General features: G+C 71.4%; 196 protein-coding genes, 4 tRNA genes, 2 pseudogenes and 1 riboswitch (2 of these 203 running past the window's edge). Of the genes and pseudogenes, 106 read left to right on the top strand and 96 right to left on the bottom strand.

Going from position 1 to position 230686, the window contains the following annotated elements:
* Positions 1–1927, bottom strand: the 5' portion of a protein-coding gene (locus AB0G47_RS01295; RefSeq protein ID WP_360762758.1) for an acyl-CoA dehydrogenase. It extends 239 nt beyond the left edge of the window; the window shows 1927 of its 2166 coding nt (coding positions 1–1927); it begins with the start codon at positions 1925–1927; the stop codon falls past the left edge of the window.
* 268 nt (positions 1928–2195) lie between these two features.
* Here AB0G47_RS01295 and AB0G47_RS01290 point away from each other — a divergent pair, with 268 nt between their 5' ends.
* Positions 2196–3938, top strand: coding sequence for an MFS transporter (locus AB0G47_RS01290; protein ID WP_360762755.1), 1743 nt, complete (start codon positions 2196–2198; stop codon positions 3936–3938).
* Positions 3939–4798: 860 nt separating this feature from the next.
* Here the strand turns inward: AB0G47_RS01290 and AB0G47_RS01285 are convergent.
* From AB0G47_RS01285 to AB0G47_RS01270, 4 genes are all read right to left on the bottom strand, one after another.
* A complete protein-coding gene (locus AB0G47_RS01285; protein WP_360762752.1) occupies positions 4799–5809 on the bottom strand; it encodes an LLM class F420-dependent oxidoreductase in 1011 nt (336 codons plus the stop codon).
* 115 nt (positions 5810–5924) lie between these two features.
* Entirely contained in the window at positions 5925–6776 is an 852-nt protein-coding gene (locus AB0G47_RS01280) for a hypothetical protein (RefSeq protein WP_360762749.1), read from the bottom strand.
* Between the two features lie 159 nt (positions 6777–6935).
* Positions 6936–7943 (bottom strand): N-acetylmuramoyl-L-alanine amidase, encoded by a 1008-nt coding sequence (locus AB0G47_RS01275; RefSeq protein ID WP_360762747.1) that lies wholly within the window; start codon positions 7941–7943, stop codon positions 6936–6938.
* An 84-nt stretch (positions 7944–8027) separates the two neighbouring features.
* Positions 8028–8228, bottom strand: coding sequence for a hypothetical protein (locus tag AB0G47_RS01270; RefSeq protein ID WP_360762744.1), 201 nt, complete (start codon positions 8226–8228; stop codon positions 8028–8030).
* Between the two features lie 82 nt (positions 8229–8310).
* Here AB0G47_RS01270 and AB0G47_RS01265 point away from each other — a divergent pair, with 82 nt between their 5' ends.
* Positions 8311–10815, top strand: a complete 2505-nt coding sequence (locus AB0G47_RS01265) for a hypothetical protein (RefSeq protein ID WP_360762741.1) — start codon at positions 8311–8313, stop codon at positions 10813–10815.
* A gap of 20 nt (positions 10816–10835) precedes the next feature.
* Here AB0G47_RS01265 and AB0G47_RS01260 read toward each other — a convergent pair whose 3' ends face one another.
* On the bottom strand, positions 10836–11492 hold the full coding sequence (locus tag AB0G47_RS01260) for a class I SAM-dependent methyltransferase (protein ID WP_360762738.1): 657 nt from the start codon (positions 11490–11492) through the stop codon (positions 10836–10838).
* Positions 11493–11636: 144 nt separating this feature from the next.
* On the opposite strand from AB0G47_RS01260, the gene AB0G47_RS01255 reads away from it, so the two are divergent.
* Positions 11637–12281: a CatB-related O-acetyltransferase gene (locus tag AB0G47_RS01255; protein WP_360762735.1), complete on the top strand. Its 645-nt coding sequence runs from the start codon at positions 11637–11639 to the stop codon at positions 12279–12281.
* A gap of 135 nt (positions 12282–12416) precedes the next feature.
* Positions 12417–12710 carry a hypothetical protein gene (locus tag AB0G47_RS01250; RefSeq protein WP_360763898.1) on the top strand — a complete coding sequence of 98 codons (294 nt, stop codon included), beginning with the start codon at positions 12417–12419 and terminating at the stop codon, positions 12708–12710.
* On the opposite strand, the gene AB0G47_RS01245 is transcribed toward AB0G47_RS01250, so the two are convergent.
* Genes AB0G47_RS01245 through AB0G47_RS01235 form a run of 3 tightly spaced genes read right to left on the bottom strand, consistent with a single transcriptional unit; the run spans position 12704 to position 15926 of the window.
* Positions 12704–13795 carry a prenyltransferase gene (locus AB0G47_RS01245; protein WP_360762732.1) on the bottom strand — a complete coding sequence of 364 codons (1092 nt, stop codon included), beginning with the start codon at positions 13793–13795 and terminating at the stop codon, positions 12704–12706. The two genes, AB0G47_RS01250 and AB0G47_RS01245, sit on opposite strands and share 7 nt — an antisense overlap.
* Positions 13792–14559 carry a class I SAM-dependent methyltransferase gene (locus AB0G47_RS01240; protein WP_360762729.1) on the bottom strand — a complete coding sequence of 256 codons (768 nt, stop codon included), beginning with the start codon at positions 14557–14559 and terminating at the stop codon, positions 13792–13794. The genes AB0G47_RS01245 and AB0G47_RS01240 overlap by 4 nt, the downstream gene beginning before the upstream one ends.
* Complete coding sequence (locus AB0G47_RS01235; RefSeq protein WP_360762726.1) at positions 14559–15926, bottom strand: glycosyltransferase family 4 protein; 1368 nt, start codon at positions 15924–15926, stop codon at positions 14559–14561. The genes AB0G47_RS01240 and AB0G47_RS01235 overlap by 1 nt, the downstream gene beginning before the upstream one ends.
* Before the next feature lie 258 nt (positions 15927–16184).
* On the opposite strand from AB0G47_RS01235, the gene AB0G47_RS01230 reads away from it, so the two are divergent.
* Positions 16185–16820 (top strand): TetR family transcriptional regulator, encoded by a 636-nt coding sequence (locus tag AB0G47_RS01230; RefSeq protein ID WP_360762723.1) that lies wholly within the window; start codon positions 16185–16187, stop codon positions 16818–16820.
* Positions 16821–16937: 117 nt separating this feature from the next.
* Positions 16938–17528: pseudogene (locus AB0G47_RS01225) on the top strand (response regulator transcription factor); the annotation flags it as partial.
* Here the strand turns inward: AB0G47_RS01225 and AB0G47_RS01220 are convergent.
* The 8 genes from AB0G47_RS01220 to AB0G47_RS01185 all read right to left on the bottom strand — a co-directional run bounded on the left by AB0G47_RS01220 (position 17454) and on the right by AB0G47_RS01185 (position 27751).
* On the bottom strand, positions 17454–19604 hold the full coding sequence (locus tag AB0G47_RS01220; protein ID WP_360763897.1) for an ABC transporter ATP-binding protein: 2151 nt from the start codon (positions 19602–19604) through the stop codon (positions 17454–17456). The pseudogene AB0G47_RS01225 and the gene AB0G47_RS01220 overlap by 75 nt on opposite strands.
* A gap of 68 nt (positions 19605–19672) precedes the next feature.
* Positions 19673–21415 (bottom strand): ABC transporter ATP-binding protein, encoded by a 1743-nt coding sequence (locus tag AB0G47_RS01215; RefSeq protein ID WP_360762720.1) that lies wholly within the window; start codon positions 21413–21415, stop codon positions 19673–19675.
* Positions 21416–21560: 145 nt separating this feature from the next.
* Positions 21561–21680, bottom strand: a complete 120-nt coding sequence (locus AB0G47_RS01210; protein ID WP_360762718.1) for a SapB/AmfS family lanthipeptide — start codon at positions 21678–21680, stop codon at positions 21561–21563.
* 45 nt (positions 21681–21725) lie between these two features.
* The gene (gene lanKC, locus AB0G47_RS01205) at positions 21726–24362 is read right to left on the bottom strand and encodes a class III lanthionine synthetase LanKC (RefSeq protein WP_360762715.1); all 2637 of its coding nucleotides are present in this window, start codon (positions 24360–24362) and stop codon (positions 21726–21728) included.
* Between the two features lie 228 nt (positions 24363–24590).
* Positions 24591–24824: a ferredoxin gene (locus tag AB0G47_RS01200; RefSeq protein ID WP_360762712.1), complete on the bottom strand. Its 234-nt coding sequence runs from the start codon at positions 24822–24824 to the stop codon at positions 24591–24593.
* A complete protein-coding gene (locus AB0G47_RS01195) occupies positions 24824–26290 on the bottom strand; it encodes an aldehyde dehydrogenase (RefSeq protein ID WP_360762709.1) in 1467 nt (488 codons plus the stop codon). Before AB0G47_RS01195 ends, AB0G47_RS01200 begins: the two co-directional genes overlap by 1 nt.
* A gap of 122 nt (positions 26291–26412) precedes the next feature.
* Positions 26413–26766: a DoxX family protein gene (locus AB0G47_RS01190; RefSeq protein ID WP_360762706.1), complete on the bottom strand. Its 354-nt coding sequence runs from the start codon at positions 26764–26766 to the stop codon at positions 26413–26415.
* A 58-nt stretch (positions 26767–26824) separates the two neighbouring features.
* Positions 26825–27751: a sigma-70 family RNA polymerase sigma factor gene (locus AB0G47_RS01185; RefSeq protein ID WP_360762703.1), complete on the bottom strand. Its 927-nt coding sequence runs from the start codon at positions 27749–27751 to the stop codon at positions 26825–26827.
* Positions 27752–27975: 224 nt separating this feature from the next.
* Between AB0G47_RS01185 and AB0G47_RS01180 the strand changes: the two genes are divergently transcribed.
* From AB0G47_RS01180 to AB0G47_RS01150, 7 genes are all read left to right on the top strand, one after another.
* Entirely contained in the window at positions 27976–29025 is a 1050-nt protein-coding gene (locus tag AB0G47_RS01180; RefSeq protein WP_360762700.1) for an MBL fold metallo-hydrolase, read from the top strand.
* A 78-nt stretch (positions 29026–29103) separates the two neighbouring features.
* Positions 29104–29174, top strand: a riboswitch (cobalamin riboswitch).
* A 143-nt stretch (positions 29175–29317) separates the two neighbouring features.
* Positions 29318–30541, top strand: coding sequence for a prenyltransferase/squalene oxidase repeat-containing protein (locus AB0G47_RS01175; RefSeq protein ID WP_360762697.1), 1224 nt, complete (start codon positions 29318–29320; stop codon positions 30539–30541).
* Positions 30538–31230 carry an SCO2322 family protein gene (locus AB0G47_RS01170; protein WP_360762694.1) on the top strand — a complete coding sequence of 231 codons (693 nt, stop codon included), beginning with the start codon at positions 30538–30540 and terminating at the stop codon, positions 31228–31230. The genes AB0G47_RS01175 and AB0G47_RS01170 overlap by 4 nt, the downstream gene beginning before the upstream one ends.
* Before the next feature lie 62 nt (positions 31231–31292).
* On the top strand, positions 31293–32567 hold the full coding sequence (locus tag AB0G47_RS01165; protein WP_360763895.1) for a CbiQ family ECF transporter T component: 1275 nt from the start codon (positions 31293–31295) through the stop codon (positions 32565–32567).
* Positions 32564–34318 carry an ATP-binding cassette domain-containing protein gene (locus AB0G47_RS01160; protein ID WP_360762692.1) on the top strand — a complete coding sequence of 585 codons (1755 nt, stop codon included), beginning with the start codon at positions 32564–32566 and terminating at the stop codon, positions 34316–34318. The genes AB0G47_RS01165 and AB0G47_RS01160 overlap by 4 nt, the downstream gene beginning before the upstream one ends.
* On the top strand, positions 34315–35175 hold the full coding sequence (locus tag AB0G47_RS01155; RefSeq protein ID WP_360762689.1) for an ECF transporter S component: 861 nt from the start codon (positions 34315–34317) through the stop codon (positions 35173–35175). Before AB0G47_RS01160 ends, AB0G47_RS01155 begins: the two co-directional genes overlap by 4 nt.
* Before the next feature lie 345 nt (positions 35176–35520).
* The gene (locus tag AB0G47_RS01150; RefSeq protein WP_360762686.1) at positions 35521–35976 is read left to right on the top strand and encodes a transglycosylase SLT domain-containing protein; all 456 of its coding nucleotides are present in this window, start codon (positions 35521–35523) and stop codon (positions 35974–35976) included.
* Between the two features lie 164 nt (positions 35977–36140).
* Here the strand turns inward: AB0G47_RS01150 and AB0G47_RS01145 are convergent, their stop codons facing one another.
* On the bottom strand, positions 36141–37310 hold the full coding sequence (locus AB0G47_RS01145) for a steroid 3-ketoacyl-CoA thiolase (RefSeq protein ID WP_360762683.1): 1170 nt from the start codon (positions 37308–37310) through the stop codon (positions 36141–36143).
* 249 nt (positions 37311–37559) lie between these two features.
* On the opposite strand from AB0G47_RS01145, the gene AB0G47_RS01140 reads away from it, so the two are divergent.
* Together AB0G47_RS01140 and AB0G47_RS01135 are read left to right on the top strand one after the other, a co-directional pair.
* Positions 37560–38804 carry a cytochrome P450 gene (locus tag AB0G47_RS01140; protein ID WP_360762680.1) on the top strand — a complete coding sequence of 415 codons (1245 nt, stop codon included), beginning with the start codon at positions 37560–37562 and terminating at the stop codon, positions 38802–38804.
* Between the two features lie 142 nt (positions 38805–38946).
* Entirely contained in the window at positions 38947–40578 is a 1632-nt protein-coding gene (locus tag AB0G47_RS01135) for a hypothetical protein (protein WP_360762677.1), read from the top strand.
* Here AB0G47_RS01135 and AB0G47_RS01130 read toward each other — a convergent pair.
* A complete protein-coding gene (locus AB0G47_RS01130) occupies positions 40532–42592 on the bottom strand; it encodes a bifunctional glycosyltransferase 87/phosphatase PAP2 family protein (protein ID WP_360762674.1) in 2061 nt (686 codons plus the stop codon). The two genes, AB0G47_RS01135 and AB0G47_RS01130, sit on opposite strands and share 47 nt — an antisense overlap.
* Positions 42593–43027: 435 nt before the next feature.
* On the opposite strand from AB0G47_RS01130, the gene proP reads away from it, so the two are divergent.
* A complete protein-coding gene (gene proP, locus AB0G47_RS01125; protein WP_360762671.1) occupies positions 43028–44431 on the top strand; it encodes a glycine betaine/L-proline transporter ProP in 1404 nt (467 codons plus the stop codon).
* Positions 44432–44614: 183 nt separating this feature from the next.
* Here proP and AB0G47_RS01120 read toward each other — a convergent pair whose 3' ends face one another.
* Positions 44615–45724: a serpin family protein gene (locus AB0G47_RS01120; RefSeq protein ID WP_360762668.1), complete on the bottom strand. Its 1110-nt coding sequence runs from the start codon at positions 45722–45724 to the stop codon at positions 44615–44617.
* Positions 45725–45917: 193 nt separating this feature from the next.
* On the opposite strand from AB0G47_RS01120, the gene AB0G47_RS01115 reads away from it, so the two are divergent.
* Positions 45918–46586 (top strand): O-methyltransferase, encoded by a 669-nt coding sequence (locus AB0G47_RS01115; protein ID WP_360762665.1) that lies wholly within the window; start codon positions 45918–45920, stop codon positions 46584–46586.
* A gap of 78 nt (positions 46587–46664) precedes the next feature.
* On the opposite strand, the gene AB0G47_RS01110 is transcribed toward AB0G47_RS01115, so the two are convergent.
* Positions 46665–47057, bottom strand: a complete 393-nt coding sequence (locus AB0G47_RS01110) for a hypothetical protein (RefSeq protein ID WP_360762662.1) — start codon at positions 47055–47057, stop codon at positions 46665–46667.
* A 146-nt stretch (positions 47058–47203) separates the two neighbouring features.
* On the opposite strand from AB0G47_RS01110, the gene AB0G47_RS01105 reads away from it, so the two are divergent.
* The 4 genes from AB0G47_RS01105 (at position 47204) to AB0G47_RS01090 (ending at position 49248) form a co-directional block, all read left to right on the top strand.
* Entirely contained in the window at positions 47204–47611 is a 408-nt protein-coding gene (locus AB0G47_RS01105) for a DUF1992 domain-containing protein (protein WP_360762659.1), read from the top strand.
* Between the two features lie 31 nt (positions 47612–47642).
* Positions 47643–47969 carry an antibiotic biosynthesis monooxygenase gene (locus tag AB0G47_RS01100; RefSeq protein WP_360762656.1) on the top strand — a complete coding sequence of 109 codons (327 nt, stop codon included), beginning with the start codon at positions 47643–47645 and terminating at the stop codon, positions 47967–47969.
* 81 nt (positions 47970–48050) lie between these two features.
* A complete protein-coding gene (locus tag AB0G47_RS01095; RefSeq protein ID WP_266867491.1) occupies positions 48051–48689 on the top strand; it encodes a LysE family translocator in 639 nt (212 codons plus the stop codon).
* 13 nt (positions 48690–48702) lie between these two features.
* Positions 48703–49248, top strand: a complete 546-nt coding sequence (locus AB0G47_RS01090) for a GNAT family N-acetyltransferase (protein WP_360762653.1) — start codon at positions 48703–48705, stop codon at positions 49246–49248.
* Positions 49249–49275: 27 nt separating this feature from the next.
* On the opposite strand, the gene AB0G47_RS01085 is transcribed toward AB0G47_RS01090, so the two are convergent.
* A complete protein-coding gene (locus AB0G47_RS01085) occupies positions 49276–51342 on the bottom strand; it encodes an MDR family MFS transporter (RefSeq protein WP_360762651.1) in 2067 nt (688 codons plus the stop codon).
* A gap of 152 nt (positions 51343–51494) precedes the next feature.
* Here AB0G47_RS01085 and AB0G47_RS01080 point away from each other — a divergent pair, with 152 nt between their 5' ends.
* On the top strand, positions 51495–52394 hold the full coding sequence (locus AB0G47_RS01080; protein ID WP_360762648.1) for a peptidoglycan-binding domain-containing protein: 900 nt from the start codon (positions 51495–51497) through the stop codon (positions 52392–52394).
* A gap of 114 nt (positions 52395–52508) precedes the next feature.
* On the opposite strand, the gene AB0G47_RS01075 is transcribed toward AB0G47_RS01080, so the two are convergent.
* Positions 52509–53174: an HAD-IA family hydrolase gene (locus AB0G47_RS01075; protein ID WP_360762645.1), complete on the bottom strand. Its 666-nt coding sequence runs from the start codon at positions 53172–53174 to the stop codon at positions 52509–52511.
* A 195-nt stretch (positions 53175–53369) separates the two neighbouring features.
* A complete protein-coding gene (locus AB0G47_RS01070) occupies positions 53370–53948 on the bottom strand; it encodes a TMEM165/GDT1 family protein (protein ID WP_360762643.1) in 579 nt (192 codons plus the stop codon).
* Between the two features lie 503 nt (positions 53949–54451).
* Between AB0G47_RS01070 and AB0G47_RS01065 the strand changes: the two genes are divergently transcribed.
* The 4 genes from AB0G47_RS01065 to AB0G47_RS01050 all read left to right on the top strand — a co-directional run bounded on the left by AB0G47_RS01065 (position 54452) and on the right by AB0G47_RS01050 (position 59579).
* Positions 54452–55099 (top strand): HNH endonuclease family protein, encoded by a 648-nt coding sequence (locus AB0G47_RS01065; protein ID WP_360762640.1) that lies wholly within the window; start codon positions 54452–54454, stop codon positions 55097–55099.
* A gap of 85 nt (positions 55100–55184) precedes the next feature.
* Positions 55185–56825, top strand: coding sequence for an alkaline phosphatase D family protein (locus AB0G47_RS01060; protein WP_360762637.1), 1641 nt, complete (start codon positions 55185–55187; stop codon positions 56823–56825).
* A gap of 183 nt (positions 56826–57008) precedes the next feature.
* Positions 57009–59066 carry an FAD/NAD(P)-binding protein gene (locus AB0G47_RS01055; protein ID WP_360762634.1) on the top strand — a complete coding sequence of 686 codons (2058 nt, stop codon included), beginning with the start codon at positions 57009–57011 and terminating at the stop codon, positions 59064–59066.
* A 60-nt stretch (positions 59067–59126) separates the two neighbouring features.
* On the top strand, positions 59127–59579 hold the full coding sequence (locus tag AB0G47_RS01050) for a DoxX family protein (protein WP_360762632.1): 453 nt from the start codon (positions 59127–59129) through the stop codon (positions 59577–59579).
* Positions 59580–59655: 76 nt separating this feature from the next.
* Here the strand turns inward: AB0G47_RS01050 and AB0G47_RS01045 are convergent, their stop codons facing one another.
* Positions 59656–60216 (bottom strand): superoxide dismutase family protein, encoded by a 561-nt coding sequence (locus AB0G47_RS01045; protein WP_360762629.1) that lies wholly within the window; start codon positions 60214–60216, stop codon positions 59656–59658.
* A 247-nt stretch (positions 60217–60463) separates the two neighbouring features.
* On the opposite strand from AB0G47_RS01045, the gene AB0G47_RS01040 reads away from it, so the two are divergent.
* Positions 60464–61081, top strand: coding sequence for a VTT domain-containing protein (locus AB0G47_RS01040; RefSeq protein WP_360762627.1), 618 nt, complete (start codon positions 60464–60466; stop codon positions 61079–61081).
* A 247-nt stretch (positions 61082–61328) separates the two neighbouring features.
* Here AB0G47_RS01040 and AB0G47_RS01035 read toward each other — a convergent pair whose 3' ends face one another.
* Positions 61329–61556, bottom strand: a complete 228-nt coding sequence (locus tag AB0G47_RS01035; protein ID WP_266867472.1) for a DUF2277 domain-containing protein — start codon at positions 61554–61556, stop codon at positions 61329–61331.
* A gap of 147 nt (positions 61557–61703) precedes the next feature.
* On the opposite strand from AB0G47_RS01035, the gene AB0G47_RS01030 reads away from it, so the two are divergent.
* From AB0G47_RS01030 to AB0G47_RS01010, 5 genes are all read left to right on the top strand, one after another.
* Positions 61704–62060 (top strand): hypothetical protein, encoded by a 357-nt coding sequence (locus AB0G47_RS01030; RefSeq protein WP_360763893.1) that lies wholly within the window; start codon positions 61704–61706, stop codon positions 62058–62060.
* 40 nt (positions 62061–62100) lie between these two features.
* Positions 62101–62391 (top strand): hypothetical protein, encoded by a 291-nt coding sequence (locus tag AB0G47_RS01025; protein WP_360762624.1) that lies wholly within the window; start codon positions 62101–62103, stop codon positions 62389–62391.
* A 103-nt stretch (positions 62392–62494) separates the two neighbouring features.
* On the top strand, positions 62495–62875 hold the full coding sequence (locus AB0G47_RS01020) for a hypothetical protein (RefSeq protein WP_360762621.1): 381 nt from the start codon (positions 62495–62497) through the stop codon (positions 62873–62875).
* 7 nt (positions 62876–62882) lie between these two features.
* Positions 62883–63401, top strand: coding sequence for a hypothetical protein (locus AB0G47_RS01015; protein ID WP_360762618.1), 519 nt, complete (start codon positions 62883–62885; stop codon positions 63399–63401).
* Positions 63402–63479: 78 nt separating this feature from the next.
* Positions 63480–63857 (top strand): peptidase inhibitor family I36 protein, encoded by a 378-nt coding sequence (locus AB0G47_RS01010; protein WP_360762615.1) that lies wholly within the window; start codon positions 63480–63482, stop codon positions 63855–63857.
* Positions 63858–63908: 51 nt separating this feature from the next.
* Here AB0G47_RS01010 and AB0G47_RS01005 read toward each other — a convergent pair.
* A tRNA-Val gene (locus AB0G47_RS01005) sits at positions 63909–63980 on the bottom strand.
* 238 nt (positions 63981–64218) lie between these two features.
* On the bottom strand, positions 64219–64392 hold the full coding sequence (locus tag AB0G47_RS01000; RefSeq protein ID WP_360763980.1) for a hypothetical protein: 174 nt from the start codon (positions 64390–64392) through the stop codon (positions 64219–64221).
* Here AB0G47_RS01000 and AB0G47_RS00995 point away from each other — a divergent pair.
* The 3 genes from AB0G47_RS00995 (at position 64391) to AB0G47_RS00985 (ending at position 66961) form a co-directional block, all read left to right on the top strand.
* Complete coding sequence (locus tag AB0G47_RS00995; protein ID WP_360763891.1) at positions 64391–65698, top strand: hypothetical protein; 1308 nt, start codon at positions 64391–64393, stop codon at positions 65696–65698. The genes AB0G47_RS01000 and AB0G47_RS00995 overlap by 2 nt on opposite strands.
* A 129-nt stretch (positions 65699–65827) precedes the next feature.
* Complete coding sequence (locus AB0G47_RS00990; protein ID WP_360762612.1) at positions 65828–66379, top strand: DUF4383 domain-containing protein; 552 nt, start codon at positions 65828–65830, stop codon at positions 66377–66379.
* Between the two features lie 363 nt (positions 66380–66742).
* Entirely contained in the window at positions 66743–66961 is a 219-nt protein-coding gene (locus AB0G47_RS00985; RefSeq protein ID WP_360762609.1) for a zinc ribbon domain-containing protein, read from the top strand.
* A gap of 19 nt (positions 66962–66980) precedes the next feature.
* On the opposite strand, the gene AB0G47_RS00980 is transcribed toward AB0G47_RS00985, so the two are convergent.
* The 3 genes from AB0G47_RS00980 to AB0G47_RS00970 form a co-directional block, all read right to left on the bottom strand.
* Positions 66981–67715, bottom strand: coding sequence for an HAD family hydrolase (locus AB0G47_RS00980; RefSeq protein WP_360763890.1), 735 nt, complete (start codon positions 67713–67715; stop codon positions 66981–66983).
* Between the two features lie 86 nt (positions 67716–67801).
* Positions 67802–70252 carry a phosphoribosyltransferase gene (locus AB0G47_RS00975; RefSeq protein WP_360763889.1) on the bottom strand — a complete coding sequence of 817 codons (2451 nt, stop codon included), beginning with the start codon at positions 70250–70252 and terminating at the stop codon, positions 67802–67804.
* Positions 70253–70290: 38 nt separating this feature from the next.
* Positions 70291–71457 (bottom strand): HpcH/HpaI aldolase/citrate lyase family protein, encoded by a 1167-nt coding sequence (locus AB0G47_RS00970; RefSeq protein ID WP_360762606.1) that lies wholly within the window; start codon positions 71455–71457, stop codon positions 70291–70293.
* A 182-nt stretch (positions 71458–71639) separates the two neighbouring features.
* Here AB0G47_RS00970 and AB0G47_RS00965 point away from each other — a divergent pair, with 182 nt between their 5' ends.
* On the top strand, positions 71640–72527 hold the full coding sequence (locus AB0G47_RS00965; protein ID WP_360762603.1) for a TerD family protein: 888 nt from the start codon (positions 71640–71642) through the stop codon (positions 72525–72527).
* Positions 72528–72566: 39 nt separating this feature from the next.
* Here the strand turns inward: AB0G47_RS00965 and AB0G47_RS00960 are convergent, their stop codons facing one another.
* The 6 genes from AB0G47_RS00960 to AB0G47_RS00935 all read right to left on the bottom strand — a co-directional run bounded on the left by AB0G47_RS00960 (position 72567) and on the right by AB0G47_RS00935 (position 77209).
* Positions 72567–73313 (bottom strand): Tellurium resistance, encoded by a 747-nt coding sequence (locus AB0G47_RS00960; RefSeq protein ID WP_360762601.1) that lies wholly within the window; start codon positions 73311–73313, stop codon positions 72567–72569.
* Positions 73314–73442: 129 nt separating this feature from the next.
* Entirely contained in the window at positions 73443–74588 is a 1146-nt protein-coding gene (locus AB0G47_RS00955) for a DUF475 domain-containing protein (protein WP_360762598.1), read from the bottom strand.
* 64 nt (positions 74589–74652) lie between these two features.
* Positions 74653–75228 carry a TerD family protein gene (locus AB0G47_RS00950; RefSeq protein WP_266867447.1) on the bottom strand — a complete coding sequence of 192 codons (576 nt, stop codon included), beginning with the start codon at positions 75226–75228 and terminating at the stop codon, positions 74653–74655.
* Positions 75229–75383: 155 nt separating this feature from the next.
* Complete coding sequence (locus AB0G47_RS00945; RefSeq protein WP_135330821.1) at positions 75384–75959, bottom strand: TerD family protein; 576 nt, start codon at positions 75957–75959, stop codon at positions 75384–75386.
* 139 nt (positions 75960–76098) lie between these two features.
* Positions 76099–76566, bottom strand: coding sequence for a peroxiredoxin (locus AB0G47_RS00940; protein ID WP_360762594.1), 468 nt, complete (start codon positions 76564–76566; stop codon positions 76099–76101).
* A gap of 211 nt (positions 76567–76777) precedes the next feature.
* Positions 76778–77209 carry a DUF3052 domain-containing protein gene (locus AB0G47_RS00935; protein WP_360762592.1) on the bottom strand — a complete coding sequence of 144 codons (432 nt, stop codon included), beginning with the start codon at positions 77207–77209 and terminating at the stop codon, positions 76778–76780.
* Positions 77210–77643: 434 nt separating this feature from the next.
* On the opposite strand from AB0G47_RS00935, the gene aceE reads away from it, so the two are divergent.
* Together aceE and AB0G47_RS00925 are read left to right on the top strand one after the other, a co-directional pair.
* A complete protein-coding gene (aceE, locus tag AB0G47_RS00930; RefSeq protein ID WP_360762589.1) occupies positions 77644–80376 on the top strand; it encodes a pyruvate dehydrogenase (acetyl-transferring), homodimeric type in 2733 nt (910 codons plus the stop codon).
* A 99-nt stretch (positions 80377–80475) separates the two neighbouring features.
* Positions 80476–81240: a potassium channel family protein gene (locus tag AB0G47_RS00925; protein WP_360762585.1), complete on the top strand. Its 765-nt coding sequence runs from the start codon at positions 80476–80478 to the stop codon at positions 81238–81240.
* Here AB0G47_RS00925 and AB0G47_RS00920 read toward each other — a convergent pair.
* Both AB0G47_RS00920 and AB0G47_RS00915 read right to left on the bottom strand, forming a co-directional pair.
* The gene (locus AB0G47_RS00920) at positions 81221–81640 is read right to left on the bottom strand and encodes a peptidase inhibitor family I36 protein (protein ID WP_360763887.1); all 420 of its coding nucleotides are present in this window, start codon (positions 81638–81640) and stop codon (positions 81221–81223) included. The genes AB0G47_RS00925 and AB0G47_RS00920 overlap by 20 nt on opposite strands.
* Positions 81641–81845: 205 nt before the next feature.
* Positions 81846–83462 carry an MFS transporter gene (locus AB0G47_RS00915; RefSeq protein ID WP_360762582.1) on the bottom strand — a complete coding sequence of 539 codons (1617 nt, stop codon included), beginning with the start codon at positions 83460–83462 and terminating at the stop codon, positions 81846–81848.
* A gap of 116 nt (positions 83463–83578) precedes the next feature.
* Between AB0G47_RS00915 and AB0G47_RS00910 the strand changes: the two genes are divergently transcribed.
* The 7 genes from AB0G47_RS00910 (at position 83579) to AB0G47_RS00880 (ending at position 91507) form a co-directional block, all read left to right on the top strand.
* Positions 83579–84283, top strand: a complete 705-nt coding sequence (locus tag AB0G47_RS00910) for a TetR family transcriptional regulator (protein ID WP_360762579.1) — start codon at positions 83579–83581, stop codon at positions 84281–84283.
* Between the two features lie 243 nt (positions 84284–84526).
* Positions 84527–85738, top strand: a complete 1212-nt coding sequence (locus AB0G47_RS00905; RefSeq protein WP_360762576.1) for an alpha/beta hydrolase — start codon at positions 84527–84529, stop codon at positions 85736–85738.
* Between the two features lie 66 nt (positions 85739–85804).
* Entirely contained in the window at positions 85805–86686 is an 882-nt protein-coding gene (locus AB0G47_RS00900) for a DUF4429 domain-containing protein (protein ID WP_360763885.1), read from the top strand.
* 176 nt (positions 86687–86862) lie between these two features.
* Entirely contained in the window at positions 86863–88227 is a 1365-nt protein-coding gene (locus AB0G47_RS00895; RefSeq protein WP_360762573.1) for a histidine kinase, read from the top strand.
* Positions 88224–88895 (top strand): response regulator transcription factor, encoded by a 672-nt coding sequence (locus AB0G47_RS00890; RefSeq protein ID WP_266867433.1) that lies wholly within the window; start codon positions 88224–88226, stop codon positions 88893–88895. Before AB0G47_RS00895 ends, AB0G47_RS00890 begins: the two co-directional genes overlap by 4 nt.
* 150 nt (positions 88896–89045) lie before the next feature.
* Positions 89046–90281: an alpha/beta hydrolase gene (locus AB0G47_RS00885; protein WP_360762569.1), complete on the top strand. Its 1236-nt coding sequence runs from the start codon at positions 89046–89048 to the stop codon at positions 90279–90281.
* A complete protein-coding gene (locus AB0G47_RS00880) occupies positions 90278–91507 on the top strand; it encodes an acyltransferase (protein ID WP_360762566.1) in 1230 nt (409 codons plus the stop codon). The genes AB0G47_RS00885 and AB0G47_RS00880 overlap by 4 nt, the downstream gene beginning before the upstream one ends.
* Positions 91508–91563: 56 nt before the next feature.
* On the opposite strand, the gene AB0G47_RS00875 is transcribed toward AB0G47_RS00880, so the two are convergent.
* Positions 91564–92586: an aldo/keto reductase gene (locus AB0G47_RS00875; RefSeq protein WP_360762563.1), complete on the bottom strand. Its 1023-nt coding sequence runs from the start codon at positions 92584–92586 to the stop codon at positions 91564–91566.
* 5 nt (positions 92587–92591) lie between these two features.
* Positions 92592–93089 (bottom strand): MerR family transcriptional regulator, encoded by a 498-nt coding sequence (locus AB0G47_RS00870; protein ID WP_360762560.1) that lies wholly within the window; start codon positions 93087–93089, stop codon positions 92592–92594.
* Positions 93090–93201: 112 nt separating this feature from the next.
* On the opposite strand from AB0G47_RS00870, the gene AB0G47_RS00865 reads away from it, so the two are divergent.
* Together AB0G47_RS00865 and AB0G47_RS00860 are read left to right on the top strand one after the other, a co-directional pair.
* Positions 93202–93684, top strand: coding sequence for a GNAT family N-acetyltransferase (locus AB0G47_RS00865; RefSeq protein WP_360762557.1), 483 nt, complete (start codon positions 93202–93204; stop codon positions 93682–93684).
* 19 nt (positions 93685–93703) lie between these two features.
* Entirely contained in the window at positions 93704–94519 is an 816-nt protein-coding gene (locus tag AB0G47_RS00860; RefSeq protein ID WP_360762554.1) for a serine hydrolase domain-containing protein, read from the top strand.
* A gap of 170 nt (positions 94520–94689) precedes the next feature.
* Here AB0G47_RS00860 and AB0G47_RS00855 read toward each other — a convergent pair whose 3' ends face one another.
* A complete protein-coding gene (locus AB0G47_RS00855) occupies positions 94690–95352 on the bottom strand; it encodes a pirin family protein (protein ID WP_360762551.1) in 663 nt (220 codons plus the stop codon).
* A 394-nt stretch (positions 95353–95746) separates the two neighbouring features.
* Here AB0G47_RS00855 and fasR point away from each other — a divergent pair, with 394 nt between their 5' ends.
* The 5 genes from fasR (at position 95747) to fabF (ending at position 100597) form a co-directional block, all read left to right on the top strand.
* The gene (gene fasR, locus AB0G47_RS00850; RefSeq protein ID WP_360763884.1) at positions 95747–96886 is read left to right on the top strand and encodes a fatty acid biosynthesis transcriptional regulator FasR; all 1140 of its coding nucleotides are present in this window, start codon (positions 95747–95749) and stop codon (positions 96884–96886) included.
* A gap of 89 nt (positions 96887–96975) precedes the next feature.
* Positions 96976–97923 carry an ACP S-malonyltransferase gene (locus AB0G47_RS00845; RefSeq protein WP_360762549.1) on the top strand — a complete coding sequence of 316 codons (948 nt, stop codon included), beginning with the start codon at positions 96976–96978 and terminating at the stop codon, positions 97921–97923.
* A gap of 17 nt (positions 97924–97940) precedes the next feature.
* Complete coding sequence (locus AB0G47_RS00840) at positions 97941–98942, top strand: ketoacyl-ACP synthase III (RefSeq protein WP_360762546.1); 1002 nt, start codon at positions 97941–97943, stop codon at positions 98940–98942.
* Positions 98943–99015: 73 nt separating this feature from the next.
* Positions 99016–99264, top strand: a complete 249-nt coding sequence (locus AB0G47_RS00835) for an acyl carrier protein (RefSeq protein WP_016642582.1) — start codon at positions 99016–99018, stop codon at positions 99262–99264.
* Positions 99265–99334: 70 nt separating this feature from the next.
* Positions 99335–100597, top strand: coding sequence for a beta-ketoacyl-ACP synthase II (fabF, locus tag AB0G47_RS00830; protein WP_360762543.1), 1263 nt, complete (start codon positions 99335–99337; stop codon positions 100595–100597).
* A 57-nt stretch (positions 100598–100654) separates the two neighbouring features.
* Here the strand turns inward: fabF and AB0G47_RS00825 are convergent, their stop codons facing one another.
* Positions 100655–101149, bottom strand: coding sequence for a DUF3145 domain-containing protein (locus AB0G47_RS00825; RefSeq protein ID WP_360762540.1), 495 nt, complete (start codon positions 101147–101149; stop codon positions 100655–100657).
* Positions 101150–101445: 296 nt separating this feature from the next.
* On the opposite strand from AB0G47_RS00825, the gene AB0G47_RS00820 reads away from it, so the two are divergent.
* Both AB0G47_RS00820 and AB0G47_RS00815 read left to right on the top strand, forming a co-directional pair.
* Positions 101446–102381 carry an SGNH/GDSL hydrolase family protein gene (locus AB0G47_RS00820; RefSeq protein WP_360762537.1) on the top strand — a complete coding sequence of 312 codons (936 nt, stop codon included), beginning with the start codon at positions 101446–101448 and terminating at the stop codon, positions 102379–102381.
* A gap of 30 nt (positions 102382–102411) precedes the next feature.
* Complete coding sequence (locus AB0G47_RS00815; protein ID WP_360762534.1) at positions 102412–103398, top strand: aldose epimerase family protein; 987 nt, start codon at positions 102412–102414, stop codon at positions 103396–103398.
* A gap of 47 nt (positions 103399–103445) precedes the next feature.
* Here the strand turns inward: AB0G47_RS00815 and AB0G47_RS00810 are convergent, their stop codons facing one another.
* Positions 103446–104339 (bottom strand): hypothetical protein, encoded by an 894-nt coding sequence (locus AB0G47_RS00810; RefSeq protein WP_360762531.1) that lies wholly within the window; start codon positions 104337–104339, stop codon positions 103446–103448.
* 114 nt (positions 104340–104453) lie between these two features.
* A complete protein-coding gene (locus AB0G47_RS00805; protein ID WP_360762528.1) occupies positions 104454–106907 on the bottom strand; it encodes a glycoside hydrolase family 3 C-terminal domain-containing protein in 2454 nt (817 codons plus the stop codon).
* A 169-nt stretch (positions 106908–107076) separates the two neighbouring features.
* Between AB0G47_RS00805 and AB0G47_RS00800 the strand changes: the two genes are divergently transcribed.
* The 5 genes and pseudogenes from AB0G47_RS00800 (at position 107077) to AB0G47_RS00780 (ending at position 111878) form a co-directional block, all read left to right on the top strand.
* Positions 107077–107652, top strand: a complete 576-nt coding sequence (locus tag AB0G47_RS00800) for a TetR/AcrR family transcriptional regulator (RefSeq protein WP_360762525.1) — start codon at positions 107077–107079, stop codon at positions 107650–107652.
* A gap of 121 nt (positions 107653–107773) precedes the next feature.
* A complete protein-coding gene (locus AB0G47_RS00795; protein WP_360762522.1) occupies positions 107774–109216 on the top strand; it encodes a VCBS repeat-containing protein in 1443 nt (480 codons plus the stop codon).
* Positions 109217–109311: 95 nt separating this feature from the next.
* Positions 109312–109549, top strand: a pseudogene (locus AB0G47_RS00790) (DUF5713 family protein).
* A gap of 46 nt (positions 109550–109595) precedes the next feature.
* Positions 109596–110507, top strand: a complete 912-nt coding sequence (locus AB0G47_RS00785; RefSeq protein WP_360762519.1) for an aminoglycoside phosphotransferase family protein — start codon at positions 109596–109598, stop codon at positions 110505–110507.
* Positions 110508–110636: 129 nt separating this feature from the next.
* Complete coding sequence (locus AB0G47_RS00780) at positions 110637–111878, top strand: pyroglutamyl peptidase (protein ID WP_360763882.1); 1242 nt, start codon at positions 110637–110639, stop codon at positions 111876–111878.
* Here the strand turns inward: AB0G47_RS00780 and AB0G47_RS00775 are convergent.
* The gene (locus AB0G47_RS00775; RefSeq protein ID WP_360762516.1) at positions 111859–112653 is read right to left on the bottom strand and encodes an EI24 domain-containing protein; all 795 of its coding nucleotides are present in this window, start codon (positions 112651–112653) and stop codon (positions 111859–111861) included. The two genes, AB0G47_RS00780 and AB0G47_RS00775, sit on opposite strands and share 20 nt — an antisense overlap.
* 112 nt (positions 112654–112765) lie before the next feature.
* Between AB0G47_RS00775 and AB0G47_RS00770 the strand changes: the two genes are divergently transcribed.
* Positions 112766–115372 carry a M14 family zinc carboxypeptidase gene (locus AB0G47_RS00770; protein WP_360762514.1) on the top strand — a complete coding sequence of 869 codons (2607 nt, stop codon included), beginning with the start codon at positions 112766–112768 and terminating at the stop codon, positions 115370–115372.
* Positions 115373–115668: 296 nt separating this feature from the next.
* Positions 115669–116835, top strand: a complete 1167-nt coding sequence (locus AB0G47_RS00765) for a serine hydrolase domain-containing protein (protein ID WP_360762512.1) — start codon at positions 115669–115671, stop codon at positions 116833–116835.
* Between the two features lie 68 nt (positions 116836–116903).
* Here the strand turns inward: AB0G47_RS00765 and AB0G47_RS00760 are convergent, their stop codons facing one another.
* Together AB0G47_RS00760 and AB0G47_RS00755 are read right to left on the bottom strand one after the other, a co-directional pair.
* Positions 116904–117332: an organic hydroperoxide resistance protein gene (locus tag AB0G47_RS00760; RefSeq protein ID WP_360762510.1), complete on the bottom strand. Its 429-nt coding sequence runs from the start codon at positions 117330–117332 to the stop codon at positions 116904–116906.
* A gap of 159 nt (positions 117333–117491) precedes the next feature.
* Positions 117492–118529 carry an NADP-dependent oxidoreductase gene (locus AB0G47_RS00755; protein ID WP_360762507.1) on the bottom strand — a complete coding sequence of 346 codons (1038 nt, stop codon included), beginning with the start codon at positions 118527–118529 and terminating at the stop codon, positions 117492–117494.
* A 123-nt stretch (positions 118530–118652) separates the two neighbouring features.
* Here AB0G47_RS00755 and AB0G47_RS00750 point away from each other — a divergent pair, with 123 nt between their 5' ends.
* The gene (locus AB0G47_RS00750; RefSeq protein ID WP_360762505.1) at positions 118653–119114 is read left to right on the top strand and encodes a MarR family transcriptional regulator; all 462 of its coding nucleotides are present in this window, start codon (positions 118653–118655) and stop codon (positions 119112–119114) included.
* Positions 119115–119118: 4 nt separating this feature from the next.
* Here AB0G47_RS00750 and AB0G47_RS00745 read toward each other — a convergent pair whose 3' ends face one another.
* The 4 genes from AB0G47_RS00745 to AB0G47_RS00730 all read right to left on the bottom strand — a co-directional run bounded on the left by AB0G47_RS00745 (position 119119) and on the right by AB0G47_RS00730 (position 122267).
* A complete protein-coding gene (locus tag AB0G47_RS00745) occupies positions 119119–119799 on the bottom strand; it encodes a hypothetical protein (protein WP_360762502.1) in 681 nt (226 codons plus the stop codon).
* A gap of 135 nt (positions 119800–119934) precedes the next feature.
* Positions 119935–120783: an SMP-30/gluconolactonase/LRE family protein gene (locus tag AB0G47_RS00740; RefSeq protein WP_360762499.1), complete on the bottom strand. Its 849-nt coding sequence runs from the start codon at positions 120781–120783 to the stop codon at positions 119935–119937.
* A gap of 9 nt (positions 120784–120792) precedes the next feature.
* Positions 120793–122046 carry a helix-turn-helix domain-containing protein gene (locus tag AB0G47_RS00735; RefSeq protein ID WP_360763881.1) on the bottom strand — a complete coding sequence of 418 codons (1254 nt, stop codon included), beginning with the start codon at positions 122044–122046 and terminating at the stop codon, positions 120793–120795.
* 65 nt (positions 122047–122111) lie between these two features.
* On the bottom strand, positions 122112–122267 hold the full coding sequence (locus tag AB0G47_RS00730; protein WP_360762496.1) for a hypothetical protein: 156 nt from the start codon (positions 122265–122267) through the stop codon (positions 122112–122114).
* A 191-nt stretch (positions 122268–122458) separates the two neighbouring features.
* Here AB0G47_RS00730 and AB0G47_RS00725 point away from each other — a divergent pair, with 191 nt between their 5' ends.
* The 10 genes from AB0G47_RS00725 to AB0G47_RS00680 all read left to right on the top strand — a co-directional run bounded on the left by AB0G47_RS00725 (position 122459) and on the right by AB0G47_RS00680 (position 135011).
* Positions 122459–123493 (top strand): DUF3068 domain-containing protein, encoded by a 1035-nt coding sequence (locus AB0G47_RS00725; protein ID WP_360762493.1) that lies wholly within the window; start codon positions 122459–122461, stop codon positions 123491–123493.
* A 221-nt stretch (positions 123494–123714) separates the two neighbouring features.
* On the top strand, positions 123715–124878 hold the full coding sequence (locus AB0G47_RS00720) for a glycosyltransferase family 4 protein (protein WP_360762490.1): 1164 nt from the start codon (positions 123715–123717) through the stop codon (positions 124876–124878).
* On the top strand, positions 124875–125594 hold the full coding sequence (locus AB0G47_RS00715) for a class I SAM-dependent methyltransferase (RefSeq protein WP_266867377.1): 720 nt from the start codon (positions 124875–124877) through the stop codon (positions 125592–125594). Before AB0G47_RS00720 ends, AB0G47_RS00715 begins: the two co-directional genes overlap by 4 nt.
* The gene (locus AB0G47_RS00710) at positions 125591–130219 is read left to right on the top strand and encodes a DUF3367 domain-containing protein (RefSeq protein ID WP_360763879.1); all 4629 of its coding nucleotides are present in this window, start codon (positions 125591–125593) and stop codon (positions 130217–130219) included. The genes AB0G47_RS00715 and AB0G47_RS00710 overlap by 4 nt, the downstream gene beginning before the upstream one ends.
* Complete coding sequence (locus AB0G47_RS00705) at positions 130216–131661, top strand: condensation protein (protein WP_360762486.1); 1446 nt, start codon at positions 130216–130218, stop codon at positions 131659–131661. The genes AB0G47_RS00710 and AB0G47_RS00705 overlap by 4 nt, the downstream gene beginning before the upstream one ends.
* The gene (locus AB0G47_RS00700) at positions 131658–132413 is read left to right on the top strand and encodes a class I SAM-dependent methyltransferase (RefSeq protein WP_360762483.1); all 756 of its coding nucleotides are present in this window, start codon (positions 131658–131660) and stop codon (positions 132411–132413) included. The genes AB0G47_RS00705 and AB0G47_RS00700 overlap by 4 nt, the downstream gene beginning before the upstream one ends.
* A gap of 16 nt (positions 132414–132429) precedes the next feature.
* Positions 132430–133344, top strand: coding sequence for a hypothetical protein (locus AB0G47_RS00695; protein ID WP_360763878.1), 915 nt, complete (start codon positions 132430–132432; stop codon positions 133342–133344).
* Positions 133344–133571: a Trm112 family protein gene (locus AB0G47_RS00690; protein ID WP_360762482.1), complete on the top strand. Its 228-nt coding sequence runs from the start codon at positions 133344–133346 to the stop codon at positions 133569–133571. The genes AB0G47_RS00695 and AB0G47_RS00690 overlap by 1 nt, the downstream gene beginning before the upstream one ends.
* Positions 133568–134407 (top strand): FkbM family methyltransferase, encoded by an 840-nt coding sequence (locus AB0G47_RS00685; protein WP_360762479.1) that lies wholly within the window; start codon positions 133568–133570, stop codon positions 134405–134407. The genes AB0G47_RS00690 and AB0G47_RS00685 overlap by 4 nt, the downstream gene beginning before the upstream one ends.
* On the top strand, positions 134397–135011 hold the full coding sequence (locus AB0G47_RS00680; RefSeq protein WP_360762476.1) for a hypothetical protein: 615 nt from the start codon (positions 134397–134399) through the stop codon (positions 135009–135011). The genes AB0G47_RS00685 and AB0G47_RS00680 overlap by 11 nt, the downstream gene beginning before the upstream one ends.
* Here AB0G47_RS00680 and AB0G47_RS00675 read toward each other — a convergent pair.
* From AB0G47_RS00675 to AB0G47_RS00650, 6 genes are all read right to left on the bottom strand, one after another.
* Positions 134939–136138, bottom strand: a complete 1200-nt coding sequence (locus tag AB0G47_RS00675; protein ID WP_360762474.1) for a Cmx/CmrA family chloramphenicol efflux MFS transporter — start codon at positions 136136–136138, stop codon at positions 134939–134941. The two genes, AB0G47_RS00680 and AB0G47_RS00675, sit on opposite strands and share 73 nt — an antisense overlap.
* A 198-nt stretch (positions 136139–136336) precedes the next feature.
* Positions 136337–137200: a hypothetical protein gene (locus AB0G47_RS00670; protein ID WP_360763876.1), complete on the bottom strand. Its 864-nt coding sequence runs from the start codon at positions 137198–137200 to the stop codon at positions 136337–136339.
* Between the two features lie 99 nt (positions 137201–137299).
* Positions 137300–137998, bottom strand: coding sequence for a response regulator transcription factor (locus AB0G47_RS00665; protein WP_360762471.1), 699 nt, complete (start codon positions 137996–137998; stop codon positions 137300–137302).
* Positions 137999–138000: 2 nt separating this feature from the next.
* On the bottom strand, positions 138001–139209 hold the full coding sequence (locus AB0G47_RS00660; protein WP_360762468.1) for a sensor histidine kinase: 1209 nt from the start codon (positions 139207–139209) through the stop codon (positions 138001–138003).
* A gap of 86 nt (positions 139210–139295) precedes the next feature.
* A complete protein-coding gene (locus tag AB0G47_RS00655; RefSeq protein ID WP_360762466.1) occupies positions 139296–140030 on the bottom strand; it encodes an HAD-IA family hydrolase in 735 nt (244 codons plus the stop codon).
* A 93-nt stretch (positions 140031–140123) separates the two neighbouring features.
* The gene (locus AB0G47_RS00650; RefSeq protein WP_360762464.1) at positions 140124–140423 is read right to left on the bottom strand and encodes a hypothetical protein; all 300 of its coding nucleotides are present in this window, start codon (positions 140421–140423) and stop codon (positions 140124–140126) included.
* 221 nt (positions 140424–140644) lie between these two features.
* On the opposite strand from AB0G47_RS00650, the gene AB0G47_RS00645 reads away from it, so the two are divergent.
* Entirely contained in the window at positions 140645–142339 is a 1695-nt protein-coding gene (locus AB0G47_RS00645; protein ID WP_360762461.1) for a protein kinase, read from the top strand.
* Between the two features lie 9 nt (positions 142340–142348).
* Here the strand turns inward: AB0G47_RS00645 and AB0G47_RS00640 are convergent, their stop codons facing one another.
* From AB0G47_RS00640 to AB0G47_RS00620, 5 genes are all read right to left on the bottom strand, one after another.
* On the bottom strand, positions 142349–142717 hold the full coding sequence (locus tag AB0G47_RS00640; protein WP_266867358.1) for a DUF488 family protein: 369 nt from the start codon (positions 142715–142717) through the stop codon (positions 142349–142351).
* Between the two features lie 33 nt (positions 142718–142750).
* Positions 142751–143821: an esterase-like activity of phytase family protein gene (locus AB0G47_RS00635; protein ID WP_360762458.1), complete on the bottom strand. Its 1071-nt coding sequence runs from the start codon at positions 143819–143821 to the stop codon at positions 142751–142753.
* Positions 143822–144201: 380 nt separating this feature from the next.
* Complete coding sequence (locus AB0G47_RS00630) at positions 144202–145437, bottom strand: acyltransferase (RefSeq protein ID WP_360762455.1); 1236 nt, start codon at positions 145435–145437, stop codon at positions 144202–144204.
* Positions 145434–147794: a glycosyltransferase gene (locus tag AB0G47_RS00625; RefSeq protein WP_360762452.1), complete on the bottom strand. Its 2361-nt coding sequence runs from the start codon at positions 147792–147794 to the stop codon at positions 145434–145436. Before AB0G47_RS00625 ends, AB0G47_RS00630 begins: the two co-directional genes overlap by 4 nt.
* A 229-nt stretch (positions 147795–148023) precedes the next feature.
* Positions 148024–151788: a S8 family serine peptidase gene (locus tag AB0G47_RS00620; RefSeq protein ID WP_360762449.1), complete on the bottom strand. Its 3765-nt coding sequence runs from the start codon at positions 151786–151788 to the stop codon at positions 148024–148026.
* A 262-nt stretch (positions 151789–152050) separates the two neighbouring features.
* Here AB0G47_RS00620 and AB0G47_RS00615 point away from each other — a divergent pair, with 262 nt between their 5' ends.
* The 4 genes from AB0G47_RS00615 (at position 152051) to AB0G47_RS00600 (ending at position 159405) form a co-directional block, all read left to right on the top strand.
* Positions 152051–152431, top strand: coding sequence for a CU044_2847 family protein (locus tag AB0G47_RS00615; RefSeq protein WP_360762447.1), 381 nt, complete (start codon positions 152051–152053; stop codon positions 152429–152431).
* On the top strand, positions 152428–154137 hold the full coding sequence (locus AB0G47_RS00610; RefSeq protein ID WP_360762445.1) for a trypsin-like peptidase domain-containing protein: 1710 nt from the start codon (positions 152428–152430) through the stop codon (positions 154135–154137). The genes AB0G47_RS00615 and AB0G47_RS00610 overlap by 4 nt, the downstream gene beginning before the upstream one ends.
* 68 nt (positions 154138–154205) lie before the next feature.
* Positions 154206–155255 carry a MoxR family ATPase gene (locus AB0G47_RS00605; protein WP_360762442.1) on the top strand — a complete coding sequence of 350 codons (1050 nt, stop codon included), beginning with the start codon at positions 154206–154208 and terminating at the stop codon, positions 155253–155255.
* Positions 155245–159405 (top strand): SAV_2336 N-terminal domain-related protein, encoded by a 4161-nt coding sequence (locus tag AB0G47_RS00600; protein WP_360762439.1) that lies wholly within the window; start codon positions 155245–155247, stop codon positions 159403–159405. Before AB0G47_RS00605 ends, AB0G47_RS00600 begins: the two co-directional genes overlap by 11 nt.
* 40 nt (positions 159406–159445) lie before the next feature.
* Here the strand turns inward: AB0G47_RS00600 and AB0G47_RS00595 are convergent, their stop codons facing one another.
* Positions 159446–160702, bottom strand: coding sequence for an MFS transporter (locus AB0G47_RS00595; RefSeq protein ID WP_360762436.1), 1257 nt, complete (start codon positions 160700–160702; stop codon positions 159446–159448).
* A 250-nt stretch (positions 160703–160952) separates the two neighbouring features.
* Here AB0G47_RS00595 and AB0G47_RS00590 point away from each other — a divergent pair, with 250 nt between their 5' ends.
* The 3 genes from AB0G47_RS00590 (at position 160953) to AB0G47_RS00580 (ending at position 164515) form a co-directional block, all read left to right on the top strand.
* Positions 160953–161990 (top strand): rod shape-determining protein, encoded by a 1038-nt coding sequence (locus tag AB0G47_RS00590; protein WP_360762433.1) that lies wholly within the window; start codon positions 160953–160955, stop codon positions 161988–161990.
* Positions 161991–162156: 166 nt separating this feature from the next.
* A complete protein-coding gene (locus AB0G47_RS00585; protein WP_360762430.1) occupies positions 162157–163755 on the top strand; it encodes a GAF domain-containing protein in 1599 nt (532 codons plus the stop codon).
* A gap of 151 nt (positions 163756–163906) precedes the next feature.
* Positions 163907–164515, top strand: a complete 609-nt coding sequence (locus AB0G47_RS00580; RefSeq protein ID WP_360762427.1) for a response regulator transcription factor — start codon at positions 163907–163909, stop codon at positions 164513–164515.
* Between the two features lie 33 nt (positions 164516–164548).
* Here AB0G47_RS00580 and AB0G47_RS00575 read toward each other — a convergent pair whose 3' ends face one another.
* From AB0G47_RS00575 to lanKC (AB0G47_RS00560), 4 genes are all read right to left on the bottom strand, one after another.
* On the bottom strand, positions 164549–166351 hold the full coding sequence (locus AB0G47_RS00575) for an ABC transporter ATP-binding protein (RefSeq protein WP_360762424.1): 1803 nt from the start codon (positions 166349–166351) through the stop codon (positions 164549–164551).
* Entirely contained in the window at positions 166348–168087 is a 1740-nt protein-coding gene (locus AB0G47_RS00570; protein WP_360762420.1) for an ABC transporter ATP-binding protein, read from the bottom strand. The genes AB0G47_RS00575 and AB0G47_RS00570 overlap by 4 nt, the downstream gene beginning before the upstream one ends.
* Before the next feature lie 75 nt (positions 168088–168162).
* Complete coding sequence (locus AB0G47_RS00565) at positions 168163–168300, bottom strand: SapB/AmfS family lanthipeptide (RefSeq protein WP_360762417.1); 138 nt, start codon at positions 168298–168300, stop codon at positions 168163–168165.
* 6 nt (positions 168301–168306) lie between these two features.
* Positions 168307–170919 carry a class III lanthionine synthetase LanKC gene (lanKC, locus tag AB0G47_RS00560; protein ID WP_360762414.1) on the bottom strand — a complete coding sequence of 871 codons (2613 nt, stop codon included), beginning with the start codon at positions 170917–170919 and terminating at the stop codon, positions 168307–168309.
* Between the two features lie 370 nt (positions 170920–171289).
* On the opposite strand from lanKC (AB0G47_RS00560), the gene AB0G47_RS00555 reads away from it, so the two are divergent.
* The gene (locus tag AB0G47_RS00555) at positions 171290–171538 is read left to right on the top strand and encodes an SCO4226 family nickel-binding protein (protein WP_266867331.1); all 249 of its coding nucleotides are present in this window, start codon (positions 171290–171292) and stop codon (positions 171536–171538) included.
* 85 nt (positions 171539–171623) lie between these two features.
* Here AB0G47_RS00555 and AB0G47_RS00550 read toward each other — a convergent pair.
* The 3 genes from AB0G47_RS00550 to AB0G47_RS00540 all read right to left on the bottom strand — a co-directional run bounded on the left by AB0G47_RS00550 (position 171624) and on the right by AB0G47_RS00540 (position 172025).
* A tRNA-Ile gene (locus tag AB0G47_RS00550) sits at positions 171624–171700 on the bottom strand.
* A gap of 174 nt (positions 171701–171874) precedes the next feature.
* Positions 171875–171947: transfer RNA gene (locus AB0G47_RS00545), tRNA-Asn, on the bottom strand.
* 5 nt (positions 171948–171952) lie between these two features.
* Positions 171953–172025, bottom strand: a tRNA-Asn gene (locus tag AB0G47_RS00540).
* A gap of 136 nt (positions 172026–172161) precedes the next feature.
* On the opposite strand from AB0G47_RS00540, the gene AB0G47_RS00535 reads away from it, so the two are divergent.
* From AB0G47_RS00535 to AB0G47_RS00520, 4 genes are all read left to right on the top strand, one after another.
* On the top strand, positions 172162–172467 hold the full coding sequence (locus AB0G47_RS00535) for a YtxH domain-containing protein (protein WP_360762410.1): 306 nt from the start codon (positions 172162–172164) through the stop codon (positions 172465–172467).
* Positions 172468–172529: 62 nt separating this feature from the next.
* Positions 172530–173954 (top strand): FGGY family carbohydrate kinase, encoded by a 1425-nt coding sequence (locus AB0G47_RS00530; protein WP_360762407.1) that lies wholly within the window; start codon positions 172530–172532, stop codon positions 173952–173954.
* A 188-nt stretch (positions 173955–174142) separates the two neighbouring features.
* Positions 174143–175876, top strand: coding sequence for an ABC transporter ATP-binding protein (locus AB0G47_RS00525; protein ID WP_360762404.1), 1734 nt, complete (start codon positions 174143–174145; stop codon positions 175874–175876).
* Positions 175876–177795 carry an ABC transporter ATP-binding protein gene (locus tag AB0G47_RS00520; RefSeq protein WP_360762401.1) on the top strand — a complete coding sequence of 640 codons (1920 nt, stop codon included), beginning with the start codon at positions 175876–175878 and terminating at the stop codon, positions 177793–177795. The genes AB0G47_RS00525 and AB0G47_RS00520 overlap by 1 nt, the downstream gene beginning before the upstream one ends.
* Here AB0G47_RS00520 and AB0G47_RS00515 read toward each other — a convergent pair whose 3' ends face one another.
* From AB0G47_RS00515 to AB0G47_RS00495, 5 genes are all read right to left on the bottom strand, one after another.
* On the bottom strand, positions 177796–179112 hold the full coding sequence (locus tag AB0G47_RS00515; RefSeq protein ID WP_360762398.1) for a sigma-70 family RNA polymerase sigma factor: 1317 nt from the start codon (positions 179110–179112) through the stop codon (positions 177796–177798).
* Between the two features lie 141 nt (positions 179113–179253).
* Positions 179254–181164 carry a DNA primase gene (gene dnaG / locus AB0G47_RS00510; RefSeq protein WP_360762395.1) on the bottom strand — a complete coding sequence of 637 codons (1911 nt, stop codon included), beginning with the start codon at positions 181162–181164 and terminating at the stop codon, positions 179254–179256.
* Positions 181165–181207: 43 nt separating this feature from the next.
* Positions 181208–182470: an FAD-dependent oxidoreductase gene (locus tag AB0G47_RS00505; RefSeq protein WP_360762392.1), complete on the bottom strand. Its 1263-nt coding sequence runs from the start codon at positions 182468–182470 to the stop codon at positions 181208–181210.
* Between the two features lie 91 nt (positions 182471–182561).
* Entirely contained in the window at positions 182562–183917 is a 1356-nt protein-coding gene (locus tag AB0G47_RS00500; RefSeq protein ID WP_360762389.1) for a deoxyguanosinetriphosphate triphosphohydrolase, read from the bottom strand.
* Positions 183918–183994: 77 nt separating this feature from the next.
* On the bottom strand, positions 183995–184918 hold the full coding sequence (locus AB0G47_RS00495) for a sirohydrochlorin chelatase (protein WP_360762385.1): 924 nt from the start codon (positions 184916–184918) through the stop codon (positions 183995–183997).
* 169 nt (positions 184919–185087) lie between these two features.
* On the opposite strand from AB0G47_RS00495, the gene AB0G47_RS00490 reads away from it, so the two are divergent.
* Together AB0G47_RS00490 and AB0G47_RS00485 are read left to right on the top strand one after the other, a co-directional pair.
* Complete coding sequence (locus AB0G47_RS00490) at positions 185088–185825, top strand: ElyC/SanA/YdcF family protein (RefSeq protein WP_360762382.1); 738 nt, start codon at positions 185088–185090, stop codon at positions 185823–185825.
* 779 nt (positions 185826–186604) lie between these two features.
* Complete coding sequence (locus tag AB0G47_RS00485; protein WP_360762379.1) at positions 186605–188722, top strand: molybdopterin oxidoreductase family protein; 2118 nt, start codon at positions 186605–186607, stop codon at positions 188720–188722.
* Between the two features lie 26 nt (positions 188723–188748).
* Here the strand turns inward: AB0G47_RS00485 and AB0G47_RS00480 are convergent, their stop codons facing one another.
* The 3 genes from AB0G47_RS00480 to cutA form a co-directional block, all read right to left on the bottom strand.
* Positions 188749–189045, bottom strand: a complete 297-nt coding sequence (locus tag AB0G47_RS00480) for a DUF6355 family natural product biosynthesis protein (protein WP_360762376.1) — start codon at positions 189043–189045, stop codon at positions 188749–188751.
* Between the two features lie 210 nt (positions 189046–189255).
* The gene (locus AB0G47_RS00475; RefSeq protein ID WP_360762374.1) at positions 189256–189693 is read right to left on the bottom strand and encodes a gamma-glutamylcyclotransferase family protein; all 438 of its coding nucleotides are present in this window, start codon (positions 189691–189693) and stop codon (positions 189256–189258) included.
* Positions 189690–190034: a divalent-cation tolerance protein CutA gene (gene cutA, locus AB0G47_RS00470; RefSeq protein ID WP_360762371.1), complete on the bottom strand. Its 345-nt coding sequence runs from the start codon at positions 190032–190034 to the stop codon at positions 189690–189692. The genes AB0G47_RS00475 and cutA overlap by 4 nt, the downstream gene beginning before the upstream one ends.
* Before the next feature lie 145 nt (positions 190035–190179).
* Here cutA and AB0G47_RS00465 point away from each other — a divergent pair, with 145 nt between their 5' ends.
* Both AB0G47_RS00465 and AB0G47_RS00460 read left to right on the top strand, forming a co-directional pair.
* Positions 190180–190887, top strand: a complete 708-nt coding sequence (locus AB0G47_RS00465; RefSeq protein ID WP_360762368.1) for a hypothetical protein — start codon at positions 190180–190182, stop codon at positions 190885–190887.
* Positions 190884–192185 carry a HAMP domain-containing sensor histidine kinase gene (locus AB0G47_RS00460; protein ID WP_360762365.1) on the top strand — a complete coding sequence of 434 codons (1302 nt, stop codon included), beginning with the start codon at positions 190884–190886 and terminating at the stop codon, positions 192183–192185. The genes AB0G47_RS00465 and AB0G47_RS00460 overlap by 4 nt, the downstream gene beginning before the upstream one ends.
* A gap of 122 nt (positions 192186–192307) precedes the next feature.
* Here AB0G47_RS00460 and AB0G47_RS00455 read toward each other — a convergent pair whose 3' ends face one another.
* Positions 192308–192922 (bottom strand): NAD(P)H-dependent oxidoreductase, encoded by a 615-nt coding sequence (locus tag AB0G47_RS00455; RefSeq protein WP_360762363.1) that lies wholly within the window; start codon positions 192920–192922, stop codon positions 192308–192310.
* 118 nt (positions 192923–193040) lie between these two features.
* Between AB0G47_RS00455 and AB0G47_RS00450 the strand changes: the two genes are divergently transcribed.
* The 3 genes from AB0G47_RS00450 (at position 193041) to AB0G47_RS00440 (ending at position 195415) form a co-directional block, all read left to right on the top strand.
* Positions 193041–193829, top strand: a complete 789-nt coding sequence (locus AB0G47_RS00450; RefSeq protein WP_360762360.1) for an aminotransferase class IV — start codon at positions 193041–193043, stop codon at positions 193827–193829.
* A gap of 275 nt (positions 193830–194104) precedes the next feature.
* Complete coding sequence (locus AB0G47_RS00445; protein ID WP_360762357.1) at positions 194105–194650, top strand: hypothetical protein; 546 nt, start codon at positions 194105–194107, stop codon at positions 194648–194650.
* 123 nt (positions 194651–194773) lie between these two features.
* Positions 194774–195415, top strand: coding sequence for a class F sortase (locus AB0G47_RS00440; protein ID WP_360762354.1), 642 nt, complete (start codon positions 194774–194776; stop codon positions 195413–195415).
* A 27-nt stretch (positions 195416–195442) separates the two neighbouring features.
* On the opposite strand, the gene AB0G47_RS00435 is transcribed toward AB0G47_RS00440, so the two are convergent.
* Positions 195443–196225 carry a TSUP family transporter gene (locus AB0G47_RS00435; RefSeq protein WP_360762351.1) on the bottom strand — a complete coding sequence of 261 codons (783 nt, stop codon included), beginning with the start codon at positions 196223–196225 and terminating at the stop codon, positions 195443–195445.
* A 196-nt stretch (positions 196226–196421) separates the two neighbouring features.
* On the opposite strand from AB0G47_RS00435, the gene AB0G47_RS00430 reads away from it, so the two are divergent.
* The 8 genes from AB0G47_RS00430 (at position 196422) to AB0G47_RS00395 (ending at position 204828) form a co-directional block, all read left to right on the top strand.
* Positions 196422–197771 carry a ferredoxin reductase family protein gene (locus AB0G47_RS00430; RefSeq protein ID WP_360762348.1) on the top strand — a complete coding sequence of 450 codons (1350 nt, stop codon included), beginning with the start codon at positions 196422–196424 and terminating at the stop codon, positions 197769–197771.
* A 15-nt stretch (positions 197772–197786) separates the two neighbouring features.
* Positions 197787–197978 carry a hypothetical protein gene (locus AB0G47_RS00425; RefSeq protein ID WP_360762346.1) on the top strand — a complete coding sequence of 64 codons (192 nt, stop codon included), beginning with the start codon at positions 197787–197789 and terminating at the stop codon, positions 197976–197978.
* A gap of 170 nt (positions 197979–198148) precedes the next feature.
* Positions 198149–199387, top strand: a complete 1239-nt coding sequence (locus AB0G47_RS00420) for an FAD-dependent oxidoreductase (protein ID WP_360762343.1) — start codon at positions 198149–198151, stop codon at positions 199385–199387.
* Between the two features lies 1 nt (position 199388).
* Complete coding sequence (gene nirB / locus AB0G47_RS00415; RefSeq protein WP_360762341.1) at positions 199389–202001, top strand: nitrite reductase large subunit NirB; 2613 nt, start codon at positions 199389–199391, stop codon at positions 201999–202001.
* Entirely contained in the window at positions 201998–202333 is a 336-nt protein-coding gene (gene nirD / locus AB0G47_RS00410; protein WP_360762338.1) for a nitrite reductase small subunit NirD, read from the top strand. Before nirB ends, nirD begins: the two co-directional genes overlap by 4 nt.
* Positions 202334–202387: 54 nt before the next feature.
* Positions 202388–202972 (top strand): TetR/AcrR family transcriptional regulator, encoded by a 585-nt coding sequence (locus tag AB0G47_RS00405; RefSeq protein WP_360762335.1) that lies wholly within the window; start codon positions 202388–202390, stop codon positions 202970–202972.
* A gap of 95 nt (positions 202973–203067) precedes the next feature.
* Entirely contained in the window at positions 203068–203844 is a 777-nt protein-coding gene (locus tag AB0G47_RS00400) for a glucose 1-dehydrogenase (RefSeq protein WP_360762333.1), read from the top strand.
* Positions 203845–203892: 48 nt separating this feature from the next.
* Positions 203893–204828: an oxidoreductase gene (locus AB0G47_RS00395; protein ID WP_360762330.1), complete on the top strand. Its 936-nt coding sequence runs from the start codon at positions 203893–203895 to the stop codon at positions 204826–204828.
* Between the two features lie 22 nt (positions 204829–204850).
* On the opposite strand, the gene AB0G47_RS00390 is transcribed toward AB0G47_RS00395, so the two are convergent.
* Both AB0G47_RS00390 and AB0G47_RS00385 read right to left on the bottom strand, forming a co-directional pair.
* On the bottom strand, positions 204851–205474 hold the full coding sequence (locus tag AB0G47_RS00390) for a hypothetical protein (protein WP_360762328.1): 624 nt from the start codon (positions 205472–205474) through the stop codon (positions 204851–204853).
* A gap of 10 nt (positions 205475–205484) precedes the next feature.
* Positions 205485–207359, bottom strand: a complete 1875-nt coding sequence (locus AB0G47_RS00385) for an APC family permease (RefSeq protein WP_360762325.1) — start codon at positions 207357–207359, stop codon at positions 205485–205487.
* A 280-nt stretch (positions 207360–207639) separates the two neighbouring features.
* On the opposite strand from AB0G47_RS00385, the gene AB0G47_RS00380 reads away from it, so the two are divergent.
* Positions 207640–208209 carry a hypothetical protein gene (locus AB0G47_RS00380; RefSeq protein WP_360762324.1) on the top strand — a complete coding sequence of 190 codons (570 nt, stop codon included), beginning with the start codon at positions 207640–207642 and terminating at the stop codon, positions 208207–208209.
* A 152-nt stretch (positions 208210–208361) separates the two neighbouring features.
* Here the strand turns inward: AB0G47_RS00380 and AB0G47_RS00375 are convergent, their stop codons facing one another.
* A complete protein-coding gene (locus AB0G47_RS00375) occupies positions 208362–210734 on the bottom strand; it encodes a discoidin domain-containing protein (RefSeq protein WP_360762321.1) in 2373 nt (790 codons plus the stop codon).
* 84 nt (positions 210735–210818) lie between these two features.
* Positions 210819–211502: a hypothetical protein gene (locus tag AB0G47_RS00370; RefSeq protein ID WP_360762318.1), complete on the bottom strand. Its 684-nt coding sequence runs from the start codon at positions 211500–211502 to the stop codon at positions 210819–210821.
* A 610-nt stretch (positions 211503–212112) separates the two neighbouring features.
* On the opposite strand from AB0G47_RS00370, the gene AB0G47_RS00365 reads away from it, so the two are divergent.
* Positions 212113–212538 carry a peptidase inhibitor family I36 protein gene (locus tag AB0G47_RS00365; protein WP_360762315.1) on the top strand — a complete coding sequence of 142 codons (426 nt, stop codon included), beginning with the start codon at positions 212113–212115 and terminating at the stop codon, positions 212536–212538.
* 54 nt (positions 212539–212592) lie between these two features.
* Here the strand turns inward: AB0G47_RS00365 and AB0G47_RS00360 are convergent, their stop codons facing one another.
* Positions 212593–213087, bottom strand: coding sequence for a cupin domain-containing protein (locus tag AB0G47_RS00360; RefSeq protein ID WP_360762313.1), 495 nt, complete (start codon positions 213085–213087; stop codon positions 212593–212595).
* 80 nt (positions 213088–213167) lie between these two features.
* On the opposite strand from AB0G47_RS00360, the gene AB0G47_RS00355 reads away from it, so the two are divergent.
* Positions 213168–214019 (top strand): LysR family transcriptional regulator, encoded by an 852-nt coding sequence (locus tag AB0G47_RS00355; protein ID WP_360762310.1) that lies wholly within the window; start codon positions 213168–213170, stop codon positions 214017–214019.
* Between the two features lie 99 nt (positions 214020–214118).
* Here the strand turns inward: AB0G47_RS00355 and AB0G47_RS00350 are convergent, their stop codons facing one another.
* The 4 genes from AB0G47_RS00350 to AB0G47_RS00335 form a co-directional block, all read right to left on the bottom strand.
* Complete coding sequence (locus tag AB0G47_RS00350) at positions 214119–214253, bottom strand: hypothetical protein (protein ID WP_360762307.1); 135 nt, start codon at positions 214251–214253, stop codon at positions 214119–214121.
* A 38-nt stretch (positions 214254–214291) separates the two neighbouring features.
* A complete protein-coding gene (locus tag AB0G47_RS00345) occupies positions 214292–215080 on the bottom strand; it encodes a hypothetical protein (RefSeq protein WP_360762304.1) in 789 nt (262 codons plus the stop codon).
* A 248-nt stretch (positions 215081–215328) separates the two neighbouring features.
* Entirely contained in the window at positions 215329–218067 is a 2739-nt protein-coding gene (gene ppdK, locus AB0G47_RS00340; RefSeq protein ID WP_360762301.1) for a pyruvate, phosphate dikinase, read from the bottom strand.
* Between the two features lie 405 nt (positions 218068–218472).
* Positions 218473–219708 (bottom strand): ROK family protein, encoded by a 1236-nt coding sequence (locus tag AB0G47_RS00335; protein WP_360762298.1) that lies wholly within the window; start codon positions 219706–219708, stop codon positions 218473–218475.
* 215 nt (positions 219709–219923) lie between these two features.
* Between AB0G47_RS00335 and AB0G47_RS00330 the strand changes: the two genes are divergently transcribed.
* Together AB0G47_RS00330 and AB0G47_RS00325 are read left to right on the top strand one after the other, a co-directional pair.
* Positions 219924–221312: a trehalase family glycosidase gene (locus tag AB0G47_RS00330; protein WP_360763874.1), complete on the top strand. Its 1389-nt coding sequence runs from the start codon at positions 219924–219926 to the stop codon at positions 221310–221312.
* The gene (locus tag AB0G47_RS00325; protein ID WP_360762295.1) at positions 221309–223279 is read left to right on the top strand and encodes a glycogen debranching N-terminal domain-containing protein; all 1971 of its coding nucleotides are present in this window, start codon (positions 221309–221311) and stop codon (positions 223277–223279) included. Before AB0G47_RS00330 ends, AB0G47_RS00325 begins: the two co-directional genes overlap by 4 nt.
* Positions 223280–223449: 170 nt before the next feature.
* Here AB0G47_RS00325 and AB0G47_RS00320 read toward each other — a convergent pair whose 3' ends face one another.
* From AB0G47_RS00320 to AB0G47_RS00300, 5 genes are read right to left on the bottom strand one after another with little or no spacing between them, the layout of a single operon-like run.
* Positions 223450–224655, bottom strand: a complete 1206-nt coding sequence (locus AB0G47_RS00320) for an FAD/NAD(P)-binding oxidoreductase (RefSeq protein ID WP_360762293.1) — start codon at positions 224653–224655, stop codon at positions 223450–223452.
* Positions 224656–224661: 6 nt separating this feature from the next.
* Positions 224662–224853, bottom strand: coding sequence for a ferredoxin (locus tag AB0G47_RS00315; protein ID WP_360762290.1), 192 nt, complete (start codon positions 224851–224853; stop codon positions 224662–224664).
* 44 nt (positions 224854–224897) lie between these two features.
* Positions 224898–225767 (bottom strand): fumarylacetoacetate hydrolase family protein, encoded by an 870-nt coding sequence (locus tag AB0G47_RS00310; RefSeq protein WP_360762287.1) that lies wholly within the window; start codon positions 225765–225767, stop codon positions 224898–224900.
* Positions 225764–226681: a 3,4-dihydroxyphenylacetate 2,3-dioxygenase gene (locus tag AB0G47_RS00305; protein ID WP_360762284.1), complete on the bottom strand. Its 918-nt coding sequence runs from the start codon at positions 226679–226681 to the stop codon at positions 225764–225766. Before AB0G47_RS00305 ends, AB0G47_RS00310 begins: the two co-directional genes overlap by 4 nt.
* Complete coding sequence (locus AB0G47_RS00300) at positions 226674–228257, bottom strand: aldehyde dehydrogenase (protein WP_360762281.1); 1584 nt, start codon at positions 228255–228257, stop codon at positions 226674–226676. Before AB0G47_RS00300 ends, AB0G47_RS00305 begins: the two co-directional genes overlap by 8 nt.
* Before the next feature lie 144 nt (positions 228258–228401).
* Between AB0G47_RS00300 and AB0G47_RS00295 the strand changes: the two genes are divergently transcribed.
* Positions 228402–229913: an aldehyde dehydrogenase gene (locus tag AB0G47_RS00295; RefSeq protein WP_360762278.1), complete on the top strand. Its 1512-nt coding sequence runs from the start codon at positions 228402–228404 to the stop codon at positions 229911–229913.
* Between the two features lie 110 nt (positions 229914–230023).
* Here AB0G47_RS00295 and AB0G47_RS00290 read toward each other — a convergent pair whose 3' ends face one another.
* Positions 230024–230686 carry the final stretch of an MFS transporter gene (locus tag AB0G47_RS00290; protein ID WP_360762276.1) on the bottom strand. The gene runs 870 nt beyond the window's last position, so 663 of the gene's 1533 nt are visible here — the last part of the coding sequence; its start codon lies beyond the right edge, outside the window; it ends in the stop codon at positions 230024–230026.

The following is a 230686-nucleotide window of genomic DNA, read 5'->3' as shown; positions in this document are numbered from 1 at the left end:
CCACCTGCCGCATCGTGGTGCGCAGGCCGATGCAGGCGAGCGCGTGCGCCTCGGCGGCGAGCGCGCCGATCCGCGCGCGGTGCGCCCCGTCGAGCTCACCGGCGCGCGCGATGAGCGCCTCGAGCCCCGTGTCGAAGGTCAACTGGTCGGCCATGTGGACGCGTTCGTTGCCCAGCGTGTGGCGGGCGACGCGCCAGCCGTCGTTCACCTCGCCGACGACCGCGTCGGCGGGCAGCAGGACGTCGTCGAAGTAGACCTCGTTGAAGAGGGAGTCCCCGGTGATCTCCTTCAGGGGCCGGACATCGACACCGGAAGCCCGCTTCATGTCGATGAGGAAGTACGTAAGCCCCTTGTGCTTGGGGGCTTCGGGGTCCGTGCGGGCGAGGAGGATCCCGAAGTCCGCCCACTGCGCGGCGCTCGTCCACACCTTCTGGCCGTTGATCAGCCAGCCGTCCTCGACGCGCTCGGCCCGCGTCCGCAGCGCGGCCAGGTCGGAGCCCGCCTCCGGCTCGCTGAACAGCTGGCACCAGAGCAGCTCGCCCCGCAGCGTCGGCGGCAGATACCGCTCCCGCTGCTCCTCCGTCCCGTACGCGATGAGCGAGGGCACCACCCAGGTGGCGATGCCCAGCTCGCCGAGCCGGACCCCGGCATCCGCCAACTCCTGCTGGACGGCGAGCTGTTGCACCGGTCCCGCGCCCAGGCCGTACGGCTCGGGCAGGTGCGGCGCCGCGTAGCCGGTCGGCGCGAGGGCCTTGCGGGCGGCCGCCGGGTCGAGTCCGCGCGCCGGGGCTACGGCCTCGCGCGCCCGCTCCCGGTACGCCGCCGCCTCCGCCGGCAGCTCGGTCCGCAGCTCCCGCCGCGCACCGCCCTCCGCGAGTCGCACCGCCCGCAGCCGGTGGGTGTCGCCCGTACCGAGCAGCTGGCGGGCCACGACCGCGCGGCGCAGATACAGATGGGCGTCGTGCTCCCAGGTGAAGCCGATGCCGCCGAGGATCTGGACGCAGTCCTTGGCACAGGAGTAGGCGGCGTCCAGGGCCGTCCCGGCGGCGAGCGCGGAGACAAGCCCCCGCACGTCCTCATCCGGCTCGCCCGCCGCCCGCGCCGCGTCCCACACCAGGGCCCGCGCCTGCTCGACCCGCACCAGCATGTCGGCGCAGAGGTGCTTGACGGCCTGGAACCGCCCGATCGGCCGCCCGAACTGCTCGCGCACCTTGGCGTGTTCGGTGGCGGTCTCCAGGGCCCAGGCCGCGACGCCGCACGCGTCGGCCGCGTACACGACACACGCCAGATCCCGTACGAGCGCCGATCCGACGTCGAGCACCCGCCCCGCGGGGACCTCGACGCCGTCCGCGGCCACCTCGGCGGTGGGCCGCGTCGGATCGGCGCTTTCCTGCGTACGCACCTTCAGCGCGGCCGCGTCGACGGCGAGCCACAGTGTTCCGCGCGCCGATTCGGCGGCCAGGATCAGCAGGTCGGCGTCGGCTCCGCCGAGCACCGGCGGCGCGGTCCCGTCCAGGACGTAGCCGTCGGGCACGGAGACCGCGGTCAGCGTGCCGGGGCCCGGTGCGACGGCGCCGATCCGCGTACCGGACGCGAGCTCGGCGGCCTGCTCCCGGGCGCCCGCGCGGTGCAGCACGACCGACGCGAGGGCACTGGCGAGGTACGGCCCCGGCAGCGCGGCGCGGCCCGCCTCCTCCAGGACCACGGCGAGGTCGTCGAGCCCGCCGCCCCCGCCCCCGTACTCCTCGGGCAGATGCACCGCGAGCAGCCCCTGCTCCGCGAGGCCGTCCCAGTAGGCGGGCCTGCTCCCTGCGCCAGACGGCGCGTCGAGCAGCTTGCGTATCTCCTCGGGCGGCACGGCGCGGGTGATCCAGCCGCGCGCCGCGTCCGCCAACTCCCGCTGTTCCTGCGTGATTCCGATCCCCATGCGCATCCTCGCCGGTAGCAGCTTCCGGGACGGCGTCAGACTAGAACACGTTTCAATCCAGCGGAAGGCTCAATCTGACGGAAGGTCAGATACGGGCGCCGGGGCGGCCCGCTCGACCGGCACCCGAGGACTCCCGCTTAACCGGCCGGTTAACAACGGGTCAAGACTTCCCCTCGTACGACACCCATCGGAATAGTCGCCCCAGGAAACAGGTTCGTTCTGCACGTACCCCTGCCAGAATTTGCACCGCCCCCGGAGGCCCCACGTAATGACGCAGTCGACGACGACCCGACAACGCGGCACCCGCGGAGTCGTCCCCGTACTCGCCTTCGCAGGCATCGTCGTCGCGGTGATGCAGACGCTCCTGGTGCCGGTCATCAAGGACCTGCCCGCCCTGCTGAGCACCACCCCGTCGAACGCCACCTGGGTCATGACATCGACCCTGCTCGCCGGCGCCGTCTCGACCCCCATCATGGGCCGCCTCGGTGACCTCTACGGCAAGCGCCGCATGCTCCTGACGAGCCTGGCCGTGATGGTCGTGGGCTCCCTGATCTGCGGTTTCACCGACGACCTCATCGTCATGATCGTCGGCCGTGCCCTCCAGGGCTTCGCGATGGGCGCGATCCCGCTCGGCATCGGCCTGATGCGCGACGAGCTGCCCCGCGAGAAGCTCGGCTCCGCCATGGCCCTGATGAGCTCCTCCATCGGCGTCGGCGGCGGCCTCGCCCTGCCGCTGGCCGCGCTGACCGCGCAGCACACCGACTGGCACGCCCTGTTCTTCGGCGCCGCGGGCCTTGGCGTCGTCTCCATGCTCCTCACCGTCCTCTTCGTGCCCGAGAGCAACGTGAAGGCCGAGGGCACCTTCGACGTGCTCGGCGCGCTGGGCCTCTCCGCAGGCCTGGTCCTCTTCCTCCTGCCCATCACCAAGGGCAGCGACTGGGGCTGGTCGTCGGGCACGACGCTCGGCCTGTTCGCGGCGGCGGCGGTCGTCCTGGTCCTGTGGGGCGTGATGGAACTGCGCCTGAAGGCCCCGCTGGTGGACCTGCGCACGACGGCCCGGCGCGAGGTGCTCCTGACCAACCTGGCGTCGATCATGGTCGGTGTCGCCTTCTACGCGATCTCCCTCGTCCTCCCGCAGCTGCTCCAGCTCCCGACCTCCACCGGCTACGGCCTCGGCCAGTCGATGGTCGTCGCGGGCCTGTGCGTGGCGCCGCTGGGCCTGACGATGATGTTCACGGCCCCGGTCTACGCCCGCCTGTCGGCGAAGTACGGCCCGAAGGTGACCCTCATCCTCGGCATGCTGATCATCGCGATCGGCTACGGGGCGGGCCTCGGCCTGATGAGCGCGGCCTGGCAGACCATCGTCATCGCGGTGGTCGTCGGCGCGGGAATCGGCCTCGCGTACTCCTCGCTGCCGGCGCTGATCATCGGCGCGGTCGACCCCTCCGAGACGGGCGCGGCGAACGGCCTCAACACCCTGATGCGCTCCATCGGTACGTCGGTGTCGAGTGCCGTCATCGGCATGGTCCTGGCCAACACGGCGCACCACGTGGGCGGTGTCGCGGTCCCCACGATGGACGGCTTCCGCACCTCGTTCCTCATCGCCACGGCCGCGGTCGGGCTCGGCCTGCTGCTCGCCCTCTTCCTCCCCTCCGCGGGCCGCTCTTCCGCCAAGCCGCAGCTGCGGGCGAGCAGCGAGGAGGACGCGAATCTGCGGGCCGCGGAGGAGGCATTGGCCGGCTTCCACGGCCGGGTCCTGAGCCCCGCCGGGGCGCCGGTCGCGCGCGCCAAGGTCACGCTGATCGACCGCCGGGGCCGGCAGGCGGGCGCGGCCCTGACGGACGAGAGCGGCCACTACACGCTCTCCGTCCCTTCCGACGGCTCCTACGTCCTCGCGGCGACGGCGACGGGGCATGCGCCGCTGGCCTCGGCGGCGGCGTATCAGGGGGATGACCGGGCTGCGGTGGAGGTGGACCTGCTGCTGCCGGGCGGGAGTGAGGTGCGGGCGTAGGGGCGCTGTTGGCTGTCCCGGCGTCGAGTTGGCGCCGGGGCCGCCCGGTTGTCCCGAGGTTGGCGGCTCCGGGCCGGGCGTAAAGGGCGCTCCTTCGTCGCGTCGGCTGCGCCGATTCCGCTGCGCTCCACCCTTGACACCCAACCCTCCACCGCGAGAAGCGAATTGACCGGGCGGCCACGAAAGGGGGCTCTCGGGACTGCGGGGATGGGTCATCCGGCTTTCCTGCCGGGTGCGGACTAGTCCGTCGCAGCGTGCCGTGAGGCTGGAGGGGTGCGCGACCGGTCCGGGGACGGGTGCCGGTCTCGTCAAGCGTCTGACGACCGGATCTTCCGGGGTGACCGTCACGGTCATGGTCAGGTGGTGGGGGTGGGGGACCTACTTTGGAAAAGTAGTGTTCTGACACAAGGGGGGCGCGCGGCACTGCGAAACGCAACTTTGCCGAAGTAGGTTCCCCACACCCCCCTCTCCCCCCCTCTCTCTCCCTCTCTCTCCTGGCCGGGGCCGGGAGATCCGGTCGGCAGACGCTTGACGAAACCGGCACCCATCCCCGAGCCGACCGCGCGCACCCCTCCCACCCCTCCCACCCGGCTGCGCTGCTACGAACTAGTCCGCACCCGGCAGACAAGCCGGATGACCTGCCGGGTGGTCCCCGTGAGCCCCGCTTCGTGGCCGCCCGGTCGTCTTCCTTCTCGCGGTGGAGGGTTGGGTGTCAAGGGTGAAGCGAAGCGGAATCGGCGCAGCCGACGCGTAGCGCAGCGGAGCGCCCTTTACACCCGGCCCGGAACCGCCAACCTCAGGAAAACCGGGCGGCCCCGGCGCCAATCAACCGCCGGTGCGGCAAAGCTTCCGCCGCCCCCCTAGCCGTTCAGCTCCGCCAACACCCGCAACGTACGCCGATCCGGCGCCAGGACAAGCAGATCCGTCACCGGCCCCTTCCGCCACAGCGCCAGCCGCTCAGCGACCCGCTCCCGCGGCCCCACCAGCGAAATCTCATCGGCAAACGCATCCGGCACGGCAAGGACCGCCTCCTCCCGGCGCCCCGCCAGAAACAGTTCCTGAATCCGCCGGGCCTCCTCCTCGAACCCCATCCGTGCCATCAGCTCCGCATGGAAGTTCCGCGCCGAGGGCCCCATCCCCCCGATGTAGAAGCCCAGCATCGCCTTCACCGGCAGCAGGCCCTCCGCCACGTCGTCGCAGATCTTGGCCCGGGCCATCGGCGCGACCATGAAACCCTCCGGCGCCCCCGCCAGCGACGCCTCGTACACATCCGTACGCATCGGCGACCAGTACAGCGGCAGCCACCCGTCCGCGATCCGCGCCGTCTGGGCGATGTTCTTCGGCCCCTCCGCCCCCAGGAGCACCGGCAGATCGGCCCGCAGGGGATGCGTGATCGGCTTCAGGGGTTTGCCGAGACCCGTCCCGTCCTCCCCCTGGTAGGGGTGCGCGTGGAAGCGGCCGTCCAGGGCCACCGGCCCTTCCCGCCGCAGGACTTGGCGGATGACGTCCACATACTCCCGCGTCGCCGTCAGCGGCGACTTCGGGAACGGACGGCCGTACCACCCCTCCACCACCTGCGGCCCGGAGAGCCCGAGCCCGAGCATCATCCGGCCGCCGGAGAGGTGGTCGAGGGTCAGCGCGTGCATCGCGGTCGTGACCGGCGACCGCGCCGCCATCTGCGCAACGGCCGTACCCAGTTTGATCCGTGAGGTCTGCGCCGCGATCCACGTCAGCGGCGTGAACGCGTCCGAGCCCCAGGCCTCGGCGGTCCACACGGAGTCGTAGCCGAGCCGCTCGGCCTCCTGGGCGAGTGCGACGTGATCCGGGTCGGGGCCGCGCCCCCAGTAGCCGAGTGCGAGTCCGAGCCGCATGCCCCGATCCTTCCTGATAACTGACGATCCGTCAGTTCCTTGTCGGGTGGCGACTGTACGACAACGGCCCCCCGCCCGGAAGGGCGAGGGGCCGTCGCACTGCGACTTGCGTGGATCAGCCGCGCTGGATCCCGGTGATGTCCTGCAGGACGCCACGGCGGCCGTCCTGCGTCTGGGCCACCAGGCCGGGGCCGCGCTGCTCGACGGCCAAGTACCAGGTACCGGGCGCCAGTTCGGCGATCGGGGTCGGCGAGCCGTCCTCCGCGTACAGCGGACGCGGAGCCGGCACGGCGAACCAGAACGGCGAGAAGTCACCGGCGGGCTGCGCCTGCGCGGGCGGCGGCGTCTGCTGCTGCGGCTGCGCACCGTAGGGCTGCTGCCCCTGCTGCGGCTGGGCGCCGTAGGGCTGACCCTGCTGCGGCTGGCCCTGAGCACCGGGGTACCCGTAACCACCCTGCGGCTGACCGCCGTAGGGCTGGGGGGCGGCGGGGCGCGGGGCGCCCATGAGCGGCGCCTTCAGGGCCGGAACCAGGGCGGTCGCGACCGCGGCGGCAGCAAGAACCAGGGCGGCGATCAGGCCGAGAATGAGGCCGATGCCGGCGTCGGGCCCGCCGCTGCCGCTGCCCAGGCTGCTCTCGAAGAAGAAGCCGTAGGACTGGTCGGCGTCGAAGATGGCGCCGATCGAGCTCCAGGCGGCAGCGATGGCGAAGGCGACGCCAAGCTGGCCGAGGTCGAGGCCTGCGACCTTGCGCTGCTGCGGCAGCGCACGGCCCACGACGATGAGGGCGGCAGCGATGAGGCCGAGCAGGTACACGCTCAGCAGCAGGTTGCCGTTCTCCCAGGCGTTGGGAAGCTTGTCGCTGTCGCCGCCGTCGGCGTCAAGCGTGTCGAGGAACGAGGCAATAAAGAGCAACACCGCTGCTCCGATCACCACGCCGTCGCCTCGAGTGAGGGAGCGGAAATTCACTTCAGGTCCTTCGTCAGTCGTCTCGTCATCGGAGGCGTCGCTGTCGCCCCAAGGTCGCGGCGCAAAGCGCGGGGATGGCCCCCCATCGTACGGAGGACATTATCGTCCACGTGGGTGGGGTGTCTGCTCGGGATAAAGACCGACCCCCAGACCCCCGCGCTACCCGCGCAAGAAGCTCACGATTCCCTCGGAGATCCCCTGCGCCGCCTTCTGCCGCCACGCGCCACTGGTCAGCAGTGCCTCGTCCTTGGCGTCCCGCATATTGCCGCACTCGATGAACACCTTGGGAACAGTTGACAGGTTGAGGCCGCCCAGATCCTTGCGTACGTCGAGTCCCGTGCCGTCACCGATGTAGTTGGAGGGAGCGCTGCCCGTCGCGCTCACGAACTTGCCCGCGATGCGTTCGCCGAGGTCGCGGGAGGGGGCGACGATCTTGGTGGTGTCCGCGGCGCCCGACTTCACCGATGCGGGAAGGATCACATGGAAGCCGCGGTTGCCCGCCGCCGAGCCGTCGGCGTGGACGGAGACGACGGCGTCCGCGTGGGCCTCGTTGCCGATGCGGGCACGCTCGTCGACGCAGGGGCCCCAGGGGCGATCGGCGTCCTGGGTGAACTTGACCGTGGCGCCCTGCTTCTCGAGGAGGGTGCGCAGGCGGTGCGAGACGTCGAGGGTGAACTGGGCCTCGGTGTAGCCGTTGTTGGTCGACGTGCCCGTGGTGTCGCATTCCTTACGGTTCGTCCCGATGTTCACCAGGCGGTTGATCTCCGCCGTGTGCTTGACGTTGCCCGGATTGTGGCCGGGGTCGATCACGACGACCTTGCCCTTGAGGGGGCCGGAGGCGGCGGGGCGACCGCCGTCGGTCTTCGACGGCTTCTCCGGCTTGGAGGTGCTCGGGCCGCCGCCCTCCTTGCCGTCGCCCTTCTCACCCTTGTCGTCCTTGCCGGACGTTGACGGGGAGGCCCCGGCGGACGACGAGCCCTGCGCCGACTGGCTCGACGCGGGGAGGGTTCTCGGCGGCTCGCTGCCGCCGGGGCCGCTCGTGGCCTCGTAAATGAGCCACCCCGCAAGGCACGTCGGCACCAGCGCGGCGAGCGTCACGGTGAGCGGGCCGCCGCTGAAACGGCGGGGCGGGCGTGGGGGATGACTGTCCGGACCTACGTACGACACGACAGCCACCTTACGGGCCGTCCACGTGCTGCGCAGGGTCCCGGGATTCTCCGCCGGCTCGGGGCAGTGGTGCCGGCGCATTCCTCAGGAGAGCACCTGGGCGAGCGCGCCGGTCACTGCCGCGGCGAGGGTGAGGACCGAAGCGAAGGTGGTGGCGGCCCGCATCAGAGCAGTGGGGCAGGTGGCGCCGTCCATGCGGGCGAGTTTGCCCGCACCGGCGGCGGCCAGCAGCGCAAGGACCGTCACCGACGCGGCAGCAATCAGGACCACGAGAGGACCGGACATGGGCAACTCCCCACAGAATCTGCGACTTTGATGAGACCCAAGGTTGCGGAAACGGTGTGCGCCAGGGGCCGGCCGGGCGAAGATGAACACCGGCGAACACGCCGAGCCGGGGACGGACGACGTGCGTGACGGACCGACGGAATCTGCTGCCGCGCTCATGGAACTGCGACGGCATCTGAACGATGGCCTGGCCCGCGCTCGGCTGACCAAGACACAGCTGGCTCTTCGCGCGGGGCGCGGCCGTACGACCGTGCAGGAGGCCTTCCGTACCGACGCGCCCGTACCGTCGGCCGAGACAGTGGTCGCCCTGGCCCGGGTACTGAGGCTGCAGGCCGGGATGTTGCTGGATCTGAGGCGGGTCGCCGCGGCAGAATCCGGCCCCGCTCCTGGAAAGGATCAGGGGCTGGGAAAGCCGATCGGCGAGTGGGACCCGCATCACCTGGAAGTCCACCCCGCCGGTCCTGTCCCTGGCGGGGCCGCACCCGGCAGGCATAAGCCGGGTGGGCCGGAGCGGGAGCTGCCCGGCTATGTCCCGCGCGCCCACGACCATGTCCTCGCCGAAGTGGTCCTGGACGCGGCGCAGGGCCGCAGCCGGATAGTGGTACTGGTCGGCTCGTCGTCGACCGGCAAGACCAGGGCCTGCTGGGAAGCCGTCCAGCCGCTGGCGCGCGAAGGATGGCGGCTGTGGCATCCCTTTGACCCGACCAGAGCCACAGCGGCACTCGACGCCCTTGCACACGTCCTGCCCCGCACAGTGGTGTGGCTCAACGAGGCCCAGCACTACCTGGGCCACCCGCGCATCGGCGAACGGATCGCCGCGGCCGTACACAGCATCCTCACCGGTGACGAACACCGGCCCGTCCTGGTCCTGGGCACCCTGTGGCCTCAGTACGCCGACGAGTACACCGCACTCCCACGCGCCGGTGCCCCGGATCCGCACAGCCGCGCGCGGGAACTGCTCGCCGGGCGCACCCTCACCGTCCCGGACATCTTCGACCCGGAATCCCTGTGCACGGCAGCGACGCTCGCCCGATGCGGCGACCAGTTGCTGGCGGATGCCCTCACCCGTGCCGAGGCCGACGGGCGGCTGACACAGGATCTGGCGGGCGCACCCGAACTGCTGCGCCGCTTCGAGCACGGCACACCCGCCACGCGTGCCGTGCTGGAGGCGGCCGTGGACGCACGCCGACTCGGCGTGGGCCTGCACCTGCCCCAGGCCTTCCTCACCGACGCCGCACTCGACTACCTCAGCGACCAGGACTACGACGCGCTCACCGAGGACTGGGCGGAATCGGCCTTCGCCGACCTCGCCCGCGCGGTCCACGGCAAACAAGCCCCTCTGCGCCGCACCAGAAGCCGCCCCGGACAGCGCCCGTCCAGCAACCCGCACCCCGCGGGAACCGGCGGGACGAGCCCCGTGTTCAGGCTCGCCGACTTCCTCGAACAACACGGTCGCACCCACCGACGGGCCCTGTGCCCACCCACCTCGTTCTGGGCCGCCGCCCACACCCACCTCACCCACCCCGACGACCTCAACAACCTCGCCGACGCGGCCCGGAACCACTGTCGGCTCCAGTGGGCCCACCACCTCCACCACCGAGCCGCCGCCGCGGGTTCCACGGACGCACTGGTCGACCTGGCCGGGATGCGGAAAGAGGCGGGGGACCCGGACGGCGCGGAAGTCCTCCTGCGACAGGCCGCCGACGCCGACAACACCCGCGCGCTGGTCACCTTGGCGCGGATGCGGGAAGCGAGTGGGGACCGGGACGCCGCGGAGGGCTTCTTCCGGCAGGCCCTCGACGCCGGCGACACCGACGTGCTGTGCGACCTGGCCCGGATGCGGGAAGCGGCGGATGACCGGGACGCCGCCGAAGCCCTGGACCGGCAGGCTGCCGACGCGGGCGCCCCCCGCGCGCAGGTCATGCTGATGCACCTGCGCGAGGAGTCGGGGGACCGGGACGCCGCGGAAACCTTGGCCCGCCGGGCCGCCGATGAGGGCGACACCGTCCCGCTGCTCGCCCTGGCGAAGATACGGGAACTCGCCGGGGACCCGAACGGCGCGGAGATCCTGCTCCAGCAGGCCCTCGACGCGGGCGACACCAACGCGCTGATCATGCTGGCCCCCCTACGGGAAGCGGCAGGGGACCGGATCGCCGCGGAAAGCCTCCTGCAACAGGCCCTCGACGCCGGCGACACCGCGATGCTGACCGAGGTGGCCCGGATGCGGGAAGCGGCGGGTGACCGGGACGCCGCCGAAGACCTCCTTCGGCGGGCCCTCGACACCGGCGACAGCAGCGTGCTGATCATGCTGGCCCGGCTGCGGGAAGCGGCAGGGGACCGGATCGCCGCGGCAGGTTTCCTGCGACAGGCCGTCGACGCCGGCGACATCTGCGGGCTGATCGTGGTGGCGAGCGCACGGGAGGCGGCGGGGGACCGGGACGCCGCGGAACTCCTCTTCCGGGAGGCAGCCGACAGGGGCCACTACATGTGCCGCGACCTGCGCTGCCACGTCAGATGGTGGGGGGATTCCTCACCGTGGCCGTACGGCCTTGATCCCGACGGCACGCCCACACCGCCCTGGCGGTGAGGCCGCGGGCCAAGGCGGGGTCAGATCCCCGCTCCCGTTCGCCGCAGGACGCGCAGCGAGTCGGTTGCCGAGACCTCGGTGAACGCGCCGGACTCCAGTGCCCTGAGGTAGACGCGGTACGGGGCCTGGCCGGTCATGATGTCGACGGGGTCGGGGAAGACGTCGTGGATCAGGAGAAGGCCGCCGTGCGCGACGTGCGGCGCCCATCCCTCGTAGTCGGCCGTGGCGTGCTCGTCCGTGTGCCCACCGTCGATGAACACAAGCCCCAGCGGCCCGCCCCACGCCTTCGCCACCTGCGGCGAGCGCCCCACGATCGCGATCACGTGCTCCTCCAGGCCCGCGTGGTGCAGCGTGCGGCGGAAGGTCGGGAGCGTGTCCATCTGCCCGACCTCGGGGTCGACCGTCTCCGGGTCGTGGTACTCCCAGCCGGGCTGCTGCTCCTCGCTGCCGCGGTGGTGGTCGACCGTGATCGCCGTGACGCCCGCCTCGCGTGCGGCGTCCGCGAGCAGGATCGTGGAGCGTCCGCAGTACGTGCCGACCTCCAGGAGCGGGAGGCCGAGCGCCGCGGCCTCGGTCGCCGCGGCGTACAGGGCGAGGCCCTCGTCGGCCGGCATGAAGCCCTTGGCCGCCTCGAAGGCGGCCAGGATCTCCGGCTTGGGCTGCGCGGCGGCGGCCATGGGGTTCCTCCCGGTCGTAAGGATCGTCAGGTCGTAAAGATCGAAAATGCGGTGGGGTTCGTCTGGGGGCCGCCCTATGCTGCCGCATGGCCCGGCCGTTCACGGAGGCGGGGCCACTCACCAGGAGCGGAAGGCAGCGCACCCATGAATCTCGTACCGGCCGATCCGACGGTGCTGCACCCGTTCCCGGACCAGCCCCGTGTCGTGCTCCTGAAGCCGCTGGTGAAGTCTGAGTTGATCGAGGTCGGTGAGTACTCGTACTACGACGACCCGGAGCACGCCACCGACTTCGAGACGCGCAACGTGCTCTATCACTACGGGCCGGAGAAGCTCCGCATCGGAAAGTTCTGTGCGTTCGGGACGGGGGTGCGCTTCATCATGAATGGCGCCAACCACCGCATGGACGGGCCGTCCACCTTCCCCTTCCCCATCATGGGCGGCGCATGGTCCGAGCACTTCGATCTGATCAGCGGGCTGCCGGGGCGGGGTGACACCGTCGTCGGGCATGACGTCTGGTTCGGGTACGACGTGATGGTGATGCCCGGTGTGCGCATCGGGCACGGGGCGGTGATCGCTTCCGGGTCCGTGGTGGTGGACGACGTTCCCGACTACGGGGTGGTCGGCGGCAATCCCGCCAAGCTGATTCGTACGCGATACAGCGAGTCGGAGGTGGAGCGGCTGCTCGCGGTGGCGTGGTGGGACTGGCCCGCGGAGCACCTCACGGAGCATGTCCGGACCGTCATGTCCGGCACGATCGATGATCTGGAGAAGGCCGCGCCGCGGGATTAGTCGTCCGCGGGACCAGCAGCTCTTGTCCTCAGCCCCTCGCCAGCTCCCCCACCCGAGCAGGCCCGTACGGGTTTCAAGCAGTCCGTGTTTCAAGCGGGCCGCGCCCGGTACCCGTCCCCCATGTCCACCCGACACATGTCCGGCCGGCGCGCCCAAGCCACCGGCCAAGCAGCGAAGATCATCGCGGTCGTCGCCGATGTGATGGGCGTCATCCTCGGGCTCTGGATCCTGATGTACCTGCTCGACGCCAACCGCGCCAACGACCTCGTCCAATTCGTGCATGACGTGGCGCGCTGGCTCGCGGGCTGGTCACACGATCTGTTCACGTTCGATGACGCCTGGGCGCGGGTCGTCGCGGGGTACGGGCTCGCAGCCGTCGTGTACGTCTTCGTGGGCCACGCCATCGCGGGGCGCCTGCGCCGCTACTGACCCCCGGCCGGAGCCCCGCAGCACTCCGGGGCGAGGCCCACCGGCAGCCGGTCGCCCGAGAACACCGCGCAGGTGGCCTCGTCGCCGCCCAGCGCCGCCACGGCGAGCAGGATCGAGCCCGCCGTCCATGACGTCAGCTCACGGGGCCAGATCGCCTTGTCGTCGAAGACGTAGCCCGTCCAGTAGAGGCCGGACTCCGGGTCGCGCAGGTGCTGGATGGACTGCAGGATCTCCAGGGCGCGGTCCGACTCGCCCAACACCCAGAGGGAGAGGGCCAGTTCGGCGCTCTCGCCGCCCGTCACCCAGTTGTTGGGGACCACACAGCGCACGCCGAGGCCGGGGACGACGAAGCGGTCCCAGTCCGCCTCCATGCGGGACTTGGCCCGCTCGCCCGTCAGCGCGCCGCCCAGGATCGGGTAGTACCAGTCCATCGAGTAGCGGTCCTTGTCCAGGAACCGCTCGGGGTGGCTGCGGATCGCGTGGGCGAGCGAGCCCGTGGCCAACTCCCAGTCGGGCTGGGGTTCTTCGCGTTGGTCCGCGATCGCCAGGGCGCAGCGCAGTGCCTGGTGGATCGATGAACTGCCGGTCAGGAGCGCCTCGTTCACCGGGGTGCCGTCGGGCTCGCGCTTCCAGCCGATCTCGCCGCCGGGTTGTTGGAGAGCGAGGACGAACTCCACCGATGCCACTACCGCGGGCCACATGCGGTCCAGGAACGCGTCGTCGCCCGTCGAGAGGTAGTGGTGCCAGACGCCGACCGACAGGTAGGCGCAGAAGTTCGTCTCGCGGCCCCGGTCCGTCACGTCGTGCGGGTCGCCGTCGGCGTATGCCGCGTACCAGGAGCCGTCCGGGTTCTGGTGCCGGGCCAGCCACTCGTAGGCGCGGGCCGCCGCCGCGTGCTCGCCCGCCGCGTCCAGCGCCATCGCGGCCTCGGTGTGGTCCCACGGGTCCAGGTGGTGGCCGCGGAACCACGGGATCGCGCCGTCCTCGCGCTGGACGGCGAGTATCCCGCGTACCGTGTGCGCGGCCTGATCGGCCGTCAGGACTCCGGGCAGGACGAGGTGCTCCGTCCGCTCCGGGCTCGTCACGCGTCGGTCTTCGCGTCGGTGTTCGCGTCGGTGTTCGCGTCGGCCTTCGGCAGGTGCGGCTTGGTCGCGTACGCCACGAAGCTCTTGCCGACGATCGGGTTGAGCAGCTGCTCCGCCACCTTCGTCGCAAGGGGCTTCTTCATGATGTCCCAGACCAGGAGCTTGTGGTACGCCCGCACCGGCAGCGCCTTGTCGTTGTCCACGCCGAACGCGCACTTGAGCCACCAGTACGGCGAGTGCAGGGCGTGCGCGTGGTGCGTGCCGTACGGCTTGAGGCCCGCTTCGCGCATCCTGCCGAGCAGTTCGTCCGCCTTGTAGATGCGGATGTGCCCGCCCTCGACCTCGTGGTAGGCGTCCGACAGGGCCCAGCAGACCTTCTCGGGGCCGTAGCGCGGGACGGTCACGGCGATGCGGCCGCCGGGCTTGAGGACCCGGACCATCTCCGCAAGTACGCCCTTGTCGTCGGGGATGTGCTCCATGACCTCGGAGATGATCACGACGTCGAACGAGGCGTCGGGGAAAGGGAGGTTGAGCGCGTCGCCCTCCATCGCGGTCGCCGTGGCGCCGGCCGGGGCCTCGCCCGCCTCCTTCATCGCGGCGAACCACTTGGCGACCTCGCGGATCTCCTCGCCGTTCTGGTCGAGTGCCACCACCTGGGCGCCGCGCCGGTAGCACTCGAAGGCGTGCCGGCCCGCGCCGCAGCCCAGATCGAGTACGCGGTCGCCCGCGGCGAGCGGGAAGCGGGTGAAGTCGACGGTCAGCATCAGCGATGGCTCCCGGAGTATGTCGGGGTGGCCGCGGGGCGGCGGCCGGATTGCAAACCCGCGTTGCGGGCGATCGCCGCGCGGTACAGCTCTGCGGTGCCCTGGGCGGCGCGGGCCCAGGTGAAGTTGGCGAGCACACGCTCGCGGCCCGCGGCGCCCAGGCGGACGCGCAGTTCGCGGTCGCCGAGCAGCCGGGTCAGGCCGTCGGCAAGGGCGCCCGGGTCGCCCGGCGGCACCGCGAGACAGGTCTCGCCGTCCCGGCCCGCGACCTCCGGGATCGCGCCGCCGGTCGTCGCGAGCAGCGGCGTACCGGTCGCCATCGCCTCCGCCGCGGGGAGCGAGAAGCCCTCGTAGAGAGAAGGCACGCACGCGATCTGCGCCGAGCGGACCAGGTCGACCAGTTCGGCGTCGGTGATGCCCTTGACGAACTCGACGGCGCCCTGCAGGCCGTGCCGCTCGATGGCCTGGGCCACCGGCCCGTCCTCGGCGCGCTTGCCGACGACGACGAGGTGGGCCGCGGGGTTCTCGGTGCGGACCTTGGCAAGCGCCTCGATGAGGTAGATCAGGCCCTTGAGCGGGACGTCCGCGCTGGACGTGGTCACGATGCGGCCCGGCACCTCGGGGACGGACGGGTCGGGCGAGAAGAGGTTCGTGTCGGCGCCGATGTGGACGACGCTGATGCGGTCGTCGCGTACGCCGAGGTGGTCGACGATCTCCTGGCGCGAGGTGCCGGAGACGGTGAGCACGGAGGGCAGCCTGCGGGCCACGCGCTTCTGCATGCGGGTGAACGCGTACCAGCGGCGCACGGACATCCGGCGCTTCCAGTCGGGCGCCGCGTCCAGCTCCAACCGGCGGTCCACGGTGATGGGGTGGTGGATCGTCGAGACGAGCGGTGCGCCCAGGTCGCCCAACAGGCCGTAGCCGAGCGTCTGATTGTCGTGTACGACGTCGAACTCGCCCCGCCTGGCGCGCAGATGGCGGCGGGCGCGGAGGCTGAAGGTGGCGGGCTCGGGGAAGCCGCCGGTCCACATCGTCGCCACTTCGAGCGCGTCGACCCAGTCGCGGTACTCGTCGCGCTTCGGCGTACGGAAGGGGTCGGGCGAGCGGTAGAGGTCGAGGCTCGGCAGCTCGGTGAGCCTGAGGCCCGCAAGACCCTCGCCCTCGTCCAGGACGGGATAGGGCTGTGCGCCGATCACTTCGACGCTGTGGCCGAGGCGGGCGAGCTCGCGCGAGAGATGGCGTACGTAGACGCCCTGTCCCCCGCAGAACGGGTTCCCTTTGTACGTGAGGAGAGCGATGCGCAACGGTCGTTCGCCGTCGGCGTCGGAGCCCTCTCGGGGGCCCGCCTCCATGGCCTCAGCGGTCACTCTCGGCCCCCTTCTCCGTGCAGTTGTCCGCGAGGTTACGCCGGGACGGTAATCTAGAACAAGTTTCAGACTTGATCGTTGAGTGATCGCTGAACGAGCTCTGAATCTACCGGCAGGTAGCCGAGCTGTAAGGCCCGGATCAGGTGATTCGCGCCACGGCGGGCGCCCTGCCATGCTGACCCTTCCCCAAGCTCTCGGCTCCGCTCGAGCAGGGGAGACCCCACCTGGCCGGAACGGGACGACGGAACAACGGGACATATGACAGCGGAAGCCAGAGCAGTGGACGTCACGGCGGCTGATCCGGCGTCGCCGCCCCTGACCGAACGGCAGGAGGCGCGCCGCCGCCGCATCCTGCACGCCAGCGCCCAGCTCGCCAGCAGGGGCGGCTTCGACGCGGTGCAGATGCGTGAGGTCGCCGAGTCCTCCAGCGTCGCGCTCGGCACGCTGTACCGCTACTTCCCCTCCAAGGTGCATCTCCTGGTCGCGACGATGCAGGACCAGCTGCAGCACATGCACGGGACGATCCGCAAGCGCCCGCCCGCCGGCGAGACCCCGGCCGAGCGGGTCGCCGAGACGCTGATGCGGGCCTTCCGCGCCCTGCAGCGCGAGCCGCACCTGGCGGACGCGATGGTGCGGGCGCTGACCTTCGCCGACCGTTCGGTGAGCCCCGAGGTGGACACGGTCTCGCGGCTGACCACGGCGATCATCCTGGACGCGATGGGCCTGACGGAGCCGCCGACGCCCGAGCAGCTCTCGGCGGTCAGGGTCATCGAGCACACCTGGCACTCGGCCCTGATCACCTGGCTCTCCGGGCGGGCGTCGATCGCCCAGGTCAAGATCGACATCGAGATGGTGTGCCGCCTCATCGACCTGACGGTGCCGGAAGCGGCGTAGACCCCCGCGCACGGGGCACAGGGGGCGCACTGTCGCCTGGCAATTGCGCCCCCGCGCCTCTCCCGGTCGTGCTTGGCCAGTTATCCGCGTCCGTGCGGACCCTCGGCGCCACTATGAATGGCTTACGTGCTGAACGAAGCAGCCGGAACCGTGGCAGAGCTGGAGGGGCGGAACGTGATCCGGGTACTTCTCGTGCACGATGCCTGTCTGCTGCGATCGGCCCTGGCGGAACGTCTCGCCAGGGAGCCGGACCTGGAGGTGTTCCATGCGCCGTGGAACAACGCCCGCGAGCGGACGGGCGCGGTGCGGCCCGACCTCTGCGTGGTCGACCCCGACAGCGAGACGGAGTACGCGTCCGACGCGTTCGAGGAGCTGTCCCGGCCGCTGAGCGGCGCCCCGGGCCACCCGGGCTGCCCGATCCTCGTCCTGGCCAGCGGAGACCGTCCCGGCCTGCTGCGCCGCAGCATGGACGCCGGAGCACTCGGATACGTCGACAAGGGCAGCGGCCCCGAACGGCTGCTGGCCGGGATCAGGACGGTGGCGGCCGGCCACCGGTACGTGGACGATTCGCTGGGTCACGGATTCCTGAGGGCCGCTCAGATGCCGCTGACCCACCGGGAGTTGATGGTGCTCTCACTCGCCGCCGGGGGCGCTCCCGTCGCCGAGATAGCGCACCGCCTGCATCTGTCCAACGGGACGGTGCGCAACTACATGGCCGCCATCACCCGCAAGACCGGGGCCCGCAACAGGATCGACGCGATCCGGATCTCGCGCGGGGAGGGCTGGGTCTGAAGTCCCGTTCGCGGGGCCCCAGTTACCAGCCAGATCACGGTAGAGCGCGGAGCATTCAACGAGCTCCGCATGGCTGCCGCACAGGGTGCGCGGCCCGTCCATCACCAGGATCCGGTCCGCGCGCCGGGCCGAGCTGATGCGGTGGGCGATGACGACGAGGGTGCCGCCGGGGCGGGCCGCGAACGCGCGTTCGGCGCGGGACTCGGCCACCGGGTCGAGATGGCAGGTGGCCTCGTCGAGGAGGGCGAGCGGTGCGTGCGAGAGATGGGCGCGGGTCAGCGCCATGAGCTGGCGCTCGCCCGCGGAGAGCGCGCCCGGGTCGACCGGCGCCGCGAGCCCGCCGAGCCGTTCGATGAGCACGTCGGCCCCGACGGCCCGCGCGGCCGCCGCCAGCTCGCCGTCCGGCACGGCGTCCGCCCGCAGATAGGCCAGATTCTCCCGCACCGAGCCACTGAAGACGTACGCCTCCTGCGGAATCAACACCCGCCGCGCCACGGCCTCTTGCCCCAGCACCGCCTTCCCGTCCACCCGGACGATCCCCTCCCCCGGCGTCAGCAGCCCGGCGACCAGCCCCGCCAGCGTCGACTTCCCGATCCCGCTGGGCCCGACGACGGCCAGGTGACCGCCGCGGGGGACGGTGAGCGACAGCTCGCGTACGACGGGTTCGGCGCGGGGGCCGTAGGCGAAGGTGACGCGGGACAGGTGGAGGGCGGGCGCCGGCTCGGAGGTGTCGGAATTGAGGGCTTTGGGGTCTGGGGCTGACGCGGGGTGCGGCGCGGGCGCGGGGTCCGGCTCTGGCGGAGCGCCCGGCTCAGACGCGGACGCCCACACGGATTCCGGCTCGGGCGGGGAGCCCGGCGCAGGCACGGATTTCGGCGCGCGCACGGAGCGCGGCTCAGACGCAGAGCCCGACACGGGCTCGGATTCCGACCCGGCCGCCAACACGGATTCCGGCCCGGGCACGGATCCCGACGCGGACGCGGAACTCGACGCGGGCACAGATCCCGGAGCAGGCACGTATCCCGGCTCAGGCGCGGAGCCGGGCTCAGGCGCGGAGCCCGGCCGGGGCTCGGAGCCCGACACAGGCGAGGAGCCCGGCGCGCCCTCGGCCTGCCGAACCGGCGGCACCCACGCAAGTCGCTGGAGGACCACCGCCAGGCGGGAGCCGCTGGTGCCCAGGCCGTTGATCAAGTTGTGCAGGGCGGGGAGCAGGGCCTGGGTCACGTAGGCGATGGCTCCTACCAGGGCGCCCGGTGTCACTCCGTGGTTCAGGAGCCAGGGGGCCGTGGCGAGGAGCAGGACTAGCGGGAGCTGGCCGCCGGTCGCCAGTGCCGCCGTGCGCAGGATGCCCCAGCGGGCGAGGGCGCGGGCCGCCGCGTACTCCGCGGCGACGCCTCGGTCCAGGTCCGCGGCCACGTCCCGCTCCGCGCCCGCCGCGGCGACGTCCCGCAACCCCGGGCAGACCGTGCCCAGTTGGCCCGCGATGCCCTCGTCCGCGACGAGGAACGTCTCCTGGCGGCGGGCAAGGGGCCGCAGGGACACGAGGAAGAGGGCGATGCCCGCCAGCAGCGGCGGCGCGACCACCAGGAGGAGCAGCGGGGCCAGCGAGAACAGGCCGACCAGCGCGCCCACCGCCGTGAGGACGAAGGAGCGGGACACCATCACCAGGCCCGCGAAGGTGTCCCTGGCGATCTCCACCTGCTGGGTGAGGCGGGACACGGCGGCGCCGTCCGCCTCCCGCAGGCCCCGGTCGACGACTTGCCGCACGAGGGTGTCCCGCAGGGGTTCCACGAGGTCGGCGACCGCGCGGTACACCCGCCCCGTGCCGTACGCGGCGGCCGCCACCCCCAGCGCGCCCGCGCCGAGCCACCCGAGGCCGACCGCCTCGTCCCCCGCGAGGAACCCGTCGTCCAGGGCGCGCGCGAGGGCGTACCCGGTGAGGAAGGTCTGCCCGGTCTCCAGTACGGACCAGAGGGCGAGCCGCAGCACCACCGGCCACCTGCGCCACAGGAAGCGGACACCCCGGCGGTAGGGGCTTTGGGCTTCTGTGGGCGGGCTTGTCACGCGCCGAACACCTCCCGGTACTCCGCTCGCTCCCACAGCTCCGCGTGCGTTCCCACCGCTCGGATCCGACCCTCGTGCAGCCAGGCCACCGCGTCCGCACGGGCCGCCGTCGTGGCCCGGTGGGCGATGATCAGGCGGCTGCGGTGCGGGGTGCGGTGGAGCAGGGCCTCGGCGATGTGGTGTTCCGTCACGGTGTCCAGGCTCGACATCGCGTCGTCCAGGATCAGCAGCCGCCCGCCGCGCGCGAACGCCCTTGCCAGACCCAGGCGTTGGACCTCGCCGCCGGACAGCGGCGCCTGGGCGCAGGGGGTGGCGTAGCCGTCGGGCAGGCGGGTGATGAAGGTGTCGGCGCGGGCCGCGCCGGCCGCTTCGCGGATGCGGGCGGGGGCCGGACGCGGGGCGCCGAAGCCGATCGTGTCCTCCAGGGTCGCGCCGAGCAGCGCGGGGCGTTCGAAGGCGTAGCCGACCTCGCGGCGCAGCTCGGCGCGGCCGAGCGAGCGCAGCGGGACACCGTCGAGGCGTACGTCCCCTTCGTCGGGGTCGGCGAGCCGCCCCGCGAGGGAGGCGAGCAGCGACTTGCCCGCGCCGGAACGGCCGACCACGGCGAGCGTGCCGCCCGCGGGCACCGTCAGGTCGACGCCGTCGAGCACGGCACGTCCACCCCGCGTCACCTTGATCCCACGCAGCTCCAACAGCCCTCCCCCCGCAGGGAGTTCGGCCGCTCCGTACGCGGTCTCCGGTTCCGCGAGCACCTCTCCCAGGCGCCGCGCCGCCGCCCTCGCCCGCACCAGGCCGCCCAGCTGTCCGACGAGCATCCCGATCCCGGTGGCGAGCACCGCGTACCGGGATGCGGCAAGCAACTCGCCGACTGTGATGCGGTGTTGGAGAAGAAGGTGGCCCGCCACGGCTACGACCGCCAGCTGCAGGATCGGCGCGACCATGACCGCCTGCGCCTGGGAGCGGCCTTGGGCCCGCCACGTCCGGTGCCCCTGGCGGGTGAGTTCGGGCAGCGCCTCAAGGACGCGCGCCGCCTCCTTGTCCTCGGTGCGCGCGGCCGCGATGGTCCTGGCCCCGCCGATCGCCTCGCTCAGGCGGCCCGCGATGTCCCCCTGGACCCGCTGGTAGCGCGCCACGCAGTCCGACGAGACGCGCACGAACGCCCGCAGGAGCAGGACGAGTACGGGCACCCCGGCGATGAACACCACGGCGAGCAGGCCGTCGATCAGGGCGAGGGCCACCACGGCGCCGACGGGTGTGACCAGGGCGGCGAGCAGCCCGGCCAGGGTGGCGGGCGCGATGCCCGCGTGTGCGGCGTTGTCGACGAGGCGGGCCACCAGGTCGCCGTGGGCGAAGCGTGCGGTGGTGCGCGGGCCGACGGCGAGCACATGGCGGGCGACGCGGCCGCGCAGCCAGGCCGTGGTGCGGGCGTTGGTGGTCCCGGTGACGACGCCGTCGACGGCGTCGAGGAGGGCGCTGACGCCGATCAGCGCCGAGCACACGAGGATCCAGCGGGTGGCGTCGGATCCGCCGTCGCCGGTCGCGTCGCCGGTCGCATGGCCGGTCAGGACGGCGTCCAGGGCGCGGCCGATCGCGAGCGGCAGGAGCAGGCTCGCGCCCGCGGCCGCGACGGTGCACAGCGCAAGGACCGTGCAGCGGGCGGCACTGTGGCGGGTCGCGGCGCGCAACAGGCCGGCGTCGGATGTGGGGTGGTGCTGCGGACGGGGGGTCGTCGTCGCCATGCGGTGCGGGTCCTCGTCGTCCTCGTGGCCTGCCAGGCCCGGTGGCCTGCGGGCCCTGCTGTCCGTGGCGGTGGCGGCGGGCCCGGACGGCCTTTGCCGGTGCCGTCCGGGCCCTCAATTCCGTGCCGTCAGTCGCGAAGTGGCGTCACAGACAAAGGGTGATGCTGGCGGTGCTCCAGCACAGGAGCAGGCTGAGCTGGCTGCCGCCGCCTCCGCCACCCGTCATCTCGTCGGACTCCATGCTCTGCAGGTCGAGGAGTGCCATGAGCTTCCCTCTCTCTTGGGGACGTGGTGCTTCTTATGGGTTGTGTCACGACCCCGCTGAATCGCGGGACCGGCTCTGGGGCCGCGGCAGCGGCGGCAGGAAGGGGATGTGCGCTTGGCCGTCGCCGAGCGCGGCGGCGAGGGCGAGGAGACAGCCCGCCGTCCCGGTGTGCAGGTCCATGGAGAGGCGCATCATCTGCTCGCCGGGGAAGGCGAGTTGCCCCTCGTACGACATGGCGAACCAGCCGAGTTCTTCGATCTGCGCGGCGACTTCATCGGGCGTGATGCCCGGCGCGGTGCTGCGGTTGACGTGAAGGAGCAGTCCGGCCCGCCCCCGGAACAGGCCCGGCTGCACGCAGAAGCGTGAGCGTGCGGCGGCCAGGATGCCCGGCCGCGCCGCCTCGAACCCGGCGTCGTCCCGATGCGCGAGGTAGTCGTCGAGCACCATCCCGATGCCGACGCTGCCTTCGCCGAGGTAGGGCATCGTGCGCCAGCCCTCGTCGACGCCGAGGCTCCCGTCGGGCCGCGCCACGCACCGGGCGAGGTCCGTGCGCAGCGCACGCGCCGCCAGGTCGAGGAGCGCGGGATCGCCGTTCCGCTCGTACAGCCGAAGGAAGAGCAGTGCAGGCCCGGTGGCCCCGTGCAGCAGGCCGGCCCGTGGCTTCCCCTCGGGCGGGTGCGCCGCGGTGAGCCGCTCGCCGAGCAGCTCCGCCGCCTTCAGGGCGTACTGGCCGAGCGCGCGCTCGCCGGTGCTCTCGGCGAGGGCGTCGAGGGCGAGGCCGAGCCCGGCGAGGCCGCCGTGCAGGTCGGAGGGGAGCCGCTGCCAGTTCTCCTGGAGGATGAGTCCCGTCAGGTCGAGGGCGCGGTTGCGGTGACCGAGCCGGTCAAGGACGTGGGCGATGCCCGCGAGGCCGTCGTCGAGCCCCAACGGCGTACCGGGCGGGGCGGGTTCGGTGTGCTTCAGGAGCCACCGTTCGCCCTCTTCGTAGCGTTCGCCGCCGCTTTCGGCGAGGGCGAGCAGCACTCCGGCGGCGCCGTGCGCGAGGCCGAGGCCGCCGCCTTCGGCGAACTGCGCGATGTCGCCGGGGAAGAGCCGGTCGTCGCGCTCCGGGGTCGCCGAGGCGAGGATGGCCTTGACCATCGAGTCCCGGCTGCGCGGCCAGTCGGCGGGGTCGACGAAAGGTGCGGCGGCCCCCGCCGAAGAGGCCGAGAAGAGGGGCCCGGAGACACCCTTCTCACCGGGTACGACCCGCTCGATCTCAGCCACCGCCTCGGCGAGGAACTCCCTTGGTACGTCCGGGAATTCGGCCGCGATCACCTGCGCGAGATGCGCCGCCTTGCCCCGGTCGACGGCCAGCAGCGTGGTGACCGGCAGGAACAGCGCGAGCCGCAGACAGGCAAGCGCGTACCGGTCGACGTCCTTGCCGGTGCGGTCGGGGGGCGCGACGAATCCGGGGTGGGCGACGACCTGGCGTCCGCCCGCGTCCACGGCGGTCGCCGCCTCGAAGTCGAGGAGTGCGACGCTCCGTTCGTCGGGCGCGACCATGATGTTGAAGAGGTGCAGGTCGTTGAAGACGACCCCCCGCCCGTGCACCGCCGTCACGGCGTTCTCGACGGACCGGTGGATCCGCAGCGCCCAGTCCGTGTACGCGGCGATCGCGTCGGCGTCCGGTTCGCTGACGCACAGCGGATGGCGGTCGGCGAAGAAGGAGTTGAGGGTGCGGCCCTCCAGGAAGTCCATGACGAGGAAGCGGTGGCCGCCGAGTTCGAACCAGTCGCGCACCTCGGGCGCGACGCCGAGGCCCGCCAGCTTCTCCAGCGCGTCCCGCTCGCGCTCGAGGCGGGCCACGGCGTCGGCCCCGTCCGATGCGAGACCCGCGTGCGGGCGGGCCTCCTTCAGGACGACCTTGCGGCCGTCGCGGGTGTCGGTGCCCATGTAGACACCGCCGCCGTTGGAGAAGTGCAGGGCCTTCTCCATGCGGTACGGCAGGTCGGTGACCGTCGTCCGGTTGCGCTCGGCGAGCTGGGGTTCGAGGAAGGGCGGCAGCGTCACCCACTCGGGCACCCGGAAGGCCGGGTCGCGCGAGTCGGGGACGAGCCTGCCCCGGTCGTCCTCGATCGCGGGGACCAGGGCGCCGCGCCCGTCCGCGCACATGCGGCGGGTGAATGCGCCGTACCTGACGTACAGCGGTCCTTCCTGCCAGCGCAGATCGGTGAGGATGTAGGGACCTTCGCACCCTTCGAGCGCCTTGCCCAACTCGCGTAACACCATGTGCAGTTGGTCCTCGTCGGCCGGGTAGATCGTGGCGAACTTGCCGCTGCCGTCCCGTCCCGCGTACTTGCTGTTGCGCAGATGCAGCAGATGGCGCCCCGCTATGAACTTGAAGGGCACGGCGCGGGGCACGCAGTAGTCCCACACGACCGCAGCCATCCGGTCGGCGTTGTCCAGCGTGGCGGAGACATGGATCTTCCAGCCCTGCGCGGGCGCGGGCCGCGAGTGCCCGTCCTCGTCGACCGGGCCCAGGGTCAGCCAGTCGCCGGTGCGCGCCGAGCGCCACCCTTCCGGGACCGCGCGGCCGGCCGTCCCGAACTCGGGGGCGCCGGTGCCGCCCGCGGACAAGCGGTCCGGAGTCTCGTAGAAGAGCCTGTCGGCCAGACAGTAGACCTCGTACCGCTTGTCCACGGTTTCCCCTCCCCATGCGGCGTCGCAAGGAGAGTTGCAGACCGCAAAGGGAGCGGACAGTCACAGATGTCATCGGATGGGCGTGCGGAACGCATGCGTAAAGTCCCGTTCGACCTGTTCGACCGCACAGGGCGGGCACCGCGGAAACATCAGGTGGTGCCCGGACCGTCACAAACGTGAAGATCCCCGTCCGGCCGGAAGGCCCCGTCAGCCTTCCGGAGCGAACGGCTAGTCCTCCGGCGGGAACACGACCTCCCCGCTGCCCGCCAGCGTGATCGTGATCGCCTCTACCGGGCAGCCCTCCGCCGCTTCGAGGACCTTCTCGTTCGCGTCGGTGTCGGCGGCGACGGGGTGCGACTGCCGGGCGGAGTCGAGTTCGAAACCGCCGGGAGCGGTCAGCACGCACATCCCCGAGCCGATGCACACGGACCGGTCCACCTCGACGTGCCAGCGGTCCCCCATCAGGCACCCGTCCCCTCATAGCCGCCCGGCAGATGGATCATCTTGTGCTCGAAGTACTCGCCGTACCCCTCGGGCCCGAACTCCCGCCCCACACCGGAGTTCTTGTAGCCGCCGAACGGTCCGAGCATGTCGAGGCTGAAGGTGTTCACGGAGTACGTCCCGGTGCGCACCCGGCGCGCGATGTCGATGCCGCGCTCCACGTCCGCGGTCCAGACGCTGCCGCTGAGCCCGTAGTCCGAGTCGTTGGCGATCTTCACGGCTTCGCTCTCGTCGCCGTACGGAAGAAGGCAGATGACCGGGCCGAAGATCTCCTCGCGGGCGATGCGCATGGAGTTGTCGACGCCGCCGAAGAGCGTCGGCTCGACGTACCAGCCCTCGTCGAGTCCCGCCGGACGGCCGCCGCCCGTGAGGATCTTGGCGCCTTCCTCCTGGCCGATGCGGATGTAGTCGAGGGAGCGCTGCTGCTGGCGCTTGGCGACCAGCGGGCCGAGTTCGGTGGCCGGGTCGAGCGGGTCGCCGACCTTGAGCGCGCCGGCCGCCGCGGCGAAGGCCTCGGCGAACTCGTCGTAGCGGGAGTGCGGCACGAGGATGCGGGTCTGGGCCACGCACGCCTGGCCGTTGATCATCCAGGCGAAGGGCACGATCCCCGCGACGGCGCTCGCCGCGTCGGCGTCCGGCAGGATCACCGCGGCCGACTTGCCGCCCAGCTCCAGGGTCACGCGGGTGAGATTGCGGGCGGCGACCTCCATGACGCGCTTGCCCGCGCCGACGGACCCGGTGAAGGACACCTTGTCGATTCCGGGGTGCCCGACGAGGTACTCGCTGACCTCGCGGTCCGCCGAGATGATCGAGAGCACGCCCTTGGGCAGCCCGGCCTCGGTGGCGATCTCGGCGAGGATGTAGGAGTCGAGCGGCGCTTCCGGCGAGGTCTTGAGGATGACCGGGCACCCGGCGAGCAGCGCGGGCGCGAGCTTGGCGGCGGCGGTGAACTGCGGGACGTTCCACGGGACCACGGCCGCCACGACGCCCACCGGCTCGCGCCGGACGAGGATCTTGCCGAGGGCTCCGTCGCGTGCTTCCTCGTACGTGAAGTTGCGCGCGACCGTGAGCGCCGAGTCCCAGACCATCATCGCGGCGAGGGCCTGCACCATGACGCTCGAGGTGTACGGGGTGCCGTTCTCGGAGCTGATGACGCGGGCGATCTCCTCGTGCCGTACGGCGATCGCGTCCTTGATCTTTGTGATCACCTCGATCCGCTCGTCGAGGCTCATCCGGGGCCAGGGGCCCTCGTCGAACGCCTTGCGCGCGGTGGCGACGGCCCGGTCGACATCGGCGGGCGCGGCATGCGGGACCGTTGCGAAGACCCGGCCCGTGTGCGGCGAGATCACCTCGATGACGTCCTTGCCGAGCGGGTCCACAAGCTCCCCGCCGATGAACAGCTGTCCGTGTTCCACGAGCTCGGTCATGGCTGACTGCCTCCTGCGGGATTCCGCCGTACGCGGCACGCTTTCTGACACTGCCTCAGAACGCTTTGGCAGAACTGATACCAGTTCTAGTTCCAGGAGTCCACGGGGGTGTCACCACGGCCTCAGATCCCCCGGTGGGCGATCCCGGTGACCAGCGCCGCCGCGGCAAGTCCCCAGAACCCGAGCGGGAACTGGAGCGTGTACACCCGCGCCCGCAGATGGAAGAGAACGGCTCCGGTGAAGAAGATGACGAGCCCGGCCCCGGCTGCCACACCGATCCAGGGCACGGCGAAACCCGCCAACAGGCCTGCTCCACCGGCCAGTTTGAGATGGCCAAGGGGGAACAGCCAGGAACGCGGGACGCGGGCCCGGTCCATGTTCGCGATGACCTGGGGCGAGCGCGCGTAGTCGACGAAGGCGACGTAGATGTTGGCGGCGGCCGCCAGCAGGGTGACGGACACATAGGCGATGAACATGGGTGACTCCCTTTGGCTCTCTTTGACTCCCTTTGACTCCCTTGCGGGGGACGGCCGTTCAGGCGAGGTGGGCGAGCTTGTCGGGGTTCATGACGTTGTAGAGCCCGCGCACCCGCTCGCCGTCCGGCGTCAGGTCGAGGACGAGCACGGCGTAAGGGGCGCCTTCGTTGAAAAGCAGCACCGAGGGGTCGCCGTTGATGTGGCAGTAGCGGAGCTCCGCCCCCGCCGGCCTGAGCGCGGCACGCTTGACGAGCAGCTCGGCCACCCTGCCGGGACCCCGCAGCGGGCGCGGCCCCGCCCCCGGCGCCTTGCCCCCGCCGTCGGCCCACAGGACGACATCCGGCGCGAGCAGCCGCAGCAGCGTCTCGGCGTCCCCCGCCGCCACCGCCTCGGCGAACCGCTCGGTGACCTCTCTGCGGCGGCGCGCGTCCGCGTTCCCGGCGGGCCGCCTGGCCCGCACATGCTCACGGGCCCGGTGGGCGAGCTGACGCACGGCGGCCGGGGTGCGCCCGATGATCTCAGCGGTCTCGGTGTGCGCGTACCCGAAGACCTCGTGCAGGACGAAGACCGCGCGCTCCAGCGGGGAGAGGGTCTCCAGGACCACGAGGAGCGCCATCGACACCGACTCGGCACGCTCGACCGCTTCGGCGGCGTCCGGCTCATGGACGGGCTCGACGGCCCGGGTGAGCAGCGGCTCGGGGAGCCAGGGGCCGATGTAGGTCTCGCGGCGGCGGCTGATGACGGACTGCCGGGCGAGGGCCTTGTTCACGGCGATGCGTACGAGATAGGCGCGGGGACTCCCGATCGGCTCGGCGTCGCGGGCCGCGTGCCGGGGCGCCCAGGCGAGCCAGGTCTCCTGCAGCACGTCCTCGGTGTCGGCGACGGTGCCGAGCATGTTGTAGACGAGGGAGAACAGCAGCTCTCGGTGGTCGACGAAGGCTCGGGTCGCGTCGTCGGCGTCGTCCGCATCGGAAGTGCCGGGCATGGCGGGGTCTCCTCTGTTGTGCGTGCTTGCGTCCTAGGAGCGGGGCGGCGGGCCAGGTGTGACATCGGGCCCGGCGAGTGTGACCGGCGCCTCACTTCCAAGTCTCCTGACGAAACAGTCGACTTGGGCGATCATTGGAACTAGTTCTAGTTATGGTCGTGAGGGCTGAGGTCTCGTGGGGCTGAGGTCATGGCCGTGCAGCCGATGAGAGACGAGGGCTCCCGATGACGCAGGTGGCCGATCCGCAGGTGACCGAGCACGGCGGGGGCGTATGGAGCATCAAGGTCCCCATCCCGGACAACCCCCTCGGCTACACCCTCGTCCATCTCCTGGACACCGACAGCGGTCCGGTCCTGATCGACACGGGCTGGGACGACCCGACGTCCTGGGACACCCTGGAGGCGGGCCTCGACGCCTGCGGCACGTCCGTCGACGCGGTGCACGGCGTCGTCATCACCCACCACCACCCCGACCACCACGGCCTGTCCGCCAAGGTCCGCGAGGCCTCGGGCGCCTGGATCGCGATGCACGAGGCGGACGCGTCGGTGGTGCGGCGCACCCGTTCCAACGCCCCGGGGCGCTGGTTCGACTACATGGTCCAGAAGCTGACGGCCGCGGGCGCACCCGCCGAGCACGTCGCACCGCTGATCGCCGCCCGCGACGCGGGCCGCACGCCGAAGCTGCCGGGCCTGGCCCCCGCGCTGCCCGACCGGGACATCACACCGGGCGAGCTGCTCGAACTGCCGGGCCGCAGGCTCCGCGCGATCTGGACGCCGGGGCACACCCCCGGCCATGTCTGTCTGCACCTGGAGGAGGAGCACCCGGCCCGGCTGCCGGGCCACGGCCGCCTCTTCTCCGGCGACCATCTGCTCCCCGGGATCACCCCGCACATCGGCCTGTACGAGGACCCCGACGACGACACGGTGACCGATCCCCTCGGCGACTATCTCGACTCCCTGGAGCGGGTCGGCCGCCTGGGCCCCGCCGAGGTCCTGCCCGCCCACCAGCACGCGTTCACCGACGCACCGGCCCGCGTACGGGAGATCCTCGACCACCACGAGGAACGCTTGAACGACCTCCTGGCCCTGCTCGCCGAACCCCTCACCCCCTGGCAGCTCGCCGAGCGCATGGAGTGGAACCGCCCCTGGGCCGAGATCCGCTACGGCTCGCGGAGCATCGCCGTGTCGGAGGCCGAGGCGCATGTGCGGCGCCTGGTGAAACTGGGGCGCGCGGAGGCGGTGGGGAGCGATCCGGTGCGGTACGTGGCGGTGTGAGCGCGGCGGGGCGGGCGGCCCCGGGCGCGCTCGCTACGGGCCGGTAGAGTGACCCCCGTCGCCATCATGCCCGTACGGGGGGAAGCCGGTGCGAATCCGGCGCTGACCCGCAGCCGTGAACCGCGTCCGCGCGGTAAGCCGGATTGCCCCGCCCGGAGCGTGACCGGCTCGCCTCATCGGACCCCCCGATGATCGGCACCGTCGAGGTATACGGAGCCGGAGCCGCCCGGAGCCGTGCCCGTCGCGCGCCCGTGCTGCCCCGCTCCCCGCAGGGAGAGGCACCCGCCGCATCATGAACGTTCGCCGCAGCGCCGCGGTCCTGGCCGCCGTCGCCGTGTTCGGTTCGGCCGCCGCCCCGGCCGCCTTCGCCGACACCGCGAAGCCGTCGCCCTCCGCCAAGCTCCCCTCCGGTCTGTACGGCGACAAGGACCCCAAGTTCGACGGGGTGTTCCGGCAGTCCTACGCCCTGCTCGCCCAGGATTCGGCCGGTGTGAAGCCCGCCGCCAAGTCCGTCGACTGGCTCACCGGACAGCAGTGCGCGAGCGGCGGTTTCGCCGCGTACCGCGCCGACGCCGGCGAGCCCTGCGACTCCAAGACGATGGTCGACAGCAACTCCACCGCGGCCGCCGTGCAGGCGCTCACCGCGCTCACCGGTCAGGCCAAGACGGTCAAGAAGAGCGTCGACTGGCTGAAGTCGGTGCAGAACCAGGACGGCGGCTGGGGCTACAACCCCGGCATGGACTCCGACGCCAACTCGACCGGCATCGTGATCGGCGCCCTCACCGGGGCCGGCGAGAAGCCGCAGTCGGTGAAGTCGCAGGACGGCAAGTCCCCCTACGACGCGCTGTCCAAGCTCGCCATGGACTGCGGCAAGGGCGGCGGCGCCTTCGGCCTCGCCGACATGAAGACCGGCAAGCTCTCGCCGAACGCGGACGCGACGGCGGCAGGCGTCCTCGGCGGCTACGGCAGGGGCCTGGTCGTGGCCCCGCCCGAGGCGACAAAGCCCGCCACCCCGAAGTGCGTCAAGGCGGACACCGCCGAGAAGGCCGCGTCCAACGGCACCGGCTACCTCCTCAAGACCCTCGCCGAGAGCGACGACCACCTGATGTCGTCGCTGGCCGGCGCCAAGAACATGCCCGACGTGGGCAACACCGCGGAATCCGTGGTCGCCCTCGCCGCGGCCGGTCAGCCGGAGCAGGCGAAGAAGTCGGCCCAGTGGCTGGCGAAGAACTCAGCGGAGTGGGCGAAGACGTCCGGACCCGCCGCCTACGCCCAGCTGATCTTCGCCGCGAACGCCGCCGGCCTCGACCCGCGCGACTTCGGCGGCGCCGACCTGGTCAAGCAGCTGAACGCACAGGGTCCCGCACCGCAGGCCACCGAGAAGCCCGCCGACGAGAAGAAGGACGGCGACGACGAGGGCGGCGTGAGCGTGTGGTGGATCATCGGCGTCGGCCTGGTCTTCGGCGCGGGCATCGGCTTCCTCCTGAGCAGCCGCAACAAGAAGTCGCAGCTGTGACTCGGGTCCGCTCCGGCCGCCCCGCACGGTTCGTGGCCGGGGCGGTCCTCACCGCGCTCTTCGCCTCGCTGTTCGCGGTCCTGCCCGCCGCTCCCGCCCAGGCCGCCGGCTACCGCTACTGGTCCTTCTGGGACCGGGACGGCGCCAAGTGGGCCTACGCGACCCAGGGGCCGAGCACCGCACGCCCCGACGACGGGGCCGTCCAGGGCTTCCGGTTCTCCGTGTCCGAGGACTCGCAGGACTCCGCGAAGCCGCGCGGCCCCGCCGACTTCGGGGACATCTGCGCGAGCACTCCCGCCAAGGACGGCCGCAAGCGCGTCGCCCTGGTCATCGACTTCGGTCTGCCGAAGGACGCCCCCAAGGGCGAGACGCCGCCCGCACCCCGGCTCGCCTGCGCGCAGGTCGGCGAGGACGCCACCAGCGCGGAGGCCCTCGCCTCGGTCGCCAAGCCGCTGCGCTACGACAGCAACGCGTTGCTGTGCGCCATCGACGGCTACCCGAAGTCGGGCTGCGGCGATCAGGTCTCGGGCAACGGGGAGTCGGCGAGGAAGCCGGCCACGGGCGAGTCGGCTCAGGGAAAGAAGGACGCATCCGACGGCGGTCCGTCCGTCGGCCTGATCGCGGGCGTGGCGGCCATCGCCGTGCTCGGCGCGGCCGCCGTCTGGCAGACCCGCCGCCGCCGCGGCTGATCCGTGCGATGAGTGATCCCGCAAAGCGGTTCCGCGCCCCGAAGGGGGCGCGGGGCTGTGACATGAGCGGCTCCGCCGCGTGGGCGCGACCAGCCACAGACGACCCGCAGATTCAGTACCTCGCCCCGGCCGCACACCGAAGCAACGCCCTGCACCCGGGCGCCTGGTGGGTGTGGGCCCTTGGCCTCGGCACAGCCGCGTCCCGCACCACCAACCCCCTGCTGCTCGGCCTGCTCATCGGCGTCGCGGGCTACGTCGTCGCCGCGCGCCGGACGTCCGCCCCATGGGCGCGGTCGTACGGCGCGTTCGTGAAGCTCGGGCTCGCCGTGATCGCGATCCGCCTTGTCTTCGCCATCGTCCTCGGCTCTCCGATCCCCGGTACGCACATCCTCGTCACGCTCCCCGAAGTCCCGCTGCCCGACTGGGCGAAGGGGGTACGGATCGGCGGCCGGGTGACCGCCGAGGGTCTGCTCTTCGCGCTCTACGACGGGATCCGGCTCGCGGGTCTGCTCATCTGCGTGGGCGCCGCCAACGCGCTCGCCAGCCCGTCCCGGCTGCTCAAATCGCTGCCGGGCGCGCTGTACGAGGTGGGGGTCGCCGTCGTCGTCGCGATGACGTTCGCGCCGAACCTGATCACCGACGTGCAGCGGCTTCGGGCCGCGCGGCGCCTGCGCGGGCGGCCCGACAAGGGTGTACGCGGACTTCTCCAGGTCGGCCTTCCGGTCCTGGAGGGCGCGCTGGAGCGCTCAGTCGCGCTGGCCGCCGCGATGGACGCGCGGGGCTTCGGGCGCACCGCCGATGTCCCGGCCCGGGTGCGCAGGACGACGGCCGCCCTGACGCTCGGCGGCCTGATGGGCGTCTGCGCGGGGACGTACGGCCTGCTCTCGTCGGAAGGCGCGGGCTACGGCCTGCCCGTGCTCGCCGGCGGTCTGCTCGCCGCCCTGGCAGGACTCCGCCTCGGCGGCCGCCGCTCCGTGCGCACCCGTTACCGGCCCGACCCCTGGGGCGTGCGCGCCTGGCTCGTCGCCGGGTCGGGCGTCGCGGTGGCGGGCCTGATGATCTGGGCATCGGCGTACGACACGGCCGCCCTGCACCCCGGAGTCGTCCCCCTGACCGCACCGATACTGCCGCTGTGGCCCGCGGCGGCGGTGCTGATCGGGCTGCTGCCCGCATTCGTGGCGCCGGTGCCGTCCCAGGAGTCGGCGCCTTCGGCCTCCCACTCCGAGCGGCCCGCACCCGTCCCCCTGACGAAGCCCTCGCCCGCCGCCTGGCGGAAGGCGTCGTCATCCCCCGCCGTCGAGTCGGCAGCCCCCGTTCCCCCGAAGGAGAGCTCATGATCCGCTTCGAGGACGTCTCCGTGACGTACGAAGGGGTCGCCGAGCCCACCGTCCAGGGGGTCGAACTCGCCGTACCCGAAGGCGAGTTGGTGCTGCTCGTCGGCCCGTCCGGGGTCGGCAAGTCGACGCTGCTCGGCACGGTCAGCGGCCTGGTGCCGCACTTCACCGGCGGCACTCTGCGCGGCCGGGTGACCGTGGCCGGGCGCGACACCCGTACGCACAAGCCGCGCGAACTCGCCGATGTCGTCGGCACGGTGGGCCAGGACCCGCTCTCGCACTTCGTGACGGACACGGTCGAGGACGAGCTGGCGTACGGGATGGAGTCGCTCGGCCTCGCCCCGGACGTGATGCGCCGCCGCGTCGAGGAGACCCTGGACCTGCTCGGCCTCGCCGATCTGCGCGACCGGCCCATCGCCACGCTCTCCGGAGGGCAGCAGCAGCGGGTCGCGATCGGCTCGGTCCTCACTCCGCACCCCAAGGTCCTCGTGCTCGACGAGCCGACGTCGGCGCTCGACCCGGCCGCCGCGGAGGAGGTGCTCGCCGTCCTCCAGCGCCTCGTGCACGACCTGGGCACCACCGTCCTGATGGCCGAGCACCGCCTGGAACGGGTCGTGCAGTACGCGGACCAGGTGCTGCTGCTCGCGGCGCCGGGCGAGGCCCCGGTGCTCGGCGACCCGGCCGCCCTGATGGCCCGCTCCCCCGTGTTCCCGCCGGTGGTCGCCCTGGGCCGCCTCGCAGGATGGTCGCCGCTGCCGCTGACGGTGCGGGACGCGCGACGGCGGGCGGGGGCCCTGCGCGAACGCCTCTCCGGGGCCGAGCCGCCCGAGGCGACGACGGCCATGCGCCCCGCCGAGCAGCCGGCGCCCCGCAGGCCGAGCCTTCGCCGGCGTACGAAGAAGAGCGACGAGCCGCAGGCCGCCGCGGCCGTCGCGTCACTGGCCGTCCGCCGCGGCCGGGTCGAGGCGCTGCGCCGCGTGGACCTGACCGTCCGCGCGGGAGAGACGGTCGCCCTGATGGGCCGCAACGGCGCCGGGAAGTCCACGCTCCTCTCGACCCTGGTCGGCCTGCTCGAACCGGCGTCCGGTTCGGTCCGGGTGGGCGGCACCGTCCCGCACCGCACGGGCCCGCGCGAACTGATCCGCCACGTGGGCCTGGTCCCGCAGGAACCTCGCGATCTGCTGTACGCGGACACGGTGGCCGCCGAGTGCGCGGCCGCCGACCATGACGCGGACGCGGCGCCGGGCAGCTGCCGGTCCCTGGTCAGCGAGCTGCTCCCCGGCATCGCGGACGACACCCACCCCCGTGACCTCTCCGAGGGCCAGCGCCTGACGCTCGCCCTGGCGATCGTCCTGACGGCCCGCCCGCCCCTGCTGCTCCTGGACGAGCCGACCCGCGGTCTCGATTACGCGGCGAAGGCCCGCCTGGTCACCGTCCTGCGCGGGCTCGCGGCCGAGGGCCATGCGATCGTCCTCGCCACGCACGACGTGGAGCTCGCGGCGGAACTGGCCCATCGGGTGGCGATCCTCGCCGACGGCGAGATCGTCGCGGACGGCCCGACCCCGGACATCGTGGTGTCGTCACCGTCCTTCGCACCGCAGGTGACGAAGATCCTGGCCCCGCAGAAGTGGCTGACGGTCCCGCAGGTGCGGGAAGCCCTGCGGACGGCGGGGACGGATCCGGGCGCGGACCCCGACCCGAACACACGCCCGGACCTGCCCGGCGACGTGCCTCCAGAAGGAGCGCAGCCGTGAGCCCCGCTTCCCCTGGCGGTAGGCCGGGGCCCGCCGGGCCCGAGCGCCAGGCCCGCCCCATCCGGCTTGGGCCCCGTTCCGTCGGCGCCCTCGCGCTGGTCAGCGCCGTGGGGGTGGTCGCCTTCGGGTGGCCGCTCATCGCGAGCGGCGGCTCGGGGCTGAGCGCGCACGCGCAGGACGCGCCCTGGCTGTTCGCCGCGCTGCTTCCGCTGCTGCTCGCCGTGGTCGTGGCGACCATCGCGGACGTCGGGCTCGACGCGAAGGCCATCGCCATGCTCGGGGTGCTCGCCGCCGCCGGGGCGGCGCTGCGGCCGCTGGGCGCGGGGACCGCCGGGATCGAGCCGATGTTCTTCCTGATGGTGCTCAGCGGCCGGGTGCTCGGGCCGGGCTTCGGGTTTGTGCTCGGGGCGGTGTCGATGTTCGCTTCGGCGCTGCTCACCGGGGGCGTCGGCCCGTGGATGCCGTTCCAGATGCTGTCCATGGGCTGGGTCTGCATGGGCGCGGGGCTGCTGCCGGGGCCCGACTCACTCCGCGGCCGCCGCGAACTGTGGCTGCTCGCGGCCTACGGCGCGGTGTCCTCCGTCCTCTACGGCACCGTCATGAACCTGCAGGGCTGGCCCTACCTGGGCGGCCTGGCGACCGGCGTCTCCTTTGTCCCCGGGGACCCAGTCGGCGACAACCTGGGCCGCTTCATCGCCTACTGCCTGGCGACCTCGCTCGGCTGGGACCTGCCCCGCGCCGTGGTCACCGTCCTGCTGAGCCTCGCCCTCGGTCCAGCCGTCCTCAAGGCGCTGCGCCGGGCCACACGGCGGGCCGCTTTCGAGGCCCAGGTCACATTCGAGGGGCCCAAGGCGTAGGCGGCCGTTGGCTCTCCGTCACAGGAAGGGCCCTCGGACGGTGAGGCGGCCCACAGGCCTTTAGTCCTCTACTAGTCCGTTTCGTACCAATTTCCGCTTGACGCGCACGCGTCAATCCCCGCCCTGACCTGCGGATTGAGAGCCACGTCACAGAGGGGGCGTTCAGCTCAAGTACGACAGCAACTAGCAAAAGGGGGTATTGCGGAGACGCAACAGCCCTGCTTCTCTGGATCGAGTCGCACAGCGCCGACGACCTTCGGGTCCAAGGCGCTTACGCATTCCCCCCGCCACTTTCCATGGCCAAGGCGTGCTTGCGACACCATGTCCCCCACGGAAGGTCACGCTTTGTCCGCCTCGCTCCTCCGCCGTATCGCCGCCCCGAAGAAGGCCCTCGCCGGTGTCGCCGTGGCCGCCGCCACGACCGGCATGCTGATCGCCGCGGGTCCGGCCCAGGCCGCGACCCCGACCGCCGCGAAGGCTGCCGCTCCGGCCGCCGCTCCGGCCAAGGCGCCTTCCTCGGCACAGGCGATCGCGAAGAAGTTGATCCCGGATGCCGCGCAGTACCAGGCGTTCAGCAAGATCGTCGAGCACGAGAGCGGCTGGAACCCCACCGCGACGAACGCCTCCTCCGGCGCATACGGCCTGGTCCAGGCCCTGCCCGGCTCGAAGATGGCTTCGGCCGGCTCGGACTGGAAGACCAACCCCGAGACCCAGATCAAGTGGGGCCTCGACTACATGAACGACCGCTACGGCAGCCCCGCCGAGGCCTGGAACTTCTGGCAGGCCAACGGCTGGTACTGAGCCGAAGCCGCTGCGGCACACCGGAAAATCACCGGCTCCGCCGAGCTCGTCCTCAATCCCCCCAAGCTCTTAAAGAGCAGGGGGCCCCCTCGACGGGCTAAATACTTTCCTGGACCCCGGGCTGAATTCCTTCAGCCCGGGGTCCAGCGCATTTCCCCGCGCACTCACAGCCGCTGAATGATCGTCCCCGTGGCCACCGCGCCCCCCGCGCACATCGTGATCAGCGCGAATTCCTTGTCGCGCCGCTCCAGCTCATGCAGGGCCGTGGTGATGAGCCGCGCCCCGGTCGCCCCGACCGGGTGCCCCAGCGCGATCGCACCCCCGTTCACATTCACCTTCTCCAGGTCCTGCTCGAACACCTGCGCCCAGCTGAGGACCACGGAGGCGAACGCCTCGTTGATCTCCACGAGGTCGATGTCCTTGAGCGACATCCCGGCCTTCCCCAGCACCGCCCGCGTCGCGTCGATCGGCCCGTCCAGGTGATAGTGCGGATCGGCCCCCACCAGCGCCTGCGCAACAATCCGCGCCCGCGGCTTCAGCTTCAGGGCCCGTGCCATCCGCTTCGACGCCCACATGATCGCCGCCGCGCCGTCGGAGATCTGCGAGGAGTTGCCCGCCGTGTGCACGGCGGTCGGCATCACCGGCTTGAGCCCGCCCAGGCCCTCCATCGTCGTGTCGCGCAGCCCCTCGTCCCGGTCGACCAGGCGCCACATGCCCTGCCCGGCGGCCTGCTCCTCCTCCGTCGTCGGCACCTGGACGGCGAAGGTCTCGCGTTTGAAGCGCTCCTCGGCCCAGGCGACGGCGGCGCGCTCCTGCGAGATGAGCCCGAGCGAGTCCACGTTCTCCCTCGTCAGGCCCCGCTTACGGGCGATCCGCTCGGCCGCCTCGAACTGGTTGGGCAGGTCCACGTTCCACTCGTCGGGGAACGGCTTGCCGGGACCGTGCTTGGACCCCGACCCCAGCGGCACCCGTGACATCGCCTCGACGCCACAGCTGATCCCCACGTCGATGACCCCGGCCGCGACCATGTTGGCGACCATGTGGCTCGCCTGCTGCGACGAGCCGCACTGACAGTCCACCGTCGTCGCCGCGGTCTCGTACGGCAGACCCATCGTGAGCCACGCCGTGCGCGCCGGATTCATGGACTGCTCACCCGCGTGCGTGACGGTGCCGCCGACGATCTGCTCGACGCAGTCGGCGTGGATGCCGGTACGTCCGAGGAGTTCACGGTAGGTCTCGCCGAGCAGATAGGCGGGGTGGAGATTGGCGAGCGCCCCTCCGCGCTTACCTATGGGGGTGCGTACGGCTTCGACGATGACAGGTTCCGCGGCCATGAGCGTCCTCTCCATCCACATCCCGCGGGGGCGTCCCGGCACCCGCACGGAGAACTAGTACGCGTTCTAGTTCTGCATGCAGTCTGCTGAGCCGCACCCCGGCGCCGCAAGGGTCTTGCACGTACCTTGCGCACGACCTGCACGAGGCGGGCCTGTCACGGGCCTTGCCACTTATAGAACCCGTTACTACCTTGCGGTACATCTCCTGATGGACCGTCAGAACAAAGAACTGAACTCCTGGAGTTGCCGATGCCCTGTCCAGCGCTGCCCGACGGGTTCGACTTCACCGACCCCGACCTCCTTCAAGACCGCGTGCCTCTCCCGGAGTTCGCCCAGCTGCGCCGGACGGAACCGGTGCGCTGGATCGACCAGCCGCGCGGCATCTCCGGCTTCGACGACGCGGGCTACTGGGCCGTCACACGGCACGCGGACGTCAAGTACGTCTCCACACACCCGGAGTTGTTCTCCTCCAACCTCAACACCGCGGTCATCCGCTTCAACGAGACGATCGGCCGCGACCAGATCGAGGTCCAGAAGCTGATCATGCTCAACATGGACCCGCCCGAGCACACCCGGGTCCGCCAGATCGTGCAGCGCGGCTTCACTCCCCGCTCCATACGCTCGTTGGAAGACGCCCTGCGCACCCGCGCCCACTCCATCGTCGAGACGGCCCTCGCGAACGCCGCCCCCGACGGCAGCTTCGACTTCGTCACCAACGTCGCCGTCGAACTGCCCCTCCAGGCCATCGCCGAACTCATCGGCGTACCCCAGGAGGACCGGACGAAGATCTTCGACTGGTCCAACAAGATGGCGGCGTACGACGATCCGGAGTACGCGATCACCGAGGAGGTCGGCACCGAGGCGGCCATGGAGATCGTCAGCTACGCGATGAACCTCGCCGCCGCCCGCAAGGAGTGCCCGGCCAAGGACATCGTCAGCCAGCTGGTGGCGGCCGAGGACGAAGGCAACCTCTCCGGCGACGAGTTCGGCTTCTTCGTCATCCTGCTCGCGGTGGCAGGCAACGAGACCACCCGCAACGCCATCACCCACGGCATGCACGCCTTCCTCACCCACCCCGAGCAGTGGGAGCTCTTCAAGCGCGAGCGCCCGCAGACCACGGCGGAGGAGATCGTCCGCTGGGCGACCCCCGTCGTCTCCTTCCAGCGCACCGCGACCCAGGACACCGAGCTCGGCGGCGTACAGATCAAGAAGGGCGACCGCGTCGGCCTCTTCTACTCCTCGGCCAACAACGACCCCGAAGTCTTCGACGAGCCCGGGAAGTTCGACATCTCCCGCGACCCGAACCCGCACCTCGGCTTCGGCGGCGGCGGCCCGCACTTCTGCCTCGGCAAGTCCCTCGCGGTCGTCGAGATCAACCTCATCTTCAACGCGATCGCCGACGCCCTGCCCGATCTGCGCCTGGTCTCCGACCCCCGGCGACTGCGCTCGGCCTGGCTGAACGGGGTCAAGGAACTGCAGGTCAGCACCGGCTGACCCGCTGCCAGGGAGGCAGGGGCGACTCCCCCTACGCCCTGCCCCTGCCTCCCCCTGGCCCAGGGAACCAACGTTTTCGTTGCCTGCGGCGTCTTGAGAAGTGAACCTTGCCTCTCCAAGTCGTCCAAGTCCTCAAACGGAAATGGTGGCTGTGGTCTCCGCCGATATCTCTCTCGTGCCGTCGGGCAGCGCACCCACCGAGCGGAAGAGGGCCTTGCGTGCCTTCGCGCGACGCAACAGGGTGCCTCTCCTCGCCACGGTCCCCACTCTGCCGCTCTACGCCGTCTGGGCGGCGTTCCTCGCCACGGGCGGCGGCGATCTGGCGGCGCAGGAGGCCTGGGCGCGGTTCGCCTCCGAGCACGGCGCGGCCGCGTACGGCCTGTTCTGGTACGGCGGCATGCACACCGCCAACTACAGCCTGATCTCTCCCTACTTGATGGCCGCGGTGGGCGTGAAGACGGTGACGGTGGCGGCGGGCGTCGCCGGTGCCTGGCTGGTCGCCGCGCTCATCGCGCGCACCGGCGTCCGCCGCCCGCTGTGCCCTGCGGTGCTCGCCTCGCTCGCCGTGTGGTGCAACGTCGCGTCGGGGCGCACGACCTTCGCACTCGGGCTCACCTTCGGGTTCGCCGCGTGCCTGGCCCTTGTGCGGGAGCGCCGGGTGGGGGCCGCGGTCGCGTTCGGGGCGCTTGCCACCATGTCCAGCCCGGTGGCCGGCCTGTTCCTGCTGGTCGTGGGCGCCGGCTTCTTCTTCGTACGCGACTGGAAGCGGGCCGCGGCGCTGCTCGCGCCGCCGGTGGTGGTCGTGGGGGTGACGACCGTCCTTTTCCCGTTCACCGGCGAGCAGTTGATGCCCTTCGACCGGATCTTCCCGCCGGTGGTGTTCGGCCTCGCGGTCGTCGTGGCGGCGCCACGCCGGTGGCGGGTGCTGCGGTGGGGCGCCGCCGTGTACGCGGCCGGCACGGTCCTCACGTATCTCGTCCCTTCGCCCATCGGCACGAACGTGGAGCGCCTCGCCGAGCTGCTCGCGCCCGCCGTGCTGCTCGCCGCGCTGCTCGCGCCCTCGCTCGACCGCGTACGCAGGACCGTGCTCGCGATCGCGCTCGTGCTGTCCACGGCCTGGGTGGCGCAGAAGACGGCGGACGATCTGACGGTGTCGACGGCCGTGCCGAAGTGGGCCGTCGACACCCACGGCGTGGTGCGCGAGCTGGAGCGGCTCGGTGCCGACCGGGGCCGCGTCGAGGTGGTCCCCGCGCGCAACCACCGTGAGGCCACGGCTCTGGCCCCGCATGTGAACATGGCGCGCGGCTGGAACCGCCAGCTCGACGTCGAGCGCGGCCGGCTCTTCTACGACGGGTCCTTCTCGGCCGCCACCTACCGGGCGTGGCTCGACAAGTGGGCGGTCGGCTATGTGGTGCTTCCCTCGGGCAAGCCGGACGGGTTCGCCGAGGACGAGGCGGCGCTCGTGGAGAGCGGTCCCGACTGGCTGAAGCCGGTGTGGAAGGACGCGCACTGGCGGATCTTCCGGGTGGAGAACGCCGTGCCGATGGTGTCCGCGCCCGCGTCCGTCGTCCGGTCCACGGGCTCGGACATGATGGTCAGCGTCCCCACCCGGGAGCCGGTGACGCTGCGCCTGGTGTACTCGCCGTGGCTCCGGGCCGAGGGGGCCTGCCTGAAGCGGCACGGCGAGTTCACCCGGCTCACGGTGTCCGCGCCGGGGACCTACCGGATCAGCTCGGGGTACGGTCCTTCGCCGAGTCCTTCGTCATGTCGATGACCGGTTCGGCCCCCGTCGCCACCTTCAGGGGCTGTCGTACGCGGGGCCCGGCAAGCAGATAGCCGAGGCCGAAGCCAGCCCCGACGACGGCCGCGCCGCCCACCGCGTCAAGCACCCAGTGGTTGCCGGTCGCCACGATCGCGGAGACCGTGAACAGCGGGTGCAGCAGGCCGAGCGCCTTCATCCACCACTTCGGCGCGAGGATCGCGATCACCAGACCGCACCACAGGGACCAGCCGAAGTGCAGCGAGGGCATCGCCGCGTACTGGTTGGTGAGCGCGGTCAGCGTGCCGTAGTCCGGCTGCGTGAAGTCCTGCACGCCGTGCACCGTGTCGATGAAATCGAGGTCGGGCATCAGGCGCGGCGGTGCCAGCGGGTAGAGCCAGAACCCGACGAGCGCGAGCACCGTGGCGAAGCCGAGCGCGGAGCGCGCCCAGCGGTACTCGGCGGGGCGGCGGACGTAGAGGACGCCGAGGACGGTGAGCGGCACCAGGAAGTGGAACGACGTGTAGTAGAAGTTGAAGAACTCCTCGAGCCAACTGACCTTCACCACCGCGTGGTTGACCCAGTGCTCGACGTCGATGTGCAGGAACTGCTCGATCGAGTAGATCTGCTCGCCGTGCTGCTCGGCCGTGGCCCGCCCGCCCGAGATGGTGCCGCCGGTCGCCGCGAGCCGCGCCTGCTGATAGGCGGAGTAGCCGACACGGATCAGGAGCAGTTCGAGGAGCAGGTTCGGCCGGGTCGTGACCCGCCGCCAGAACGGGATGAGCGGCACCCGGCTCCAGCGCGCGGGCACGGGCGCGGCGTAGTCGGTGGGGATGGGGCTCTGGTACTGCGGTGCCGTACGGGAAAGGAAGGGCACGACGGTGGCGGCGGCGAGCGCGGCGATCAGCACGAGGTTGTCGCGGATGGGCTCCACGACCGGCATGTTCGGCAGCATCATCTTCGCCGGCAGCGTCGACACCAGGATCACGGCCACCGGCCACATGTACCGGTCGGACTGCTTCTTTCCGACCCGGCCGACCACGGCGAGCAGCACCCACAGGAGCTGGTGCTGCCAGGTCGTCGGGGACACCGCGACCGCGACACAGCCGGTGATCGCCACGGCGAGCAGCAGCTGCCCGTCCTGGGCGTAGCGCACGGCACGGCGCAGGCCGAGGAAGATCACGGCCGCGCTCAGGAGCACGAAGAGGGCGATCTCCAGCGGCCCTTCGAGGCCGAACCGGAGCAGCGCGCCGTGCAGCGACTGGTTGGCGAGGCCGTCAGGGCGCGCGCCCAGGCCCGCGCCCGCCAGGTGGTGCACCCAGTACGCCCACGAGTCGTGCGGCATCGCGGCCCAGGCGAGCGCGGTGCAGGCGAGGAAGGTGACGCCGGTGGCGGCCGACGCGCGTCTGCGGCCGGTGAACCACAGCAGGGCGGCGAAGAGCAGCACGGTCGGCTGCAGCGCCGCCCCTATGCCGATCAGGACGCCGCTGGCCCGCTCACCGCGGACGGCGAAGCAGCCGAGCAGCACGAGCAGGACGGGAATGATGCTGGTCTGGCCCAGATGCAGGGTGTTGCGCACCGGCAGCGACAGCATCAGGAGGCAGATCGCGACGGGCGCGGCGAGCAGCGAGATGCGCCGGGACACGGGCTGCGGCAGGGCGCGGGCGGCGACGAGGCCGAGCACCGCGACGAGGATCAGGGTGCCGAACGTCCAGCCCCAGCCGAGCGCCTGTTCGGCCGCGCGGGCGAACGGCTTGAGCACGAGCCCGGCGAAGGGAGTACCGGTGAACTTGTCCGCGTCGTAGAGCGAGCCGTTCACATGCAGGACGCCGTCAGGACCGATCCAGGTCTCCAGGTCGGTCAGGCGCTCGCCCTTCGGCGTACGCACGACATCGGCCACCTGCCGTACCGCGAGTATGGCGGCGATCATCCAGAGGGCGGCACGGACCGCCCTGATCCGCGCCTTGGGTGTACCGGACGCGCCTGCCCCAAAGGCGTTTCCCGGTCCCCTGTGCTCAATGTTCGCCACGTGCCGTCTGCCCTCCCGCCCCGCTCGTCGTCCCTGCGCCGTCGCCATGGGCGCCGCGCCCGTCGGGTGAGACGCGCGCAACCCCCATTTCACCTGGCGGCCACACCGCTTTCTACCGGCTTTTGCGCGTACTTCCTAACCAAACCTTTCGTCCGCATGGCCGATATCTCACCCCCCACTGTCCAGAAGATGACGGGCTGAGCTCCCTGGCGCGGTTCCCCGCCCGAGCCGCGACATAGATCACAAACGGGCCTTCTCGCCACCACCGGACGCAGGGGCATTTGACCTGGATAGCGGCACTTTCCGTGCGGTGCGCGGCGGACCGGACACCGCCCGTAATGATGCTGCCTGCACCTATGGTCGGTTTTTGAGCCGCCCCCTTCTTGCCGGGCGGCTCTGTCCTTGCCGTCAACCGAGAGGCAGGCGAGCGAACCCTTGCCGACCGCCACACCCGTCGCACCCCGCACCCAGGCCCCGCCGTCCCCGCACGCACCCGCGGAGGTCACCGTCATCGACCCGGCGCTGGTCAAGCGCGCGGTGAAGGCGGCCGCACTCGGCAACGCGATGGAGTGGTTCGACTTCGGCGTCTACAGCTACATCGCCGTGACGCTCGGCAAGGTCTTCTTCCCCTCGGGCAACCCCACGGCCCAGCTTCTCTCCGCCTTCGGCGCCTTCGCGGCGGCGTTCCTGATCCGCCCGCTCGGCGGCATGGTCTTCGGCCCGCTCGGCGACCGCATCGGCCGCCAGAAGGTCCTCGCCCTCACCATGATCATGATGGCGGCGGGCACCTTCGCGATCGGCTTGATCCCTTCGTACGCGACGATCGGCGTGGGCGCCCCGATCCTCCTCCTCGCGGCCCGCCTAGTGCAGGGCTTCTCGACGGGCGGCGAGTACGCGGGCGCCTCCACGTTCATCGCCGAGTACTCCCCCGACAAGAAGCGCGGATTCCTCGGCAGCTGGCTGGAGTTCGGCACGCTGGCCGGCTACATCGGCGGCGCGGGCCTTGTCACCCTGATGACGGCACTTCTCTCCTCCGAGGACCTGCTCTCCTGGGGCTGGCGCATCCCCTTCCTGATCGCGGGCCCGATGGGCCTGATCGGCCTTTACCTCCGGATGAAGCTGGAGGAGACCCCGGCGTTCGCGGCGGAGCTCGCGAAGGCGCACAAGGACGAGCAGTCCCGCCCGAAGGTACGGCTGCGCGAGATGGTGACCGGCCAGTGGAAGGCCCTGCTCCTCTGCATGGGCCTGGTCCTGGTCTTCAACGTCACGGACTACATGCTGCTGTCGTACATGCCGAGCTATCTGACGAGCGAGCTCAAGTACGACGCGACGCACGGCCTCCTGGTCGTCCTGGCGGTGATGGCGCTGATGATGTGCGTCCAGCCGTTCGCGGGCGCGCTGACCGACCGGGTGGGCCGCCGCCCCGTGATCGCGACAGGCTGCGCAGGCTTCCTTCTCCTCTCGATCCCCGCCCTGCTCCTGATCCGCCAGGGCTCGCTCTGGGCGATCGGCCTGGGCATGGCGGCGCTCGGCCTGCTCCTGGTCTGCTTCACGGCATCGATGCCGTCGGCACTCCCGGCCCTGTTCCCGACGAGGGTCCGCTACGGCTCACTCTCGATCGGCTTCAACATCTCCGTATCGATCTTCGGCGGCACAACTCCCTTGGTGGTGACGGCTTTGATCGGAGCCACGGGGAACAAGATGATGCCCGCGTACTACATGATGGCGGCGGCGGTGGTGGGCGGCATCGCGGTGTGGTTCATGAGCGAAAGCGCGGGGAAGCCCTTGCCGGGCTCACCGCCCGCGGTGGAATCCCCCAGCCTGTCTGCGACGCAGTAACCCAGCCCGCCCCCAGGCCGATATTCCAGCCCGCCCCCGGCACATTTTTCAGCCCGTCCCCGGCGAATATTCCAGCCCGTCCGGCGTTTGAGGACGAACTCGCCGAAGGCGGTGATGACGGCACACAAGGCCCCCGCGCCAGCGGGTTTTCGGGAAGGGGCGGGGTTGGGGAAAAAGAAGCCCCTACCCCACCGGCACCCCGGCCTGCCACCCGGTGAACAACGGAACCTCCCCCGCCCCATCAAGCACAACAACCCCGAACGGCCGGTTAAAGGCGATCCACTCGATCCGTCGAGGGACATACGGCACGCCACCAGGAGCCATCGGCACCACAGTGACCGCAGCCGCCTCAACCCCCTCCTCCGCCACCTTCACCACGGCCTCCTGCACCACCTGCGATATCGCGAGCCGCTCCGGCGACATCCCGGAGAAGTCCGCCCCCTCACTCATCGCCCACCGCACCCCCAGCGCCGCCAACTGCTCCGTCGCATCAACCCGCGTACGCAGCGAAAGCCGAGGCAGCGCCATATTGATCTGCTCCGCGTCGATCCCGGTCCACCGCCCCTCCGGCGCCCACGCCAGCGGCAGCACCTCGGCGGGCCCCGCGCCCGGCTCACCGAGCACGAAGCGCACCCGGGCCGGCGCACGGCGGCCCTCGGCGCGGCAGCGCAGCTCGACGACGCTCGCCCCGCCCACCGTCCACGCACCGTTCAGCGGAACGGGCCGGTGCATCGTCGGCACCCGGTGCCGAACGCCCAGCGCGTCGGTGAAGTCCTGGTCGCGCGTGCCCGCCCCCTCGAAGGGAATCTCCCAACGCGCCTTCAGTGCCAGCGCGTTGACAAGCACAAGCAGCACATCCGGAGTGATCACCACCGGCAGCCGCTCGACAAGACCGCCCGTGGCTTCGCGCACCCACGCGTCGATCTCATCGGGCTCCATCGGCCCGAACCCGACGTCCGGCAGCGCTTCCCGATAGGCCCGGTACACCGGCACCCGGCTCCACACGCGCGTGGCGACCGCAACGGCATCCGTGCCGGCGAGCGCCCGCGCCGCGGCCGTCACCGCGCCCGCGGCCTCCACGTCGGCGACGCCCAGCAACTCCCGCAGCTCACCGGCGGTTTCCTCGCGCGCGCCCACCGCGACGGCGGCCAGCGCGAGCCACAGCCCCGCGGGCGAACAGACGAAATCCCCCGGCGCCCCGTCCTCCCCCGGCTCGGCCATCAAGGGAAGCCACCGGTCGGCAAGACCCCGGATCGCCGCAGCGGGCACCTTCTGCCCGGTCCCGTACGTCATCTCCATCTCAACCCCCGCAGTCCGCAGACCACCAACACAGCCCAACGCCCCCAGTATGCGAGTCACCACTGACATCCGACCCCCACCCCGCTAGCATCCTTAGCAAAACTAACTAGACACGCAAAAGACAGTAAAGGCAGAGGCGCCCCCCCCCACTCCGCCCCCACTCCGCACCCCGAAAGGCCGATCCCCCATGCCCCAGCAGCAGTGGACCGCAGTCGACCACTACTTCACCGACCTGCTCACCCCCGCCGACGAGGCGCTCACCGCGGCCCTGCGGGACAGCGACGCCGCCGGTCTGCCGCAGATCAACGTGGCGCCGAACCAAGGCAAGTTCCTCCAGCTCCTCGCGCAGATCCAGGGCGCACGCCGCATCCTGGAGATCGGCACGCTCGGCGGCTACAGCACGATCTGGCTGGCCCGCGCCCTGCCCGTGGACGGCAGGCTGATCACCCTGGAGTACTCCCCCGTCCACGCCGAGGTGGCCCGCGGCAACCTCGCACGCGCGGGCCTCGACAAGATCACCGAGGTCCGCGTGGGCCCGGCCCTCGAATCGCTGGCCGCGCTGAACGTCGAGCACCCCGAGCCCTTCGACCTGGTCTTCATCGACGCGGACAAGGCCAACAACCCGCACTACGTGGAGTGGTCGCTCAAGCTCACCCGCCCCGGCAGCCTGATCATCGTCGACAACGTCGTGCGGAGCGGCGCGGTGACCGACACCGCGAGCACCGAGCCGAGCATCCGGGGCACCCGCGAGGCGCTCGAACTCATCGCCCGGCACCCGAAGCTGACCGGCACGGCACTGCAGACGGTGGGCACAAAGGGCTACGACGGCTTCGCCCTGGCCCGAGTCCTGGACTGAGTCCTGGACTGAGTCCCGGCCCGAGTCCCGGCCCGAGTCCAGGACTGAGCACGCCGCCGAACCCCCTCCCCGGCTGCCTCAACCCTCCTGATAAAACCCGACGTTCACGCTGCGCGGCCCCGACCGGTCCTGGATGACCACCTCGCCGGCCCCGCCCCGGGGCAGCGCGGCGGTCCCGCCGTACTCGATGGGCCGCGCCACACCCTCCACCGTCACGCGCACCTCCGACGAGGGATTTGGATGCGACCCGCGCAGCCAGGTGACGGACCAGTCCCCGTCGGCACCGCAGCGGAACTCCAGATGCGTACGCGACACGAACAGCCAGTCGTCGGGCGGCACAAGACGGCACACACCGCGATCGCGCCCCACTCGCAGCACGGCACCCGGTTCACTCGGCGCGTCAGCCATGAGCATGCCCGCGGTGGCGCCCGCGTCCGCCCCGGACACGGAGGCCATGGTGAGCTCCAGCACGTACGCTCCTCAGTTCTCGAACTCTCGTTGAACGAACGCACGGCCGCCGGAAACACCCCACGCACCGCGCCGCCGCATCCTAAGTCGCACCGTCGCGCCACCGCACCGTCTCCCCGAAACAGGGTCCTGGCTGGAACAATGGACACATGACTGAACGGAAGCCACCGGAAGTCACCTTCGAGTCGTGGATCGACAAGCAGATCCGCGAGGCGGAGCAGCGCGGCGACTTCGCCTCGCTGCCCGGCCGCGGGAAACCGCTGCCGGAAGGCCTGGACACCACGTCGTACGACGAACAGTGGTGGATCAAGCAGAAGATGGTCCGCGAGGGCGTCTCCCACCTCCCCCCGACCCTGGCCCTGCGCAAAGAGGCCGAGGACGTGCTGGCCGCCGCGCCGGACGCCCCGTCCGAGAGCATGGCGCGCCGCCTCGTGACCGACCTCAACGAAAAGATCACCGAGGCCCTGCGCAGACCACCACCGGGCCCGCCGCTCGGCCTGAAGCCCTTCGACGTCGACGAGATCACCCGCACCTGGCGCGAACGCCACCCGGACTGATCCCACGCGGGGCATGCGCGAGGATGGGCCCATGAGCATCGTGAAAATCAACGTCCTGACCGTGCCCGCCGAGCAGCGTGAGGTCCTGGAACAGCGCTTCGCGTCCCGCGCCGGCGCCGTGGAGAGCTCCGACGGCTTCGAGTGGTTCGAGCTGCTGCGCCCCATCGAGGGCACCGACGACTACCTGGTCTACACGCGGTGGCGCGACGAGGAGTCCTTCAAGGCGTGGATGGAGGGCCCGATGAAGTCGGCCCACCAGGGCGGCGCCGCAGGTGACGGTGAGCGTCCCAAGCCCGCGTCGAGCAGCGCCGCGGTCTGGTCGTTCGAGGTCGTGCAGCAGGCGGCGCCCAAGAGCTAGCGCAGGAGCCGACGCGCACACGCCGGCCGACGCCGGAAAAGCGATACCGGCGCGCGCGGCCTCCGTGGTGCGATGGGCCGCATGATGTCCTCCGACCGGATACTCGCCTTCGCGGCCATGTCGTTCCTGCTGATCGTGATTCCCGGCCCCAGCGTCCTGTTCGTGATCGGGCGGGCGCTGGCGCAGGGGCGCCGGGCCGCGCTGACCACGGTGGTGGGGAACACGATCGGCGCGTACGTACTCGTCGTGGCCGTGGCGCTGGGCGTCGGTTCCGTGGTGGAGCGCTCGGTCGTCGTCTTCACGGCGCTCAAGCTGCTCGGCGCCGCGTACCTGATCTATCTGGGAGTCAAGGCGGTGCGCCAACGCGCGTCGCTGCACGCCGCGTTCACCGGCGACGCGCCTGCGCACAGCGGCCTGCGTACGTTGTGGGAGGGGTTCGCGGTAGGCGTGGCCAACCCCAAGACCATCGTCTTCTTCGCGGCCGTGCTGCCGCAGTTCGTCGACCGGGAGCAGGGCCACGTCATGGCCCAGATGCTGCTCCTCGGCCTCGTCTTCAATGCCATCGCCGTGGCCTGCGACAGTGTGTGGGGCCTGGTCGCGGCCACCGCGCGGGGCTGGTTCGCCCACTCGCCGAAGCGGCTCTCGACGGTCGGCGGGATCGGCGGGCTCACCATGATCGGGCTCGGCGTCAGCATCGCGGCGACCGGCCGCAAGGACTAAGGAAATGGCCCCCATGAACCACACCGAGCAGCACGGCATCGCGGGCCCCGCCTCCTGGACCGTCGCCCCCGAAGCAGTCGACTCCTCTGCCGCCCGTGCCCTGTGGCGTGCGTACTACACCGAGGTCAGCGACCGTTACTACCTGCTCCATGAGGGGCGTACGACCGAGCCCGAAGAGCTGGAGCGGGAGGTCGCCGCGGAGGCCGGGGACGGTCTGCGGCCGCCGCACGGGGTGCTGCTCGTCGCTCGGTACGGGGGCGAGCCCGCGGGCACGGCCGGGGTGCGGATGGTCGATGCGGGGGGCGGGGTCGCCGAGCTCAAGAGGGTTTTCGTACGTGAGGGGCTGCGCGGGAAGGGTGGGGCGGGAGTGCTGCTCGGCGCCGCCGAGGACGCAGCCCGTGCGCTCGGGGCGCGGCGGATCGTCCTCGACACGCGGCTCGATCTGGTCGAGGCGCGGGCGCTGTACACGCGGCACGGGTACGCGGAGACCGAGCCGTACAACGACGGAATGTACGCCGAGGTCTGGTACGCCAAGGACCTTGCCCCGGTGGCCGGTTGAGTCCGGAGCGGGGTGCGGGCCCACCGCTCAGTCGGCCCACACCCCGCGCTGTAGTGGCCTGCCGTTGTGCGGCCGTTCGGTGTCCGAGCCGCACATCTCGGCGCCCAGTTCTTCGACGAGCTGGACCAGATCGGTGGGCCGGTCGGGGCCCCACCAGTCGCCCAGCAACTCGGCCAGGGACTCCTCGCGGGCCTTGGAGAGTTTGGCGACCGCTTCACGCCCCGTGTCCGTGAGGGTCAGCCCCATGCCCTCGCGCCGTGCGAGACGCCGCTCCTCGACCTGGCGGGACGCCGCGGTGATCACGGTCAGCGGCACGGTGCTGCGTTCGGCGAGCGCGGCGGGCTCCACATGGCCGTGGCGGCTGATCCGCAGCAGCAGCCAGCTGGCGGCGGGCAGCAGGTCGTAGCCCGCGCGCTCGGTGATGGTCTCGTAGATCTTGCGGCGGCCCTCGCGCGTGCCGAGGACCGAGAGGGCCCGCGCCACCTCGTCGTACGAGGAACGCTCGACGGGGTTGCTGGCCAGGGTCTGTGTCGTGTCGGGCGCGGTGACCGAGCCGCGCAGCTTGTCCTCGTGCAGGAACCAGGCGAGGACGAAGGCGACCAGGGCGACCGGCGCGGCGTACAGGAAGACGTCCGTGATGGACGAGGAGTAGGCGTGCAGGACTTCGGGGCGCAGGGCCGCCGGGAGTTCGGAGATGCCGCGCGGGTCGGCGGTGAGCGAGTCGGCGCTGACGCCGGGCGGCAGTTCCTGGCCCGCGACGGCGTCGGAGAGCTTGCTGACGAGCCGGTTGGCGAAGATCGTGCCGAAGATGGCGACACCGAACGAGGCGCCGATGGAGCGGAAGAACGTCGCGCCGGACGTGGCGACGCCCAGGTCCCCGTACGGGACGGCGTTCTGCACGATGAGCACAAGGACCTGCATGACCAGGCCGAGTCCGAAGCCGAAGACGAAGAAGTAGGCGCTCATCTCGCCCGTGCTGCTGTTCTCGTTCAGCTGGTGGAGCAGGAGCAGGCCGAGGGCCGTGACGCCGGTGCCCGCGACCGGGAAGACCTTCCAGCGGCCCGTGCGGCTGACGATCTGGCCGGACGCGGTCGACGAGATCAGCATGCCGACCACCATCGGCAGCATGTGCACGCCCGACATGGTCGGCGACACACCCTGGACGACCTGCAGGAACGTCGGCAGGTAGGTCATCGCGCCGAACATCGCGAAGCCGACGACGAAGCTGATGACCGCGGACAGGGTGAACGTCCTGACCCGGAACAGCTTCATCGGAATGACCGGCTCCGCCGCCTTGCGCTCGACGGAGACGAAGGCCACGGCGAGCACGGCGCCGAGCACCGCGAGCCCGATGATCTGCGGCGAGCCCCAGTCCCAGGTGGTGCCGCCGAGCGAGGCGACGAGGACGAGGCAGGTGGCGACGGAGGCGATGAGGAAGGTGCCCAGGTAGTCGATGGTGTGCTTCTGCGAGCGGACCGGGATGTGCAGGGTCGCGGCGATGACGAGGAGCGCGACGACGCCGATGGGCAGGTTGATGTAGAAGACCCAGCGCCAGCTGAGGTGTTCGGTGAACAGGCCGCCGAGCAGCGGGCCGAGGACACTCGTCGCGCCGAAGACGGCACCGAACAGGCCCTGGTACTTGCCGCGTTCACGCGGCGGGACGATGTCGCCGACGATCGCCATGGACAGGACCATCAGCCCGCCGCCGCCGATGCCCTGCAGCGCGCGGAAGCCGATGAGCTGCGGCATGTTCTGCGCCATGCCGCAGAGCGCCGAGCTGATCAGGAAGATCAGGATGGCCAGCATGAACAGCTTCTTGCGGCCGTACTGGTCCCCCAGCTTGCCCCAGAGCGGCGTCGCGGCCGTCGCGGCGAGGAGGTAGGCGGTGACGACCCAGGAGAGGTGCTCCATGCCGCCGAGGTCGCTGACGATGGTCGGCAGGGCGGTGGAGACGATGGTCTGGTCGAGCGCGGCGAGCAGCATGCCGAGCAGCAGCGCACCGATGGAGACCAGTACGCCGCCGTGCGCGTGCTCGTCCGGCGGTCCGGGGACGGGGTCGGGCCCCGCCGGGCGGGCGGTGACGTCCTGCGTCATGGACACCTCCTGAGGGTCCTTGACCTAGGGGCTCTCCGCGGGGCTCTCCTTGCGGGGCCTCCATCTCCATCCTGGTGCGTGTGACCCGTTATGGCTCGTTGAAGCGGGGGTCTGCATAATCTCTGGAGTTCTCTAGGGGTGGGGTACGAAGAGTGGACAGCGCAGCAGCCGGCCGTGGCGGCCGGAGACAGACATGCCCGCGGTGCGGCACGGGGCGCGAGGCGGGCAGTGCGCCCGCGTGCGGCTGTGCGGAGCGGGCGGGGGACGCGGGACGCGAGGCCAGGTCGGCGGAGGCGGCGGCCGCGGAGGACTTCGATCCGTTGCGGATCCGTCCCTACGTGACGCTGCCGGAGCCCGCGGCGGGGGCGACGGAACCCATGCCCGTGGTGGCGCCGCCGGTCGGGGACGCGCCCCGGTCGGCGGATGTGGGTCTTTTCGCGTCCCGGGCGCCGGAGGGCGATCTGCCGCCGCCGGAGGTTTCGTACGGTGCTTACGACGAACCGGAGCCGCGTCGGGGCCGTAGGGCCTGGTACGCCGGGGTGGGCGCGGCGGTGGCCGTGGTGACCCTCGCCGTCCTGGCCGCGGGGGTGTTCTCCTCCGACGACGAGCCGCGGCGGGACCGGGCGCTGCCGGACGCGCCGACGAGCGCGGTGGACGTGCCGTCCGGCTCCGCGAGGCCTTCGGGGTCCGCGTCGGCCTCGGCGTCCCGCAGCGCAGCTCCTTCGCCATCGCGTACGTCGTCAGCGGCGGCCTCGACGCCCGCACCGTCCGCGACGCGGTCCACGGCGCGGGCCACGGGCTCCGTGGAGCCAAAAGCGCCGGCCTCGGGCCAGGTGCTGCGGCGCGGCGACCGGGGCGCCGAGGTCGTGGACCTCCAGGAACGGCTTCAGCAGCTTTCTCTGTACGAGGGTGAGGCCCACGGCAATTTCAACGCGCCGGTGGCGTCGGCCCTGACCCGGTTCCAGGTGGCGCGGGATACCGCCGACGCGGACGGCGAGGGTGTTTATGGCGCGGCCACGAGGGCTGCGCTGGAGGCGGAGACGACGCCTTAGCCTTCTGCCCGGGCCCCGCAGTCGCCCGCCCTTGTTGTGGGCAGGCGTTCCGCACGGCGGAACGGGTGGGCACAACGCAACGCTGCCGGGTCACCGATACAGCAAGGCCCCGCCTCACCCGAAGCTGAGCTCAAGCCCCCCGCCGGGCACGGCAGTCACCCGTACCCGCGTCAGATCGTCGACCTGCACCGTCGGTGCGAACTCCCCGGCCCGCGGGCCGACCCCCACGACCCGCATACCCGCGGCGCGCCCCGCCGCGATCCCCGCCCCCGAGTCCTCGAAGACGACGCAGTCCGCGGGGTCGAAGCCCAGCTCGGCGGCCCCCTTGAGGAACCCCTCGGGATCCGGCTTGCTCGCGCCCACGTTCTCCGCGGTCACCCGCACTGCGGGCAGCGGCAGCCCGGCCGCGGCCATCCGCCCGGTGGACAGCGGGACGTCGGCGGACGTCACGAGGGCGTGCGGAAGCCCGGCAAGCGACTCCAGGAAGGCGCCGGCGCCGGGCACCGGCACGACACCCTCCATGTCCGCCGTCTCCTCGGCCAGCATCACGCGGTTCTCCGCGTAGTTCTCCTCCATGGACCGCTCCGGCAGCAGCACCGCCATGGAGGCGTACCCCTGCCGCCCGTGGACGATCTTTATGACGTGCTCGAAGTCGAGCCCGTGCCGCTCGGCCCAGCGCCGCCAGCAGCGTTCGACCACGGCGTCGGAGTTGACGAGGGTCCCGTCCATGTCCAGGAGAAGGGCTCGGGCGGTCATAACCGTGGCATTCGCAGCCGTCATCGACGTACTCCAGAGCGCAGAGAGAGATTCCGCAGAGGAAGAGTCAAGGCGGCTCCGCCCGCCGGTCAGGGAATACGGGCGGAGCCACTTTGTTCCCACACGATACAAAACGGGGACGCCGATCGCCAGCAGCCCAGGTCACACCCCCTACGGGGCCCCGGACGAGACCCCCGACAAGACCCCCGGAGGAACCCCTCAGGCAATCGCCTCATACAGGCTCCACAGCCCGAGCCCCAGCATCAGCAGCGCCGCGATCTTGGTGATGAGCGCCAGCGGCACCCGCTTCATCAGCGCCTTTCCGCCCACGATCCCGAGCCCGGCCACCGCCCACAGCGCGAGCACCGCGCCGAGGCCCACGGAGAGCGGGTCGTCGTAGCGGGCGGCCAGGTTCGCGGTCATGATCTGCGTCAGATCACCGAACTCGGCGACCAGGATGAGCATGAAGCCCGCGCCGGACACCTTCCAGAAGCTCTGGTCCTTGGGCTCGCGGACCTCTTCCTCGTCCTCGCCGCCCTTCATGAGCAGCATCGCCGCTCCGCCGAGGAAGAGCACACCGGTGAGCGCGTGCAGCAGCTGCTGGGGCAGGAGCGTCAGCACGCTGCCCGCCGCGACGGCGAGCACGACATGGACGACGAAGGCGGCCGCGACCCCGACGAAGACGTACGAGGCGCGGTAGCGCGTCCCGAGGACGAGCCCGGCCAGCGCTGTCTTGTCGGGGAGCTCGGCAAGGAAGACGACGCCGAAGACGAGCGCCGTCACGCTGATGCTGATCAAGATTCCTCAATCGGTCGGGGCCGCCCCGCCGAGAGCATTCGGTACTTCGCGTACGACACCTCGGCACGGCAGCGCACAACAGACGCACACGGATGTGTACGCCGGGCACTGCTTGCCGAAGGTCTCGCTGGCCGACCACGTCGATGACGGGGCCTGCCTCCGGGCGCCGGCTCAGACGAGCTGAGCAGTATGTCGACGGTCCGGCGAAGAGCTACTCCCCTTCTGCGTCATACATCGTACGTGACGTCCGACGACCCCGGTCCAGGGACTTTCGACCCCCGGAATCCGTGATCCAGGTCACGAATGCCGGGGCCGCGCCGACTCCCGCACACGGGTGCCGAACCAACTCCCGTACACATGAACGCTCATGACACGGCGCCAGAACCCTTGAACTGACCACCTGATTGACGCGACCCTGTCACCTGACGCACATCCACAGGAAACCCCACCGCGTCACCATGACCCCCCATAGGTCAACTTCCCCCCACATCAAGGGAGTTCGCATGTCCGCTGTCTACGCGCGTCGACGCCTCGCCACTCTCACCGCCGCCACCGCCCTCGCCGCCGGTGCGACATTCCTCACCGGCAGCCCCGCCCAGGCGGCTCCTCCGGAACCGGTCTCCGCCGCCACCGCCCGCACCTATCTCGGCCAGCTCACCGAGCAGGCCGAGGGCTCGTCCGACGGCTACAGCCGCGAGAAGTTCCCGCACTGGAGCACCCAGTCCGGCGCCTGCAACACCCGCGAGGTCGTCCTGAAGCGGGACGGCACCGACGTCGAGCAGGACTCCAGCTGTGCGGCCACCTCGGGCACCTGGAAGTCCCCCTACGACGGCGGCACCTGGACCGCCGCGTCCGACGTCGACATCGACCACGTCGTGCCGCTCTCCGAGGCCTGGAAGTCCGGCGCCAGCGGCTGGACCACCGACCAGCGGGAAGGTTTCGCCAACGACCTGACCCGCCCGCAGCTGATCGCGGTCACCGACAACGTCAACCAGAGCAAGGGCGACCAGGATCCGGCAGAGTGGCTGCCTCCCACCACCTCGTACCACTGCTACTACGCCCGCATGTGGGTGGACGTGAAGCACCACTACGACCTCACGGTGAACCCGGAGGAGAAGAGCGCCCTGTCGTCGATCCTCAACGGCTGCTGATCAGCAACTGATCCTGATCCCCGGAACCTCCCCATGAACCTCCGTCGTTCCGTACCGTACGGGGCGACGGAGGAGAGTGATCAACGTGGCACGGCTGCGCCTGGGTCCGCTGCTGAGGTATGTCGACGGTTCGACGGCGACGGTCTGGGTCGAGGCCGACCGTCCGTGCATTGCCGAAGTGCGGTGCGCGGACGGCGCGAAGGGCACGGCGCACACCTTTCAGATCGACGGCCACCACTACGCGATCGTCCCGGTCACGGGACTGCGGCCGGGCACGGAGACGGCGTACGAGGTGCGGCTCGGCACCGCTGACGCTCCGGTGTGGCCGCTGCCGGACTCGCCGTTCCCGCCGAGCACCATCCGCACGCCGGGCGGGGGCGACGAGGAACCGCTGCGGGTCACCTTCGGTTCCTGCCGCTGGGCGGCCCCGCCGAGCGATGAGCACGACCCGGTGGGCCCCGACGCCCTGGACACCCTGGCCGCCCGGATAGCCGCCGACCCGGACGGCGAGCGCCCCGACGTGCTGCTGCTGCTCGGCGACCAGGTGTACGCGGACCAGACGTCCAAGGCGACCCGCCGCTATCTCGCCGCCCGCCGGAGCCTCGCCGACCCACCAGGTGACCAGGTCGCGGACTACGAGGAGTACACCCACCTCTATTACGAGTCCTGGCTCGACCCCGAGGTGCGGTGGCTGCTCTCCACCGTGCCCAGCTGCATGATCTTCGACGACCACGACGTCATAGACGACTGGAACACCAGCGCCGCCTGGCTCGCCGAGATGCGCGCGACTCCCTGGTGGCGCGAGCGCGTCCTGAGCGGCCTCATGTCGTACTGGGTCCACCAGCACCTCGGCAATCTGCCGCCCGCCGAGCTCGAACGCAGCGAGCTGTACGCGGCGGTGCGTGCGACGCCCGACGGCACCGACACGCTGCGCGCCTTCGCCGCCGCGTCGGACGCCGACCCCGCGTCGACCCGGTGGAGCTACCGCCGGGACTTCGGCCGCGTACGCCTGCTCATGGTCGACACCCGCGCGGCCCGCGTCCTGGACGAGCAGAACCGCGCGATGCTCGACCCGGACGAGGCGCGCTGGCTGCGCGAGCAGGCGCTTGAAGCCGGCTGCGACCACCTGCTGATCGGCACATCACTGCCCTGGCTGTTGCCCCATCTCATCCATGACGCGGAGGGCTGGAACGCCGCGCTGTGCCGTGGCGAGCGGGGCGAGCGCTGGGCCCGCTTCGGCGAGAACCTGCGCAGGCGCTCGGATCTGGAGCACTGGGCGGCGTTCCCCGCGTCGTTCGACGAGCTGACGTCGCTGATCGCCGAGGCGGGCAGCGGCGCCGGCGCACCGGCGACGGTGTGCGTCCTGTCCGGCGACGTCCATCACGCGTACGTAGCGGAACCGACCTGGCCGAAGGGCGACGGACCGGATTCGCGCGTCCTGCAGCTGACCTGCTCCCCCGTCCACAACTCCATCCCCGCGTCGATAAAGATGGGCTTCCACTTCGGCTGGAGCAAGGTCGGCCGGGCGCTCGGCCGCCGCTTCGTACGGCACGGCAGAACGGCACGGGCGGCTATCAACTGGCGCAAAACGGGCGGCCCTTGGTTCGGCAACCAGCTCATGACGCTGACGCTGCGCGGCCGTTCGGCGAGCGTGCGCCTGGAGCGGGCGCGGACGGTGCGCGGGGCGGTGCGCCTGGAGCAGACGGAGGAGTCACGACTTTCCTAGGCAAAGGCGAAACCCGCCCCACGGGCCCCGCGTGACACGGCCCACACCCGGACTACGATCCTCCGCATCGGGGTTCGACTTCCCCGCTTCCGGCGGCATGATGAGGCGGACCATCCGCTTCCGACGACGTCCGAGGAGGCGGACCTCCCGCTTCCAGCTCCTCTACGCCCCGGAGTCACGCCCTTGTCCGCAGCACCCGCAGCGACCGCACCGGGCCAGGACGTCGCTGTCGCCGTCGTCGGCGCGGGACCCCGCGGCACCAGCGTTCTGGAACGCCTCTGCGCGTCGGCCGACGAACTCCTGCCGCCGGGCGCACGGCTGACGGTCCACGTCGTCGATCCGTCGCCGCCCGGCCCGGGGCGCGTCTGGCGGACCGCCCAGCCGTCCGAGCTGCTGATGAACACGGTCGCCTCGCAGGTCACCCTCTTCACCGACGAGAGCGTCGACTGCGCGGGCCCCGTACTGCGCGGGCCGAGCCTGCACGAGTGGGCCGCCGCGGGGCACGCACCGGGACTCGGCCCGGACGACTACCCCACGCGCGCCTGCTACGGCCGCTATCTGGAGTGGGTCTTCGCCGAGACCCTGCGGGAGGCCCCCGGCCAGGTCCGGATCGAGGTACACGCGGCACTCGCCGTGCGACTCGACTCGGCGGACGAGGGGCCGGGCGACGCAGGGCACGTCGTACGCGGCGGCGGCGCGCCGCCCCTCGCACCCGACGAAGGTCCACAGCCCCACGCCCCCAGCAGCGCCCCCCTCTCCCCCGCACACGACGGCGGCCCCCAAGCCCTCGTGCTCGATGACGGGCGTGAGATACGCGGTCTCAGTGCCGTCGTCCTCGCGCAGGGGCACCTCCCCTCGGCCGGCGACCAAGCGGGGCGGCCCCTCGCCGAGCACGCCGCCCGGCACGGCCTGCGGCACATCGAGCCCGCCAACCCCGCCGACGTCGACCTCTCGGCGATCACCCCCGGTGAGCGCGTGCTGCTGCGCGGCCTCGGCCTGAACTTCTTCGACCACATGGCGCTGCTTACCCAGGGCCGCGGCGGACGCTTCGTGACCGAGCCGTCGGGCGGCCTGCGCTACCGGCCGTCGGGGCACGAGCCGAAGCTGTACGCCGGTTCGCGGCGCGGCATCCCCTACCAGGCGCGCGGCGACAACGCGAAGGGCGCGTACGGGCGGCACGATCCCGCCGTCCTCACCCCGGACGTCATAGCCCGCTTCCGCAAGCGCGCGGACAGCGGCGCCGCCCCCGACTTCCTCGACGAGATATGGCCGCTGGTCGCGAAGGAGGTCGAGACGGTCTACTACGCGGCGCTCGTCCGCCCCGACGGGCGGTCCGCCGCCTTCCGTGCCGCGTTCCTCGACGTACCCCACCGCAGCCCTCAAGAGGCCCTGATCCTGGACGAGTTCGGGATCACCGAGGCCGCGCGCTGGTCCTGGGACCGCCTCGCGCGGCCGTGCGCCGACCGCGCCTTCCGCTCGCCGGACGACTTCCGCGGCTGGCTCCTGACGTATCTGCGCGATGACACCGCCCAGGCCGCGCTCGGCAATGTCGCGAGCCCCCTGAAGTCCGCCCTCGACGTACTGCGCGACCTGCGCAACGAACTGCGCCTGATCGTCGACCACGGCGGCATCGCGGGACCGTCCCGGCGCACCCACCTGGACCGCTGGTACACGCCGCTCAACGCCTTCCTTTCGATCGGACCGCCCCGGCGGCGCATCGAGGAGATGACGGCGCTGATCGAGGCGGGCGTCCTCGACGTGCTCGGTCCGCGCCTGGACGTGCGGGCCGGCGCCGACGGGACCTTCCGTGCGCACTCACCCGACGTTCCGGGGTCCGATGTGCGCGTCACCACGCTGATCGAGGCGCGGCTCCCGGAGCCTGACGTGCGCCGCACCGCGGACGAACTGCTCGGGCGGCTCGTGCGGACGGGGCAGTGCCGCCCCCATGTCGTCGACGGTTACGAAACCGGAGGCCTCGACGTAACACCCCGCCCGTACCGTCTGATCGACCGTCAAGGCCGGGCGCACACAAGGCGGTTCGCGTTCGGCGTGCCCACGGAGGGCGTGCACTGGGTGACGGCGGCGGGGGCCAGGCCCGGTGTCGACTCGGTGACCCTGTCGGACGCGGACGCGGTGGCGCGGGCCGTGCTGCGGGCGGCGGCGACGGCCCCGGCGATGACGGCGGTGGCGGAAGCGGAATCGTCCGAATGGCCAGATGTTGAACTTGCAAGCATCGATTAGGTTCCCCTAACCTTGGGCCTCCGCTCGGTTCACGTCCCCAAACCGAAGGAGTCCCCCACCATGACCGGACGTCTCAACAGCGCCCAGCCCTACGCACTCGGACTGTTCCGCATAGTCGTCGGCCTGCTCTTCGCCTGCCACGGCGCCGCCTCGCTCTTCGGCGTGCTCGGCGGCGCGATGGGCGGCGGCACGATCGACGCGGGCACCTGGCCCGGCTGGTACGCGGCCGTCATCCAGCTGGTCGGCGGCGGCCTGGTCGCCCTCGGCCTCGGCACCCGCGCCGCCGCGTTCATCTCGTCCGGATCGATGGCGTACGCGTACTTCAAGGTGCACCAGCCGGAGGCCCTGTGGCCGATGGAGAACGGCGGAGAGGCCTCGGCGATGTTCTGCTGGGCCCTGCTCCTGCTCGTCTTCACCGGTTCCGGCGCGCTCGGCATCGACCGCCTCTTCGCCGCGCGCGGCGAGCGCAAGGACGACACGGCGTCGGAGCGGACGCCGGTGGCCGCCGCGTAGCTCCCACACGGCTCGACGGAGCCCCCTTCCCGGTACGCGTACAGGGAAGGGGGCTCCGTCACGTCCGGCGGCGCCCTCAGGTGCGCGGGGCGAACGGCACCGTGAAGCAGGCGAGGCGGTCCCCCGCGCCGCCCTGCTCGCGGTGCAGGACGACGGACCCGGCCCCGCCCGGCCGGAACTCCCAGCCGTGGCGGGCACTTGCCTTGCCCGCGCCGTCCGGGCCCGTGGTGAAGTCCAGCCACACCTCGTTGCGCGGATTGACGTAGGCCGGGTCCTCCGACGGCTGCACCGGGTCCTTGCGGTGCTGATAGTGACCGCCGGCCGCGGTCGGCTCGGCGCCGCACGGCTTCTGGTGCACATGGGCGCCGTACGCGTATCCCGGCTTCAGCCCCTTCACCCGCAGGGTGACCGTCATGCTGCCGCCCGGCTTCCCGTGCTGCACGACCCCGATCCAGGAGGCCGCGGGCACCAGATCCATGTCGTACGTGATCGCGGGCGAGGGCACGAACGCCGAGGGCGGCGCGAACTGCCCGTCGACTCGCACCCGGTAGCAGTGCGCCGCTCCGTCACCCGCCACGCCACCGCCCGCGGCAAGCACCGCCGCCGCCACGGTCCCGGCGAGTACTCCTGCCACCATCGCCCAGCTCCTTCCGTACCCGTCAGCCGATTTCACTCCATACGGGTCCTTCGTACGGGACTTCGGCGCCGCACGCCGCGTCGGAAGGGGCAGCCGGGTGAACGTGATGTAGCGAACATCTGAGCCCCCCGTGGATCTCCGGCGAAGCGCGCGGCGTACGCTGTACAGCTGTCACAAGCCGCCCCTGCCGCTCCCCCGCGACGTCGCGGCAGCCAAGTCGTCGACCGGGGAGTTACGGGGAATTTCGGTGCTGGAAAATCTGGGCGCACTGACCGGCAGCCCATGGATCTACGCGGTAGTCGCACTCTCCGTGCTCTTCGACATCGTCCTCCCCGTGCTGCCCAGTGGCGTCCTCGTCATCACGGCGGCCACCGCGGCGGCAGCGGCGGGGACGGGCACGGGGCGTGTTCCGCAGGAGGTCCCCGACATCCTGGCCCTCATGCTCTGCGCGGCCACCGCCTCGGTCATCGGCGATCTCGCCGTCTACCGTCTCGCCTGTCGCGGAAGTGAGCGTCTGGACCGGGCCATCGCCCGCTCCCGCCGCCTCACCAGCGCGCAGGAACGACTCGGCACGGCCCTTTCACGGGGCGGCGGCGCCCTCGTGGTCCTCGCGCGCTTCGCCCCCGCGGGCCGCTCGATCGTCTCGCTCGCGGCCGGCGCGGCCCATCGCAAGGTGCGCGAGTTCCTGCCCTGGTCGGCGCTTGCGGGCGTGGCCTGGGCCGGGTACAGCGTGGCGCTCGGCTACTTCGGCGGGCAGTGGCTCGGCGCGACGTGGCTGGCCACGGGCGTCTCCCTGGTCGCGCTGTTCGGCGCGGGCGCGGGGGCGGCGTTCCTGGTGCGGCGGCCGCGGGCGGCCGCGCACTAGGAGTGGGCCGTTGAGGCGGGACTAGGGCCTGTCCGATGGGTCAGGCCGGCCTTCGCGCCGGGTGCCGATTCACCAAGGCCGAGCGGGCCCTGGTGCGTGCAGCTGCAAGGCGGAGGAGGGCGTCAACGCGGAGCGTTGGCAACCGACGACAACGCGGGAGGGGGCACCTCCCTGCTCGAGCGAAGCCGAGAGCTTGGGGGAGTGCGTGCCAGGGGTCGCGACCCCGGCAGGACCCATCGGACAGGCCCTAGGCGCTCGCCTTGCTCGCCCCGCGGATCTCGAGCCCTTCGAGCAGCTCGGCGGTGGCTTCGGCGACGGCGTCGACGGCGCGGTCGAACACCTCGCGGTTGTGCGCGGCCGGGGCGCGGAATCCGGAGACCTTGCGCACGTACTGAAGCGCTGCGGCCCGGATCTCCTCCTCGGTGGCGTCCTCGGGGATGGCGGGCGGACGGAGCGTCTTGATGCTGCGGCACATGCCTCCAGCTTGCCGCGTCCGGGGCGGTCGAGGCGAGGGCCCGGAAGATCGGCCCGGTTCGGCCCGGAAGATCGGCCCGGTTCGGCCCGGAAGTTCCCCCGTTTCCCGCGTGACATCGCTCGCCCCTGAAAATCGAACAGGAGTACCATTACGCCCGTGCCTGCAACCCCTGCGTACGACTTCCCGAGCGACCTCCTCGCCGGACAGGAGGAGCTGCACCAGGTCCGGGCCGAACTCCTGGCCCTGCTGAAGCGGCTCCCCTGGTCGGTCACACCCCTGGACGGCTTCAGCGACGACCACGGCTGGCGCAAGGTGGAGCGCCCCGCGTCCCCCGGCTGGACCCCGGACGAACAGGCGCAGGTGGAGAAACTCCGCGAGCGGGAGCGGGAGTTGGCGGTATTTGTCACCTGTCATCGCTTCTGGGACGAGGTGACGGGACCGGACGCGGTGGCGGCCCGCGCACACCTCAAACACGTCCATGAGAAAGCCATTGACACGGAGTGACAGCGGGCGTTGACTCCCCCTACGCCGAGGAGGTGCTGCCATGAATCTGCTGCTGGTCGTCCTGCTCCTGGCCCTGATCGGCCTGGGTTTCAACCAACCGCTCCTGTGGCTGGCCGCAGCGGCACTCGTCTTCTTCATCTTCCAGCAGTACGACCGCGCGGGCTCCAAGAGCGGAGGCGGCTCAGGCTCCGGCTCCGGAGGGAGCGCGGGCGGCGGAGGCGGAGGGGGCGGTGGCTACCCGAAGACGTACCGCGACTACCGCCTCCGCAAGGAACGCCAGGAGCGCTGGGACCGCAGGTACCGCAGGACGCATCCGGGCTCGGGCCGCTGATTCACCTATCAGGGTCTAGCTCTCTGACACCGCGCTTACCTGTGCAAACGCCGGGGATTGAGGTCATGCACAACGCATCGACCACCCTCGGAGAGCCACCCGCATGCGCTTCAGCACCGCCGCAGTCACCGCCGCTTTCGCGGCCCTCTTCACCACGGTCACGCCCGCGGCCGTCGCGGAACCACCCACGTCCCGAGCCGCCACCCCACCGGGCCAGGTCTGCTTCTGGACCAAGCCCGGCATGATGGGCCAGGGCTGGTGCTACGGCCCGCCCGGCTACGCGGAGGCCGAGAACGGCACGCAGCGCAACGCCTACTCCTTCGAGTCCCGCGCCAACAGCACTGTCTACGCCATCAGTTACGGCCCGGGGGCGGGCTGCGTATACCGCGAGATCCGCAAGGACGACTACGACGAGAACTGGACGGCCTGGGCCACCAGACTCGACGGAGTGAGCCACGAAAAGCTGGGCTGCGAGCCGGGCTGACCGACCCATGCGTACGAGGCACCTCCGCCCCCTCTTCCTGCTCCTCTGCACCGCCACCCTCATCGGCGGCTGCGCGACCACGCCCAACCGCCCGGCGATGCCGCCCGAGGACGTCATCAAGGCGGCCCAGCAACAACTGACGGACCGCTGCCTGAAACGCCAGGGCCTGACCCCGCCCCGCGCGGGCGAACGCCAGGCAGCGACGCCGGCCGACAAAAGGAACTCCCAGCGCATTGCGGACGCCCTGTTCGGCGCAGGCCCAACGGAGCTCTCGCTCACGCTCCCCACCGGCTATTCCGTACGCGCCCACACGGACGGCTGCCTGGCCGCGGCACAGCGCACGCTCTACGGCGACCAGCGGCGCTGGTTCCACGTCTCGACGATCGCCAACAACCTCAAGCCGGAGGCGGCCCACCGCCACCGCAGCCTCGCCTGGGTCCGCGCCCGGCACCGTACGGAACTGTCCGACTGGCACAGCATGCGCGAACAGGCCCTGCGTCGAGCCACGACCCAGTTGTCCACCTGACACCAGCGAAAAACGACCGTCAAAACCTCAGAGCCTTACAGCCTCAGAGCCTCAGAGCCTCAGAAGGAGATCCCCCACATGATCAGCAAGCCCACGGCCCTGCTCGCCGCCACGCTCCTGGCCATCGGCACGGCCGTGACCACGTCGGCCGCGGCCCAGGCGGCCTCGTGCCCGAGCGGCCAGTTCTGCGCCTGGACGGACGCCGACTTCGGCGGCCAGCGCACCAACTGGTCGGGCGACGACCACGACTGGGAGGACCCCATCCAGGACCAGGACTCCTCCTGGGCGAACCACGGCATCTCCGGCCCCGGCATCAAGGACCACGTCCAGGTCTACGAAAACCCGGGCCTGGTCGGCTTCGGCACGGTCTGCCTGGCCCCCGGCCAGGAAATCGCCACCCCCAGCGGCTGGGCCAACGACAGCGGCGACTCCCACACTTGGGCGATGGAGTGCTGACCAGAAACGCGAAGACCCCCAGCCATGATCGGCTGGGGGTCTTCTTCCCGGTGGGCGCGGACGGTTTCGAACCGCCGACATCTGCCTTGTAAGGGCAGCGCTCTACCCCTGAGCTACGCGCCCGGAAGGTTTCGACAGCCTACCTTGCCGGCGGGGGTGCCTCCCAAACGCGTTCCGCGGCCGGTGTCCGCCCGCAGCGAAGGCGGCAAAGTCACGGGGTGCGACGCGAACTAACCGACCCGTGTGTTCGTCATTAACCGGTGGGAGAATGTGACGCCGGGCAAGGCGGATGACAGCACGGGAGAGGGATAGTGACGGCGACACCATCGCAGCCGTACACGCCAGACACGTCTAGCAAGTCCTATACGTCCAGCAGGTCGAGCACGCCGAGTACGTCCAGCAGGTCGAGCACGCCGAGTACGTCCAGCCGGTCGAGCACGCCGAGCACGCCGCATGTGCGTCGTCGCCGCGGGAGCGTGTGGCCGCACAGCCCCCGCTCCCGCCGGGCCTCCCGCCACAGCGCCCTCCGTGACATCGTCGCCCTCGCCCTCCTGCCCCTCCCCCTTGTCGCCATCGCCCTCCCCGCCGCCTTCGCCGGCGGCGGCACCCGGCGGTGGTTCGGCGGGCGGGGCGAGAGCATGCGGGCCGACGCACAGGCCGCCAAGGACGCGGCGGCCGCCGCGTTCTACGAGCTGGACACCGCCCAGCGCGATCTGCGGATCTCCATCGAGACCATCGTCGCCGTCGACTCGTCGCCCGCCGCACAGCGCGCCGTATCGGACTTCGAGGCGATGGGGCGGCGGATCGACGAGGTCAGTCATCAGTACATCAGCGCCGTGGACGCGCATGATCTCGATCGGGATGATCTCGAGGCGTCCGTCGCGGCCCGTGCGCGCGCCGAGCTGACCCAAGCCAAGGACGATCTCGGCAAGGCCAAGCAGGATCTCGACCGGTTCCAGCAGGGGCTCGGGCCGCTGCTCGACAAGGCGGAGACCCAGCTCGCCCGGCTCGCCCCGGCCGTCGAGCGGGCCCGGCAGACCCTCCTCGCCGCCAGCAACGCACTGGATGCCGTACGGGGTGCCGGGCTCAAGGCCGATGATCTCGCCGCTCGCCTCGCCGCCCTCGGGCCGGAGCTGACCAAGCTCAATCAGGGAGCCGGACAGCACGGCGTACCGGAGACGCTGCAGCGCGCCGACCGCGTCCTGCGGGACGCCGAAGCCGTGCGCGCCGAGGCCGAGCGGCTGCCCGAGCGGGCCGCCGAGATAGACCGGCGTCTGGTGTCGCTGCGTACGCGCGCGCAGGCGCTCACCACCCGCAGCGGCCAGGTCGACCCGATCCTCAGCGAGCTGCGCCGCCGGTTCACCGCGGCCTGCTGGCAAGACCTGCAGCGCGTACCGGACCAGGCCGCGGAGAACGTACGGCAGGCCGAGGCCAAGCTCAAGGAGGCCGGACAGGCGCGCGACGAGCAGCGCTGGCCGGACGCCACCTCCCTGCTCTCCACGGTCCGCGCCCTGCTGAACTCGACGGACGAGGCGGTCTCGGCCGCCGGTGACCGGCTGCGGCGGCTCAACGCGGTCGCGAAGGACCCCCAGCAGGAGATCGAGCGCACCCGCTTCGCCATCCGCGACGCCCAGCGCCTGGCCATGGCGGGCCGCCACACCCCGGAGCAGCGGCACGCCCGCCCGCTGGACGAGTCCGTGGCCCGCCTGGACCGCGCGGTGGCGTCCCTGGAGGGCCGCCACCCGGACTACTGGCATTTCCTGACGGAGACCGAGGCCGTGCGGCAGGCGGTGGCCCGCGTGGTCACGCAGATCCGGGAGGAGCGGGGGCAGGGGGCGTAGCCGCCCCGGGGCGGCGGCCGCCGTGGTTGGCGGTGCGGCCGTCGAAGGCGGATCCTGGATATACGCACGCGGCGATCCGCACGCAGTGCCACGTACGAAGCGGCCTCCCCACACACCAAGGAGGCGGACATGGCCACGCATGTACTTCACCCGGGGACGAAGCGGCCCAGGCGGCATGTGACGCTGAACGAGCACCTGCCCGTCGACCACCGCCTCAGCACCGTCTACCGCGTCGGCGCGGGTCTGATGGGACTCGTCCTGCTCGCGTTCGGCATCCTCGGCCTGATCGACAGGATCGGGTTCTTCGACACCGAGGGCGATACCGTCGCCACCCTGAACACCAACGGCGCGCTGAGCGTCCTGTCGATCTGTGTCGGGCTGCTCCTCTTCGTCGGCATGGTGATCGGCGGCAACTTCGCCTCGACGCTGAACATGAGCCTCGGCGTCCTGTTCGTCCTCAGCGGCTTCGTCAATCTCGCTCTGCTGGAGAGCGACTACAACTTCCTGGCCTTCGAGATCCAGAACGTGCTGTTCAGCTTTGTGGTGGGCGTCCTGCTGATGCTCTTCGGGATGTACGGCCGTGTCGGCTCGGCCCTGCCACACGACAACCCGTACTGGAAGGCGCGCCACCCCGAGGCGGAACGCCACGCCGAGCACGCGAGCCCAAACCCCAAGCACTGACCGCGCCGCGCCCCTGAGCAGGGACGTCACCCCGCGGGCGGCGGCGTGAACCGCTGCGCGAGCCTGGGGCCGCGTCCGACCTCACCTCAGCATTCAGTACCGCCCTGCGGGCCCGGCGCCTGGTCGCCATCGTGCGCGGCAGCGACGCGGAGGCGTCCTTCCGGACGGTCATGGCACGGCCGGGCGGTCACGACGGGCGCGTCGCGGTGGTGCGCCCCGAAGGGGCGCGGGGAACTGCGCGACCAGCCACGACACGGCCGCAGACGAGCGACGGCACCTCGCGGCGCTTCCCGCGGAGCACTTAGGCGTGGTCCGGAAGCCGGGGCCGTGGTGCCGGGGCGGAGCGCTGGTTAACCTGTGCCCATGCCCCGCTACGAATACCGCTGCCGTTCCTGCGGCGACTCCTTTGAACTGAGCCGCCCGATGGCCGAGTCCTCGGCCCCCGCCGTCTGTCCCGCCGGGCACGACGACACCGTCAAGCTGCTCTCGGCGGTGGCCGTCGGCGGGACGAGCGCCGCGCCCGGCCCGAGCGCCGGCGGTGGCGGCGGAGGCGGCTGCTGCGGCGGGGGCTGCTGCGGCTGAAGTCGCCACAGCCGCAGCCCTACCTCGACGCCGCGATGAACCCCCGCAGGATCTCCTCCCCCGCCGCGACCCCGCGCTCCGGCAGCACCGTGAGGCCCGGTGCCGTCCACCCCGTGTCGGCCAGTTCCCCGTGGCCCGGACGCCACGAGCGGTCGGCGGCCAGGAGTAGATCGGCGTCCAGGAGCGAGTCACCGGCCGCGAGGATCTCGTCGGCGCCGATCCGCCGTGCCACCTCGCGCACCGCCGCGCTCTTGGTGAGCGGCTTCGGCACGGCATAGATCTTGCGGCCCTGCAGCGAGACGGTCCAGCCACGGCCTTCCGCCCACTCGGCGAGCTCCTTGACCCAGCCATCAGGCAGCAGGGAACGCTCCACGACCAGATACGCGAAGAGGTCCTCGGCCACCCGCTCCTTCAGGAGCCAGGCCGGGTCCGCGGTGCGCACCATGTGCGCACGGACCTCGTCGAGCGAGGCGCACTCGGCGGCGATGCGACGGTCGACGTCCGCACGCCACTCGGGGTCGGACACCCCGTCGACCAGGAGGTGCCCGCCGTTGGCGCAGATCGCGAACTTCGGTGCGGGGCCCGGCAGATGGATGCGGCCGTACTGCTCGCGCGTACGCGTGGTCGTCGGTACGAACACCGTGCCGCGGCCGACCTCGTCGAGCAGCCCGGCGGCGGTCTCGGTGACGTACGACAGCGGCTTGCTCTCGTAGACCTCGACGCAGAGCAGGCGCGGCGCGTCGGCGTCGGGCATGGTCAGGCCGAGCGCGGCGGCGGAGTAGATGAGGGTGCGGTCGAGGTCGCTGGCGACGAGCACCGTGCGGGGAGTGCGGGGAGTGTTCACTTGGCCGCCACCGCCTTGCCGTCCGTGCCGGTGGCTCCGCGCGTGAACTGAGGGTGGATCAACCCGACGCAGGTGTAGGGGAGTTCGGCCACTTCCTCGACCGGCACGCCGCGCTGTTCGGCGAGGAGTCGTACGTGATCGAGGTCGGCCCCGGCGCCGGCCCGCGCCAGGATCTTCCAGGGCACGCGGCGCAGCAGCACGCGCGTCGTCTCGCCGACGCCCGGCTTCACCAGGTTCACGTCGTGGATCCCGTACTCCTCGCTGATCCGCTCGACGGCCGCCCAGCCCTCCCAGGTCGGCGCCCTGTCCGCCGAGGGCACCTCCTTGACCTGGGCGTCGACGGCTTCGGTCACCTCGTCGAAGCGGTCCACGACGGCGTCGATGAAGTCGAGGGAGACGTCGGTGCCGGCGAGCTCGCGGTAGAACTTGCCGCCGTGGAAGTCGTCCGGGCCGACCAGGTCGGCGCGGAGCACGGTGCGCGATATCAGGCCGGACACGGTCGAGTTGAGGCAGGCGGAGGGGATGAGGAAGTCCTCGCGGGTGCCGTAGGTGCGCACGCACGATCCGGGGTCGGCGAGCACGGCGATCTCCGGGTTGAACCCGGTGGGCCCGCCCGACTCCTCGAACTCCCGTACCGCCTCGGCCAGTTCGCGGGTGATCGCGCCCTTGCCCGTCCATCCGTCGACGAAGACCACGTCGGCCGGGTCGTGGTGGGCGGCGAGCCAGCGCAGCGCGTTGGCGTCGATGCCGCGCCCGCGCACGATCGACACGGCGTAGTGCGGCAGGTCGAGACCGTGCCGGTGTGCCGCCCAGCGGCGCATCAGTACGCCGACGGGCGTGCCCGCGCGGGCAAGGGAGACAAGGACCGGGCGGGGCGACCGCTCGGCGAGGACGGTCTCGGTGACGGTGCCGACGGCCTGCGCGATCCGTGCGGCGGAGGTGTCGAGCGCGGCCCGGAACAGCTCCTGGTACTGCGGGCTCGGCTGGTACTCGACCGGCAGCGACTCGGCGTAGTGCGCGCCACCGCTCTGTATCGCCTCCTCGCGCTCCTCGGTGGGCGCTTCCAGCGTTACGTCCGAGAGGTCCTGCAGCAGCCAGCCGACGTCTTCGGGCGCGTACGAGGAGAAGTCGGGGCCGCGGAGGGGCTCGGGCAGCATCGGGGGCCTTTCGGGGACGTACTCAGGGACGTACGAAGGAACGACGGCGAGCAGGACCTGCGGGGTGTGCGCGGCGAGCTGCGCCAACAGGCCGTCGGGGGCGTGCAGTTGGGGCCCGTCGCCCACGGAGTCGACCACGGCGACGATCGCGTCGAAGCCGCCGCCCGCGACGTTGTACGCGTACCGCTCACCGGGCCCGTCGGCGGGTTCGTCGTGGGCGGGGAAGACGAGGCGGCTGCGGATGGCGTAGCCGGGGTCGTCGACGGCGAGTACGGGTGAGCGGGTGGTGGTGGAGTACCGGACCTCGGCGCCGCTGCCGCCAAGCCACTCCTCCAGCGCCTCCCCGAGGGCCAGCGGCGCATACATCAGCTCTTCGAAGCCGAGGACGAGGACGCGGGCAGGGACGGGTGCGGAATCCGGGGCCAGCGCCTGGGCGAGGCGTTCCGCCATCCCGGGCAGCGCCGCGTCGAGCACCGCCCGGTGCTCGGGCGTGAACCCGTGGCGGCCGCCGTCCGGGACACCGGCGGGCCAGTCGAGCTCGACCCGGGTGACGGTGCCCCGCTCCCGGCGCGGCGTGGGAAGCGGCGCCGCCGCCTCGTGCTCCGCGACCAGCGCCTGCCCCTTCTCCAGGACGCCGTCCGGCAGCCGCACCGTGCCGGACGCCATCGCGATCAGATCGACCCGCGCGCCGATCTCCTCGGCGAAGCCGGCCAGGCGGCCCTGGTCCTCGGGCGAGCGCATGTCGACGAGCGCCACGATGACGTACCGGTCGCGCGGATAGCGCTCGTGCAGCGCGCGGATGGTGTTGAGGACCGTGTTGCCGGTGGAGAACTCGTCGTCCACCAGGACCAACGGGCCGTCCCCTGCGAGCAGTTCGGGGTCGGCCGGGAGCAGCAGGTGCGAGGTCGCGTGCGAGTGGGACTCCTCGAAGCCGCCCGCCTGGCGCACCCCGTCGACCGGGCGGCGCGTGGAGTGCAGATAGGGCGCGAGGCCGATGCCGTCCGCGACGCTGTGACCGAGGCCCGTCGCCGTCTCCGCGTAGCCGAGGACGACCGCACGCCGGGCCTCCGCGTCGCCGAGCAGGGCGCGCGCCCTGACACCCAGGTCGTGCCCGGCCGCGTACACGACGGAAGGCCGCTGGGGCACATGCTTGCCGAGGACGTTCGACACCAGCAGGTGCGCGCGCTTGGGGTTGCGGCGCAGGGCGAGCCCGAGCAGCTCGCCCAGGCTCGCGTCACCGACGAGCTCCACGCCGAGCCGCTCGGCGACCCACGTCCCTGACCACACCATGTCGTCGTTCACAGTCCTTACGTTCCTCAACACGTTCCTCAACCGGAGAGCCCGGCGGTGAGCAGCTCCACGAAGCCGATGTCCTCGCGCGCGACGCCGAACACCTCGGCGCGCTGCAGGGTCCGCTCGGCCCAGGCGCGGTGCGGCTTCACCTCGTTCATCTTGTTCGTGTACGCCGAGCGCATGACCCCGCCGCCGCCCCGCTCCGGGCGCAGGATGTCCTCGGCGTCGCTGAACTCCTCGTGGCTGACGACCGAGAGGGCGTGCACGGGCAGCACGTGCGAGGGGTGGATGCAGGTCTTGCCGAGCAGGCCGTTGGCCCGGTCCAGCTCGATCTCGCGGAGCAGCCCGTCGATGTCGTGCTCGATGAGCGCCTGCCGCAGCTCCTCCGCCCGCCCTTCCAGGAAGGGGCTGCGGCGCAGCTGAGGCTTGAACATTCTCTCCTGGACGCGGAAGTACTCCCACACCGGACCGGTCACGGTGAAGCCCGTGCCATCCGCCCTGCCGAGGAGATTGACCACGTCGGCGATGACGGAGGCCACGATGTGGACGTCGTACGCGGTCATGTGCGGCGGCCTGCGCAGGCCGTACGCGGAGCAGAAGTCGGTGACGCCGAGGCGCAGCGCGAGCACCCGCTCGCGGTACTTGTCGACGGTGCGGGCGATCCCGGCGAGGGTCTCCGTGCGGCTCTCCAGGTGCAGCAGCTCGGGCGATTCGAGGACGGGCATCGCGAAGAGCCGCCGCCCGGTCGCCGCCTCGGCCGCGGAGAGCGACTCCAGGAAGGGGACGCCGCGCTCCTCGGTGAACTTGGGGAGCACGAATCCGGACAGCAGACGGATGCCGTCGCCGAGGCGCCGCGCGAGGTCGGCTATCTGCTCGGGGGTGCGGACCCGGATGAACAGCAGCGGCGGCTTGGCGTCCTCGCGGGCGGCCAGCTCCGCGAACTGTCTGACCAGGTTCTCCTCGGCCCCGACGACCTCCGCGTCGTCGATCGAGTCTTCGAGGCAGAGCACCATCGAGATCACGCCACGCCCGGCCTGCTTGAGGATGTCGTCGGCGAGCCGGGGGCGTGTGGCAGGGCTGTACAGCGTGGCGCCGAGCGCCGCCGCAAGCAGGCGGGGAGAGGAGTCGGCGGTGAAGTCGCACGGCTCCCGATGGAAGAGGTGCTGTCGCACCTCTGGGGCGATATGCCCGAAATGACGCATGAAATTCCCCTGTACTCGTCGGCGCGGTCCGACGTGATGTGGCCGGTAATAGTACGTAGGGACGGGTGTCAAGGGTTCCCCATGGGCATGAAATTCAGGTAACCCGGCCATGTCAGACACAGACACCACACACAGTCACCCCCGCGTTGTCCCGTCCGCGACCGGGAAGGCAGGATGACCGCATGACGCACGCGATGTTGAAGGGGTCGAACGTCCCGCTCGAAGCCACGGCCGTCCGCGCCGTGCTGCGCTGGACCCCGGGACAGGGAGTCCCCGACGTCGACGCGTCGGCACTCCTCCTTGGCGCCGACGGCCGCGTGCGGTCCGACGAGGACTTCGTCTTCTACAACCAGCCGCGCCACCCCTCCGGCAAGGTCTGGCGGCTCGGCAAGAAGCGGGTCGCCGAGGGCCTGACCGACACGATCCAGACGGACATGGCGGGCCTCGATCCGGCGGTGAGCCGGGTCCTGCTCGTCGCATCGGCGGAGGACGTCCCCTTCGAGCGCGTACGCGCGCTGCGGATCCTGCTGTACGACGCCGCCACCACCGAGGGCGAACCTCTCGCGTACTTCGACATCACCCCGCAGACCGGCGCCGAGACCGCGCTGATCTGCGGCGAGCTCTACCGCCGCGCCGACGCCTGGAAGTTCCGCGCCCTGGGCGAGGGCTATCTGAACGGCCTTGAGGGCCTCGCCGGGGACTTCGGCATCTCCGTGGACGAGTCGGAGGCCGTGCCCGAGCCGACGCCCGAGGCCTCGCTCCCGCAGCCGCCTCAGGCCCAGCCGCAGCCCCAGCCGCAGCCCGATCCAGGGCCCTTCCCGTCGTCCGCCGCGCCCACCGCGCCCGTCCCGCGGCCCTTCCCCGCTCCGGCGCCCCAGCCCTCGTACGGCTATCCGCCCGAGCCCACGCGCCAGCCCATGCCGCAGCCTTCGTACGGCTATCCGCAGCCCGCGCCCGCCCAGCCGGCGCCGCTCGCACAGCCTTCGTACGGCTATCCGCAGCCGGTCGCGCCGATGCCCGACCCGAACTTCCGGCTGCCCCCGCAGGGGCCGCAGTTCCTGAACCGCTGAGGAGGGGCCAGGGGCGCCGAGAGCCCCGCAGGGAGGCACTCAGCCGCCGCCCGCCTTCGCCTTGTAGCCCCGGCCCCACTGCAGCCCCCAGCCGTACAGGCGGTCGAGCTCGGCCTGGAAGCCGTACACGAACTTCACCTCGCGGCGCACGACCAGCTCGCCCTTGACGTTCTCCAGCGAGGCCACGGCGCACGACCTGGCCTGCGGCTGGCGCTCGTCGAGGTCGATCTCGATCCGCGGGCCGTTGCTGGGGTACAGCGTGACCTTGGCGTGTGTGCGGTCGAACGCGGGCGTCTGGTCGTAGATGTACGCGAAGAACAGCAGCCGCTTGATCGACTCGCGGTGGTCGAGGTTCACATAGATCGTCTCGCCGGACGGCGAACCGAACCGGTCGTCACCGCTCAGCTTCACGTACGGCGGCGCGTTGAGGCTCCCGAAGAAGCTGCCCAGCGGCTGTACGACGCCCTTGGCGCCGTCCACCAGCTCGTACAGGCAGCCGATGTCCAGGTCCACGTTGACCACGCCCTGGGTGTGCGCCTGCACCACGTCGGGCTGGAACATCTTGAAGGGGTGCCGCAGCAGGCCGCCGCCCCCGCGCTGCTTGCCGATGATGTCGGACGTACGCATCTGCCAGGAGAGGTTGACCCGCAGATTGCCGGTGGCCGCGCCCTGTTTGTTGAGCGAGACCGTCGGATGCCGCTTGGTGAGTTCGATGGAGTTGGTCGCGGCACTGCCCGACTCGAAGTCCATCGAGCGCCCACGCCATAAACCGTCCCAGAAGGACATTGCCGCCCCCAAAGTCGCGTGCGTATACCGAACGGGGCGGTCTTCGAGGAGTCCACCTCGAAGACCGCCCCGCTGAAGCGTTCCTCACTGGGCCCCCGGTCACACCCCGGAGGTCAGAACGTCAGAACGTCAGACGCCGGACGAGACCTCGGCCTTCTCGTCCGACCCCGAGTCCCCTTCGGCCGCTGCCAGCGCGCGGTTGCGGCGCACGGACGACCAGAAGGACCAGGCGATCAGGAGGACGCCGATGCTGCCGGTGATGACCTCGTGGATCTCGTACTGGATCGTGACGAGCAGGAGCACCGCGAGGGCGCCGATCGCGTAGTGCGCGCCGTGCTCCAGGTAGACGTAGTCGTCGAGGGTGCCCTGGCGGACCAGGTAGACCGTGAGCGACCGGACGTACATCGCGCCGATGCCGAGGCCGAGCGCCATCAGGACGATGTCGTTGGTGATGGCGAAGGCGCCGATGACGCCGTCGAAGGAGAACGACGCGTCCAGGACCTCGAGGTAGAGGAACATGAAGAACGCGGCCTTGCCGGCCATGACGACCGCAGGAACCTTCTTGCCGCTCCTCTTGGCCGCTTCCTCCTCCTCGTGCTCGCGCTCCTCCTCTTCCTCGAGTTTGTTCTCGAAGAAGCCGGAGAGGCCGCCCACGATCAGATAGGTGATGAGTCCGGCGACGCCGGAGAGAAGCACCGTCTCCGCCTTGTCCGCGTGCGTCCCGCCATGCTGGTGGGCGTGCGTGGCGACGGTCATCGCGGAGATCATGAGCACGATGAGCGCGATGCAGACCGACAGCATGTCGATCTTGCCGAGCTTGGCGAGCGGGCGCTCGAGCCAGCCCAGCCACTTGATGTCACGGTCCTCGAAAACGAAGTCGAGGAAGATCATCAGGAGGAACATGCCACCGAAGGCGGCGATCGACGGGTGCGCGTCGGTGACCAGCTGCTGGTACTGGTCCTTGTCGTTGAGCGCGAGCCGCACGGCCTCGATCGGGCCGATCTTGGCGCTGATGGCCACGATCGCGACGGGGAACACAAGCCGCATGCCGAAGACGGCGATCAGCACACCGATGGTGAGGAAGATCTTCTGCCAGAAGGCATTCATCTTCTTCAGGATCCCGGCGTTGACCACCGCGTTGTCGAAGGACAGCGAGATCTCGAGGATCGACAGGATCGCCACGACCCCGAATCCCGTCCACCCCCCGTAGAACACCGCCGCGACCAGGCCGAGCGCGGTAACCGCGAACGACCAGCCGAAGGTTTTCAGAAGCACTGGCTACCCAATCGTGTGTGTACGGGCTCCCGTTTAGCGGTCTCCCCCGCGCCGGTCCCCGGCTTTACGAAACATTGACCCCGAAGTCTAGAGCGATGCCCCGCAGACCCGACGCGTACCCCTGCCCAACGGCTCGGAACTTCCATTCACCGCCGTACCGGTACACCTCGCCGAAGATCATCGCGGTCTCCGTGGAGGCGTCCTCGCTGAGGTCGTAGCGCGCGAGTTCCTGGAGGTCGGCCTGGTTGACCACGCGGATGAAGGCGTTGCTGACCTGGCCGAAGGTCTGCCCGCGGTTGTCCGCGTCATGGATCGAGACAGGGAAGACGATCTTGTCCACATCGGCGGGGACCTTGGAGAGGTCGATCAGGAGCGACTCGTCGTCCCCGTCGCCCTCACCCGTGAGGTTGTCGCCGGTGTGCTCGACAGAGCCGTCAGGGCTCTTCAGGTTGTTGTAGAAGACGAACCACTCGTCCCCCAGAACCCGGCCCGAGTTGCACATCAGCGCGCTGGCGTCGAGGTCGAAGGGTGCGCCGGTGGTGGAGCGCGCGTCCCAGCCGAGTCCGACCAGGACCTGTGTGAGGTTCGGTGCGGCCTTGGAGAGGGAGACATTGCCTCCCTTGGCGAGCGTGACGCCCATGATGTGGTCCTCCCCGTGGTTCGAGAGCAAGAGTTCCCAGGACTCCCCTGTTGTGGGAGCGGGAGTTGAGCAGTTGAGCAAGAGATGCCGAGCACGTCCGGCGCCGCACGGGTGGTGTGCGGCGCCGGACGGCAAGGCGGAGGGCGTTACTCGGCTCAGACGTTGACGCCGAAGTCCTGCGCGATGCCGCGCAGGCCCGATGCGTAACCCTGGCCCACGGCGCGGAACTTCCACTCGGCGCCGTTGCGGTACAGCTCGCCGAAGACCATCGCCGTCTCCGTCGAGGCGTCCTCGGAGAGGTCGTACCGCGCGATCTCCGCGCCGCCCGCCTGGTTCACGACGCGGATGAACGCGTTGCGGACCTGGCCGAACGACTGCTGGCGGGACTCGGCCTCGTAGATCGAGACCGGGAAGACGATCTTGTCCACGTCGGCCGGGACGGCGGCCAGGTCGACCTTGATCGCCTCGTCGTCGCCCTCGCCCTCACCGGTGGTGTTGTCACCGGTGTGCTCGACGGATCCGTCCGGGCTCTTCAGGTTGTTGAAGAACACGAAGTTGCCGTCGCTGCTGACCTTGCCCTCGGCGTTGGTCAGGATCGCGCTGGCGTCGAGGTCGAAGTCCGTACCCGTCGTGGTGCGGACGTCCCAGCCCAGACCGATCAGAACAGCGGTCAGGCCGGGCGCCTCCTTGCTCAGCGATACGTTGCCGCCCTTGCTGAGGCTGACTCCCACAAGTCCTCCCAATAGTTGTCCAGGGGCGGGGAGCCCCAGTCGTGCTTTGCCATCAGATCAACGAGTGGATCCTAGTGACCGGTTCCCGGCCGCCACAGGCTCTGCACCTGAAGAATCACAGGGTGTCACCCCTGAGGAATCACAGGGTGTCGAGCGCCTTGACGTACTCATTGAGGTCACGGGCGTCCGGCAGGCCGTTGACGACAGTCCAGCGCACGACGCCCTCCTTGTCGATGATGAAGGTGCCGCGCACCGAGCAGCCCTTCTCCTCGTCGAAGACCTCGTACGCGCGCGAGACCTCGCCGTGCGGCCAGAAGTCGGACAACAGGGGGTACTCCAGACCCTCCTGTTCGGCGAATACCCGCAGCGTGTGCATGGAGTCGTTCGAGACGGCGAGGAGCTGCGTGTCGTCGTTGACGAACTTCGGCAGCTCGTCACGGAGCGCGCAGAGCTCGCCGGTGCAGACGCCGGTGAACGCGAACGGATAGAAGAGCAGGACCACGTTCTTCTCACCGCGGAAGTCCGAGAGCCGCACGGTCCGCCCGTGATTGTCCTTCAGCTCGAAGTCCGGGGCCTTGGTGCCGGTCACGAGTCCAGCGAGCGCCATGAGTACGCATCCCTTCGACGGTGCCCCTCCGGTGGGGCTGTTCGGGTGACACCCACCCTACGTCCGCCGGTCTGCGCCCCTTTGGGCGCATCGGTCCCCCGCCGCACACGCACATCGGATCTTCACCTCACGCATGCGTGAGGCCCCCGCCGACAGATGTCGACGGGGGCCTCACAGCGGTCTCTGCTGGGGTCGCGGCTCGCGCGAGTGGCTAGCGCTTCTTGGCTGCCGCCTTCGGACTGAGCAGGCGGGTGCCGCTCCAGTCCTTGCCGGCGTTGATGCTCTTGGTCTGGGACAGGCCCGCGGTGGTGGCCGCCTCGCCGATCTCGCTCGGCTCGACGTAACCGTCACGACCGGTCTTCGGAGTCAGCAGCAGAATCGAGCCGCCTTCCTCCATGTACGCGATGGCATCCACCAGCGCATCAGTCAGGTCCCCGTCGTCCTCACGGAACCAGAGCACCACGGCATCAGCCACGTCGTCGTAGTCCTCGTCGACGAGCTCGGAGCCGATGGCCTCCTCGATGGCCTCGCGGAGCTCCTGATCGACGTCGTCGTCGTAGCCGATCTCCTGGACCACCTGTTCGGGCTGGAAACCAAGCCTTACGGCAAGGTTCGTCTCCGCGTGGTCCGCGGTCGCGCTCACGGATTGCCTCCTGATCATGTTTTTGGGTATGCCTTCAGCCACGCGCGTGCGCGGGGCGTTGGCCGTAGTCCACACGGGCGGGACGGATCGCGCAAGTACCCGGCCGTCAAGACCGCTGAAACGGTGACGTTCCCGGCCGTGTCGCCGCAACTCAAGACCCATCTGCCAGATCCTTCTTCGCGCGTTCCTGGCGCGTACTTCGCTCGTACGGCGCCGATGCGGGCCGATGGGGACTGACGTCCGAACGACCTTACGAAGCGACTAGGCAGGATGGGCGTATCGTTGCGATTTGGCCGAGCCTACCCCAGGGCCACCGCGCGGACCTCTCGGTTACCTCTCGGTAGAGATGACGATTCCGCCCCCGCGGTACACGATGGGGAACGTCTCACAGCCAGGCAGAACCCAGGCGAAAGCCCCAACAGCGAAGGAACAGCGTGGCTTCCGGATCCGATCGCAACCCGATCATCATTGGCGGCCTGCCGAGTCAGGTCCCGGACTTCGATCCCGAAGAGACCCAGGAGTGGCTCGACTCCCTCGATGCCGCGGTCGACGAACGCGGCCGCGAGCGGGCCCGCTACCTGATGCTCCGGCTGATCGAACGTGCGCGCGAGAAGCGCGTCGCCGTGCCCGAGATGCGCAGCACGGACTACGTCAACACGATCGCCACCAAGGACGAGCCGTTCTTCCCCGGAAACGAGGAGATCGAGCGCAAGGTCCTGAACGCGACCCGCTGGAACGCCGCGGTGATGGTCTCGCGCGCCCAGCGCCCCGGCATCGGGGTCGGCGGTCACATCGCCACCTTCGCCTCCTCGGCGTCGCTCTACGACGTGGGCTTCAACCACTTCTTCCGCGGCAAGGACGAGGGCGACGGCGGCGACCAGATCTTCTTCCAGGGGCACGCGTCCCCCGGTATCTACGCCCGCGCGTTCCTCCTCGACCGGCTCTCCGAGCAGCAGCTCGACGCGTTCCGCCAGGAGAAGTCGAAGGCTCCCTACGGCCTGTCGTCCTATCCGCACCCGCGCCTGATGCCGGACTTCTGGGAGTTCCCGACGGTCTCCATGGGCCTGGGCCCGCTCGGCGCGATCTTCCAGGCGCGGATGAACCGCTACATGGAGGCGCGCGGCATCGCCGACACCTCCAAGTCCCACGTCTGGGCCTACCTCGGCGACGGCGAGATGGACGAGCCCGAGTCGCTCGGCCAGCTCTCCATCGCCGCACGCGAGGGCCTGGACAACCTGACCTTCGTCGTCAACTGCAACCTCCAGCGCCTCGACGGCCCGGTGCGCGGCAACGGCAAGATCATCCAGGAGCTGGAGTCGCAGTTCCGCGGCGCCGGCTGGAACGTCATCAAGCTGGTCTGGGACCGCAGTTGGGACCCGCTGCTCGCCCAGGACCGCGACGGCATCCTGGTCAACAAGCTGAACACGACGCCCGACGGCCAGTTCCAGACGTACGCGACCGAGACCGGCGCCTATATCCGCGACCACTTCTTCGGCGGCGACCACCGGCTGCGCGCCATGGTCGAGAACATGACCGACGAGCAGATCCTGCACCTGGGCCGCGGCGGCCACGACCACAAGAAGGTCTACGCGGCCTACGCGGCGGCCAAGGCCCACAAGGGCCAGCCCACCGTGATCCTCGCCCAGACGGTCAAGGGCTGGACCCTCGGCCCGAACTTCGAGGGCCGCAACGCCACCCACCAGATGAAGAAGCTCACGGCCGACGACCTCAAGGGCTTCCGCGACCGTCTGCACATCCCGATCACGGACAAGGAGCTGGAGGGCGGCGCCCCGCCGTACTACCACCCGGGCCGCGACTCCGAAGAGATCCAGTACATGCACGACCGCCGACAGGGCCTGGGCGGCTATGTCCCGACCCGTGTCGTGCGCTCGAAGCCGCTGCAGCTCCCCGAGGACAAAACCTACGCGACCGCGAAGAAGGGCTCGGGCCAGCAGTCGATCGCCACCACCATGGCGTTCGTCCGCATCCTGAAGGACCTCATGCGGGACAAGGAGATCGGCAAGCGCTTCGTGCTGATCGCCCCCGATGAGTACCGCACGTTCGGCATGGACGCCTTCTTCCCGAGCGCGAAGATCTACAACCCGCTCGGCCAGCAGTACGAGGCCGTGGACCGCGAACTCCTCCTCGCGTACAAGGAGTCGCCCACGGGCCAGATGCTGCACGACGGCATCTCGGAGGCAGGCTGCACGGCGTCCCTCATCGCCGCGGGTTCGGCCTACGCCACACACGGCGAACCGCTGATCCCCGTGTACGTCTTCTACTCGATGTTCGGTTTCCAGCGCACCGGCGACCAGTTCTGGCAGATGGCCGACCAGCTGGCCCGCGGCTTCGTCCTGGGCGCCACCGCCGGCCGTACGACCCTGACCGGCGAGGGCCTCCAGCACGCGGACGGCCACTCGCAGTTGCTCGCCTCGACCAACCCGGGCTGTGTCGCCTACGACCCGGCCTTCGGTTACGAGATCGCGCACATCGTCAAGGACGGCCTGCGCCGGATGTACGGCCCCGACAGCGAGGACGTCTTCTACTACCTCACCGTCTACAACGAGCCGATCCAGCACCCGGCCGAGCCCGCCGATGTGGATGTCGACGGCATCCTCAAGGGCGTCTACCGCTTCAAGGCAGGCGAGCAGGGAGCCATCCCGGCACAGATCCTCGCCTCCGGTGTCGCGGTGCCGTGGGCGGTAGAGGCCCAGCAGATCCTCGCTTCGGAGTGGAACGTCAAGGCGGACGTCTGGTCGGCGACCTCCTGGAACGAACTGCGCCGCGAGGCGGTCGAGGTGGAGCGCCACAACCTCCTGCACCCCGAGGAGGAGCAGCGCACCCCGTACGTGACGCAGAAGCTCTCCGGCGCCCAGGGCCCGTTCGTGGCCGTCTCCGACTGGATGCGGAGCGTCCCCGACCAGATCTCGCGCTGGGTTCCCGGCACGTACCAGTCGCTCGGCGCGGACGGCTTCGGCTTCGCGGACACCCGCGGTGCCGCCCGCCGCTTCTTCCACATCGACGCGCAGTCGATCGTGGTCGCCGTGCTGACCGAGCTGGCCCGCGAGGGCAAGCTCGACCGCTCCGTACTGAAGCAGGCCATCGACCGCTACCAGCTGCTCGATGTGACGGCCGCGGACCCGGGTGCCGCCGGGGGCGACGCCTGACACGTGCCTGGCCGGCACGCGTCTGAACAGCACACGCCTTGAGCAGGGGGCGGCGGACCACAGGCTCCGTCGCCCCTTGGCGTTTCCTACGATGCCCGTATGGAAGCGCCCACGAAGCAGTCGACCGCACAACTCCGGTGGGAGCGACGCACCCAGCGTCCGCTCCTCACACTCGCGGTGGCCTTCGCCGTCGCCTACGCCGTACCCATCGTGGTGCCCGACGCGGGCAGAGCCGTGTCGAAGACCTGCACCGTGGTGGAGTGGATCGTCTGGGGCTCGTTCGCCGCCGACTACCTCATACGTCTCCGCCTCACCGACCACCGCAGGCAGTTCGTCCGCACTCACTGGCTCGACCTGTGTGCTGTCATCCTCCCGATGCTGCAGCCACTGCGACTGCTGCGGCTTGTCTCGACTCTGCTGCTGGTGGGGCGACGAGCCCGGATGGCGTCGCAGATTCAGCTGACGACCTATGTCGCCGGCGCTGTGGTGGGCCTTCTCATGTTCGGTTCACTGGCTGTCCTTTCGGTTGAGCGGGAGTCGCCGGACGGCAACATCAAGACCCTTGGCGACGCTGTGTGGTGGTCCTTCACCACGATGACCACCGTCGGCTACGGCGATCACGCGCCCACGACCGGGCTCGGGCGGATCCTCGCGGTCGGTCTGATGCTGTCGGGCATCGCGCTCCTCGGTGTCGTCACCGCCAACATCGCGGCCTGGTTCATCGCTCGTTTCGACCGGGACGACGTCGAGGAGCGGCGCCAGACAGCCGCGATCGAGGCGCTGACAGTGGAGGTGCAGGCGCTGCGGGCGCAGGTGGCGGCGTTGACGAGTGAGGTGCCCCCGGTCAGTTCTCCCAGACCTTGAAGGCCCGTACGCGATAAGGCGATTCGGGTGTCCAGGTGCCGCCGCCGGGATAGGTGTCGAACTCCCCGGTCTCGGCGCACTCCGCCGACTGGTAGGTGGTGACCGGTCGGCCGGTGCGGTTGGCGAGGGCTTCAGCGCTGCCCCCCTCCGGCAGCGCTACGCAGCTCTCGATGTCGATCTCGGACAGGTCGTACACCTGTCGGGCACCCCGGAAGTCCGCTTTCCCCCAGAGGCAAAGCTCCCCTGGCCCGCACCCGGCGAGTGTCGGTGGCGCGGCGGCGCCGGCGCGCTTGGCCGGTGTCATGGAATCGGCCTGCGCGGCCGTCGTCATGGCCCCCGCGTGTGCGGGGGTCAGGATCACCGCGGCGAGGGCGGCAGCGGTGGAGACGGTCGCGGGCATGGTCGTACGCATCTGAATCAACTCCCGTGTCGTGTCGATCACTTGACAGAACTGTGACCCACTCGCTCGCTCCGTCGGAAGGGGTACGGATGTGCGTCACCCAGATAGGCGAAAGCCCCCCAGGCGGACCCTGAGGGGCTTTCCCTGATGCGCGGACGCCGGGCGGATGCCTGCTCGGCGCAATGCGGCATACGCGGTGTATACCCTAAATGTGCCCAACTCCCGCGCCCGCATCGGCGTTGGAGCCGCGCTTGGTCAGGACGGCCACCAGGGCCGCGATGACCGAGACGACACCGGCGACGGTGAAGGCCAGGCCCATGCCGGACATGAACGTGTCGTGGACGACGTCCGTGATCTTGGCAAGTACGCCTTCGTTGACGCCGGGAGCCTTGGCCACCTGCTCGGGCACGGCGCCGATCGCGGCCGCCTTGTCGAGACCCGGCGGCGGTGCGTCGGGCAGACCCGAGTCCTTCCACTTGCCCGCGAGGTCGGAGTTGACCTTGTTGGACATGACGGCGCCGAGGACGGCCGTGCCGAGGCTGCCGCCGACCTGCATGCCGGCCTGCTGGAGGCCGCCCGCCACGCCGGAGAGCTCCAGCGGGGCGTTGCCCACGATCACCTCGGTGGCGCCGACCATGACCGGGGCCAGGCCCAGGCCGAGGAGGGCGAACCAGAGCGACATCGCGGCGGTGCCGGTCTCCGTGGTCATGGTCGTCATGCCGAACATCGCGACGGCCGTGAGCACCATGCCGCCCACCAGCGGGATCCGCGGCCCGAACTTGGTGATCAGCGCGCCGGCGATCGGCGAGGAGACGATCATCATGGCTGTCAGCGGCAGCAGGTGCAGACCGCTGTCGACCGGGCTCATCCCGTGCACGTTCTGCAGGTAGAAGGTGACGAAGAACAGCCCGCCCATGAAGGCGAAGGCCATGAGCACCATCAGCACCGTGCCCGCGGAGAGCGGTACGGAGCGGAACAGGCCCAGCGGGATGAGCGGCTCCTTGACCTTGGTCTCCCACACGGCGAAGAGCACGAAGAGCACGACCGCCGCGCCCAGGAAGGCCCACGTCTTGCCGCTGCCCCAACCCCAGGCGTCACCGGCCTTGATGAGCGCCCAGATGAGAGAGAACATCGCGCCCGAGAGCAGGACGATGCCGGGGATGTCGAAGGACTTCGGCGCGTTCTCCGCGCGGTGGTCCTTGAGGATCACCAGGCCAAGGACGAGCGCGACGACACCGACCGGCACGTTGATGAAGAACACCGACTGCCAGCTGACGTGCTCGACCAGCACACCGCCGAGGATCGGGCCGCCCGCGGTGGAGGCTCCGATGACCATGCCCCAGATGCCGATCGCCATGTTCAGCTTCTCGGCCGGGAACGTGGCGCGCAGCAGCCCGAGGGCGGCCGGCATCAGCAGCGCGCCGAAGAGACCCTGGAGCACGCGGAAGGCGATCACCAGGGAGACGCTCCCGGAGACGCCGATGGCCCCCGAGGCGGCGGCGAAGCCCACGACGCCGATGAGGAAGGTCTGCCGGTGGCCGAAGCGGTCACCGAGCTTGCCCGCCGTGATGAGCGCGACGGCCAGCGCGAGCAGGTAGCCGTTGGTTATCCACTGGACGTCCGCGAGCGAGGCGCCGAGATCCTTCTGGATGGCCGGGTTGGCGATCGCCACGATGGTGCCGTCCAGCGCGACCATCATCACGCCGATCGCGACGGAGAAGAGCGTCAGCCAAGGGTGGCCACGCAGGCCCTTGGTCGCGGCCGGAGCGGACGAGGGCTCCGGCGCCTTGTCCGCCTTGTCGACGGTGGTCTGACTAGTCATGTGCGCGAGGCTAATGTCAGCCGCTGACAGTTGACAAACCAATTCACAAGTCGGTAGCTGTCACGTCGCTCACAGATAAGGTGAGCTGAGCGGACAGGCAGGAAGAGGACCACGGTGTGAAGACCGAGCAGCGAGCGTCAGACTCGGCGGAGTCGCAGGTCGAGGCGTACGGAGAGACGTCCGACGGACCCTCCCGGCCGGGCCTTCGCGAGCGCAAGAAGCAGCGCACTCGTAACGCGCTCCTGCGTGCGGCGCTCGAGCTCTTCACGACCAAGGGGTACGAGGAGACGACCGTCGACGAGATCGCCGAGGCCGTCGACGTCTCCCAGCGCACGTTCTTCCGGTACTTCGCCAACAAGCAGGAGACCGCCTTCGCCGTGCAGGAGATGGTGGAGCGGCGGTTCGTGGAGGTACTGCGCGAACGGCCCGCCGACGAAGCGCCGTTCGTCGCACTGCGCGAGGCCGTCATCGGCGCCTGGGACGCGATGAGCCGGTCCATCGAGGAGGTCGTCCCGGTCGAACTCCACATGCGCACCTACCGGATGATCGAATCCACCCCCTCCCTGCTCGCCGTCCACCTGCGCCGCTCCATCGAGATGGAGGAGGAGATCGCGCGCGTGATCGCCGAGCGCGAGGGTCTCGACATGGACGAGGACCCGCGACCGCGGGTGGTGGTGGCCGCGTTCAGCGGGGTGATGCGGGTGACCGGTCAACTGTGGGGAGCGGGCGAGGACACCAGCGTCGAATCGATCCGTGCGCTCACCGAGTCTTATCTCGACCACCTGGGGCCGGCGCTGGCGGAGAACTGGCGCAAGGAGTGATCGCGCACGCAGGGTGCGACCCACGTGACGCGATCAACTTCCCTAGCACTTCGCTACGTTGAGTGGCAGCGATAAGCACCGTACGTAACGATGCGCCCCGAGTGCGCTGCGCCTACCCGCCACCTACGGAGCGTGATGAAATCGCGCAATGTGCGCCCGCTTTGCCTCAATTACCCCATAGGAAACGTGATCTGCCTCACCCAGTGCACGGCAGGCATCACGATTCTCCTAGGCTGTTCCGCAGTGACTTCCTTCGACTCCTCTCCCCAACTCAACGTCTGGCGCGCATTGCTCGCGCTCGCCGTCGTGTTCGTCATGCTGGCGACGACCGGCTGGACCGCCGTGCGCAACCACAGACACGCTGCGTCGCCGCTCGAAGCCACGCTCTCCGCCTGGGAGCGGGGGCACATCAACGGCCGGGCGCTGCCCGACCCCGATGGCCCGGCCGGCAGGCTCGCCCACTTTTTCGACTCGCTCGACGCGCAGGATCGCGCCCGGCTCGCCGCCCGCTATCCCCTGGCGGTCGGCAACATGAACGGCGCCCCCGTAGAGCTGCGATATCGCGCGAACAACATCGCGCTGGGCAAGGCCCGCAAGATCGAGCAGCGACGCATGCACGACAAGCGCCTCTCGCCCCTCGGGCAGCAGGAGGCGGAACGCAGGATGAAGCGGTTCGGCGTGATGATGCGCCCGGGCCGCCAGGTCCTGTCCTTCGACCCGATGGGGTCGGGCCGCATAGCCGAGGTCTTCGGAGACCTCGACAAGGCGTCCAGGGTGTCGGTCGTGGTGCCCGGCGTGGACACCAACCTGCTGACCTTCGAGCGGACGTTCCGCAAGTACTCGGCGCCCGTCGGCATGGCCAAGGCCCTGTACGGCGCGGAGCGTGCGGCAAGCCCACGCGCGCGTACCGCCGTGATCGCCTGGGCGGACTACACCGCGCCCGTCGGTCTCGGTGTGGACGCGGCGACGTCCATGCGCGCGGAGGACGGCGCGGTCCGGCTCAACTCCCTGGTGCGCGGACTACCCGGCCACTCCCCCATCGCCTTGTACTGCCACAGCTACGGCTCGGTGGTCTGCGGGGTCGCCGCGCGGGACCTGCCGTCCCGCGTCTCCGACATCGCGGTCGCGGGCAGCCCCGGAATGCGCGCCGACTCGGCGTCGCAGCTGGGCACCGGTGCCCGGGTCTGGGCCACCAGGGACGGCGACGACTGGATCGCAGATGTACCGAACATGGAGGTCGGCGGGCTTGGTCACGGGGCCGATCCGGTCTCACGGGACTTCGGCGCGCGGGTGCTGTCCGCCAGGGGCGCGGTCGGCCACACCGGGTACTTCGAACCGGGCACGGAAAGCCTCAGGAACTTCGCCGACATCGGCATTGGCTCGTACCGCTCGGTGCGGTGCGCGGACGGGGATGACGCGTGCCGGGAGGGTTTTTCCGGCACGACAGCGGCCTGACGCGCGTAGAAATCGACAAAACAGCGGCCCGCCGCAGGAGGGACGGAGGCGCGCGTGCCGCCTACGATGAGCCGCATGGGTGACGTACTGGCCGGATTTCATGCCGCCTGGGAGTTCGAGTCCGACTCCGTGCTCATCCGCTACGAACGGGGGATCCGCACACCGAAGCTCCTGCAGGCGCTCGGTGAACGCCGCATCCCCCATGAGGCGATCGCAGCGGTGACACTGACTCCTGGCAAGCGCGGGACGGTCGTCCTGCACGCCGTGCCGAGACCGGGCGCGGATCCGCTGATGGAGGCAGCGGCGGGTCAGCTCAAGGACGGCTGCGACCCGTACAGGCTCGTGCTGCCCGCCGAGCGGGAGACGCTCGCGGAGTACTACGCGGACGAGCTGCGGGCACTGCTGACGCCGGACGACTGCGGGCCTCCGGATCGCTATCTGGTCGCCGCGCCGGAGACGCCGCTGCAGTTCAAGGCGTACGACGGCAAGGCGTCCTTCGACGGCAAATCGGTGGCCTTCCGATGGTTCTGGACCGGCGCTTCGTCCGCGAAGTGGAAGGCCGGCGACCAGAGCTTCCTGGTCACGGATCTGAGCGGCGTCGAGTGGCGCTCTCCCGAGGTCTTCGAGGGCCATCTGCGGCTGCTGCGTCGCGAGACCCCCATCGCCCAGCCCGCGCAGGCGGACCAGGACCCCGCGGCCGTCGTCTTCGGTCTCGGGTACGGCCCGGTGCACGAGTCGCTGCCCTTCGCGGCGTCCGTGCTCGCCGCGGTGCGGGCGTCGGGCCCGGCCCTGACCCCTGGCACGGTCGGCGCTGCCGCCCCGGTGACCCGGCGCGATCCGGCGGACATCGCCGAACGTATCCGGCACCTCGGCGAGCTGCATCAGGCGGGGCTGCTGACGGACGAGGAGTTCACGTCGAAGAAGGCCGAGCTGCTGGCGGAGCTCTGACCTTGCGAGGCGGGAGCCGCGAGGTCGGAGCCGGGTCACGGGGCATGGCGGGGCCTGCGGGGCTCGGGTCATACCTCGGTATGGCCGGGGGCTCTGTTCGTACCTGGGTATGAGGTGCGGGTCAGCTCCGCGGTACGACGCCGCGCGAGGTGCTTCATGCCTACGCTGAGCAGGCCATGAGCAGCGCATCGACACCACCGGACCAGGATCCCCGCCCATCGGCCGCCGAGCCGGGCCGGCGCGGGGGCGCCCTTCGACGTGCGACCGCGGGCGCCCGCGAAGGGCTCGGACGGGCCGGGGTGTTCTTCACGACGCCCGCGGGGCGGACCGAGCCTCTGCTGGCGCAGGCTCCCCAGCGCTGGATGCGGCTGCTGCCCCTGATCATCGCGCTGGCGTTCGTCGTGACACTCATCCCGGTCACCACCCAGGTGCTCACGAACGACTACGGGGTGAGCGGCGGCCTCGCGGGCGCCCTGGGCGTCGCCCAGTCCGCACCCCTGCTGCTGGCGATCAGCCGCCCCATGCTCGCCTGGTACATCATGATCGTCGCCGATGTCCTCGGGGCGATCGTCACGATGTCCGCGAGCCAGGACCGTCCCGCCCCCTGGACGGCCATGATCATCGTGGCGTACGTGGCCCTGTGCCTTGTCCTCTCGCTGCGCGAGAGTCGGCGCACCCTCCTGGGCATCTGGCTGGTCACGGTCGTCACGAGCCTTGTCCTCGGCGCGTTCCGCGACGCCGACAGCCAGGACACCAGCGTGCTGCTGATCGTGCTGAGCGGTGTCGCGTTGCTGCTCGGCGCCCTGCTGCGGGAGCGCGGCGACGCACAGCGCAGACTCGTCGAGCAGGAGACCATCAGCGAGGCCGAGCGAGCCCAGCGCACCCTCCTTGAGGAACGGGCGCGCATCGCCCGGGAGTTGCACGATGTCGTGGCCCACCACATGTCCGTGATCACGGTGCAGGCGGACTCCGCGCCCTACCGCCTCCCCGGCCTTCCGGACGCGGCCCGCGAGGAGTTCGGGAGCATAGCGGCGAGCGCCCGTGAATCCCTCACGGAGATGCGGCGGCTGCTTGCGGTGCTGCGCAGCGAGGACGCGCAGGGCGAGCGGGCCCCGCAGCCGGGGCTCAGCCGACTGCCGCAGCTGGTGGAGGCGACGGTGCGCGCCGGCCTGCCGGTCGATCTCTCACGTCCCGAACTGTCCGTGCTCACACAACTGGCCGATGTGACACCGGCCGTCGATCTGTCCGCGTACCGCATCGTCCAGGAAGCCCTGTCGAACGTGATGCGGCACGCGCCGGGAGCACGCACCTCCATCACCCTGACCCTGGACGAGGAACACCTGCTGATCCTCGTCGTCAACGGCCCGGCGACCGATCCACCCGCTCCGCTGGAGGGCGGTGGCACGGGACACGGACTCGTCGGCATGCGCGAGCGCGTACGGTTGGTCGGCGGCTCGGTCGACACCGGGCCACTGCCCGACGGCGGCTACCGCGTCGCGGCCCAACTCCCCCTCCTGAAGAAGGACTCCGGCACCGCATGACCATCCGCGTGATCATCGTCGATGACCAGAACATGGTGCGGGCCGGTTTCGCCGCGCTGCTCGCGGCGCAGAGCGACATCGACGTCGTGGGCGAAGCGCCGAACGGCAAGGAGGGTGTCGACGTCAGCCGCCGCACCCATCCCGATGTCGTCCTGATGGATGTCCGGATGCCGGAGATGGACGGACTGGCCGCCACTCGGGCGCTGTTGGACCCGCCGCCCGGCGTGGTGCACGTTCCCAAGGTGCTGATGCTCACCACCTTCGACGTGGACGACTATGTGTACGAGGCGCTGCGCTCCGGCGCATCGGGTTTCCTCCTCAAGGACGCCCCGCCCGCCGATCTGATCTCGGCGGTCCGTGTGGTGGCAGCTGGGGAGGCACTGCTCGCACCGTCGGTGACACGGCGACTGATCACGGACTTCGCCAAGCAGCGGCCGCGCAACGACCAGTCGCTGCGGCTGAACGGCCTGACGCCGCGTGAGACCGAGGTACTGGTGCTGATCGCGCGCGGGCTCTCCAATCAGGAGATCGCCGAGCGCCTGGTCCTCGCCGAGCAGACGGTGAAGACCCATATCGGCAAGGTGCTCTCCAAGCTGGATCTGCGCGACCGCGCACAGGCCGTGATCTTCGCGTACGAGTCCGGCCTCATCACGCCCGGCGAGCAGTAGAGCTCCCGCCCCCTACCGCGGTATCAGCTCCACATACCCCGGTATCAGTTGCGAGTTGGCACCGCAGTGTGAGGTGTCGCGGGTCATCGTCTTCCTACCTTTCCCCTCGTCACGCCAGAGCGCGCAACGAATTGGGGAGGGAGACGGGCCATGGGCCTTCGTTCTCAGGAATCTCGCAGGTCTCGCAGGTCTCGCGGCAATTGGAAGGCCCGCAGCAAGCGGACGCTGATCGCCGCGGCTCTCACGACGACGGTCGTGGCCGGTACGACGGGCTGGGCCGTCGGCAATGAACAGCAGCCGATCACCGGTCCACCACCGGGCACGCATGCCTGGCGTGCGGACCATACGCAGGGGGTGGAGCTGCCGGATCCGGCGACCGCGTCCCCCGCCCGAGTGGCCGCGTTCTTCGGCTCGTTGAGCGACGCCCGGCAGCGTGAGCTGGCGGAGCGGCACCCGTCGGTCGTCGGCAATCTGGACGGCGCCCCGATCTCATTGCGGTACGAGGCCAACTCCCTTTCCCTGAAGGCAGAGCGTGACCGCGAGCGGGCCCGCGCGAGCGATCCGGGCCTCACACAGCAGGATCATGAGCGGGCCCGTTCCCTGGTCGCCCGCTACGAAGAGCTGCTGGATCCCGGTCGGCGGATACTCGCGTTCGATCCTCGTGGCAGAGGTCAAATCGCCGAGGTCTATGGCGACTTGGCGAGTGCCGACCGTGTGTCGGTCGTCGTGCCGGGATCCGACATCGACCTGAGCACTTTCGACCGCTCGAAGGACGAGTACGGCACACCGGCGGGGATGGCAAGCTCGCTGCATGCGGCGGCGGGTGACCGCACGGCCGTGGTGGCCTGGGTTGGGTACACCACACCGGTCGGTCTCGGCCCAGACGCGGCGACGGGACGGCTCGCGGAAGCGGGAGCTCCCCGTCTCGCGCGATTCGTGCAGGGCCTGACGGCGTCGGGTGCCCCGCGGCCCGCCGTGTTCTGCCACAGCTATGGCTCGGTGGTGTGCGGCCTCGCGGCTCCGAAGCTGCCGACGTCCGACCTGGTGGTGCTCGGCTCCCCCGGCATGCGTGCGGACAGCGTCGCCGATCTGCACACCACCGCCCGCGTCTGGGCTGCCCGGGACGACAGCGACTGGATCGGTGATGTGCCGAACGTCGAGCTGTTCGGCCTCGGCCACGGCGCGGACCCGGCAGGACCGGGATTCGGCGCCCGGCGCGTTCCCGCCGAGCGGGCCGAGGGCCACACCGGCTACTTCGCACCCGGGACGGATTCGCTGCAGGCCTTCGCCGCGATCGCACGGACACCTTCCGGTACCACACCGGACAGCGGCATCGACGGAAGTGAGCCCTCCGCCGGCGCCCGTCCCATCGGAGAGCGGTCATGAGCCTTGCACCCCTGGCCAAGCTGCGCGGGACCGCGGCAGCGATCGACGCCAAGACGCCCGCCCATCGCGACCGGGCCATAGACGGGCTGCGCGCCCTCGCCCTGCTCGCCGTGCCGACCGGGCACTGGTTGCTCGGCGGCTTCACCCTCGACGCGGAAGGCGCGCTGCACAATGCCAGTCCCCTGGCCGCGTTCGGATTCTTCGCACCGCTGAGCTGGGTGCTGCAGATGCTGGGCATCTTCTTCCTGGTCGGCGGATATGCCTCCGCTCTGTCGTACCGCCGTGCGGTGGCGCGCGGCGAGTCGACGGGGCGGTGGCTCCGCGGGCGGGTGGCGCGCCTCGGGCGCCCGGTCCTCGGGGTGACGGCCGTATGGGCCGCGCTGATCCCGGTGTTGTACGCGCTGGGGGTGCCGGGGACGACTCTGCGCACGGGGTCCACGCTGGTCATACAGCCGCTGTGGTTCGTCGGCATCTATGCGGTGATCACCGCTCTCACCCCGTGGTGTATCCGAGCGGCAGAGCGGCTCGGGGCCTGGGCCGCGGCGCCGCTGCTCGGCTCGGTCGCCGTCGTCGACTTCCTGCGCTACGGGCCGGTCGGGGACGCCATGCCGTCCTGGGTGAGCTTGTTGAATCTGCTGCCCGGCTGGATGTTCGCCTATCAACTGGGCGTCAGCTGGGGCGAGAAGAAGCTGGGCAGGCGCGGCGCGTGGCTGCTGCTGATCGGGGGCACGGCTCTGTTCGCCGCCTTGCTGCTCGCGTTCCACTATCCGGCGTCGATGGTCGGCGTGCCCGGCGAGGCCCGGACCAATTCACATCCTCCGTCGCTGCTGGTCCTGGCGCTGGCGGCCGCGCAGAGCGGTGCGGCGATCCTGTTGCGCGAGCGGATCGGCAGGCTGCTGCGCAGGCCCGCGCTGTGGGCGCCGGTCGTCGTGATCAACCTGTCGGCGATGACGATCCTGTGCTGGCACCAGACGGCGCTGCTCGCCGCGGCCGTGCCCGGTTCGTTCCTCGGGAGCACGGTGCCGGGGCTGACCGCGGCACCGGACACCCTGGGCTGGATAGCCGCCCGGATCGCCTGGCTTCCGGTCTTCGGGGCCCTGCTGGTGCTGATAGGCAGCCGCACGCGCGGCTTCGAGGCTCCCTGGAGGCGGGCGACGCACGGACGTCGGGCCCTCGCCGGGCTGCTGGCGGCGGGGTTCGCAGTCTTCGCCCTGGGGTTGGCGTGACCGGCCCGGGCCGGTGGGCGGGGACGACCTGGCAGGGCCGAGGCGTCCCCCTGGAGCTACTCCCGGCCGGCCGAGGTGAACGTCATGTCGGCATAGCGGTCGCCCGCGACCTGGGCGGCAATGGGGGCGAGGAGGTCGAGTTCGGCGGGAGTGAGCTCGATGCGGGTGGCCGCGGTGTTCTCCTCGACCCGGGTGCGCTTGCGGGTGCCGGGGATGGGGACGACGGTCAGCCCGTAGGTCTGGGCCTGCTCCTTGACCCAGGCGAGGGCGATCTGGCCGAGGCTCGCGCCGTGGGCGTCGGCGACGGTGCGCACCGGTTCGAGGAGGGCCGAGTTGGCGGCGGCGTTGTCGCCCGTGAAGCGGGGCTGCTGGCGGCGGAAGTCGTCCTCGCCGAGTTCCTTGTCGGCGCTGACGAACGAGCCGGTGAGGAAGCCGCGGCCGAGCGGCGAGTAGGGGACGAGGCCGACGCCGAGTTCGGCAGCGGCGGGGACGACGCTCCGCTCGATGTCCCGGCTGAAGAGCGACCACTCCGACTGGAGGGCGGCGATGGGGTGGACGGCGTGGGCGGCGCGGAGTTCGGGGCCGGTGACCTCGCTGAGGCCCAGGTGCTTGACCTTGCCGGCGGCGACGAGTTCGGCCATCACGCCGACCGTCTCCTCGATCGGTACGTTCGGGTCGCGGCGGTGCATGTAGTAGAGGTCGATGGCGTCCACGCCGAGGCGTCGCAGGCTCGCGTCGACGCAGGAACGGATGTACGCGGGGTCGTTGTTGATGATCCGCTTCGTCGGATCGTCCGGGTGCACGGCCAGGGCGAACTTGGTCGCGATGACGACCTCGTCGCGATGTGCCTTGAAGAAGGGAGAGAGGAACTGCTCGTTCTCACCGGCGGCGTAGGCGTCGGCGGTGTCGTAGAGGGTGACGCCCAGGTCCAGGGCGTGTTCCAGGGTGGCCCGGGCCTCGTCGGCGTCGGTCGGGCCGTACGCGAAGCTCATGCCCATGCAGCCGAGTCCCTGGACGCCGACCTCGGGTCCTTCCGTCCCGAGCTGGACCTTCGCGATCTGGCCTGTCTGTGCGGTCATCAGGTTCAGTGCCTCTCCGGCGCCTGTCGGGCGTCCGAGTAAATATTGATCTTGTAGTCGAGTACGGCGAGCGTGTCCTGGAGTTCCGCGATGCGCGTGCGGACGTCGCGGCGCGTCTGTTCGAGGAGTTCGTGGCGCTCGGTGAAGGTGTGGTCGCCTTCGCGGACCAGTTCGGCGTAGCGGACCATGTCGGCCACCGGCATTCCGGTCAGGCGGAGCTTGCCGACGAAGGTGAGCCAGTCGAGATCGCGGTTGCGGTAGCGGCGCTGGCCCGTGTGGGAGCGGTCGATGTGGGGCATCAGGCCGATTCGCTCGTACCAGCGCAGGGTGTGCGCGGTCAGGCCGGTGAAGGCGACAACCTCGCTGATCGTGTAGTGGTCCTGCCCGTCGGGGCGTGGGTGGGCGGTGGGCGCCGAGGCGCGGGCGTCAGCCTTTGTGTCGGTCGTGTCGGTCGTGTCGGTCAGGCCCTGTGCGGGGGTGGTCTCGGTCTCCATCACCGTCATGACCACCACGCTAGAACCTTGGAGCGCACTCGAAGCAAGCGGTACCGGGAGGAAATATGTGACGGAAACAATCCACGGGAAATCCCGTCGTGCGGTGACTACGGTGCCGATCATGACTGTTGTTCGCCGTGCGCTGCCAGAGGATGCCGAGGAACTGATCAGGTTGCGGCAGGTGATGATCGATTCGGTCTTCGCCGCACGTTCCGGGGGCGAGTCCGACACCAGTTGGCATGCCGAGTCCGTGCCCACGGTACGGGGCAGACTGGCCGATACGGACGGGGAGTTCGCGGCGTTCGTCGTCGACTTCCCCGGCCGGCCGGGGAGGCTGGCGGCCCTGGTCGTGGGGACGTTGGACTACCGCATCGGGCGGGCGGGGAATCCGCACGGGGTCGTCGGCTATGTCTTCAGTGTCGCCACCGATCCCGAGCAGCGGCGCCGTGGGTATGCGCGGGCTTGTATGGAGGCGCTGCTCGACTGGTTCCGTGAGCGGGGGGCGGGCAGTGTCGATCTCAACGCGTCGGCGGAGGCGGAGCCGCTGTATGCCTCGCTCGGCTTCGTGCGCAAGCCGGACCCCTCGATGCGGCTGAGCCTCTAGGGCGCTTACGCTCGTACGCATGCAGAGCCTGGCGTTGATCGAGAACTGGCCGGTACCGACCGCTGCCGCCGCCGTCGTCCGTGCGGACGGCACGATCGCCGGGGCCCATGGGCCCACGGGGCAACAGTTCGCGCTCGCCTCGGTCACCAAACTGCTCGCGGCGTACGCGGCGCTGGTGGCGTACGAGGAGGGGGCGATCGAGCTCGACGAGCCCGCCGGGCCCGAGGGGTCGACCGTGCGGCATCTGCTTGCGCACACCAGTGGGCTCGCCTTCGACGAGCACCGGGTGACGGCGCCTGCCGGGACGCGGCGGCTGTACTCGAACGCGGGGTTCGAGGTGCTGGGGGATCACATCGCCAAGGCGACGGAGATTCCCTTCGGGGAGTATCTGCGGCAGGCGGTGCTTGATCCGCTGGGCATGGGGGCCACCTCGCTCGAAGGGGGTGCCTCGCCCGCCAAGGACGGGGTGTCAACCGTGGATGATCTGGTGAGGTTCGCGGCGGAGGTGCAGGTGCCGCGGTTGCTGGATCCGCGGACTGTGGCTGAGGCGATGTCCGTGGCGTATCCGGGGCTGAAGGGGGTGCTGCCGGGGTACGGGCATCAGAATCCCAATGACTGGGGGCTCGGATTCGAGATCCGGGACTCCAAGTCGCCGCACTGGACGGGGAGTTCTTCTTCGGCTCGGACGTTCGGGCACTTTGGGCAGGCCGGGACGTTTCTGTGGGTCGACCCTGATGCGGGGGCGGCGTGTGTCGCTCTGACGGATCGGGCGTTTGGGCCTTGGGCGGTTGAGGTGTGGCCTGCGTTTACCGATGCGGTGCTCTCCGAGCTGTAAGCGGGTCTGGGGCGGCCCCTGGGGTATCCGTGCCCCGCGTCTTGGGTGCTGCCGGACGGGGGTTTCCGCAGCCCGGCGGTTGCGGGGTGCCGTTGTGCCCACCCGTGCCGCCCCAGCGGCACGACTGCCCACAACGGCGGCGGCGAGCGGTACGCCCCCCCCCCCCGCTCTCAGCCCGTCATCTCCCACACCAGCAGTTCCGCCCCCGTCGCAGACGTAGCCGCTGCCTCCAGAGGGGCCTCCCCCGTCAGGCGTGCCGCGTCGCCCTGCCGCAGATCCGCACCGCCCAGGCGGACTTCGCCGCGCACCACGTGGACGTACACGAAAGGTGCGGCCGGTAGCGCGGTGCGTTCCTGCTGGGCCAGGCGGCGGACGTGGAGGAGGGCTCCCGCTGCCGGGACCGCGTAAGGGGTGGAGTCCGCGATGCCGTGGACCACCTCGTAGGACGGGTCGCCTCCCGGTGCGAGCGGGGAGAGCCACATCTGGACGAAGACCAGGGGATCCGCTCCGTCGTTGCGTTCCACATGGCGGACGCCGCCGCCCGCGCTCAGGCGCTGGACGTCGCCCCGGCGGACCACCGACTCGTGGCCCGTGGAGTCGCGATGGGTGAGCTCGCCCTCGGCCACCCACGTCACGATCTCCGTGTGGCTGTGCGGGTGCTCGTCGAAGCCCGCGCCGGGCGCGAGCCGCTCTTCGTTGCAGGCCAGGATCGCGCCGAAGCGGAGGTTGTCGGGGTCGTAGTGCGGCCCGAAGGAGAAGGCGTGGAAGGTCTCGATACCGGTGCCGGGCTCCCCGCCGCGGTACCGATCGCCGGAGCGCCGTACATCAATCACGCACCCACGGTAGACCGCGCATCGCCCGCCCCCGCCCGGAAACCCGCACCCCGGCCAACGTCCGGCACCGCGCGCCGCCACCCACAATCCTCATCCCACCCACGACCCGACACTGTGCGCTTCCGCCCCCCGATCTCCACCCCACTTACGACCCGACACCGCGCCCCCCCACTCCCAATCCCCACCCCACACACGACCCGAACACCACCCGCCCCCACCCCCAATCCCCACCCCACATACGACCCGGCACCGCACACCACCGTCCCGATAAGGCAGTCTTGTCCCCGTGCCCGAACCCTCTGCGAACGAAGCCCGCCAGGACGCCCACCAGGCAGCCCATGAGGAAGCCGCCCGTCAGGACGCACATCGGAAGGCCCACGCGCACTCAGCCACGCTGAAGCGCCTGGAGCAGTCCTCCGGCAGTCTGGCGGCGCAGGCCATCGCGCGCATGGACGAGACGTTGTCCTGGTACCGGGCGATGCCACCGGAGAACCGGTCCTGGATCGGCCTGGTGGCGCAGGCCGGCATCGCCGCCTTCACCGAGTGGTTCCGGCATCCGGACGCGCCACAGGCCATCTCCACCGATGTCTTCGGGACCGCACCCCGTGAGCTGACCAGGGCGATCACCCTGCGCCAGACCGTCGAGATGGTGCGTACGACGATCGAGGTGATGGAGTCCGCGGTCGACGAGATCGCGGCCCCGGGAGATGAGTCCATCCTCCGCGAGGCGCTGCTCGTCTACGCCCGCGAGATCGCCTTCGCCACCGCCCAGGTCTACGCGCAGGCCGCCGAGGCACGCGGTGCCTGGGACGCCCGGCTCGAGTCGCTCGTCGTCAACGCCGTCCTGTCCGGGGAAGCCGACGAGGGGGCCGTCTCCCGCGCCGCCGCGCTCGGCTGGAACTCGCCCGAGCACGTCTGCGTCGTCCTCGGCACCGCGCCCGACGGCGACAGCGAGCTCACCGTCGAGGCCATCCGCCGCGCCGCCCGGCACGCCAAGCTGCAGGTCCTGACCGGTGTGCTGGGCGACCGCCTGGTCGTCATCGCGGGCGGCAGCGACAATCCGCTGCACGTCGCCAAGGGGCTCATCGGTCCGTATGCGGCCGGGCCCGTCGTCGCGGGCCCCATCGTCCCCGACCTGCTCGCGGCCACCCGTTCCGCACAGGCGGCGGCCGCCGGGCTCAAGGCGTGCGCCGCCTGGCAGGACGCCCCGAGGCCCGTTCTCGCGGACGATCTCCTGCCGGAGCGCGCGATCGCGAGCGATCCCGCCGCGCGGGAGCAGCTGGTGGAGGAGATCTACAGACCGCTGGAGGAGGCGGGCTCCGCGCTCCTGGAGACGCTGAGCGTCTATCTGGAACAGGCGAGCAGCCTCGAAGGGGCCGCCCGGATGCTGTTCGTGCACCCCAACACCGTGCGCTACCGGCTCCGACGTGTGACAGACGTCACCGGTTGGTCACCCTCCGACGTACGCTCGGCATTCACGCTGCGCATCGCGCTGATCCTGGGGCGTCTGGCCGACGGAGATCTCCAACAGTAGCTTTTTGTCGGGCCCCTACAATTCCCCCAGCCGTTCTTGGTCCCTGTCCCCACGGGCGGCTCCCACCGTCCACAAGAGAGAGTGTGAGAGTGCTCGTACTCGTCGCTCCCGGCCAAGGCGCCCAGACGCCCGGCTTCCTGACCCCCTGGCTCGACCTCCCCGGCGCGGCCGACCGCCTAGCGGCGTGGTCGGACGCCATCGGGCTCGACCTCGCCCACTACGGCACGCAGGCCGACGCGGACGCGATCCGCGACACCGCCGTGGCCCAGCCGCTGCTTGTGGCCGCCGGTCTGCTCGCCGCCGAGGCACTCGGTGACGCGCTCACGGCGAACAAGCCCGGCGCGGTCGCGGGGCACAGCGTCGGCGAGATCACCGCTGCCGCGTACGCCGGTGTGCTCACCGACGACGACGCGCTGCGCCTCGTACGCAAGCGCGGGCTCGCGATGGCCGACGCCGCCGCGATCACGGAGACCGGCATGGCGGCGCTGCTCGGCGGCGCCCCCGAGGTCACCGTCCCGCACCTGGAGAAGCTCGGCCTGACGCCGGCGAACGTGAACGGCGCGGGCCAGATCGTCGCCGCGGGCACCGCCGAGCAGCTCGCCGCGCTCGAGGCGGACAAGCCCGAGGGCGTCCGCCGTGTCGTGCAGCTGAAGGTCGCCGGCGCGTTCCACACGCACCACATGGCTCCGGCCGTCGCCACGCTCGAGGAGGCCGCCAAGGCCCTCGACGTCGCCGACCCGAAGCTGACGTACGTGTCGAACCGTGACGGCAAGGCCGTGGCGTCCGGCTCCGACGTGGTGGCGCGGCTTGTCGGCCAGGTGGCCAACCCGGTGCGCTGGGACCTGTGCATGGAGACGTTCAAGGAGCTCGGCGTCACGGGCCTGATCGAGCTGTGCCCCGGCGGCACGCTGACCGGGATCGCCAAGCGCGCCCTGCCCGGTGTGAAGACGGTGGCCCTGAAGACCCCGGACGACCTCGACGCCGCATCTGCGCTCATCGCCGACACCTCATCCGCCGCCGACGCGGCGGGTGCCTGAGAAGGAGCCTGGAGAGCATGTCGAAGATCAAGCCCAGTAAGGGAGCCCCTTACGCGCGCATCATGGGCGTCGGCGGCTACCGGCCCACGCGTGTCGTGCCCAACGAGGTGATCCTCGAGACGATCGACTCGTCCGACGAGTGGATCCGCTCCCGCTCCGGCATCGCGACCCGCCACTGGGCCTCCGACGAGGAGACCGTGGCCGCGATGTCCATCGAGGCCTCGGGCAAGGCGATCGCCGACGCGGGCATCACGCCCGAGCAGATCGGCGGCGTGATCGTCTCGACCGTCTCGCACTTCAAGCAGACCCCGGCCATCGCCACCGAGATCGCGGACAAGATCGGCGCGGGCAAGCCCGCCGCGTTCGACATCTCCGCGGGCTGCGCGGGCTTCGGCTACGGCCTCACCCTCGCCAAGGGCATGGTCGTCGAGGGTTCCGCCGAGTACGTCCTGGTCATCGGCGTGGAGCGGCTGAGCGACCTCACCGACCTGGAGGACCGCGCGACGGCCTTCCTGTTCGGCGACGGCGCGGGCGCCGTGATCGTGGGCCCGTCCAAGGAGCCGAAGATCGGCCCGACGGTCTGGGGCTCGGAGGGCGACAAGTCCGAGACGATCAAGCAGACCGAGTCCTGGGACGCGTACCGCAAGGGCGCGCCCGACAAGTTCCCTGCCATCACGCAGGAGGGCCAGGCGGTCTTCCGCTGGGCCGTGTTCGAGATGGCGAAGGTCGCCAAGGAGGCGCTGGACGCCGCCGGCCTGAGCCCGGACGACCTGGACGTCTTCATCCCGCACCAGGCCAACATGCGGATCATCGACTCGATGGTGAAGACCCTGAAACTGCCGGAGCACGTCACGGTCGCCCGTGACGTGGAGACCACCGGCAACACGTCGGCCGCCTCGATTCCGCTCGCGATGGAGCGGCTTCTGGCGACCGGCGAGGCGAAGAGCGGCGACACTGCGCTCGTCATCGGCTTCGGGGCGGGTCTCGTGTACGCCGCCACGGTCGTTACCCTCCCCTAGGCATCTCGTCCGGATCATCCGGTCCGGTTCGGAAGCCGCCACACCCTCTGGATACATAAGAAGGAGCGCCAACATGGCCGCCACTCAGGAAGAGATCGTCGCCGGTCTCGCCGAGATCGTGAACGAGATCGCCGGCATCCCGGTCGAGGACGTCCAGCTGGACAAGTCCTTCACCGACGACCTGGACGTCGACTCGCTGTCCATGGTCGAGGTCGTCGTCGCCGCCGAAGAGCGCTTCGACGTCAAGATCCCGGACGACGACGTCAAGAACCTCAAGACGGTCGGCGACGCCACCAAGTACATCCTCGAGCACCAGGGCTGATCCAGTCGTTGCTCAGTCGCCACCCGGCGGTGGCGCCGCTGATCCCCTCAACACCGTGGAGAATTTTCCTGTGAACTCGACCAATCGCACCGTGGTCGTCACCGGTATCGGCGCAACCACACCGCTGGGTGGCGACGCAGCTTCGACCTGGGAAGGTCTGCTCGCGGGCCGCTCGGGTGTGAGCCTGATCGAGCAGGACTGGGCAGCCGAGCTGCCGGTCCGTATCGCCGGCCAGATCGCCGTCGAGCCCGGCGAGATCATCCCGCGTCCGCAGGCCAGGAAGCTGGACCGCTCGGCGCAGTTCGCGCTGATCGCGGCCAAGGAAGCCTGGGCGGACGCCGGCTACACCGACAAGGCCGGCGAGGACAAGAGCGTCGACCCCGACCGTCTCGGCGCGGTCATCGCCTCCGGCATCGGCGGCGTGACCACCCTGCTCGACCAGTACGACGTGCTCAAGGAGAAGGGCGTACGCCGCGTCTCCCCGCACACCGTGCCGATGCTGATGCCCAACTCCCCGTCGGCCAACGTCGGCATCGAGCTGGGCGCCCACGCGGGTGTCCACACCCCCGTGTCGGCGTGCGCGTCGGGCGCGGAGGCCATCGGCTACGCGATCGAGATGATCCGCACCGGCCGTGCCGACGTCGTCGTCGCGGGCGGCACGGAGGCGGCGATCCACCCGCTGCCGATCGTCGCGTTCGGCAACATGATGGCGATGTCCAAGAACAACGACGACCCGGAAGGCGCCTCGCGCCCCTACGACGCCGACCGCAACGGCTTCGTGCTCGGCGAGGGCGCCGGCGTGATCGTCCTGGAGTCCGAGGCGCACGCCAAGGCCCGCGGCGCGAAGATCTATGCGGAGGCCGTCGGCCAGGGCATCTCGGCCGACGCCCACCACATCACGCAGCCCGAGCCGTCCGGCAACGGCATCGCGGCGGCGCTGCAGAACCTGGTCGACAACACCGACCTGAAGCCCGCCGAGATCATGCACGTGAACGCGCACGCGACCTCGACGCCGCAGGGCGATGTCGCCGAGATCAAGGCGCTGCGCAAGGCCTTCGGTGACGACGTCGACCACATGGCGATCTCCAGCACCAAGTCGATGACCGGTCACCTGCTCGGTGGCGCGGGCGGCGTGGAGACCGTGGCCACGGTCCTCGCGCTGAAGCACCGCATCGCCCCGCCGACGATCAACATCGACAACCTCGACCCCGAGGTCGACGCGGACATCGTCCGCAACGAGGCCCGCCCGCTGCCCGAGGGCCGGATCGCGGCGCTGAACGACTCGTTCGGCTTCGGCGGCCACAACGTGGTGCTCGCGTTCAGGACGGTCTGACCCAGGACGCGTACGAAAAGGGCCCCCACCGACCGGTGGGGGCCCTTTTCGTACGCGTCAGACGACCTGGTGCAGCCACCGCACCGGCGCGCCCTCGCCCGCGTACCGGAAGGGCTCGAGCTCGTCGTCCCAGGGCTTGCCGAGGAGCTTGGCGAGTTCGGCCTCCAGGTCGCTCTCGCCCTGCTGGGAGCGGGACAGGGCGGCGCGCAGCCGGTCCTCAGGGATCAGGATGTCGCCGTGGATGCCGGTGACGGCGTGGAAGATGCCCAGCTCGGGCGTGGCGCTGTAGCGCTCGCCCTCGGCCGTGGCGCACGGCTCGGACGTGACCTCGAAGCGCAGCAGATCCCAGCCGCGCAGCGCGGAGGCCAGTTTGGACGCGGTGCCCACCGAGCCCCGCCAGGAGAACTCGGATCTCCAGCTGCCGGGCGCCGCGGGCTGCCGGATCCAGTCGAGGTTGACGCGCGCGCCGAGCACGCCCGCGACTGCCCATTCGACGTGCGGACACAGCGCGCGGGGCGCGGAGTGCACGTACAGAACTCCACGTGTCGTCACCGGGACCTCCAGTGTGGGTCGAGGTTCGCCTTCCCCAGCGGCCTCGCGCCCGTGCCGAGCGTTGTTCCCTGAATTCGAGAAACTCCCGAAAACGGGACAGATGTGACGTGATGTAATTTAGCGGAACCGCGAGAAGAGGGTGCCACTGGGTGGCGAGGCTACCGTGCGGCGGCGCAAGGAGTGTGACGTACCGTCGGTCCCAAAGCCAGGAATCGCCCACCATTCACCCGACGGGGCGCCATATAGCTCAGTTCGCGTACGCCGACGAGAGAGCCGACGACAGAGGGGACCCGGGGATGCGGAACCGAAGGCACCGCTCACATGCCGCCGTCGCCGCCGCGACGGCGGTTCTTCTCGGCGCCGCCGCCCTGACCGCGTGCGACGCCCAGGGCGGCGCGTCTCCCGCCCCCGACGGCCCGTCGGCGCACAAGAAGCCGAAGCCCAAGCCGACCCCCACCTGGGACTCGACACCGCGCTCCATCGCCGCGGTCGGCGACTCCATCACCCGCGGCTTCGACGCCTGCTCGGTGCTCTCCGACTGCCCCGAGGTCTCCTGGGCGACCGGCACGGACTCCGAGGTGCAGAGTCTGGCGACCCGGCTGCTCGGGAAGGACCGGGCCGCCGAGCACAGCTGGAACCACGCGAAGACGGGCGCCCGGATGGCAGACGTGCCCGGACAGCTGGAGGAGGCCGCGGCCGAGCGCCCCGAGCTGATCACGGTGATGGCGGGCGCGAACGACGCCTGCCGCACGTCTGCGGAGGCGATGACGCCGGTCGCCGATTTCCGCGCCGACTTCGAGGAGGCGATGCGTACGCTGCGGCGCGAGCTGCCCAAGACGCAGGTGTACGTCGCCTCCGTGCCGGACCTGAAGCGGCTCTGGTCCCAGGGGCGGACCAACCCACTGGGCAAGCAGGTGTGGAAGCTGGGCATCTGCTCCTCGATGCTGGCGGAGCCGGACGCCGTGGACGCGAAGGCGACACAGCGCAGGGACACGGTGCAGGACCGCGTGGTCGCGTACAACGACGTGCTCAAGGACGTGTGCGCGAAGGATCTGCGCTGCCGGTACGACGGCGGGGCGGTCTTCGACTTCCGCTTCGACGGCGACCAGTTGAGCCACTGGGACTGGTTCCACCCCAGCAAGGACGGGCAGTCGCGGCTCGCGGAGATGGCCTACCGGCAGGTGAAGGCCAAAAACCCCGCCAAGAATCCGGCCAAGGATCCCGCAGGGTGACGCGGCGCGGCCCGGCGTAGGGTCGCGATCATGCGCAGTGAACTCTTCGGGACGCTCCCCGGCGGCACGCCCGTCCATCGCTGGACCCTGGAAAGGGGCGGGGTGCGGGTACGCGTCCTGACGTACGGCGGGATCATCCAGTCGGCGGAAGTTCCGGACCGGTCGGGGCGGAGCGGGGCGGTGGCGCTCGGGTTCGACGATCTTCAGGGGTACGTCGACCATCCCGGCCCCTACTTCGGCGCGCTGGTCGGCAGGTACGCGAACCGGATCGCCGGGGGTTCCTTCGAACTGGACGGCCGTACGTATCGCCTGGCGCGGAACAACGGGTCCAACGCGCTGCACGGCGGGTACGCCGGGTTCGACAAGCGGGTGTGGGAGGCGGCGGAGGTCGAGCACGGGGTGCGGCTCTCCCGGGTGAGTCCGGACGGCGAGGAGGGGTATCCGGGGCGGCTCGCGGTCTCGGTGACGTACACGCTGGACGAGGGGGGCGGGCTGCGGATCGCCTACCGCGCGACGACGGACGCGGCGACGGTCGTGAACCTCACCAACCACACGTACTGGAATCTGGCCGGGGCCGGCAGCGGTGGCGCCGGCGGGCACGAGGTGCGGATCGCGGCGGCGCGCGTCACGCCGACGGACGGGGCGCAGATCCCCACGGGGGCGTACGAGGAGGTCGACGGGACGCGGTTCGACTTCCGGGCGGCGCGGAAGGCCGGGGCCGGCTTCGACCACAACTTCGTGCTGGACAAGGGGGTCACCGCGGAGCCGGTCGAGGCGGCGGAGCTGAGCGATCCGGCGTCGGGGCGTGTGCTGACCGTGGCGACGACGGAGCCGGGCCTTCAGCTGTACACGGCGGACCACTTCGACGCGGGGCTGCCGTTCGCGCCGGGGGACGGGATCGCCCTGGAGACACAGCACTTCCCCGACTCCCCCAACCGGCCGGAGTTCCCGAGCACGGTGCTGCGGCCGGGTGGGGTGTACGAGTCGGAGACGGTGTACGGGTTTTCGGTGCGCTGAGCGGGATCTTGGTGCGCTAAGCGGGGTCTTGGCGCGCTGAGAACTTCTCAGCCGCTCTCGCCGCGCATCGTCTTGCCCGCCTTGGCGAGCAGCGTCACCGCGCCCAGGCAGATCAGCGTGAAGACCGCCGCGACGGCCTTGGTGTCCCAGCCGCTGCCGCGGAACGTGACGATGATGCCGAGGAGCAGCAGCACCGAGTAGAGCGACTGCCCGACCCTGGCTCCCGCGGGGATCACCCGCAGGAGCTGCGGGATGGTGGACGCGGCGGCGAGTGCCTGGCCCAGCGGGATGGCCGCACCGAGCATCAGGGCGCCGAAGCCGAACGAGTTGCCGTAGGCGCCCCAGCCGGCGCCCGCGACGAGCAGGAACACGGCGACGGCCAGCGAGAGCAGGGCGAGCAGGCCGTTGAGATACGCCGCGAGCGTGGCCGCCTTGCGGGCGCTCTGGAGATGGGCGACCGGGGAGCGCCAGGCGTCCGCGGTGATCGAACGGAGCTGCCGCTTCATGGCGTTCATCTTGAGGAACGAGATGACGCCGACCACGAAGCCGACGATGCCGACGGGAACGGCCGCGAAGCCCAGCGGCTTCTCGGTGATGCCGAAGTGGGCGCCGCCGAAGGTGAGCGGGATGCCGACGAAGAGCCCGAGCACGAACACCTTCGTGGTGTTCTGGATGCGCAGGACCAGGTCGCGCTGTTCGGGGCTGAGACCGGGCGCGGGCGCCATCATGCCGTCGCCCACGGCTTGTTGGCCCTGCTGCGGCGGGTGCTGCTGATACTGCTGCTGGGGCGGGAACTGCTGGTACTGCTGCTGGGGCGGGTACTGCTGATATTGCTGCTGGGGCGGATACGGCTGCTGGCCCTGCTGGGGCGGGAACTGCTGGCCCTGCTGGGGCGGATAGGGCTGAGGCGGGTATGGCTGACCCTGCTGACCTGGGTACATGTGTTTCTCCCCCGAACGTGCTGTTGTCGGCCCGCGAGTCTGCCACAACCGCCCCGCACGCCACGGGCCCCGGGGGTACCGCCCCGGGGCCCGCACCGATCCACCGCCGAACCGTCACACGACGATCAACTCGCTCAGGCGGCGGTCGGCGATCGAGCGGCCCGCCTGCACTTCGTACGAACCTCCTTGGCGTGCCCAGGAGTTTGCGGCCTCGTCCCAGATCTCGAAGGAGCGGGGCGGGACGTCGACCCGCACCTCCACGCTCTCGCCGGGAGCAGCTTCGACGCCCGCGAACCCGGCGAGCCAGCGGACCGGGCGTTCGCCGTCGTGCGTGGCCGGCGCCAGATAGACCTGGACGACCTCGCGGCCCGCGCGCCTGCCGGAGTTGCGGACCCGGACCGTGGCCGTCGTGCCCTCCACGGTGAGGGACTCGTACGTCCAGTCGGTGTAGCCGAGGCCGTGGCCGAAGGCGTACGAAGGGGTCCTGCCCTCCTTCTCCCAGGCGCGGTAGCCGATGAACACGCCCTCGGAGTAGGCGAGTTGGCCGTCGGTCGGGGTCACCGCGGTGACCGGTGCGCCCGTGAGGGTGCCCCATGTCGTGGGGAGGCGGCCGCCCGGCTCCTCGTCGCCGGTGAGGACGTCCGCGAGCGCCGCGCCGCCCTCCTGTCCGGGGAACCAGCCGAGGAGGACCGCCACGACCTCGTCGCGCCACGGAAGTTCCACCGGGGAACCGGAGTTGACGACCACGACCGTCCGCGGGTTCGCCGCGGCCACCGCCCGCACCAAGTCGTCCTGGCGGCCCGGAAGGCGCAGGTCCTGCCGGTCGAAGCCCTCGGACTCGACCCGCTCGGTGGTGGCGACGACCACGACCGCCGTGTCGGCGCCCCGGGCGGCCTCGACGGCCTCGGCGATCAGCTCGTCGGGGTCGCGCCGCGGCCCGAGGTGGACGAAGGAGAACACGACGCCGGGCAGCGGCGGGGCGTACCCCTTGTCGAGGCCGTGGTGGAGGGAGACCTCGACCGTCTCGCCCGCCGTCAGGTTCACCTTGGCGCGCTCGACCGGGGAGCCGAAGAACGCCTCGAAGGGGTCGGATTCGGCCCCCATCACCTGCTCGCCGTCGAAGACGACTTCGCCGGCGACGGTGAGCCTGAAGGCGCCGAGCCCACGCGTCCCGAAGGAGTGCTCGCCGCTCTCGCGCGGCGTGAACGTGCCGACGACCTCGATGCTCGCCATCGCCTCGTGGGTGACGCCGTCGGGCAGGTCGTCGCCGATCCATTGCACCTGCCCGGAGGGCAGGCTGCCCTCGCCCAGGACGTTTCCGGCCGCGTCGCGGCAGATGGCGCGCAGCTCGAACCCCTGGTCGGCGGGGGCGAGTTCGTCGCTCGGGTCGGCGCCGACTGCGTACGTCACCTGGTCGGCGCCGAGCGCCGCGGTCAGACCGTCGAGCGGCGAGACGACCCTCGCGGGGAAGACGGTCGCGGAGCCGCCGCCCAGGACGCGGGCGTCGCGTGCGGCGGCGCCGATGAGGGCGACGGACGCGGTGCGCTCCAGGGGCAGCGTGCCGTTCTCGTTGCGTACGAGGACGAAGGCGCGGCGGGCGATCTCGCGGGCGAGGGCCTCGCCGTCGATCTCGGCGGGCAGATCGGTGACGACGGGCTCGGCGCCTTCGAGGACGCCTACGCGGGCGGCGAGGCGCAGGACGTTGCGGACGGCTTCGTCGACCGTCGACTCCTTGACCTCGCCCGCGCGCACGGCCTCGGCGAGCGCATCGCCGTACACGGTCCGGGGTCCCGGCATGGCGACGTCGAGACCGCCGTCGATGGCCCCGTTGGTGGAGCGGGCGGCCATCCAGTCCGAGACGTTGTAGCCGTCGAAGCCCCATTCGCCGCGCAGGACTTCATTGACCAGGTAGCGGTGCTCGGTCATCGTCGCGCCGTTGACCTGGTTGTACGCGGTCATGATGCCCCAGGGGTGGGCGTTGGTGACGATCGCCTCGAAGGGGGCCAGGTACAGCTCGCGCAGGGCGCGTCGGGAGATCAGGTTGTCCACGGTGAAGCGGTCGGTCTCGGCGTCGTTCGCGACGAAGTGCTTGACGGTCGTGCCGACGCCGCCGGACTGCACGCCCTGGACATAGCCGGTGCCGATGACGCCCGTCAGGTACGGGTCCTCGCTATACGCCTCGAAGTGGCGGCCGCCGAGCGGTGAGCGGTGCAGGTTGACGGTCGGCGCGAGGAGGACGTGGACTCCCTTGCGGCGGGCCTCCTGGGCGAGGAGGGTGCCGGCGCGGCGGGCCAGGTCCTGGTCCCAGGTGGCGGCGAGCGCGGTCGGGGACGGCAGCGCGATGGACGGGTCGTCGGCGGTCCAGCGGATGCCGCGCACGCCGATCGGGCCGTCGGACATCACGAGGGGCTCAAGGCCGATCTCGGGCAGGGCGTGCAGCGACCACATGTCACGGCCGCCGAGCAGCCGGGCCTTGGCGTCCAGATCCAGCGTGCCGAGCGCGGTCTCGACGGCCGCCTCGCGCGCCTGGTCGGCGCGGGTGGCTCCGGGGCCCTGTGTTCCCGCCATGGCGGTACCTCCTCGTTGGAGTCCGTTCCGTACGTTCCCTCCATCCTGCACCGGCTACCTGTAGATCGGTAGATTTAGTTATCTCGCCGTTATAGTTGGGGGAGCATCACGGTGGCGTACGGTCTGCGAGCAGGCGACTCAGGAACGCGAAGAGGCAGGTGCAGGTGCCATGGCGCCCAAGGCCAGGAGCAGGGCCAGGAGCGAGGAGCGACGTGCGGAGATCCTCCGGGCCGCCTTCGAGGTGATCGCCGAGCGGGGCTACCGCGGCGCGACCCTGGGTGCCGTCGCCGAGCGGGTCGGCCTCACCCAGCAGGGCCTGTTGCACTACTTCCCCACGAAGGAGGCGCTGCTCGTCGCCGTCCTGGAGGCCCGCGACCAGTGGGACGCGGTGCCGACCAACGAGATCCGCCTCGATCTGCTCGGCTCGCTCGTCGAGTACAACGCGATGCGCCCCGGCATCATCCAGACCTTCTCGGCGCTGCTCGGCGAGAGCGTGACGGACGGGCATCCGGCGCGCGAGTACTTCACCGGGCGGTACGGCTCGGTGCGCGAGAAGTTCGCGGACGTGCTGCGCGCCGAGTACGGGGACCGGCTGCCCGGCGGCCTCACCCCGGAGGCGGCCGCGCCGCTGCTCGTCGCGGTGATGGACGGGCTCCAGTACCAGTGGCTCCTTGACCCCGAATCGGTGGACATGGCAGGGGCGTTCAGGGATTTCCTGGGGCTGCTCGGCGGGGATGGGTCGTAAGGGCCCGGCCAACAGGGCTGAGGCGTAAGGGATGCGTCATGAGGCCGAGTCATAACGGTCCTGGCACGAAGGTGATCACTACCTGGTGCCGCCCCGCTCCCCCGGTGTGAGGTGAGGCCTCATGACCCGACGTGTGCTCCGCGCCTCCGCCGTGCTCCTCTGCTGCGGTCTCCTCGCCACGGCCTGCGCGGCCGGCGGCGAGGGCTCCGAGGACTCCGCGCGGCCGAAGCCGGGGAAGCGGGATCTCTCGCTGCCCGCCTGGAAGCCCGCGACGGCGGACGTGCCGCGCGGCAAGGGCAGCGAACTGTCCTCGGACGTCAACGGGGACGGGCACGGTGACCTGGTGCTCCCGGTGACGTACGAGAAGAGGAGCAGGCTGACCGTGGTCTACGGCTCCCGGAAGGGCCTCGACCCCGCCACCCGTACGGTCGTCCCCGCCTCCGGCGCACGGTTCTCGCCGTACGGACCGGTCCGTACGGGCGATCTCGACGGGGACGGGTACGCGGATCTCGTCGGCCTCTTCATGGCGGTGGCCGACGACCCGGCGGCGACCGGCGGACCGCAGCCGGTCCCCGAGCGGTCCGTGGTCTGGGGCGGCCCCGGCGGTCCCGACCCCGCCGCCACGCCGACCCCGCTGGCCGCGACGACCGAGCCCGCGACGCTTCCGGGGCAGCCCGGCGACTTCGACGGCGACGGCCGCACGGATCTCGCCGTGCCACGGGACGACCGGCTCGAAGTGCGGTACGGGCCCTTCACGCGGGACGGCGCCGCGGCCCGTACGTCCCTTGACTGGCGGGTGCCTTCGCGGGTGGCCGGGAGCGACTGCTGCCACGACGACATCGGCGGGCTCACCGCCGGTGACATGAACGGGGACGCGGCGACCGATCTGATCGTCCAGCCTTCGGGGGACGGCGAGCAGACCGCCGCGACGCTGCTGCTCGGCGGCGCGGACGGGCGCCGCTTCCCCGGCGCCGAACACCGGCTGCCCCTGGGCGATCTGACCGCGTTCGGCGACTTCGACGGGGACGGCAGGGGCGACATCGCCATCGGTGACAGCGGCAGCCGCAACAACGAGGCCGTGGACGGTTCCGCCACGCCGCACGACCTCGCCCCGATCGTCGTCGCGTACGGCTCCCGTGAGCGCTATGCCGCCCCGGTGACCAAGACCGTCCGGGGATCGGAGGCGCTCGGCCTTCAGTTGGAGGCGGCCGATCTGAACGGTGACGGCAAGGACGACCTGATCACCAAGTACGGCACGGACATGGAGGCGATCCTCGCCAAGGACCTGAAGGGCGTCGTCGTCCTGCACGGCCGCGGCGGCGGCCTGTTGGGCAGCGACCGGCACAGCGTGCGCATCAACGGGCCGAAGCGGTACGCCGGGAAGACGCTGAAGCCCTACGACCGCCGGATCGGCATCGCCACGGCGGGCGCCTTCGGCGGTGCATCCGCCGAGCTCGTCCTGACCTGGTCCCGGAAGAACGTCCCGGCCCGCTGGTGGATCAGCCGCGGCGGCACCGGGACCGAGGGGATCACCTTCACCGCGGGGCAGATCGCTTCGGGGTGAGCGGGCGTTGTCAGTGGGGTCGTGCATCATCGAAGTGTCCGTCGGATCTTCGAGGAACAAGAAGCACGGAACGAAGAAGGCAGGGGGGGATCGTCATGCCGGTGAGCAACCAGCAGGTGGTCGGGCACGGATTTCTGGGGGAGCTCTACGGGGACTCGTACTACCCCGATCACCTCCTCGACAAGGGGAAGGCGATCCTGCTGGGGCTCTGCGCGCGGATCGAGTCCGAGCGGCCCGCCGACCTGGACGCGCTGTACCTTCGCCTTCGTGGCGTCGGCGTACGGCTTCGCGGACGCGGACGCGGAGGAGCTGATCGCCGCTCGTGAGTGGTGACTCGTCCGACGCGCTGTCCGCCGTACTTTCTCCCGAAGGTCACCCCATGCCCCCGGCCAAGATGCACGCCGACGAAGCCGACATCGACGCGGCGCTCGTACGGCGGTTGCTCGCCGCGCAGTTCCCGCGGTGGGCCTCGCTCACCGTCACGCCCGTCGAGTCGAACGGCACCGTCAACGCCATCTACCGCATCGGCGACGACATGGCGGTGCGGCTCCCCCGCGTCGCGGGAGGCGTCGACGACGTACGGACCGAGGTAGAGCACCTGCCGCGGCTCGCCCAGCGGGTCCCCTTCGCCGTGCCCGCGCCGCTGGGGAAGGGCGAGCCCGGCGATGGCTATCCCTGGCCCTGGTACGTCTACCGCTGGCTCGACGGGGCGAATCCGGTCATCGGCGGTGTCCCCGAACCGAAGCTGCTCGCGGCGGACTTGGCGCGGTTCGTGACCGCGCTGCACCGGGTCGAGCCTACCGGCCTGCCCACCGCGTACCGCCCCGGTCCGCTCGCCCCGCGCGACCGGGACACCCGCGACGCCATCGCCCGACTGGACGGTGTCATCGACACCGGCGCGGCGGCCGCCGCCTGGGAGACCGCCCTGCGGGCTCCCGAGTGGCATGGCCCGCCCGTCTGGGTCCACGCCGACCTGCAGCCGGGGAATCTGCTCACCACGGGCGGACGCCTCAGCGCCGTCATCGACTTCGGCTGCATGGGCACCGGCGAACCGGCCGTCGACCTGATCACGGCGTGGAGCCTGCTGACGGGCCAGGCGCGTAAGGAGTTCCGCGCCGCCCTGGACGTCGACGACGCGACCTGGGCGCGAGGGCGCGGCTGGGCCCTGTCGATCGCGCTCATCGAGCTGCCGTACTACCGGACGAGGAACGAGTCGATCGCGCGGACCGCGCGGCACGTCATCGAGGAGGTCCTCGCGGATCACGCCGCCGAGAAGCCCGAGAAGCTGTAGCCGCGGCGCCTTTCCTGCCGGAATACTGCCTCCACCCCCACCGGCCACGGAAGGACTCCCGTGTCACTCAAGCCTCTCCACCTCCCCAAGGGCCCCGCGCTCCCCCGGCTCACCGCGGTCGGCACCGCCCTGCTGCTCGCCGCCGCGACCGCGCCCGCGGCGGCGTCCACCACAGCCACCGCCGAAAAGACCGCCTCGGTCGAGGAGCAGCGGCTCGACCGCGCCGCCCCGCAGGAGATCCTGCGGCGCAGCGGATTCGACGCCGTGGCACCGAAGTTCGCCCGCGCGCTCGACCGCGCGCAGTCGTACGGCGAGGCCGAGCGCATCGTCGTACGTCAGGGCTCCGCACTGTGGAAGCGTGCCGTCGACCGGGCACAGGGCCGGGGCCCCGCGGCCGGTGACCTGAGCAGGGACGACGACCGGCCGCTGTACTGGGCCCGCATCGCGATGACACGGGAGCTTCGCCAATGGTCGGACGCGGAGCACGACTTCGGGGTCGGCAGGGACCGGCAGGCGGCTCTCATACGGGCCCTGGAGACCACATCACGCGGGCACGACTCCATCCGTTACCCGAGCCGTCCGAAGACGGACGCCGCGGGTCACCGCATCAAGCGGATCCTCGTCACCGGCTTCGACCCCTTCACGCTCGACCGGGACGTCCGCATCAGCAACCCCTCGGGCGCCACCGCGCTCGCCCTGGACGGCACCGTCATCGACACCGCCGACGGCCCCGCCCGCGTCGAGACGACCGTCTTCCCCGTCCGCTGGCAGGACTTCGCGGACGGCACGGTCGAGCGGGTCCTCCGCGACAAGCTGCCGCGCGTCGACCTGTTCACCACCATCAGCCAGGGCCGCGTCGGCCGCTTCGACATCGAGCGGACCAACGGGGCCTGGCGCGGCGGATTCCCCGACAACGAGACCATCGCCCGCACGGAGACGATCCCGGTCACCGACCCGGCCACACAGCCGCAGTGGACGTCGACGACCCTCCCGTACAAGGAGATCGTGAACGGTGCGACGGGCCGCTTCCCCGTGTACGACAACACGTCGGTGACCGAGATCCCGGCGGGCGGCACCGATCCCGTGGTCCGCCCCGACGGGCCCACCGCGGGTTCGACGGCGCGGGAGGGCGGCGGCGGGAACTACCTGTCGAACGAGATCGCCTACCGGGCGACGCTGCTCCGCGACCGCCTCGGGCTGCACGAGAGCCTGCCGGGCGGCCATGTGCACACGCCCGTGCTGCAGTTCGGCGCCGGCAACACGGACCCGGCGACCGGCAAGGTCACCGATCCCGAGTTCGTCCGCAACCGGCTCGACATCATCGCGCAGGTACGGCAGATCCTGACGGCCGCTATGAACGCCCGGCGGTAGCGTCGTCCGGGTCGTCCGCCGCAGCGGTGGCAGCGGTGTCCTCCCCCACCAGTTCCCGCGCCATCAGCGTCGCCCCCGCGACCGCCCCCGGCATCAGGAACACCGCGACGAACGGCACCAGGAAGGCGACAGCGAGCGGGGTGCCGAAGCCCCAGGCCAGCTGCTTGTGGCCGCGCAACAGCGCGAGCCGCTCGCGGAGTTCGACGCCCCGCCGCTGCAGTGCCACCCCCGTCAGCTCCTCGACCAGGAAGAAGCCCGTCACGCAGAAGCCGACCACCGGGATCACGGTCTGGCCGACGACCGGGATGAAGCCGAGGGCGAAGAGCAGCACGCCCCAGACCAGTGCCCGCACGAGGATGCGCAGGCTGTCCCGCGCCGAGATCAGCAGTTCGCGCCAGAGCGGCAGGCCCGACTCGGGGGCGTACCCGGAGACGGAGATGTCGACCTTCTCGGAGAGCGACTCGTAGAAGGGCTGGCCGATGAGGAGGGTGACCGCCGTGAAGGTGAGCACCGAGAGGAGCAGCGCGAGCGCGAAGAGCAGCGCGGTCAGGAAGCCGCGGAACAGCCCGGCCCACGGCGATGACCAGTCGTCGGCGAAGGGCGTCGCCCAGTCGACGAAGTCCGCGCCCCACAGGCCGAGCGCGACGAGCGCCCCCGCGTAGAGAAGCAGGGTGATCAGGCCGGGCAACAGGCCGACTCCATACTGCTTGCCATGCTGGGCGACCCAGCGCTGGCCCTTCATCAAGTAGCCGAAGCCCCGTCCTAGATCACGCATGCGCACAGCCTATCCGCCGGTCACAGGAGTGACGGATGGGGCCCAAGGCCCTCTTGTTGTGCGGGGGTTGAAACGGTAGACCACGCGTACCGATCCGATTCCGGAGGTACGTATGGGCATATCCCGGCCATCCCGGCCATCCCGGCCGTCCAGACCCGTCCTGCTCACCACGCTCGCCGCCGCGGGCGCCCTCGTCTTCACCACGCTCGCACCCGGCAGCGCGACCGCCGACCCGAGTCCGGGCCGCGACATCCACCGCGAGGGCTCGCCGCTCAGCAGCACCGAGCGGGCCGCCAAGGGTCCGGCGAGCGCGGCCGACCGTGCGCTCGACGACGCGAGCGGCAGCACCGGCCTCACGGACACGAGGAACCGCGGCTACCCGCGCGAACAGAAGCTGACCCCGCCGCCCGCGAACCCTGACGACAAGTCGATAAAACTGGGCCTTGCGCCCTACCACTCCATAGCCCCGAAGCTGAACGACATCCAGGGCATCGGCGACCGCGTCAGCGTGGAGATCGCGGGCCGCTCGGCCGGCGGCCACCAGCTCTACCTGGTGACCGTCACCGCGCCCGAGTCGGCCAAGGAGGCCGCCCGCCAGGAGCGGATGCGCGAGCTCATCGAGAACGCGCCGGAGGCCGCCGCCAAGGATCCGGCGGTCAAGTCCTCGTACAAGACACCGGTCTTCATCAACAACAACATCCACGGCAACGAGTGGGAGGGCACGGACGCGGCCCTCAAGCTCATCGAGAAGCTGGCGAAGGCCAAGGACGAGAAGTCGAAGGACCTCCTCGCCCACAACCGCCTCTACTTCAACGTCACGGCCAACCCCGACGGCCGTATCGCGGGCACCCGCGCCAACGCCAACGGCTTCGACCTCAACCGCGACTTCATCACCGCGTCGCAGCCCGAGCCCCGCGCGATGCGGGACATCGCCATCACGAAGCAGCCGGCCGTCATGATCGACCTGCACGGATACGTCAACGGCACACTGATCGAGCCGACGACTCCGCCGCACGGCGAGAACTACGAGTACGACCTCTTCCTGAAGAACACCTACGCCAACGCCCTCGGCATGGAAGCCGCGGTCAACGGCCTCGGCTACACCCCCGAGAAGGACGGCGTGGAGCCCGCGGTCATCCCCTTCCGTGACCAGGAGGAGGGCTGGGACGACTGGCCGCCGATCTTCACCCCGCAGTACATGCCGTTCCACGGCACGGTCGCCGCGCACACCATCGAGTTCCCGATGGTCGTCAACAACGAGGAGTACGACGACCTCCCGGTGCCGGAGCTGCGGCGCCGGTCGGCGATCAACGTGGACATCGCGGGAGCGGCGATGTCGGCGACGCTCAACTACACGCAGGAGCACCGCACTTCGGTGCTGGCCGACCAGATCGAGACGTTCCGGCGGGGCGCGGCGGGTGCCGCGCAGGTGCCGGTGTCGCCGGAGACCGTGCCCGGGGTTCCGGGCATCGGCCCGGAGGACGTGTACACCACGGATTTCCCGCGTGCGTACGTCATCCCGGCCGGGTCGCGCGACCAGCGCTCGGCGGCGGCGGCATCGCGGCTGGTGCGGCATCTGCTTGACAACGACGTGCGGGTGGAGCGTGCGACGCGCGACTTCCGGCTCGGCGGGACCTCGTACGAGAAGGGTTCGTACGTCATCGACATGCGTCAGCCGAAGCGCGGTCTGGCCAATGTGATGCTCGCCGACGGCCGGGACATCAGCGACAAGGTGTCGACGATGTACGACATCTCCGGGTGGAGCCTCGGGCGGCTGTGGGGCGCCACGGTCGACTCGGTGCGGGGCGGCGGCCTCGACGGCGTCCCCGCCAAGGCCGTTCACGAGCCCTCGCGGGTCGGGCGGGTCGCGCCGCGCGGGGATCTGCGGCTTCGGCTCGACGACGCGCGGGAGGTGGCCGCGCTCAACTGGCTGCTCGGGCGCGGGGTTTCGGTGCGGCGTGCCGCCGGGGACGACGGCAGCGTGATCCTCTCGTCGAAGGCGCGGGGTGCGGCTTTCGCCGCGGCGAAGAAGTACGACGTGGCGTTCGACGCGACCAAGGCGAAGGCGGGGGCGGTGGTGCGGCGCACGCGGGTCGCGGCGGCCGCGACGCCGGGTGAGCTGTTCGCTCTGCGGGAGATGAACTTCGATGTGGTGCCGGTTTCGACCGCCGTGCTGAACGCGGGGTTCGACTGGGAGAAGTCGGGTGGCGTGGACGCGTTGTTCGTCTCGGCCGGGCTTTCCTACGGGGAGTTGAACGCGGGTGCGCGGGACGGGCTTGACGGGTTCCTCGCCGGGGGCGGCGGGGTCGTCGGGCGCGGTTCGGAGGGTGCCGCGTTGAACTCCGATGCCAAGTTGCTTGCCGCCAAGGCTGTTTCCGGTAACGGGGATGCGAATGGGGTGGTGCGGGTGGTGAATGCCGGGCCGCTGACCCGGGGGGCGCCGTCGCATTCGTTCGTGTACGCGCCCATGTGGTTCTCGGAGTTGGGGAGTGGGGTGCGGGTCGAGCAGTCGTATGGGGGCGGGAATCCGCTGCTGTCCGGGCATTGGCGGCCGGTGGACGGGGCGGGTGGTCCTGGGGATGCGGCGGGGCGGGCGTCTGTGGTGAGTGGTTCCGCGGCGGGGTCGCGGGTCGTTCTCTTCGGCACCGAGCCGCTGTTCCGTGACCATCCGAAGGGGATGTTTCCGCAGGTGGGGAGGGCGCTGCTGAGCGTGGGCTGAGGTCTGCCTCCGGCGGTTCTTTCCCCAACCCCGCCCCTACCCGAATCACTTCCGGCTCCGCCGGCCGCGAGGTGGCCGTAGATCACCGGCTCCGCCGAGTTCGTCCTCAAACGCCGGACGGGCTGAAGGGTGGGCGGGCAACTGCGGGGCAATCGGGCGGGCGGGCGGGAAAGATCCGCCGCGAAGCGGCGGTGTAGAGCGGGGTCCGGGGCGGAGCCCCGGTTTCGGGAAGGGGCGGGGTTGGGGAAGAAGAGTGCTCTTGGCCGCGGTTCCACCCGCAGGGAGGTTCTGAACACATGACCCGAGAGATCAAGGTGCACGGCACCACCGCAGCCGGATACGAAGCCGCTCGGGGCGAGTTCGCCGCTCTCCTCGCCGGGGAGAAGCCCGAGCATGCCTCGCAGCTCGCCGCGTACGTAAGGGGGAGGCAGGTCGTCGACCTGTGGGTGGGGCCCGACACGGACGGTGACACGCTCTTCGGGGTGTATTCGTCCACCAAGGGCGCCGCCCACCTCACGACCGCCCTGCTCGTGCAAGACGGGGTCCTCGACCTCGACAGGGAAGTGGCCTACTACTGGCCGGAGTTCAGCGCCGAGGGCAAGGGCGGCATCACCCTCCGGGAGCTGCTGTCGCACCGCGCGGGCATAGTCGGCGCCGACAGGGGCTTCAGCCCCGAGGAGATCGCCGACGACCGCGCCATCGCCGCCCGCCTCGCGACCCAGCGCCCCTACTGGCGCCCCGGTACCGCCTTCGGCTATCACGCGCTCTCCATCGGCGCGCTCGCCGGTGAAGTCGTCTTCCGGGTCACCGGGCGGACCTTGCAGGACATCTACGAGGAGCGCGTCCGCGCCCCCTACGGTCTTGACTTCCACCTCGGCCTCCCCGAGGCGGAAGAACCCCGCTTCCGCTCCGTGCTGCCGATGATCCCCTCGGCCACGGAGCGCGCCTTCCTCGACGCACAGCCGCCGCAGCCGGACACCCTGAACTCCATCGCCTTCAACCGCAACGGCACCCGGCCCACCGACCTGGAGTCGCTCCCCAACTCCCGCCTCGTACGCGCCAAGGGGCCCGCCTCCGTCGGCGGTGTCGCCTCCGCGCGCGGTCTCGCCGGGATGTACGCGGCGGCGGTCAGCGGGCTCGACGGGCGTGAGCCGCTCCTGAAGGCGGACACCGTGGCCGAGTTCGGGCAGATCCATTCCAACGGGTACGACCTGGTGTCGCAGGCCCATAAATCGTTCGGGGTGGGGTTCCAGAACACCGCCGAAGCCGGGTACCCGTTCCTCGGCGCGGGGTCCATCGGGCACAAGGGCGTGGGCGGCTCGCAGGCCTTCGCCGATCCGCGCAGCGGGCTCGCGTACGGCTACACGCGGCGCAGGTTCCCCTTCCCCGGCGGACCGCCCCCGGAGGACGAGCGTCTCGTACGGGCCATCCATACGGCGGCTATCACCGACAGGACCGCATGACAACTGCATGACAAAGGGCCGCACCCTCGCTTCGGGATGCGGCCCTCGTCACGTACACGCAGCGCGGGTCAGGCGGTCGCCAGCTCCACCTTGATGTTGCCGCGCGTGGCGCTCGAGTACGGGCACACCTGGTGGGCCTGCTCGATCAGGGACTGCGCGGTGGCCGCGTCCACGTTCGGTATGGAGGCGGTGATCGCGACCTCCAGGCCGAAGCCGCCGGCCTCGTTCTGGCCGATGCCGACCTTCGCGGTCACGGTCGAGCCGGAGATGTCGGCGCTCGCCTTGCGGGCGACCACGCCGAGCGCGCCCTGGAAGCAGGCGCTGTAGCCGGCCGCGAAGAGCTGCTCGGGGTTGGTGCCGGCGCCGCTGCCGCCCAACTCCTTCGGCGGGTTGACGACGACGTCGAGCTTGCCGTCGTCGGTGGCGACGCGGCCGTCACGGCCGTTCTCGGCGGTGGCGACGGCGGTGTACTTGACGTCGATCTGCTGGATGGACATAAGTGCCGGTTCCTCCTGAGACGAGCCGCTCTGCGCGCCCGCAGTGCGGCATTTTGGAAAGACTTTATCGGATGCCGGAAGGCGGCCCGGAAGGTGGCCATCCGCCGCCCGCCTCAGGAGGCCCAGCACGGGGCCCGACACAGGGCCCAGCACAGGGGCTCAGACGAGGGAAACGATCATCTTTCCCGTGTTCTCGCCGCGGAGCATGCCGAGGAAGGCCTCCACGCCGTTCTCGACGCCCTCGACGAACGTCTCGTTGTACTTGAGCTCGCCGGAACGGATCCAGCCGCCGACCTCCTCGACGAACTGCGGCTGCAGCGCGGCGTGGTCGCCGACGAGCACACCCTGCAGGCGAAGGCGCTTGCCGATGATCATGGCCATGTTGCGCGGGCCCGGCGTCGGCTCGGTGTCGTTGTAGCCGGCGATCATGCCGCAGATGGTGGCGCGGCCGTGCACGTTCATCCGGCTGATGGCCGCCTCGAGGTGCTCGCCGCCGACGTTGTCGAAGTAGACGTCGATCCCGTCGGGGGCGGCCTCCTTCAGCTGCTCGACCACCGGGCGCGGGTCCTTGTAGTTGAACGCCGCATCGAAGCCGTACTCCTCCACCAGGAGCTTCACCTTCTCGTCCGAGCCCGCCGAGCCGACGACCCGCGATGCGCCCTTGAGCCTGGCCATCTGGCCGACCTGGGCGCCGACGGCACCGGCTGCGCCGGACACGAAGACCGAGTCGCCCTCCTTGAAGGAGGCGACCTCGAAGAGGCCCGCGTACGCCGTCAGGCCCGTCATGCCGAGCACACCGAGGTACGCCGAGAGCGGCGCGGCCTTGCCGTCCACCTTGGTGGCGTGCTTGGCCGGGAAGGTCGCGTACTCGCGCCAGCCGCCGAAGTGCAGGACGTGGTCGCCCACGGCGAGGCCCTCGGCGTTCGATGCGACGACCTCGCCGACCGCGCCGCCCTCCATGGGGTGGTCCAGCTTGAACGGCGGCGTGTAGGACTTCACGTCGTTCATGCGGCCGCGCATGTACGGGTCCACGGAGAAGTGCAGATTGCGGACCAGGACCTCGCCGTCGGCCGGGGCGGTGACGGGGGCCTCGCGCAGCGCGAAGTCCTCCGGGACCGGCCAGCCGTGCGGGCGCCGGACGAGGTGCCATTCACGGCTGACGGCGGGGAGCTCTGCGGACTCGGGGGTGACGGACATGCGGGGCGTCCTCCTGGTACTTCCGGCTGGGACGGCGGACCGCCGCCCCAAAATGCTTCATGTGGTGAAACAACCATGCGCCTAGATATTTGATGATGTCAAGTAACCGGGTAGTCTGGTGCCATGGCCACCAGCAGCTCCCGCCCTCCGCGCACCGACCCCCTGACGCTCGAAGTCGTCGAGCTGATCGGCACGGTCGTGGCCCGCTACCACGAGGAGTACGAGGAGGCGGCGGGCGAGCACGCCCTCACCGGGGCGCAGGCGCGCGTCCTCGGCCTTCTCTCGCTCGAACCGGTCCCGATGCGGCGCATCGCCCAGAAGCTGAAGTGCGAGCCGTCGAACATCACGGGGATCGTCGACCGTCTCGAGGCGCGCGGCCTGGTCGAGCGGCGCCCCGACCCGGCCGACCGCCGGGTGAAGCTTGCCGCCCCCACGGACGAGGGCCGGCAGGTCGCGCGGAGCCTGCGCGAATCCCTGAGCTTCGCCCGCGAGCCGCTGGCCGAGCTCACCCACGAGGAGCGGCTGTCGTTGCGCGGGCTGCTGCGCAGGATGATCGGCGAGAGCCCGGAGGACACGGCGGACTGAACCGCTACGTGCACCACCACAGGAAGCGGTCGCACGTCTCCGACGGGGTCGGCTCCGGCTTCGGGTCGGGCTTCTGCGAGGCCGGCGGGGGCGCTGGGCGCGTGGTCCGAGGAGTGTCGGGGGTGTCCGGTGCGGAGCTGGTGGCCGGGGCCTGGGAATCGGCCCCGTCGTCGGCCTTGTCCGCCTCCGCCTCCCTGGACTCCTTGGACTTCTTCTTCCGCGCCGCCTCGTCCTTGTCGGTCGCGGACGCCGATGCCGTGGGACTGGCCGAAGCGGTCGCCGTGGCCTCGTCCTCGTACGCCGTCTCGTCCTCCCGGCCCGCCGACTCGCGTGCCGCGGGGCGCTCGCCCGTGCCCCCGTCCGCGGCGGACGCCGCCGTGGGGTCGTCGGACGGGCCCTCGGTGCCGAGCTCGGCCAGGCTCAGGCCTCCCGCGGCGAGTGCGAGGCCGGCCGTGGCAAGGAGGATCCTGCGGCGCCTGCGCCGGTGCGCCTTGCGGCCGCGCTCCTTGCGGCGGCGGCCCCGGACGCGCGGCGCCGCCGCGTCGGACACACCCTCGGGGCCGTCCACCACTTCCTGCTCGTCGACGGCCTCCACGTACTCACGGCAGGCTTCGGCCGGGGTTCCGCATCCCGGGCAGGCCAGGGCGCCGTTGAGGTGCCTGTGGCACGGGTGGCAGTAGTCCATGAGGCATGGAGGCTAGGTGAGCCACGGGGAACAGAGGAAGCGGCTGCCGTGAAGGTTGTGTGCGGAATCGAATGTTCCAGCGGAAAGCGCCAGGTGGATGTGGTGCTACTCGGTCAACCCAGCCTGAAAGCACCGCTATCCGGCGAACGCCGCCTGAGCCACGCCCTGGCCCGCGTCCGGCACCACCAGCACCGAGCCGGAGAGCGGGTGCGGCGCGTCGAGTCCGGTGCGCGCGCTGGTGATGTAGAGGTCCCGCAGATCGGTGCCGCCGAACGCGCACGCGGTGGGGCGAGCGACGGGGAGTTCGATCACCCGGTCCAGCTCGCCGGACGGGGTGTAGCGGCGGACGGCGGCGCCGTCCCACAGGGCGACCCAGACGCAGCCGTCGGCGTCGACGGCGAGCCCGTCGGGGTATCCGGCGGTGTCCTCGACGACCGCCAAGGGGCGCCGGGAGCGCGGGAGTTGGTCGTCGCCCAGCTCCAGTACGTCGATGCGCCGGGTCGGTGTGTCGATGTAGTACATGAGGCGGCCGTCGGGGCTCCAGCCGATGCCGTTGCTCACGGATACGTCGCCGAACACCTCGGTGGCGGTGCCGTCGCCGGTGACGCGGATGAAGTTGGCGGCGCCCGCCGTCTCGTCGTAGAACATGGTGCCCGCCCAGAGAGCGCCGTCCGGTGCGACCGCCGCGTCGTTGCCCCGCCGGCCCGGTACGACATCGCGGTGCAGCCACCGGAAAGCGGAACCGTCGGACACGGCGTCGTAAAGGCCCACTCCGTCCCGGAGGTTGACCACAAGGCCGCCGCCCGCGCGGGGCTTGGCGGCGCCGACGTGCTGCTCGGTGGCCATGACCGAGCGGTGCCCGGTCGACGGGTCGTAGCCGTGGACGCGTGAGCTCAGGATGTCGACCCAGATGAGCCGCCGGGCTGCGGCGTCCCACGTGGGGCCCTCGCCGAGTGCTGCCTGCGCGCGTACCGCTATGTCCATCCGGGCAGGCTACCCGCGCGCCGCCGATCGGCCCACCGGCCCCAGCTCTCCCCGCAACCTCCTTGCCCTCAGGACCAGTTCGAGCTCGAAGCGGCGGTCCGGGTCGTCCACCTCGTCGCCCCACAGCTCCCGGATCTGCCGCAGGCGGTAGCGCACCGTCTGCGGGTGGACGCCGAGCCGCGCCGCCACCTCGGGCGCACCGCCCCGCGTCTCCAGCCAGGCGAGGAGGGTCTCGGCCAGGCGGCGGCCGTGTGCGGGACCGCAGTGGGCCAGGGGTGCGAGGCAGCGGCGGGCCAGGTCGTCGATGAGCTCCTCGGGCTGCAGCAGGACCAGGGCCTCGGTGTGCTCGGTGCAGTGCAGGACCTCGCCGGAGGGCAGCAGGCCGCGCTCCATCAGGCGGACCGCGGCCTGCGCCCAGCGCAGCGACTTGGCGGCGTCGGCCAGTGCCACCGGCGGCCCGATCGCGCCGGACCAGCCCGCCATGGCGCGCCGCAGCAGTTCGGGGCGCCCGGCCGCGTCCGGGTCGGGGATGACCATGCGGGGCTGCTCGGTCTCCATGTCGAGCAGCACGCCCTGCCCGACGGCGGGCGCCACGGCCTCCCGCGCGGGCCTCAGCAGTACGCCGACGGCGACGCGTTCGGGCAGCTGCCAGCCGACGCGGGCGGCCCGTTCGTCGAGGGCACCGCCCGGCTGAGCCGAACCGGAATACGGGCCACCGGCGGAAGCGGAATCGGCAGGCGCCCCGGTCCAGGGGTCGCCGCGCCGCTCGGAGAGCAGCAGCTCCATCAACTTCCTTTGCAGGCGCAGCCGTTCGCCCGCCTGCCGGGCCGCGGCCTCGGCGTAGCCGCGTACCGACTGGTCGACCAGGCCGTCGAGATACTCGAAGCCCGACTCGGCGAGTTCGTACATGGCGGGCGGCGGGATCTCGATCTGCTGGCCGATCTCGGCGAGGCGGCGCCAGGCGAGGCGCACGCCGAGCCGGTAGATGGCCTGCAGCGAGTCGAGGCTGCGGCCGTGCAGGCCCTCGCCGCGGCCGAATTCCTGGAAGACCTCCAGGGGGTAGCACGGGCGCCCCTCACCTGCGGCGATCTGCTGGACGAAGCCTTCGAGGGCGCGCCGGATGCCGATCAGCGCCATCGGCTCGCCCGATTCGTCGAGGACCACGGGAAGCCCCGGGTACTCGGCGCGGATCTCCCGCAGGATGTCCTGGGCCAGCGCGGGCACCTCGTCCAGGGCGAGCGCGGCGAACCGCCGTACCAGCATCGGCGGCACATCCCGCCAGGCGGAACGGACGGACAGCGACCCCTGGCTCTCGCTCACGGGCACGGTCACTCACTGCCCCCGCGCGGCGGCTCGTAGTGCACGAGGGGCGTATTGGGCTGGTCCGGGGTCGCGTTCAGGACAGCGACGATGCCGAAGGCGGCGGCCACGGCGAGAGCGGCGGCGGCCACGGCGGTCAGTCCTGCGGCGAGCAATCGGTGCATGTCAGGGTCAGCCTCTCTGCTGGAGGTCCGTCCCCACCCTGGTCGCACGGCCGGCGTTCGCACAGTCCCTTACCGGCCCCGCCCGGCGAGAGCACAGTCTCATCAATGCATTGACACTAAGTCAAGGGTCCGCCTAGCGTTCCGGCCCCATACGGCTCGGTAACCTTCGCCCCAGCCCTCAGGAGTGCCGGATGCGCCGCACAGCCTCGCCCCTCTCGCTGGTCCTCCTGGGACTCGGCGTCTTCCTGCTCGTCCTGGCACCGCTGCTCGCGTGGTACGTCGAGCCACGGGCCAAACGCACGCCAGTCGATATCGACACCATTACGGTCTTCAAGGGCAAAGGCAGTTATTTCGACACCGAGAAGATCAAGACGGTACATAACAAGAACCTCACGATCACGCGTCAGGTACGCGGCGACGTGGAGGACAGCACCAAAGAGCACGCAGTCTGGGACGTGGTCACGTCGGTCGATCCCGACAAGTCCCTGCCGGCCGCGGACCCGCACGACTCGCTCCAGTTCACCCAGGAGCGCTGGGTCACCGACCGGGAGACCAACAGGCCGGTGCACTGCTGCGGCGAGAAGCCGTACTTCGAGGGCGAGGCCTACCTCAAGTTCCCCTTCGACGTGGAGAAGCGTTCGTACGTCTGGTGGGACAACACCCTGGGCGCGACCGTCCCGCTGACCTTCCGCGGCACGAAGAAGATCCAGGGGTACGAGGGATACCGCTTCACCGCCAAGGTCAAGCCCGCCAAGACCGGGACCCGGCTCGTGCCGGGACGCCTGGTCGGGCAGCCCAAGCGCAGCAATGTGCTGGCCGAGGAGTGGTACGCCAACCACGGCGTGGAACTGGTGGCCGACAAGACCACGGGCCGGATCATCTACGCCGCGATCGGCCCCCGCAAGACACTGCGCGCGCCGGGCTCCGACAAGGACGCGACGGTGCTGCTCGACAGCAAGCGCATCGCGTTCACGGCCAAGACGCAGAAGACACAGGTCGGTCTCGCCGACGACGACAGCAGCCGGCTGAAGCTGGTGGGCACGACGCTGCCCGTGGGTGCGGGTGCGCTGGGTGCGCTGCTCGCCGTCGCGGGAGTCGTGCTCGTCGCCAGGGGACGGCGGTCCGACAGCGGGGCACATGGTCCCGGAGGGCCGGATTCAGCAGCGGAGCCGGACCGTCCGAATGGCGATACGTCACCAAGCGCCCTGCAACCCACCACGATGTGATGAGACGTCAGCTAATGAAACCCCGGAAATTATCACTTCGGTGAGTAGCCGCGTCGAACAGGGCGGCGAAAACTATCCACCCCACCCGAACACAGTCCCCGCACCGCCCCCGCACAGACCGAGCACAGCACCTCCGCAAGGCCCCGCACCTGAACGACCCCGTAAGTGACCCGACCGGTTCCACCCCCCACGGATCCGCACCCTGACGAGTTGGAGCACGCATGCCCCAGCACGTGCCATCCCCGCTGCGCGCCGCCACCCCTCGGGTCGCGCAGCGCCTTCCGGCGCCTCCCCCACAGCCGCGCCGGATCGTTTTCCTCGCCCGCCGCGACCTCGGCAATCCGGCCGCGGGCGGGTCCGAACTGCTCGTCGACCGGCTGGCCGACGGCCTGAGCAAGCTGGGCCACCAGGTCACCCTGCTGTGCGGGGGTCCTGCCGCCTTCCGCGACTACCGCGTGGTGTCGGCGGGCGGCGACCTCGGTCACTATCTGCGCTCGCGCTCCGCCTTCGCCCGGCAGGTCGGCGACTGCGACCTGCTTGTCGAGGTCTGCAACGGCATGCCGTACCTGGCGCCGCTGTGGCACCGCGGTCCCACGCTTTGCCTGGTCAACCACGTCCACACCGACCTGTGGGGGATGCGCTTCCAGGGCGCGCTCGCCCCCGCGGCCCGGCTCGGGCGAAGACTCGAGCACTGGTCGCTCTCGGGAGCCCAGCGCGGCAACCTGCTCGTGGCCGTCTCGCCGTCGACGGCCACCGCCCTGCGCGCGATAGGCGTGGAGCGGGAGCGAATACGGATAGTCCACAACGGGGTCGAAGAACCCGGCCCCCTCCATCCCCGCTCCGACGAGCCGCTGTTCCTCGCGATGGGACGGCTCGTCGAGTACAAGCGCATCGATCTGCTCCTGCGGCTCTGGGAGCGCGTCAGACCCGTCACCGGTGGCCGCCTGGTGATCGTCGGCGACGGTCCCGAACGGGCCCGCCTCGAACAGCTCGCGGGGCCCGGCGTGGAGTTCAGGGGCCATGTCTCCGAGGCGGAGAAGCACCGGCTGCTCTGCGAGGCATGGCTGCTCCTGCACCCCTCGGCGGTGGAGGGCTGGGGCCTGGTCGTCACCGAGGCCGCCACGCGGTTCACCCCCGCGGTCGGCTTCGACGTCCCCGGCATCCGCGACTCCATCGAGGACGGCGTCACCGGGCTCCTCGCCCGCGGCGAGAGTTCCTTCGCCGCCGCCTGGTGCGCCCTCGCACTGAGCGCCGAGCGGCGGACGGCCTTCGGCAAGGCCGCAGGCGAGCGGGCCGCCAGCTTCCGCTGGGCCAACTCCGTACGCGAGTTCCAGACGGTCGCCGCAGAGGCGGTCGCACATCACGCCTCCCAGGGGTCCGCGTGAAGGACCCTTCGCTGCGCCGTTCCCTGACCCTCTTCCGGGCCTTCCTGCGTGAGCAGCAGGAGCCCGAGCGGTGCTACACGCTGCTCGCCCGTGACGCCGCCGACCAGGTCGAGGCGTACGGCACGGTCAGGGACCGGATCGTCGTCGATGTCGGCGGCGGCGGTGGCTACTTCACCGAGGAGTTCCGGCGGCGCGGCGCGCAGAGTTTCCTCTTCGAACCGGACCCGGCGGAGCTCGGCGCCAAGCCCCCCGAGGGCTCGGTCGTCGCCGACGGCTATCTGCTGCCGCTCGCGGACGGCGTCGCCGACGTCACGTTCTCCTCCAATGTCCTCGAGCACGTGGACGACCCGCAGACGTTCCTCAGCGAGATGGTGCGGGTGACCAGGCCCGGCGGCCTGATCTATGTCTCGTTCACCAACTGGTACTCGCCGTGGGGCGGGCACGAGTGGGCGCCCTGGCACTTCCTGGGCGCCGACCGGGCCCGGGCCCGCTATGAGCGGCGTACCGGCAAGAAGGCCAAGCACACCCTGGGCGAGAACCTCTTCGCCCATCACATCGGCCCCACGCTGCGCCAGGTGCGGGCCAGGGACGACGTCTCCGTCGTGTCCGCACGGTCCCGCTACTGGCCGTTCCTGGCCGGCGGCATCACGAAGGTGCCCGGCGTGCGCGAGTTCGCCACCTGGAATCTCCTCCTCATCCTCAGGCGGTGTCCATGACCACGGTCCAGGCCCCACCCCCGGCGGCAGTCCGCCCCACGACTGCCGCCCCGGAACCCGAACGGGGGCCACGCTCCAAGCGCTGGCTGCTGGGGTTCTGGGCCGTTGTGCTCGTGCTCTTCCTCGCCGTCAAACCGGGGCGGATGACGTTCGACACCAAGCTCGGCGTCGCCGTCGACCCCTGGCAGTTCCTCTCCGATCTCGGCCAGCTCTGGCACGACCGGGGCGGCTTCGGCGGGATCCAGGACCAGTACGTCGGCTATGCCTGGCCGATGCTGCCGTTCTACGGCCTGGCCAAGCTCGTCCACCTGCCGGTGTGGCTCGCGGAGCGGCTCTGGCTCTCGCTGATCGTGTCGGTCGCGTTCTGGGGTGCGCTGCGGCTCGCCGAGCGGCTGAAGATCGGCAACAGTGCGAGCAGGCTGCTCGGCGCGGTGGCGTACGCGCTGTGGCCGACGTTCACCGTGGTCGTCGGGTCGACGTCGGCGGCCGCGCTGCCCGGCGCGTTCCTGCCGTGGGTGCTGCTCCCGCTGACGAACGACCGCATCAGCGCGCGTCTTGCGGCGTGCCGCTCCGCGCTCTTCATCCCCTTCATGGGCGGCGTGAACGCGGCGGCGACGCTCGCGTCCCTGCTCCCGGTGGGCCTCTATCTCCTCTCCCGGCCGAACGGACCGCGCAAGCGGAAGCTGATCACCTGGTGGGTTCCGGGAGTGATCCTGGCGACCGCCTGGTGGGTGGTGCCGCTGTTGATGCTCGGCATCTACGGCGAGAACTTCCTTCCGTACGTGGAGAATTCGGCCACCACGACCGGCACGATGTCGGCCACGGAGACGCTGCGCGGCGCCGGCAACTGGGTCGCCTATCTGCACTTCGGCGAGGCCTGGCTGCCCGCCGGATGGACGGTCGCGACGTCCGTGATCGTCGTCGTCTGCTCGGCGCTCGCCGCCGCGCTCGGCCTCGCGGGCCTGGCCCGGCGTGATCTGCCCGAGCGCCGCTGGCTCGTCCTGACGGTCCTTTCGGTCGTCCTGGTCACGCTTGCCGGGTACGGCGGCGCGTTCGGCGCACCCTTCCACGAGACCGTGCAGAGCTGGCTGAACGGCGGGCTCGTCCCCTTCCGCAACATCTACAAGTTCCAGACGGGTCTCGCGCTCGCGCTGGTCTTCGGCCTGATGCATCTGGTGGGCGTGGCCGCGCAGGCGCGCGGGGCGCGGCCGGTGAAGGGCCGCAAGTACGCTCCTCTCATCGCCGCCGTACTCGTCCTTCCCGGGCTCGCGTTCCCCTACCTCAACGGGTCGATCCTGCAGCCCGGTTCGTTCCAGAAGCTGCCCGACTACTGGCAGGCGACGGCCGACTGGCTGGAGAAGTACTCCCCCGACTCCCGCGCGATGGTCGTGCCCGCGACCGCGCACGGCATCTACACCTGGGGCTCGCCCATCGACCAGCCCCTCGACGTGCTCGCCGAGTCCCGCTGGGCCCAGCGGGACTACGTCCCGTTCGGCACGCCCGGCAACCGGCGCGCGATGGACGCGGTGGAGCAGGCGCTCGCCACGGGCGGTGAAGTACCCGGGCTGCGCGACTACTTGACCCGCGCCGGGATGTACTACGTCGTCGTACGCAATGACCTCGACCCCGACCAGATCGGCAACGTGCCGACCGCGACGGTGAAGCGGACCCTGGAGGAGTCGGGATTCGAGCGGGTCACCGGCTTCGGTCCCACCGAGACCGGCGGGAACATCCCCAACGACACTCCGCTCCAGGTCGAGGGCCTGTATCCGCGCGAGCGCGCGGTGGAGATCTACGCCCCCGGCTCGGGCGCACAGCGCCCCGGCCAGGCCGGGATCAAGGCGGTCTCCAACACGGCCGTGGTGAGCGGCGGACCCGAGTCGCTGCTCCCGCTCTCCGCCGACCCCTCGATGCGGGACCGCCCCTCCGTCCTGACGGGCGACAACCACCCGGGGATCGGGGCGCCCGGACTCCAGGCGGTCGGTGACGGACTGCGCCGCGCGGACACCCGCTTCGGCCTGGTCAACAACAACACCTCCTATACGTACGGACCGGGCGAACGCAACGCGAGCGACGCCCTCCAGGAGCCGGGCAAGAAGCCGCACCAGATCCTGCCCACCGACGGGATCGAGCACCAGACGACGGCGCAGCTGCGCGGCGCAAAGTCCGTCACCGCGTCGAGCTACGGCAACTGGCTCTTCCATCTGCCGCAGTACGACCCGGTGAACGCCTTCGACGGGAACCCCGAGACGGCCTGGGCCGAGGGCAGTCCCGGAAAGCCGAAGGGCTCGTGGATCAAGGCCGAGTTCCGGTCCAAGGAGTCGATCCCCTCCTCGATCAAGGTCATCCCGCTGCCGCAGGAGGGCGTGCGGGCCGCGCCCACCAAGGTGCGGGTGGAGACCGAGCAGGGCAGCGCCACCAGCACCCTGCAGCCCGACGGCATGCGGCAGCGGATCAAGTCGCCCGCCGGAGCGTCGAGTTGGCTGAAGATCACGATCCTGGACGCGCAGATCGGGCGTGCGGGTCTCACCGGTGCCGGGTTCTCCGAGATCACCGTGCCCGGTGTGAAGGTGACGAAGCTCCTGAAGATGCCGTCGGACACCGGCGGCTCCTCCAGGGACACCGCTGTCGGCGCCGACGCGACGACGTACTCGATGCACCGCTCGTCGGACCCGAGCGCGCTGTCGCCGGTGAACACCGAGTCGGGCCTGCACCGCCGCTTCACGACGCCCGCCGAGGGCGACTACGAGGTGTCCGCGAGCGCGGTCGCCGTACCGGGCAAGGAGCTCGACAAGCTGCTCTACCAGGTGGCGCCCGAGCAGAAGGACCAGATCATCGCCACCGCCGACTCCACGTCGGGGCTCGGCAGGAGTCTGTCGCCGCGCAATCTGACGGACGGCGACCTGACGACCGGCTGGATCGCCGGCGACACTCCGGTCGTCCATCTGAAGTGGCCGGACAAGCAGGAGATCGACGAGATCGTGCTTCCGGCGGCCGGTGGTCTCTCTACGCGCCCCCAGAAGATCGAGATCAGCTCGCCGGACGGGGCCGCGCTCGCCGGCGTCGACGAGAACGGCGTGGCGCATTTCGCCCCGATCACCACGGACGAGATGACCATCACGATCACCGAGACCGCGCCGCTGACGGTGCACAACCCGGTGGCGGACGCCGAGCTGCAGCTTCCGGTGGGTCTGACCGAGGTGTACGTCCCGGCCCTGGACAAGTACCGCACTCCGCAGCCGGAGGCGTCCGCGACCTTCGAACTCGCCTGCGGCAAGGGCCCGGAGCTCGCCGTCGACGGCAAGCTGTACGCGACGAGCGCCAAGGGCTCGGTGCGGGATCTGGTGGAGCGGCGTCCCATCGAGGTGACGCTCTGCAGCCGGGGCGAGGAGAACACCAATGTGTCGCTCGGCTCCGGCGAGCACACCGTCGAGGCCGGTGACGCGGGTCCGCTGACCCTGATGGACGTCTCGCTGACGCAGGGCACGCCGGGCGCGATCGACCGGAAGTCCCGCTCCCTGGACATCAAGGACTGGCTCGGCGACCGGCGCGAGGTGTCGGTCGGCTCGGGCGCGGCCTCGTATCTCTCGACGTACGAGAACATCAACGACGGCTGGAAGGCGACGCTGAACGGCGAGGAGCTCTCGTCGGTACGCCTCGACGGCTGGCAGCAGGGCTGGCTGATCCCCAAGGGAGAGGGCGGCACCGTCAAGCTGACCTACGAGCCCTCGCGTGTCTACGAGATCGGCCTGATCGGCGGTGGCGTCGGGGTGCTCGCCCTGGTCGCCCTGGTCCTGATCCGGCGCCGCGAGCCGAACCCGGAAGGCCCGGACACGGCACCGCCCGCGCCCGGACTCGTCCTCGGCGCGGTCGCGCTGACGCTGGTCGCCGCGGTGATCGCGGGCTGGTTCGCGCTGATCGTGCCCGCGCTCGCCCTGCTTGCCTGGCGCCGCCACGCGCTGCTCGTGCCGCTCGCCTTCGTGGCGATGGCCGGGGCGGGCATCGCGGCGGCCATCGGTGCGGGCGAGCCGGTCGCTTCGGACGAGGGGGCGTTCGGTCCCGCGGCCCAACTCCTGGCGCTCATCGCGCTGTTCGCGGCGCTGGTGAGTGTGGGGTCCGCTTCGGGGGCTGCTGTGCCTGCGGCTGCGGCTGCCGGGCCTGGGGGTCCTTCCGGTCCTGACGGTGGCGGCCCCGACTCGCCCGGCGGCCCCGGCAGCGGCGGCGCGACGCCATGGGGCCCGCCGCCCCAGGCCGCCCCGCCCGCGGCTCCCCCGCCGGCTCCGGACCCCTCGACGGGACCCCTCCCGCTGGGGCCCGACCGGGACCTGGGCACCCAGCCGCTGCCGCGCCGCAAGCGCGGGGAGAGCGGGCCGGGGGCTGATGCGGGTGACGGCGGGAACTCGGGGCAGGCGACCGGGAGCGAGCCGTCGGGGAACGAGTCGTCGGAGGGTGAGCCGCAAGCCGCCAGTTCGACCATCTCCGCCCGAGGGCCCGCTTCCGCACAGCCGGAGCCCGCCCCGCCGGGCACGCGGACCACACGGTTCAGGCGGCGCAGGCCGAAGGCTTCGGGCGGGTTCGCGGCGACCGCGGCCCCGACAGGCCCGGGGGAGGACACCGAGCGATGACCGCACTCGACCAGCCGGCACGTCACGCGGACGGACCCGAACGGCGGCCGAAACGCGTGCCGTTCCCCGTCGTCGACGAGGTCGCAAGGCACTGCCTCCAGGAGGAGGAGCCGGAGACGGTGCACATCGAGGTGCACCTGCCGGGCACCCCGGACCCGGCCCGGCTCAAGGCCGCGTTCACCGAGGCCCTGCGCCGCCACCCGCGCATCCTGATGCGGGAGGCGCGGGGGCCTTGGTACCGCCGCCGCTACGAGTGGGAACTGACGGCGGAGCCGGACGTCGAGGTCGTCACGTTCCCGCCGCCGGAGCGGGACGCGCTGAAGAAGGCCCGCATACGCTCCCTCTCCGACTCGCCGCCGCTGTCGGCCTCACCTCCGATCCGGATGGAGGTGATCGCTTCCGGGGAGGACGGCAGTATCCAGCCCGTCCGGCGTTTGAGGACGAACTCGGCGGAGCCGGTGACAGACGGCCACCTCGATGCCGGTACCCCCGACGGCTCAGGGCGCCCCGCCAGAGCCAGCGTTCTTTTTCTCACCATCAACCACACCGCCCTCGACGGCCCCGCCTGCCTCCGCGTGCTCGCGACCGCCGCCGAGCTGTACGGCGGCCAGGACAACTCCCCTGCCGCTCCTCCCCCATTGCGTACGGCCCCGTCGCCCGCCCCCGAGGCGGAACGGGCTCCCGTCGACGCGCCTTCCGGGTGGGCACCCCCCGCCCGGGTGTCCAAGGGGACGCCCGAGCCCTCCCCGGGCAACGGCATGCTCGTCGCGGAGCTTCCCGTGCCGCACCGGCCCAAGGGCGCGCCCTTCACCGTGAACGACCAGCTCATGGTGGCGACCGCGCTGATGATCGCGCACTGGAACCGGGAGCACGGCTCGCGCCCCCGGCCGTTCCGGATCACCATGCCCGTGGACGACCGGCCGCGCGACATGGAGATGCCGATCGGCAACGGCACCCGGCTCGTCGAAGTCCCCTTCAGCGCGGGCGAGTTGACCGGGAAGGAATGGGGACCCGAGGAAATCGGCGCACTGCTGCGGCGCACCTCCGAGCGCACCCGCGCCCTCAAGGCCCTCACCCGGCCCCAACTCGGCCACGGAGCCGCCCTGTTGACCTCCCCCGTGCTTCCCGTCACCGTCCGGGCCGCCCTCACCCGCGGCCTGCGCAGAGCCGCCGGGCCCTGGACCTCCACCACGCTGCTCAGCAACATCGGCCGTGTGCCGTACCCGCTCGACTTCGGTGACGCGGGACGCGCGTACGCCGTCTGGTTCTCCGCGCCCGCCCGCCTTCCGCGCGGTCTGACCGTGACCACCGCGTCCACCGCGGGCCGCCTCCATCTCGCCCTGCGCTGGTCGAAGACGCTGCTCAGCCACGGCGACGGGGCCCATCTGCGGGACCTCTTCGAGCACTATCTGCACGCCACGGAGGAGGGCACATCGTCATGACAGCGCCCACCAGGTCCACCAGGTCCACCAGCAGCGCCTCCCGCGATCTGCGGGACTTCTACGAGGACCCGTCCGTCCCGGTCGCGTCCGGCGACGCCCGCAGCCTGCGCCAGGCCCGGATGCTCGCCGACGCCCTGGGCCCCGCCACGTCGCGCACCGCCGTCGTCCTCGACATCGGCTGCGGCGACGGCACCGCGGCGGCGGCCGCGGCCCCGTTCCTCGCGGGGCACCGCGTCATCGGCGTCGACTGGTCGCAGGACGCCCTCAAGCGCGCCCACTCCCATCTCTCGTACGTCGTACGCGGTGAACTCACCGACGGCGGCCTGCCGTTCGCGGACGGCTCGGCCGACGCCGTGCTGTTCAGCGAGGTCATCGAGCATCTCGTGGACCCCGACAGCGCGCTCGACGAGTTGCGCAGAGTCCTCAGGCCGGGCGGCCATCTGATGCTGTCCACGCCGAACCTCGCCGCCTGGTACAACCGCGGGCTGCTGCTCGCCGGGGTGCAGCCCGTCTTCTCCGAGGTGAGCCTGCGCGGCATCCACGGCCGCCCCGGCACCGAGGTCGTCGGGCATCTGCGGCTCTACACCGCGCGCGCCCTGCGGGAGTTCGTCGCCGCGTCCGGCTTCGACGTCGTCCGCGTCGCGGGCGCGCCCTTCCATGGCGTACCACGACCACTCCGCGCCCTGGACCGGCTCGCCTGCGCCGTGCCGAGCGCCTCGTCGATCCTGCTGCTGCACGCCCGAAGGACCTAGAGCCATGTGGTGGGGTGTGGCCGCCGCCCTGCTGGCGAACGTGCTCTACAGCACCGGGTTCGTCCTGGAGAAACGGGCCCTGACCGCGATGCCGTCCGTCAGCGTGCGAAGGCCGGCGCGGCTCCTGATGCAGGTCATCAGCAGCCCGCTGTGGATCGGCGGATCGCTGGCGCTCGCCGCCGGGTTCGGCGCGCAGCTCGCCGTCTACCGGACGCTGCCGATCGCCGCCGCGCAGGGCATCTTCGTATCCGGACTCGTCCTTCTGCTGCTGCTCTCCTCCAAGCTGCTCGGCGAGCAGACCTCCGGACGCGAGCGGTACGCCGTCGGGGCCATCCTGGCCGCGCTGCTCATGGTGGTGCTCTCGCTGCGGGAGGGCTCGGACACGGTGAGCCGCAGCGCGCCCGTGCCGCTGGTCCTCGCCGTCTGTCTGCCCTCGCTCGCGGCAGGGGTCCTGCTGTACGGATCGGCCGAGCGCCGGGCCAGGCACCGGCACCGGCTTCCGACGACCGGCGTCGAGTACGGGGTGGCCGTCGGGCTGCTCTACGGCGTGAGCTCGCTCGCCATCAAGGGCGTGTCCAGCTATCTGACGACGGAGGGGCTCGGCTCGGCGCTGCTCGATCTGCTGAGCTCCCCGTATCCGTATCTCCTGCTCTTCACCGGCGCGTTCGGCCTGGTCATGTCGCAGGCGGCGCTGCAGCGCTGCCGGGCCTCGCTCATCGTCCCCGTGTGCACGACGGTCACCGCGCTGTTCACCGCCGTGCTCGGGACCCTCGCCTTCGGCGAGCCGCTGCCGGAGGAACCGCTGCGGCTCGCCCTGCGCATCGCGGGCACGGCGCTCGCGGTGTCCGTACTGCTCGCCATGCCCAAGCACGACCCCCGACCCGAACCGCCTGCCCAACCCCCCACCCCCACCAAGGAGCTGACCAGCTGATGAACCCCGAAGACCCGCTGCTTAAGATCCTCGCGTGCCCGCTGGACAAGGGCCCGCTGCACCTCCTTGAGCCCGAGGGACCCCTCGTGCCGGAGGAGGTCCTCTACAACCCACGGCTGCGCCGCCGCTACCCGATCATCGACGGCATACCGCAGCTCCTCCCCTCCTCCGGCGAGCAGATACCGGAGGACGAGCACGAGCAGCTCCTGAAGCGGATCTCGCCGTGACGGGGCCCGACAAGACCGCGGCGGGGCCCCACAAGACCGTCGCCGCCCGCCTCGCCCCGCACCTTCCCGCCCGGCTGATCGGCGCCCTGGCCCGCTTCGTCTACCCCCGCTTCGAACCGGAGCTCGCCCGGCTCGGCGACCTCTGCCCGCGCGGCTGCGCCACGGCGGTCGACGTCGGCGGCTGGTACGGCCCGTGGTCGCGGCGCCTGGCGTCCCGCGCGCGCCGCGTGGTGACCGTGGAGCCGGTGCCGCATCTGGCCCGCCTCCTGGAGGACTCCACGCCCGGCAACGTCCGGGTGATCCAGGCCGCGGCCACCGACCGTCCCGGCACGGCGCGCCTCTGGCTGCCGCGCGGCGACCGGGGCGACCGGGGCGTCTCCTCGCTCATCCGCAGGGACATCCACGCGAAGGCGGTCGACGTACCCTGCCTGACGCTCGACGGACTCGGTCTGCGCGACGTCGACTTCATCAAGATCGACGTGGACGGCAATGAGCTCCAGGTCCTTCGCGGCGCGCACGATCTGCTCACCCGCGACCGCCCGGCGCTCTTCATCGAACTGGAGTCCCGTATCCAGCCGATCACCCCGATCGTCGACCTGCTCACCCGGCACCACGGCTACCAGGGCTGGGTCCTGCCGCACGACACCTGGCTGCCGCTGGAGGGCTTCGACCTGGAGGCGCACCAGCACGACACGGCGTACGTCGTCTCGCAGGGACTGCTGCGCAGAGCCCTCACGCCCCGGCACCCCCGGTACGTCAATTCGGTGCTCTTCCTTCCCGGCGGCCGCCGCCCGGGAGGCGCCGCGGTGCGCGACCATGGAGCCCATGTCCGCTAGCTCCGCCTCCGGCTCCTCACCGAAGCCCACCGGCCCGTTCACTCCGCTCGACTTCCAGCTGGTCCTGTTGCGCCGCATGGCCGACCACAACCCGGACCTGGTGGAGGAGGCCCGCCACGAGCTCGGCGTCTCCATCGCGGACATGCGCGAGGCCAACCGCCGCTGGCAGGCGATGACCCGCTCCCCTCGCGCACGGGGTTCGGCCTCCCGTTACCGCTCGGTGCTCGGCCCACCGGTCGCCACCGTGCCCCGCCGCATCGGCGACCTGGAGTGCGAGGCCCTGCTGTGGCCGGTGCCGCTCTGGCCCACCCTGCGCTTCGAGGTGCTGCTCGCACCGAACGGCGCGGCCTGGAACGAGTGGCTGGTCCGGGCTCCGGACACCCCCGGACCCGAACTGCGTACGGTGGACGACCTCTCCCCCTGGTCGTGCACGGTCGACGAGGCCGCCCGCGCGTTCGCCCCGGCCCGCCCGATGGAGGGCACGGCACCGACGCGCTGGCGGCTCGTCTTCACGGCTCCCGACGGTTCGGGTCAACCACGGCGCTGCGTCGCGGAGTTCACCTGGGGCCTGCTCCAGCGGGTGTCGTTCCCGGACGGCGCCTGAGGCCTGACGAGTGCCACCGCGAGGGCCGACGCCACCAGCAGCGCGCTGACCCACAGCGGCGAGCGGTAGCCGAGCCCCGCGCCGAGGGCGAGTCCGCCGCCCACCGGTCCGATCGCCGCGCCCACGTTCAGCGCGGCCGTGGCGAAACCGCCCGCCAGCGTGGGGGCGCCGGTCGCGGCGTACAACACCTGGGTGATCAGCGCCGAGCCGACGCCGAAGGACAGCGCGCCCTGGACGAGGACGAGCAGGACCGCGGCCACCGGGTTCCCCGCGGTCAGCGCGAAGAGCACCCAGCCTGCGAGCAGCGCCAGCCCGCCGCAGAGGAGGAAGGGCACGGGCCGTACGTCCGCGAAGCGCCCCGCGAGGGTGACCCCGACGAACGACCCCACGCCGAACAGCGCGAGCAGGACGGGCACCCAACTCTCCTCGAAGCCGGTGACGTTGGTGACGAGCGGCGCGAGGTAGGTGAACGTACAGAAGGTGGCGCCGTTCACCAGCGCCGCCAGGAGCAGCGTCACCAGGAGCCGCGGCGCGCGCAGCGACCGCAGCTCGCCGCGTGCCCCGGTGACCGCGATGTCGGGGGCGCCGGCCGGCACGGACCGCAGGATGGCGACGACGGCGGGCACCGAGACCAGCGCCACCGCCCAGAACGCCGACCGCCACCCCCAGTACTGCCCGAGCAGCGCACCGCCGGGCACACCCGCGACGCACGCGATGGTGACCCCGCCGAGCAGGGCGGAGGTGGCCCGCCCCTTGGCGTCCGGCGCGACCATGCCGGTGGCGGCGACGAGCGCCACGGCGAGGAATCCCGCGTTGGCGAGCGCACCGACGACACGCGTCGCGAGCAGCACCGCGAAGCTGCTGGTCAGCGCCCCGACGACATGGACGAGCAGAAAGGTCACGAGAAAGCCGAGCAGCGCGTTCCGGCGCGGCCAGCGGCGGCTGAGGACGGCCATCAGCGGGGCACCGACGACCATCCCCACGGCGAATGCCGAGGTGAGGGTGCCCGCGGTGGACAGGGACACGTTCAGATCGGCGGCGATGTCGGGGCCGAGACCCGAGAGCATGAACTCGGATGTGCCTTGCGCGAAAACGGCAAGTCCGAGCATGTAGATGGCAAAGGGCATGAAGGTACTCCGCGAAAGGGAGCGCCCCGAAGGGGCGCGGGGAACTGCGTCACCAGCCACGACGCACCCGCAGAGGGCGGTCGGCATCAACAGAACTACTGGGCCACCGGACATGCCGGGCCGGTGGCTAGCTTCTGTCGGACTCGGGGCTGGACATGGCGGCAGGCTATTCACGCCTCACACGCCACGTCCACCCGATTAACTCGCGGCGGTAAGGATCTCCTCCGTCACCGCTGCCAGCGAGCCGGGGTGAAGGTCGATGAAGAGATTCGGCTCGACGAGTTCAAGCTCCATGACGCAGGGGTTCCCGCTCTCGTCGTCGATGAGGTCCACACGGGCGTAGAGCAGCTCCGGCGCACCGGGAATCACGGCCAACGCCCGCTCGGCGACGTCGAGTTCGGCAGCGGTAGGCACCCACGTCCGCAGATCGGGGTGCGGCATCTTCTCATCGTCATAGGCCACCCCCGGCGCAAGCACCGCACCCTTCTGAACGGCGTGCAGGAACCGCCCGCCGACAAAGACGAGAGCACGCTCGCCGGTCTCGTCTATGCGAGGCATATACGGCTGCACGATCGCGGAGAACCCGTCCTCGTGCATCTTCGCGACATGCTTCGACGCGGCCTCGTGCTCACCCGCCCCGTACCGGGCCGCGAGGCGCGCGCCCGCCCCGGACGTGGGCTTGACGACGAACTCGCCGCCGCCGTCCGGGAACTCGACCGGGTCGCCGGCCGCCAGAAACCGGGTGGGCACGACGGGCACCCCCGCGTCCGCCAGCTCCCCCAGGTACCGCTTGTCGGTGTTCCACCGCACCACGGACGCCGGGTTGGCGAGGACGGTGAGCCGCGCGACGCGTCCCGCCCAGGCCAGGAACTCGGCGGCGCGCCAGCTGTAGTCCCAGGTCGACCGGATGACGACGAGGTCGAACCGCTCCCAGTCGACCCGGGGATCGTCCCAGGTCACGGTGGCCACGTCAGCCCCCGCTTCTCCGAGCGAGCGCGCGAGCTCGGGGAGATCACGGTCGATGCCGGTCTCCAGCTGGATGCTGCTGGTGACCAGCGCGATCGTGGGGCGGTCGGGTGACACGGAGGCCTCCTGGGTTCGGTTGTGCGCACCGCAGGCTAACAACCGCTCGACGTGCACCCGACAACGCCCATGCCCAGGTCACCGGGGTGCTGCGACCAGGCCCGCCTCGTACGCGATGATCACCAATTGCACCCTGTCGCGGGCGCCGAGCTTGGCGAGCAGCCGGGTCAGATAGGTCTTGGCGGTGGCGACGCTGATGGTGAGTTCGGCGGCGATCTCCGTATTGGAAAGACCGCTGCCGACGAGGGTGAGGACCTCGCGTTCGCGGTCGGTGATGCCGGTGATCGAGCCCCGGGGCCTGGCGTCCTTGGCGGGGCGTTCGGCGAACTCCTTGATGAGGCGGCGGGTGACGCCCGGGGCGATCAGACCGTCTCCGGCGGCGACCACGCGGACCGCGGCGAGGATGTCGTCGAGCGCCATGTCCTTGACGAGGAACCCGGCCGCGCCCGCGCGCAGCGCGCCGTACACGTAATCGTCGTCGTCGAAGGTGGTCAGGACGATGACGTGGGTCTCCGCGCTCGGCCCTGTGGTGATCAGGCGGGTGGCCTCGATGCCGTCCATGCCGGGCATGCGGATGTCCATCACCACGACGTCCGGGCGGATTGCCTCGGTGAGCCGGACCGCCTCGGTGCCATTGCTCGCCTCGCCGGCGACCTCGATGTCGGGGGCCTCGGTGATGACCATGCGCAGGGCGGCGCGGACGAGGGGCTGGTCGTCGACGAGCAGGACGCGTACGACGCGTGCGGGGGCCGGGCTTCGGGGCACTGGACTCTCCATGCTCATCGGACGCCCGCCGGGACAGGAAGCCGGGCCGCCACCCGGAAGCCGCCCCCGGGGCGGGGTGCGGCGCTGAACTCGCCGTGCAGCAGGCCGACTCGCTCGCGCATGCCGAGCAGTCCGTAGCCGCCGGGGGTGGTGGCGTCGTGGCCGCGCCCGGCGTCGGTCACCTCGATGGCGAGCTCGTCCTCGCGACAGTCGACGGAAACTTGGCAGGACGCGGCACCCGCGTGGCGTACGACGTTGGTGACGGCTTCCTGGATGATCCGGTACGCCGATACGTCGATCTCCGGTGGCAGCGGCCGGAGTTCGCCGGTCCACCGCACGTCGACATGGACGCCGGCGGCCGTCGTCGTCTCGGCGAGCCGGTCGACGGAGGCGAGGCCGGGCTCCGGACCAAGGGGGGCGTCCGCCCCCTCCGGTTCCGCGTCGCGCAGGGCGCCGAGCATGCGGCGAAGCCCGGAGAGGGTCTCGCGGCCGGTGGCCTCGATGGCGGTCAACGCCTCGCGGGCTCCGGCCGGTTGGGTCTCGATGACCCGGCTTGCCGCGCCCGCCTGGAGGGCGATGACGCCGATGCTGTGGGCGACCATGTCGTGCAACTCCCGTGCAATACGCAGCCGTTCCTCGGTGACGGCCTGCGTGGCGGCCTGGGCGCGCAGACCGTCGGCGTACGCGCGGGCCTGATGCACCGAGTTGCCGATGAGCCAGGCGGTGACCGCGGTCAGCGCAATGTACGGTTCCGCCGCGGTCCCGTCGTCCCGCCCGAAGCCGAGCAACTCCCTCGGGGCCCAGAGGGCGAAGAGCGCACCGAACGCCATGCCACCGGCGATCAGCGAGGTCCTGCGCGCGTGCCCTGCGGCGACGAACCCGAGGGCGACCGTCACCGGCACAAACGCCATGGGCACCACCTCGGTCTGCCGCCAGGCGACCATCGTGCCGCCCGTACCGGCGATCACCAGAGCCATGGCGGTCAGCGGCCACCGCCGCAGCACGGCGCAGCCCGCGAGGGCCAGGGCGGTGGCGAGAAGCAGCGCGAACTGCGCCCAGAGCTCGTCCATGCCATGCCGCGGGTACGAGTACGAGACGTCCTGCCCGGGCGGCAGCACGACGTACTCGGCGAGCGGATACACGGTCACCGCCGCCCACGTCACACCCACCCAGACACCCACGGGCATGCGCTTGAGCAGGGGCAGACGCGGCTTGGCTGACATGCGCAGATCGTAGCCACGGGGGGCACGGCAGGTCATCGGACCGTGGCTGTACGACCAGGGTCGACACCGGCCGCCCGCCGCCCCGATCAGCGAGCCTCCGCCACGAGCCGCAGCACGGCCCCGAGCCCCCGCACGGACCCCGGCGCCGCCCCGCCCGGCAGCACATAGGACCGCAGGCCCGCGCCCGCCGCTCCGCCGTCCTTGGCGGGGTGGTCGCCGACCATCAGGGTGTCGGCCGGGGCCACGCCGAGTTCCGCGCAGGCGTGGCCGAAGAGGAGCGGGTCCGGCTTCTCCGTGCCGTGTTCGTACGAGTGGACCCAGCTCGAGAAGTAGCCGTCGAGGCCGTGCCGGGCGAACGTGGCCCGCAGGTCCCAGCCGACGTCGCTGACGATGCCGAGCGCGATGCCCCGCGAGGCGAGCGCGGCCAGGGTGCGCTCGGCGTCCGCGTACGGCAACCAGTGCTCCGGGGAGCGGAGTTGCTCGTAGAGGGTGCCGGCGTGCGGGGCGAGGGCCTGGGCGGAGGCGTACCAGGTGGTGAACGCGTGGCGGTGGGCCTCGGACGAGACGTCACGGGCGTGCTGTGCCGCCACGACCGCCGGATCGGTGAGGCCCTTCTCCAGGGCCGCGAGGATGGCGTCCATCGTGGGCTCGTCCACCGGGCCCGGCAGTGCGGCGCGGATGCGGTCGGCGTACGGGGCGACCTGGAAGAGCGTCCCGGAGAAGTCGAAGAGCACCGCGCGGGGCGGGGTGACGGGCATCGGGGCGGTGGCCCGGATCGGGCCCTCCGGGCCGCACACGGGCGGGAGTTGGGGAGCTGGCATCCGGCTTTCCTATCGCGCGCCGGGTAAGCCCGCGATCAGCACACGGAGACACCGGCGCCCTGTGGGGGCGGGGCGCCGGTGTCGTTCATGGGGTCAGAGGATGAAGACGCTCTGAGCCGTTTCCGTGTAGTAGGTCTCGCCGGGGTAGACGAGCCACTCGACCGGACCCGAGCAGTCGGGGCCGCTGTGGACCTCGGCGATCGCGTCCGTGTGGTTGGTCACCGATGACGGGAACCAGTCGACGGGGTAGCAGCCGCTCGGGTCGAGATACGCGTTGCCGTTGATGGCCAGGACGCCTTCCGCGGCGTACGCCGAGCCCGACATCCCGAGTGTCAGAGCCGCCGCTGCCACCATCGCCCCCAGCGTCATGGCCATGCGTCGTCGTCGCATCATGAGTGAGATCCCCTCCGCCGCACGGGCCGCTCCCTGCGCGACCCGCTCGAGTCACCTAAAGTAGGCGATCAGGCACGCCACGTATCCGGCGCGCGGTGGCACATCCCCGCGGCACGTGCGCCGTTCACTTCCCTTCACCGCATGGTCACGGCACAGTCGCACCATCACCATCAGAGCTCCCAACTGCGCCATCTGCAACGGGAGTTCGTATGATGCGGGCCATGGCAAGTCACGGGGATCTCATAGCGGGGCGCTACCGCATCACCACACCGCTCGGGCGCGGCGGCATGGGCACGGTCTGGCGGGCGAAGGACGAACTACTGGGGCGCGCCGTCGCGGTGAAGGAGCTGCACGTCGACGCGGGCCTCTCGCCCGCCGACGCCGAGAGCCGGCGCGAGCGCACGCTGCGGGAGGCGCGCTCGGTGGCGCAGGTGAGGCATCCGGGCATCCTGGTCCTGCACGACGTCGTGCAGCACGACGGGCAGCCGTGGCTGGTGATGGAGCTGATCGACGGCAGATCGCTCGCCGACCGGATCGCCGTGGACGGCCCGGTGCCGCCCGCCGAGGCCGCCCGGATCGGTCTTGCGTTGCTCGCCGCGCTACGCGCCGCCCACGCGGCGGGCGTCCTGCACCGCGACCTCAAGCCTGCGAACGTACTCCTGGAAGCGGCCACGGAGCGCGTCGTGCTCTCCGACTTCGGGATCGCCCAGGTCGACGGGCAGACGACGCTGACCGAGACGGGTGCCTTCGTCGGCTCGCCCGAATACACCGCCCCTGAGCGCATGTCGGGCAAGCGCACCGGCCCGGAGTCCGACCTGTGGTCCCTCGGCGTGCTGCTCTGCGCCGCCGTGGAGGGCGAGTCGCCGTTCCACCGCGACTCGGTGGCCGGGGTGCTGCACGCCGTGGTGATGGACGAGATCCAGGTGCCGGAATCCGCCGGTCCGCTGACTCCTGTCGTACGGGGACTGCTTGAGCGGGATCCGGCACAGCGGCTCGGTGCCGACGAGGCCGAGCAGGCGCTGCGGGGTTTCCTCGTGGAGGAGCGGATGCCGACCGTGCCCCGCACTCCGGTGGCCCGCAGACCCGCGGCGCCGCCCCCGTCCGACGACGCGATCGTGCTCGGCGCCGCCCCCGCACCCGCCGCACGCCCCCGGATCCGGACGGCACTCCTGGCCGGCGCCCTGGCGCTCGCGCTCGCCGCGGGCGGCACGGGCGCGTGGGTCATGACGCGGGACGACTCCAGCAACACGAAGACGGACGCCACGGGGAGCGGCGGGCCTGCTGGCAAGGTGAGCGAGAAGCCGGAGAGCGCGAAGCCGTCGAAGACTCCGACGAAGAAGCCCTCCAAGAACCCCGACAAGCCGAAGAACCCCGGCAAGAAGCCGACCATCGACCCCAAGCCGTCCGCCGACGGCACCGGCAGACCCACCCCCGCCGGGACGAAGACCCCCTCCAAGCCCGCCGAGGACCCCGCCCCCGCGGGCTATCGGACGGTCAACGACCCGACGGGGTTCACGATGGCGACGCCCACCGGCTTCCTCCGCTCCAACGAACCGCCCCGCGTCTTCTACAACTCGGCGGACAACGCCTTCCGCATCGGCGTCCACCCCCAGCCCCTGGACCCGGACGGCCCCCTCGCGGTGATGCAGCAGGCCCACGAGGACGGCCCTTCGGACTACCCCGGCTACCGCGACGGCTCGGTGCGCAAGACCACGCACAACGGCCGCCCCGCCGCCGTCTGGGAGTTCACCTGGGACGGCGGAGCCGGTGACGGCGGGCCGCGCCGCACCTACGACCTGAGCTGGGACGAGGGCGGCAAGATGTACGACCTGTGGGTCTCCGCGCCCGCCGGGCGTGCGGCGGCGGGCGAGCGCCACTTCATCGAGGCGCACCAGTCCTTCACCCTGGGCGGCTGACCCAAGCGCTCAGGCCTTCCCCTCCAGCAACACGGACCGCAGCGTGGGCACATGGCTGTGCTCCGGGTCCCGCACCGCGGTGATCAGGGTGACCGTCCCGGCGTCCGCGAGCTCCCGCAGATGCAGGATCGCGTCCTGCTGCTCCGGTCCTTCGAGCTCGGCGCGGTAGCGGCGCGCGAACTCCTCGTACTCGTCCCGGTGCTGATGGAACCACGTGCGCAGCGCGCTGGACGGCGTGACCTCCTTGGGCCATTCGCTGATGACGGCGAGTTCCTTGGAGACGCCTCGCGGCCACAGGCGGTCCACCAGGACGCGTACGCCATCGGCTTCGTTCGGCGGGTCGTACACGCGGCGCACGGGGAACGGCTGGGTCTCCATGCCCCCATCGTCGCGCCCCGCGCGGCCGCTCCTTCACCGGCGCGGCGGCAGCTTCACCCGAAGGCTGTAGAGGCGGGTGATCTGCTGCGGGAGTTCGTTGTCGTCGCTGACGAGCAGCAGCCGCAGCGCGCCGTGACCGCCGCGGCCGGTCACCGCCATGCCCTCGATGTTGTCGATCAGCGGATTGTTGCCGGGCGGCAGGTTCGAGGGTGCGCCCATGGAGGGGCAGTCGGCGAGATCGGCAAGGAGCGTCTTGCGCATCACGCGCGTGTCCCCGTCCAACTGCTCCACCGCGCCGGTCTCCTCGGCGCCGCGCACATCGGCGACGTACAGCCGTACGGAGATCATGAAGTCCGGCGTGAAGCCGCGCTCCAGGACGAGAAGGCGGCCGTCCCCGGCCGGCGCGAGCTCGACCAGACCCATGCCGGGGTCGACGGCGTACCCGTACTGCGGCCCGATGCCGAACTCGCCGCCGTACTCGCCGCCGTGCGCCTTGCGTTGCCAGGTCTGTACGCGGTTCAGGGTGCGCCCTGCGGCGTCCGTGCCGTCGCCGGCCAGTGGGCCCTCCATCCCCGCGACCAGGGTGCGTCCGCCGGGCAGCAGGGTGAGGCTCTCGAGGGTCCGGTTCTGCCGGGCGCGGCCCGCCGGGGCCACCCGGAGAGGGTCCGGGACCGGTAAACGGCCCGTGAGGGTGGTTCCGTCCTCGTCGTAGCGGAGGACGGAAGGGGCCCGCTCGTCGGCGACCAGGCGGCTGCCGTCGCGGTCCGTGACGAGCCCTTCCGAGTCGAGCACCGCGCCCGTCGCGTCGACCAGCGGCACGAACCCCGTGGCGCGCGGTTCGCCCCCGCGCAGATCGAGCGCGAAGAGCGCCGAGCGGTCGGAGACCGCGGTCACGCCGCCGTCCCGCTCGACACTGAGCGCCGAGAGGCCCCCCACCATCCGGCCGTCGACGGTGGTCTTGTTCAGGGCGTCCGAGTAGCCGGAGACGGACACCCTTGGGGAGCAAGCCGCGCGGTCGGCGGAAGCGGGAGCGGCGGGAGCGGCTCCCGTCGTCAGGAGTGCGGAGGTCGACGCCACCGCGAGCACCGTTCTACGAAATCGCATGAGCAGCCCCTTAATTGACGGGGTGTCAGTACAGCAGCCGGTCCCGAAAATGCGAACAAGGGAGCAGGTGTTCCCTGGAACAGGTGATCGTCGCCTCAGGGATTGCATGTGACGCATGTGATTGACGATGATTACGGAACGCAAGCGACGGGCTGCAGACCGTAGTTGCCGCGTTCCCGGTCCATGTCCCATACGAGGTCCGGGAGTTGGAAGAAGACCTGAGCACGTCCCACAAGGAGAAGCACCACCATGAACCTCATCACTGACGTCGTCGCCGGTATCGCCCACTTCCTCGGCTGGCTGGTCTGACGTCACCCGGAGTTCGCACGGCGATGCCGCCTCCCCCGTCCCACGGGGAGGCGGCATCACCGTGTCAGCGGTCAGCGCGTCGGATCCGGATAGAAGTCCCGCGCACCGCCCTTGCCGTCCTTCGCCTTGCCGAGCAGGCTCGCCGGGTACTCGATGAGCCAGTAGCTCGCCGTGCCGACGGCCAGCGCGACCGCGAGCACGATCAGCGCCGCGAAGGGGAAACCGGCCTGACTCGTCGGCACCAGACCGGACTTGATGAGCCACAGCATCACCGGCTCGTGCCAGATGTAGAGGCTGTAGCTGATGAGCCCGACCGCCGTCACCCAGCGCGCCCGCAGCACGCCGTGCCAGCGCACCTGCTCGCCCGCCCTGACCTGCAGCGTGGCGTAGAGCAGCGTGAACCACAGCACGGCCGCGATCGGGTGGTAGTAGGTGTGCGCGAAGTTCTCCGGGTCGGAGAGGTACGACAGGGCGTAGAGCCCCGCGAGCGCCCCCGCCGAGAGCGGCACCGTCGCCCGCGCGCTCAGCCGGCCCCGCTCACCAAGCGCCACGAGCAGCACCGCGAGCGCCATGCCCGCGGCGAAACCCCCGAAGCGGGCCTGCGGACCGAAGTACACCGGCCAGTTGGTGTGCGGCACCCCGACGACGTAACGCGCGACGGAGATCCAGACCACCGGCAGGACGAACAGCGCCGCACACCCCGAAGCGCACACCGCGACACGGGCCCGCCGTGTCGAGAGCCTCCGGCACGCCCGCACCGCCAGCGGGCCGAGCGCGATGAGCGCCAGGTAGAAGGCGACCTCCAGGGAGAGGGACCAGGTGGGGCCGAGGGTGTAGAAGATCCGCTCCTGGTCGAAGATGTGCGTGAACGTGAGGTGTTCGACCAGGTCCCGCCAGTCCCCCGGCAGGGTCGGATTGCGGCTCGCCCAGACGACGAGGACCGCGAGGAAGTACAGCGGCAGGATGCGGATCGCCCGCCGGAAGAGGAAGTTCCGGCCGGTGCGGATCGTGCCGCCGTCGATGGCGGCGCGGGCGTACGACAGCGTGAGCAGATACGCGGACATCACGAAGAAGAGGTCGATCACCTCCAGTGAGATCAGCGCGCCCAGCCAGGGACTGTCGACGGGCGGGTGCGCGCCCGCGGCGTCGTAGGTGTACCACTCCTGCCATATGTGGAAGAGGACCGTGCTCAGGGCGGCGAGGCCGCGGTATCCCTGGAGTTCGAGCGCACGGCCGCGGGACGGGCGTGGAGCGGGAGGCGCCGGCCTGGGCGGGGTGGCCGTAAGGGGGGTGAGGGTGCTGGTCATGCGCGCACCGCCGGTTCGGCCGCATCGGGGGCGGCGGCGGCCCGTGGCGTGACCCGCCACTGCCGGTCGCCGAGCGCCTCCTTCAGGTGCGCCTGGCGCGCCACCATGTTCTTGAAGTGGCTGTAGAAGAACGTGGAAACCAGCAGATAGCGCCAGAACCACCGCTTGCGGCGGCGCAGTTCGGGCACCGCGAGCCGCCAGGCGAAGGCGGCCTGCACCACCCCGGCGGACATCGTGACGGCCGCCGCCATCAGGCAGACAGGCACCGCCCAGTCGAGCCGGTCCGCACCGCCCGCGCGCCAGGCGGCGTGCGCCAGGATCGGCAGGATCTGCAGCGTCAGCCACGGCTGCACCTCGCGCCAGCCGAGCAGCACGAACAGGCCCGTCTTCTGGCGCCGCGAGAACACCGGCGAGCGCAGCGCGCCCCACAGATGCCGCAGCGACACCTGGAGCCAGCCCTGCGCCCAGCGCGAGCGCTGGTTCCACAGCGGCCGCAGCAGGGTCGGCGCGAGCTCACGCGAGATGAGCGTCCGGTCCATGGCTATTCGCGCGCCCTCGTTCAGGGCACGCATCGTCGAGTCGATGTCCTCGGTGAGCATCGAGCCGTGCATCCGGGTCCTGGCAAGCAGGTCCGTGCGCCAGAAGCCGTTCGACCCGCCGAAGACGCCGAAGCCGTACATCCGGGTCCGTCCGGGATGGCTGACGGCGTAGATGGTCTCGAACTCGACGCCCACGGTCTGCGCGACCCACGAGCTGTCCCCGTTGCGTACGACGCAGTGCCCCTGCACGACGTCGTAGCCGTTGGACAGCCAGTCCCACGCGTGCCGGAAGGCGTTCGGCGCGGGATGGTGGTCGGCGTCGAAGATGCCGACGAACTCGCCGTGCACCCGCGTCACCGCGGCGTTGATGTTCTGCGCCTTGGACGTGCTGCCCACGACCGGCAGGAGCACGAGGCGCGGATCGCCGGCCGCCATGTCCCGCAGGGTGTCCTCGACGGGCAGCGGATGCGGTGTGTTGTACGCGAGGACGATCTCGAGCTCGCCGGGGTAGTCGAGCCGCAGGAACGACTCGACGGTGTCGACGATCGTCGCCGCCTCGTTCGGCAGATACGCGGCTATGACGGCGCTGGCGGCCGGATAGGGCGCGCCGGGCCGGTCGGGCCTCGGCGTGGCGTCCAGCGAGAACAGGCACTCCAGCATGATGAGCAGCGCGGAGAGCACGAGCCCGGCCACCACCACCCAGTAGGCGAACCCGGCCGCGTCCCAGCCCAGTTCGTACGCCTGCTGGTAGAGCGCGAACGGCACGCCCACGCCGAGCACAAGCGGAAGCACGGGTGAGATCATCCGGGTCAGCCAGGTGACAAGGACCCGGAACCCGGCGCGGGCGCGACGGTGGCCGTGCGGCGCGCTCGCCCGCATCCACGGCTCGTAGCGCACCGGGCGCAGGTCCCGGTGGCGTACGGCCTCGGACACGGCGTCCCGCGCGTGCTCGGCCGCCCGGGTGTGGTCGGCGTAATCGGCGAGCGGGGTCCAGCCGATCGCCGGGGTGAGCCGGACGTTCTCGTCCGCGACGACGAACCGGGTGCCGGCCACGGACGCGGCGAACTCCCGCAGGCTCCGGGTGGCGGTCTCCTCGTCGACACCGGGCATCAGCACGAGCAGTTGCCCGCCCTCGTCCCAGCCGAGCCGGTCGCAGACGCCGCCCATCTTCTCGGCGACACCGGCGAGACGCTCGGCGACCTCGCGCCGCACGCGCGGCCCGAGCCGCGACTCCAGGGCGGCCATCTCGGCGACGCCGACGACGGCGAGCACACCGCCGCGCCGGGCGGCCGGCGGGCGGCTGAGCTCGCGGTCGAGCTCGTCCATGAAGTGCGGCCCCGAGTAGAGGCCGGTGCGCGGATCGCGCAGCAGGTTCTCGACCGGGACCGGGACGCGGTGCAGCTTGGCCGCTATCCGCGCGGACAGCTCGCGCGGGTCGGACGCCTCCGGCAGGCAGTCGTCGGCGCCGCTCTGCAGCAGATCGGCGACGGTGCCGGGGGCGTGTGTGCGGGCCCCGGTGACCATGAGCAGCGGAAGCGCCTGCCCTGCGGGGTCGGCGCGCACCTCCCGTATGACGTCGAGGCCGAGGCGCCGACCGTCCGGGCCGTCGTCGAGGGCCACGATCGCGTCAGGGGGCGCGAGCCTGACCTGACGGTGTACGTCGCCGGGTACGGCATGGGTGACTTCGTACCCGGTGAGCTTCAGCGTCCGGGTGAGCAGTTCCCGGCTGGGGCCGGGCGAACCGACGGCCAGGACGTGGCCGCCGGGTAGTGGGGCCGACCTGAGTGGATCGGGCCCCATGGGCAGTTGAAGGGTCATCAGTGTGGTCCCATCCTGTTCGGATTGTGGGGGGAGGACCGGATTCGTTTGTTGAGCCGCCAACTAGCCCCAGAAACCGGGGCAATCGGCTACATCAGCCTCAACGATCACTGTGACACAGCACCTTCACTGGCGTAACGCCTGGATTACGACTCCGTGCAGGCGGTGCGCGGGGCCTGCGGGGTGCTTGCCCCGCGGTCGTCCATCACCGGCTCCGCCGAGTTCGTCCTCAAACGCCGGACGGGCTATTTGATGGCCCCACCCCCACCGCCCGGACGATCTCCTGCGTCACCGAACCACCCCGGTCATCCTTCGCCGAAGCCCGCAGCGAGATGTACTCAGCAGACGCCGGAACCTTCAACTCGCCGCCCCAGGACGCCTTCTCGCCCTCCCGGTCGAGGGCGACCTCCGTCCAGTTCGCGCCGTCGTCGTACGACACCTCCAGCTCGCCGCCGCCGATGGTGCCGACGTCCACCGCTCCCTTGACGTACTCGGAGAAGATCCCGACGTCCACGGTCCGCCCACCCGGTACGGCCCCGGCGAGGTCCGTGTCCACGTCGAACCCGAGGTTCAGCAGCGGAAGGAACGTCTTCCGGTCGGCCGGAGTCTCCTTCGACTTGAAGGTCCACTCCGAGTGGCCCTTCGTCGCGAGCCGCCACCGGCCCGGGTCCAGCGTCGTGTCCGTCACGACCTTGTACGTCCGCTCGGCAGGGTCCGCGTCCCACACATAGACCCCTGAACTCTGCCGCCGGTCCACCAAATCGCCGTCCGCGTACACCGCGCTGACCTGCGTCATCGAGTCGTCGTTCCACACGTCGCCGAACCCCGTGTGATCGGGCCCGGAGTCACCCCACCCCGGCACGTTGAACTCCAGATTGTTGCCGGCCCGCTGCTGCCCCCAGCCGAGCCCCGTGCCCAGCCACGGATGCCACACCGGCTTGAACCAGTTCAGGGTGGAGCGCTCACCGCCCCGGTACTTCACGAGGCCGCCGCGCTCCTCCAGGACGCCGGGGCCGACCGACACGGACTCGTGCCACAGCTGGCCCGCCCCCGTCGATGCGTGGTCCGTCCGCTCGACGGGGTAGTCGATCTTCTCCTGGAAGCCGAAGCCGATCGCGAAGGTGTCCGTCAGGGAGTAACGGAACTCGCCGCCCGGCACCGGCTTCACCGCATGGAACTTCGTGTCCAGGACGGCGAGTTCACGCTTCGACGGCTCATACGTCAGGTCGCGCGGCACCGCTCCCTTGTGGCCCTCCGACACGTCGTAGACGTACGGCGTGCGGGGCGTCGCCGTGGTCTCCACGGCCCTGCCCGCCTTCGCCGCCGCGATGAGCCGTGCGCCGTCCGCCGCGCCGACCGTGCCGATCTGCAGCGGCCGGTCCGCGTTGTCGTCCGTGCCGAACCAGGCGTTGAGCCGCCCCGGCACGTCGTCCGTCACGAACAGCGCCTTCGCGCCCGCGTCCTGGGCGGCCTGCCCGAGATCGGCGGGTGTCGCGGCCGCCGAGCGGCGCGCGACGACGGCCTTGCCCTTGACGTCCTTGCCCGCGTACTCGGCGGCCGTGCCGCCGCCCACGTCGACGAGCGGCAGCCTGCTGCGGCCGTCGGTGACGGTGCCGCCGGGCTGCGCGACGACCTCGCCGATGCCCTTCACATCCAGGGTGGGCTTGCCCAGGCGCCAGACGGTGCGGTACTCGAAGCTGCCCTGGCGCACCTTCTCGGTGGGCGCCGCGAAGACGCTGTCGTACTTGACCGGCACCTGGACCGCGCCCATCAGCTCGGCGCCGTTCGCCTTGCGGTCGTACTCCATGAGGAGCTGCCGGGTCTCCGTGCGCCGGCCGACATCCACGCCGATCTCGCGCAACTTCCGGCCGTCCAGGGTGATTTCGCGGTCCTTGTCGAGGACGATCTCGGGCGCGGCGAGGTAGCCGAGGCCGAGGGAGTCCTTGCCGCCGGCGCCGCGCACGTCGAGGAAGGAGGAGAGGGCGTACGTTCCCGGCTTCAGGCGCAGCTCCAGCGTGCCGGAGTCACCGACCTCCGCCTGGAAGGGGTCGACCCCCTCGGCGAGGCGCTGGAGCACCAGGCCCGCTCCGGTCGCGGCGCCGTCACGGTCCTTGACGCGGACGGTGAGCGTGTACCGCTCCTCCTCCTTGACCAGGCCGAACGCGGTGTGCGCGACCGGCTTCCCGGCGGCGCTCGCGACGATGCGGCCGCTGGTGTTGCCGACGGGCGCCTTCGCGCCGTCACCGGTCACCGTGGTCGATGCGGTGCCGTGCGCGGGGACGGTGAGCGTCTTGTCGGCGAGCGTCGCGACGCCTTCCGCCGCGCCCTCGGCGGAGAGACTCAACTCCACCGCAGCATCCGATGAGTTGGTGTACGTGACCGTCCTCGTGACCGGCTTGTTGTCGCCGTACGGCCAGGAGTAGAAGCCGAGGTCGGCGCTGCCGCTCGCGGTGATCCGGGCGTCGATCGCGCCGGGCACGCTGACGCGGCCCGCGCCCAGCTCATAGGCCGAGGCGTCGAGCTGCGCGGACGTCGACATCAGCGCGTCCTTGAGCCGTGCGCCGCTCCAGTCGGGGTGCTTTTCGGCCAGCAGGGCCGCGGCGCCCGCGATGTGCGGGGTCGCCATCGACGTACCGCTCATCTCGGTGTAGTAGCCCTCACCACCGGCGAGTTGGGAACGGGCGGCGAGGATGTCCACGCCGGGGGCCGACAGATCGGGCTTGAGGGCGTTGTCGCCGAAGCGGGGGCCCTGGCTGGTGAAGTACGCGGCCTTGTCGGCGGCGTCGACGGCCCCGACCGTCAGCGCGGAGTCGGCGGCGCCGGGCGAGCCGATCGAGGAGGGGGCGCCGGTGTTGCCCGCGGCGATGACGAAGAGGGCGCCGGTGTCCTTGGAGAGCGTGTCGACGGCGGCGGCCATCGGGTCGGTGCCGTCGCTCGCCTCCTGCGAACCGAGGCTCATCGACACGACCTTGGCGCCGACGTCCTTGGCCGCCCACTCCATGCCCGCGATGATCTGCGACTCGCTGCCCGCGCCCTCGTCGCTGAGCACCTTGCCGACCGAGAGCGTGGCGCCGGGTGCGACGCCCTTCTCCTTGTCGCCGTCGGACCCGGCGCCGCTGCCGCCGACGGTCGAGGTCACATGGGTGCCGTGGCCGTTGCGGTCGGCGACCTCCTCGCCCGGGATGAAGCTCTTGGTGGCGCCGACACGGTCCTTGAGACCGGGGTGGGAGGTGTCGACCCCGGTGTCGAGGACGGCGACCTTCACGCCCTTGCCGGTGAGCCCCGCCTCCCAGGCCTCGGGGGTGCCGATCTGCTCGTTGCTCTGCGCCATGTCGGCCTCGACACGGCCGTCGAGCCAGATCTTCCCGATGCCGTCGGCGAGAGCGCCGCCCGAACCACTCTTCGTACGCGCCGACTTGGTGGCGTCCGGCGCCACCGCCCGCCAGAAGTCACCGGGCTCGTCCGCCTTCACCGCGACGCCGCCGACGCTCGGCAGCGACCGCACCTTGTCGGCACCGCGCGGCACTCCTTGGCCCGCGGCACGCGCCTTCTTCTCGTACGTCTTCTTCTCGTACGTCACGATCAGCGGCAGGGCGGCGCCCGCCTTCTTCCCGGCGAGCCCCTGCCGGATCAGCTCCGTGACGTCGAAGAGCCGCTCGTCGAGGGTCCCCGCGTTCAGACAGGGCCGCGCCTCGTCCGGTACGACGGTGATGCGGCCGCCCGATATCTCGCTCCGGACGGCTCCGGTGGCCCCTTCGGGCCGGTCGACGGTGACGGTCTTCTTGCCGCCGCCGAGTTCCGTGACGGTGACCTTGTCGCCGGTCACCAGGGTGACGGTGTGGGCGGCGCGGGCGGCGGGCATGGCAGGGGTGGCCCGCCCTGGCGGCACATCGGAAGGAGCCGCGTTGGCGGCCTGCCCTGCCGGGAGCAGGGCGAACGCGAGGCCGAAGGCCGGCAGCAGCCTCGCTCTTCGCCACGCGGGTGCTCTGGTCATGGGTGCCCTCTCTTCGTCGGACCCGGGCGGGGGTGGTTCCCGGGTGCTGCGACGAGTGTCAGGGGGCTTGTGTTGCGGGGGTGTCGACCGGTCCTGGCGGGAAGCCGCCAGGGCGCCTTCCCGCCAGCCACACCTGTCTCAGGCCGTTGCCCCGCGGATGGCTGACAGCGACATGCACCTTCCGTGACAATGCAGTTGGCAGACAGTCAGGATGTGCGACACGCGGTGCGCGGGGTTCGAAGGGGTAGTGACGGGGGCAGTGATGGACGATCTGGTGGAGTTCAGGACCGATGACGGCGCACGGGTCGTCATGGCCGACGTGGACGACCTGCACGGCTCCCACCTCATCTCGCGCCACGGCGAAGGACCCGCACAGGCCGCCCGCACCTTCGAGGGCTCACTGGCCGGGGCGCGAGCGGCCGCGGAGTCCGCACTGCGGGTGTTCCGGGACGGCAGCCTGCGCCCCGACTCGGTGGAGATCGAGTTCGGGGTCCGGATGACGGCGGAGGCCGGCGCGGTGATCGTGAAGGGCACGGCGGAGGGCCATCTGGTGGTGCGCCTGGCATGGACTCCCGGCCAGGCCCCGGCGCCCGTCGCCGATCCCCCGGCAGGCCTGCCCCCGGAGGCCACCGCCTCCTCATGAGCAGCGCATCGTGGCATGCCCGGATCGTCTGCGGGGGCGAGGTCGGGGCCGGGTTCCTGGTGTCCGAGCGGCATGTGCTGACCTGTGCGCATGTCGTGCGGGGCAGCGGCCGGGCGGCGGTCACCGTTTCCTTTCCGCACCGCGGGGACCTCGGCGAGGTGTCCGCGGCCGTCGTTGCGCACGGCGGGTGGGACGGTGCGGGCGCCGATCCGGGCGACCTCGCCGTCCTGGAGCTCGCGCGCCCCGTGCCGGTGCGGCCCGCCGAGTTCGCGGCGCCCGACGACGCGTACGCCGAACCCCGGCCCAGGCTCCTCGTGTACGGCTTCCCGAAGGGCTATCCGGAGGGCACCATCGCCGAATACCGGGCCACCGCCGCCCAGTTGATCGCCGACGAGTGGGTGCAGCTGGAGGCGTGGAGCGCCCACGGGCAGCCCCTCGCCCCGGGGTTCAGCGGCGCGGCGGTGACCCTCGCGGACAGCAACCGGGTGGTGGGCATGGTGTCGGCCGCGGCCCGCGCCTCCAGCGGCGTACGCAACGGCAGGATGCTGCCCACCTCCGTCATGGCCCGCTACTGGGCCCCGCTCGGCGACCTCATCCCCACCCCCGGCCACCACCGGGCGGCGAAGGAGCGGCTTCGCGAGCTGGTGGAGCGGGCGGCCGGCAGCGGCCCGGCCGTCGACCCGGAGCGGCTGTACAACGACGCGGTGGGCCCCTTCGGCCCGCCCGTGCCGCGCGGCGGCTTCGGCTCGCTGTGGTCGGCGGCCTGGTACGTGCTCTCCGAGGTCGAGGAGCCAGAAGCGCTGACCCGCCTGGCCGACCGGCTCACCGGGCTGCTCGACGCGCCCCGGTCCACGGCCCCGTCCGGTGCGCCGCCGGACTGGTCGCCCATCCTCGTCGAGATCGACCACAGCGGCGCGGGCGACGACCAGCTCCTGGTCGAGGTCTCCGCGTACCGCGAGGGTCACCGGCATCCCGTCGGCTCGGACACCCTGGCCTCCGGCAGCGTGCGGACCTACGTCCAGGAGCGCGTCGACGACGCCTTCTCCCATCTCGCCCCCGGTACGGACGAGTTGCTGGCGTTCGTGCTCCCCCGCGCGCTGCTCAACTGGCCGGTGGCCCAGTGGGAGTGCGGCGCCGACGACCCGACGCCGCTCGGCTGCTCCTACCCCCTGGTCGTCACCGAGCGGTCCCGGCGCAAGGGCGGGCTGCGCCATCAACTCGCCCGCAAATGGGAGCACTTGGACGGCCGCCCGGCGGCCTCCCTGCACCGTGTCGAGTGCGGCACCCAGGAGAAGCCGAACAAGCTGCGCTTCCGGCTGCGGCAGGACGGCGCGGACCTCGCGGGGTTCGGGGCACCGCCCCCGGCCGACCGCACCGGACCGGGCACCGACCTCACGCACTTCGACGTCTCGCTGACTGCCCCCGTGCCGGTGCTGCTGTGGCCCCGCACGGGCTGCGACGGCGCCGACAGCCACGGCCCGGCGGACGCCGGCTGCCCCGGTTCGGAGTTCCTCGACCGCATCGCGGCCCAGGTGGACGGAACGTCACCCGCCGAACTCCCGCGCACCATACTGGCGTTGCGCGAGTCCGCCGAGGCGGCGGACGAGCCGGAAAGCCACTGGGCGCGGGACGTGCAGCTCCTCTGGGACGACCCGCGCTGTTTCCCCGACCCACCCGCCGCCCACCGCCACTCCCCCGTCGCCTGAGCCCGCCGTACGAAACCGTGAGCCCGCCGTACGAATACACCGACGTACGAAACCGGAGAACCCAGACCATGTCCCTGTGGCCCGTCTACACCGGCACGAACGAGCCCCACGACGGGATCACCGAGCTGCCTCCGCCGCCGCCCTGGCGCGCCTTCGACGGCGGCCCGGTCCTGCCGGCCCCCACGGACGACGGCTCGGCGACCTCCCCGGACCGCGTCCACCGCGCGCACACGTACCGCGCCACGGACACCTGCGTCCAACTCGTCAACGCCGCCCTGTACTTGAGACGTCCGCTCCTGGTGACGGGCCCGCCCGGCAGCGGCAAGTCGAGCCTCGCGTACGCGGTGGCACGGGAGCTTGGCCTTGGCCCGGTCCTCCGCTGGAACATCACGAGCCGCAGCGCGCTGCACGACGGCCTCTACCAGTACGACCCGCTCTCCCGCCTGTACGCGGCGAAGGACCAGGCCGCGCGGGAGCAGCGGCACGGCCGCTCCGGCGGTGCGGGCGAGGAGCGCCGATCGGGCGCGGGCGTCGAGGACCACCTCCGCCTGGGCCCGCTCGGCACGGCTCTCCTCCCCTACGACCGCCCCCGCGCCCTGCTCATCGACGAGATCGACAAGAGCGACCTCGACCTGCCCAACGACCTCCTGAACATCCTGGAGGAGGGCCAGTACGAGATCCCCGAACTGGTCCGCATCGCCAAGCACACCCCGAAGGCCGACCTGCTGACCGACGGCTCCGACGACCCGGTGACGGTCGAGCGCGGCCGTGTACGCTGCCGGGCCTTCCCCTTCGTCGTCCTCACCAGCAACGGCGAGCGCGAGTTCCCGCCCGCCTTCCTGCGCCGCTGCGTCACGCTGCGCCTTCGCCAGCCGCGGGACGAGCATCTGGAGGAGATCGTCCGCGCCCACCTGGGCGAGCCCGACGCGTACGCCCGTTCCCTCATCGCCCGCTTCCTCGAGCGCGGCACCGGCGGCGAACTCGCCACCGACCAGCTGCTCAACGCGATCTATCTGACCGGCGCGGCGGGCGTCGACGCCGCATCGCGCGACGACCTCGCGCGGCAACTCATGCCGTATCTGACGCAGTCGGCGGATCCGGGCCCCGATGCACACTGACGAGCCCCGGGACCGGGGGCCCTTCGCCAGGCTGGCCGATCTCCTCTCCCGGACGGCGGACGGCTCCCGGCCGACGTCGATCGAGCTGGCCGAACTGGTGTGGCTGGCAGGGCAGATGGGCGGCGCCGAGGCCGCGCCGCCGGACGCCCCCGACGACGTAACGCCGCCGACGCCATCCACACCACAGCCGACGCGCGTGTCACCACCGAGCGAGGCACCCGCTGAACCCGCCCCTCGTCCGGACGATCGGGTGCCGCTGCGGCTCCCGGCCCCGACGGGCAACGGCGGTCCGGCGCCGGCCCCCGGGCCGGACAGCGCACCGGAAGCCGCCTCGGACCACACAACCCTCCGCGTCCCCGTCCCCCCGATGGTGACGCACCCCCTCGCCCTGCAACGCGCCCTGCGCCCCCTCAAACGCCGCGTCCCCTCCCCCGTCGGGCAGGTCATCGACGAGGAGGCGACGGCCCACCGCATCGCCCGCCTCGGCGGCCACCCGCGCGGCTGGCTTCCGGTGCTCCGCCCCGCCGAGGAACGCTGGCTGCGCCTCTGCCTGGTGTACGACGCGGGCCCGACGATGCCGATCTGGCGCCCCCTGGTCCACGAACTGCACACCGCCCTCGCCCAGTCCGGCATCTTCCGCACGGTGGAGCTGCACCGTGCGGAGCCGGACGGCACGGTGCCTCCCCAGGCGGCGCACGCCCCCGCCACGGGCCGCACGATCGTCCTCCTGATCAGCGACTGCATGGGCCCGCAGTGGCGCTCAGGCCCCGCGGGCACCCTCTGGTACCGCACCCTCCACCGCTGGGCCTCCCGACTGCCGCTGGCCCTGATCCAGCCACTCCCGGAACGCCTCTGGCGCACCACGGCGCTCCCCACGACCCCGGGCACCCTCTCCGCCCCGCACCCGGCGTCTCCTTCCGCCGCCCTTACCTTCACGCCGTACGGGACGGCCCCCGCGCCCCCACCCGCCGACGCGACGCCGATCCCGGTACTGGAACCGTCGCCGACGTGGCTGTCTCACTGGGCATCACTGGTGGCGGACGCGGGTGGCGGCCAACTCCCGGGCTCGGTGGCCTGGTTGACGCACACCCCGCCCGCCCCGGAGCCCGAGGCCGAGGCCGTCAGCGACCTCACCCCCGAGGACCTGGTACTCCGCTTCCGCTCCACGGCCTCCCCCGAGGCCTTCCGCCTGGCGGGCCACTTGGCGGTGGGCGAGCCACAACTGCCGGTGATGCGCCTGGTCCAGGCAGCGGTGGAGGAACGCCCGCGCCCGCAGCACCTGGCGGAGGTGATCCTGAGCGGCATGCTTTCTTCTGGCGTGGGCGCCGGGGCGTATGAATTCCGCGACGGGGTAAGGGAGTTGCTGCTCCGTACGCTGCCGAGGACCGCGCGGGGGCGTACGCGGGAGCTGCTGGCCCGGGTGGGCGGGTTGATCGACGAGCGGGCGGGGGTGGCGCCGGGGGAACTGCGGGCGGTGGCGCCTTCCGCGGGCGGGGGCGCCGAGGGCCGGACTCCTACGGGGGAGCCTTTTGCGACGGTCACTCCGGAGAGTGTGCGGCAGTTGGGCGGGGGCGCGAGGGGAGGGCTGTTCGCCGGCCGGTACCGGTTGGTCGAGCAGCTCGGACAGAACGGCGGCACGTGGCGCGCCGAGGACGTCCACCGCCCCGGAACCGCGGTGGTGGTGAAGCAGTATCCGCAGGGATCGCCGTACTCACGGGAGTGGGGGGACAGGCTCGTCGAGTTCCGTCACGAGAACGTGGCACGGGTCATCGACCACGGCGTCGACGACGCGTCCGGGCGCAGAGTGGCTTACCTGGTCACGGAGTTCGTGGACGGGGGCAGCCTGCAGTCCCTGCTCACGCGATACCGATACAGCCTCCGCACCAGTCAACTCCACGTGGTGGTGCCGCCGTTGGCGGATGCGGTCAGCGCACTGCACCACCGCCGGCTGCCCCTCCAGAGCCTCCGCCCGTCACACATCATCGTCACCCCCCGTGGGCCGGTCCTGACCGCCGACTTCGCCCTCTCCGAATACAGCTTCCGGAAGCTGCGTTCGAACCTCAGCGGACTCGCCTCGCTGGTCAGCCAGATGAGCCCGAATCCCTCATCCATGCCGCACCTTTCACAGCCCGAGGCAGGGGAACTCCAGACAGGGACGACCAAGGAAAGGATCGCCGCGGCCGTCCAGGATCTGTACTCCTCCGACCCGGACGTCCAGGGCCGAGGCGCCGAGCGACTCATCAACCTCTCCGAGCCCTCGGCCCACGCCCGCTCCTACTCCGTCCTCGGCCCGCTCCGGGTCACCCAGCACGGCCGCCCCCTCGCCGTCGACGTACCGGAGGAGCAGGCGTTGCTGTGCATGCTGCTGCTCCAGCGGGGCCGCACCGTGTCGTACGCCGAACTTGCCGAGGGAATCCGGGGCCCTTCCGCCCCCGTGGACAGGGAGGACGACCTGCACGCCGCCGCGCGTCGCCTGGACGAGGCGCTGGGCCCCGGCACCCTGATCGCCGACGACGGCGGCTACTCCCTGCCACTGCCGTCCGGCCCCGACAGCGTCGACCTGTTCCACTGCCAGCGGCTGGCCGCCGATGCCCAAGATGCGTACTTCGCAGGCGACTTCCCCCGCTCCCGGCAGCTCGTCCGCTCCGCGCTGGAACTCTGGCGCGGCACCCCCCTGCTCGACGTCCCCGGCCCGGCGGCCCTCGCCGCCCGCGTCACCATCGCCGAACTGCGGCAGTCCCTGCTGCGCACGTGGGGCGATCTGGAAGGCCGGGACGGGGATGCCACGGCCGAGGATTCCGCCGAACTGGCCGACCTCCTCCAGGAGTTCCCCCACACCGAAGACGAGGTCCTCGCCCCCCACGAGGAACTCCCCAGCGCCCAGCTGAACGACCTCGGCGTCCGACGGGAACTGCCGGACGACCAGCCCACACCCCCGGGGACCACCCTCACCTTCGAGTACTTGACCCGCCCCACCGGCGCCCAGTCGGACACCCTGCACAGGCTGGGCCGCGAGATCTCCCACCTCTTCATCCAGGGCGGCATCGGCCCGGACCAGTTCGAGATGCGGGCCCGCCAACACGGCTGGGACGTGACCGTCGCCCCCGAGGTCCACGTACTGCACGTACTGACCACGACGGTCACCGGCCTGCGTGCCGCGCTCGAACCGTTCCCCGTGCTCGGACTCGTCGTCACCCTCACCCACGACCCGGACCCGACGGTGTCCGCGCCGACGTTCCCCACCGGACTGCGCCGCAGCCTCTTCAGCGGCACCGGCGCCCAGGCCGTCGTGGTCGTCTCCAACGATCTCCATGATCGGATCGAGGACTTCGGCCGCCTGAGGGACGTCCGGTTCGAAGCCGTGCCCCAGTCGGACGACTGGTACTGCCGGATCGCGGCCGTCGCGCCACCCGACGCCTCGCCCTCCAACACCTTCCCCTCGGCGGGCGAACTGCTCGCCTCCGCCGAGGCGGTGGTCATCGGGTTCGACGGCCTGCTGACCCGGCTCCATCCCGGCAAGGCCGGGCGCGACGCGGCACGCCGCCTTGCCGCCGTGATCGCCGAACAGCGCAGCCCGGAGGCCGCGCTGGAGGGTGACCCACTCCTGGACGCGGGAGTCGCACCGCCCGCCTCGGGGAGCGACGAGATCCATCCGCTGGACGTACTGCGCGCGTTCGCCCGGAACCGCTCACTTGCCCCGGCGCTGCACCACGAACTCGCCGGCATCGAGACGGCGGCCGTTCACGCGCACAGGCCCACCGCGTCCGAGGGCACGCTGCTCAATGCGCTGGCCAGGCAGCCGCGCCCCTACGCCGTCGTCGCCGACACCGGGCCGGACGCGTTGTCGACGTACATGGCTGTGCGCCATGCCTCGCCGGACGGCGGAATCCACGGCCGCACCGCCGACCTCACCCGCCTCATGCCCGACCCCGACTGTCTGCGCCGCGCGGTGGAGCAGCTCGGCCGGCCCGCGGCCCGCTGCGTCATGATCGGCTCCTCCCCGAGGGAGGCGACCGCCGCCCAGCAGTTGGGCATGCCCTTCATCGGGTACGCACCCGGCCGCCGGGCCCGGGAGCGCCTGGCCGACGCGGGGGTCGGCACCACGGTCGGCGACCTGACGGAGCTGATCAGCGTGCTCCGCGGCACCTGAACGGACCGCCCCACGCGCCCCACACGCCCCGAGGGCCACCTCACGCCTCCGGCGCCTTCGCGTCGTACCGCGCAAACCCCCGCCACTTGAGCGCAAGCAACCCCACCGCGACGACACACGCGACCCCGCCGCCCGTGACCGCGAGCACCGGCGAGGCCACATCCCCCACCGCCCCCGCCACGAAGTCCCCGAGCCGGGGCCCGCCCGCGACCACCACGATGAAGACCCCCTGCAGGCGCCCCCGCATCTCGTCCGGCACCGCCGCCTGCAGCATCGTGGTGCGGAAGACCATGGAGACGGTGTCCGCGCACCCGGCGAGCGCCAGGAAGAGCAGCCCCAGCCACAGCTCGCGCGTCAGTCCGAAGACGGCAATGGCCGTACCCCACCCCGCCACCGACAGCAGGATCGCGAGCCCGTGCCGCCGGATCCGCCCGATCCACCCGGAGAAGACACTCCCCAGCAGCGCCCCCACCGCGGGCGCCGCGACCAGCAGGCCCACCGTCGTCGCGTCGCCCCCGAACCAGACCACCGCCACGGCGGGGAACAGCGCACGCGGATGCGCGAGCACCATCGCGCACATGTCCGTGAAGAACGTCATCCGCAGGTTCGGCCGGGTGGCGAGAAACCGCAGCCCGTCGAGGACCGAGGCCCGCTTGGCCCCGGCCCCGCCCCTCTCCGGCCGCATCGCGGGCAGCCGCCACATCGCGTACAGGGAAGCGCTGAAGGCCACCGCGTCCACCGCGTACGCCGCCTGATAGCCCCACAGGCCGACGATGAGACCGCCCAGCATGGGGCCGAGCATCAGGCCGGACGTCGTCGTCATCGACGTCAGCGCGTTGGCGGCGGGCAACTGCTCGGGCGGAAGCAGCCGCGGGATCATCGACGAGCGGGCCGGCAGGTTCAGCGCCCCGCAGACCGCCTGAAGCGCGACCACGGAGTACAGGAACCACACGTGGTGGAAGCCCGCGAACGCGCCCGCCGTCAGCGCGAGTGACAGCGCGCAGGAGCCGAGCGCCGAGTACAGGCCCAGCTTCCGCCGGTCCACCGTGTCCGCGATCGCGCCCCCGTACAGACCGAACACGATCAGCGGGACCAGGGAGAAGAGCCCGACGAGGCCCACCGAGAAGCTGGAGTGCGTGATGTCGTAGACCTGGAGGGAGACCGCGAGCGCGGTCATCGCCTGGCCGATCCAGGAGATCGTGTTGCCGGCCCAGAGGCGTCGGTAGTCGACGGACGTACGCAAAGGCGTCAGATCGGCGAGTATCCGCCTTTTCGCGACGGGCCCGTGGGGCTCCACTGGGAGCGGGGGTATCGGGGGGTTGCTGTCGGCTTCGGGTGTCAGGGGGCCTTCGGCTTCGTCTTCTTCCGGGGGCGTATGCGTCACACGGGATGCTAACTGCGCGGCCCGCGAGGCGATCAACACCACCCGTACGGCCGCACCCCGCCCGGCTCAGCCCAGCGCGCGCGCCGCCCGCGGCCATCGCACGATGCGAGACAGGACCGTCGTCCGACGGTCCGTACGGTCTGCGCTCTCGGGAGGATCTGCCATGACCGTCAGTCTGGAGCAGTTGCGCCGCTGCCACATCGCCGTCGACCTGGGTGCCGCGAGGACCCGGGTGTTCGTGAAGGGTGCGGGTCTCGTCGTCGACGAGCCGAGCGCCGCCGCCGTGAACACGCGCACCGGCGCGCTCATCGCGGTGGGCCACTTCGCCGAGAAGATGACGGGCCGCACGCCCGGCTACATCCGCGTCGTGCGCCCCGTCTCCGGCGGCACCGTCATCGACATCGAGATGGCCCAGCGCATGCTGCGGCACCTGCTCGGCGAGAAGCTCCGCCGTGCTCTGCGCCGCAAGCCGCGCCTTCGCGCCGCCGCCACCACGCCGCACGACGCGGATCCGCTGGCCCAGCGCGCCGCCATCGAGACGATGGTCGGGCTCGGGGCGCGCCGGGTCGAGCTGGTGGACACGCTGATCGCCGCGGCGGTCGGCTGCGGGCTGCCCGTCGAGCAGCCGGAGGCGACCATGATCCTGGTGTGCGGGGCGGCGACCACGCAGGTCGCGGTGTTGTCGCTCGGGGCGATCGTGACGGCCCAGCGGATCCCGGTCGGCGGCGAGGCCATCGACCACGCGATCGTCCAGCATCTGCGCCACCACCACGAGCTGATGCTTCCCAGCCAGTCGGTACGTCCCCTTCAGCTCGCCCTGCACGGCAACGGGCTCACGCCTCAGGGGCCCGCGTCGACCGAGATCCACGGCCGTGACGTCGCCACGGGCCTCGCCCGCTCGGTGCACGTCGACACCGCCGCCGTACGCGACGCGATCCACACCCCGCTGACCGCCGTGCTCGACGGCATCGGCAAGGTGCTGCGCGACTGCCCGCCCGATCTGGTGGCCGACCTGGCCGACCGCGGAATCATGATGGTCGGCGGCAGCGCGCTGCTCCCGGGGCTCGACCAGATGCTGCGGGACGCCACGGGGATGCCGGTGGAGATCGCCGAACGGCCGGATGCGTGCGCCGTCCTCGGGCTCGGGGCGATGCTGGAGGGCAAGATCCAGCCGCTGGTCCTCGACCCGCTGTCCGGCTGATCGGGCCGGCCCCTGCCGATACGGGCCGGCTGCCGCCGATCCGACCTCAAGGGGAGAGCGTCCGCATGTCGAAGCCGATACAGAGGCCACTGCCACTGCAGAAGCCGATGCCGATGGCGATGCCGATGGCCACGCGGGGCGCCGCCGCACGCACGGGCGCCCCGCGATGAACCCCGCGGGCCCGCCCCTCCCCCTCGACCCGCTGCTCGACGCGGTGCTCGGCGTCGGCACGGACCTCGAACTGCACACCACGCTGCAGCACCTGGTGGACAGCGCGGCCGAGCTGACCGGCGCCAGGTACGGCGCGCTCGGCGTCGTCGACCCCGCGCACGGCAAGGTCACCGACCTGTTCACGACGGGCCTGACGGAGGCCGAGCGGAACCGCATCGGCCGCCTCCCGGACGGCCACGCGGGCATCATCGGCGCGCTGATCACCGACCCGCGGCCGCAGATCATCGACGACCTGACGGCCGACCCGCGCTCGTGCGGCGTACCGCCGGGGCATCCGGAGATGCACAGCTTCCTCGGCGTACCGATCCACGTCCACGACGAGGCGTTCGGCAATCTCTATCTCACCGAGAAGCGCGGCGGCCCCTTCACTGAGGACGACCTGCAGCTCCTGCGGGTCCTGGCCAGTCAGGCGGGCATCGCGATCGGCAACGCCCGTCTTTACGAGGCGGCCAGGCAGCGCGAGCGGTGGATCGACGGCGCGGCGGCGGTGACCACCGCCCTGCTGACCGGCGAGCCCGCGGCGGACGCCCTGATGACGGTGGCGGAACGGGCCAGAATCCTCGCGGACGCCACGGCGGCGGTCATCCTGCAGCCCACGGACCAGGGCGGCATGCGGATCGTCGCGGCGGCGACGGCGGAAGACGGCGCCGGGAACCCGAGCGCGGCCCCGGCACACGCCCCCGCCCTCCAGAGCGACCTCATCGGCACCACCATCGAGCCCGGCAGCGCCGTCCTTGAACAACTGCTCGGCGGCGAGCCGGTGTTCATCGAGGACTCCGCGACCGACCCCCGGATGACCACCCGCGTACGGACCCGCTTCGGGCCCAGCATGATGCTGCCGCTGCAGGCGGGCGGCAGGCTCATCGGGACACTCGCCCTGCCCCGCTCCCGCGGCGCCCGCGCGTACACCGCGGTGGAGCGGCTACTCGCCACCCAGTTCGCCTCGCAGGCCGCCCTCGCGCTCGTCCTGGCGGATGCCCAGCAGAGCAGGCAGCGCCTTGCGGTGTTCGAGGACCGCGACCGCATCGCCCGGGACCTGCACGACCTCGTGGTCCAGCGGCTCTTCGCGACAGGCATGATGCTGGAGTCGACCCGGCGCAGGGCGGGCTCACCGAAGGTGGAGTCCGCGCTCGACCAGGCGGTGGACGAACTGGAGTCGACCATCCAGGAAGTGCGTACGGCGATCTTCGCGCTCCAGCAGCCGCCCGCCGACGCCCCGACGACGTTCCGCGGCAAGGTGCTCCGCGAGGCGGCGGGTGCCTCCGCGGTGCTCGGTTTCCAGCCGTCGGTGCACTTCGCAGGACCGGTCGACACGAAGGTCACGGACCCGGTCGGCACCCAGCTCCTCGCGGCCCTGCGCCGCGCCCTGGCCGCCGCGTCCCAGCGCCCGGACTGCTCCCGCATCGACGTCGTCGTGGACGCCCGCGCCACCCTGCCCGACGGCAGAAGGGGCGTACGGCTCACGGTGCACGACGACGGGGCGACGCAGGACGGCACCACGGGCACGACCCTGACCTGGCAGTCGCCGGTCTGATCAGAGATCGGCCGGGCTGACGGGCGCCGCCGGAGGGGCGGGGCGGCTCCGGGCAAATAGGGTGACCACCGGACATACTTCGTACGGCGCCGTCGGAGTGACCGGGAGCGCTTGGCATGACGGAGGCCGCGTACGGCCGGGCGGGAGCGATGTGATCCGTGTTCTTCTCGTCGAGGAGACAGACCTCGTGCGCGGGGCACTCGCGGCCCTGCTGACATCCGAAGAGGACATCGAGGTGGTCGCGGAGGCACCGGGGAACGAACAGACCGTCCCCCGGGCTCTGTTGTACCGGCCCGATGTGGTCGTCATCGACATCGACGGCAATGCGGACAAGGCGCTCTGCGCCTCGACGGAGCTGGCCGCGCGGCTGCCGGAGTGCCGGACCCTGCTGCTGGTGGCCGGCTCGACACCCCCCGACTACGTCAGACAGGCGCTGGCGCAGCGCGTCGCGGGCCTCATCGGCAAGAACGGCCCCTGCGACGCCCTCGCCGCGGGGATCCGCAAGGTGGCGGCGGGCGAGCGGTTCGTCGACCCGGAACTGGCAGTCCATGCGCTCTCCTCGGCGGAGAGCCCGTTGACCCCGAGGGAGCTGGAGATTCTGCGCCTCGCGGGGGACGGCACGCCGACGCGTGAGATCGCCGAGCGGCTTTCGCTGTCCGTGGGAACGGTCCGCAACCATCTGAACGCGGCCTCCAGGAAGACCGGGGCACGCAACCGCATCGACGCCATCCGGATCGCCCGGGAGTCGGGGTGGCTGTAGGCCCTGGTTGTCGGCCCCGGTTGCAGGCCCCCTTCAAAGGCGGCTTCGCCACCGCTTCGCTCCGCCGCTCCCGACGGCAGCCCGCGGTTGCTCCACGTCGCCCCAGTGGCCGACCAGTTCACGGTAGAGGGCGCAGTCGGCGGTCAGCTGGTCGTGGGTGCCGAGGCTGCAGCGCGGGCCGTCCATGACGAGCACGAGGTCGGCGCGCAGGGCGGAGCTGATCCGGTGGGCGCAGACGATCAGGGTGGCCGGGCTGCGGGCGAAGGCGCGTTCGGCGACCGCCTCGGCGGCGGGGTCGAGGTGGCAGGTGGCCTCGTCGAGCAGGACGAGGCGGGCGGGCGGCAGCAGGGCGCGGACGAGGGCGATCACCTGGCGCTCGCCGGCCGAGAGCCGGGCCGGGTCCACAGCGGCGTCGTAGCCGCCGAGGCGTTCGGTGAGCGGTCCCGCGCCGATGGCGTGGACCGCAGTGTCGAGGTCGCTCTTGGTGGCCTCGGGGTGGAGGTAGGCGAGGTTCTCGCGCAGGGTGCCCGCGAAGACGTACGCCTCCTGCGGGATCAGCACGCGGGACCGGGACAGCCGGCCGTCGTCCGGCGGCAGGACCGGGACACCGCCCAGGCGGATGTGGCCGGCCTGCGGTTCGAGCACCCCGGCGATGAGCGCGGCGAGGGTGGACTTGCCGGCGCCGCTGGGGCCGACGACCGCGAGGTGGGTGCCCGTCGGCAGGTCGAGGTCGAGATCCTGGACGACCGGTTCGGCGGAGCGGGCGTAGCCGAAGGTGACGCCGCGCAGCTCGACCCGGCCGTCCACGCCCCCCGGTTCCCCTGAAGCGGCGGCCCGGGACGGGGCTGTCCCCGTCTCCTCTGCCGTCGCCGGGGATTCCTCGTCACCATCGGCCGCCTCCAGGATGCGGCCGATGGTGACAAGGAGCCAGAGGCCGCTGCCGCCGAGCCCCTGGACGAAGCCCCGCAGGGCCGGTTGCAGGCTCTGCGACACATACGTCAGCGCGCCCATGATCGCGCCGGCCGTCGCCCCGCCCCGGACCAGCCACGGGGCCGCGGCCAGGATGAGCACGACGGGCAGCCAGCCGCCGACGCCCAGAGCGGCGGTGCGCAGGGCGGTGAGCCGGGCCAGGGCGCGGGCCGCGCTCGCCGCGTCGTCGATACGGACACCGGCCCGGCCGCGTACGCGTTCCTCGGCGCCGCAGGCCGCCATGTCCCGCAGGCCGCCGGCCACCGCGCCCCCGTACTCGGCGATGGCTTCGTCGGCGAGGACGACCGTCCGCTGCCGGGCCGCCATGGCCCGCAGAGCCGACAGGAAGAGTCCAAGACCGGCCGCGAGCGGCGGCGCCACAAGCAGGAGCAGGACGGGATCGAGTGAGGCGAGGCCGATCAGCACGCTCACCGCGGTGACGGAGAAGGTCTGCACGAACATCACGACCGCCCCGTACGCCTCCCGGGCTATCTCCACCTGCTCGGTCAGCCGGGCCACGCCCGCCGTGTCCGCGGGCTGCCCGAGGCGGGCGGAGCGGCGCAGCGTGCCGGTGGTCACGAGATCGACCAGAACGTCGCGGAACGGCTCGACGATCCCGGCCAGTTCGAGCGTGGCCCGCCGGGTGCCCCAGGCGCCGACCAGGACGGCGCAGGCAAGCAGCCCGAGCCAGCCGAAGCCCGTCGCGCCGCGCCCGGCGAGAAAGCCGTCGTCGACGGCCATGGCCACGAGCCGGCCGGACAGCAGCGCGGGCACGGCCTGGACCAGCGACCAGCCGGTGAGCCGGATGAGCTCCCGGCGCCGCGTGTGCAGTGCGGAGCGCAGCAGACCGCGCGGGCCCCCGCTCACCGCATGCCCCCGTGGAGTTCCCGTTGCGGTTCCGGTTCCGGTTCCGGCGAGAAGACGGCCCGGTACGCCGGCTCCGCCCACAGTTCACGGTGCGTGCCCTGCCCCTGGACGCGGCCCGCGCCGAGCCACACGACGAGGTCCGCGCGCGCGGCGGTGGCGGCCCGGTGGGTCACGACGAGCCGCGTACGGCCCGCCATCGCCCCGTCCCCGGTGAGCACTTGTTCGATGTGGTGCTCGGTGACGGTGTCGAGGCTGGCCGAGACGTCGTCGAGGACGAGGATCCGGCCGGCCTGTACGAACGCGCGCGCGAGGCCGACCCGTTGGGTCTCCCCGCCGGACAGCGGGGCCTCGGCGAGCGGGGTCCGGTACCCCTGGGGCATGGTCCGTATGAAGGCGTCGGCGCGTGCGGCGGCGGCCCCCGCAAGGACCTCCGCGTCGGAGGGTGTCCGCGGCCCGAACCCGATCGCGTCGGCGAAGGTCTCGCCGAGCAGCACCGGGCGTTCGAAACCGTACGCGACGGCCCTTCGCAGCTCCGCGCGGTCCACGTCGCGCAGCGGCACCCCGTCGAGCCGCACCTCGCCGCCGTCCGGGTCGGTGAGGCGCCCGGCCAGCGCGGCCAGCAGGGACTTGCCGGATCCGGAGCGCCCCACGACGGCGGTCAGGGCGCCCGCAGGCAGATCCAGGTCGACGCCGGCAAGGACGATGTCACCCTCGGCGGTGCGTACGGTCACCCGGTGGAACTCCAGGCGGCCGCCGCCTCCGTCGGGCAGGCGCGTGCCGCCGTACGCCGGCACGGGTTCGTCCAGTACCTCGGCGACCCGCCCGGCGGTGGCGCGGGCGAAGGCGAGCCGCCTCGCCGAGGCCACCAGTGAGCTCACGCCGGTGGCCAGCAGGACGTACTCGCCGGCGGCCAGCATCTGCCCCGGTGTGATGCGGCCCCGTGAGAGCTCAAGGCCGGCCACGGCAAGCACGGCGATCTCAAGGAGGGGGACGATCGCCGCGTCCCGTGCGGAGACCCGGGCGTACGCACGCCACAGCCCCATGCCGTGTCGGTGCAGTTCGGGCAGCGGCTCAAGGACCCGGTCGGCCTCGCGCGTCATGGTCCCCGCCGCGGTGATGGTGCGGATTCCCGCGAGCGCGTCGGTGAGCCGGGCGGCGATCCGGCCCTGCGTGGCGAAGTAGCGGTCGTTGAGGTCGGAGACGTCACGGACGAAGGAACGGACCACCAGGACGATCAGCGGCAGTCCGGCGCAGAAGGTGAGGCACAGCCAGGGGTCGATCAGGGCCAGGGCCACCACGGCTCCGACCGGAGGGATCAGGTCGGTCACCGCCCACACCAGGCCCGCCGGGGCGCTGCCGGCCCGGGCGGTGTTGCCCACCAGGCGCGCCACCAGGTCGCCGGGGGTGTAGCGGCGGGTGGCGCGGGCGCCCATGTCGAGGATGTGCCCGAGCAGGGTGTGCCGGAGCCAGGCCGTGGAGCGGGAGTTGGCGACGGCACCGGCGTAGTCGTCCGCGGCGTCGCACACCACGAGGAGCACGACGGCGACGGCGGACAGAGTCAGCCAGAGTGACGAGTCACCCTGTCCGAGGACAGCGTCGACCGCGCGGCCCATGAGGGCGGGCAGGACGACATAGACCGCGGCGAGCAGAAGGGACGTGGCGGCCAGGACGCCACCCCAGGCGCCGCCTCGCCGGACGGCCGCAAGGAGCAGACGGTCAGCCGCGCGTCGGTCCACCGGCCGCTCCCGTCGTCGTACGGTTCCAGCTATCGGGGCGGGGACACCGAAGTGTCCCCGCCATAGTGGTGAGAACTAGCAGAGCAGCAGGCTGAGACGGCTGCCTGCGTCTCCACCTCCGCTGCAGGCCTTGCTCGCCCGGCTGCCTGGCGGCGGTCCGTGGTGGCCGTTCTCGGGTTCGATGGTCAGACCTTGGAGCTCGAGGAGTGACATGGATCCTCACCTCCTCTCTGGTACTCGGTTGGGGACGGGAACGTCGGTTGCGGCGGATTCCGGTGTCAGGAACGGGAGTCCGGTGGGGCGGGAGTGGAAGGCGGCGCCCAGGGCGAGCAGGACGCCCGCACCGCCGGTGGCCAGGTCCATGGACAGCCGCATCAACTGCTCGCCGGGGAAGGCGAGCCGGCCGTCGAGCAGGCAGGCGTGGCGGGCCAGACGGCGTACGTGGTCCGCGATCAGCGGGTCCCGCGCGGCCGCCGTGCCGGGCGGGTGCGGGTGGCTGAGGTGGAGGATCATCCCGGCGAGGCCGTCGAAGAGCCCGGGTTCGATGTAGAAGGACGCCCTGGCCGCCTTGCGGATCGCGTCGGCGGCGGCCGAGAACTCCTCGTCCGCGCGGTGCGCCAGGTACGCGTCGAGGACCATGCCGATGCCCACGCTGCCGTCGGCGAGATAGGGCATGGTGCGGAAGCCCTCGTTCACCTCCATCGCGCCCTCCTCGCGCACGAGGCAGCGGCGCAGGTCCTGGCGCAGCGCGGTGGCGGCCAGGTCGAGGTGGGCCGGGTCGCCGCCGTGTTCGTACAGGCGCAGGAACATCAGTGCGGGCCCGGACGCCCCGTACATCAGGCCCGCTCTCGGATGGGCGCCGCCGCTGGTCGTCGGCACTGCGTCGGCCGGGCCCAGGCGGTCGGCGACGGCTTGTGCGACGCGGTGCGCGGCGTCGAGGCAGATGGTGTCGCCGGTGGTGGCCGCGAAGTGCAGCAGGTTGAGCCCGATGCCGGAAAGCCCGCCCTTGAGGTCCAGGGCCAGGGCCTCCCAGCGCTCGCCCAGGCACATGTCGAGGGCCTTGGCGGCCTCCTCGTGGCGTCCGAGGTGTTCGAGGACGTACGCGATGCCGTGCATGCCGTTGTAGAAGCCGAGGCGGGTGCCGGGTTCCGGGTTCAGTGCGCGCCGGATCAGCCAGTCCTCGTGGTCGGGGTGGCGTCCGGCGCCCGTCACGTCCAGCGCGTACAGCACGCCCGCAGCGCCGTGCGCCAGGTCGAGGCCGCCGCCCGGAAGGGCGAACTGCTCGATGTCGCCGGGGAAGAGCCGGTCGTCGCGCTGGGGTGTGGCGGCGGCCAGGATGGCGCCGGAGATCGACTCCCGCGCGCGCAGCCAGCCGGAGTGGTCGGGTTCGAGGCGGGGCTCGTCGTCCGCCCGGGCGGACATCCCGCCGTCGCCGGTGATGGTGCGTACGGCCTCGTCGAGGAACCGGCGGGGTACCGGGAACAGTTGGACGGCTTCCCTGGCGAGCTGCCCCGCCTTGGCTCCGTCCAGGTCGATCAGGCCTGTGAGCGGCATGAAGAGGAAGAGCCTCAGGCAGGCCAGCGCGTACCGGTCGATGTCGAAGCCCTTGGTCCCGCGCGGGGCGAGGAAGCCAGGAGCCGCGAGGACCTGCTGCCGCGCGTGCGCGACGTCCGACGCGCCCTCGAAGTCGATCAGCACCACCCTGCCGTCGGGGCGGACCAGGACGTTGTCGCTGTGGACGTCGCCGATCACGATGCCCCGCTCGTGGACGGCGGCGACCGCGTCCTCCACCTGCCGGGCGATGTCGAGGGCCCAGGAGGTGTAGTCGGCGAAGGCACCAGTGGCCGGGTCCAGTTCGGTGAGCGGATAGCGCTTGACGAACTGCGTGTGCAGGGCCGTCCCCTCGATGAACTCCTCTACGAGGAAGTGGTGGCCGCCCAGTTCGAACTGATCGCGGAGCGCGGGGACGCAGGGCAGGCCGCTCAGCCGTTCCAGGGCGTCCCGCTCGCGCTCGAGGCGGACGACGGCGTCCGCGCCGTCCGGCGTGAGCCCCGCGTGGGGCCGGGCCTCCTTGAGGACGACGCGCTCCTGCGTCCGGGTGTCCACCGCGGCGTACAGTCCGCCCGCGTTGGAGAAGTGCAGCGCCTTCTCGATCCGGTAGGGCAGGTCGGCGACCGTGGTCCGGCTCCTCTCGGCCAGGTGGGGCTCGAGGAATCCGGGCAGCCGCACCCACGGGGGCGGCTGGAAGGTGGGGCCGCGCACATCGGGCACCAGACGCCCGGAGGGATCCTCCACCGCCTGCTCCAGTACGCCGTCGGCCGACACGCAGTACCGGTCGGCGAAGGCCCCGTACCTGACATGGAGGGGACCGTCCCCCCAGCGCAGATCGCTGAGAATGTACGGTCCCGGCCTGCCGTCGAGGACGGCTCCCAGCTCGGTGAGCACACACTCGCACTGGGCCTCGTCGACGGGGTAGACAGTCACGAACTTCCCGCTCGACCCGCGATGCGCGTACTTCGTGTTGGCGAGGAACAGGGCATCCATGCCGGGAAGGAACTTGAAGGCGATGCGGCGCGGAACGCAGTAGTCCCACACCGCTTCCAGGATCGACTCCGCGTTGTCCGGACACGCCGAGACGTGGATCTTCCAGCCCTGCGGCGGGAGCGCCACATCGGTGGGACGGCAGACCAGCCACTCGCCGAGCTCCTCGCGCTTCCACGGTGCGGAAAGCGGACGCCCGGCCTGCGGGAAGCGGCCACGCGTCCGGCCGTGGTGCGGCGCATCGTAGAAATGCGGGTGAGTGAGGCAGTACACCTCGTAACGCTTGTCCACGAAAAGCCTCCCGGTCGGGCGCGCGCTCTCCTTCGCGGCGGAGTGCTGCTGCGGCGCCGGACGGCCGGGGTGGTCAGGCCACCTTCCCGGTGCCTCTTCCCTTCCACGATGGCAGTGTTCGAGGGCCCGAACATCGCTCGTCTGTCATGGGACGTGCATGAGATGCGCATGGCCCGCCCGTGCGCATCTCATGGAAAAGCTGGTCGGCATGGCGCCTCCTGGAGGCAGCCGGGTCCGGCGTCGCCCCTGGTTGCACCGGGAAAGTGCCGGGCGGACGATTGAGGGAGCAGGTCTGTGGCCGCCAGGACGAGGGGCCGTCCCACAGCTCCGCACCCATGAGTCCGATGAGAACGACCGGAGGTGGCGGGCGATGACCATGTTCATGGATGTCCACCACGACATGAAGGGCATCACTGCCGAGCAGCTCTCGGCAGCGCACAAGGCGGATCTGGCGATCGAGGGCGAGGAAGGGGTGCACTTCGAGCGCGCGTGGGCCGACCCCGACGCCGGAGTCGTGTACTGCCTCTCCGAGGCACCCTCCGCGGACGCCGTGAAGCGCATTCACGAGCGCACAGGACACCCGCCCACGGAGATCCACTCCGTACCGCTCTCGGTCTAGCCCGACCCAAGGCGCCGAAGGGCCCCCGCCGGAGGTGGGGGCCGCCCGTCGTGCCTGCATAAAACGATCCTGCAGGGGCAACACTTGGTGGGGCGGGTGGGACTCGAACCCACGGCCGACGGATTATGAGTCCGCTGCTCTAACCGGCTGAGCTACCGCCCCTAACGGCGCGTCGCGCACATTTGTGCGCGCCGTCTGCCGCAGCATAGCCGCTCATACGATCTCCTGCTTCGGATGGTCGGCTTCGCTCGACCATGAGGACCACAGTGCTGCCCACATGGTTCCATCGGGCACGAAAAAGGGCCCCTGAGGGAATCTCAGGGGCCCTTCTCACAGCTCTCCCGACTGGACTCGAACCAGTAACCTGCCGGTTAACAGCCGGCTGCTCTGCCAATTGAGCTACAGGAGACCGAGCTCCCCCGACTGGACTCGAACCAGTAACCTGCCGGTTAACAGCCGGCTGCTCTGCCAATTGAGCTACAGGGGATCGTCTCGTCGCAACGATGTCACCTACCTGGGGATTCCCGGGCGGCGGTCGCTCGCTGCGACACATACATTAGCGCAAGCAGGGGGGTGCTCCGCCAATCGGTATCCCCCTCCGACGCAAGGGAAGGGTGGCAGCCATGCGCTACCGGCTCACTTTCGTGGCGGGACTGGCTCTCGGGTACGTGCTCGGGACCAGGGCCGGACGCGAGCGTTACGAGCAGTTGAAGAAGTCGGCTCGTGAGTTCGCGCAGAACCCGGCCGTGCGCAACACCGTCGAGTCCGCGACGCAGCAGGGACGCGATGTGGCGGGCAAGGCCCTCCACTCGGTGTCCGAGAAGGTCGGCGACCGGGTGCCCGAATCGGTGGCCGACCGGGTGCGGTCGCTGCGCGAGCGCGGGCAGGGCGCGCCCGTCGAGGACGACTGGGGGACCAGCAACACATAGACGGCAGCGCCGGCTGGGGCCTGCGGTACGGGACACGGTGCGCGGTGCGGCAGAATTCCCACATGGGGATAGTCGCTGGGCTGGACAGTTCGCCCGATTTCACGCGCATCGTGGTCTGTGACGCGGACACGGGCGCCGTACTCAGGCAGGGCCATGCCCCGCATCCACTGGAGAACACCGAGAGCGGAGGGCGGCCTTCGGACGTCGATCCGCAGGCCTGGCTGCTCTCGCTCGGCGAGGCGGCGGGCGGTGGGCTGCTCGAGGGCGTGCAGGCCATCGGCGTCGCCGCGCAGCAGAACGCCCTCGTCGCCCTGGACCAGCACGGCAACACCGTGCGGCCCGCGCTCGTGGGCAACGACCGGCGGGCGCAGGTCGCCGCGGCCGATCTGATCGACGGGTTCGGCAGCCGCGAGGCCTGGGCGCAGGCCGTCGGGTGTGTGCCGCAGGCGGCGCAGCCCGTGACGAAGCTGCGCTGGCTTGCGCGGACCGAGCCGGAGGCGGCGCAGCGCGTCGCCGCGCTGATGCAGGCGCACGACTGGCTGGTGTGGCAGCTCCTGGGCCGTCCCGCACGGCGCACGACCGACCGCGGCGGGGCCTCCGGGACCGGCTACTGGTCGGCGGCGTCGGGGACGTACCGACCGGATCTCGTCGAGCTCGCGCTCGGGCACCAGGTGATGCTGCCCGAGGTGATCGGTCCCGCCGAGGCCGCGGGGACGACCCCCGAGGGGCTGCTGATCTCTGCCGGTACGGGCGAGACGATGGCCGCGGCCTTCGGGCTCGGGGTCCAACAGGGCGACGCGGTCGTCTCGTTGGGGGCATCGGGGTCGGTGATGGCCGTGCATCACGAGGCGCTGGTCGATGCGAGCGGGACCATAACGTCGCTGGCCGATGCCACGGGAATGCATCTGCCGGTGGTGCACACGCTGAACGCGGTGCGGGTGCTGCGGGGCGCCGCCGAGATGCTGGGCGTCGCCGACCTCGAGGGGCTCTCCGATCTGGCCATGAAGTCGACGCCGGGCGCACACGGGCTCGTACTGCTGCCGTATCTGGAGGGTGAGAAGACGCCGAATCTGCCGCACGCCGCGGGCACCCTGACCGGGCTCCGGCGGGAGTCGATGCGGCCCGAGCATCTGGCGCGGGCCGCCTTCGAGGGCATGCTGTGCGGGCTCGGTGACGCGCTCGACGTGCTGCGGGGGCGGGGGGTGGAAGTCCGGCGGGTGTTCCTGCTCGGCGCCGCCGCCGAGCTGCCGGCCGTGCAGGCCGCGGCGCCGATGCTGCTCGGTACGCAGGTCGTGGTGCCGCAGCCCGCGGACTACACGGCGATCGGCGCGGCACGCCAGGCGGCCTGGGCCCTGACGGGTCAACTGCCGCAGTGGCAGGGCGCGTCGGCGCAGGTCTTCGAGCCGGGCGAGGAACTGCCCGTGGGCCAGGCGGTACGCCAGCAGTACCGAACGGTGCGGGAGCAGTCACATCCGGGCGCGCTCTAAGCGCCCCGTAGGGGCGCGGGGAACTGCGCGACAAGCCACGACGCACCCGCAGGGGCGTGCCTACTTCTTGACTCGGGCAAACTTTTTACCGGGTCATGGCTTAATCGGTTGCACACGCCCCGGTGCGGTATCGGAGTATGGGGGGCGACCTCGCCAGAAACCCCGCCCACGCCTCTCGAAGAGACCCCGTGCTCATACGACTCCTGCGGGCCCACCTGAGCCCGTACAAAAAGCCCATCGCCTTGCTGGTGCTGCTGCAGTTCCTGCAGACCTGCGCCTCGCTGTATCTGCCCACGCTCAACGCCGACATCATCGACAACGGTGTCGTGAAGGGGGACACGGGCTACATCCTGTCGTTCGGCGGCGTCATGATCGCCGTCACCGTCGCCCAGGTGGTCTGCAACGTGGGCGCCGTCTACTACGGCGCCCGCACCGCGGCCGCGCTCGGTCGCGACATCCGGGCCGCCGTCTTCGACCGCGTGCAGTCGTTCTCCGCACGGGAGTTGGGCCAGTTCGGCGCGCCGTCCCTGATCACCAGGACCACGAACGACGTCCAGCAGGTGCAGATGCTGGTCCTGATGGCGTTCACGCTGATGGTGTCGGCGCCGATCATGTGCGTCGGCGGCATCGTCATGGCCCTCGGCCTCGACGTACCGCTCTCGGGTGTCCTGGTCGCGGTCGTGCCCGTCCTCGGGATCTGCGTGAGCCTCATCGTGAAGCGGCTGCGCCCGCTCTTCCGCACGATGCAGGAGCGCCTGGACACCGTGAACCGGGTCCTTCGCGAGCAGATCACCGGCAACCGCGTCATCCGCGCCTTCGTCCGTGACGAGTACGAGAAGGACCGCTTCCGGGAGGCCAACGGCGCGCTGACCGAGGTGTCGCTGGGCACCGGCAAGCTGCTCGCCCTGATGTTCCCGATCGTCATGACCGTCGTGAACATCTCGTCGATCGCGGTGGTGTGGTTCGGCGCGCACCGCATCGACAGCGGCGGCATGGAGATCGGGGCGCTCACCGCGTTCCTCGCGTATCTGATGCAGATCGTGATGTCCGTGATGATGGCCACCTTCATGTTCATGCAGGTGCCGCGCGCCGAGGTCTGCGCCGAGCGCATCGAGGAGGTCCTGGACACCGAGAGCAGCGTGGTGCCCCCGGCCGACCCGGTGCGCGAACTGCGCAGCCACGGCCACCTGGAGATCCGGGCGGCGGGCTTCCGCTACCCCGGCGCCGAGGAGCCCGTGCTCAAGGCGATCGACCTGGTGGCGCGCCCCGGCGAGACGACCGCGGTGATCGGGTCGACCGGCAGCGGCAAGTCGACGCTGCTGGGCCTCGTACCGCGGCTGATCGACGCGACCGAGGGGCAGGTCCTTGTCGGCGGTGTCGACGTGGGCACCGTCGATCCCGCGCTGCTCGCGAAGACCGTGAGCCTGGTCCCGCAGAAGCCGTACCTCTTCGCCGGCACGGTCGCCACCAACCTCCGTTACGGCAACCCCAACGCGACGGACGAGGAGCTCTGGCACGCCCTGGAGGTCGCCCAGGCCAAGGGCTTCGTCGAAGGTCTGGAGGAGGGGCTCAACGCGCCCATCTCGCAGGGCGGAACGAACGTCTCCGGTGGTCAGCGCCAGCGCCTGTCCATCGCGCGGACGCTGGTCCAGCGCCCGGAGATCTACCTCTTCGACGACTCGTTCTCGGCCCTCGACTACGCGACGGACGCGGCGCTCAGAAGTGCCCTGTCCCGCGAGACCGCCGAGGCGACCGTCGTGATCGTCGCCCAGCGCGTGTCGACGATCCGGGACGCCGACCGCATCATCGTCCTCGACGAGGGCCGGGTCGTGGGGACGGGACACCATCACGAGCTGATGGAGAGCAATGAGACCTACCGGGAGATCGTGCTCTCCCAGCTGACGGAAGCGGAGGCCGCGTAATGGCCGGTCCGGGCGGACAGATGATGGGGCCGGACTCCCGGTCCATGGACTTCAAGGGGTCCGGCAAGCGGCTCCTGGCGCAGTTCAGGCCCGAGCGCGCCACGATGTACGGGATGATCGCCGCCGTGGTGCTCAGCGTGGCGTTCACCGTGCTCGGCCCGAAGATCCTCGGCAGGGCGACCGACCTGCTCTTCGCGGGCATCGTCGGCCGTGACATGCCGGCCGGGGTCACCAAGGACCAGGCGATCGAGCAGCTGCGGGACAAGGGCGACGGCGGCATGGCCGACATGCTCTCCGGAGTCGACTTCACGCCGGGCGACGGCATCGACTTCGGCGCGGTCGGCGCGGTGCTGCTGCTCGCGCTCGGCACGTTCCTGGCGGCGGGCCTGCTGATGCTGGTGGCGACGCGGCTCTCCAACCGCGCCATCAACCGGACCGTCTTCCGGCTGCGCGAGGACGTACAGACAAAGCTGTCGCGGCTTCCGCTCTCGTACTTCGACAAGCGGCAGCGCGGTGAGGTGCTCAGCCGGGCCACCAACGACATCGACAACATCGGGCAGACGCTGCAGCAGACCATGGGTCAGCTGGTGAACTCGCTGCTCACCATCATCGGCGTACTGGTGATGATGTTCTATGTGTCGCCGCTGCTCGCGCTGGTGGCGCTGATCACCGTGCCGCTGTCGTTCTACGTCGCCACGAAGGTCGGCAAGCGGTCGCAGCCGCAGTTCGTGCAGCAGTGGAAGACCACCGGCAAGCTCAACGCGCACATCGAGGAGATGTACACCGGGCACAGCCTGGTGAAGGTGTTCGGGCGTCAGGAGGAGTCGGCCAAGGCCTTCGCCGAGCAGAACGACGCGCTGTACGAGGCCGGGTTCAAGGCGCAGTTCAACAGCGGGGCGATGCAGCCGCTGATGTTCTTCATGTCGAACCTCAACTATGTGCTCGTGGCCGTGGTGGGTGGCCTGCGGGTCGCGTCGGGCGCGTTGTCGATCGGCGATGTGCAGGCGTTCATCCAGTACTCGCGGCAGTTCTCGATGCCGCTCACGCAGGTCGCGTCGATGGCGAACCTGGTGCAGTCCGGTGTCGCCTCCGCCGAGCGGATCTTCGAGCTACTCGACGCGGACGAGCAGGAGGCGGACCCGGTGCCGGGCGAGCGCATCGGCCGGCTGAGCGGGCGGGTCGAGATGGAGCATGTCTCCTTCCGCTACGACAAGGACAAGCCGCTCATCGAGGACCTGTCCCTGAAGGTCGAGCCCGGCCACACGGTGGCCATCGTCGGCCCGACGGGCGCGGGCAAGACCACGCTGGTCAATCTGCTGATGCGGTTCTACGAGGTCACCGGCGGGCGCATCACGCTCGACGGGGTCGACATCGCGAGGATGTCGCGCGACGAACTGCGGTCCGGCATCGGCATGGTGCTCCAGGACACCTGGCTGTTCGGCGGCACCATCGCGGAGAACATCGCGTACGGAGCGGCCAAGGAGGTCACCCGCGATCAGATCGAGGAGGCGGCGCGGGCGGCCCACGCGGACCGTTTCGTGCGGACGCTCCCGGAGGGCTACGACACGGTGATCGACGACGAGGGCACGGGGGTGAGCGCGGGCGAGAAGCAGCTGATCACGATCGCCCGGGCGTTCCTGTCCGACCCCGTGATCCTCGTCCTCGACGAGGCGACGAGTTCCGTCGACACCCGTACCGAGGTGCTCATCCAGAAGGCCATGGCCCGCCTCGCGCACGGACGGACCTCGTTCGTCATCGCCCACCGGCTCTCCACGATCCGGGACGCGGACACCATCCTGGTGATGGAGGACGGGGACATCGTCGAGCAGGGGACGCATGACGCTCTGCTGGCCGCCGGTGGGGCGTATGAGCGGCTGTACAAGGCCCAGTTCGCCGAAGCCGTGGCCGAGGTCGACTAACTAGTCCAGGTAGCCGCGTAGTTGGTCCGCGAAGGCGTGGTCCCGCAGCTTGTTGAGGGTCTTGGATTCGATCTGGCGGATGCGTTCTCGGGTCACGCCGAAGATGCGGCCGATCTCCTCCAGGGTGCGGGGCCTGCCGTCCGCGAGGCCGTAGCGGAGCTGGACCACCTTGCGTTCGCGCTCGCCGAGCGTGGAGAGCACCGCCTCCAGGTGCTCGCGGAGCAGCAGGAACGCCGCTGATTCCACGGGACTTGTCGCGTCGCCGTCCTCGATGAGGTCGCCGAGCGCGACATCGTCCTCCTCGCCCACGGGCGCGTGCAGGGACACCGGTTCCTGGGCCAGGCGCAGGACTTCGCTGACCCGTTCGTGCGGCAGGTCCAGGTGGGCCGCGACCTCTTCGGGCGTGGGTTCGTAGCCACGCTCCTGGAGCATGCGGCGCTGGACGCGCACGACGCGGTTGATCAGCTCCACCACGTGCACCGGTACGCGGATGGTGCGGGCCTGGTCGGCGAGGGCCCGCGACATGGCCTGGCGGATCCACCAGGTCGCGTACGTCGAGAACTTGTAGCCCCGGGCGTAGTCGAACTTCTCAACTGCCCTGATCAGGCCCAGATTTCCTTCCTGGACGAGGTCGAGCATGGTCAGGCCGCGCCCCACGTACCGCTTGGCGACGGAGACGACCAGGCGGAGGTTCGCCTCGATCAGGCGGCGCTTGGCCATCCGGCCGGCGACGACCAACTTGTCCAGGTCGAGCGCGAGTTGGGAGTCCAGGTCGGGGGCGAGCCGCAGCTTCTCCTCGGCGAAGAGCCCGGCCTCGACGCTGCGGGCGAGCTCCACCTCCTCCGCCGCCGTGAGCAGCGGGATCCGGCCGATCTCGCGCAGATACTGCCGGAACAGGTCGGACGAGGGGCCGCCGGTGTCGGTGCGGCCGCGGGGTGCCGGGGGCAGCTCGCCGGTGTCCGGTTCGAGCGCCTCGGCGGGTTCGGGGGCGTCCGGGGCCGCTGTGCTCGCGGGGACCGCGGGGCCCGTTTCCGGGTGCCGTGCGGCGCGGCCCTGCGGCGGTACGGCCGCTATGACGTCCGCGCCGGCCTCCGCCCCCGCTTTCGCGGGCACGGCGGTCTCGCTCTGTGTGAGGGTCTGGGTCTGCACGGGGGCGACCTCCATGATGATCGCTGCTGAGGCGTGCGGCAGCGGTACAGCGGGATCGGCTTCGACGGCCTCGCCGCTGTCCGTCCCGAACACGATGTGTGGAATCGCGGGTGTACCGGATCCGCATTCGCTGTCTGCGGGCCGGCCGCGCTCCGAGGACTCAGGCACCGCAACCCAGTGTGGGGCACGACACACGGCCGCCACGAGGGGCGTGCGGTGACTTTTTGAGTCCGGTCTGTGACCGGGTGGTTACCCGACGGGTAACCGGAGCCGTCCGGGGTGAACCTCGGAATGCGTCCGGGGCGGGCCCTAAAGGGCGTCCGCGCCTCGCTCGCGCAGCGCCTGGGCGTACTGCTGGAGGACCCACAACTCGTTCTGTACGGCGGTCAGTTGCGCCGGGTCGCCCTGGCCGCCCAGGCGGGTCAGGCTGCCCTGGACCTCGCGGATGCGGCGGTCGACGGCGCGCAGCCTGACCTGGACGAGCTGGATGCCCGCGTACATCTCGTCCACGGTCTTGCGCAGGATCGCCTCCACGGCCAGCTCGGTGACCATGGCGCGCACCGAGTTGTCGGGCGCCGCGTCCAGGACCCGGGCGAGGTAGGCCTGCGGCTCGGCGATGCCCGCGTCGGCGCCGCCCGCCTCCTCCACGCAGCGGCGCACGGCGGCGTAGGGCGGGGCGGTGAACTCGTCCACGCCGTACGCGTCGAAGGTCGGGGAGACCAGCTCCGGGCGCTGCAGGGCCAGCTTGAGCAGCTCGCGCTCGGTGCGGTGGGCGGGGCTGCGCAGGTTCAGCGCGGGTCCTGCCGGGGCGGCGGGCGCCGAGGGGCCGTACGACTGGTTCTGCTGCTGTCCCGGGCGCTGCTGGGGGGCGGGGCCGCGGCCGCCGCGGTCGCGGGCCCAACGGGCCAGCTGGGCAACGCGCTTGACGACGAACTGGGTGTCCAGGATGCCGAGCATGCCGGCGAGCTGGACGGCCACCTCGTGCTGCGCGCCGCTGTTCTTGATGCGGGCCACGACGGGTCCCGCCTCGTCCAGGGCGGCGGCGCGGCCCGCGGGGGTCTCCAGGTCATAGCGGCCGACGATCTGGCGCAGCGCGAACTCGAAGAGCGGCGTGCGGGGTTCGACCAGGTCGGCGACCGCCTCGTCGCCCTTGGCCAGGCGCAGCTCGCAGGGGTCCATGCCCTCGGGCGCGATGGCGATGTACGTCTCGGCGGCGAACTTCTGGTCGTCCTCGAAGGCGCGCAGGGCGGCCTTCTGGCCGGCCGCGTCGCCGTCGAAGGTGAAGATCACCCGCGCCGAGCCGTTGTCCATCAGGAGGCGGCGCAGGATCTTGATGTGGTCGCCGCCGAAGGCCGTGCCGCAGGTCGCGATGGCGGTGGTGACGCCGGCCAGGTGGCAGGCCATGACGTCCGTGTACCCCTCGACGACGACCGCGCGGGAGGTCTTGGCGATCTCCTTCTTGGCCAGGTCCACTCCGTAGAGCACCTGGCCCTTCTTGTAGATCGGCGTCTCGGGGGTGTTCAGGTACTTCGGGCCGTTGTCGTCCTCGCGCAGCTTGCGGGCGCCGAAGCCGACGACCTCGCCGCTGATGTCGCGGATCGGCCACATCAGGCGGCCGCGGAAGCGGTCGATGGGGCCGCGGCGGCCCTCCTGGGAGAGGCCGGAGAGGGTCAGTTCCTTGTCGCTGAAGCCCTTGCCGCGCAGGAAGCGGGTGAGGTGGTCCCAGCCCGCCGGGCTGTAGCCCACGCCGAAGTGCGCCGCGGCGGCCTGGTCGAAGCCGCGCTCGGCGAGGAACTTGCGGCCGATCTCCGCCTCGGGGCTCTCCAGCTGGTCGATGTAGAACTGCGCGGCGATCTTGTGGGCCTCGACGAGGCGGATGCGCTCGCCGCGCTGGTTCGAGGGGTTGTACCCGCCCTCTTCGTACCGCAGCGTGATGCCCGCCTGGGCGGCGAGGCGCTCGACCGTCTCCGAGAAGGTGAGGTGGTCGATCTTCATCACGAAGGCGATCGTGTCGCCGCCTTCCTGGCAGCCGAAGCAGTGGAAGAGACCCTTGCTCGGGCTGACCTGGAAGGACGGTGACTTCTCGTCGTGGAAGGGGCACAGACCCTTGAGGTTGCCGCCCCCCGCGTTCCGCAGCTGGAGGTAGTCGGAGACCACGGCGTCGATCGGGACCGCGTCCCGAACCGCCTTCACGTCCTCGTCATTGATCCTGCCTGCCACGTAGGAATACTACGGCCCTGCTGTGACACTCCCGCCCGGCCGGTCACGCCAGCAGCGACTCCAGCGGGACGGAGGGATCCGCGAGGGACTCGGCGGGCGGCCGGGCACCCGCACGGATCAGCTTCTGGATGGTGTCCGTGACGTCCCACACATTCACGTTCATCCCGGCGAGGATCCGTCCCTCGCTCAGCCAGAAGGCGACGAACTCCCGCTTCCCCGCGTCGCCACGGACCACGACCTGGTCGTACGTCCCCGGTGGCGCCCAGCCCGAGTACTCGAGGCCCACGTCGTACTGGTCGGAGAAGAAGTACGGCACCCGGTCGTACGTCACGTCCTGGCCGAGCATCGCGCGGGCGGCCGCCGGGCCGCCGTTGAGCGCGTTCGCCCAGTGCTCCACGCGCAGCCTCATGTCGAAGAGCGGGTGCAGTACGGCGGCCACGTCGCCCGCCGCGAAGATGTCCGGGTCCGAGGTGCGCAGGGAGGCGTCGACGACGATGCCGCCGCCGTGCGCGCGGTCGGCGATGTCGAGCCCGGCCGACTCGGCGAGCGCGGTGCGCGGGGCGGCGCCGATCGCGGCGAGCACGTCGTGCGCCGGGTGCTCCTCGCCGTCGTCGGTGCGGGCGGCGAGGACCATGCCGTCCTGTCCGGTGATCTCGGTGAGCGTCGCGCCGAAGTGGAAGCGGACGCCGTGCTCGGCGTGCAGGTCGGCGAACATCTGGCCGAGCTCGGGGCCCAGGACCGCGTGCAGCGGGGTGGGCTCGGGCTCGACGACAGTGACCTCCGCGCCGTACGTCCGCGCGGCCGCGGCGATCTCCAGGCCGATCCAGCCGGCGCCGGCGATCACCAGGTGGCCGTTGTCACGGCCGAGACTGGCCAGAACCTGACGCAGCCGGTCGGCGTGCGCGAGGCGGCGCAGGTGGTGCACGCCCACCAGGTCGGTGCCCGGCACGTCGAGGCGGCGCGGCTCGGCGCCGGTGGCCAGAAGCAGCCGGTCGTAGTGGATGACGGCGCCGTCCCCGAGGCGGACGGCCTTGGCGGTGCGGTCGATGGCGACGACGGTCTGGCCGAGGTGCAGCTCCACGTCCGACTGTGCGTACCAGGCGGGTTCATGGACGAAGACGCTGTCCCGCTCCTCCTTGCCCAGCAGATACCCCTTCGACAGGGGCGGGCGCTCGTACGGGTGGTCGCGCTCGTCACCGATGAGGATCACCCGGCCGGTGAAGCCCTCGGATCGGAGTGTCTCGGCCGCCTTCGCGCCCGCGAGACCTCCTCCGACAATGACGAACGTCTGATCCGCGTCGACCACTTGATGCCTCCTCAAAGCCTTGCCGTCAGGGGAGCGTCCCGCACAGAGCGTGATGGGGGAAGGGGTTGCGGCCCTATCCGGCCAGTTTTCGTCACGCCCCGTGGTCGGTCTGCTCGGAAATGGGGCGCCGTGCCGTGAGCCGCGCGTGCAGCGAACGGGCGGCGGCGTCCGTGAGTGACGCGATCTGGTCCACGACCACGCGCAGGGCCGCGCGGTCGTCGGGCGCCGCGTCGTACAGCGCGCGGAACTGCGGGTCGAGTCCTTCGGGGGCGCGGGCCGTGAGCGCCTGCGCCAGCTCGGCGACGACGATCCGCTGGTCGGCGCGGAGCCGCTCCTGGGCGGGGCGCTGCATCACATAGCGGTCGGCGACGGCCTTGAGGACCGCGCACTCGTGGCGGGCGCCGCGCGGGACGACGAGCTCGGCGGCGTACCGGGTGAGCGGGCCCGTGCCGTGGCGCGCGCGGGTGGCGGCCTCCGCGGCGAGGCAGAAGCGGCCGATGAGCTGGCTCGTGGCGTCCTTCAACCGGGCCTGGGCGACGGCCGATCCGTCGTACCCGTGCGGCCACCACTCCTGGTCGAGGAGCCGGTCGAGGGCCTGGGAGAGCTCTTCGGGGTCGGTGTCCGCCGGTACGTAGCGGCCGATCGCCACGGCGAAGATGTCCCGGCGCTCGGGCTCGGCGTGCAGCACGTTCGGGTCGAGGTGTCCGGCGTGCAGGCCGTCCTCGAAGTCGTGGACCGAGTACGCCACGTCGTCCGACCAGTCCATGACCTGTGCCTCGAAACAGGTGCGCCGGCCCGGAGCCTGACTGCGGACCCAGTCGAAGACCGGCCGGTCGTCCTCGTAGACACCGAACTTGGGGGACGCCGGGTCCGTGGGGTGGGAGCCGCGCGGCCAGGGGTACTTGGTGGCGGCGTCCAGGGCGGCGCGGGTCAGGTTGAGGCCCACGCTGACCAGTTCGTCCGTCTCCTCGCTTCTGATGAAGCGCTTCGGTTCGATGCGGGTGAGGAGCCTCAGCGACTGCGCGTTGCCCTCGAACCCGCCGCAGCTCTCGGCGACTTCGTTCAGCGCCTGCTCGCCGTTGTGCCCGAAGGGCGGGTGGCCCATGTCGTGCGCGAGGCAGGCCGTCTCCACCAGGTCCGGGTCGCAGCCGAGGGCCGCGCCCAGCTCGCGGCCGACCTGGGCGCACTCCAGGGAGTGCGTCAGGCGGGTGCGGGCGCTGGCGTCCCAGGCCTCGTTGCTCCGGGTGCCGGGGGTGACCACCTGGGTCTTCCCGGCGAGGCGGCGCAGTGCGGCGGAGTGCAGGACGCGCGCGCGGTCCCGCTGGAAGGCGGTGCGCCCCGGCCTCTTGTCCGGCTCGGCGGCCCATCGCTCGACGGCGGCCTTGTCGTAGGCGGCTTTGTCGTAGGCAGCCTCGTCGTCGTACGCGTTCGGTGCAGTGCCTTCCATGCACCGACAGTAAACGCAAGCAGTGACAAAGGGGGCTTCAGGGGCCCCTCATCGGCCGTGCGGCCGCGGGACGGGCGTCAGGCGGAGGTCAGCTGACGGGCCGGGGGCCAGGTCGCCGCCGTCGCCGGTGCCGCCGTCGTGCGGGCCTGTTCGTAGCGGTGCAGGACGAGGCGGGCCATCGCCTGGTGGTCGCCGAGCGGGGCGGCCGCGATCCAGGGCGCGGCCTCGGCGCACTGCGCGGCGAACCGGCCCGGCGCGGTGAAGTACGAGGCGACGGCGGCCCGGTGGCGTCCGCGGGCGGCGAGCGAGCGCACGGCGGCGGGCACGGTCAGCGGGGAGTTCGCGGTGGGCGAGGCGTAGGCGGGCACCACCGGCACGCCGATGCGCCGCGCGAGGAGGTCCGCCGTACGCCGGGTGTCGGCGGCGGAGTCCGGGTCGCGGGAGCCGGCGGCGGCGAGCACCACTCCGCTGGTGCGGCGCACGGCCTCGCTCGGGCGGGTCGGCCAGCCCGCCTCGACGAGCCGGGCGTGCAGCGCGTCGACGAGCAGCGGGTGCGGGCCGAGCGGGGCGGCGACGCGCGCGTCGAGGTGCGGCGCGCCGGCGATCGCGTCGGGGATGTCCTGCTTGACGTGGTAGCCGCGGCTGAGCAGCAGCGGCACGAGGACGGCGGAGCCGGTCGCCGCGGCGAGGGTGTCGGGGAGCAGCGGTTCGTTCAGCTCGATGTGGCCGAGCCGCACGGTGAGTCCGGGGCGCAGCTCGCGGACCCGTTCGAGCAGGGCCGAGACGGTGGCGAGGGTGCGCGGGTCGCGGCTGCCGTGCGCGACCACGACGAGCGCGGGCGCAGGGTCGGTGCGGCGCCTGCCGTCGAGCGACACGAGATTGAGCTGGCTGCCGAGCTGGCTGGTGATCCGGTCCATGAGTTGCGCCGTGCTTTCGAGAGGGGTGCCGTTCAGGAGCTGGGGCACAGAGGACTCGTCGCGAAGAGGGTTCGACGCCGTCATGAACCGAGGATGGCCGCGGCAGATTGCGTCGGCGTTGCGCGCCGGTGACGGGTCGTTTCAGCCGGGCTCACGGCGGGCTGGGCAGCGCTGTCAGCGATTGTCGGTGGGCTCGCTTACCGTTGTGCGCAGTGATCGGATCGGGGGATCCGGCGGGGGACGGGGGTTCGGGATGGAACGGCCGGGGTGGGCGCGGTGGGCCCATTGGAAGCAGGGGGTCACACCTCTGTGGGCCCGAGTGCGGCGGCTGCGGCTGCCGCGCACGCGGCGGGGGCAGCGGCGGGCCGTGCAGGGCTTCATGGCCGCCTGCGTGGTGGCGCTGCTGCCGGCGACGTGGCTGTTCGTGACGACGGACGGGCGGCTGCGTACGACGGCGGACGTGCCGCACACGCGGGTCGCGGTGGTCTTCGGCGCGGGGCTGTGGGAGGGCGAGCCGTCGCCGTATCTCGCCCACCGCCTGGACGCGGCGGCCGAGCTGTACGAGGCGGGGCGGATCGAGGTCGTCCTGGTCACCGGGGACAACAGCCGGGAGGACTACGACGAGCCGGACGCGATGCGCGCGTATCTGACCGAGCGCGGTGTGCCGGGGCGGCGGATCGTCAGCGACTACGCGGGCTTCGACACCTGGGACTCCTGTGTACGGGCCAAGAAGGTGTTCGGCGTCGACCGGGCGGTGCTGATCAGCCAGGGCTTCCACATACGCAGGGCGGTCGCGCTGTGCCGCGCGGCGGGCGTCTCGTCGTACGGCGTCGGGGTCGACGCCAAGCACGACGCGACGTGGTACTACGGCGGCGCGCGGGAGGTCTTCGCGGCGGGCAAGGCAGCGTTGGACGCGGCGTTTCAACCGGATCCGCGCTTCCTCGGGCCCCGGGAGCCGGGCGTGGACCGGGCGCTGGGCGCGCCTCGCTGAGCCTGGCCTGGCCCCTGGGCCTTGAGCGGGGGTGCGTCTGCCTGGTCCCGCTTGTCCGCCGGGTGCGGGTCGTGGTCCGTCCCCGCGCCGTTCCCCGCGCCCCTGAAGGGGCACGAGCTGGCCCGGGGCCTTTCAGCGGGGTCGGGGGGCGTCTGCCTGCTCCCGCTTGTCCGCCGGGTGCGGGTCGTGGTCCGTCCCCGCGCCGTTCCCCGCGCCCCTGAAGGGGCACGAGCTGGCCCCGGGCCTTCAGCGGGGTCGAGGGGCGTCTGCCTGGTCCCGCTTGTCCGCCGGGTGCGGGTTGTGGTCCGTCCTCGCGCCGTTCCCCGCGCCCCTGAAGGAGCACGAGCTGGCCCCGGGCCTTCAGCGGGGTCGGGGTGCGTCTGCCTGGTCCCGCTTGTCCGCCGGGTGCGGGTCGTGGTCCGTCCTCGCGCCGTTCCCCGCGCCCCTGAAGGAGCACGAGCTGGCCCCGGGCCTTCAGCGGGGTCGGGGTGCGTCTGCCTGCTCCCGCTCGTCCGCCGGGTGCGGGTCGTGGTCCGTCCTCGCGCCGTTCCCCGCGCCCCTGAAGGGGCACGAGCTGGCCCGGGGCCTTTCAGCGGGGTCGGGGGGCGTCTGCCTGCTCCCGCTCGTCCGCCGGGTGCGGGTTGTGGTCCGTCCTCGCGCCGTTCCCCGCGCCCCTGAAGGGGCTCACAGTGGGGGGTGGGGCTCGCTGAGGTCGGGTTACCTCGTGTGTAACGCGATCGCGTCGGGGCGTGTAACACGCGTGTCGGACTCTGGCTGGTATGCACACCAAGGCGACACCGACCCACTGTCCGTACTGCGCGCTGCAATGCGGGATGGGCCTGACGTCCGGCCCCGGCGGGGTGGAGGTCGTGGAGCGTCCCGAGTTTCCCGTGAACGGGGGCGCGCTGTGCGGCAAGGGCCGTACGGCGCCCGCTGTGCTCTCCTCCCGGGTGCGGCTGACCGAGCCACTCATCCGATCCCACGCCACGGGCCGGCTCGAACCGGCCACCTGGGAGGAGGCCGTCGGCCGCGTCGCCGACGGGCTCTCCCGCACGCGTACGGAGCATGGCCCGGACGCGTGCGGGGTGTTCGGCGGCGGCGGTCTGACCAACGAGAAGGCGTACGCGCTCGGGAAGTTCGCGCGGGTGGTGCTCGGCACGTCGCAGATCGACTACAACGGCCGGTTCTGCATGTCGTCGGCGGCGGCCGCCGGGCAGCGGGCCTTCGGGCTCGACCGGGGCCTGCCGTTCCCGCTGGCGGACGTCCCGCGCACGGGCTGCGTCATTCTGGTCGGCTCCAACCTCGCCGAGACGATGCCGCCCGCACTGCGGTATCTGACGGAACTGAAGGCGAACGGCGGCAAGTTGATCGTCGTCGACCCGCGCAGGACCCGCACCGCCGAGCAGGCCGATCTGCATCTGGCGCCGCGCCCCGGCACCGACCTGGCGCTCGCCCTCGGGCTGCTGCATCTGGTGGTGGCCGAGGGGCGGACGGACGAGGCGTTCATCGCGGAGCGCACCAGCGGCTGGGAGGAGGCGCGGGCGGCGGCGATGGCGCACTGGCCGGAGTACGTGGAGCGGATCAGCGGCGTTCCGGTGCCTCAGCTGCGGGACGCGGTGGAGATGTTCTGCGCCGCCGAGTCGGCGATGGTGCTCACCGCGCGCGGCCCCGAACAGCAGTCGAAGGGCACCGACACGGTCGGCGCGTGGATCAACCTGTGCCTCGCCACGGGCAACGCGGGCCGCCCGCTGGCCGGTTACGGCTGTCTGACCGGGCAGGGCAACGGCCAGGGCGGACGCGAGCACGGCCAGAAGGCGGACCAGCTGCCGGGCTACCGCAAGCTGACGGACCCGGCGGCGCGGGCGCATGTCGCCGGGGTGTGGGGCGTCGACCCCGATTCGCTGCCGGGCCCCGGCAGGTCCGCGTACGAACTGCTCGACGCGCTCGGCGGGGACATCAAGTCGCTGCTCCTGATGGGCTCCAACCCGGTCGTCTCGGCGCCGCGCGCCGCACACGTGGAGGAGCGGCTGCGGTCGCTCGACTTCCTGGCGGTGGCCGACGTCGTCCTCTCCGAGACGGCTCAACTGGCCGATGTCGTGCTGCCGGTGACGCAGTGGGCCGAGGAGACGGGCACGGTGACGAACCTGGAGGGCAGGGTCCTTCTGCGCCGCCAGGCGGTGACGGCGCCCGACGGGGTCCGCAGCGACCTGGACGTGCTCCACGGCCTCGCCACGCGCCTCGGCCACGAGAAGGGCTTCCCGACGGACCCGGAGGAGATCTTCGACGAACTGCGCAGGGCGAGCGCCGGCGGCCCCGCGGACTACTCCGGCATCTCGTACGCACGCCTGAAGGAGGGCAACGGCGAGGGAGTCTTCTGGCCCTGCCCGGCGGAGGACCTGGCCCCGGCGGAGGAGGAAGAGGAAGGGACGGACGCCGTGCACCCCGGGACCCCGCGCCTCTTCCTCGACCGGTTCGCCACCGAGGACGGCCTCGCACGGTTCGTGCCGGTCGTGCACCGGGCCGCCGCCGAGGAGGCGGACGCGGAGTATCCGGTGCTGCTGACCACCGGGCGGGTGCTCGCCCAGTATCAGTCGGGGGCCCAGACGCGCCGCGTCGACGAGTTGAACTCGGCCGCCCCCGGGCCGTTCGTGGAGCTGCATCCGCGGCTCGCCGCGCGGCTGCGGATCGAGGAGGGCGAGCCGGTGACCGTCGTCTCGCGGCGGGGGCGGGCCGTCGCCCCGGCGCGGATCACCGGGGCGATCCGGTCGGACACGGTCTTCATGCCGTTCCACTGGCCGGGCGAGGGGCGGGCCAACTCCCTCACGCATCCGGCGCTCGACCCCGTGTCCCGGATGCCGGAGTTCAAGGTGTGTGCGGTACGGCTTGAGAGGGAGTAGCCCGCGGTGTCATGCGTCTGCGGGGATCAGCAGGTGCGTCCCACGTAGTGGGCGCCCTGGATCTTGCTCGCCGAACCCAGCCAGTGGTTGCCCGGGCCCACACAGCGCTCGTAGTCGGGGGCGAGGGCGACCCGCACCTGGATGACGACGTTCGAGCCGTCGCTCGTGCAGTGGTTGTAGAACGCGTCGCTGCTGGTCTCGTAGAACCCGCAGGGGGCCATGACGGCGGTCGGGGCGTGAGCGGACGCGGCGGCCGCCACGGGGAGGCCGAGAGTGAGTGCTACGGCGCCGACGAGGGCCGGAAGCGAACGGCGAAGGCTCATGGGGCAACTCCTGCTGAGGACGTGGTGCTCACGCACCGACTCGCGCACCGACTGGTGCACACGGAGAGTGGCATAACCGCGACCTTCCGTGATCATGTGATTCGTGCGCGTCGCTCGCACGGGTGACGGAGTCCACCGGATCGAGTGCGCAGGCGTTTGAGCAGCGGAATCCGCGCCACGGACCGGCCCCGGCGCCCGCGCCGCACCACCTCACCGCCCCGCACGGAACAACGCCCAGTCCCCTCCCCCGATCACCGCCCCCGAAGCCCGCAGCCCCGCCGCCACCCGCGGCGCCGCCACGTACACCCACGCCCGCGCCGTGCCCCCGTCCAGGAGGGTCACGTCCCGCGCCACCCGGTCGTACAGGTTGCGGGGATCGCCCGGCACGAAGTCCTCCAGTACGTCGAGCTCGGCGAGGAGCCGGTCGTACGCGGACGGCAGTGCGGTGAACAACTCGCCGCGCACCGGGCCCGCTTCGGGGTCCTCCACCAGGTACGGATAGCCGGGCCCCGCGTACAGGACCGCCCCCGTGAGCCGCGCGGGCTCCTCCGCGGCGACGCGGCCGCGCAGGTGGACGTCGTGGTTGCGCTCCCCCGGCCGCAGCGTCCCGTACACGAAGAACGGCAGGCGGCCCGCCGCCGGGCTCACTCGGCGGTCTCCCGCTCCACCCACTCCAGGTACGCCGCGCTGCCCCGCACCACCGGTGTCGCGATGATCTCGGGGGTGTCGTAGTCGTGGGCTTCGGTCAGCCACGCCTCTAGGGCGTCGTACCGCGCGGCCGCCGTCTTGAACAGGATCTGCCACTCCCTCGCGGTCTCGATGCCGCCCTCCCAGCGGTAGACCGAGACGACGGGCCCGCCGATCTGCGCGCACGCGGCGACCCGCGCCGCCACCGCGCCGCTCGCGAGGTCTTCTGCCTTCTGGGCGGTGTCGGTCGTGGTCAGGACGGTGACCACCGCCGGCTCTCCGGTTTCGTACGTCGACGTCATGCACCGATTCTCGCCGGACGTCTCGCAGGTCGGGGCCACCGGCCATGCCGAAGGTCCCGAACCGCGCGCGCCGGGGCGGCGTACCGACGGCTGTTACACAACCTCCCGGTCTCCGTGACGGACGCTTCCTAACGTCGACAGGGCCATGAAACTCAGCCGCTCCCGCCCCCGCCTCCTGCGCGGCGCGCCCTTCGCCGCCGCCGCGGTCGTCGTGCTTGCCGGATGCGGCAGCCTGGACGGACTCGACGCCGGTGAGCCCGCGCCGTCCGTCTCCGTGCAGCCGCGCCCCGAGCCGCTCTGGCCCGCCTGGTCGGGTACGTCGTCCAAGGCGCCCGGCGCCGACACCGCCACCCACCAGCCGCCGCCGGAACCCCTGGACGGGCTGCCCGACGTGGGCAAGGAGGGCATCGGCAGCCTCGACTTCCGAGAGATCCTGCGGGCCGACCCGCGGATGCGCGCCCTCGCCGACCGCCCCACGATCGAACGGCCGGGCCGAGCCGGGCTCAGGCCGGTCATGCTGAAGGACCTGACGGGCGACGGGAAGCCCGAGCTGCTCGTGGCCGCCGACACGGAGACCGGACGCAGTGTGCTCGCCGTCTACCGGGCGCTCGGCGGCCGGGTCTACCCCATCCTGTTCGCCTCGGGGAAGCGCGTGAGCATCGAGACGATCGGCCCGGATCTGCTGCTGCGCAGCTCGTGCGCGGGCGGCGGCGAGCAGGCGGTGCGGTTCCGCTGGGACGGCGTACGGATGTCCACGGTGAGCGACACCAAGAACTATGGGAGGACGGCAGGCCAGGACCGCACCCGGTCCCCCGCCCCGGCACCCTCGCGCGGCTCGGAGCCCGGCGCGTGAGGGGCATCGCCCGGCGCGCCCGCGCCGCCTTCAACTCGCTCGGCCTGCGCTGGAAGATCGCCGCGCTGCTCGCGCTCGGCTGTGCGGTGGTCGCCGTGGCCATCGGCCTGCTCGTACACCACGCACGGCTCGAACAGGTCTCCTCGGGAGCCAGGTCCGGTGCCGTCGCGCAGCTGGTGCGGGTGCGTCAGCTGTACGAGCTGACCGGACAGGTCGACACGGACACCTCGGACGGCACGGAGGCCGCCCTCGACTCGCCGGATCTGCCCGCGTCGCTGCGGGCGGCCGCGCTGGACGGGCGGCGGACCACCTACCTCGACATGGGCGCCGCCGACCCCGCCGTCTGGGCGGCGCGGCCGGTCGGCGACCATGTCCTTTCGGTGCGCGAGCCGCTGGGCGAACAGGCCGCCGAGATGGCCGAGTTCGACCGGCAGCTGATCGTCTCGGGGGCCGTCGTCGTCGTGCTCGCCGCGCTCGGCGGTGCCGGCCTGGCCAGTCGGCTCAGCCGCGAACTGCGGACCGCGGCGGCCACCGCGCGCCGCATCAGCCAGGGCGAGCTGGACGCCCGTATCGGCCATCCACGGTCGCCGGACGTCCGGGGCGGCACCGGGCACGGCAAGGACGAGGTGGCCGAACTGGCCGCCGCGGTCGACACGATGGCCGCGTCCCTGCAGCGGCGCCTGGTGGCCGAGCAGCGCTTCACCGCCGATGTCGCCCACGAGCTGCGCACCCCGCTGACCGGACTGCACACGGCGGCCGAACTGCTGCCGCGCGGCCGCCCCACGGAGCTCGTGCTCGACCGGGTGCAGGCCCTGCGCACCCTCACGGAGGATCTGCTCGAAGTGGCGCGGCTCGACGCGGAGGTGGAGCGGCCCGACCTGGAGGTGCATCCGACGGCCGCGCTGGTCGAGGGGATCGTCCGGCGGTCGGGGTACGGGGTGCGGTTCGTCGCCGCGGGCCCTGACGACGTCTTCGTACGCACCGACGCACGCCGCCTGGAGCGGATCGTCGCCAACCTCGTGGCGAACGCCCGCAGGCACGGCGCGGACCCGGTGGAGGTGCGGGTCGCCGGGCCCGTGGTCACGGTCAGCGACCAGGGGCCCGGCTTCCCCGAGCATCTCCTTGCGGACGGCCCGCGGCGCTTCCAGACCGGCGCGCGGGAGCGCGGTCAGGGCACGGGCCTCGGTCTGACCATCGCGTTCGGCCAGGCGCAGGTGATCGGGGCGCGCGTGGAGCTGAGCAATGCGGTGCCCTGCGGGGCTGTGGCGGCGGTCCACCTGCCGGAGGCCGACGGCTGAGAGTTCCGCTGAGAGCTCCGCTGGAAGTGCCGTGATGACCTGCGGGCCGGTGGGGGCTTGTCGCGCCCACGCGGCGGAGCCGCACATGTCACAGCCCCGCGCCCCTTCGGGGCTCGGCCCCCTCAACTGCCGTACGGGCGCACATCCTTGGCGCTCCGCAGCGCCCACGCCCACCACTGCAGCTGGTCGAGCATCGCCTTCGCGGCGGCGTCGGGACCGGTGGGGTCCTTGTGGGTGCCGTCGGCGTCGAAGAGGCCGCCCGCGTTGTGGAAGGAGACGGTGTCGCGGATGGTGTGGGTGTGCAGCTCGGCGAAGACCGGGCGCAGATGCTCGACCGCGCGCAGGCCGCCGGAGAGCCCTCCGTAGGAGACGAAGGCGAGGGGTTTGGCCTGCCACTCGGCGTTGTGCCAGTCGATGAGGGCCTTCAGCGACGCGGGGTAGGAGTGGTTGTACTCGGGGGTGAGGACGACGAAGGCGTCGGCGGCGGCCAGCTTCGGGGTGACCTTCTCCAGTTCGGCGACCACTTCGGGCGACGGGTCGAAGGAGAGCGCGGTCGGCAGCCGGGACTCGGCCAGGTCGACGACGTCCACCTCGAAGTCCGTGCGCTCGCCGAGCCGGGACAGCAGCCAGTCGGCGACGGTCGGCCCGAAGCGGCCCTCGCGGTTGCTGCCGATGATGACGGCGACGCGCAGGGGGGTGGGGACAGGGGTCTCGTTCACAAGCGTGTTCTGAGTCATGGGGAAGAGCCTCGTATCTCAACCTTGCTTGAGGTCAAGCCGCTCCCGTGGCCGATCTCGCGCGGGGCTCCAAGGGCGTGTCTCCTCGGGGTCCCCGCCACCTCGTACGGTGAGAGGCATGACAACTCCCGCGCTGGTACAGCGCCTTGAGATCGACGGCCGGGCCGCCACCGCCGACCGGCTGCTCCTGCCCGCGCTCGGCGCCGTCGGGCACTTCACCGCCATGCAGGTCAGGGGCGGCGCGGTGCAGGGGCTCGCGCTGCATCTGGCCCGGCTCGACGCGGCGACGCGCGAGCTCTTCGACCACGATCTCGACGGCGAGTACGTCCGCGGCCTGATCCGGCACGTACTGCGCGACGACATCACCGACGCGTCCGTACGCGTCCTCGTCCACGCCTCCGCCGACGGCGAACCGACCGTGATGGTCACCGTCCGGGCGCCGGGCCGGATGCCGGCCGACGCGCAGGCCCTGCAGTCGGTGCCCTACCTGCGCCCCTTCCCTCACATCAAGCACCTGGGCGGCTTCGGACAGGCCCGCTACGGAGAGCTGGCGCGGCGGGCCGGCTTCGACGACGCGCTGCTCACCGGGCCCGACGGGACGATCAGCGAGGGTGCCGTCACGAACATCGCGTTCTACGACGGGACGGAGGTCGTCTGGCCGGACGCACCCTGCCTGGCCGGCATCACCATGCAGCTGATCGAGCCACGTCTCGCGGACGCCGGGCTGCCCACGCGGCACGGCCCGGTCACCCTCGCGGACCTGCCGTCGTACACGGCCGCCTTCGTCACCAACGCGCGCGGCATCGCGCCGGTGCGGCGGATCGACGACACGGAGTTCGCGGTCGACGCGAAGCTGATGCGGGCCGTGACGGAGGCGTACGAGAGCGCACCCTGGGACGTTGTCTGAGCCAGCATCAGGTCCCTCGCGGGGCGCCCGGGTCACCCATTCACAGGCGCCCCGCACCCCCTTCGGATTCTTCTCCGCGACACGCCGGGTGACCTGCTGGAACGTATCCGTCGAAACGTCAGAAGCCGCTCCGCCGCAGAGTTTCTGACGGGCCTTCAGGAGGCGTGCTCCGGCAAGTGCCACTTACCTCGGTAGAGCGGGGTTCGACCGACGCAGCGGCACTTGGGGGTGCCGCGGGCCGTGCCCTCTGAAGGCCCCTCGGAGGAGCGAGCACGATGCGCACAGCCCGCCTGCTGACCACCGCCGCGCTAGCCGTCGCATCGGCGGGTCTGCTCGCGCCGCCCGCAGCGGCCGCCGCGCTCGTCGCCGGCGGGGGCCTGGAGGTCTTTCCGTCCACGGTCGCTCCCGGCACCACCGTCACGGTGAACACCACCGCGTGCGGCAGCGACGGGACCGCGACGGGCGACGCGAGCGCGGTGGGCGCGGGCACCTTCACGCTGGCGCCGAGCACGCACGAGGAGAACGCGATCGGGCAGTTCAAGGTGCCGTCGTCGGCGCAGCCCGGCACCTACGAGATCGTCGCGAAGTGCTCCGGCGCCGACTCGGGCGGCAAGGAGGTTGCGGGAGATCTGGTCGTGACGATCACGTCCACGGCCGCCGCCGAGCAGCGGGTCGCCCCGAAGGGACATGTGAAGACGGGGGTCGGCGGCGCTCTCGGCCCCGACCCCGTGCAGACCACGGCGGGTGTGGCGGCGCTTGCCGTGGCCGCCGCGGGCGGTACCTGGCTCCTGCATCGCCGGGCGAGAGGCGACAGGATCTGACGGACACCCTCCGCTGTCCACCGGTACCGCAAGCCCCCTCCCCCTCCCGGCCCGCGATGTCCCTCGCGGGCCGGGAGGGGGACGAGGGGCCGGACTCCCCGACCCCGAGGAGGACGAACACGTATGCGCAGAAGGACCCTCAACTCCGCGACAGGGGCGGTCACCGCCGTCGCCCTGTGCTCCGGCGCGTGGCTGCTGCACAACGGCGCCGGTCCGGGCCCGCCGCCGCAGCCGTCCGCCGCGCAGGCCGCTTCGGCTTCGGCGTCGGCGGGCACCGGCATCGGCCCCGCCCCCGCGTCATCCGCGCTTCCCCCGTCGCCGCCCGACCGGATCCGGATCCCCTCCATCCGGGTCGACGCGCCGCTCATGGGGCTCGGCCTGACCCGCCAGGGCAGCCTCGACGTACCGCCGCCGAACAAGACGCATCTCGCGGGCTGGTACGAGTCGGGGACCACGCCCGGCGAGCCCGGGACCGCCATCGTGGCGGGGCACGTCGACAACGCCGAAGGCCCTTCCGTCTTCTACGACCTGGGCGGCCTGACCAAGGGCCGCACCATCGAGGTCGAACGCAGGGACGGCAGCGTGGCGGTGTTCACCGTCGACGCGAACGAGGTCTACGCCGCGAAGAACTTCCCCGACGAGAAGGTGTACGGCGCGGCGGACCGCCCCGAGCTGCGGGTCATCACGTGCGGCGGCACGTACTCGCGCAAGACGGGCTACGAGGGCAACGTGGTGGTCTTCGCCCATCTGACGAGCGTGCGCTGAGACTCCGAAAGGTGTTTGCGGCTGCGGCTAGGCGACCCACTGCTCGTACGCCATCTTGGCGACGAGCCCGAACACGGTGGTCAGGAGCACGACCCGGACGAAGCCGCTGCCCTTCTTCAGGGCGGTGCGCGCGCCGAACATGCCGCCCGCGAGGTTGAAGACGGCCATCAGACCGGCCAGTTGCCACAGGACCGCGCCCTGCCAGGCGAACATCGCGAGGGCGCCCGCGTTGGTGCAGCAGTTGACGATCTTGGCGGTGGCGGAGGCCGCCACCAGGTCGAGGTGGAGCACGGCGGTGAGCGCGAGCACCAGGAAGGTGCCGGTGCCGGGCCCGATGAGCCCGTCGTAGAAGCCGATGCCGAGGCCCGCGAGGCCGATCGCGGCGAGGATCCTCTTGGGCGAGGCGGGCCGGGCGGCGGGCGCGGTGCCGAAGTCGGGCTTGAAGATGACGAAGGTGCCGACGGCGACAAGGACGACCATGATGACGGGCTTGAGCACCTCGGTGCTCATCCCCGCGGCGAAGACGGCGCCGCCCATCGACCCGGCGAGCGCGGCGAGCCCGATGCGCACGGCGGTCGGCACGTCGACGGGTGTCTTGCGTACGTACGTGACCGCCGCGCCGGTCGTGCCGACGATGGCGACGGCCTTGTTCGTCCCGAGGGCGTGCGCGGCCGGGGTCGAGCCCGGAAGCCCGATCAGCAGCGCGGGCAGCAGGAGCAGCCCGCCGCCGCCGACCACCGCGTCGATCCAGCCTGCCGCGAGGGCGGCGATACAGAGGACGACGACGGTGGTCAGCGATATGTCGGGCATGATCGCGACCCTATGGAGTGGATGATCATGCCGTCCATGAAATCGGGGAGAGTTGAGGGTCTTCAGAGGTTTCGAAGCGTTCACCGGAGCGCCGATGCTTAACCCCCGTTGAGCCGATCCTCAAGCCCGCCTTAAGGATCAGGGATACCCCTCTGACCAGCCACTTTCAGACGCATCGCCCGCCTACGCTGCGGCCGTGACCACCGAGGCAGCCCATCCCCGACTCGCCGCGTGCCCCGCACTCCGCGTCAGCCCCGCCGCCCTCCGCGCGGGCGTCGTCGGCGGTGCGGTCGCCGTCATCGCCCTGTGGGCCGCGCAGGCCGAGCCGTCGGCGCGGCTCGACGTGCTCTTCGCGACCGGCGCGCATCTGACCGGGCTGCTGGCCGGCTACGGGATCCTCGTGATGCTGTTCCTGATGGCCCGCGTCCCCGCCGTCGAGCACGGGGTCGGCGCCGACCGGCTCGCCCGGCGGCACGCGCTCGGCGGCCGCTACGTCCTCTCCCTCTGCATCGGCCACGCACTCCTTGCCCTCTGCGGATACGCCGCCCACGCCGACACCGACCTGGTCGACGCCACGCTCGACCTGCTCGGCTACCCGGGGCTCGCCCTCGCCACCGTCGGCACCGCGCTGTTCGTGGCCGTCGGCGTGACGTCCGCGCGTGCGGTGCGCCGCCGTGTCCCGCACGAGACGTGGCGGGCCGTGCATCTGCTGACCCACATCGGCGCGGCGCTCGCCTTCGTGCACCAGCTCGCCGGGCCCGATGTGGCGGGCAGTGTCCTCACCGTCTGGGTCTGGTCGTTGCTGCACGCCGTGGTCGCGGTCCTCCTCGTCTGGTACCGCGTCGTCGTGCCGGTGCGGCAGGCGTTCCGGCACAGCCTGCGCGTCATCGACGTACGCGACGAAGGTCCTGGGGTCGTCTCGGTCGTGATGCAGGGCATCGGGCTCGACGGGCTGCGGGCCGAGCCGGGGCAGTTCTTCCGGTGGCGCTTTCTGCGGCGCGGGCTGTGGCGCACCGCGCTGCCGTTCTCGCTCTCCGCGCCCGTGCGGGACGACACCCTGCGGATCACGGTGAAGGCGATCGGCGGCCACACCCGGCGGGTGCGGCGGCTCAGGCCGGGCACGCGGGTGCTCGCCACCGGGCCGTTCGGGGCGCTGACCGCGCATCGGCGTACGCGGCGGAAGGTGCTGCTGCTCGCGGGCGGGGTCGGCATCACGCCGATGCGGGCCCTCTTCGAGACGCTGCCCGGCGGGCCCGGTGACATCACGCTGCTCTACCGGGCGGGGAGCGCGGAGCAGCTCGTGCTGCGGGACGAGCTGGAGGGGATCGCCCGGAGCCGGGGTGCGGCGCTGCACTATCTCCTCGGCCGGTCCGACGCGTCCTTCGATCCGCTCGCCCCGCAGGCGCTGCGGAACCTGGTGCCTGACCTGGCCGAGCACGACGTCTATCTTTGCGGGCCGCCGGGGATGTCCGCGTCGGCTACGGCGGCGCTGGTGCGGGCCGGGGTGCCGGAGGAACGCATCCATGCCGAGTGCTTTGCCTTCTGATTCGAGAGAGCTGACATGGGACGTCACCGCAAACCCGCAGGCCCCGTCCAGGGCCCCACCCTCCAGTCCCGCCGCAAACTGGCGGCGGGCCTCGCCGGGGCCAGCGCCTTGGTTGCGACGGCGCTGACCATGACCATCGCACCCGCGGCCCCGCCTGCCCCCGACCGCGCCCCGCCGGGCGTCCCTGCACCACAGGCCGCACCCTAGGGGCGGGCACCGTCTCGGGGCTCCGCCCCGGACCCCGCTCCTCAAACGCCGGAGGGGCTGAATTTTCTGGACTCCCTCACACCCCACCCCCACCCCCGCTGAGGGCAGCGTTCCCCCCGGGAAACAGTGAGGATGCGGACGGGTAACACCGCCCACGCAGGCTGCCGTACATGACCTCATCAACCTCGAACGCACGTGTGGCGGTGATCGGCGCAGGCCTTGCCGGTGTGCGGCTCGCCCAGCGGCTCGGGGGTGCCGCCGTGCTCATCGGCGAGGAGACGCACGCGCCGTACAACCGGGTGCTGCTCGCCGATGTCCTCGCCGGCCGGTACGGACCGGAGGTCATCGGCCTGCCGGCCGCCCCCGGGGAGTTCCTGCGCACCCGTGCCGTCCGGGTCGACCGCGAGGACCGGCTCGTGCACTGCGCCGACGGCGGCGTCGTCCGGTACGAGACGCTCGTCCTCGCCACCGGCTCCAACCCGGTCCTTCCGCCCCTGCGCGGCCTCTTCGCGCCGGACGCCCGCGAGCTGCCGCGCGGTGTGCACCCCTTCCGGACCATGGACGACTGCCTCGCGCTCTCGGAGGCGATACGTCCGGGCGTGCGCGCCGTCGTCATCGGCGGCGGGCTGCTCGGTGTCTCCGCCGCCCGCGCGCTCGCCGTGCGCGGCGCCCAGGTCGTCCTCACCCAGCAGGGCGACCGGCTCATGGAGCGCCAGCTCGACCCGGCCGCGAGCGAGCTGGTCCACCGGCATCTCACCGACCTCGGGGTCGAAGTGCACACCGAGTGCCGGGTGCGCGGTGTGCGGCAGGTCGACGGGGCTGTACGGTCGGTCGAGCTCGCCGACGGCTATCTGCTCGGCACCGACCTCACCGTGCTCGCCTGCGGTGTCCGCCCCCGCGTGGGCCTGGCCCAGGCCGCCGGGCTCGACGTGCGGCGCGGCATCGTCGTCGACGACGAGCTGCGCACGTCCGATCCGCACATCCGGGCCATCGGCGACTGCGCCGAGCACTCCGGCGAGGTGCGCTGCCTCGCGGCACCCGCCCTCGAACAGGCCGACGCCCTGGCCGACTCCCTGCTCTCGCCGGACAGCGCGCGGCCGTACTCCGGCACCCGCGCCCTGACCCGGCTCACCCTGCACACCGGCCGTCCCGGCTCCGCTCCCCTGGACCTGGCGGCCTTCGGCGACCCCGAGCCCCGGCCCGACGACGACGTGGTGCAGCTCGCGGACGCGACCCGCGGCACCTACCGCAAGGTCGTCGTACGGGGCGACCGGCTCGTCGGCGGGGTCCTGCTCGGCGAGCTCGGCACCGTCGGCGCGCTCGCCCGCGCATGGGAGTCCGACGACCCGCTGCCCGAGGACGACGGCAGCCCCTTGCTCCACCTGCTCACCCACGACGGAGGCCTCTGACATGCCCACGGATGACACCCCCCGCCACAGCACCGCCCAGAGCACCATCGTGCTCGTCGGGCACGGCATGGTCGGCCAGCGCTTCCTGGAGGCCGCGGCCGCTCGCGGTCTGACCGACACGCACCGCGTGGTCGTCCTGTGCGAGGAGCCGCGCCCCGCCTACGACCGCGTACAGCTCACCTCGTACTTCTCGGGCCGCACCCCCGACGAACTCTCCCTCACGGACCCGGAGTTCATCGAGAAGCACGGCATCGAGCTGTACGTGGGCGATCCCGCCGAGTCCGTCGACCGGGACGCGAAGACCGTCACGGCGCGCTCGGGGCAGACCTTCGCCTACGACACGCTCGTCCTCGCCACCGGCTCCTTCCCCTTCGTACCGCCGGTGCCGGGCAAGGACACGACGGGCTGTTTCGTCTACCGCACCATCGAGGACCTGCTGGCCATCGAGGAGTACGCGAAGACGTACGCGAAGACCGGTGCCGTGGTCGGCGGCGGTCTTCTCGGCCTGGAGGCGGCGGGCGCGCTGCGCGGGCTCGGACTCGACACGCACGTCGTGGAGTTCGCGCCGCGGCTGATGCCGGTCCAGGTCGACGAGGGCGGCGGCGCGGCACTGCTTCGCACCATCACGAACATGGGCCTGACCGTGCACACGGGTGTCGGCACCCAGGAGATCGTCGGCGAACAGGGCGCCGTCAGCGGGATGAAGCTGTCGGACGGGAGTGAACTCGCCACCGATCTGGTCGTGTTCTCCGCCGGTGTCCGGCCCCGCGACCAACTCGCCCGTGACACCGGCCTGTCGGTGGGCGAGCGCGGCGGCATCACCGTCGACGAGCAGTGCCGCACCAGCGACCCGGACGTGTACGCGATCGGCGAGTGCGCGCAGGCGTCGGACGGCCGGGTCTACGGCCTGGTCGCGCCCGGCTACGAGATGGCCGAGACGGCAGCGGCGGCGATCGCCGCCGAGGAGTCGAGCTTCACCGGCGCCGACCTCTCCACCAAGCTCAAGCTGCTCGGCGTGGACGTCGCCTCCTTCGGCGACGCGCACGGCACCGCCGATGACTGCCTGGACGTCGTCTACTCCGACTCGCGCTCGGGAACGTACAAGAAGCTGGTCATCGGCCCGGGCGGCGAGCTGCTCGGCGGTGTCCTGGTCGGCGACGCGGAGGCGTACGGCGTCCTGCGGCCGCTGACCGGCACCGTGCCGCCGGTCTCGCCGGAGCAGCTGGTCCTTCCCGCGGGCGCGGGCGGACCGGTGTCGATCGGCCCGTCCTCGCTGCCGGACTCCGCGGTCATCTGCTCCTGCCACAACGTCACCAAGGGCACGATCCGCGGCGCCGTCACCGAGCACAGCTGCACCACCGTGCCCGAGGTCAAGAAGTGCACCAAGGCCGGTACGGGCTGCGGCAGTTGTGTGAAGGTGCTGGGCCAGCTGGTCAACGACGAGCTGGAGGCGTCGGGCGTCGAGGTCGACAAGGGCCTGTGCGGCTGCTTCGGCCAGACCCGCCAGGAGCTGTACGAGATCGTCCGCACCCTGGGCATCACCTCCTACCGGCAGCTCCTCGACGCCCACGGCCGCGAGGCGGCCCGCGGCACCGAGGGCTGCGAGACCTGCAAGCCGGCGGTCGGTTCGATCATCGCCTCGCTCGCCCCGACGATCGGCGCCGACGGCTACGTACTCGAAGGCGAACAGGCCTCCCTCCAGGACACGAACGACCACTTCCTCGCCAACCTCCAGAAGAACGGCTCCTATTCGGTCGTGCCGCGCATCCCCGGCGGCGAGATCACCCCGGACAAGCTGATCGTGATCGGCGAGGTGGCACGGGACTTCGGGCTCTATACGAAGATCACCGGCGGCCAGCGCATCGACATGTTCGGCGCCCGCGTCGAACAACTCCCCATGATCTGGGCGCGGTTGGTGGACGCGGGCTTCGAGTCGGGTCACGCGTACGGCAAGTCGCTGCGGACGGTGAAGTCGTGCGTCGGGCAGACCTGGTGCCGCTACGGCGTGCAGGACTCGGTGCGGATGGCGATCGACCTGGAGCTGCGCTACCGGGGCCTGCGCTCCCCGCACAAGCTGAAGTCCGCCGTCTCCGGCTGTGCGCGCGAGTGCGCCGAGGCGCAGTCCAAGGACTTCGGGGTGATCGCCACGTCGAGCGGCTGGAACCTGTACGTGGGCGGCAACGGCGGCGCGACCCCGCGCCACGCGGACCTGCTCGCGCAGGACCTGTCCGACGCCGAACTGGTGCGCCTCATCGACCGGTTCCTGATGTTCTACATCCGCACGGCGGACCGCCTTGAGCGCACCTCGACCTGGCTCGAGCGGATCGAGGGCGGCCTCGACCACGTACGCGATGTGGTCGTGCACGACTCGCTCGGCATCTGCTCCGAGCTCGAGGCCCTGATGGCCGACCATGTCGCGCACTACCGCGACGAGTGGTCCGAGACCATCAACGACCCCGAGCGGCTCGCCCGGTTCGTGTCCTTCGTGAACGCGCCGGACGTCCCGGACCCCACGGTGAGCTTCGTCCCCGAGCGGGACCAGATCAAGCCCGACCTGCCGCTGCTGAGCATCGGCTCCCGCCCTCGCGACCTGGAAGGTGCCGCATCCTCATGACTGCCCCGATGAGCGTTCAACTCCGCCTGGACGACGACTGGTTCGAGGTCTGCGACCGCGCACGGCTGCTGCCGGGCCGGGGCATCGCCGCCCTGCTCCCCGACGGCCGCCAGGCCGCACTCTTCATCGACCGCGCGGGCCGCGCGTACGCGATCGACAACCGCGACCCGTTCACCGGCGCGGCGGTGCTCTCGCGCGGGCTGCTCGGCGCGGCGGACGGACGTCCGTTCGTCGCGTCGCCGCTCCTGAAGCAGCGCTTCGACCTGGAGACGGGCCGGTGCCTGGACGACGACTCGGTGACGGTGGAGACGCATACGGTGCGGCTTGCCTGACTCGCTCGACGGGATTACTTGACCGTCCGTTCCAAAAATGTCTACTCTTCCCTCGTGGCCAGGACCAAGGAATTCGATCCGGACGCCGCGCTCCAGTCGGCCCTAGAGCTGTTCTGGCGGCGCGGCTACGAGGCGACGTCGATGGCCGACCTCGTCGAGGCGCTCGGCATCGGGCGCGCCAGCATCTACGCCACGTTCGGCAACAAGCACGAGCTGTACATGAAGGCGCTCGACCGGTACGCCCAGTTCCAGAACCCCCGCCTGCTCGCCGAGCTCTCGCAGCCGGGCCCCGCACTGCCCGCCGTACGCGCGGTGGTGCGCCGCTTCGGGAGCGAGTCCGCCTCCGAGGACGCCCGCCTGAACGGCTGTTTCATCACCAATACGGCGGCCGAGCTCGGACCGCACGACGAGGCGGCCGCCCGCTGCGTCGAGCGCAGCTGGGAGCACATCGAGACGCTGCTGCACTCGGCGCTCGTCCGCGCGCAGGCGCAGGGGGAGCTGCCGGAGGACCGCGATCCGCTCGCCATCGCGCGCATGCTGCTGACCCTGATGCAGGGGCTGCGCGTGGTCGGCAAGGCGTCGCAGGATCCGGCGCGGGTGCGGGACGCCACGGAGCAGGCGCTGATCCTGCTGGACTGACTGCTCGACTGACTGCTCGACTGAAATTCCGGCTCCCTCTTGGCCCTTTTTTACGCCCTCATACTGAACCGATCGTTCAAGAAAAGAGCTCTGTCATGACTTCAGGACCGCGCACCCGCTTCACCGGCCGCACCGCCCTTGTCACCGGCGGCGGCTCCGGCCTCGGCCGGGCCATCGCGCTCGCCTTCGCCGCCGAGGGTGCGAACGTCGTCGTCGCCGGGCGCACGGAGGGCACGCTCAAGGAGACCGTGGGGCTCATCGAGGAGGCCGGCGGCAGCGCGCTCGCCGTCACCGCCGACGTGACCCGGAGCGCGGATCTCGCGACCCTCGTCTCCACCACGGTCGAGCGGTTCGGCTCGCTCGACGTGGCCGTCAACAACGCGGGCGTCCTGCGCGCGGGGCAGCCGGTCGCCGATCTGCCCGAGGACGACTGGCGGACGCTGCTCGACATCAATGTCACCGGGGTGTTCCTCGCGCTGCGGGCCGAGGTGCAGCAGATGCGTACGCAGCCAGGCGGCGGGGCGATCGTGAACATCGCGTCGGTCCTTGGCACCCACGCACGCCGTCCGGGCACCACGGCGTACGCCACCACCAAGGCGGCCGTCTCCATCCTGACCAAGGGCGCCGCGGCCGAGCACATCCAGGACGGGGTACGGATCAACGCCGTGAGCCCCGGCTCGTCGGACACCAGCATGTCGCTGCTGCCGGGCGAGAGCGAGGCCGAGCGCACGGAGCGGATGAAGAACGCGACGCCGCTGGGCCGGGTGTCCACGACCGCGGAGGTCGCCGCGGCCGTGCTGTACCTCGCGTCGGACGACGCGGCGTCGGTGGTCGGGGCGGACCTGGTGATCGACGGGGGTGCCGCCGCCTGACGCTCTGGCGTAGGCTCGCTCCCTCTCGGCAGCGGAGGGAGCTGTGTCATGGCGGGCTGGAACGCGAGCGACATCCCCGACCAGAGCGGCCGCACGGCCGTGGTCACCGGAGCCAACAGCGGCATCGGCTATGTCACGGCACGCGAACTCGCCCGCCGTGGCGCGCGCGTGGTCCTCGCCTGCCGCAGCGAGGAGCGCGGGTCGCGGGCGCTGGCCCGGCTGCGTTCCGAAGTGCCGGGCGCGGAGGCCGAGTTCAGGAGGCTCGACCTCGGAGATCTGGGCTCCGTAAGGGAGTTCGCGGCGTCGTACGAGAGTGAGGCGCAGGGCGGGCTCGATCTGCTCATCAACAACGCGGGGGTGATGGCGCTCCCGTACCGGCAGACGGTGGACGGCCTCGAGACGCAGTTCGGCGTCAATCACCTGGGCCACTTCGCGCTCACGGGGCTGCTCCTGCCGCTGCTCCTGCGGACGCCGGGCGCGCGGATCGTCACGGTGTCCAGCGGCATGCACGCCGTGGCGAACATCGACATCGACGATCTCAACAGCGAGCGGAGCTACCGGCGTTGGATCGCCTACGGCCGCTCCAAGACGGCGAACCTGCTCTTCGTCCACGAACTGGCACGGCGTCTCGCGGCCGCCGGCTCCGATGTGGTGGCCGCGGCGGCGCATCCCGGCTATGCGTCGACGAACCTCCAGGCGGCCGCACCCCGGATGGAGGGCCGCAAGGCGGCCGAGCGCTTCATGCGGATCGGCAACGGCCTGGTCGCGCAGTCGGCCGACGCGGGCGCGCTGCCCACGCTGTTCGCGGCCACGGCACCGGGTGTGCGGCCGGACTCCTTCACCGGGCCGAGGATTCTGGGGTGGCGCGGGGCGCCTGCGAGGTCCTGGCGGGCGGGGTGGACCAAGAGTGACGTGGCGGCGGGGCGGCTGTGGGAGGCGTCGGAGGGGTTGACCGGGGTCGGGTACGGGGAGCTGAAGGGTTGACCGGGCATTCCTGTCCCGCCCGCTAACTCCCCTGCTCAAGAAGGGACTTCAGCGCGGCAAGGCGGTCCTTCCAGAAGGACTTGTACGCCGCGACCTCCGCCGCGTCCCGCAGCTTTTCGTGGCCGACCCCCACCACCGTCTTCCCCGGCGCCTTCACCGTGAGCGTCACGGAGATGCGCCCGGCACCCCCGCCGTCCGCGTCCTTGAAGTCGGCGGTCACCGACTTGGCGGGGCGGTGCGTGCGCACCGTGAAGTCGACGTCCGGCAGCCACCGCGCCCGCAGGCCGTCGTCGGTGAACGCCTCGATCACCCGCGCCGCCGTGGCGTCGATGGTCTTGCTGCCGCTGGTCCGCCACTCGCCCGTGCTGCTCTGGCCGACCTCGCGAAGTCCGCGCTCCTGTTCGTAGCCGACGGCCACGGACTGCGCGTACCAGCCGTCGACGCCGTGGTCCTCGCGGACGTGGCGGGCGATCTCGGTGTGGTTGCGGGACGTGCCGCCCCAGGCGTCGAGCAGGGCGAACCACTCCTCCCACCCCTTGCCGGTCGCCTCGCGCAGCGCGTCGGACGACAGCTTTTCGGTGATCTTCCTGCCGGCACTTTCGGTGATCTTCTTGCTCGCACCCGCATGGCCCGCGCTTCCGCTCATGGCGCCGACGCTAGGACCGGCGCCGCCCCGCTGCAAGACGGAACCGCAGTCGGCAGATGACCGCGTCCGTGTCGCGGCGCACCGCGTGCGCGAGGACCGAGCCGCGCTGGTTCTGCAGCAGCCGCTGCCAGACATGGGCGGGCTCCACCTCGGGGATCAGGACGGTGACGCGGGTGGTGGGGTGGTACGTATAGATCTTCCGTACGTACGCCGACACCGGCCGCCCGACGGTGCGCGTCTGCGAGGGCAGTTCGACCAGGTCGACACCCGGGTTCCACAGCTCCCAGTCGCGGCGCAGCGCCTCGGCGGCGCGCCGGTCCTCGGGGTCGGCGTGGGTGACGGTGACGGCGCGGACCTCGTCGCCGAGCGAGACGGCGGCGCCCAGCGCCTCGCAGGTGAGGCGGGAGAGGTTCGACACGGGGACGATGACCAGGGAGTGGTCGCGGTGCGGGGGCTCCGGGACGCGCCCGAGACCCAGGTCGTCGCCGATCCTGAGATAAGCGCGGTGCACGGCCTCGAAGGAGAGCACGATCGCCGGAAGGGCGAGCACGATCAGCCAGGCGCCCTCGGTGAACTTGGTGGCCGTGACGACCACCGCCGAGATGCCGGTGAGCACCGCCCCGAAGCCGTTGAGCAGGGCCTTCGCGGGCTTGCCCGCCTTGCGCCAGTGCAGCACCATGCCGGTCTGGCAGAGCGTGAAGCCGACGAACACGCCGATCGCGAAGAGCGGCACGAGGGTGTTGGTGTCGCCGCCGGAGAAGACGAGCAGCGCGGCGGAGACGGCGGCGAGCGCGAGGACGCCGTGCCGGTGGACCTGGCGGTCGGCCTTGAGGGCGAAGACGTGGGGGAGGTAGTTGTCCCGGGCCAGCAGGCTCATCAGGACGGGCAGGCCGCCGAAGGACGTGTTGGCGGACAGGGCCAGCAGGATCATCGTCGCGAACTGCACGACGTAGAAAGCCCAGTTGTGGCCGAGTGAGGCGTCCGCGAGCTGAGCGAGGACGGTGACGCCCTCGACCGGCTGCAGGCCGAAGCGGGAGATCAGCACGGAAAGGCCGATCAGCATCACGCCGAGCAGCGCGCCGAGCGCGACCTCCGCGTGCTGGGCGCGCTTGACGCGCGGGGCACGGAAGGAGGGCACGGCGTTGGCGATCGCCTCGACGCCCGTGAGCGCGGAGCAGCCCGAGGCGAACGCCTTGAGCAGGAGCAGCGCGCCGACCGTGGTGGCGTTGTCGGCGAGGACGGAGGCGTGGCCCTCGGCGGCGGCCGTGCTGACCGGGCCGTCCCGGAAGAGCCCGACGACGACCATCGTGAGTATCGCGCCGACGAAGACCGCGGTCGGCGCGATGAAGACCTTCGCCGAGTCGACGATGCCGCGCAGATTGACGCCCGTGACGACGACGAGCACCGCCAGGCAGATCCACACCCGGTCGCCGTACAGCTCGGGGAAGGCGGAGGTGAGCGCGGCGACGCCCGCGGTGACGGCGACGGCGACATTGAGTACGTAGTCGAGGACGAGCGAGGCCGCGGCGACGAGCCCGGCCCGGCGCCCCAGGTGGGTCTTGGCGGCGGCATAGCTGCCGCCCCCGTCGGGGAAGGCGGCGATGACCTGGCGGTAGGAGGCGACGAGCACGGCGAGCAGTGCGGCGATGCCGAGCGTCACCGGGAGCGTGAACCCGAGGCCGTGGCCGCCGGCCGCGGCGAGCACCAGGACGATGGCCTCGGGGCCGTACGCGACGGAGGCCATGGCGTCGAGGGAGAGCGCGGCGAGCCCCTGTACGGCGGTCAGCCGGTGGCGGTCCGCACGGGCCGCCGCCGCTGCGTCGGTATCCGGGGGTTCCTCGACGGCGACGGGGCCGCTGTCCGGCGACTCGGACACGGTGGTCATGGGCGTACCTCCAGGCAGGGGTGGCATCAGGGGTGGAAAAGGAATGCCCAGCGTCAGGGCGCACGGCACGCCCCGCGCGCCGTCTTGGTGACTCCCTTGCGCGCCGGGCCGGGATCTTCACGCGTCGTTGACGCGGGGTCGCGCGGGGATCTCGCGGGGATCTCTCGGATTCGCGCGGGCCACGGCGTGGCATCAGCGGTACGTCAAGGAGTGCGGCGGCGGAGTAAGCGGCCCGTCAACGCCGCTGACGCGATGTGGTGCCGGGCCTACGGTGCCGCACATGGGACATGACAGGACGACACGGGGCAGGGTGCTCGGCAGGGGCGTGGAGGCGTGGGAGGGCGCCGCGGAGGACACCGTGTCCGACCGGCGCTGGGCGGGCGACGTACGGGCCGCGGCCTTCTGCGCCCTCGCCCTCTTCCTCCTGGTCACGCTCGTCGACCTGGCCAACGGCACGCTGGACGCGGTGCGGGCCGGGCTGTGGGCGGCACTTTCGGCGCTTTTGTACGTCATCCTGCATCCGGTGCGGGTGACGGCGGGCCCGGGGTGGCTGGCCGTCCGCGGACTGCTGCGCGGCCGTCATGTGTGTACGGGCCTGCTGACCGCGGTGCGGCACGAGCCGGGAGTCGCGGCGCGCCTGGTCCTGAGCGACTCCCTGGGCAACCGTGTGCAGCTCGACCCCAAGGTGCTCGCGGAGAACCCCTTGCTGCTGCACCGCCTGGACGCGGGGGCGCGGGACGCGAGGGAGCGGGGGCTGCTGCGGACAGGCGCGGAGGTGCTCGGCGGTCTGTCCGCCCGCCTGGACGCGGAGGGGGCGCGGGGGGTCTTCGAGGCGTCGGACCTGCGGTAGGCGCTCAGGCCCGCCCACCCACCCTTTCAGCCCGTCCGGCGTTTGAGGACGAACTCGGCGGAGCCGGTGATCTACGGCCACCTCGCGGCCGGCGGAGCCGGAAAGTTCGGGAAGGGGCGGGGTTGGGGAAGAAGCCCCGCAGGGCCTACGGCCTACCCCCGCACCTCGAACCGGTAGAGCGAATACCCGTACTCCGTCTGCCGCTTCACCCCCTGCATCCGCACAAACCGCGCCACGACCGACGGCAGGTCGACCGCGTCGACCCCCGCCTCATCCCGCCCCCGCCGCTCAGCCACGGTCCGCCACCCCGACGAGCCCCCGTCCGCCGAGACCTGCACGTCATAGTCCCGCCCGGCCGCCGCCTCCCAGTCGAGAAGCACCCGCCGCACACTCCGCGCCTCCCCGAGATCGACGGCGATCCACTCACCATCGCTGTACTTCGAGGCCCACCGAGTCCCCGCGTCCCCATCGACCGCGTTCTCCGCCCCCAGCGAAGCCGTCTCCGCGGAAGAAGCCGTCGCCTTCCGCCCCCGAGCCAGATCAGGCACGTCGAAAACCTGCACGGACCACAACACCCACCGCGCCCGCCCGCTCTCCCGCCCCCGCACCCGGACGTACCGCGCCTCCACACCCCCGAACTCCAGCTCGTCCCAGCCGGCCCGCTCAAGCCCCCGCCGGGAGGCGACCCTCCGCCACGCGCTCCCATCGTCCGAAACCTCGATGTCGTACGAACGACCGTGTTCCCGCCCCCAGTCCAACCGCACCCGCCCCACGTGCCGCACCGCACCGAGGTCGACCCGCACCCACGGTCCCCCGGCCTCGGCGGCGCTGGTCCAGCAGGTGACGTGGCTGCCGTCGGACACGTACGACGCATGGGCGCCCGACGACGCGGTCGCGGCCGCACCGAAGGCGAGCTCGTCGGGATCGGCCAGTGTCGGGGTCACGGTGGAGAGCCCGGGGCCCTGCGCCCCGCACCGCAGCAGCGCGGTGAACTCCCCGTAGGCGATGCCCTGTTCGCCGCCGCTCCACATCTTCTGCGCGAGCGTGCCGTACGTCTTCTCGATGAGGCCGTGCACGTCCTGCTGGGTATACGTGGCATGCACGAGGTCGTTCCACACCGCGGACATGGCACCCCGCAACTGCGGATCGCCAGGGTCCAGACTCTCGCTCCCCGGGAAGACGTGCGGCTCCCAACTGTCGTACAGATAGCGGCCGTCGAGCCCGTGCCCGTGGTAGTAGTCGGCGAACGGCACCACGTACAACAGCCCGTCGTTCGTGTTCACGATCTCGTAGCCGTCGGCCTTGGCGGCCTGCGGCCCGTACCAGCCGTTGTTCCAGCTGTGGATGGTGACGTCGCGGTCGTACCCGTCCGCCGAACCGGCCATCTCGGTCAGGCTTCCCCAGGCACGCGGATGCTTGCCGAGGCTCCGCAGATGCTCCGCCATGTCGTTGAAGTACGCGCGGTACTGGGCCTCGGGCCCGGTGTATTCGTCGGCCCCGTAGTGCACTTCGGGACTGCGGAACCACGGCACGAACTCCTCGAAGACGGCCTTCATAAAGGCCGTCGTCTCGGGCTTGGCGAGGTCGAGGTGGTCGGAGTTGCCGCCGTCGAGGCCGAGCGAGGGCCGGAAGCGTACGAAGGAACGCGCGTGGGCCGGGGCATCGATCTCCGGGGTGAGCTGCACGGCGTGCAGGGCGGCGGTGTCCTCGAAGGAGTCCCAGTCGGCGCGCGAGTACGAACCGTCGGGCGCCGCAAGCCCCTCCCACTCGGCAGCGTCGCTCCTCAGCCGGAAGGCGTCATAGGCCTTGCTCCAGTCGCCGCCCGGGGCCTTGATCTCGTTGTCGTTGAGATGGAGCTGAAGATCGTTGAGCTTGAACCACCCCATGACGCGCAGGTAGTCCCGCACGAATCCGGGCGTGAAGAAGCGCCGTCCGACATCCAGCATGAAGCCGCGCAGACGGTAGTTGGGCCAATCCTGAGCGGTCCCGACGGGCACGCGGGAGCGCTGCTCGTCGTGGAGGAGAATCTGAAGAAGTGAGCGGGTGCCGTAGTAGACACCGCTGTAGGCGGGCGCGGTGATGGTGACGGCATCGACCCTGACCGCAAGTTCATACCCCTCGCGGGCGTAGAGCTCGCCACCCTTTGCGTGCCGGGCGGCCGCGTCGAGGCGCAGCAGGATCTCGCCGTCGGCGGCGCGGGAGCGGCGGACGGCGCGGGGCGCGGCGAGCTTCAGCCCTGTGATGTCGGCGGTGTCCCGCGTCAACTGCTGCGCCAGAACGAGAAGTTGACCGGCATCCTGAGCGGGAACGACGACCCGGGACTCCGGGGTGAGCCGGTGGGCGCCGTCGCCGCCGGCCCATTCCTGGAGGGCGGGAATGACGGTCGGGCGGGCATTGCCCCGACGCGCGGCACCGGCAGGGGGCGCTCCCGCGCCCACGGCGTGAGCCGTGGGCGACGGAAGGGCGACGGCCGCGCCCGCGACGGCTGTCGCGGCGATGAGAGTGCGACGGGAGAGGTTCGTCATGGCAGTGGACTACACCACTCAACTCCCCAGCCTCACAAGGGAATCAACAAAAACACTCGCGAGCCGTCGCCACAGGAGCGGCGGCTATCCGCATTCGATGCGATCGATCTGGTCGTAGGCGGCCGCATGGAACTCCCGGCCGTCGTACGTCTCGATGAAGCCGTTGGTGACGCCCTGGTAGTCGTGCGTCCCCGTGCCGGAGCAGTCCACCCAGATGTAGGTGTCCAGGGAGCTGCTGTCATCGTTGTCGAAGGTCTGCTCGTAGAGCTGCTGCCAGCCCCACCAGCGGGACCAGGCAAGACCGCTGTGCATCTGGATGTCGAGCACCTGGTAGAGGCACGAGGTCAGCGAGTCGTTGTAGATCAGGTTGCCCTGGCGGTACACAAGGACCCAGAGCCCGCAGCCCGTTGGGTACTGGGCCGGGCCGACCTCGGCCGTACCGCTGGTCGGCTTGCTGCCGTACTTGAGTCTCTTGAGCTCGGCGGCCGAGGACCCCTTCTTGGCGGTCCCCTTCTTGGCGGTCTCCTCGTACGGAGCTGAGGTGACGCCGAGTATCTCGGCGCCGTCGGCCTTCAGTTCGGCGATGCGCTTCTCGAGCTGCTGCGGAAGCTGGTCAGGCACGGGGTTCGCGCCGGTTCCGTCGCTCGTGCCGCTTCCGCCGCTCGTGCCGGTCCCGCCGCTCGCGGTCTGCGCCTGCGCCGGGCCGACCACCAGGAGCGTCATCGCGCTGACCATCGCGGCCAGCAGAAATAAGAATCGCCCTTTCATTGTCTCCCCCTGTTTGGGCAGTGGGGACCCAGTAACCACTCAGAGGCATTCCAGGAACAAGTCGAGGAACAAGTCCAAGATCTCCCCCGGCGATCATTGGATCAATGTCGGGCGCAACACTATTCGCCGATATGGACAACCGGCGCGCTGTTCACAGAGTCTCCTTCAGTCACCCCTTGGCGGGATGGCGCGTTCCTCACCACTGCCGGGACCCTCCGGCGGATCGACGCGCGGCTCCCGCACCCCGCCCGCCTCTCCCCCACCCTCATCTTCGACACCCTCCCGAACTGCGTCTTCCCGCTGCGGCCAGGTCCGCTCCTCCGGAGAATGCGATCGGAACGAAAGCGTCCGCCGCACTTTGATCTTTTTCATTCGACCACCCCTTCTGTCTCGATGATATCGACGCACACAATCCAGGACCCTCATGAATTGCCCCCACGAAGGTCACCGATTCCACACTTGAGGAATGGGAACACGTTTCACCGACGCCGCGATACGACGCGACGAACCGGCCAACCAGCCCTGCGGGGGATGGCGGCTGACCGTACAGATCAACAAGTCTGAGGGCCCACGGCGCCCTCACGGGCCCTGACGATTAAGGCGGACCGGGATGCGCAGGCTCATCGCGACAAGGAAGAAGCTCTCCGTACTGCTCGTGGCGGTGGCCGCCGCGACCGCCACCGCGCTGCCGGCCTCCACGGCGCACGCGGCTGACGGATACGACCGCTGCCCCGACGGCCACTACTGCATGTTCTCGGGCCTCGACGGGACCGGTGACATGGTCGCCCTCAGGACGAACACCCCGGACCTCGCGGCGCTCGGCATGAACGACCGGGCCAAGTCGGACTGGAATCGCACGCCTTCGACCATCTACCTCTGGTCCGACGCGAACTACACGGGCTGTACGGCGGTGACCTCTGCCGGCCCGACGGGCAAGGGCAACTTCTTCCCTGCCTACCAGGACTTCTTCAGCTCGGTGCAGTTCGACGGACCCGGCGGCATGAGCTGCGGCACACCGCCCGACGAGAACGGCTGAGGGCCGGTCTGTTTCATCCCGTTCATCACGTTCATCCCGTTCATCCCGGCGGCTTCAGGTGAGGTCGGTGGCGGGCTCGGTCGCGTAGCGGCTCATCGCGTCGATGCCGGCCTGTGGCGTCAGCGGCCTGCCGCCGGCCATCACGTCCTGGAGGTCTCGGAAGTACTGCACGTACAGGTCCGGGGTGAACGTGCTGAGCATGACGGCGGGTTGGCCGGTCACGTTGGCAAAGGTGTGCGGGACGCCGGGCGGAACCATCACGAGCGTGCCCGAGATGGCGTCGTGGTCATCCTCCCCGACGGTGAACCGCACCGTGCCGGAGACGATGTAGAAGCCCTCGTCGTGCTGGGCGTGGCGGTGCTGCGGCGGCCCGGCGGTGTGCGGGGCGAGGACGGACTCGGCGATGGCGAGGCGGTGCCCGGTGTGGCTGCCGTCTTCGAGGACGCGCATGCGCGTGGTGCCGAGGACGATCGTCTCGCCGCCGTCGGGACCGACCACCGATACGGCGGGGTCGGCCTGCGGTGCACTGGTCTTGGCTTCGTCGGTCATGCTCCGAGTGCACCGCCAGGACCCCGCGGCTGTCCAAGACCCGTTCCGCGACGCTCATACCTCATGGGTATCGTCCCAGCGTGGAGCTACGTACCCTGCGCTACTTCGTGACGGTCGCCGAGGAACTCCACTTCGGCCGGGCCGCCGCCCGACTGCACATGAGCCAGCCTCCGTTGAGCCGGGCGATCAAGCAACTGGAGCGCGACGTCGGCGCCCTGCTGTTCGCCCGCACGCCTGCGGGCGTCACGCTCACGGCGGTGGGCGCAGTGCTGCTCGGTGAGGCGAGGGCCCTGCTCGACCAGGCCGACCGCGCCCGCGTACGCGTAGCCGCGGCGGCCGGTGCCGCGACCATCACCGTCGGCATCCTGGGCGACGGCACCGACCCGGGAGCGACGAGGCTGGCCGCCGCCTATCGCCGACGCCACCCCGGCATCGACATCCACATCCGCGACACCGACCTGACCGACCCCACCTGCGGCCTGCGCGCCGGTCTTGTCGACATCGCCCTGACGCGGGCGCCGTTCAACGAGACAGCCTTGACGGTGCGTGAGCTGCGTACCGATCCGGTGGGCGTGGTCCTGCGCGCCGACGATCCGCTGGCCCACCACGACCGGCTAGGGCTGGCGGCCCTGAGCGAACGCCGCTGGTTCCAGTTCCCGCAAGGGACCGACCCCATCTGGCAGTCGTACTGGAACGGCGGCGATCCGCGCGAGGGCCCCGTGGTGCGCACCGTCCAGGAATGCCTGCAGGCCGTCCTCTGGAACGGCACGATCGGCCTGGCCCCACTCGGCCACGCCCTGCCCGCGGAGCTGGCCGTGACACCGCTCACCGACATGCCACCGAGCCGCGTCGTGGCGGCGTGGAACAAGGGCGCCACGAACCCTTTGATCCAATCATTCATCGAGACCGCGACAGCCGCGTACCGTCACTGAGTACGTTGCGATCGGGCGCCGGAACTCCGGTCCCGCGGAGGACCGTTCTCGCGTACGGGCCAGCGTGCCGCCCTGCCGCGTCGCCTGAGTGGCTGGTGGTCACCGATGCCCCCGCCCGGCGGAGGAACTCGCGACATCGCGCTCCGAGTGCACGAGGCCGAGGAACTCCCCGCGCATCGTCACCCGTCGGCCACCAGGACCGGCGGGCGGGTGGACGACTGTCGGCGAGCTCATACCTCCAGCTTGCTGCGGCGGGTCGCGGCGGGCGCCCTCTAGTCCATGTAACCGTCGCCGTCCTCGTCCATGGCGGGCGCGACCTGGTCGTACACGCCGTCGCCGTTGTCGTCGTAGCCACGCGCGAGCCCACCTCCGCCGGGCGCCCCGTCGCTCTCACCCCGCGGTGCGATGCCGCCACCGGGAGAGCCGCCGTTCTCAGCCACCGTGGAACTGGCGTCATTGGTGCCGTCACTGTTCAGCGCCGCCACGAAGCCCCCGCCGGGTGACCCACTGCCCGCTTCAACCGGCGTCAGGCCTGAACCGCCGGGTGAGCCATCGCTCTCACCCCTCGGCCCGATTTCCCAGTCATCCACGGGTAGGGAGCCCTGGGTTTGGGACATGGCCTCTGCACCCTCCTCGACAGGAGGCACCAGGCCGCCGCCGGGAGCTCCGGTGTCCTCGCCCATCGGGTCCGGGGTTCCGGTCCCGGGAGAACGGTCCGAGCCTTCCCACTCCAGCATCGGCGCGAGGCCGGTCCCGCCGGGCAAGCCGACGCCCTCGCCCATCGGCATCGCCCTGTCCCCGTCGCCGTCGGAGTCGCCCCGAGCCGCGTCGAGGATCTCGCCGACGTCGTCCATCCTGGTCGGCGCAGCGGCCTCGTTCCAGCCGCTCTCGCCCGTCGGTGCCAACGCGGCCTCCGAACCGCCCTCCACCAGCGAGGCCAAGCCACCGCTAGGCGAGCCTGAGCCGTCGCCCGCCGTCGCAGTACTCGTCCCCATCACCAGGCCGCCCGCCGCGATCACCGCGACAGCCGCCGTACGCGCCAACACCTTCTTGATCGTCATGGTTCCCCCGTCATCACGTCCAGAGCCAGTACGGGCCATGCTGCTCAGTGGGGAACAGGGGCGCTACGCCTTTCGGCCTCAGCCGAAACAGGGCACGCAGCAGGTCAGTACGCAGGGGGCTGGCAGGAAAGCCCTGTTCGACCCCGAAGGGGCAGCACCCCCGCACAGGGTGCTGCCCCTTCATCGTGGACCGGGACCGTCGCCGCATCGGTTCTGAGGGTCGGGGACACGGCGACGGTCCCGGGGCTTTACCGGTGGTCGCTGCCCGTGGAGTGGGAAGCGGCGCGGCCTGCCTCCAGGCGGGCCACCGGGATGCGGAACGGCGAGCAGGAGACGTAGTCCAGGCCCACCTCGTGGAAGAAGTGCACGGACTCCGGGTCACCGCCGTGCTCGCCGCAGACGCCGAGCTTGAGGTCGGGGCGGGTGGCGCGGCCGGCCTTGACCGCGTCCTTCACCAGCTTGCCCACGCCGTCCTTGTCGATCGTCTCGAAGGGGGAGACACCGAAGATGCCCTTCTCCAGGTATGCCGTGAAGAAGGAGGCCTCGACGTCGTCCCGCGAGAAGCCCCAGACCGTCTGCGTCAGGTCGTTCGTGCCGAAGGAGAAGAACTCCGCGGCCTCCGCGATCTGGTCCGCCGTGAGCGCGGCGCGCGGGAGCTCGATCATGGTGCCGAGGGCCAGCTTCAGGTCTACGCCCGTCGCCTCGATGACCTCCGCGATGACCTGCTCGGCCTCCTCGCGGACGATCTCCAGCTCCTGGACCGTGCCGACGAGCGGAATCATGATCTCCGCGCGCGGGTCGCCCTTGGCGTTCTTCCGCTCGGCCGCCGCCTCGGCGATCGCACGGACCTGCATCGTGAACAGGCCGGGGATGACGAGACCCAGGCGTACGCCTCGCAGGCCCAGCATCGGGTTCTGCTCGTGCAGGCGGTGGACCGCCTGCAGCAGGCGCAGGTCGTTCTCGTTGGAGTCCTTGCGGGACTCGGCGAGGGCGACGCGGACCGAGAGCTCCGTGATGTCCGGGAGGAACTCGTGCAGGGGCGGGTCCAGGAGGCGGACCGTGACCGGGAGGCCGTCCATCGCCTCGAAGAGTTCGACGAAGTCGCGCTTCTGGAGGGGGAGGAGCTCCTTCAGGGCCTCTTCCCGCTCGTCGTCCGCGTCCGCCAGGATCAGGCGCTCGACCATCTCGCGGCGCTCACCGAGGAACATGTGCTCGGTGCGGCACAGGCCGATGCCCTGTGCGCCGAAGCGACGGGCGCGGAGGGCGTCCTCCGCGTTGTCCGCGTTGGCGCGGACCCGCAGGCGGCGTACCCGGTCCGCGTACGCCATGATCCGGTGCACGGCGGCGACCAGCTCGTCGGCGTCGTCGGCGCCCGCGTGCATACGGCCCTCGAAGTACTCGACGACCGGGGAGGGGACCACGGGCACCTCGCCGGCGTAGACCTTGCCGGTGGAGCCGTCGATGGAGACGACGTCGCCCTCTTCGATGACGGTGCCGCCGACCGTCATGCGGCGGCGCTTGGTGTCGACCTCGAGGTCCTCGGCGCCGCACACGCACGTCTTGCCCATGCCGCGGGCCACCACGGCCGCGTGCGAGGTCTTGCCACCGCGGGAGGTCAGGATGCCCTCGGCCGCGATCATGCCGTCGAGGTCGTCGGGGTTGGTCTCACGGCGGATCAGGATGACCTTCTCGCCCGAACGCGACCACTTGATGGCCGTGTACGAGTCGAAGACCGCCTTGCCGACCGCGGCACCCGGCGACGCGGCGATGCCGCGGCCGAGCTGCTCGACCTTCGCGCTCTCGTCGAAGCGCGGGAACATCAGCTGCGCGAGCTGCGCGCCGTTGACGCGCTGCAGCGCCTCGGCCTCGTCGATCAGGCCCTGGTCGACGAGCTGCGTCGCGATGCGGAAGGCGGCACCGGCGGTGCGCTTGCCGACGCGGGTCTGCAGCATCCACAGCTGACCGCGCTCGATGGTGAACTCGATGTCGCACAGGTCCTTGTAGTGCGTCTCGAGCGTTTCCATGATCTGCATGAGCTGGTCGTACGACTTCTTGTCGATCTGCTCCAGATCGGCGAGCGGGACGGTGTTGCGGATGCCCGCCACGACGTCCTCGCCCTGCGCGTTCTGCAGGTAGTCGCCGTACACGCCCTGGTGGCCGCTGGCCGGGTCGCGGGTGAACGCGACGCCCGTGCCGGAGTCCGGGCCGAGGTTGCCGAAGACCATGGAGCAGATGTTGACCGCGGTGCCGAGGTCGCCGGGGATGCGCTCCTGGCGGCGGTAGAGCTTGGCGCGGTCGGTGTTCCAGGACTCGAAGACCGAGCGGATCGCGAGGTCCATCTGCTCGCGCGGGTCCTGCGGGAAGTCGCGCCCCGCCTCGGACTTGACGATCTTCTTGAACTTCGTGACCAGCTTCTTCAGGTCCGCGGCCTCGAGGTCGGTGTCGACCGTGACCTTCTTGGCGGCCTTGGCTGCCTCGAGGGCGTCCTCGAAGAGCTCGCCGTCGACGTCCAGGACGGTCTTGCCGAACATCTGGATGAGGCGGCGGTAGGAGTCCCACGCGAAGCGGTCGTCGCCGGACTGCTTGGCCAGGCCCGTCACCGACTTGTCGGAGAGCCCGATGTTCAGGACGGTGTCCATCATGCCGGGCATGGAGAACTTGGCGCCCGAGCGGACCGAGACGAGCAGCGGGTCGTTGGCCTGACCCAGCTTCTTGCCCATCTGCTTCTCAAGGGCGTCGAGGTGTGCACTCACCTCGTCGCGCAGCTCGACCGGCTCCTCGCCGCTGGCGAGGTAGGTCTTGCACGCCTCGGTGGTGATCGTGAAGCCCGGGGGGACGGGCAGGCCGAGGTTGGTCATCTCGGCGAGGTTCGCGCCCTTCCCGCCGAGAAGGTCCTTGAGGTCCCTGTTGCCCTCGGTGAAGTCGTAGACGAACTTCACGCCCGCATCGCTCTGCGTCGCTACGTGGGGATCTTTGTTTTCCGACACGGGTCTCGACTCCTCGAGGACTCGGTGGCTGCCCTGACGGCGAGGAACATACCCAGATCGAAGGCACCTGGGTACGTCCACTTGTGCGTCATACGGCTGTAACCACCCGTCCGCCAGTAGATCGAAAGTGACTCGGCGGTAGGTCTTCGCCGAACCGCGTGTTCAAGTCTTGAACGATCAACCCCTGTAGAACCTGGGATTTGCTCAGATGAGCAGAGAAATCTCAGATGTGAGTTCACCCTTTGAATGATCGAGCATTGGCACTGAGTGCCACCCCTTGGAGAAGTGGATTCGCCCACCATCCGCTCATCTGAGCGCAACCCCTATCAGGGGTGGCGAGAATCACGCTGTCCGGAGGGGCCCGATGTCAGCATCCGGACCCCGATCCGGACGGTTGCGCCGCCGTCATACGCCGAGCGCCGCGAGCCGCTCCTCGGCCCGCCCCGGCGCGTACAGGTGCTCCACCACCAGCGCCCCCGCCCCGACCAGGCCCGCACGCTCACCGAGCCGCGACGTGACGATCTCCAGATGAGCCGTGGAGCGCGGCAGGGCCCGCTGATAGAGCAGTTCGCGCACGCCCGTGAGGAAGGGAGTTCCGGCCAGATCTCCGGCGATCATCAGAACCCCGGGGTTGAGCAGCGTGACGACGGTCGCGAGCACCTCGCCCACCCGGCGCCCCGCGTCCCGCGCGAGCCCGACGGCCTCCGGGTGCCCGGCGTCCAGGAGCGCGCGCACATCCGAGCCGGACGCCGCGGGGACGCCCGCCGCGCTCAGCTGAGCGGCCACCGCTCGCCCGCTGGCCACGGCGGCCAGGCAGCCGTAGGACCCGCACTTGCAGAGGGCGGCGGCACCCCGTGTCGCGTCCATGACCCGTATGTGGCCGATGTCCCCGGCGCCGCCGTCGATGCCCCGGTACACCGCGCCGCCGACGACGACGCCCGCGCCTATGCCGGTGGAGACCTTGACCAGGGCGAAGGCGGAGCACTGCCGGTAGGAGGTGCGCTGTTCTCCGTACGCCATGAGGTTGGCGTCGTTGTCGACGAGGACCGGGAGGTCGGCGGGGCCGCCCGTGTGCTCGGCGAAGGCGCGGCTCAGGCGGCCTCGTATGTCGTACCCGTCCCAGCCCGGCATGATCGGCGGCTGGACGACGCGGCCCGTCTCGCTGTCGACGGGGCCCGGCACGGCGAGCCCGATGCCGCAAACCGTGTCCGGGGCCCGCCCTGCCTTGCGCAGCAGCTCGGCGAAGCGGGCGCCGAGCTCGCCGAGCACCGCGTCCGGGCCCTCCTCGATCGACAGCGGGCCCGCGTGCTCGGCGACGATCTCGCCGGTGAGGCTCAGCAGGGCGGTGCGGGCGTGCCGGGTCTCCAGGTCGGCGGCGAGCACCACGGCGTGGGCGTCGTCGAACTCCAGGCGGAGCGCGGGGCGCCCCCCGAGCGGTGAACCCCCAGGACCGCCCGCCCCCTCGCGCAGCCAGCCCGCCCGGAAGAGCCGGTCGAGGCGCTGGCCGACGGTGGCGCGGGAGAGTCCGGTGACCTGCTGGAGGGCGCCGCGCGTGGTGGCACGCCCGCTGCGCACCAGGTCGAGAAGGTCGCCGGCGCCGGCGTGAGGTCCGCCCGTGCGCCCTCCCGCAGCCTGCCCCATGTGCCCTCCCGCCGACCGCCCCGCACGATCCGCATGATCCTCACGAACCGACCTGTCCGGCATCCACTCTCCCCTTGCGCTCATCAACTCCACGTTACATATTGAGTTTTGCGTGTTAAGTAGACGTAACCCTATGCTGGATAACACCAAACTGACAGGGCGTCGAGCCCCTCGGGGAGATCCGCGTGGACCGCACGAACGTGAGCCGCACGAACGTGGGCAGCACAGCCCAGCTGACCGCCCGCCCCGTCACGCCGCCCTCGCTGCGCGAACGCGCCGCCGATGTCCTGTGGGCCAACTGGACGGGGACGTCGACCGTCCCCTCCCGTGCCCTGTATCCGCACCAGTGGTCCTGGGACTCCGCGTTCATCGCCATCGGACTGCGCCATCTCTCCCCCTTACGGGCCCAGTTGGAGCTGGAGACGCTGCTCTTCGCGCAGTGGGGCGACGGCCGCGTACCGCACATCGTGTTCAACCCCGCCGTCCCTCTGGACGCCTACTTTCCCAGCCCGGACTTCTGGCGCTCCACGACGGCGGGACGCACCGCCGGGGCGCCCGGTGCCGTGCACACCTCCGGCATCGTGCAGCCGCCGGTGCACGCGCTCTCCGCCTGGCTGGTGCACCGGGCCGACCCGGGCCTCTCCCGGGCCCGTTCCTTCCTGGCCCGCGTGCAGCCGCGCCTCGCCGCCTGGCACGGCTATCTGCTCGGCAGCAGGGACGCGGGCGGCGCCGGGCTCGCCTCCGTGGTGCACCCCTGGGAGCAGGGCATGGACAACAGCCCTTGCTGGGACGCCCCGTTGAGCCGGGTGACCCCCGCCGACCCGGCCGCCTACCGGCGCGCCGACCTGGACCACGGGGCCGCCGAAGACCGGCCGACCGACCTCGACTACGGCAGATATGTGCGCCTGGCCGCCGACTACCGCGACCGCCGGTACGCGGACGGGGCGGGCGAGTTCGCCGTAGAGGACCCGTCCTTCAACGCGCTGCTCATCGCCTCCGAGTACGCACTGGCCCGTATCGAGGCCGAGTTGGGCCTGCCGGAAGCGGCTGCCGGGCGCGCGGCCCGCGCGGACACGCTGACCGAGGTCCTCGTGGAGCGGCTGTGGGACGCGGCGGAAGGCATGTTCTTCTGCCGCGACCAGCTCTCCGGGGAGCTGGTGCCGGAGCGCGGCGTCGGCGGGCTCGTGCCGCTGATCCTGCCCGCGCTGCCGCCGTCCGTGGCCGCCGCGCTCGTCCGCACCGCGCACGGACCGCACTTCGGGCTCGGCGGCGCGGCGCGCCTCGTGCCGAGCTACGACCTCACCGGGAGCGCCTTCGACCCCCGTCGGTACTGGCGCGGGCCCGCGTGGTTCAACACCAACTGGCTGCTGGAGCGGGGACTTCGGCTGCACGGCGAGCGGGCGCGGGCGGACGGCCTGCGGCGCGCGCTGCTCGAAGTGGCCGGGGAGTCCGGGTTCGCGGAGTACGTGGACCCGTACACGGGGCGGGGCTGCGGTGCGCGCGGCTTCGGCTGGAGCGCCGCCCTCGCCCTGGATCTGCTGCTCGACGACCCCGCCGGGCGTGACCAGGGAGGGTTCGCGGATGAGGGAGGGTTTTGGGGATGACTGAGGGACATCAACTGCTCGTACGCGGGAGCACGTTCGCCACCATCGGCGCGAGCGGCGACATCAGCGGGGTGCGCGGCAGCGGCACGGCTCCGGACGGGCTCTTCGTCCGTGACGCCCGGCATCTGAGCCGCTGGCAGCTGACGGTCGACGGGGCCGTCCCCGAGATCCTCACGCCGGTGTCGCGGGCCGACGCGGAGGCGGGTGCCGGGCGGTGCGTCCTGGTGCCGCGCGGCGGCCGGCAGGAGCCTCCCGCGTACACCGTCTTCCGCGAACAGGCCGTCACCGACGGGACGTTCGTCGAGTGCCTTCGGGTCACCAGCAATCGCGGGGTGCCGACGACCGTGCAGGTCGCGCTGACCGTCGACGCCGACTTCACCGACCAGTTCGAGCTGCGGGCCGACCACCGTACGTACGCGAAGACGGGCGCCGTCAGGTCGCGGCGGGTCATCGGCGGCGGCGACGAAGGGCCCGTCCTGGGCATCGAGTTCGGCTACCGGCGGCGCGAGTGGCGCTCCTGTACGACCGTGACCGCCGAGCCCGCGCCGGACGCCGTCGAGGAGACCGGGACCGGTGCGCGGCGCCTCGTCTGGTCCCTCGGCCTCGACGCGCACGGCACCGCGGAGGTGGCACTGCGTGCCGCGGCGCAGCCGCACGGCGCACCGGAACCACAGGTCCCGGACGCACCGTCGGACGCCGTACGCCAACTCGCGGCCGCCGAGGACGACTTCACCTCCGGCGTGACGCTCCCCGGCGCCTGGCCCGAGCTGGCGGCCGCGTGCCGTCGCGGCCTCGCCGACCTCGCCGCGCTACAGGTCCCCGCGTCGGGCCCGGACGGCGAGGCCCTGCGCGTCCCGGCGGCCGGCGTCCCCTGGTTCCTCACGCTCCTCGGCCGCGACGCCCTCCTGACCTCCCTCTTCGCGCTCCCCTATCTGCCACGCCTGGCCGCGGCGACGCTGCCCGCGCTCGCCGCGACGCAGGCCACGGAGTCCACCGAGGGCGCGGTCGCCCAGCCCGGCAAGATCGTGCACGAGGTGCGGCACGGGGAGCTCGCCCACTTCGGGCAGGTTCCGTACGGGCGCTACTACGGCTCGGTCGACGCGACCCCGCTCTTCCTCGTGCTGCTCGGCGCGTACACGGAACAGTCCGGCGACACCGCCCTTGCCCGCCGCCTGGAGCCACACGCGCGGGCCGCCGTCGGCTGGATCCTGGACCACGGCGGGCTCACCTCGCGCGGCTATCTCGTCTACCGCGCGGACAAGGGCGGCCTCGCCAACCAGAACTGGAAGGACTCCCCCGGCGCGATCTGCTCCGCCGACGGGAGCCGCGCCACGGGCCCGGTGATGGCGGCGGGCGCGCAGGGATACGCGTACGACGCGCTCGGCCGCACCGCCTGGCTGGCCCGCACCGTCTGGGACGACAAGGTGTACGCCGATCTGCTCACGCAGGCGGCCGCCGACCTGCGGGACCGCTTCCAGCGGGACTTCTGGATGCCGGGGCAGGGCTTTCCCGCGCTCGCCCTGGACGGTGAAGGCAACCAGGTCGACGCCCTCGCGTCGGACGCGGGCCATCTGCTCTGGTCCGGCCTCCTGGACAAGGAGTACGGCGAGGCGGTCGGGCGCCGCCTCCTGGAACCCGACTTCTTCTCGGGCTGGGGCGTACGGACCCTCGCCGCGGGCCAGGCGGCGTACCACCCGCTGTCCTACCACCGGGGTTCGGTGTGGCCGCACGACAACGCACTGATCGCGCTCGGCCTCGCGCGCTACGGCCTGCACGACGAGGCGCGTACGGTGGCCCGCGCGCTCGTGGCGGCGGCGTCGACGGGCGGCGACCGGCTCCCGGAGGTGCTTGCGGGGTACGGGCGCGAGGCCTATCCGGGGCCGGTTCCGTATCCGCACGCCTGCGTACGGGAGTCCCGGTCGGCGGCGGCGCCGCTGGCTCTGCTCACTGCGGTGGGCGGGGTCTAGCGGCGGCCCGCCCGGAGCCGGCACGTGGGGTACCACGGCCCCGTCAGGGGCGCGGGGCTGTGACATGTGCGGCTCCGCCACGTGGGCGCGACCAGCCACGGACGGCCCGCAGATTACGCAGCGGTCTTCCAGCGGAGCGTCCAGCCGCAGGGCGACGGCCCGGCAGGGAATTACGCGGCGGCCTCCGGCTCCGGAAGTGCCAACAGCTCGCGCCGGTAACTCCCGGCGAGCGCCGCCGCCTTGGGACCGCCGAGCGCGGCGACGCCGATCAGCCGCTCGTCCCGGTAGTAGCCGTACAGAACATCACTGTCGTACGACTCCGGGTCCCCCTGGAGGAGTTGGCACCGTTCGGCGAGCCCCGGCTGGCCGAACGACTGGATGCGCATCGCGAACTGGTCGCTCCAGAACGTCGGCAGCGGCGCGAACGGCCCCAGGCCGTGCTCCCCGCCGGTGAGCCCGGCGACCAGGACGCGGGCCGCGTGCTTCGCGCTGTCGGAGGGGATCGACCAGTGCTCGACGCGCCGCGCGACGGGCCCGTACCGGGGGTTGGGGAAGCGCGCCACGTCCCCGACGGCCACCGCGTGCGGGAGGCCGCCGATGCGCAGATGCCCGTCGCAGAGGATGCCGTCGCTGAGGTCGATCCCCTCGGTGGCGGCCAGCCACTCCGCGTTGGGCAGTGACCCGACGGCCTCGACCAGGACGTCCGCCGGGCATGTGGCGCCATCGTCCAACACCACGTACCCGTCAGTCAGTTCGGCGACCAGGCGGCCCATGCGGAAGCGCACCCCGTACGCCTCGTGCCGCCGCCGCAGTACGCGTGCCAGGCCCTCGCCGAGCGCCAGGATCATCGGCTCGGCCTCCGGTGCGACGACCGTCACCTCGCATCCGGCCTTGCGTGCGGTGGCCGCCACCTCGCAGCCGATAAAGCCCGAGCCGATCACCAACACCCGTACGTCTTCGTCGAGTTCGGTGCGCAGTCCCGCCGAGTCCTCCAGGGTGCGCACGACATGCCGGGGCGGTCCCCCGGTGAGTGGGAGTCTGCGTGGCCGCACCCCCGTGGCGGCCACCAGACCCTCGTACGCATGCGTCGAACCATCGGCCAGGGTGAGTGTGCGCGCGGCCAGATCGGCGGAGACGACCGCCGTGCCGAGCCGCCACTCGACGTCCTGGACGCTGGGTCGGTGACGCAGCGCCGTTACGGTCGCGGGCGCCTCGCCCGCGAGGACCTCCTTGGACAACGGAGGCCGGTTGTAAGGGAGATGGGGCTCGGCCCCGTACACGGTGATCGCTTCCTGCCAGCCCGCCGCGCGCAGTTGTTCCGCCGCGCGCAGACCGCCGAGCGACGCGCCGACGACGGCGATTCCCGCCGGGGCCACGGCAGGTCAGCCCTCGACCCGGATGGCCTGCAGCGGGCAGACGTCGGCGGCGTCCTCGGCGTCGGCGCGCAGCGAGTCGTCGGGCGTGGCGACGTAGGCGAGACGGCCGTCGTCGTCGATCGTGAAGACGTCCGGCGCGGCGAAGACGCACTGCCCGTGGTCCTGGCAGACCTTCATGTCGACGGTGATCTTGAGCATCTCAACTCCCTTCTGTTCTGTACGTGCTTCTGTACGTGGGCGGGTCAGCGGTGCGGCGGCCGGACGCCGCGGAACTCCCAGTCGCCGCCGAAGGCCGTCGAGACGACCTCCTCGGACTCGGTGGGCTGGGCGCCGACGTCGGAGCGGATCGCCGTCGGCCCCGTGACGATGCGGTTCATGAGCCTGCCGAGGCCTTCGGCCTCCACCTCGACGACGTCGCCCGGCGAGACAGGACGGGAGTTGGCGGGGGTGCCGGACAGGAGCACGTCGCCGGGCTCCAGCGTGATCGTGCGGGCGATGTCGGCGACGAGATAGTGCATGTCCCACTCCATCTCGTCCGTCGAACCGTCCTGTACGAGCCATCCGTTGACGTACGTCCGCAGGTATTTGCCGTGGAAGTCCCAGCCGGTGACGAGTCCGGGGCCGAGCGGGCAGAGCGTGTCGGAGCCCTTGACGCGGAGCATCGAGCCGGCGTCGGTGTCGCGGAAGTCGTGCAGGCCGTAGTCGTTGGCGACGGTGTATCCGGCGATGTACGCGCCCGCGTCGGCGGGGGCGATGTTGCGGCACGTACGGCCGATGACGATGCCGATCTCGCCCTCGTAGTTGAGGTACTTGCAGCCGTCGGGGCGGACCACCGCACCACCGTGGGCGTTGAGGGCGGAGACGGGCTTGTGGAAGAAGGTGGGAGCGGGCGGCAGGCCGATCCCGAACTCCTCGACCCTGCTGCGGTGGTTGAGGTGCACGGCGATGACCTTGGAGGGGCGGACGGGAGGCAGATGGCTCGCTTCGGCCGCCTTGACGCGGCGACCGTCGGCGGCGACCAGTTCATCGCCGTCGCGCACGACCTGGACGGCGGCTCCGCCGAGGAGGATCCGGCGGTATTCGGTGGTGGTGGTGTTGCTGTTGTCCGTCATGCGGTGACCTCCGTCTCCGTGCGGGCGCCGGCGGTCCAGCCTCCGGCGGGGCGGTCGAACCACAGGTGCATCTGTCCGGTGCCGACCGAGTTCTCGTACGCGCTGTAGGGGCGACCGGCGGCAGAGCACTGCTCTTCTCCGAGAGCACCGATCATCATCAGGTAGTGCCCGAAGCGCGCCTCGGGCTTGTGCGTGAGGAACTCCGGCATCGTGCGCAGGACTTGCGCGTGGTCGCCGCGCTCCAGCCACGCGATGCGCAGCTCGTCGGCGGCCCGCGCCTCGGGCGTACGGATGTGGCTGAGCCCGCTCGACTCGTGGTCGCGCAGCTGTCGCAGCGGCCAGAAGGTGTGCGAGAGGGCGCCGGACGCGACGAGGAGCACCTTGCGGTCGGGCAGCGCGGCGATGCCGTCGGCGAGCGCGCGGCCGAGCCGCAGATGGTCCTCGGTGTCTCCGGTCTGACAGACCCCGATCGAGACCCATTTCCTGGCGGGGAGGCCTTCGCCCAGGTACTTCCAGAGATTGATGGTGGCGTAGTACACGGGCAGGTACGGGTCGTCGATCGGGGTGATCCAGGTGCCGTGCCGCTCGGCGAACTCGGCGACGGAGTAGGCGAGTTCGGGGTCTCCGGGATAGTCGTACGGCATCCGGCTCATGCCGCGCGGCAGCTCCTCGGAGGTGTAGAGCCCGGCACGCCGGTCCTGTGCCGAGACGACGAACTCGACGGTGGTCGCCCAGTGCGAGTCGAGCACGACGACGGTGTCGTACGCGAGCGTCTCGAAGACTTCCTCGCGCAGCCGCCGCAGGCCGGGGACGAGGCTGATCTCGCGGCCTTCGTTGAGCTCTTTGCGGGTCTCCTCGGGGAGCACGATGGTCGGCACGTGGGCGAGCAGGCCCGCCCCGACGATCTCACCCATGGCGGGCCCAACCCTTCGGTGCGCTCACGGTGTTCTTCAGATCGCAGTAGAAGTCGAACGACCAGTCGCCGCCCTCGCGCCCGATGCCGGACCGGCGGGAGCCGCCGAAGGGTGCGGAGAGGTCGCGTACGAAGAAGCAGTTGACCCAGACGGTCCCGGCCACGAGCCGTGCGGTGACGCGGCGGGCGCGGTCGTGGTCGCCGGTGGCGAGGGTGGCGGCGAGGCCGAAACGGGTGCCGTTGGCCAGGCGCACGGCCTCGTCCTCGTCGCCGTCGGGGAAGGTCTGGAGGGTGAGGACGGGCCCGAAGACCTCCTCTTGGACGATCTCGGAGTCCTGGGCGACGTCGGTGAGGAGGGTGGGGAGGTAGTAGTTCCCGCCGAGGCGCGCGGTCAGCTCCTCGTTGGGGCCGCCGCCTACGACGGCTTTGGCGCCGACGTCCAGGGCGCGCCGCACGAATCCGTCGACGCGCTCGATGTGCCGGGGGTCGATGTTGGGTCCGAGATCAGTGCTCTCGTCGCGCGGATCTCCCTGGGTTAACTTCGTTACCCGGTCAAGAAAGAGACCGAGGAAGGTATCGCGTACGGATTCTTCGACCAGGATGCGCGTGGCGGCCAGGCAGACCTGCCCCGCGTTGTCGAACTGCTCGACGGCGAGATCGGCGGCCAGCTCCAGATCGGCGTCGGCGAAGACGAGCAGCGGTGATTTGCCGCCGAGTTCGAAGCTGCACGGCACGAGGTGCGCGGCGGCCGCCTCGGCGATGCGCCGCGCGGTGGGCACGGACCCGGTGAAGCTGATCCGGCGCACGTCCGGGTCGGCGACGAGGGGCTCGCCCACCTCCGCGCCGTACCCCTGCACGACATTGAAGACCCCGGCCGGAAGACCGGCCTCGTGCGCGATGTCCGCGAGGAGCGAGGCGGTCAGCGGGGTCCACTCGGCGGGCTTGAGCACGACGGTGGAGCCGGCCGCGAGCGCCGGAGCGACCTTCCAACTGGCCAGCATCAGCGGGGCGTTCCACGGCGTGATGAGGACGGCGGGCCCCGCCGGATCCCAGCTCACGTGATTGACGTGCCCCCGGGTCTCGAAGTCGTCGTGGGCGAGGGCGAGCAGGCGGTCGGCGAAGTAGCGGAGGTTGTGGGCGACGCGGGGCATGACACCGCGGCGGTGCGAGCGCAGCAGGGCGCCGTTGTCGGTGGTCTCGACGATCGCGAGGTCATCGGTGCGGGCCTCGACCCCGTCGGCGACGGCGTGCAGGAGCCGGGCCCGTTCGGCGGGCGGGGTGGCGGCCCAGCCGGGAAAGGCGGCACGTGCGGCGGCCACGGCGGCCCGCGCCTCGGCGGCACCGCCGCGGGCGATCTCGGCGAGCGGCGCACCGTCGATCGGCGAGCGGTCGGTGAAGGTGGCGGCGGATGCGACGCGTTCGCCGCCGATCCAGTGGCGGGTGTCGACGGGGACGCCGGCGACGATCGCGAGAGGCGCGAGAGGTGCGACGGGCGCGGCGTCCGGGGCCTCCAGGGCGCCCGGGGCACGCGGGGCACGCGGGGCGTCGGCCGGTGGTCCGGGAGCGGGGGGAGCCATGGCATCCTCCAGTTCGCCAGTTCGTTTGAACCCAAACAACATTATGAGCGTGGAGTCGACCGGGTCAACCCCTCGATGGGGGCGCAGTGTTGCACTACCGTTTGAGACCAAACGAATTACGCCACTCCCCCTCCGGAGGCAGCCATGCCGGACGACGCCCTGTCCACCAGCAGCCACCAGGACTGGATGCGGCGGGCCGACGCGCTCGTCCCCGAACTGCCCACCCGGCACCGCGTCGCGGGCGCCGATGCGGACGGTTCGGGCGGCGCGTTCCCCGTCGTCTCACCCCGCGACGGCCGCACCCTCGCGCTGGTGGCGGACGCGGGCGAGAAGGAGGTGGACCTCGCGGTCGCCGCCGCCCGCCGGGCCTTCGACACCGGGCCGTGGCCGCGGCTCTCCCCCGCCGACCGGGGCCGGACCCTGCTGCGGATCGCTGCTCTCATCGAAGAGCACCGCTCCACTCTCGCCCTCACGGTCACCCTGGAGAACGGCAAACCGATCTCCGAGTCGTACGCGATCGAGCTGCGCGCCCTGGCGAACACCTTCCGCTGGTACGGCGAGCTCGCCGACAAGCTGACCGACACGTCCCCGCACACGGAGCCCGACACCCTGGCACTCGTCACACGGGAACCCTCCGGCGTCGTCGGCGCGGTGGTCCCCTGGAACTTCCCGCTCACGCTCGCCGCCTGGAAGCTGGCCCCGGCGCTCGCGGCGGGCTGCACGGTGGTCCTCAAACCCTCCGAACTCACGCCCCTGTCCGCCCTGTTGCTCGGCAGGATCGCCGACGAGGCGGGGCTGCCGCCGGGCGCCCTGAACGTCGTCGCGGGCGACGGCCCGACCGCGGGCCGCGCGCTCGGCCGCCACCCGGACGTGGACGTCCTCGCGTTCACCGGCTCCACGGCGGTGGGCCGCCACTTCCTGCGCCACGCCGCCGACTCCAACCTCAAGCGGGTCTGGCTCGAGCTCGGCGGCAAGTCCCCCAACATCGTCCTGCCCGACGCCCCCGACCTGGCGGCGGCAGCGGCCACCGCGGCCTGGGGCATCTTCTTCAACCAGGGCGAGATGTGCACGGCGCCCTCGCGGCTGCTCGTGCACGAGTCGGTGGCGGAAGAGGTGACGGCGGCGGTCGTCGAGCGGGCCGGGACACTGCGGGTCGGCGATCCCCTGGACCCGGCCACGGAGATGGGGGCGCTGGCCGGTACGGCGCGGGTGGACTCCGTCCAGGAGCACGTACGCCGGGGCGCGGAGGACGGCGCCCGGCTGCGCGCCGGGGGCACCCGGCTCGAAGTCGTCCCCGGCGGCAGCTACTTCTCCCCCACGGTCTTCGACCAGGTCACCCCGCAGATGCCCCTGGCCCGCGAGGAGATCTTCGGCCCGGTCCTCGCCGTCCTCACCTTCGGCTCGCTCGACGAGGCGGTCACCCTCGCCAACGACACGGCGTACGGCCTCGCGGCCGGGCTCTGGACCTCGGACCTGTCGACCGCGCACACCGTGGCGCGCCGGCTGCGGGCGGGCACGGTCTGGGTCAACTGCTACGAGGAGGGCGACGTGACGGTGCCGTTCGGCGGCTACAAGCAGTCGGGGAACGGCCGGGACAAGTCGCTGCACGCGCTGGAGAAGTACACGGAGCTGAAGACGACGTGGATCCAGCTGTGACACACCCCGGCGGGCACTGATGCAAGCGGCGTTGCGGAGGGGTTTCAGCCCGTCCGGCGATAGAGGACGAACTCGGCGAAGCCGGTGACGACGGTGCGCAAGGCTCCGGCTCAGTCGACGCTCCGCACATGCCGCAGCAGCACCATCGCCGCGACGGCCAGGACGGCGACGACGGCTGCGGCGACACCGGCGGCGAGGTTCAGCCCTCCGGTGAACGCCTCCCGCGCGGGAGCGATGACCTGGGCGCCCAGCGGCCCCGGCAGCTCACGGGCCACGGTCTCGGCGCCGGTCAGCGTGGATCCGGCCGCCTCCGATGCGGCCCCCGAGAGGCCGCCCGGGAGCGTGCCGGTGATCTCGTCCCGGTACGCGGCGGTGACGACGCTGCCGAGCCCGGCGACGCCCAGCGCGATGCCGAACTCCATCCCCGTCTCCGACATCGCCGCGGCCGAACCGGCCTTCTCCGGCGGGGCCGAGCCGACGACCAGATCGGTGCCGAGCACCATCATGGGACTGATGCCGGTGTAGACGAGAACGAAGCCGGTCACCAGTAGCGGCAGGCCGCCGGCACTGTCGACCTGGGTGATGAGCCCGTAACCGAGCACCGAGATGAGCAGCGCTCCTCCGACGACGTAACCAGGACGCACCCTTCGCGTGATCACCGGCGTCAGCGAGGAAGCCGCGATCAGCGCGACCGCCGCGGGCAGGAGCCACAGCCCGGCCTTGATGGGAGAGAGGCCTTCGACCAGTTGCAGATACTGGGTGATGAACAGGTA

It is taken from the genome of Streptomyces sp. NPDC021622 (assembly GCF_040640795.1).
In the GTDB taxonomy this organism is placed as follows: domain Bacteria; phylum Actinomycetota; class Actinomycetes; order Streptomycetales; family Streptomycetaceae; genus Streptomyces.
The sequence above is the reverse complement of the archived record's forward strand: the minus strand, read 5'-3'. Positions and strand labels throughout refer to the sequence as shown.

Excerpts from the sequence above, each read along its gene's own strand:
- AB0G47_RS01145 (WP_360762683.1), bottom strand. The coding sequence starts at position 37,310 with ATGGCCGCGGAACCTGTCATCGTCGAAGCCGTACGCACCCCCATAGGT.
- AB0G47_RS01230 (WP_360762723.1), top strand. The coding sequence starts at position 16,185 with ATGACAGCGGAAGCCAGAGCAGTGGACGTCACGGCGGCTGATCCGGCG.
- AB0G47_RS00310 (WP_360762287.1), bottom strand. The coding sequence starts at position 225,767 with ATGACGGACAACAGCAACACCACCACCACCGAATACCGCCGGATCCTC.
- AB0G47_RS00365 (WP_360762315.1), top strand. The coding sequence starts at position 212,113 with ATGCGCAGGCTCATCGCGACAAGGAAGAAGCTCTCCGTACTGCTCGTG.
- AB0G47_RS01115 (WP_360762665.1), top strand. The coding sequence starts at position 45,918 with ATGCCCCAGCAGCAGTGGACCGCAGTCGACCACTACTTCACCGACCTG.
- AB0G47_RS00555 (WP_266867331.1), top strand. The coding sequence starts at position 171,290 with ATGACCATGTTCATGGATGTCCACCACGACATGAAGGGCATCACTGCC.
- AB0G47_RS00325 (WP_360762295.1), top strand. The coding sequence starts at position 221,309 with ATGACTGAGGGACATCAACTGCTCGTACGCGGGAGCACGTTCGCCACC.
- AB0G47_RS00925 (WP_360762585.1), top strand. The coding sequence starts at position 80,476 with ATGGAAGCGCCCACGAAGCAGTCGACCGCACAACTCCGGTGGGAGCGA.
- AB0G47_RS01255 (WP_360762735.1), top strand. The coding sequence starts at position 11,637 with ATGAATCTCGTACCGGCCGATCCGACGGTGCTGCACCCGTTCCCGGAC.
- AB0G47_RS00400 (WP_360762333.1), top strand. The coding sequence starts at position 203,068 with ATGACTTCAGGACCGCGCACCCGCTTCACCGGCCGCACCGCCCTTGTC.
- AB0G47_RS00350 (WP_360762307.1), bottom strand. The coding sequence starts at position 214,253 with ATGAGCTCGCCGACAGTCGTCCACCCGCCCGCCGGTCCTGGTGGCCGA.
- AB0G47_RS01120 (WP_360762668.1), bottom strand. The coding sequence starts at position 45,724 with ATGACGTACGGGACCGGGCAGAAGGTGCCCGCTGCGGCGATCCGGGGT.
- AB0G47_RS00425 (WP_360762346.1), top strand. The coding sequence starts at position 197,787 with ATGGGACGTCACCGCAAACCCGCAGGCCCCGTCCAGGGCCCCACCCTC.
- AB0G47_RS00300 (WP_360762281.1), bottom strand. The coding sequence starts at position 228,257 with ATGGCTCCCCCCGCTCCCGGACCACCGGCCGACGCCCCGCGTGCCCCG.
- AB0G47_RS00375 (WP_360762321.1), bottom strand. The coding sequence starts at position 210,734 with ATGACGAACCTCTCCCGTCGCACTCTCATCGCCGCGACAGCCGTCGCG.
- AB0G47_RS00600 (WP_360762439.1), top strand. The coding sequence starts at position 155,245 with ATGCACACTGACGAGCCCCGGGACCGGGGGCCCTTCGCCAGGCTGGCC.
- AB0G47_RS00390 (WP_360762328.1), bottom strand. The coding sequence starts at position 205,474 with ATGAGCGGAAGCGCGGGCCATGCGGGTGCGAGCAAGAAGATCACCGAA.
- AB0G47_RS01190 (WP_360762706.1), bottom strand. The coding sequence starts at position 26,766 with ATGTTCATCGCCTATGTGTCCGTCACCCTGCTGGCGGCCGCCGCCAAC.
- AB0G47_RS00705 (WP_360762486.1), top strand. The coding sequence starts at position 130,216 with ATGACCGCACTCGACCAGCCGGCACGTCACGCGGACGGACCCGAACGG.
- AB0G47_RS00305 (WP_360762284.1), bottom strand. The coding sequence starts at position 226,681 with ATGGGTGAGATCGTCGGGGCGGGCCTGCTCGCCCACGTGCCGACCATC.
- AB0G47_RS01195 (WP_360762709.1), bottom strand. The coding sequence starts at position 26,290 with ATGACCGAGCTCGTGGAACACGGACAGCTGTTCATCGGCGGGGAGCTT.
- AB0G47_RS00985 (WP_360762609.1), top strand. The coding sequence starts at position 66,743 with ATGCCCCGCTACGAATACCGCTGCCGTTCCTGCGGCGACTCCTTTGAA.
- AB0G47_RS00585 (WP_360762430.1), top strand. The coding sequence starts at position 162,157 with ATGAACCCCGCGGGCCCGCCCCTCCCCCTCGACCCGCTGCTCGACGCG.
- AB0G47_RS00750 (WP_360762505.1), top strand. The coding sequence starts at position 118,653 with ATGGCCACCAGCAGCTCCCGCCCTCCGCGCACCGACCCCCTGACGCTC.
- AB0G47_RS01025 (WP_360762624.1), top strand. The coding sequence starts at position 62,101 with ATGAATCTGCTGCTGGTCGTCCTGCTCCTGGCCCTGATCGGCCTGGGT.
- AB0G47_RS00975 (WP_360763889.1), bottom strand. The coding sequence starts at position 70,252 with ATGGTGTGGTCAGGGACGTGGGTCGCCGAGCGGCTCGGCGTGGAGCTC.
- AB0G47_RS00660 (WP_360762468.1), bottom strand. The coding sequence starts at position 139,209 with ATGTCAGCCAAGCCGCGTCTGCCCCTGCTCAAGCGCATGCCCGTGGGT.
- AB0G47_RS00835 (WP_016642582.1), top strand. The coding sequence starts at position 99,016 with ATGGCCGCCACTCAGGAAGAGATCGTCGCCGGTCTCGCCGAGATCGTG.
- AB0G47_RS00770 (WP_360762514.1), top strand. The coding sequence starts at position 112,766 with ATGGGCATATCCCGGCCATCCCGGCCATCCCGGCCGTCCAGACCCGTC.
- AB0G47_RS00680 (WP_360762476.1), top strand. The coding sequence starts at position 134,397 with ATGTCCGCTAGCTCCGCCTCCGGCTCCTCACCGAAGCCCACCGGCCCG.
- AB0G47_RS00960 (WP_360762601.1), bottom strand. The coding sequence starts at position 73,313 with ATGTCCTTCTGGGACGGTTTATGGCGTGGGCGCTCGATGGACTTCGAG.
- AB0G47_RS01260 (WP_360762738.1), bottom strand. The coding sequence starts at position 11,492 with ATGGCCGCCGCCGCGCAGCCCAAGCCGGAGATCCTGGCCGCCTTCGAG.
- AB0G47_RS00455 (WP_360762363.1), bottom strand. The coding sequence starts at position 192,922 with ATGACTCAGAACACGCTTGTGAACGAGACCCCTGTCCCCACCCCCCTG.
- AB0G47_RS00435 (WP_360762351.1), bottom strand. The coding sequence starts at position 196,225 with ATGCCCGACATATCGCTGACCACCGTCGTCGTCCTCTGTATCGCCGCC.
- AB0G47_RS00345 (WP_360762304.1), bottom strand. The coding sequence starts at position 215,080 with ATGACGATCAAGAAGGTGTTGGCGCGTACGGCGGCTGTCGCGGTGATC.
- AB0G47_RS01050 (WP_360762632.1), top strand. The coding sequence starts at position 59,127 with ATGACCGGACGTCTCAACAGCGCCCAGCCCTACGCACTCGGACTGTTC.
- AB0G47_RS00725 (WP_360762493.1), top strand. The coding sequence starts at position 122,459 with ATGCGCCGCACAGCCTCGCCCCTCTCGCTGGTCCTCCTGGGACTCGGC.
- AB0G47_RS00630 (WP_360762455.1), bottom strand. The coding sequence starts at position 145,437 with ATGACCAGCACCCTCACCCCCCTTACGGCCACCCCGCCCAGGCCGGCG.
- AB0G47_RS00785 (WP_360762519.1), top strand. The coding sequence starts at position 109,596 with ATGCCCCCGGCCAAGATGCACGCCGACGAAGCCGACATCGACGCGGCG.
- AB0G47_RS00490 (WP_360762382.1), top strand. The coding sequence starts at position 185,088 with ATGGAACGGCCGGGGTGGGCGCGGTGGGCCCATTGGAAGCAGGGGGTC.
- AB0G47_RS00730 (WP_360762496.1), bottom strand. The coding sequence starts at position 122,267 with ATGCACCGATTGCTCGCCGCAGGACTGACCGCCGTGGCCGCCGCCGCT.
- AB0G47_RS01065 (WP_360762640.1), top strand. The coding sequence starts at position 54,452 with ATGTCCGCTGTCTACGCGCGTCGACGCCTCGCCACTCTCACCGCCGCC.
- AB0G47_RS00990 (WP_360762612.1), top strand. The coding sequence starts at position 65,828 with ATGGCCACGCATGTACTTCACCCGGGGACGAAGCGGCCCAGGCGGCAT.
- AB0G47_RS00395 (WP_360762330.1), top strand. The coding sequence starts at position 203,893 with ATGGCGGGCTGGAACGCGAGCGACATCCCCGACCAGAGCGGCCGCACG.
- AB0G47_RS00865 (WP_360762557.1), top strand. The coding sequence starts at position 93,202 with ATGACTGTTGTTCGCCGTGCGCTGCCAGAGGATGCCGAGGAACTGATC.
- AB0G47_RS00500 (WP_360762389.1), bottom strand. The coding sequence starts at position 183,917 with ATGGAAGGCACTGCACCGAACGCGTACGACGACGAGGCTGCCTACGAC.
- AB0G47_RS01085 (WP_360762651.1), bottom strand. The coding sequence starts at position 51,342 with ATGACGCAGGACGTCACCGCCCGCCCGGCGGGGCCCGACCCCGTCCCC.
- AB0G47_RS01090 (WP_360762653.1), top strand. The coding sequence starts at position 48,703 with ATGAACCACACCGAGCAGCACGGCATCGCGGGCCCCGCCTCCTGGACC.
- AB0G47_RS00940 (WP_360762594.1), bottom strand. The coding sequence starts at position 76,566 with ATGGCGCTCGCTGGACTCGTGACCGGCACCAAGGCCCCGGACTTCGAG.
- AB0G47_RS00720 (WP_360762490.1), top strand. The coding sequence starts at position 123,715 with ATGCCCCAGCACGTGCCATCCCCGCTGCGCGCCGCCACCCCTCGGGTC.
- AB0G47_RS00915 (WP_360762582.1), bottom strand. The coding sequence starts at position 83,462 with ATGACTAGTCAGACCACCGTCGACAAGGCGGACAAGGCGCCGGAGCCC.
- AB0G47_RS00380 (WP_360762324.1), top strand. The coding sequence starts at position 207,640 with ATGGGACATGACAGGACGACACGGGGCAGGGTGCTCGGCAGGGGCGTG.
- AB0G47_RS01250 (WP_360763898.1), top strand. The coding sequence starts at position 12,417 with ATGTCCGGCCGGCGCGCCCAAGCCACCGGCCAAGCAGCGAAGATCATC.
- AB0G47_RS00485 (WP_360762379.1), top strand. The coding sequence starts at position 186,605 with ATGCACACCAAGGCGACACCGACCCACTGTCCGTACTGCGCGCTGCAA.
- AB0G47_RS00370 (WP_360762318.1), bottom strand. The coding sequence starts at position 211,502 with ATGAAAGGGCGATTCTTATTTCTGCTGGCCGCGATGGTCAGCGCGATG.
- AB0G47_RS00765 (WP_360762512.1), top strand. The coding sequence starts at position 115,669 with ATGACCCGAGAGATCAAGGTGCACGGCACCACCGCAGCCGGATACGAA.
- AB0G47_RS00530 (WP_360762407.1), top strand. The coding sequence starts at position 172,530 with ATGGGGATAGTCGCTGGGCTGGACAGTTCGCCCGATTTCACGCGCATC.
- AB0G47_RS00805 (WP_360762528.1), bottom strand. The coding sequence starts at position 106,907 with ATGGCGGGAACACAGGGCCCCGGAGCCACCCGCGCCGACCAGGCGCGC.
- AB0G47_RS00800 (WP_360762525.1), top strand. The coding sequence starts at position 107,077 with ATGGCGCCCAAGGCCAGGAGCAGGGCCAGGAGCGAGGAGCGACGTGCG.
- nirB (WP_360762341.1), top strand. The coding sequence starts at position 199,389 with ATGCCCACGGATGACACCCCCCGCCACAGCACCGCCCAGAGCACCATC.
- AB0G47_RS00875 (WP_360762563.1), bottom strand. The coding sequence starts at position 92,586 with ATGACCGCACAGACAGGCCAGATCGCGAAGGTCCAGCTCGGGACGGAA.
- AB0G47_RS00535 (WP_360762410.1), top strand. The coding sequence starts at position 172,162 with ATGCGCTACCGGCTCACTTTCGTGGCGGGACTGGCTCTCGGGTACGTG.
- AB0G47_RS00815 (WP_360762534.1), top strand. The coding sequence starts at position 102,412 with ATGCGCAGTGAACTCTTCGGGACGCTCCCCGGCGGCACGCCCGTCCAT.
- AB0G47_RS01015 (WP_360762618.1), top strand. The coding sequence starts at position 62,883 with ATGCGTACGAGGCACCTCCGCCCCCTCTTCCTGCTCCTCTGCACCGCC.
- AB0G47_RS00620 (WP_360762449.1), bottom strand. The coding sequence starts at position 151,788 with ATGACCAGAGCACCCGCGTGGCGAAGAGCGAGGCTGCTGCCGGCCTTC.
- AB0G47_RS00635 (WP_360762458.1), bottom strand. The coding sequence starts at position 143,821 with ATGCGATTTCGTAGAACGGTGCTCGCGGTGGCGTCGACCTCCGCACTC.
- AB0G47_RS00335 (WP_360762298.1), bottom strand. The coding sequence starts at position 219,708 with ATGGGGCAGGCTGCGGGAGGGCGCACGGGCGGACCTCACGCCGGCGCC.
- AB0G47_RS00610 (WP_360762445.1), top strand. The coding sequence starts at position 152,428 with ATGAGCAGCGCATCGTGGCATGCCCGGATCGTCTGCGGGGGCGAGGTC.
- AB0G47_RS00700 (WP_360762483.1), top strand. The coding sequence starts at position 131,658 with ATGACAGCGCCCACCAGGTCCACCAGGTCCACCAGCAGCGCCTCCCGC.
- AB0G47_RS00740 (WP_360762499.1), bottom strand. The coding sequence starts at position 120,783 with ATGGACATAGCGGTACGCGCGCAGGCAGCACTCGGCGAGGGCCCCACG.
- cutA (WP_360762371.1), bottom strand. The coding sequence starts at position 190,034 with ATGACGTCGACGTACGAAACCGGAGAGCCGGCGGTGGTCACCGTCCTG.
- AB0G47_RS00710 (WP_360763879.1), top strand. The coding sequence starts at position 125,591 with ATGACCACGGTCCAGGCCCCACCCCCGGCGGCAGTCCGCCCCACGACT.
- AB0G47_RS01020 (WP_360762621.1), top strand. The coding sequence starts at position 62,495 with ATGCGCTTCAGCACCGCCGCAGTCACCGCCGCTTTCGCGGCCCTCTTC.
- AB0G47_RS00625 (WP_360762452.1), bottom strand. The coding sequence starts at position 147,794 with ATGACCCTTCAACTGCCCATGGGGCCCGATCCACTCAGGTCGGCCCCA.
- AB0G47_RS00900 (WP_360763885.1), top strand. The coding sequence starts at position 85,805 with ATGAGCCGCATGGGTGACGTACTGGCCGGATTTCATGCCGCCTGGGAG.
- AB0G47_RS00840 (WP_360762546.1), top strand. The coding sequence starts at position 97,941 with ATGTCGAAGATCAAGCCCAGTAAGGGAGCCCCTTACGCGCGCATCATG.
- AB0G47_RS00760 (WP_360762510.1), bottom strand. The coding sequence starts at position 117,332 with ATGTCCATCCAGCAGATCGACGTCAAGTACACCGCCGTCGCCACCGCC.
- AB0G47_RS00870 (WP_360762560.1), bottom strand. The coding sequence starts at position 93,089 with ATGACGGTGATGGAGACCGAGACCACCCCCGCACAGGGCCTGACCGAC.
- AB0G47_RS00970 (WP_360762606.1), bottom strand. The coding sequence starts at position 71,457 with ATGCGTCATTTCGGGCATATCGCCCCAGAGGTGCGACAGCACCTCTTC.
- AB0G47_RS00315 (WP_360762290.1), bottom strand. The coding sequence starts at position 224,853 with ATGCTCAAGATCACCGTCGACATGAAGGTCTGCCAGGACCACGGGCAG.
- AB0G47_RS00860 (WP_360762554.1), top strand. The coding sequence starts at position 93,704 with ATGCAGAGCCTGGCGTTGATCGAGAACTGGCCGGTACCGACCGCTGCC.
- AB0G47_RS00880 (WP_360762566.1), top strand. The coding sequence starts at position 90,278 with ATGAGCCTTGCACCCCTGGCCAAGCTGCGCGGGACCGCGGCAGCGATC.
- AB0G47_RS01095 (WP_266867491.1), top strand. The coding sequence starts at position 48,051 with ATGATGTCCTCCGACCGGATACTCGCCTTCGCGGCCATGTCGTTCCTG.
- AB0G47_RS00890 (WP_266867433.1), top strand. The coding sequence starts at position 88,224 with ATGACCATCCGCGTGATCATCGTCGATGACCAGAACATGGTGCGGGCC.
- AB0G47_RS00755 (WP_360762507.1), bottom strand. The coding sequence starts at position 118,529 with ATGTCCGTCACCCCCGAGTCCGCAGAGCTCCCCGCCGTCAGCCGTGAA.
- AB0G47_RS00615 (WP_360762447.1), top strand. The coding sequence starts at position 152,051 with ATGGACGATCTGGTGGAGTTCAGGACCGATGACGGCGCACGGGTCGTC.
- AB0G47_RS01160 (WP_360762692.1), top strand. The coding sequence starts at position 32,564 with ATGATCCGCTTCGAGGACGTCTCCGTGACGTACGAAGGGGTCGCCGAG.
- AB0G47_RS00690 (WP_360762482.1), top strand. The coding sequence starts at position 133,344 with ATGAACCCCGAAGACCCGCTGCTTAAGATCCTCGCGTGCCCGCTGGAC.
- AB0G47_RS00885 (WP_360762569.1), top strand. The coding sequence starts at position 89,046 with ATGGGCCTTCGTTCTCAGGAATCTCGCAGGTCTCGCAGGTCTCGCGGC.
- AB0G47_RS01240 (WP_360762729.1), bottom strand. The coding sequence starts at position 14,559 with ATGCTGACCGTCGACTTCACCCGCTTCCCGCTCGCCGCGGGCGACCGC.
- AB0G47_RS00385 (WP_360762325.1), bottom strand. The coding sequence starts at position 207,359 with ATGACCACCGTGTCCGAGTCGCCGGACAGCGGCCCCGTCGCCGTCGAG.
- AB0G47_RS00820 (WP_360762537.1), top strand. The coding sequence starts at position 101,446 with ATGCGGAACCGAAGGCACCGCTCACATGCCGCCGTCGCCGCCGCGACG.
- AB0G47_RS00480 (WP_360762376.1), bottom strand. The coding sequence starts at position 189,045 with ATGAGCCTTCGCCGTTCGCTTCCGGCCCTCGTCGGCGCCGTAGCACTC.
- AB0G47_RS01180 (WP_360762700.1), top strand. The coding sequence starts at position 27,976 with ATGACGCAGGTGGCCGATCCGCAGGTGACCGAGCACGGCGGGGGCGTA.
- AB0G47_RS00605 (WP_360762442.1), top strand. The coding sequence starts at position 154,206 with ATGTCCCTGTGGCCCGTCTACACCGGCACGAACGAGCCCCACGACGGG.
- AB0G47_RS00920 (WP_360763887.1), bottom strand. The coding sequence starts at position 81,640 with ATGCCCGCGACCGTCTCCACCGCTGCCGCCCTCGCCGCGGTGATCCTG.
- AB0G47_RS01290 (WP_360762755.1), top strand. The coding sequence starts at position 2,196 with ATGACGCAGTCGACGACGACCCGACAACGCGGCACCCGCGGAGTCGTC.
- AB0G47_RS01010 (WP_360762615.1), top strand. The coding sequence starts at position 63,480 with ATGATCAGCAAGCCCACGGCCCTGCTCGCCGCCACGCTCCTGGCCATC.
- AB0G47_RS01210 (WP_360762718.1), bottom strand. The coding sequence starts at position 21,680 with ATGGCACTCCTCGACCTGCAGAGCATGGAGTCCGACGAGATGACGGGT.
- AB0G47_RS01140 (WP_360762680.1), top strand. The coding sequence starts at position 37,560 with ATGCCCTGTCCAGCGCTGCCCGACGGGTTCGACTTCACCGACCCCGAC.
- AB0G47_RS00950 (WP_266867447.1), bottom strand. The coding sequence starts at position 75,228 with ATGGGCGTCACGCTCGCCAAGGGAGGCAATGTCTCCCTCTCCAAGGCC.
- AB0G47_RS00965 (WP_360762603.1), top strand. The coding sequence starts at position 71,640 with ATGACGCACGCGATGTTGAAGGGGTCGAACGTCCCGCTCGAAGCCACG.
- AB0G47_RS01270 (WP_360762744.1), bottom strand. The coding sequence starts at position 8,228 with ATGTCCGGTCCTCTCGTGGTCCTGATTGCTGCCGCGTCGGTGACGGTC.
- AB0G47_RS00895 (WP_360762573.1), top strand. The coding sequence starts at position 86,863 with ATGAGCAGCGCATCGACACCACCGGACCAGGATCCCCGCCCATCGGCC.
- AB0G47_RS00565 (WP_360762417.1), bottom strand. The coding sequence starts at position 168,300 with ATGTCACTCCTCGAGCTCCAAGGTCTGACCATCGAACCCGAGAACGGC.
- AB0G47_RS01215 (WP_360762720.1), bottom strand. The coding sequence starts at position 21,415 with ATGGCGACGACGACCCCCCGTCCGCAGCACCACCCCACATCCGACGCC.
- nirD (WP_360762338.1), top strand. The coding sequence starts at position 201,998 with ATGACTGCCCCGATGAGCGTTCAACTCCGCCTGGACGACGACTGGTTC.
- AB0G47_RS00645 (WP_360762461.1), top strand. The coding sequence starts at position 140,645 with ATGGCAAGTCACGGGGATCTCATAGCGGGGCGCTACCGCATCACCACA.
- AB0G47_RS00665 (WP_360762471.1), bottom strand. The coding sequence starts at position 137,998 with ATGGAGAGTCCAGTGCCCCGAAGCCCGGCCCCCGCACGCGTCGTACGC.
- AB0G47_RS00445 (WP_360762357.1), top strand. The coding sequence starts at position 194,105 with ATGCGCACAGCCCGCCTGCTGACCACCGCCGCGCTAGCCGTCGCATCG.
- AB0G47_RS00655 (WP_360762466.1), bottom strand. The coding sequence starts at position 140,030 with ATGCCAGCTCCCCAACTCCCGCCCGTGTGCGGCCCGGAGGGCCCGATC.
- AB0G47_RS00360 (WP_360762313.1), bottom strand. The coding sequence starts at position 213,087 with ATGACCGACGAAGCCAAGACCAGTGCACCGCAGGCCGACCCCGCCGTA.
- AB0G47_RS01185 (WP_360762703.1), bottom strand. The coding sequence starts at position 27,751 with ATGCCCGGCACTTCCGATGCGGACGACGCCGACGACGCGACCCGAGCC.
- AB0G47_RS00980 (WP_360763890.1), bottom strand. The coding sequence starts at position 67,715 with ATGCCCGACGCCGACGCGCCGCGCCTGCTCTGCGTCGAGGTCTACGAG.
- AB0G47_RS00735 (WP_360763881.1), bottom strand. The coding sequence starts at position 122,046 with ATGCTGGTACGGCGGTTCGCCGCGCTCGCCCTGGACGAGGTGCCCGCG.
- AB0G47_RS00495 (WP_360762385.1), bottom strand. The coding sequence starts at position 184,918 with ATGACGGCGTCGAACCCTCTTCGCGACGAGTCCTCTGTGCCCCAGCTC.
- AB0G47_RS00590 (WP_360762433.1), top strand. The coding sequence starts at position 160,953 with ATGACCGTCAGTCTGGAGCAGTTGCGCCGCTGCCACATCGCCGTCGAC.
- AB0G47_RS00795 (WP_360762522.1), top strand. The coding sequence starts at position 107,774 with ATGACCCGACGTGTGCTCCGCGCCTCCGCCGTGCTCCTCTGCTGCGGT.
- AB0G47_RS01135 (WP_360762677.1), top strand. The coding sequence starts at position 38,947 with ATGGTGGCTGTGGTCTCCGCCGATATCTCTCTCGTGCCGTCGGGCAGC.
- AB0G47_RS00650 (WP_360762464.1), bottom strand. The coding sequence starts at position 140,423 with ATGATGCGACGACGACGCATGGCCATGACGCTGGGGGCGATGGTGGCA.
- AB0G47_RS01045 (WP_360762629.1), bottom strand. The coding sequence starts at position 60,216 with ATGGTGGCAGGAGTACTCGCCGGGACCGTGGCGGCGGCGGTGCTTGCC.
- AB0G47_RS01285 (WP_360762752.1), bottom strand. The coding sequence starts at position 5,809 with ATGCGGCTCGGACTCGCACTCGGCTACTGGGGGCGCGGCCCCGACCCG.
- AB0G47_RS00465 (WP_360762368.1), top strand. The coding sequence starts at position 190,180 with ATGAAACTCAGCCGCTCCCGCCCCCGCCTCCTGCGCGGCGCGCCCTTC.
- AB0G47_RS01175 (WP_360762697.1), top strand. The coding sequence starts at position 29,318 with ATGAACGTTCGCCGCAGCGCCGCGGTCCTGGCCGCCGTCGCCGTGTTC.
- AB0G47_RS01200 (WP_360762712.1), bottom strand. The coding sequence starts at position 24,824 with ATGGGGGACCGCTGGCACGTCGAGGTGGACCGGTCCGTGTGCATCGGC.
- AB0G47_RS01100 (WP_360762656.1), top strand. The coding sequence starts at position 47,643 with ATGAGCATCGTGAAAATCAACGTCCTGACCGTGCCCGCCGAGCAGCGT.
- AB0G47_RS01105 (WP_360762659.1), top strand. The coding sequence starts at position 47,204 with ATGACTGAACGGAAGCCACCGGAAGTCACCTTCGAGTCGTGGATCGAC.
- AB0G47_RS01165 (WP_360763895.1), top strand. The coding sequence starts at position 31,293 with ATGAGCGGCTCCGCCGCGTGGGCGCGACCAGCCACAGACGACCCGCAG.
- AB0G47_RS00440 (WP_360762354.1), top strand. The coding sequence starts at position 194,774 with ATGCGCAGAAGGACCCTCAACTCCGCGACAGGGGCGGTCACCGCCGTC.
- AB0G47_RS01075 (WP_360762645.1), bottom strand. The coding sequence starts at position 53,174 with ATGACGGCTGCGAATGCCACGGTTATGACCGCCCGAGCCCTTCTCCTG.
- AB0G47_RS00775 (WP_360762516.1), bottom strand. The coding sequence starts at position 112,653 with ATGCGTGATCTAGGACGGGGCTTCGGCTACTTGATGAAGGGCCAGCGC.
- AB0G47_RS00420 (WP_360762343.1), top strand. The coding sequence starts at position 198,149 with ATGACCTCATCAACCTCGAACGCACGTGTGGCGGTGATCGGCGCAGGC.
- AB0G47_RS00295 (WP_360762278.1), top strand. The coding sequence starts at position 228,402 with ATGCCGGACGACGCCCTGTCCACCAGCAGCCACCAGGACTGGATGCGG.
- AB0G47_RS00745 (WP_360762502.1), bottom strand. The coding sequence starts at position 119,799 with ATGGACTACTGCCACCCGTGCCACAGGCACCTCAACGGCGCCCTGGCC.
- AB0G47_RS01265 (WP_360762741.1), top strand. The coding sequence starts at position 8,311 with ATGAACACCGGCGAACACGCCGAGCCGGGGACGGACGACGTGCGTGAC.
- AB0G47_RS01000 (WP_360763980.1), bottom strand. The coding sequence starts at position 64,392 with ATGTCACGGAGGGCGCTGTGGCGGGAGGCCCGGCGGGAGCGGGGGCTG.
- AB0G47_RS00520 (WP_360762401.1), top strand. The coding sequence starts at position 175,876 with ATGGCCGGTCCGGGCGGACAGATGATGGGGCCGGACTCCCGGTCCATG.
- AB0G47_RS00640 (WP_266867358.1), bottom strand. The coding sequence starts at position 142,717 with ATGGAGACCCAGCCGTTCCCCGTGCGCCGCGTGTACGACCCGCCGAAC.
- AB0G47_RS00810 (WP_360762531.1), bottom strand. The coding sequence starts at position 104,339 with ATGTACCCAGGTCAGCAGGGTCAGCCATACCCGCCTCAGCCCTATCCG.
- AB0G47_RS01035 (WP_266867472.1), bottom strand. The coding sequence starts at position 61,556 with ATGTGCCGCAGCATCAAGACGCTCCGTCCGCCCGCCATCCCCGAGGAC.
- AB0G47_RS00675 (WP_360762474.1), bottom strand. The coding sequence starts at position 136,138 with ATGCCCTTTGCCATCTACATGCTCGGACTTGCCGTTTTCGCGCAAGGC.
- AB0G47_RS00450 (WP_360762360.1), top strand. The coding sequence starts at position 193,041 with ATGACAACTCCCGCGCTGGTACAGCGCCTTGAGATCGACGGCCGGGCC.